164 protein-coding genes, 1 rRNA gene and 1 pseudogene (2 of these 166 cut by a window edge) are annotated in these 187,946 nt (G+C 29.5%); 89 read left to right on the top strand and 77 right to left on the bottom strand.

Features of this window, described 5'->3' with window-relative positions:
- A 5S ribosomal RNA gene (gene rrf, locus AC2TEO_RS03995) occupies nt 1-101 on the top strand (it extends 8 nt beyond the left edge of the window).
- Nucleotides 102-350: 249 nt separating this feature from the next.
- Nucleotides 351-854, top strand: coding sequence for a DinB family protein (locus AC2TEO_RS03990; protein WP_442266871.1), 504 nt, complete (start codon nt 351-353; stop codon nt 852-854).
- On the opposite strand, the gene AC2TEO_RS03985 is transcribed toward AC2TEO_RS03990, so the two are convergent.
- Nucleotides 841-1,800 (bottom strand): glycosyltransferase family 2 protein, encoded by a 960-nt coding sequence (locus AC2TEO_RS03985; RefSeq protein WP_442266870.1) that lies wholly within the window; start codon nt 1,798-1,800, stop codon nt 841-843. The two genes, AC2TEO_RS03990 and AC2TEO_RS03985, sit on opposite strands and share 14 nt — an antisense overlap.
- Nucleotides 1,801-1,863: 63 nt before the next feature.
- Here AC2TEO_RS03985 and AC2TEO_RS03980 point away from each other — a divergent pair, with 63 nt between their 5' ends.
- Together AC2TEO_RS03980 and AC2TEO_RS03975 are read left to right on the top strand one after the other, a co-directional pair.
- Nucleotides 1,864-3,912, top strand: coding sequence for a tetratricopeptide repeat protein (locus tag AC2TEO_RS03980; RefSeq protein ID WP_442266869.1), 2,049 nt, complete (start codon nt 1,864-1,866; stop codon nt 3,910-3,912).
- Nucleotides 3,912-4,505: a class I SAM-dependent methyltransferase gene (locus AC2TEO_RS03975; RefSeq protein ID WP_442266868.1), complete on the top strand. Its 594-nt coding sequence runs from the start codon at nt 3,912-3,914 to the stop codon at nt 4,503-4,505. Before AC2TEO_RS03980 ends, AC2TEO_RS03975 begins: the two co-directional genes overlap by 1 nt.
- On the opposite strand, the gene AC2TEO_RS03970 is transcribed toward AC2TEO_RS03975, so the two are convergent.
- From AC2TEO_RS03970 to murQ, 11 genes and pseudogenes are all read right to left on the bottom strand, one after another.
- On the bottom strand, nt 4,502-5,296 hold the full coding sequence (locus AC2TEO_RS03970; protein WP_442266867.1) for a glycosyltransferase: 795 nt from the start codon (nt 5,294-5,296) through the stop codon (nt 4,502-4,504). The genes AC2TEO_RS03975 and AC2TEO_RS03970 overlap by 4 nt on opposite strands.
- A gap of 26 nt (nt 5,297-5,322) precedes the next feature.
- Entirely contained in the window at nt 5,323-6,453 is a 1,131-nt protein-coding gene (locus AC2TEO_RS03965; protein ID WP_442266866.1) for a T9SS type B sorting domain-containing protein, read from the bottom strand.
- A 384-nt stretch (nt 6,454-6,837) separates the two neighbouring features.
- Nucleotides 6,838-7,551 (bottom strand): phage tail-like protein, encoded by a 714-nt coding sequence (locus tag AC2TEO_RS03960; protein ID WP_442266865.1) that lies wholly within the window; start codon nt 7,549-7,551, stop codon nt 6,838-6,840.
- Nucleotides 7,552-7,786: 235 nt separating this feature from the next.
- Complete coding sequence (locus AC2TEO_RS03955; protein ID WP_442266864.1) at nt 7,787-9,325, bottom strand: PA14 domain-containing protein; 1,539 nt, start codon at nt 9,323-9,325, stop codon at nt 7,787-7,789.
- Between the two features lie 13 nt (nt 9,326-9,338).
- Complete coding sequence (locus AC2TEO_RS03950) at nt 9,339-10,049, bottom strand: phage tail-like protein (RefSeq protein ID WP_442266863.1); 711 nt, start codon at nt 10,047-10,049, stop codon at nt 9,339-9,341.
- Nucleotides 10,050-10,065: 16 nt separating this feature from the next.
- A complete protein-coding gene (locus tag AC2TEO_RS03945) occupies nt 10,066-10,293 on the bottom strand; it encodes a hypothetical protein (protein WP_442267777.1) in 228 nt (75 codons plus the stop codon).
- A gap of 53 nt (nt 10,294-10,346) precedes the next feature.
- On the bottom strand, nt 10,347-16,013 hold the full coding sequence (locus tag AC2TEO_RS03940) for a coiled-coil domain-containing protein (RefSeq protein WP_442266862.1): 5,667 nt from the start codon (nt 16,011-16,013) through the stop codon (nt 10,347-10,349).
- Nucleotides 16,014-16,083: 70 nt separating this feature from the next.
- A pseudogene (locus AC2TEO_RS03935) lies at nt 16,084-16,746 on the bottom strand (DUF7151 family protein); the annotation flags it as partial.
- Between the two features lie 405 nt (nt 16,747-17,151).
- Nucleotides 17,152-18,198, bottom strand: coding sequence for an ATP-grasp domain-containing protein (locus AC2TEO_RS03930; RefSeq protein WP_442266861.1), 1,047 nt, complete (start codon nt 18,196-18,198; stop codon nt 17,152-17,154).
- Nucleotides 18,198-18,434, bottom strand: a complete 237-nt coding sequence (locus AC2TEO_RS03925) for a DUF6095 family protein (protein ID WP_442266860.1) — start codon at nt 18,432-18,434, stop codon at nt 18,198-18,200. The genes AC2TEO_RS03930 and AC2TEO_RS03925 overlap by 1 nt, the downstream gene beginning before the upstream one ends.
- Entirely contained in the window at nt 18,424-19,245 is an 822-nt protein-coding gene (gene murQ / locus AC2TEO_RS03920; RefSeq protein ID WP_442266859.1) for an N-acetylmuramic acid 6-phosphate etherase, read from the bottom strand. Before murQ ends, AC2TEO_RS03925 begins: the two co-directional genes overlap by 11 nt.
- A gap of 87 nt (nt 19,246-19,332) precedes the next feature.
- Between murQ and AC2TEO_RS03915 the strand changes: the two genes are divergently transcribed.
- Both AC2TEO_RS03915 and AC2TEO_RS03910 read left to right on the top strand, forming a co-directional pair.
- Nucleotides 19,333-20,163 carry a mechanosensitive ion channel family protein gene (locus tag AC2TEO_RS03915; protein ID WP_442266858.1) on the top strand — a complete coding sequence of 277 codons (831 nt, stop codon included), beginning with the start codon at nt 19,333-19,335 and terminating at the stop codon, nt 20,161-20,163.
- Between the two features lie 126 nt (nt 20,164-20,289).
- Nucleotides 20,290-21,584, top strand: a protein-coding gene (locus tag AC2TEO_RS03910) for an IS3 family transposase (protein WP_442266462.1) whose coding sequence is annotated in 2 segments (ribosomal slippage) — nt 20,290-20,656 and nt 20,656-21,584 — 1,296 coding nt in all. Because the reading frame shifts where the segments join, the coding sequence is not laid out codon by codon here.
- A 59-nt stretch (nt 21,585-21,643) separates the two neighbouring features.
- Here AC2TEO_RS03910 and AC2TEO_RS03905 read toward each other — a convergent pair.
- On the bottom strand, nt 21,644-23,869 hold the full coding sequence (locus AC2TEO_RS03905) for an NADP-dependent isocitrate dehydrogenase (RefSeq protein WP_442266857.1): 2,226 nt from the start codon (nt 23,867-23,869) through the stop codon (nt 21,644-21,646).
- Between the two features lie 174 nt (nt 23,870-24,043).
- On the bottom strand, nt 24,044-24,391 hold the full coding sequence (rplS, locus tag AC2TEO_RS03900) for a 50S ribosomal protein L19 (RefSeq protein ID WP_442266856.1): 348 nt from the start codon (nt 24,389-24,391) through the stop codon (nt 24,044-24,046).
- A gap of 259 nt (nt 24,392-24,650) precedes the next feature.
- Between rplS and AC2TEO_RS03895 the strand changes: the two genes are divergently transcribed.
- Nucleotides 24,651-25,331, top strand: coding sequence for a phosphatase PAP2 family protein (locus tag AC2TEO_RS03895; RefSeq protein ID WP_442266855.1), 681 nt, complete (start codon nt 24,651-24,653; stop codon nt 25,329-25,331).
- Entirely contained in the window at nt 25,331-26,824 is a 1,494-nt protein-coding gene (locus AC2TEO_RS03890; RefSeq protein ID WP_442266854.1) for an ArnT family glycosyltransferase, read from the top strand. Before AC2TEO_RS03895 ends, AC2TEO_RS03890 begins: the two co-directional genes overlap by 1 nt.
- On the opposite strand, the gene trmD is transcribed toward AC2TEO_RS03890, so the two are convergent.
- Nucleotides 26,825-27,505: a tRNA (guanosine(37)-N1)-methyltransferase TrmD gene (gene trmD, locus AC2TEO_RS03885; RefSeq protein WP_442266853.1), complete on the bottom strand. Its 681-nt coding sequence runs from the start codon at nt 27,503-27,505 to the stop codon at nt 26,825-26,827.
- Nucleotides 27,506-27,780: 275 nt separating this feature from the next.
- On the opposite strand from trmD, the gene AC2TEO_RS03880 reads away from it, so the two are divergent.
- Nucleotides 27,781-28,140 (top strand): hypothetical protein, encoded by a 360-nt coding sequence (locus AC2TEO_RS03880; protein WP_442266852.1) that lies wholly within the window; start codon nt 27,781-27,783, stop codon nt 28,138-28,140.
- A 72-nt stretch (nt 28,141-28,212) separates the two neighbouring features.
- Here the strand turns inward: AC2TEO_RS03880 and AC2TEO_RS03875 are convergent, their stop codons facing one another.
- Together AC2TEO_RS03875 and AC2TEO_RS03870 are read right to left on the bottom strand one after the other, a co-directional pair.
- Entirely contained in the window at nt 28,213-29,487 is a 1,275-nt protein-coding gene (locus AC2TEO_RS03875) for a hypothetical protein (protein WP_442266851.1), read from the bottom strand.
- A complete protein-coding gene (locus AC2TEO_RS03870) occupies nt 29,487-30,392 on the bottom strand; it encodes an ATP-grasp domain-containing protein (RefSeq protein WP_442266850.1) in 906 nt (301 codons plus the stop codon). The genes AC2TEO_RS03875 and AC2TEO_RS03870 overlap by 1 nt, the downstream gene beginning before the upstream one ends.
- Nucleotides 30,393-30,675: 283 nt before the next feature.
- Here AC2TEO_RS03870 and AC2TEO_RS03865 point away from each other — a divergent pair, with 283 nt between their 5' ends.
- Complete coding sequence (locus AC2TEO_RS03865) at nt 30,676-31,359, top strand: dioxygenase family protein (protein ID WP_442266849.1); 684 nt, start codon at nt 30,676-30,678, stop codon at nt 31,357-31,359.
- Between the two features lie 46 nt (nt 31,360-31,405).
- Here the strand turns inward: AC2TEO_RS03865 and AC2TEO_RS03860 are convergent, their stop codons facing one another.
- From AC2TEO_RS03860 to AC2TEO_RS03845, 4 genes are read right to left on the bottom strand one after another with little or no spacing between them, the layout of a single operon-like run.
- Entirely contained in the window at nt 31,406-32,065 is a 660-nt protein-coding gene (locus AC2TEO_RS03860) for a pyridoxamine 5'-phosphate oxidase family protein (protein WP_442266848.1), read from the bottom strand.
- Nucleotides 32,066-32,068: 3 nt separating this feature from the next.
- A complete protein-coding gene (locus AC2TEO_RS03855) occupies nt 32,069-32,611 on the bottom strand; it encodes a GNAT family N-acetyltransferase (RefSeq protein ID WP_442266847.1) in 543 nt (180 codons plus the stop codon).
- Between the two features lie 4 nt (nt 32,612-32,615).
- Nucleotides 32,616-33,206 (bottom strand): DJ-1/PfpI family protein, encoded by a 591-nt coding sequence (locus AC2TEO_RS03850; RefSeq protein ID WP_442266846.1) that lies wholly within the window; start codon nt 33,204-33,206, stop codon nt 32,616-32,618.
- Nucleotide 33,207: 1 nt separating this feature from the next.
- On the bottom strand, nt 33,208-33,726 hold the full coding sequence (locus AC2TEO_RS03845) for a DinB family protein (protein ID WP_442266845.1): 519 nt from the start codon (nt 33,724-33,726) through the stop codon (nt 33,208-33,210).
- 82 nt (nt 33,727-33,808) lie between these two features.
- Between AC2TEO_RS03845 and pdxR the strand changes: the two genes are divergently transcribed.
- Complete coding sequence (gene pdxR / locus AC2TEO_RS03840) at nt 33,809-35,299, top strand: MocR-like pyridoxine biosynthesis transcription factor PdxR (RefSeq protein ID WP_442266844.1); 1,491 nt, start codon at nt 33,809-33,811, stop codon at nt 35,297-35,299.
- Here the strand turns inward: pdxR and AC2TEO_RS03835 are convergent.
- The 3 genes from AC2TEO_RS03835 to AC2TEO_RS03825 all read right to left on the bottom strand — a co-directional run bounded on the left by AC2TEO_RS03835 (nt 35,259) and on the right by AC2TEO_RS03825 (nt 40,034).
- The gene (locus AC2TEO_RS03835; protein ID WP_442266843.1) at nt 35,259-36,131 is read right to left on the bottom strand and encodes an RluA family pseudouridine synthase; all 873 of its coding nucleotides are present in this window, start codon (nt 36,129-36,131) and stop codon (nt 35,259-35,261) included. The two genes, pdxR and AC2TEO_RS03835, sit on opposite strands and share 41 nt — an antisense overlap.
- Nucleotides 36,132-36,409: 278 nt before the next feature.
- Nucleotides 36,410-36,754: a 5-carboxymethyl-2-hydroxymuconate Delta-isomerase gene (locus AC2TEO_RS03830; protein ID WP_442266842.1), complete on the bottom strand. Its 345-nt coding sequence runs from the start codon at nt 36,752-36,754 to the stop codon at nt 36,410-36,412.
- 19 nt (nt 36,755-36,773) lie between these two features.
- On the bottom strand, nt 36,774-40,034 hold the full coding sequence (locus AC2TEO_RS03825; RefSeq protein WP_442266841.1) for a S41 family peptidase: 3,261 nt from the start codon (nt 40,032-40,034) through the stop codon (nt 36,774-36,776).
- Between the two features lie 271 nt (nt 40,035-40,305).
- Here AC2TEO_RS03825 and AC2TEO_RS03820 point away from each other — a divergent pair, with 271 nt between their 5' ends.
- Together AC2TEO_RS03820 and AC2TEO_RS03815 are read left to right on the top strand one after the other, a co-directional pair.
- A complete protein-coding gene (locus AC2TEO_RS03820; RefSeq protein WP_442266840.1) occupies nt 40,306-42,552 on the top strand; it encodes an IPT/TIG domain-containing protein in 2,247 nt (748 codons plus the stop codon).
- Between the two features lie 32 nt (nt 42,553-42,584).
- Nucleotides 42,585-43,634 (top strand): hypothetical protein, encoded by a 1,050-nt coding sequence (locus AC2TEO_RS03815; protein WP_442266839.1) that lies wholly within the window; start codon nt 42,585-42,587, stop codon nt 43,632-43,634.
- An 86-nt stretch (nt 43,635-43,720) separates the two neighbouring features.
- Here the strand turns inward: AC2TEO_RS03815 and AC2TEO_RS03810 are convergent, their stop codons facing one another.
- Entirely contained in the window at nt 43,721-44,140 is a 420-nt protein-coding gene (locus tag AC2TEO_RS03810; RefSeq protein ID WP_442266838.1) for a VOC family protein, read from the bottom strand.
- A gap of 203 nt (nt 44,141-44,343) precedes the next feature.
- On the opposite strand from AC2TEO_RS03810, the gene AC2TEO_RS03805 reads away from it, so the two are divergent.
- The 26 genes from AC2TEO_RS03805 to AC2TEO_RS03680 all read left to right on the top strand — a co-directional run bounded on the left by AC2TEO_RS03805 (nt 44,344) and on the right by AC2TEO_RS03680 (nt 76,091).
- On the top strand, nt 44,344-44,853 hold the full coding sequence (locus tag AC2TEO_RS03805) for a BBE domain-containing protein (RefSeq protein WP_442266837.1): 510 nt from the start codon (nt 44,344-44,346) through the stop codon (nt 44,851-44,853).
- Between the two features lie 101 nt (nt 44,854-44,954).
- Complete coding sequence (locus tag AC2TEO_RS03800; protein ID WP_442266836.1) at nt 44,955-45,791, top strand: helix-turn-helix transcriptional regulator; 837 nt, start codon at nt 44,955-44,957, stop codon at nt 45,789-45,791.
- Between the two features lie 207 nt (nt 45,792-45,998).
- Nucleotides 45,999-46,580: a contractile injection system cap protein gene (locus AC2TEO_RS03795; protein ID WP_442266835.1), complete on the top strand. Its 582-nt coding sequence runs from the start codon at nt 45,999-46,001 to the stop codon at nt 46,578-46,580.
- Nucleotides 46,567-47,394, top strand: a complete 828-nt coding sequence (locus AC2TEO_RS03790; RefSeq protein WP_442266834.1) for a hypothetical protein — start codon at nt 46,567-46,569, stop codon at nt 47,392-47,394. The genes AC2TEO_RS03795 and AC2TEO_RS03790 overlap by 14 nt, the downstream gene beginning before the upstream one ends.
- Nucleotides 47,395-47,406: 12 nt before the next feature.
- A complete protein-coding gene (locus AC2TEO_RS03785; protein ID WP_442266833.1) occupies nt 47,407-48,261 on the top strand; it encodes a hypothetical protein in 855 nt (284 codons plus the stop codon).
- 23 nt (nt 48,262-48,284) lie between these two features.
- Nucleotides 48,285-49,868, top strand: a complete 1,584-nt coding sequence (locus AC2TEO_RS03780) for a contractile injection system sheath protein (RefSeq protein ID WP_442266832.1) — start codon at nt 48,285-48,287, stop codon at nt 49,866-49,868.
- 59 nt (nt 49,869-49,927) lie between these two features.
- Nucleotides 49,928-50,392, top strand: coding sequence for a phage tail protein (locus AC2TEO_RS03775; RefSeq protein ID WP_442266831.1), 465 nt, complete (start codon nt 49,928-49,930; stop codon nt 50,390-50,392).
- Nucleotides 50,385-50,858 carry a phage tail protein gene (locus AC2TEO_RS03770; protein WP_442266830.1) on the top strand — a complete coding sequence of 158 codons (474 nt, stop codon included), beginning with the start codon at nt 50,385-50,387 and terminating at the stop codon, nt 50,856-50,858. Before AC2TEO_RS03775 ends, AC2TEO_RS03770 begins: the two co-directional genes overlap by 8 nt.
- 36 nt (nt 50,859-50,894) lie before the next feature.
- Nucleotides 50,895-51,062: a DUF5908 family protein gene (locus AC2TEO_RS03765; RefSeq protein ID WP_442266829.1), complete on the top strand. Its 168-nt coding sequence runs from the start codon at nt 50,895-50,897 to the stop codon at nt 51,060-51,062.
- A gap of 2 nt (nt 51,063-51,064) precedes the next feature.
- On the top strand, nt 51,065-51,733 hold the full coding sequence (locus tag AC2TEO_RS03760; protein WP_442266828.1) for a CIS tube protein: 669 nt from the start codon (nt 51,065-51,067) through the stop codon (nt 51,731-51,733).
- A 2-nt stretch (nt 51,734-51,735) separates the two neighbouring features.
- Entirely contained in the window at nt 51,736-53,529 is a 1,794-nt protein-coding gene (vgrG, locus tag AC2TEO_RS03755) for a type VI secretion system tip protein VgrG (protein ID WP_442266827.1), read from the top strand.
- A 19-nt stretch (nt 53,530-53,548) separates the two neighbouring features.
- The gene (locus AC2TEO_RS03750) at nt 53,549-53,851 is read left to right on the top strand and encodes a PAAR domain-containing contractile injection system baseplate protein (protein ID WP_442266826.1); all 303 of its coding nucleotides are present in this window, start codon (nt 53,549-53,551) and stop codon (nt 53,849-53,851) included.
- Nucleotides 53,844-54,275: a gp25 family contractile injection system sheath assembly initiator gene (locus AC2TEO_RS03745; protein WP_442266825.1), complete on the top strand. Its 432-nt coding sequence runs from the start codon at nt 53,844-53,846 to the stop codon at nt 54,273-54,275. Before AC2TEO_RS03750 ends, AC2TEO_RS03745 begins: the two co-directional genes overlap by 8 nt.
- 3 nt (nt 54,276-54,278) lie before the next feature.
- A complete protein-coding gene (locus AC2TEO_RS03740) occupies nt 54,279-59,090 on the top strand; it encodes a baseplate J/gp47 family protein (protein WP_442266824.1) in 4,812 nt (1,603 codons plus the stop codon).
- Entirely contained in the window at nt 59,087-61,684 is a 2,598-nt protein-coding gene (locus AC2TEO_RS03735; protein ID WP_442266823.1) for a baseplate wedge protein, read from the top strand. The genes AC2TEO_RS03740 and AC2TEO_RS03735 overlap by 4 nt, the downstream gene beginning before the upstream one ends.
- Entirely contained in the window at nt 61,681-65,823 is a 4,143-nt protein-coding gene (locus AC2TEO_RS03730; protein ID WP_442266822.1) for a contractile injection system tape measure protein, read from the top strand. Before AC2TEO_RS03735 ends, AC2TEO_RS03730 begins: the two co-directional genes overlap by 4 nt.
- Nucleotides 65,824-65,865: 42 nt before the next feature.
- A complete protein-coding gene (locus AC2TEO_RS03725; protein WP_442266821.1) occupies nt 65,866-67,785 on the top strand; it encodes a hypothetical protein in 1,920 nt (639 codons plus the stop codon).
- 20 nt (nt 67,786-67,805) lie between these two features.
- Complete coding sequence (locus tag AC2TEO_RS03720) at nt 67,806-68,720, top strand: bZIP transcription factor (protein WP_442266820.1); 915 nt, start codon at nt 67,806-67,808, stop codon at nt 68,718-68,720.
- A gap of 65 nt (nt 68,721-68,785) precedes the next feature.
- Nucleotides 68,786-69,553: a hypothetical protein gene (locus AC2TEO_RS03715; RefSeq protein ID WP_442266819.1), complete on the top strand. Its 768-nt coding sequence runs from the start codon at nt 68,786-68,788 to the stop codon at nt 69,551-69,553.
- A 24-nt stretch (nt 69,554-69,577) separates the two neighbouring features.
- The gene (locus AC2TEO_RS03710; RefSeq protein ID WP_442266818.1) at nt 69,578-70,501 is read left to right on the top strand and encodes a hypothetical protein; all 924 of its coding nucleotides are present in this window, start codon (nt 69,578-69,580) and stop codon (nt 70,499-70,501) included.
- Nucleotides 70,491-71,843 carry an ATP-binding protein gene (locus AC2TEO_RS03705; protein ID WP_442266817.1) on the top strand — a complete coding sequence of 451 codons (1,353 nt, stop codon included), beginning with the start codon at nt 70,491-70,493 and terminating at the stop codon, nt 71,841-71,843. Before AC2TEO_RS03710 ends, AC2TEO_RS03705 begins: the two co-directional genes overlap by 11 nt.
- Nucleotides 71,844-71,855: 12 nt before the next feature.
- Entirely contained in the window at nt 71,856-72,374 is a 519-nt protein-coding gene (locus AC2TEO_RS03700; RefSeq protein WP_442266816.1) for a hypothetical protein, read from the top strand.
- Nucleotides 72,375-72,392: 18 nt separating this feature from the next.
- Nucleotides 72,393-73,073 carry a hypothetical protein gene (locus tag AC2TEO_RS03695; RefSeq protein WP_442266815.1) on the top strand — a complete coding sequence of 227 codons (681 nt, stop codon included), beginning with the start codon at nt 72,393-72,395 and terminating at the stop codon, nt 73,071-73,073.
- Nucleotides 73,074-73,079: 6 nt separating this feature from the next.
- The gene (locus AC2TEO_RS03690) at nt 73,080-73,550 is read left to right on the top strand and encodes an SET domain-containing protein (protein WP_442266814.1); all 471 of its coding nucleotides are present in this window, start codon (nt 73,080-73,082) and stop codon (nt 73,548-73,550) included.
- A gap of 57 nt (nt 73,551-73,607) precedes the next feature.
- Nucleotides 73,608-74,912 carry an eCIS core domain-containing protein gene (locus tag AC2TEO_RS03685; RefSeq protein WP_442266813.1) on the top strand — a complete coding sequence of 435 codons (1,305 nt, stop codon included), beginning with the start codon at nt 73,608-73,610 and terminating at the stop codon, nt 74,910-74,912.
- Nucleotides 74,913-74,918: 6 nt separating this feature from the next.
- A complete protein-coding gene (locus tag AC2TEO_RS03680; protein WP_442266812.1) occupies nt 74,919-76,091 on the top strand; it encodes a hypothetical protein in 1,173 nt (390 codons plus the stop codon).
- 391 nt (nt 76,092-76,482) lie between these two features.
- Here AC2TEO_RS03680 and AC2TEO_RS03675 read toward each other — a convergent pair whose 3' ends face one another.
- The 5 genes from AC2TEO_RS03675 to AC2TEO_RS03655 form a co-directional block, all read right to left on the bottom strand.
- Nucleotides 76,483-77,046, bottom strand: a complete 564-nt coding sequence (locus AC2TEO_RS03675) for a TVP38/TMEM64 family protein (protein WP_442266811.1) — start codon at nt 77,044-77,046, stop codon at nt 76,483-76,485.
- Nucleotides 77,047-77,491: 445 nt separating this feature from the next.
- Nucleotides 77,492-77,821, bottom strand: a complete 330-nt coding sequence (locus AC2TEO_RS03670; RefSeq protein WP_442266810.1) for a YbjQ family protein — start codon at nt 77,819-77,821, stop codon at nt 77,492-77,494.
- Nucleotides 77,822-77,875: 54 nt separating this feature from the next.
- The gene (gene ggt, locus AC2TEO_RS03665; RefSeq protein WP_442266809.1) at nt 77,876-79,555 is read right to left on the bottom strand and encodes a gamma-glutamyltransferase; all 1,680 of its coding nucleotides are present in this window, start codon (nt 79,553-79,555) and stop codon (nt 77,876-77,878) included.
- 31 nt (nt 79,556-79,586) lie between these two features.
- The gene (locus tag AC2TEO_RS03660; RefSeq protein WP_442266808.1) at nt 79,587-80,174 is read right to left on the bottom strand and encodes an acyl carrier protein phosphodiesterase; all 588 of its coding nucleotides are present in this window, start codon (nt 80,172-80,174) and stop codon (nt 79,587-79,589) included.
- Between the two features lie 54 nt (nt 80,175-80,228).
- Nucleotides 80,229-81,692: an aminoacyl-histidine dipeptidase gene (locus tag AC2TEO_RS03655; protein ID WP_442266807.1), complete on the bottom strand. Its 1,464-nt coding sequence runs from the start codon at nt 81,690-81,692 to the stop codon at nt 80,229-80,231.
- Nucleotides 81,693-81,816: 124 nt separating this feature from the next.
- Here AC2TEO_RS03655 and recR point away from each other — a divergent pair, with 124 nt between their 5' ends.
- Nucleotides 81,817-82,434 (top strand): recombination mediator RecR, encoded by a 618-nt coding sequence (recR, locus tag AC2TEO_RS03650; protein WP_442266806.1) that lies wholly within the window; start codon nt 81,817-81,819, stop codon nt 82,432-82,434.
- Nucleotides 82,435-82,480: 46 nt separating this feature from the next.
- On the opposite strand, the gene AC2TEO_RS03645 is transcribed toward recR, so the two are convergent.
- The 11 genes from AC2TEO_RS03645 to AC2TEO_RS03595 all read right to left on the bottom strand — a co-directional run bounded on the left by AC2TEO_RS03645 (nt 82,481) and on the right by AC2TEO_RS03595 (nt 89,645).
- The gene (locus AC2TEO_RS03645) at nt 82,481-82,876 is read right to left on the bottom strand and encodes a lipocalin-like domain-containing protein (protein WP_442266805.1); all 396 of its coding nucleotides are present in this window, start codon (nt 82,874-82,876) and stop codon (nt 82,481-82,483) included.
- 237 nt (nt 82,877-83,113) lie between these two features.
- On the bottom strand, nt 83,114-83,554 hold the full coding sequence (locus AC2TEO_RS03640; protein ID WP_484730876.1) for a DUF4440 domain-containing protein: 441 nt from the start codon (nt 83,552-83,554) through the stop codon (nt 83,114-83,116).
- A 75-nt stretch (nt 83,555-83,629) separates the two neighbouring features.
- Nucleotides 83,630-84,202 (bottom strand): Crp/Fnr family transcriptional regulator, encoded by a 573-nt coding sequence (locus AC2TEO_RS03635; RefSeq protein ID WP_442266803.1) that lies wholly within the window; start codon nt 84,200-84,202, stop codon nt 83,630-83,632.
- 91 nt (nt 84,203-84,293) lie between these two features.
- Nucleotides 84,294-84,656: a lipocalin family protein gene (locus AC2TEO_RS03630; RefSeq protein ID WP_442266802.1), complete on the bottom strand. Its 363-nt coding sequence runs from the start codon at nt 84,654-84,656 to the stop codon at nt 84,294-84,296.
- A 12-nt stretch (nt 84,657-84,668) separates the two neighbouring features.
- Entirely contained in the window at nt 84,669-85,103 is a 435-nt protein-coding gene (locus AC2TEO_RS03625; protein WP_442266801.1) for a lipocalin family protein, read from the bottom strand.
- Nucleotides 85,104-85,149: 46 nt separating this feature from the next.
- The gene (locus AC2TEO_RS03620; protein WP_442266800.1) at nt 85,150-85,746 is read right to left on the bottom strand and encodes a CopD family protein; all 597 of its coding nucleotides are present in this window, start codon (nt 85,744-85,746) and stop codon (nt 85,150-85,152) included.
- Between the two features lie 3 nt (nt 85,747-85,749).
- On the bottom strand, nt 85,750-86,769 hold the full coding sequence (gene hemH, locus AC2TEO_RS03615) for a ferrochelatase (RefSeq protein ID WP_442266799.1): 1,020 nt from the start codon (nt 86,767-86,769) through the stop codon (nt 85,750-85,752).
- 10 nt (nt 86,770-86,779) lie between these two features.
- Entirely contained in the window at nt 86,780-87,418 is a 639-nt protein-coding gene (locus AC2TEO_RS03610; RefSeq protein ID WP_442266798.1) for a hypothetical protein, read from the bottom strand.
- A complete protein-coding gene (locus AC2TEO_RS03605) occupies nt 87,415-87,918 on the bottom strand; it encodes a TrmH family RNA methyltransferase (protein ID WP_442266797.1) in 504 nt (167 codons plus the stop codon). Before AC2TEO_RS03605 ends, AC2TEO_RS03610 begins: the two co-directional genes overlap by 4 nt.
- Nucleotides 87,919-88,761, bottom strand: a complete 843-nt coding sequence (locus AC2TEO_RS03600; RefSeq protein ID WP_442266796.1) for an alpha/beta hydrolase family protein — start codon at nt 88,759-88,761, stop codon at nt 87,919-87,921.
- Between the two features lie 2 nt (nt 88,762-88,763).
- The gene (locus AC2TEO_RS03595) at nt 88,764-89,645 is read right to left on the bottom strand and encodes a helix-turn-helix transcriptional regulator (RefSeq protein WP_299627932.1); all 882 of its coding nucleotides are present in this window, start codon (nt 89,643-89,645) and stop codon (nt 88,764-88,766) included.
- A gap of 212 nt (nt 89,646-89,857) precedes the next feature.
- Here AC2TEO_RS03595 and hemA point away from each other — a divergent pair, with 212 nt between their 5' ends.
- The 10 genes from hemA to AC2TEO_RS03545 all read left to right on the top strand — a co-directional run bounded on the left by hemA (nt 89,858) and on the right by AC2TEO_RS03545 (nt 99,824).
- Nucleotides 89,858-91,126 (top strand): glutamyl-tRNA reductase, encoded by a 1,269-nt coding sequence (gene hemA / locus AC2TEO_RS03590; protein WP_442266795.1) that lies wholly within the window; start codon nt 89,858-89,860, stop codon nt 91,124-91,126.
- Nucleotides 91,110-92,696, top strand: coding sequence for a hydroxymethylbilane synthase (gene hemC / locus AC2TEO_RS03585; RefSeq protein ID WP_442266794.1), 1,587 nt, complete (start codon nt 91,110-91,112; stop codon nt 92,694-92,696). Before hemA ends, hemC begins: the two co-directional genes overlap by 17 nt.
- A 3-nt stretch (nt 92,697-92,699) precedes the next feature.
- Complete coding sequence (hemB, locus tag AC2TEO_RS03580) at nt 92,700-93,683, top strand: porphobilinogen synthase (protein WP_442266793.1); 984 nt, start codon at nt 92,700-92,702, stop codon at nt 93,681-93,683.
- 211 nt (nt 93,684-93,894) lie between these two features.
- Nucleotides 93,895-95,184: a glutamate-1-semialdehyde 2,1-aminomutase gene (gene hemL, locus AC2TEO_RS03575; protein ID WP_442266792.1), complete on the top strand. Its 1,290-nt coding sequence runs from the start codon at nt 93,895-93,897 to the stop codon at nt 95,182-95,184.
- Nucleotides 95,185-95,195: 11 nt separating this feature from the next.
- A complete protein-coding gene (locus tag AC2TEO_RS03570; RefSeq protein ID WP_442266791.1) occupies nt 95,196-95,660 on the top strand; it encodes a protease complex subunit PrcB family protein in 465 nt (154 codons plus the stop codon).
- A gap of 1 nt (nt 95,661) precedes the next feature.
- Nucleotides 95,662-96,687, top strand: coding sequence for a uroporphyrinogen decarboxylase (hemE, locus tag AC2TEO_RS03565; RefSeq protein ID WP_442266790.1), 1,026 nt, complete (start codon nt 95,662-95,664; stop codon nt 96,685-96,687).
- 26 nt (nt 96,688-96,713) lie between these two features.
- Complete coding sequence (locus AC2TEO_RS03560; RefSeq protein ID WP_442266789.1) at nt 96,714-97,313, top strand: TlpA family protein disulfide reductase; 600 nt, start codon at nt 96,714-96,716, stop codon at nt 97,311-97,313.
- Between the two features lie 68 nt (nt 97,314-97,381).
- Nucleotides 97,382-98,110, top strand: coding sequence for an EI24 domain-containing protein (locus AC2TEO_RS03555; RefSeq protein WP_442266788.1), 729 nt, complete (start codon nt 97,382-97,384; stop codon nt 98,108-98,110).
- Between the two features lie 48 nt (nt 98,111-98,158).
- Complete coding sequence (gene hemF, locus AC2TEO_RS03550; protein ID WP_442266787.1) at nt 98,159-99,061, top strand: oxygen-dependent coproporphyrinogen oxidase; 903 nt, start codon at nt 98,159-98,161, stop codon at nt 99,059-99,061.
- Nucleotides 99,062-99,140: 79 nt separating this feature from the next.
- Entirely contained in the window at nt 99,141-99,824 is a 684-nt protein-coding gene (locus tag AC2TEO_RS03545) for a hypothetical protein (RefSeq protein WP_442266786.1), read from the top strand.
- A gap of 53 nt (nt 99,825-99,877) precedes the next feature.
- Here the strand turns inward: AC2TEO_RS03545 and AC2TEO_RS03540 are convergent, their stop codons facing one another.
- Nucleotides 99,878-102,496 carry a DEAD/DEAH box helicase family protein gene (locus AC2TEO_RS03540; RefSeq protein ID WP_442266785.1) on the bottom strand — a complete coding sequence of 873 codons (2,619 nt, stop codon included), beginning with the start codon at nt 102,494-102,496 and terminating at the stop codon, nt 99,878-99,880.
- 145 nt (nt 102,497-102,641) lie between these two features.
- Between AC2TEO_RS03540 and AC2TEO_RS03535 the strand changes: the two genes are divergently transcribed.
- From AC2TEO_RS03535 to AC2TEO_RS03510, 6 genes are all read left to right on the top strand, one after another.
- Nucleotides 102,642-104,024, top strand: a complete 1,383-nt coding sequence (locus tag AC2TEO_RS03535; RefSeq protein WP_442266784.1) for a sensor histidine kinase — start codon at nt 102,642-102,644, stop codon at nt 104,022-104,024.
- Complete coding sequence (locus tag AC2TEO_RS03530) at nt 104,024-104,722, top strand: response regulator transcription factor (protein ID WP_442266783.1); 699 nt, start codon at nt 104,024-104,026, stop codon at nt 104,720-104,722. The genes AC2TEO_RS03535 and AC2TEO_RS03530 overlap by 1 nt, the downstream gene beginning before the upstream one ends.
- A 102-nt stretch (nt 104,723-104,824) precedes the next feature.
- Complete coding sequence (locus tag AC2TEO_RS03525) at nt 104,825-105,415, top strand: hypothetical protein (protein WP_442266782.1); 591 nt, start codon at nt 104,825-104,827, stop codon at nt 105,413-105,415.
- Nucleotides 105,402-106,406 carry a dienelactone hydrolase family protein gene (locus tag AC2TEO_RS03520; protein WP_484730875.1) on the top strand — a complete coding sequence of 335 codons (1,005 nt, stop codon included), beginning with the start codon at nt 105,402-105,404 and terminating at the stop codon, nt 106,404-106,406. The genes AC2TEO_RS03525 and AC2TEO_RS03520 overlap by 14 nt, the downstream gene beginning before the upstream one ends.
- 226 nt (nt 106,407-106,632) lie before the next feature.
- Nucleotides 106,633-107,940: a dihydrolipoamide acetyltransferase family protein gene (locus AC2TEO_RS03515; RefSeq protein ID WP_442266780.1), complete on the top strand. Its 1,308-nt coding sequence runs from the start codon at nt 106,633-106,635 to the stop codon at nt 107,938-107,940.
- A 197-nt stretch (nt 107,941-108,137) separates the two neighbouring features.
- Nucleotides 108,138-108,872 (top strand): hypothetical protein, encoded by a 735-nt coding sequence (locus AC2TEO_RS03510; RefSeq protein ID WP_442266779.1) that lies wholly within the window; start codon nt 108,138-108,140, stop codon nt 108,870-108,872.
- A gap of 59 nt (nt 108,873-108,931) precedes the next feature.
- On the opposite strand, the gene AC2TEO_RS03505 is transcribed toward AC2TEO_RS03510, so the two are convergent.
- The 6 genes from AC2TEO_RS03505 to AC2TEO_RS03480 all read right to left on the bottom strand — a co-directional run bounded on the left by AC2TEO_RS03505 (nt 108,932) and on the right by AC2TEO_RS03480 (nt 116,348).
- Nucleotides 108,932-110,226, bottom strand: a protein-coding gene (locus AC2TEO_RS03505; protein ID WP_442266462.1) for an IS3 family transposase whose coding sequence is annotated in 2 segments (ribosomal slippage) — nt 108,932-109,860 and nt 109,860-110,226 — 1,296 coding nt in all. Because the reading frame shifts where the segments join, the coding sequence is not laid out codon by codon here.
- An 83-nt stretch (nt 110,227-110,309) separates the two neighbouring features.
- The gene (locus tag AC2TEO_RS03500; protein ID WP_442266778.1) at nt 110,310-111,194 is read right to left on the bottom strand and encodes a TIGR01777 family oxidoreductase; all 885 of its coding nucleotides are present in this window, start codon (nt 111,192-111,194) and stop codon (nt 110,310-110,312) included.
- A 69-nt stretch (nt 111,195-111,263) separates the two neighbouring features.
- Nucleotides 111,264-113,870: a zinc-dependent metalloprotease gene (locus tag AC2TEO_RS03495; protein WP_442266777.1), complete on the bottom strand. Its 2,607-nt coding sequence runs from the start codon at nt 113,868-113,870 to the stop codon at nt 111,264-111,266.
- Nucleotides 113,871-113,956: 86 nt separating this feature from the next.
- Entirely contained in the window at nt 113,957-114,526 is a 570-nt protein-coding gene (locus AC2TEO_RS03490; protein ID WP_442266776.1) for a YdeI/OmpD-associated family protein, read from the bottom strand.
- Nucleotides 114,526-115,857, bottom strand: coding sequence for a M28 family peptidase (locus tag AC2TEO_RS03485; protein WP_442266775.1), 1,332 nt, complete (start codon nt 115,855-115,857; stop codon nt 114,526-114,528). The genes AC2TEO_RS03490 and AC2TEO_RS03485 overlap by 1 nt, the downstream gene beginning before the upstream one ends.
- Nucleotides 115,858-115,952: 95 nt before the next feature.
- Nucleotides 115,953-116,348: a DUF6249 domain-containing protein gene (locus tag AC2TEO_RS03480; protein WP_299682153.1), complete on the bottom strand. Its 396-nt coding sequence runs from the start codon at nt 116,346-116,348 to the stop codon at nt 115,953-115,955.
- A 135-nt stretch (nt 116,349-116,483) separates the two neighbouring features.
- Between AC2TEO_RS03480 and AC2TEO_RS03475 the strand changes: the two genes are divergently transcribed.
- The 4 genes from AC2TEO_RS03475 to AC2TEO_RS03460 all read left to right on the top strand — a co-directional run bounded on the left by AC2TEO_RS03475 (nt 116,484) and on the right by AC2TEO_RS03460 (nt 118,472).
- Nucleotides 116,484-117,062, top strand: a complete 579-nt coding sequence (locus AC2TEO_RS03475; RefSeq protein WP_442266774.1) for an RNA polymerase sigma factor — start codon at nt 116,484-116,486, stop codon at nt 117,060-117,062.
- The gene (locus AC2TEO_RS03470; RefSeq protein WP_442266773.1) at nt 117,052-117,456 is read left to right on the top strand and encodes a hypothetical protein; all 405 of its coding nucleotides are present in this window, start codon (nt 117,052-117,054) and stop codon (nt 117,454-117,456) included. Before AC2TEO_RS03475 ends, AC2TEO_RS03470 begins: the two co-directional genes overlap by 11 nt.
- Nucleotides 117,457-117,568: 112 nt before the next feature.
- Nucleotides 117,569-117,775: a hypothetical protein gene (locus AC2TEO_RS03465; protein WP_442266772.1), complete on the top strand. Its 207-nt coding sequence runs from the start codon at nt 117,569-117,571 to the stop codon at nt 117,773-117,775.
- A gap of 10 nt (nt 117,776-117,785) precedes the next feature.
- Nucleotides 117,786-118,472 (top strand): hypothetical protein, encoded by a 687-nt coding sequence (locus AC2TEO_RS03460; protein ID WP_442266771.1) that lies wholly within the window; start codon nt 117,786-117,788, stop codon nt 118,470-118,472.
- Between the two features lie 49 nt (nt 118,473-118,521).
- Here AC2TEO_RS03460 and AC2TEO_RS03455 read toward each other — a convergent pair whose 3' ends face one another.
- Nucleotides 118,522-119,694, bottom strand: coding sequence for a nuclear transport factor 2 family protein (locus tag AC2TEO_RS03455; protein WP_442266770.1), 1,173 nt, complete (start codon nt 119,692-119,694; stop codon nt 118,522-118,524).
- Between the two features lie 177 nt (nt 119,695-119,871).
- Here AC2TEO_RS03455 and AC2TEO_RS03450 point away from each other — a divergent pair, with 177 nt between their 5' ends.
- Complete coding sequence (locus AC2TEO_RS03450; protein ID WP_442266769.1) at nt 119,872-120,786, top strand: glycerophosphodiester phosphodiesterase family protein; 915 nt, start codon at nt 119,872-119,874, stop codon at nt 120,784-120,786.
- On the opposite strand, the gene AC2TEO_RS03445 is transcribed toward AC2TEO_RS03450, so the two are convergent.
- Nucleotides 120,783-122,423 carry a helix-turn-helix domain-containing protein gene (locus AC2TEO_RS03445; RefSeq protein WP_442266768.1) on the bottom strand — a complete coding sequence of 547 codons (1,641 nt, stop codon included), beginning with the start codon at nt 122,421-122,423 and terminating at the stop codon, nt 120,783-120,785. The two genes, AC2TEO_RS03450 and AC2TEO_RS03445, sit on opposite strands and share 4 nt — an antisense overlap.
- Nucleotides 122,424-122,753: 330 nt before the next feature.
- On the opposite strand from AC2TEO_RS03445, the gene AC2TEO_RS03440 reads away from it, so the two are divergent.
- Nucleotides 122,754-122,948 (top strand): hypothetical protein, encoded by a 195-nt coding sequence (locus tag AC2TEO_RS03440; RefSeq protein ID WP_442266767.1) that lies wholly within the window; start codon nt 122,754-122,756, stop codon nt 122,946-122,948.
- A gap of 24 nt (nt 122,949-122,972) precedes the next feature.
- Nucleotides 122,973-123,197 (top strand): hypothetical protein, encoded by a 225-nt coding sequence (locus AC2TEO_RS03435; RefSeq protein ID WP_442266766.1) that lies wholly within the window; start codon nt 122,973-122,975, stop codon nt 123,195-123,197.
- Nucleotides 123,198-123,291: 94 nt separating this feature from the next.
- On the opposite strand, the gene AC2TEO_RS03430 is transcribed toward AC2TEO_RS03435, so the two are convergent.
- The 6 genes from AC2TEO_RS03430 to AC2TEO_RS03405 all read right to left on the bottom strand — a co-directional run bounded on the left by AC2TEO_RS03430 (nt 123,292) and on the right by AC2TEO_RS03405 (nt 131,821).
- Nucleotides 123,292-125,082, bottom strand: coding sequence for a DUF885 domain-containing protein (locus tag AC2TEO_RS03430; protein ID WP_442266765.1), 1,791 nt, complete (start codon nt 125,080-125,082; stop codon nt 123,292-123,294).
- Nucleotides 125,083-125,162: 80 nt separating this feature from the next.
- The gene (locus AC2TEO_RS03425; protein ID WP_442266764.1) at nt 125,163-126,167 is read right to left on the bottom strand and encodes a transglutaminase domain-containing protein; all 1,005 of its coding nucleotides are present in this window, start codon (nt 126,165-126,167) and stop codon (nt 125,163-125,165) included.
- Nucleotides 126,167-126,871 carry a carboxypeptidase-like regulatory domain-containing protein gene (locus tag AC2TEO_RS03420; RefSeq protein WP_442266763.1) on the bottom strand — a complete coding sequence of 235 codons (705 nt, stop codon included), beginning with the start codon at nt 126,869-126,871 and terminating at the stop codon, nt 126,167-126,169. Before AC2TEO_RS03420 ends, AC2TEO_RS03425 begins: the two co-directional genes overlap by 1 nt.
- A 115-nt stretch (nt 126,872-126,986) precedes the next feature.
- The gene (locus tag AC2TEO_RS03415; protein WP_442266762.1) at nt 126,987-128,306 is read right to left on the bottom strand and encodes a hypothetical protein; all 1,320 of its coding nucleotides are present in this window, start codon (nt 128,304-128,306) and stop codon (nt 126,987-126,989) included.
- Between the two features lie 303 nt (nt 128,307-128,609).
- Complete coding sequence (htpG, locus tag AC2TEO_RS03410) at nt 128,610-130,496, bottom strand: molecular chaperone HtpG (protein WP_442266761.1); 1,887 nt, start codon at nt 130,494-130,496, stop codon at nt 128,610-128,612.
- Nucleotides 130,497-130,573: 77 nt separating this feature from the next.
- Nucleotides 130,574-131,821 (bottom strand): MFS transporter, encoded by a 1,248-nt coding sequence (locus AC2TEO_RS03405; RefSeq protein ID WP_442266760.1) that lies wholly within the window; start codon nt 131,819-131,821, stop codon nt 130,574-130,576.
- 234 nt (nt 131,822-132,055) lie between these two features.
- Between AC2TEO_RS03405 and AC2TEO_RS03400 the strand changes: the two genes are divergently transcribed.
- Nucleotides 132,056-133,063: a 3-oxoacyl-ACP synthase III family protein gene (locus AC2TEO_RS03400; RefSeq protein ID WP_442266759.1), complete on the top strand. Its 1,008-nt coding sequence runs from the start codon at nt 132,056-132,058 to the stop codon at nt 133,061-133,063.
- 53 nt (nt 133,064-133,116) lie between these two features.
- Here the strand turns inward: AC2TEO_RS03400 and AC2TEO_RS03395 are convergent, their stop codons facing one another.
- The 3 genes from AC2TEO_RS03395 to AC2TEO_RS03385 are packed head-to-tail and all read right to left on the bottom strand — an operon-like array spanning nt 133,117 to nt 134,735.
- Complete coding sequence (locus AC2TEO_RS03395; protein WP_442266758.1) at nt 133,117-133,812, bottom strand: cyclase family protein; 696 nt, start codon at nt 133,810-133,812, stop codon at nt 133,117-133,119.
- A complete protein-coding gene (locus AC2TEO_RS03390) occupies nt 133,805-134,356 on the bottom strand; it encodes an acyl-CoA thioesterase (protein WP_442266757.1) in 552 nt (183 codons plus the stop codon). Before AC2TEO_RS03390 ends, AC2TEO_RS03395 begins: the two co-directional genes overlap by 8 nt.
- The gene (locus AC2TEO_RS03385; protein ID WP_442266756.1) at nt 134,349-134,735 is read right to left on the bottom strand and encodes a 6-phosphogluconate dehydrogenase; all 387 of its coding nucleotides are present in this window, start codon (nt 134,733-134,735) and stop codon (nt 134,349-134,351) included. Before AC2TEO_RS03385 ends, AC2TEO_RS03390 begins: the two co-directional genes overlap by 8 nt.
- Nucleotides 134,736-134,948: 213 nt before the next feature.
- Between AC2TEO_RS03385 and AC2TEO_RS03380 the strand changes: the two genes are divergently transcribed.
- From AC2TEO_RS03380 to AC2TEO_RS03355, 6 genes are all read left to right on the top strand, one after another.
- A complete protein-coding gene (locus AC2TEO_RS03380; RefSeq protein ID WP_442266755.1) occupies nt 134,949-135,482 on the top strand; it encodes an ankyrin repeat domain-containing protein in 534 nt (177 codons plus the stop codon).
- Nucleotides 135,483-135,485: 3 nt separating this feature from the next.
- Entirely contained in the window at nt 135,486-136,235 is a 750-nt protein-coding gene (locus AC2TEO_RS03375; protein ID WP_442266754.1) for a T9SS type A sorting domain-containing protein, read from the top strand.
- A gap of 89 nt (nt 136,236-136,324) precedes the next feature.
- Nucleotides 136,325-137,500, top strand: coding sequence for a GlmU family protein (locus tag AC2TEO_RS03370; RefSeq protein WP_442266753.1), 1,176 nt, complete (start codon nt 136,325-136,327; stop codon nt 137,498-137,500).
- Nucleotides 137,501-137,530: 30 nt separating this feature from the next.
- The gene (locus AC2TEO_RS03365) at nt 137,531-137,899 is read left to right on the top strand and encodes a hypothetical protein (RefSeq protein ID WP_442266752.1); all 369 of its coding nucleotides are present in this window, start codon (nt 137,531-137,533) and stop codon (nt 137,897-137,899) included.
- A gap of 203 nt (nt 137,900-138,102) precedes the next feature.
- Nucleotides 138,103-139,278, top strand: a complete 1,176-nt coding sequence (locus tag AC2TEO_RS03360) for a hypothetical protein (protein ID WP_442266751.1) — start codon at nt 138,103-138,105, stop codon at nt 139,276-139,278.
- A gap of 410 nt (nt 139,279-139,688) precedes the next feature.
- The gene (locus AC2TEO_RS03355; protein ID WP_442266750.1) at nt 139,689-140,222 is read left to right on the top strand and encodes a hypothetical protein; all 534 of its coding nucleotides are present in this window, start codon (nt 139,689-139,691) and stop codon (nt 140,220-140,222) included.
- A gap of 72 nt (nt 140,223-140,294) precedes the next feature.
- Here the strand turns inward: AC2TEO_RS03355 and AC2TEO_RS03350 are convergent, their stop codons facing one another.
- Both AC2TEO_RS03350 and AC2TEO_RS03345 read right to left on the bottom strand, forming a co-directional pair.
- Nucleotides 140,295-141,002 carry a LytR/AlgR family response regulator transcription factor gene (locus AC2TEO_RS03350; protein WP_442266749.1) on the bottom strand — a complete coding sequence of 236 codons (708 nt, stop codon included), beginning with the start codon at nt 141,000-141,002 and terminating at the stop codon, nt 140,295-140,297.
- 5 nt (nt 141,003-141,007) lie between these two features.
- Nucleotides 141,008-142,051, bottom strand: a complete 1,044-nt coding sequence (locus AC2TEO_RS03345; RefSeq protein WP_442266748.1) for a sensor histidine kinase — start codon at nt 142,049-142,051, stop codon at nt 141,008-141,010.
- Between the two features lie 210 nt (nt 142,052-142,261).
- Between AC2TEO_RS03345 and AC2TEO_RS03340 the strand changes: the two genes are divergently transcribed.
- The gene (locus AC2TEO_RS03340) at nt 142,262-143,137 is read left to right on the top strand and encodes a DUF5694 domain-containing protein (protein ID WP_442266747.1); all 876 of its coding nucleotides are present in this window, start codon (nt 142,262-142,264) and stop codon (nt 143,135-143,137) included.
- Between the two features lie 14 nt (nt 143,138-143,151).
- Entirely contained in the window at nt 143,152-143,994 is an 843-nt protein-coding gene (locus tag AC2TEO_RS03335; protein ID WP_442266746.1) for a DUF5694 domain-containing protein, read from the top strand.
- A gap of 60 nt (nt 143,995-144,054) precedes the next feature.
- On the opposite strand, the gene AC2TEO_RS03330 is transcribed toward AC2TEO_RS03335, so the two are convergent.
- The gene (locus AC2TEO_RS03330; RefSeq protein ID WP_442266745.1) at nt 144,055-144,429 is read right to left on the bottom strand and encodes a LysM peptidoglycan-binding domain-containing protein; all 375 of its coding nucleotides are present in this window, start codon (nt 144,427-144,429) and stop codon (nt 144,055-144,057) included.
- A gap of 84 nt (nt 144,430-144,513) precedes the next feature.
- Between AC2TEO_RS03330 and AC2TEO_RS03325 the strand changes: the two genes are divergently transcribed.
- Nucleotides 144,514-145,113, top strand: a complete 600-nt coding sequence (locus AC2TEO_RS03325) for an outer membrane beta-barrel protein (protein WP_442266744.1) — start codon at nt 144,514-144,516, stop codon at nt 145,111-145,113.
- A 104-nt stretch (nt 145,114-145,217) separates the two neighbouring features.
- Here the strand turns inward: AC2TEO_RS03325 and AC2TEO_RS03320 are convergent, their stop codons facing one another.
- Both AC2TEO_RS03320 and AC2TEO_RS03315 read right to left on the bottom strand, forming a co-directional pair.
- Nucleotides 145,218-146,168 carry a hypothetical protein gene (locus AC2TEO_RS03320; RefSeq protein ID WP_442266743.1) on the bottom strand — a complete coding sequence of 317 codons (951 nt, stop codon included), beginning with the start codon at nt 146,166-146,168 and terminating at the stop codon, nt 145,218-145,220.
- A gap of 21 nt (nt 146,169-146,189) precedes the next feature.
- Nucleotides 146,190-146,576 (bottom strand): hypothetical protein, encoded by a 387-nt coding sequence (locus AC2TEO_RS03315; RefSeq protein ID WP_442266742.1) that lies wholly within the window; start codon nt 146,574-146,576, stop codon nt 146,190-146,192.
- Between the two features lie 671 nt (nt 146,577-147,247).
- Here AC2TEO_RS03315 and AC2TEO_RS03310 point away from each other — a divergent pair.
- From AC2TEO_RS03310 to AC2TEO_RS03290, 5 genes are all read left to right on the top strand, one after another.
- Entirely contained in the window at nt 147,248-151,879 is a 4,632-nt protein-coding gene (locus AC2TEO_RS03310; protein ID WP_442266741.1) for a fibronectin type III domain-containing protein, read from the top strand.
- 182 nt (nt 151,880-152,061) lie between these two features.
- Entirely contained in the window at nt 152,062-153,369 is a 1,308-nt protein-coding gene (locus AC2TEO_RS03305; protein ID WP_442266740.1) for a TolC family protein, read from the top strand.
- An 8-nt stretch (nt 153,370-153,377) separates the two neighbouring features.
- Nucleotides 153,378-154,451, top strand: coding sequence for an efflux RND transporter periplasmic adaptor subunit (locus AC2TEO_RS03300; protein ID WP_442266739.1), 1,074 nt, complete (start codon nt 153,378-153,380; stop codon nt 154,449-154,451).
- Between the two features lie 18 nt (nt 154,452-154,469).
- Nucleotides 154,470-157,670 (top strand): efflux RND transporter permease subunit, encoded by a 3,201-nt coding sequence (locus tag AC2TEO_RS03295; protein WP_442266738.1) that lies wholly within the window; start codon nt 154,470-154,472, stop codon nt 157,668-157,670.
- A gap of 1 nt (nt 157,671) precedes the next feature.
- On the top strand, nt 157,672-157,863 hold the full coding sequence (locus AC2TEO_RS03290; protein WP_442266737.1) for a YgaP family membrane protein: 192 nt from the start codon (nt 157,672-157,674) through the stop codon (nt 157,861-157,863).
- Between the two features lie 344 nt (nt 157,864-158,207).
- Here the strand turns inward: AC2TEO_RS03290 and AC2TEO_RS03285 are convergent, their stop codons facing one another.
- The gene (locus AC2TEO_RS03285) at nt 158,208-158,669 is read right to left on the bottom strand and encodes an Lrp/AsnC family transcriptional regulator (RefSeq protein ID WP_442266736.1); all 462 of its coding nucleotides are present in this window, start codon (nt 158,667-158,669) and stop codon (nt 158,208-158,210) included.
- 171 nt (nt 158,670-158,840) lie between these two features.
- On the opposite strand from AC2TEO_RS03285, the gene AC2TEO_RS03280 reads away from it, so the two are divergent.
- Nucleotides 158,841-159,797 (top strand): L-threonine 3-dehydrogenase, SDR-type, encoded by a 957-nt coding sequence (locus AC2TEO_RS03280; RefSeq protein ID WP_442266735.1) that lies wholly within the window; start codon nt 158,841-158,843, stop codon nt 159,795-159,797.
- 10 nt (nt 159,798-159,807) lie between these two features.
- Nucleotides 159,808-161,004: a glycine C-acetyltransferase gene (gene kbl / locus AC2TEO_RS03275; protein ID WP_442266734.1), complete on the top strand. Its 1,197-nt coding sequence runs from the start codon at nt 159,808-159,810 to the stop codon at nt 161,002-161,004.
- A gap of 142 nt (nt 161,005-161,146) precedes the next feature.
- Here kbl and mnmE read toward each other — a convergent pair whose 3' ends face one another.
- Nucleotides 161,147-162,547 (bottom strand): tRNA uridine-5-carboxymethylaminomethyl(34) synthesis GTPase MnmE, encoded by a 1,401-nt coding sequence (gene mnmE / locus AC2TEO_RS03270; protein ID WP_442266733.1) that lies wholly within the window; start codon nt 162,545-162,547, stop codon nt 161,147-161,149.
- A 250-nt stretch (nt 162,548-162,797) separates the two neighbouring features.
- Here mnmE and AC2TEO_RS03265 point away from each other — a divergent pair, with 250 nt between their 5' ends.
- The gene (locus tag AC2TEO_RS03265; RefSeq protein ID WP_442266732.1) at nt 162,798-163,136 is read left to right on the top strand and encodes a DUF4870 domain-containing protein; all 339 of its coding nucleotides are present in this window, start codon (nt 162,798-162,800) and stop codon (nt 163,134-163,136) included.
- An 82-nt stretch (nt 163,137-163,218) separates the two neighbouring features.
- On the opposite strand, the gene AC2TEO_RS03260 is transcribed toward AC2TEO_RS03265, so the two are convergent.
- The 4 genes from AC2TEO_RS03260 to AC2TEO_RS03245 form a co-directional block, all read right to left on the bottom strand.
- Entirely contained in the window at nt 163,219-164,991 is a 1,773-nt protein-coding gene (locus AC2TEO_RS03260; RefSeq protein WP_442266731.1) for an AMP-dependent synthetase/ligase, read from the bottom strand.
- Between the two features lie 225 nt (nt 164,992-165,216).
- Nucleotides 165,217-166,710: a hypothetical protein gene (locus tag AC2TEO_RS03255; protein ID WP_442266730.1), complete on the bottom strand. Its 1,494-nt coding sequence runs from the start codon at nt 166,708-166,710 to the stop codon at nt 165,217-165,219.
- A gap of 178 nt (nt 166,711-166,888) precedes the next feature.
- Entirely contained in the window at nt 166,889-168,085 is a 1,197-nt protein-coding gene (locus tag AC2TEO_RS03250; RefSeq protein WP_442266729.1) for an aspartate aminotransferase family protein, read from the bottom strand.
- On the bottom strand, nt 168,082-169,707 hold the full coding sequence (locus AC2TEO_RS03245) for an OstA-like protein (protein WP_442266728.1): 1,626 nt from the start codon (nt 169,705-169,707) through the stop codon (nt 168,082-168,084). The genes AC2TEO_RS03250 and AC2TEO_RS03245 overlap by 4 nt, the downstream gene beginning before the upstream one ends.
- Nucleotides 169,708-169,840: 133 nt before the next feature.
- Here AC2TEO_RS03245 and AC2TEO_RS03240 point away from each other — a divergent pair, with 133 nt between their 5' ends.
- A complete protein-coding gene (locus AC2TEO_RS03240) occupies nt 169,841-171,274 on the top strand; it encodes a pyridoxal phosphate-dependent decarboxylase family protein (protein ID WP_442266727.1) in 1,434 nt (477 codons plus the stop codon).
- Between the two features lie 34 nt (nt 171,275-171,308).
- Here the strand turns inward: AC2TEO_RS03240 and AC2TEO_RS03235 are convergent, their stop codons facing one another.
- From AC2TEO_RS03235 to AC2TEO_RS03210, 6 genes are all read right to left on the bottom strand, one after another.
- Entirely contained in the window at nt 171,309-172,580 is a 1,272-nt protein-coding gene (locus AC2TEO_RS03235) for an adenylosuccinate synthase (protein WP_442266726.1), read from the bottom strand.
- A 34-nt stretch (nt 172,581-172,614) separates the two neighbouring features.
- Nucleotides 172,615-173,064 (bottom strand): Fur family transcriptional regulator, encoded by a 450-nt coding sequence (locus AC2TEO_RS03230; protein WP_442266725.1) that lies wholly within the window; start codon nt 173,062-173,064, stop codon nt 172,615-172,617.
- A 75-nt stretch (nt 173,065-173,139) separates the two neighbouring features.
- On the bottom strand, nt 173,140-175,356 hold the full coding sequence (locus AC2TEO_RS03225) for a RelA/SpoT family protein (RefSeq protein WP_442266724.1): 2,217 nt from the start codon (nt 175,354-175,356) through the stop codon (nt 173,140-173,142).
- 131 nt (nt 175,357-175,487) lie between these two features.
- Nucleotides 175,488-176,285 carry a TrmH family RNA methyltransferase gene (locus AC2TEO_RS03220; RefSeq protein ID WP_442266723.1) on the bottom strand — a complete coding sequence of 266 codons (798 nt, stop codon included), beginning with the start codon at nt 176,283-176,285 and terminating at the stop codon, nt 175,488-175,490.
- Nucleotides 176,286-176,412: 127 nt separating this feature from the next.
- On the bottom strand, nt 176,413-177,306 hold the full coding sequence (locus tag AC2TEO_RS03215) for a DUF72 domain-containing protein (protein WP_442266722.1): 894 nt from the start codon (nt 177,304-177,306) through the stop codon (nt 176,413-176,415).
- Nucleotides 177,303-178,256, bottom strand: coding sequence for a patatin-like phospholipase family protein (locus tag AC2TEO_RS03210; RefSeq protein WP_442266721.1), 954 nt, complete (start codon nt 178,254-178,256; stop codon nt 177,303-177,305). The genes AC2TEO_RS03215 and AC2TEO_RS03210 overlap by 4 nt, the downstream gene beginning before the upstream one ends.
- A gap of 49 nt (nt 178,257-178,305) precedes the next feature.
- On the opposite strand from AC2TEO_RS03210, the gene AC2TEO_RS03205 reads away from it, so the two are divergent.
- The 4 genes from AC2TEO_RS03205 (at nt 178,306) to AC2TEO_RS03190 (ending at nt 184,775) form a co-directional block, all read left to right on the top strand.
- A complete protein-coding gene (locus tag AC2TEO_RS03205; protein WP_442266720.1) occupies nt 178,306-179,346 on the top strand; it encodes a WD40/YVTN/BNR-like repeat-containing protein in 1,041 nt (346 codons plus the stop codon).
- Nucleotides 179,347-179,422: 76 nt separating this feature from the next.
- On the top strand, nt 179,423-182,371 hold the full coding sequence (locus tag AC2TEO_RS03200) for an amidohydrolase family protein (RefSeq protein ID WP_442266719.1): 2,949 nt from the start codon (nt 179,423-179,425) through the stop codon (nt 182,369-182,371).
- Between the two features lie 19 nt (nt 182,372-182,390).
- Nucleotides 182,391-183,686, top strand: coding sequence for an amidohydrolase family protein (locus AC2TEO_RS03195; protein WP_442266718.1), 1,296 nt, complete (start codon nt 182,391-182,393; stop codon nt 183,684-183,686).
- Nucleotides 183,687-183,797: 111 nt separating this feature from the next.
- On the top strand, nt 183,798-184,775 hold the full coding sequence (locus AC2TEO_RS03190) for a T9SS type A sorting domain-containing protein (protein WP_442266717.1): 978 nt from the start codon (nt 183,798-183,800) through the stop codon (nt 184,773-184,775).
- A gap of 72 nt (nt 184,776-184,847) precedes the next feature.
- Here AC2TEO_RS03190 and AC2TEO_RS03185 read toward each other — a convergent pair whose 3' ends face one another.
- Nucleotides 184,848-186,293 (bottom strand): GFO_1087 family putative carboxy terminal peptidase, encoded by a 1,446-nt coding sequence (locus AC2TEO_RS03185; protein ID WP_442266716.1) that lies wholly within the window; start codon nt 186,291-186,293, stop codon nt 184,848-184,850.
- Nucleotides 186,294-186,464: 171 nt separating this feature from the next.
- Here AC2TEO_RS03185 and AC2TEO_RS03180 point away from each other — a divergent pair, with 171 nt between their 5' ends.
- The 3 genes in view from AC2TEO_RS03180 to AC2TEO_RS03170 are tightly spaced (at most 45 nt apart) and all read left to right on the top strand, a layout consistent with a single transcriptional unit that may run on beyond the window.
- Nucleotides 186,465-186,974: a GFO_1088 family ECF-type sigma factor gene (locus AC2TEO_RS03180; RefSeq protein WP_442266715.1), complete on the top strand. Its 510-nt coding sequence runs from the start codon at nt 186,465-186,467 to the stop codon at nt 186,972-186,974.
- Nucleotides 186,961-187,440, top strand: coding sequence for a PG0215 family putative anti-sigma factor (locus AC2TEO_RS03175; RefSeq protein WP_442266714.1), 480 nt, complete (start codon nt 186,961-186,963; stop codon nt 187,438-187,440). The genes AC2TEO_RS03180 and AC2TEO_RS03175 overlap by 14 nt, the downstream gene beginning before the upstream one ends.
- Before the next feature lie 45 nt (nt 187,441-187,485).
- On the top strand, nt 187,486-187,946 hold the 5' portion of the coding sequence (locus AC2TEO_RS03170) for a GFO_1090 family protein (protein ID WP_442266713.1). It continues 64 nt past the right edge of the window; only the first 461 of its 525 coding nucleotides appear in the window; its start codon is at nt 187,486-187,488; its stop codon lies beyond the right edge, outside the window.

Raw genomic sequence — 187,946 nt, 5'->3', positions numbered from 1 at the left:
TTATAGCAATGGGGCTCACCTCTTACCATTCCGAACAGAGAAGTTAAGCCCATTAGCGCCGATGGTACTGCCACTGGTGGGAGAGTAGGTCGTCGCCTTTCTTTTAAACAAAAATCCGATTAGTTTTTTACTAATCGGATTTTTTGTTTTTTAATATTTATTATAAATATTAAAATAGATATTATTAAATTTTTCCTAGTTTATAAATATGCTATTAAGCTTATTTATCTGGTCTTTTAAGAAAATATAATAAAGAATTCTTTTTTAATATGTTTTAATATTGATGTTAAAGGTTTAAATTATATTTAAAATTATTTTTTGAATTAAAAAATAATTAAGATTTTTGATCAATGATTGATGCGATAGAGAAAAATCTTCAAAGAGGTATAAAGTTATTAAATTCCATATCTGATAAGCAATATAGTGACTGTTCAGTACCTCCATATTATTCAAGTATAGGAAATAATATGAGACACGTTTTAGATGTTTTTTCATGTATTTTTAAAGGATTAGATAAAGGTAAAATTGATTTTTCTGATAGAGAGAGAAACGAATTAGCTCAATTAAAAACTGAAGCTGGTATATTATATTTTACAGATGTAATTAACGAACTTCGTTCTTTAAATAAAAATGATTTTGATAAAATAGTTCAAGTCACTGATGATTTAGGCAATGGTAAAATCACCACCAATTATACATTATCCAGTGCTTTAGTTCAAGCACATAGCCATGCTATTCATCATTATGCGAGTATTGGTTTCATTATTGAAAAACTAGGTATAGAATTACCAGATAATGATTTTGGTTATAATCCAACAACTCCACGAAGTGAAAAAAAAATTAAGAGTTTTTAGGAGCATTGGTAATATCTATCTGAATTGCTTGTAAAAGTAATTGAAAACCTAAAATTATAGATAAAGTAATAATCATAATAGTTCCGGTAGGTGTAAATGTATTATTAGAACTATGAATAATCCATGTTTTAAGCCCAAATACTATTCCGAAAATAAATAAAGGAACCCCTATTAATAAATAAACTGATCCAATATTAAAATCATATAAAAAATAACGTTTTACTATTCGTTTGAAAAATGTTACAGTTAAATTTTTTGAAAAAATATAAAGCATTTTAAAAACATTCATATTGGATTTTTCATCTCCATATATAGCAGGCATAGCAATATCAATTATTTGGGCATTCTGAAAATAAAATTCTGCTAATAATGAAGTTTCAAAAAAATATCTATTATGAATTTTAAAAAAGTCAACTTCTCTTAAAATACTTGTTTTTATTGCTAAAAAACCATTTGTTGGATCAAAATTATGCCAATAACCTGTAGCAGCTTTTGTTAGAAAAGAAATACCTAAATTTCCAAATTTTCTCACAAAAGGCATAGCTTTTAGAGCTTTTAAATCTTTAAATCTATTTCCTTTCGTTATTACTGATTTGTTTTCTATAAGTGGATTTAATAAATCAGGAAGATAATTTAAATCCATTTGATCATCAGCATCAACCTTAATAACAATATCGAATTCATTCTCTAAGGCGTACTCAAATCCTTTTTTTGTTGCTCCACCAACACCTAAATTAATTTCATTTTTTAGAGAGATGAATTCAATTTTATTAGAAAGAATTGTTGCTATTTCTTTTTCAGGTAAAGGTTCTTTACCACAATCGTCAACAATTATAACAGAATGAATATAGCCTGGAATTTTAGAAACGACCCTAGTGATTTGCTTTGAAGCATTATAATAAGGAATTATTATAGCTATTTTATGATTTGAAAAATTGGAATTCATCTGATAAATTATAGACTAAAATTTAGTAATTTGGATTTATAATAACTAATATAGATTATTTTTATGAATGTTAAGAAAAGAAACATTTTAATATTATCAGGAATTCTGTTTATAGTCTTACTAATTACATATTCTAATCATTTTAAAAATGGATTTCATTTCGATGACAGTCATACGATTGTAAATAATGTAAATATTAGAAGTATTGAGAATATCCCCAAATTTTTTGTTGATACAAAAATGGTAAGTTCTTCTAAAGATCATTGGGGTTTGAGACCAGTAGTGACAACTACATTAGCTATAGATTATTGGATTGCGGGAGGATTAGACCCTTTTTATTTTCATTTATCAACGTTTATTGTATTTATATCACTTTTAGTGTTGATGTTTTTTATGTTTAAAAAAATAACAACTAATGTAATTCAACACAAGTGGATGGAATACATTTGTTTGTTAGCAGTGGGTTGGTTTGGTATACATACAGTAAATGCCGAAACTATTAATTACATTATTTCGAGATCAGATGTTTTATCAACTTTTTTCATTGTAGTTTCTTTTAGTCTATTCATATTAAAACCTAGTACAAGAAAAAATTACTTATATATTATTCCGGCTATGATTGGAGTATTAGCGAAAGAAACAATTATAGTATTACCAATGCTGTTGTTTGTATATATATTCTTTTTTGAAAAAGATAAGTCTGTAATTGATTTTTTCAAGCTTAAGAACGTAAAAACCTCTTTAAATATAGTTTTAGCGTTAATTCCTTTAATTATTGGTATTGTTATAGTTCAATCCTATACATTAATAAAAACTGGGTCTATTGCAGGCTTATCAAATAATTTGGGTCATTATATTCAAACTCAGCCTTTTGTTTGGTTTCATTATTTCGTAAGCTTTTTCTTACCATTTAGTTTAAGTGGAGATACTGATTGGACTGTTATTCCTAATTTTTTTGATGATAGAATTATCGCAGGATTATTGTTTTTAATAGCTTTAATATATATAACCGTTAAAACTTCTTTACAAAAAAGAACACGACCAATTTCTTTTGGATTACTTTGGTTTATGTTTGCTTTATTACCAACTTCACTAGCACCACTTTCCGAAGTTATGAATGATCATAGAATGTTTTTTCCATTTATCGGATTAACTTTTAGTATTACTTATGCAATTGGTTTATATGTTTTAAAGTTTGAAAATGAATTAAACAGGTCTTTATGGAAAATAAATATTGTTAGAGCTGGGATTTTTGTCGTTTTATTTTCTTTTGCTTACGGGACTTACCAAAGAAACAAAGTTTGGTTAAACGATGAAACATTTTGGTATGACGTAACTCAGAAAAGTCCTAAAAACGGACGTGGTTTGATGAATTACGGTCTTACTCAAATGGCAAAAGGAAATTATCCAGAAGCATCAAGTTATTTCAATAGAGCTCTTAAAATCTATCCAAATTATTACACACTTCATATTAATTTAGGAATTCTTAATTCGGCAACAAAAAATTATAAAAAGGCAGAAGAGTTTTTTAACTCAGCTATAGCGTTAAAACCTAATGATGACTTACCTTATTACTATTACGCAAGAGAATTGAGTAAGAAAGGTGATGTAGAGAAAGCGATGGTATATGGAGAAAAAGCAATTCAGTTAAATCCCTACAATTTAGCAAATAGACATTTACTTATTAGAACTTATTATAGCTTAGAGGAATGGACTAAGTTAAATGATTTAGTAAATAAGACACTAACTATTTTACCGAATGACAAAGTAGCTCTTGATCATAAAGACTTAGCGAAAAATAAAAAAGATAAATTAACTGTGATGGCAGAGGAGGCAGAAATAAATCCTACTGCGGGGAAGTATTTAGAATTAAGCTTGTTATATTACAATAGAGGGATGTTTAATGAGTGTATAAAAACCTGTGAAAAGGCACTTGATTTAAAACCTGATTTTTATCAAGCCTATAATAATATTTGTAGTTCGTACTCATCTATGAAACAATACGAGAAAGCAATAGAAGCTTGTGAAAAGGCTATAGAAATAGCTCCAGATTTCGTTTTGGCTAAAAACAACTTAAATTATGCGAAAAACCAATTAAAACTTCAGAAGTAATGAGTAAAAACACAATTGATAAAGATTATACAGAAAGATTAGTGGACAAACAGTTTGTATGGTGGAAAACATTGTTAGATGTTCAAAGGCCATACAGGTATAATATTAATAAATTAGACTTAGGTTTTACCTTAGATATTGGTTGTGGAATTGGAAGAAATTTACTTCATATTAAAGGAAATGGAGTAGGAGTAGATCATAATAAAGATTCGGTAGCTATTTGTAAAGAAAAAGGGCTAACAGCTTTTACAAATGAAGAATTCTTATCTTCAGAGTATTGTAAAGAAAAATCTTATGATTCGATATTGTTGGCTCACGTTGCTGAACATATGACTGAAGAACAAGCTTCAGATTTATTAAAAGAGTATTTACCATTTTTAAAAGATAATGGGAAAATAGTTGTAATTACGCCTCAAGAAGCTGGTTATGCATCAGATCAAACACATGTACAGTTTACAGATTTTGAAGTTATAAAAAGAATATTTTCGACAATAGGAGTGGAGAATAAGAAGTTTTATTCATTCCCTTTTCCGAGATTTGTTGGTAAGTTTTTTAAGTATAATGAGTTTATATCTGTAGCTCAGAAAAACTAAACGATATTATCTTTATGTCCGAAAGAATAAAAACGCATTAATAATTTAGCAAAACCTTTTCCCCAAATATTTTTAAAAACTTCAAACTCTTCTTGTTCTCGAACTCCAGAGTTTAATGAAACAGATGTTTCTGAGCTTTCGTGAATTCTGTGTTGAATTAGTTTTTTATTAATAAAAGTGAAGCTCCCTTTTTCTTTAGCTAGTTCTAACCAGGCTATCCAATCTAAAACACATTTGTGATTGGGAGAAAACAAACTGTCAGGTTCTTTTATGTTTTTTAAATTTAAAGTTACAGAAGGACAACAAATAGCATCACCAAAAATTAGAATACTTTTCTTAAAAAAATGACGGTGATGAGTTTTTTTAATTAAAAAAGGAAGGAGTAGCGTTTTTTTTATAAAATAATTTAGAGAGTTACTTCTAATTTCATTGCCAATCAAATCATTATAATCAGTAAAAAATAATAAAGAATTTTCTTGTTTGCACGAAGCTTTTAAAATATTCTCGGTGTATTTATCCTCGTATATATCGTCTTGATGAGCGATCGTGGCTAATTTAGTCTTAACTTTAGACAACGCAAAATTCCAATCGTTTCCTATACCGAACTTTCCATTGTTATTAACAAAATACGGAATGCTATATTTATGGGCTACACGTCTAGTTTGTTCAGTAGGTGTAGAAGTGGTAATAATAATATTACTTGGTATAGTTTGTTTTTTTAAATTTAAAATGCAAGATTCTAAAAATGGAGATTCTTTATATGTTGGTATGACGAATGTATGATCTATCAAGAAAAAAGTTTATTCAAAAATAATAATTAATAATTAATATAAATCCAACCTTTTCTTGAGTTATTAATACTATCATTACCAAATTCAAGAGTATAAAAATATGTGCCAACGGGTAATTTTTTACTTGCTTTAATAGTTGCTCTACCGTTAGAAATAGCTTCCCAATTATTCTTGTAATTTGTTGCTTTAAATACAATATTTCCCCAACGATTAAATACCGTTAATTTGTTTTTACGATATAATTCAAGACCTTCAAAAACCAAAGCATCATTTACATCATCCTCATTAGGAGATATTAAATAATTATCGCTTCCTAGTTCTATATCAGAGAAAATAGACCCTATTGTAATTATTTCATATTCATTAGGAATAAATTCGTTTGAAGTAATTTTTCCATTATTTAAATCTCCAGAAACATTAGTGTTACCTAAATCTATCCATTTTTGTTCAGATTTACTCCAACCAACTACTCTAAGGAAATTTAAAACAGGCGAGATATTTTCAATTGAACTAAAAGTATCCCAAGTTAAAGTGACAGTAGTTTTATTATCTCCATCTAAATCCCAAAATTCATAAGTACTGATGTTTTTTAAAAAAACTTGTTTTTCTCCTGTCGTAAAAGTTTCTGAAAATGTTGATGGAGAATTAGGGTCTTCAAAAAAGTAAGCACCATTAAAATAAGTTTCAGTGTTTTGATTGGGTGTAATCATTGGTCTGAATCTATTATCATCACCAATAGGAAAAATAAATTCATTATTCCCAGTTATAGATGCATAACCATCTGTATGTCTATCATCATCTTCTCCAACGTAAAAATCGTGTCTAATAAAATCTAAAGAAACAGGTATTGTATTTCTTGGAGTTAGTACTTTTCCATTAACATATTCTAACTCGTTTTTTATACCTAAAGAAGTATTTAATTGTAAATCATTAATAGCGTCAATTTCAACATTATTAAAGACTGGCCTGTTTTTTCCTGATACTATACGAGTTTCATTATCGCTGTAAAAACCTGTAAAACCAAGGTTGTTTTCAAATTGTCCATCATTAATTAAATCTGTATGAAAACCTATTTCAGCTCCATTGTGCATTTGAATATTTCCAAAATTTTTCAGAGCAGTTTGGCCATTAATTACTACTGCCGTTAAAAACAGCATAAGGGAAAGAATTCTCATTATTCCTATTGGGATTTACTTACTACTTACTTACAATCTATTAGTTTTCTTTTGCAAATGATCATTTTTCAAAATCATTATTATAAATTCAACTTAACTCATAATTAATTAAAAACATATTCACATTTATTTCGACGAATAATCTTTAATTAGGGATTAACTGTGAGCTTAGTCTTTTAAAACGTTGCGAACTTACAAAAAAAAAACTAAATATTATTATAAAACGCTGGTTTTTAGTTATAAAGTGCTTTTTTTGTTGTATTGATTGCAAAATTTCACTTCATTTTATCGTTAATCTCGCTTATTAAGACACAATAAGTTTAATTAAGTCACATTCAGGTAGTTATTTAGTTTTTTTAAGCGGGATTATTTATATGCGGTAAAAAAGACAACTAAACTTTCGTCTAAAATATCATTATCTCTATTTGTATTACCAGATACTCCTAAAGAATAATTAACATTGATAGAAAAACCATTATTATTGAATGAGGTAAGAGTTCCGGAAATGATTCCCATATTTACAGCGTTTTGATTTCCATATCTTAAACCAAAGCATTGGCTATTTGATGAATATCTTGAAATTGAATTAATAGAACTACCACTACCTCCTATGTAAATACTTGCTTGAGTTATAGTACCACTATCATTTCTAGCAAAACCGTTTGCTGTACCAAATGCATTTTGAAGTGTTGCTGTATTAAGACCTCCTGAACCAGCAGAATTTACATTTAAGTTTTCTATATTTGAGTGAGCAATAAATGTTATTTGACTTGGTTGAAAAGGAATTCCATTAATTACTTGATTGAAGTTTGTAGCTGTTGTACCCCCTGGTGCGTTTATTATAAAAAAACCAACATATACGCTTGGACCAGATCTTAACGCAATCCAACTTGTTCCATCAAAATAATAGAATATTTTTTCATCTGTACTATATGCAATTACTGCTTCTACTGGACTAGATACACTTGTAATTTGTGCTGTAGTTCCACTAGGAAAACCAGAAACAGGTGTTCCTGGAAATACTTGAGCTTCTAAAAAAACTGAGGAACTAAATAAGAATAACAATAGTAAATATTTCATTTTTTGCATTATTTTATTTCTTTTTATTGCAGTAGTTTTGTTAGTTTTTTATGAGGTTACAAGTTTTAATTTGTTTTTTCGTAAAAGTTAGTAGTTTTATAAATTGTAAAGTTAATTATCTATAAGAAGGTTTATAGAATATTATTAAATAATTTTCTCATTTTATCCTTAGTGATTTGTTATTTAACATATAAATCGAAATATTTAAAGAAGTATTGAATTTTTGAAACCATTTTTATTTGATGATAAATTGATTTGCATTAATTGTACTTCCAACAGTATAGCCATCTGGATTTGCTCCCCAAGTAAATTGCATAAAATCACTTCCAGTATTTTCATAATACCAAAATTCTATTTTATGCTCACCTGCAGCTAAGGTAACTGTTCCAGATCTAGTTGTAGCTCCTTGATCAAACCAATTTTCAACAACTAAAACATTATCAATATATATTCTAGAACCATCGTCTGATCTAGCATTAAAAGTAAAATTACCTGTATTTTGAACATTAATTGTACCTATATAATGAATTATATACCCATCATTATCTGGAGCTAAATTGGCTCTAGAGGTATTGTCTAATAGGGAGGTAGTTTGACCTTGAGTTGTTGATACTCCCAAAGTTCGTTTGTTATTAATATTAGGTTGAGATGTATTAGTTATATTCCAAGTGTAATATTGTAGTCCATTATTATTATTATTAGTTGCTGTACTAGTACTATTGATTTGTTGCCAGTTATTACCATCACTTTGTAGCCATAAGTTAATAGGACCTATAGTTGTTGAATTATTATTTGTTTGATTTAAATAATTAGAAATATTTAATGTACTCCCAGAAATATTTTTGATAACATAAACTCTTCCGTTACATGTGTTTGCTGGAGGAAGTGTTATTAAAGCATTATTATTAACTATTATAGTATGATGATCTTCTGTTAATGTAATATTTCCTGTAACTATTTCAATTGATTTAGAAATAGAACCAGAAACTTGTAAAGTTGAATTAGCAATATTAAATCCAGTTTGTGGATCATTATAATCACTATCTACAGGAATTTCGTTTGTGTTTAAATTTATACCAAAACGAGTTTTAGCATCTGCAGTATTATTACTTCCTTGAACTCTAAATAATTCCTTATGAAACTGTCCTCTTCTATAATCATACCTTTTAAAAATAATAGGTTCTGCACCGTCATCCCCAATTATAAATTCTAAACGCCCGTCATTAGATGGGCCACCTGAACCTATTTCAAATAAATCTGTAACACCAGAGCTACCTTTAAGTCGAAAACTTCCATTAGAAGTTGTGAAAAACATCGGTTTATAAAATGAAGCACCAGATGCAGCAAATTGTAGTGCAGCAATATTTCCATTTCCGTTCAAATGAACTAAAGGTTGATTTATATCAGTATAATCAGGAAAACCTTGAACAAGTCCTAAAGTAGCCCTTCTACCAAATTCTAAAATAGGTAAATTGTTTGAACGTATTTGCATGCGAACATCATCTATAGTACCTAAAAAATTTGTGTTACTTGTACCAGCATTACCATTTAATAACCAGTTACTTCCACTAGTTGAAACCCAATTCGTTCCATCGTAATAATAAATTATTTTTTGATCTGTACTATAAGCCAAAACACCTTCTACAGGGCTTACAGTTGCTAATATTTGCGCTGTTGTTCCACTAGGAAGACCAGAAACAGGCGTTCCTGGAAAAACTTGAGCAGAAATATATATTGGTATAATTATTATTACTAATGATATAAAACTTCTCATATATAATATTTTTTTATTGGCCGAGATAAATGAAAGTATTAACAACAAGATAAGGTTGATATCTTTCAAAAGACTGATTTAAACCACCACTATTTATAGATACTGTATGAGTATGGCTACCTGTTGTGCTTGTATTTGTAGTTCCATTATTTCCAAAGAAAGTTATATTAGAATCCACATTATTAAAAACTCTAAAGGTTCTTGTTCTTCTTGGAATAGTATGGCTATGATTTCCTGCTACATTAGTGCTTCCAGTAAAATTAATATTGGGTAAATTAGCTTGAGTTAGTGTTGTATTAACTTGTCCACCAGTATCTCCAATGTTTTGTCCAATATTAGGATGTTTAAGAACTCTATTAGATGCATTTGGAAGTGTAATAGAAAAGCCTAAATTATTAGCTGAAGTTTGTGCATTTATTGGTAGATCTGAAATATTTCTACCATTTAATAAATACCAACCTGAATGATCTGCTGTTTGTGCACCATATTTAATATCTCCTATAGTATTTGAAGAAATATTAAAAGGAACCCAAGTCGTACCGTTATAATAATAAAATATCTTTTCATTGGTACTATAAGCTATGGTTGCTTCAACAGGATTTGGAATTGCATTTATTTGAGTTGTTGTACCACTAGGAAATCCTGAAATAGGGGTTCCAGAAAATACTTGTCCGTAATTAATTGACGTAAAAAAAAATATAAATAAGAAGGTTATTTTTTTCATTTTTTATTTTTCAATTTTATAAATCTTTTATAGTAAAATACCAGTCACGATCTACATTATACAAGAAAATATTAGAACCATAAAGTTGTACTGTAAATGTAGTGTTTGTTTGTGCTATAACCTGAGCGGTTATTTGCAAACCAGTAGGGCTTAAAACAGTTAATTGAACTATATAATCTGAGTTACCTCTATCAGGTATTGTAACAGTATAATTACCAGTACTATTTCTAGTTACAGATGTCACTCCTTGAGATCTAATTAGAGCTCCGGTAGTTCCATTTACTTTTCCGAATGCTTTTATAAATGAATCTCCTGTAGCACCTGTCTGTCCAGTAGCACCTGTGTTTCCTGTTGCTCCGGTTTGTCCCGTTGCTCCAGTTTGTCCTGTTGCACCTGTGTTTCCTGTAGCTCCAGTTTGTCCAGTAGCACCTGTATTTCCTGTAGCTCCAGTTTGTCCAGTTGCACCTGTATTTCCTGTTGCTCCGGTTTGTCCAGTAGCCCCTGTATTACCTGTTGCTCCAGTTTGTCCTGTAGCACCTGTGTTTCCTGTTGCTCCGGTTTGCCCAGTAGCACCTGTGTTTCCTGTTGCTCCGGTTTGACCAGTAGCACCAGTATTTCCTGTTGCTCCGGTTTGTCCAGTAGCGCCTGTATTACCTGTTGCTCCAGTTTGTCCAGTAGCACCAGTTTGTCCAGTAGCACCAGTTTGTCCTGTTGCTCCGGTTTGTCCAGTAGCACCTGTATTACCTGTAACTCCAGTTTGTCCAGTTGCACCTGTATTTCCTGTTGCTCCGGTTTGTCCAGTAGCCCCTGTATTACCTGTTGCACCAGTTTGTCCTGTAGCTCCAGTTTGTCCTGTTGCTCCGGTTTGTCCAGTAGCACCTGTGTTTCCTGTTGCTCCGGTTTGCCCAGTAGCACCTGTGTTTCCTGTTGCTCCGGTTTGTCCAGTAGCGCCTGTATTACCTGTTGCTCCAGTTTGTCCCGTTGCCCCAGTTTTTCCTGTTGCTCCGGTTTGTCCAGTAGCACCTGTGTTTCCTGTTGCTCCGGTTTGTCCAGTAGCGCCTGTATTACCTGTTGCTCCGGTTTGACCAGTAGCACCAGTATTTCCTGTTGCTCCGGTTTGTCCAGTAGCGCCTGTATTACCTGTTGCTCCAGTTTGTCCAGTAGCACCAGTTTGTCCTGTTGCTCCGGTTTGTCCAGTAGCACCTGTATTACCTGTAACTCCAGTTTGTCCAGTTGCACCTGTATTTCCTGTTGCTCCGGTTTGTCCAGTAGCGCCTGTATTACCTGTTGCTCCAGTTTGTCCCGTTGCCCCAGTTTTTCCTGTTGCTCCGGTTTGTCCTGTAGCTCCAGTTTGTCCTGTTGCTCCGGTTTGTCCTGTTGCACCTGTGTTTCCTGTAGCTCCGGTTTGTCCAGTAGCTCCAGTTTGTCCCGTTGCCCCAGTTTGTCCTGTAGCCCCTGTATTTCCTGTTGCACCAGTTTGTCCAGTAGCTCCAGTTTGTCCTGTTGCTCCGGTTTGTCCAGTAGCCCCTGTATTTCCTGTTGCTCCGGTTTGTCCAGTAGCACCAGTATTTCCCGTTGTCCCAGTTTGTCCTGTAGCCCCTGTATTACCTGTAGCTCCGGTTTGCCCAGTAGCACCAGTATTTCCCGTTGTCCCAGTTTGTCCTGTTGCACCTGTGTTTCCTGTAGCTCCAGTTTGTCCAGTAGCACCTGTATTTCCTGTAGCTCCGGTTTGTCCAGTAGCGCCTGTATTACCTGTTGCTCCAGTTTGACCAGTAGCGCCTGTATTACCTGTTGCACCAGTTTGTCCAGTAGCCCCTGTATTACCTGTAGCTCCAGTTTGTCCAGTAGCACCTGTATTTCCTGTAGCTCCAGTTTGTCCCGTTGCCCCGGTTTGCCCTGTAGCTCCAGTTTGTCCTGTAGCCCCTGTATTTCCTGTTGCACCAGTTTGTCCTGTTGCTCCGGTTTGTCCCGTTGCCCCAGTTTTTCCTGTTGCTCCGGTTTGTCCAGTAGCACCTGTGTTTCCTGTTGCTCCGGTTTGTCCAGTAGCGCCTGTATTTCCCGTTGCCCCGGTTTGTCCTGTAGCTCCAGTTTGTCCTGTTGCTCCAGTTTGTCCAGTAGCACCTGTATTTCCTGTTGCTCCGGTTTGTCCAGTAGCCCCTGTATTACCTGTTGCTCCAGTTTGTCCTGTAGCCCCTGTATTACCTGTTGCACCAGTTTGTCCTGTAGCTCCAGTTTGTCCTGTTGCTCCGGTTTGTCCAGTAGCACCTGTGTTTCCTGTTGCTCCGGTTTGCCCAGTAGCACCTGTGTTTCCTGTTGCTCCGGTTTGACCAGTAGCACCAGTATTTCCTGTTGCTCCGGTTTGTCCAGTAGCGCCTGTATTACCTGTTGCTCCAGTTTGTCCAGTAGCACCAGTTTGTCCTGTTGCTCCGGTTTGTCCAGTAGCACCTGTATTACCTGTAACTCCAGTTTGTCCAGTTGCACCTGTATTTCCTGTTGCTCCGGTTTGTCCAGTAGCGCCTGTATTACCTGTTGCTCCAGTTTGTCCCGTTGCCCCAGTTTGTCCTGTTGCTCCGGTTTGTCCAGTAGCACCTGTGTTTCCTGTTGCTCCGGTTTGTCCCGTTGCTCCAGTTTGTCCTGTTGCACCTGTGTTTCCTGTAGCTCCAGTTTGTCCAGTAGCACCTGTATTTCCTGTAGCTCCAGTTTGTCCAGTTGCACCTGTATTTCCTGTTGCTCCGGTTTGTCCAGTAGCCCCTGTATTACCTGTTGCACCAGTTTGTCCTGTAGCTCCAGTTTGTCCTGTAGCTCCAGTTTGTCCAGTAGCTCCAGTTTGTCCAGTAGCACCTGTGTTTCCTGTTGCTCCGGTTTGCCCAGTAGCACCTGTGTTTCCTGTTGCTCCGGTTTGACCAGTAGCACCAGTATTTCCTGTTGCTCCGGTTTGTCCAGTAGCGCCTGTATTACCTGTTGCTCCAGTTTGTCCAGTAGCACCAGTTTGTCCTGTTGCTCCAGTTTGTCCAGTAGCACCTGTATTACCTGTAACTCCAGTTTGTCCAGTTGCACCTGTATTTCCTGTTGCTCCGGTTTGTCCAGTAGCGCCTGTATTACCTGTTGCTCCAGTTTGTCCAGTAGCACCAGTTTGTCCTGTTGCTCCGGTTTGTCCAGTAGCACCTGTGTTTCCTGTTGCTCCGGTTTGTCCCGTTGCTCCAGTTTGTCCTGTTGCACCTGTGTTTCCTGTAGCTCCGGTTTGTCCAGTAGCTCCGGTTTGTCCAGTAGCTCCAGTTTGTCCCGTTGCCCCGGTTTGCCCTGTAGCTCCAGTTTGTCCCGTTGCCCCAGTTTGTCCAGTAGCTCCAGTTTGTCCTGTTGCTCCGGTTTGTCCAGTAGCACCTGTATTTCCTGTTGACCCAGTTTGTCCAGTAGCTCCAGTTTGTCCCGTTGCTCCAGTTTGTCCTGTTGCACCTGTGTTTCCTGTAGCTCCAGTTTGTCCAGTAGCACCTGTATTTCCTGTAGCTCCAGTTTGTCCAGTAGCACCTGTATTTCCTGTTGCTCCGGTTTGTCCAGTAGCGCCTGTATTACCTGTTGCCCCAGTTTGTCCTGTTGCTCCGGTTTGTCCAGTAGCACCTGTGTTTCCTGTTGCTCCGGTTTGCCCAGTAGCACCTGTGTTTCCTGTTGCTCCGGTTTGACCAGTAGCACCAGTATTTCCTGTTGCTCCGGTTTGTCCAGTAGCGCCTGTATTACCTGTTGCTCCAGTTTGTCCAGTAGCACCAGTTTGTCCTGTTGCTCCGGTTTGTCCAGTAGCACCTGTATTACCTGTAACTCCAGTTTGTCCAGTTGCACCTGTATTTCCTGTTGCTCCGATTTGTCCAGTAGCGCCTGTATTACCTGTTGCTCCAGTTTGTCCCGTTGCCCCAGTTTTTCCTGTTGCTCCGGTTTGTCCAGTAGCACCTGTGTTTCCTGTTGCTCCGGTTTGTCCAGTAGCACCTGTGTTTCCTGTAGCTCCGGTTTGTCCAGTAGCACCTGTAGCTCCAGTTTGCCCAGTAGCACCAGTATTTCCTGTTGCTCCGGTTTGTCCAGTAGCACCAGTTTGTCCTGTTGCTCCGGTTTGTCCAGTAGCACCTGTATTACCTGTAACTCCAGTTTGTCCTGTAGCCCCTGTATTTCCTGTTGCACCAGTTTGTCCAGTAGCTCCAGTTTGTCCTGTTGCTCCGGTTTGTCCAGTAGCACCTGTATTTCCTGTTGACCCAGTTTGTCCAGTAGCTCCAGTTTGTCCCGTTGCTCCAGTTTGTCCTGTTGCACCTGTGTTTCCTGTAGCTCCAGTTTGTCCAGTAGCACCTGTATTTCCTGTAGCTCCAGTTTGTCCAGTAGCACCTGTATTTCCTGTTGCTCCGGTTTGTCCAGTAGCGCCTGTATTACCTGTTGCTCCAGTTTGTCCCGTTGCTCCAGTTTGTCCCGTTGCTCCAGTTTGTCCCGTTGCTCCAGTTTGTCCTGTTGCACCTGTGTTTCCTGTAGCTCCGGTTTGTCCAGTAGCTCCAGTTTGTCCCGTTGCTCCGGTTTGTCCAGTAGCACCTGTATTACCTGTAACTCCAGTTTGTCCAGTTGCACCTGTATTTCCTGTTGCTCCGGTTTGTCCAGTAGCGCCTGTATTACCTGTTGCTCCAGTTTGTCCCGTTGCCCCAGTTTTTCCTGTTGCTCCGGTTTGTCCAGTAGCACCTGTGTTTCCTGTTGCTCCGGTTTGTCCAGTAGCACCTGTAGCTCCAGTTTGCCCAGTAGCACCAGTATTTCCTGTTGCTCCGGTTTGTCCAGTTGCGCCTGTATTACCTGTTGCACCAGTATTTCCAGTAGCTCCAGTTTGTCCTGTTGCACCAGTGTTTCCTGTAGCTCCGATTTGCCCCGTGGCACCAGTGTTTCCTGTAGCTCCGGTTTGCCCAGTAGCACCTGTGTTTCCTGTTGCTCCGGTTTGTCCAGTAGCACCTGTATTTCCTGTTGCTCCGGTTTGTCCAGTAGTACCTGTAGCTCCAGTTTGCCCAGTAGCACCAGTATTTCCCGTTGTCCCAGTTTGTCCTGTAGCACCTGTGTTTCCTGTTGCTCCAGTTTGTCCAGTAGCACCTGTATTTCCTGTTGCTCCAGTTTGTCCTGTAGCCCCTGTATTACCTGTTGCCCCAGTTTGTCCAGTAGTACCTGTATTACCCGTTGCCCCAGTTTGTCCTGTAGCCCCTGTATTACCCGTTGCCCCAGTTTGCCCAGCAGCACCAGTATTTCCCGTAGCCCCGGTTTGTCCAGTAGCCCCTGTATTACCTGTAGCTCCAGTGCTTCCTGTTGCTCCGGTTTGTCCAGTAGCACCTGTATTTCCTGTAGTTCCAGTGTTACCCGTTGCTCCGGTTTGTCCAGTAGCACCTGTGTTTCCTGTAGCTCCAGTTTGCCCAGTGGCACCAGTTTGTCCTGTTGTACCTGTGTTTCCTGTAGCTCCAGTTTGTCCAGTAGCCCCTGTATTACCTGTTGCTCCGGTTTGTCCAGTAGCACCTGTATTTCCTGTTGCTCCAGTTTGCCCAGCAGCACCAGTATTTCCTGTTGCCCCAGTTTGTCCTGTTGCTCCGGTTTGTCCCGTTGCCCCGGTTTGTCCAGTAGCACCTGTATTACCTGTTGCCCCAGTTTGTCCTGTTGCTCCGGTTTGTCCTGTTGCCCCAGTTTGTCCTGTTGCTCCGGTTTGTCCTGTAGCTCCAGTTTGTCCTGTTGCTCCAGTTTGTCCAGTAGCACCAGTTTGTCCTGTTGCTCCGGTTTGTCCAGTAGCACCTGTATTACCTGTAACTCCAGTTTGTCCAGTGGCACCAATTTGTCCTGTTGTACCTGTGTTTCCTGTAGCTCCAGTTTGTCCAGTAGCCCCTGTATTACCTGTTGCTCCAGTTTGTCCCGTTGCCCCGGTTTGCCCTGTAGCTCCAGTTTGTCCTGTTGCCCCGGTTTGTCCTGTTGCACCTGTGTTTCCTATAGCTCCAGTTTGCCCTGTGACACCTGTAGCTCCAGTACTACCATTACATATGTAAGTGGTTCCATCAATTTCAAGAGGATCAAGAACACCGTTTTTATTATCATCAGAACCGTAATCTATTCTTTGCCCTCCTGAAATACAGTTTGTTCCAGCAGGCTCTATAGTTGTATTTATTATAGAATTATTTCCGTTAATTCCATTCGATCCGTTTACTCCTGTAGCTCCAGTTGCACCCGTAGCACCATTACATATGTATTTTGTTCCATCAATTTCAAAACTGTCAAGAATCCCATTGTTATTGTCATCGATACCATATTCTATTTTTTGTCCCCCCGTAGGACAATTAATTCCGATAGGTTCCTGAGTTGTATTTATAATTGAGTTACTTCCATCCAATCCAGGAGCTCCTTGTGCTGCTATATCAGCGATAGACACGGAAAGAGTACCATTACTATCGGTTATTTCTAAATTTCCTCCATTTATTCTAAAAGATATATTTACTTCATTTTTAGGGTCATTGTCATCATCTTTTATTAAAGAAGAAAGATCCACTGAATTACCATCAGAAAGAGTTAAAATGTTAGTGTTAGAATCAAAAAGTAGTTGTCTAGCTCCTCCAGAAGTACACAGGCTAGTCCATTTATCTCCAGTATACTGATATACGCATTTGTCATCAGTGTTATAAACTAGAGCACCTTCTAATGGAGTAATTCTATTCATTTGAAGAGTTGATACTCTTGTAAGCACGAAAACTTTCTCAGAACTTTCTAATTCAAGTAAAGAGTTGATATCTATAGTGTTGGGATTATCACCAACTTTTACTTGTGAATAACTAGAAAATCCTAATATTGCTATTAAAATAGTAATGATTTTCTTCATAATCGGGGTAATTTTTATTGCATAAATGTAATAAAATTGTATTGTATATTTTTAGACACACAAAACGTAAAATAGTCACAAATACTTGATTTGCAGTGTGTATTTGGGTTAGGAAGTTGTTTTTGTTCTTTTATTGGATGATTTTTATCGATGAAATGTAATTTTTAATTGTTTCATACACTTTAGTTTGGATTTTAGTTAGTTTATATTGTTAAATTTAAGATGGAATACATAATGTATTTTGATTTATTGAAATTTTTTAATTGAAGAAATGTAGTTTTTAAGTTCAAACATTTCTAAAATAAATTTTTTTGTGCTTTTGTATGGGACTTTATTTGTTTTATGATTTATAATTGCTATTTGAAATAAGGATTCCCAATGAGTTCTAATAGCTTTCAGTGCCTGAAAGTAAGAAAATTTTTTGGAATCATAAATGTGGGTTGGTTCTGCTATAATCCCATTAATTTCTAAAACTTTAAAATCTGTTCCATTTTCTAAATTTTCAAAAGAATTATATTTTAAATCTACTCTTCCATAATACCATCCATTGATAGAATTACTTAAATGATCAAATGTTTCTTCTAGTTCTTTTGATATTAAGTGGTTTCCATTTATAAATTGAGTTCCTTTAGAGTGATTACCTATAACAGTGAGTTTAATTATTTTTCCAATTTCAGGAATAGTTTTTAAATTTGTGGCATGAATTTTTTCAAGTAAATTTAAATACATAGATGCTCTATCATCGTTTGTGATTAACTCTCTTAGTGTTGATTTTCCATCTCCAGTAACTGTTAAAAATTTTTTAAGAGTAATTGAGCTTATGTAACCTTTATCTTTATTTGGATTTCTGTGATAAAAAATACCACACTCATTTTCATGAAGTAAAAATTCTTGAATAATTATATCAATAGGATAGTTTATTAAATATTGTTCTAATTCACTTTCAGTATTTATTTTCTTAACTAGTAAGCCTCTAAATCCAATATCTGGTTTAGCTATTAGTGGGAAAGTAATTTTTTGAATTTTTAATTCATTAATTACAGTTTTAAATTCACTATTAGGCTTTATTAAAATTGATTTTGGGCGATATTTTTCAGGTACTAATTGGATGGTTTTGAATTTACTTTCTGTACCATTTCCTGAACTCTTTATAGCTGGATTTGCAGCACTGAAAAATGCAGGGTGTTTAGCTCTAATTGCTAAATAAAAAGCATAGGGTAGATTAGGGACATAAAACATTAACGAAGGCCAATATTCCCAGTTTCTTATTTTTTCAAATTTTGTTTTAGTCATTAATCTTCAAATAAAGTATCTAATAAAGATTTAAATGTTTTAAATCCAAAGTAAACCGTATATAATATTAGCAAAATACCTAAAAACAATAAAACATATGCTATAATTATTTTAGGCATCTCTTTAAAAGCTCTTTGAGCTCTAAAAGCCAAGCTTAATATAACAGGAGAAATAACTAATAATGATAATAAAATTAGAAATTTCTTAATTGGTTTTTCATAAGATTTATCTGTCATTTGCATTATATTTACTTATAGCTTCTCTAACATTTCCATATTTGTTTAATAGTTCTTTGGCTGTGCGTTGGTCTATATTTAATTCTGAAACTAACATTTTTTCACCTCTTTCCACTAATTTTTTATTGGATAGTTGCATGTCTACCATTTTATTTCCTTTGACTTTACCTAGTTGTATCATTGAAGTCGTAGAAATCATATTTAAAACTAATTTTTGTGCTGTACCAGCTTTCATACGTGAACTACCAGTTACAAATTCAGGTCCAACAATTACTGTAATAGGAAATTTAGCGGTTAAAGCTAAAGGACTTTTTTCATTACAAGTAATACATCCTGTTACTATATTATTATCATTACATTTTTTTAAAGCATTAACTACATAAGGAGTAGTACCAGATGCTGCTATTCCTATAACAATGTCTTTTTCTGAAACTTTATAATTTACAAGATCTAACCATCCTTGTTCAGTAGAATCTTCTGCAAATTCTACAGCTTTACGAATAGCAGTATCACCACCTGCAATTAAACCAATAACAAGATCATGAGAAACACCAAATGTAGGAGGGCATTCAGAGGCATCTACAACACCTAATCTACCACTAGTACCAGCACCAAGATAAAACAAGCGCCCATTATTTTTTAGTTTGTTAACAGCTACTTCTACCAATTGTTTTATTTGTGGAATTGCTTTTTCCACTGCATTAGGTACAGTTTTATCTTCATTATTAATATTAACTAATAATTCTTCAAGATCCATTTTTTCAAGATCTTCATACTTAGAATCTTGTTCGGTAGTTTTAAAAAATTTCATACACCAAATTTACAATTTATTCTTCTTAAGATGGTGACTAAAATTGATTAGAAGTGTCTAATATTTAAATCAATAAAAAATCAAAATATGGAAACATTAACAAATTCACTTTCAAATTTTTATAATTCAATTGCTTCAGGTTTTGGAGATTGGGGATTGAAATTACTAGGAGCTTTAGCAGCTTTAATTCTAGGTTTATGGGTTATAAGAATGATCATGAAAGGAATTTCAAGAGTATTTGAAACAAAACATGTAGATGAAACTTTGCGTCCGTTTTTAATAACACTAATAGGTTTTGCTTTAAAAGCATTATTATTAATTTCAATTGCAGGAATAGTTGGTGTTCCTACTGCGTCTTTTGCGGCTGTTATAGCAGCGGCAGCTTTTGCAATAGGAAGTGCATTTAATGGATCTCTTGGACATTTGGCATCTGGTGTAATGCTTTTAATTTTTAGACCATTTAAGGTCGGTGATTTAATTAAAACAAATGGAGCTTTTGGTTTTGTGAAAGAGATTTCTGTTTTTGTTACGGTAATAGAAACTTTTCAAAATGAAACTGAAATTATTCCAAATTCAGCAATTACATCAAATAAAATAACAAACTTAACAGCAATAGGTAATTTAAGAGTAGATATGCCTTTTGCTATTAGATATGGATCTGATATAGAAAAAGCAAAGCAAATCGTTCTTGATGTTTTAAGAAATGATGTAAATGTTTTAAGTGGAGAAGGGAAGGAGCCAAGAGTTGCAGTAAATAATTTAGGAGTTAATAGTGTTGAGTTGTTAGCTTTACCTTATGTAGATTGTAATAATTATTGGGATGTATATTGGGATACTCGTCAGAAGATTGTAGAAGCTTTAGGCGCAGCAGGATATGAAGCTCCATTACCGCAAAGAATAGTAACTATGAATAAATAAGTCAAATTTGTGTCAACTTATTTCAGGACGAGACACACAATAATAAAAAAGCCGGTTATATAACCGGCTTTTTTTATATTTTAAAATGTCTCGTCCTGAAATAGCGTTACACAAATTTGTAACCTTATGAACGACAACATTTACCGCAAACGTACTCAGAAAGATTATACGATGAGTTTTAAACTTTCGGTTGTATCGGAAGTAGAAAAAGGCGAATTAACCTACAAACAAGCTCAACTTAAATATGGGATTCAAGGAAGAAGTACTGTTTTAGTATGGTTGAGAAAATATGGTAACTTTGATTGGACTGATCAAACACCATCTAATATGCCAAAATCACCAGAACAAAAATTATTAGAGTTAGAGCAAAAATTACGTCAATTAGAAAAGCAAAACAATCGTTTAAAAGCTCAAGCAGCAGCATCAGAGAAGAAAGCGATACTGTTTGATATGATGATTGATTTAGCTGAGAAAGAGTATAATATTCCTATTAGAAAAAACTCCAAAACCGAGTAATTGATATGTTTGTTTTACAAAAGAAAGAAAGTATTTCTTCTACCTGTAAATTACTTGGGTTTAGCAGACAGGTCTATTATCAAGCTAACTATAGAGTTAAGAAATCTCAATCAATAGCCAATAAGGTTGTTGAATTGGTTAAGCGTGTAAGAATGGAACAACCAAGGATTGGGACAAGAAAACTGTATTATCTTCTTTCGGAGGAATTAAGCAGTTTAGCTGTTGGAAGAGATCGATTATTTGATATTTTACGAGCTAATAAACTATTGATAAAACGACAAAAGAGTTATCACATTACAACCAACTCTCATCATCGTTTTAGAAAACATACTAATCTTATTGAAAATCTGGAAATAAATAGACCAGAACAAGTATGGGTAGCAGATATTACATATTTAGGCAATCGTAAGAACCCTATGTATTTATCATTAATTACAGATGCATATTCTAAGAAAATCATAGGATATCATTTGGATAAAACTTTAGAAGTAAGCTCAACGGTAAAAGCCTTGGAGATAGCTATGAAAAATAGAGTATATCCAGAGAAGGAACTTATCCATCATTCAGATAGAGGATTGCAGTACTGTAGTAACATCTATCAAAATATTTTATCAAAACATAATATTAAATGTAGTATGACAGAATCATACGATCCATATCAAAATGCGATAGCTGAACGGGTTAATGGAATCTTAAAACAAGAGTTCTTTATTGCTACCACAAATCTAGATATTAAGATAATGAAGAAAATAGTAAAGCAATCAATAACTATTTATAACTCTAAAAGACCGCATTGGTCATGTCATTTTAAAACTCCTAACCAGGCACATCAACAAAATAAAATGAAGATAAAATCATATCGAAAAAAAACATCATCTAAAGCTATAGCTTTAGATGATGTTTAATATATTTAATCAATAAATAACTGTAACGGTTATTTAGGACTAGTCAAAAAGTATAAAATTTATACTTCTGTTAATATCGCGTTTAAAGTTTCATTAGGTCTCATGAAACTATCAGCTGAATTATCATTTGGTACATAGTATCCACCTATTTCAATAGCTTTACCTTGTACTTCGTTTAATTCATTTACAATTTTATCTTCGTTAGCTTTCATATTTTCAGCTACAGAAGCGAATTGTGTTTTTAATTCTTCGTTTTTAGATTGATTAGCTAATTCTTCAGCCCAATACATAGCTAAATAGAAATGACTACCTCTGTTATCTAATTCTCCAGCTTTTCTAGAAGGAGATTTTTTATTATCTAATAACTTCTCAATAGCGTCATCTAAAGTTTCAGCTAAAACTAACGCTTTATCGTTATTGTTAGTTTGTCCTAAGTGTTCTAAAGAAACAGCTAAAGCTAAGAATTCACCTAAAGAATCCCAGCGTAAATGATTTTCTCTAACAAATTGTTGTACGTGTTTAGGAGCAGATCCACCAGCACCAGTTTCAAATAAACCACCACCATTCATTAAAGGAACAATAGATAACATTTTAGCAGAAGTACCTAATTCTAAAATAGGGAATAAATCTGTTAAGTAGTCACGTAATACGTTTCCTGTAACAGAAATAGTATCTTCTCCGTTTTTAACTCTTGCTAAAGTATATGAAGTTGCTTCAGAAACAGATTTGATTAAAATTTCTAATCCAGTTGTATCATGTTCTGGTAAGTAAGCTTCTACTTTTTTAATTAATTCAGCATCGTGAGCTCTATTTTTATCTAACCAAAATACTGCAGGAGCTTGCATAGCTTTAGCTCTAGTTACAGCTAGTTTTACCCAATCTTTAACTGGAGCATCTTTAGTCTGACACATTCTCCAGATGTCTCCTTTTTCAACAGTATGCTCAATTAAAGTATTTCCTTCGCTATCGATTACAGAAACTTTTCCATCAGCAGCTATTTCAAAAGTTTTGTCATGAGATCCATATTCTTCTGCTTTCTTTGCCATTAATCCTACATTAGGAACAGTTCCCATTGTTGTTGGATCAAAAGCGCCATTTTCTTTACAGAATTGAATAGTAGCTTGGTATAATGAAGCATAAGAACTATCTGGAATTACAGCTTTAGTATCTTGTTGCTTTCCTTCTTTATTCCACATTTGACCAGAAGTACGAATCATAGCTGGCATAGAAGCATCAATAATAACATCTGAAGGAACATGTAAATTTGTAATTCCTTTATCAGAATCTACCATAGCTAAATCAGGATTGCTAGCGTAAACAGCTTCAATATCAGCTAAAATTTCAGCTTTCTTTTCAGCAGAAACTTCTTCTAAATTGCTTAATAAGTTTCCAAAACCGTTATTAACGTCAACTCCAATTTCTTCAAAAGTTTCACCATGTTTAGCAAAAACGTCTTTAAAGAAAGTTCTTACTGCATGTCCAAAAATAATTGGATCAGAAACCTTCATCATTGTAGCTTTCATGTGTAAAGAAAATAAGATACCTTGATCTTTAGCATCTTTAATTTCTTTATCTAAGAAAGCTAATAAAGCTTTTTTATTCATAACAGAAGCATCAATAATTTCTCCTGCTAATAAAGTAGTGCTAGCTTTTAAAACGGTTTCAGAACCACTAGCATCTGTATGTACTATTTTAACATCTGTAGCATTAGAAACTGTTACAGATTTTTCGTTGTGAGCAAAGTCATTTTCTCCCATTGTAGCTACGTGAGTTTTAGAGTCTGAACTCCAAGCTCCCATAGAATGTGGATTTTTCTTTGCATAATTTTTAACTGCTTTAGGTGCACGACGATCAGAATTTCCTTCACGTAACACAGGATTTACTGCAGAACCTTTTACTTTGTTATATAAAGCTAAAACTTTTTTGTCTTCTTCAGTTTCAACTTCTTCAGGATAATCAGGTAAAGCGTAACCTAAAGCTTGTAGTTCTTTAACAGCTGCTTTTAATTGAGGAACAGAAGCACTAATATTTGGTAACTTTATAATGTTAGCTTCTGGTTTTGTAGCTAATTCTCCTAAAAATGCTAATGCATCTTCTACTTTTTGATCTTCTGTTAAGTATTCAGAAAAGTTTGCTAAAATTCTACCAGCCAAAGAAATATCTTTAGTTTCAATTTCTATGTTAGATGATTTTGTATATGCTTTTACGATAGGCAAAAACGAACGGGTAGCAAGCGCTGGAGCCTCGTCTGTTTTTGTATACATAATTTTTGCAGTTGCGCTCATAAATTATCTAGTTATTTTAATTTGAAGTGATGCAAATTTAAGTATTACAATTGGTTTTTTTAAAGTTAATTTCTTATTAAAAAAAAAGTTAACTCTTATTTGGGATTTGTTATATATGAAACAAAAAAAAAGCAATGCTTTATGCATCGCTTTTTAATATTTTTAAAAGACAGATTAGATTCTTCTTTCTTTGATTCTTGCTTTCTTACCAGTAAGACCTCTGAAGTAGAAAATTCTAGCTCTACGAACTTTACCTCTTTTGTTAATTTCAATCTTTTGAATAGATGGTAAATTAACTGGGAAAATACGCTCAACTCCAACTGTACCAGACATTTTTCTGATTGTAAAAGTTTCAGAAGAACCACTTCCTCTTCTTTGAATTACAACTCCTCTAAAGAACTGAGTACGAGTCTTGTTTCCTTCTTTAATTTCGTAGTATACAGTAATTGTATCTCCTGCTGCGAATTCTGGTAAATCGTTTCTTGTTACGAATTCGTCTTGAACAAATTTAATTAAATCCATTTGTTTAAAATCTTGTAGTTTTAACAAAACAACATTCACGATTCTCGTCAGAGGTTGATTTTGCGAGTGCAAATATAGAACATATTTTTAAGTAATTATGAAAAAAATGAAATTAAATTACTGTAAAAAAAGTTTCTTAATGTATTAATAAACTATTGATTAATAGTTAAAAGAGTTTTTTTTAATGATGATTTTTTAAAACCTTCTTAAATTCTAGTATAAGCTTTAAAAATATATTACAGTGCTTTAAAAACTATTGATGGAAACTGTAATTTATAAAGAAAGACTTTTTAATTCTAGATTAAAAAGATTCTTAAGCTCTTTTATGTCTTTTATTAAAACGATTAGAAAAGAAGTGTCTATTACTTATTTAATATTCTTTTTTGCTTCCGTACTATTAGTTATATTGTATAATAAAGCAGACTTACATTTAAAGTTAAATAAATATCATTCGTCTTTTTTTGATGTGTTTTTTAAATATTCTACTTTTTTAGGAGATGGAGTTATGTTTGCTGTATTGGCGTTTATTTTTTTGTTTGTTAAACGAAAAATGACTTTAGTATTCGTTGTAGGAGGTTTGTTAACATTAGTAATTACTCACTTTTTTAAAAAGATTATTTTTAAAGGAGTACCAAGACCAGCAGAGTTTTTAGGTTTAGAAAATTTACATCTTATTAATGGTGTTAAAATGGCTTTTTGGAATTCATTTCCATCAGGTCATACCATGACAGCTTTTACAATTTTTGCGATACTTTGTTTATACTTTAGAAAGTGTGTTTCACAATATGTTTGGATATTACTTGCTATTATTGCTGGAATTTCAAGAGTATATCTTTCTCAACATTTTTTGATGGATATTTTTGTTGGTTCAATTTTAGGAATTGTAATCGGTTTTGTTAGTATGAGTTTGTTTTTTCCAGAAAGAAAAAGAATTCATTAATGCAAAACGATTATAAAAAGATTACTATAATTACTATTGTAATCAGTACAATTTTAAGGTTCTTTTTAGCAGGAAGTTTGGAGTTTGGAAATGACGAAGTGTATTATTGGTTATATGCAAAATATTCAGATATAAGTCATTTTGATCATCCGCCAATGGTTGGTTTTTTTATACAGTTCTTCACTTTAGATTTATTATTTAGTTCTGAATTAACCATTAGGTTAGCCGCTATTATTCCTACAAGCATAACCATGTATGTTCTTTTTTTAATAGGAAAATACTTAAGAGGAGAAAAAATAGGTTTTATAGCTGTTTTATTATACAATATTCATATTTACGGATTTGTAATCGCTGGAACTTTTATTTTACCAGATTCACCCTTAGTATTTTTTTGGTTGTTGAGTTTTTATTTCTTTATTCAAGTTTTACCGAAAGACCCTGATCAAAAATTATATCTAAAATTAATTCTAGCTTTTGTGTTTGCCGGTTTAGCAATTTATTCTAAATATCAAGCTATTTATTTACTTTTTGGAGTTATTCTATTTGTTGTTGTTAAAAATAATGTATGGCTAAAAAAGCCTATTTTCTATTCTGGTTTTATATTTCCAATTATAGCTGTTGGAATTATTTTTTATTGGAATTATTTAAACGATTTTATCAGTTATAAGTTTCATGGAAATCGAGTTTCATTTTTTAGTTTTAAGTTCAATAAAGATTCATTTTTAAGAGAAATTTTAGGACAGTTTGTTTATAATAATCCTTACATAGTTGTAATGTTAGTTATTATGTTTCTTGCATTAAGAAAGAAGAAGTTTATTATGGATAGTAAAGTTTCTTATTTTTTTATCAGTTGTTCATTACCTTTAATTTTAACTACAGTTTATTTGTCATTTTCAAGAGATACATTACCACATTGGTCTGGAGTTTCATATTTAACTTTATTGCCATTATTAGCAGTTTTTCTTTCAGAAAAGAAGAGAATCATTAAAAAGCTTACCATTGGAATGTCGAGTTTTTTTATGCTATTGATTTTCGCTTCCATTATGATTACTACAGGATTTTTATTATCTGATAATTTATCCAAGACTAAAGAAATTTTAGGTAGAAAAGATGCCGTTTTAGATATGTATGGATGGGAACAAGCTTCAGAAAAGCTGACTTTATTTTTTGAAAAAGAAGAGTTAAGAAGTTTGCCTATTGTATCAAACAGATGGTATCCTGCAGCTCATATTGATTATTACATAGCTCAACCAAATTCAATGAGAGTTTATGGAGTAGGAGAGTTGACAGCTATTCATAAATACTATTGGATTAATAAAACATATCCTAAACTCGGAAATAAAGTTTTATACATTACGGATAGTAGAAATTATAAGGATCCTAGAGAAATTTATAAGAATGAATACTCAACCATAAAAAAACTAAAAGAAATTCCTATTGAAAGAAACGAAGCAGTAGTAAAATACGTTTTTCTTTACATATTAGAAAAATAATTACTCTTCATCTAGTAAATCCGGACGTATAGCTTTAGTTCTTTCGTAAGCTTTTTCTGAACGCCATTCTTCTATTTTAGGAAAATTTCCTGATAATAATACTTCAGGAACTTTCATACCTTCATATTCCGAAGGTCTTGTATAAACTGGTGGTGATAATAAATTATCTTGAAAAGAATCAGTCAAGGCAGAAGTTTCATCTCCTAAAACTCCAGGAATTAAACGAATAATAGCATCGCACAACACAGCGGCAGCTAATTCTCCTCCTGTTAAAACGTAATCTCCAATTGAGATTTCTTTTGTAATGTATTTATCTCTTACACGTTGATCTACACCTTTGTAATGACCAGTAAGAATAATAATATTTTCTTTAAGTGATAATGTATTTGCAGTAGCTTGATTTAAAGTTGGTGCATCTGGAGTCATGTAAATAATTTCATCGTATTTACGTTCAGCTAATAATCCTTCGATACATTTTGCAATAGGTTCAATCATTAATACCATTCCAGCACCACCACCAAATTGATAATCATCTATTTGACGGTAATTTCCAAATCCAAATTCTCTTAAGTTATGAAAATGAACTTCGGCTAATCCTTTATCAATGGCTCTTTTCATCATTGAATTTTGAAAAGGACTTTTAATTAAATCTGGCTCAACTGTAATAATATCTACTCGCATGATGCAAAAGTAGGATTTTATAAACGAACAAGTAAGTTTAGTTTATTTATATTTACAGATGTTATGAAAACAATTATTGATCGTTTACTTTATTACATTGAAAAGTTCTTTTCTTATTTGGATAGAATAGGAGAATTCTTCAAGTTTTATTTGATTGGAACATTAGCAATTTATCTTGTTTTTAAGATGTTAAAAGCAATTTTTTCATTATTGTTCAAGATTTTTTAGAAGTAATTATGATTAAAAAATTGAATAGGTGGTTGAGTTTTTATCAAATGATTATAATTATTACAATTATCATCTTGATGTTTTCTTATGAAGGAGATTGGATTATCAATTTTTACAGATTATTATTAGGGATTTTTCTTTTTCCTTTTGGTGTAGTTTCTATTCTTTCAATATTTAAAAAAGAAAAAAATGTAACTCCTTTTATCTTAATCACAGTAGCAAGTTTATTTATCGCTTCTTGTATTCTTCCTCTTTTTTATGAATTAGCTGGTTTTATTATAGCTTTATTTTTTGCATTATGGTTTGCTGTATTATGGAAGAGTAAAAATAAATTAGATCACCTGTTATTGTCATTTAATATCATCGGCGGAATAGCTTCAACAACTTTACTAATATTATTTTATTAGCATTTATTGTAAATTAAAAACCTCCATATCTAAAAGATACGGAGGTGTAAGATTATTTATGTTTTACTATTTTTAGTATCCTTTAACTTCTCCCATACTTAATTCACCATTTTTTCCAAAACGATGCATTTTAGGTAATAAAGTTCCACTTTCGGTAGTAATCCAATCTTCCCAAGTAGCAGGAACACCTTCCATTTTCATGCTAGGTACATACATTTTATAACTTATAGGAATATAATTTTCATCTAAAGTCCATAAATAAGAATCACCAGGAGTTGTCCCACCAGTTGTATATTTTACAAGTAAAGCTTCTTTTCCATCTACTTCTTTTACAGTACGAATTATTCCAGGCTCAAATAATTTATGAGGAGCAACTAACCAAAAACTATCGTTGTTAAAGTAATCTTCCGCTTTTTTAATGATCGCTTTATCTTTAGAATCAGATAATTTTCCATTAAAATAAATTATACTTTTTTCAATATTATTTGGATGAAGTACCACCATTGTAGAATCCCAAGTAACTTCTGCAATATGTTCTTTTTTGTTCCATTTGTAAGCTCTTCTACCACCAAAACTCCATTCTAAAGTATTTGTTGTTTTGTATGCGTCGTGTTTAATAGCTTTTAAAACCTTATTTGCTAATCCATCAGATTTTGGATTAGAAGCTTTTGGAGTTCCCATGTTGATTTCAAATCCGAATACATCTAACTTATGTTTTGTTGGAAGTTGTAAATCAGATTCGGTAGTAGTCCAATCATTCCAAGAAGCTCCAAGACCACCAATAGGAATAATTTGAGTCCACATTTTAAAGTGCGTAGGAAAACCATAATCATTTAAAATCCATAAATAAGAATCACCAGGAGTAGTTCCACCAGAAGTATAAGTTACAAGTAAAGCATCTTTATCGTTGTGTTTTACAATTCTTCTTTCGACTCCATTATCAAAAACTTTATGTGGAGCAATTAACCAAAAACTATCGTTATTAAAGAAAGCTTCTGCTTTTTTGATTAGTGTTTTATCATCGGATTTTTGTCCGTCCACAAAGATTTCACTTTTGTCAGGATTCTTAGTGTCTAATACTACTTTATTCTTCTCCCAAGAAACTTCAACTTTATCTTCTTGTTTGTACCATTTGTAAAAATGTTTTCCAATAAAAGACCATTCTATAATCTCCGTATTTTCGAAAGCTTCGTGTTGTAAAGCGATTAACATTTTATTGGCTAAGGCATCAGCTTCTTCACCTTGTTTCCCAGTAGGTAAAGCTTCGTTATATTTAAAATATAAAAATGTAAGTACTCCAATAATTAGTAGTAATAGAATTCCTATAAATTTTAAGAGTTTTTTCATTAGTTTGGTGTAATTAATTGTTTGATGGGTTGTGAAAGTTTTACTGCAGCTTCAGGATGATTTCTAAACCAAAGTTCAGGTTCAATCAACTCCAATTCTGCAATAGCTAATTTGTTATCATTATCAGTAAAAATATCTACTCTAGCATATAACGGTAATTCGTTACAAGCTTTAATAGCTTTTTCTGCAAAAGCAATTTCATCAGCAGTAGGAGTGTAATCGTGAACAGTACCTCCAAAATCATCTTGAACTCTAAAATCACCAGGTTTAGCGATTTTTAAAACAGCATGAGTAAATTCTCCATTGATAATAATTAACGAGATTTCTCCTTTCTCAACTATGTTTTTTTGAAAAGGTTGTACAATATAAGCTTCCTCAGCGATTAACTTTTGAAAAGTGTTTTCGTGTTCAGCAATTGTTTCAGAAGTTATTTTGTAAGTATGTCTTCCTCCTCCAGAAATACAAGGTTTTAATACAAAATTTTCTAAATTATGTTTTGTAGCTATTTCTTGTAAACTAGCAGTTTCGCCTTTTTCTATAAAGTAAGATTCACAAATATGAACTCCTTTGTTTTGAAGATCTAAAAGGTAATGTTTGTCTAAGTTCCAACGTATGATAGCTTCTGAGTTAATCAGTTTTGTTTGCTGACTTACCTTTTTTAACCAAGCAGAAAATTCTGGAAATCGATCAAAATAATCCCAAGTTGTACGAAAAAGAATATATTTTGTATCAGACCAATTAAAATCAGGATCGTCCCAAGATAGTCGAGTAACTTTTAGTCCTTCTTTTTCTAATGCTTTTTTTACTAAATCATCCTCAAGTAAAAGGTTTTTTATATAATCATTTACTTTTATAGGATTTACATATCTTTTCTCGGAAAGAATTACAACATCGAATTTTTTCATGCTGCTAATTTCTGAAAAACTATTTACTTATAGTTTGTATAATATGTTAATAATCTAGTTAGGAAAAGTATCATCAAAAATATATTGAAATTTATCAAGATGATCAAAAAGGTAGGGTAGATTAAAGTTTTCTTGTTTTTTATTTAATAGAATCAAATTAATTATAGTATAAGTTCTAAACTTATAGAACAAATTATTCTATACATGCTATTAGAAATAATTTAGATAATTAATTTTTTCATTATAGAGTAAATGTTTTTGTTGAACCTTTAATAACTTAAAAATGAATAGAAAAAAATTTATCAAAAAAGGATTATTAGGAATGGGAACTATTATGACAGTTCCAACATTGATTTCATCTTGTAGCAACGAAAATAACGAAAAAGGAATTACAGATTCAAATTCTTGTATTGTTTCACCAACTGAGACAGCAGGACCATTTCCTAACAAAACACCTGCTGATTTAGTTCGAGAAAATATAGTTGGTAATAGAACAGGGGTTCCTTTATTAATTAATTTTAAAATTCAAAATGCAAATGATAATTGTGCTGTTTTACCTAATGTATTAGTTGATATTTGGCATTGTGATGCTAAAGGAAATTACTCAGAATATAATAATCAATTAGATGGTGATTTTACAAGTGAAAATTTCTTAAGAGGAAGACAAAGAACAGACACTAATGGAAATGTTTCTTTTATAAGTGTTTTTCCAGGTTGGTATCCTGGTCGTACTCCACATATTCATGTTGAAGTAAAATCTAATACAGGATCTTCACTATTAATTACACAAGTTTCTTGGGATATTAACGTTTCTAACGCAGTGTATGCAACAAATGGATATAAAGGAAATGCAGATACTAATAATTCAAATGATGGTATTGTATCTAATGGAAATCTTGCAGATTCATTAACTGGTAATATAACTAGTGGTTATACTTTAACTAAAGTTATTAAGGTAAGAGCTTAAAAATAAATGCTTAACTATTAATTTTAAAAAGGTTAAGCATTTAATTTTATTTATAATTATTGTAATGCGTTGTTATATGTTCTGGAATTGCTATTGTAGAAGGATAACCTTTATCTGCAACAGGTGCTTCTAAAACTTGTTTCACCGGTATAACGCCAGCCCAATATGGTAAATCGTAATCTTCTGGTTCATCGTTAACACCTTCTGCTCTTACTTTAGCTGAAGCTGAAGTAATAGTAAATTCAATAACCATAGTACGATCTAATTCTTTCTGATGCATCGGACGTAATGTGTCCCAGTGATTAGGAATCATTTGATCTACAATATCTTTTATAAATATTGTTTTTAGCTGATCTTCAGTAATTTCTTTTACTTCACCAAAAAGTGTTACAGAACGATAATTTACAGAATGATGCAATCCAGAACGAGCAATTACCAAACCATCTAAATGCATAATATTGATGGATGTTTTCCCCGAATCGAGAATAGCTTTTAACATTCGATTTGCTGTTGATCCGTGTAAATATATTTTATCTTCTTTTCTAGCGTAAGCCATTGGAATACTAATCGGATATCCATCATAAATGTACCCTACATGTCCAATAAATCCTGCATCGATAATTTGATGAATTACTTCAGTATCGTAAATAGCTCTATTCTGACCTCTTTTTACTCTATTAAGTTTCGTTTTTTCAAAAGTTCCCATAGTTTATAATTTTTTTGCTAAAATTGGATTTTCATATCCTTGTTTGTTGATTTTGAAATAAATATTGCCTACTTTTTCAAAGTCGTTTTTTTCATAAAAGTTAATAGCTCTTGTGTTTTTGATATATACCGTAAGCCACATAACGTCAAACTGTAATTCTTTTGCTTTTGCAACAGTTTTCTTAAAAAGTTCTAATCCGAATTTATGAGTGATAAATTCATCTAAAACATAAATACGCTCTAAACGACAACAATTCTGATTTTCTATAAATTCTGAAGGAGCATTTAAAACTAATTTTACATAACCAACAGGCAGTTGATTTCTATATAGTATAAAATATACGTTGTTACTATCTTCTAATTCTTTTTTAGTAGTTTCAATAGAAAAAGCTTTGTCTAAATAAGCATTTAAGTTTGTTTTATCTTCAATGTAATCACCATGAGATTCTCTAAATGTAACTCTACCTAATAAGGCTAAAGTTTCTAAATCTTTTACTGTTCCTTGTTTTATTTCTATTGTATCTGTTTGTGATATTGTCGCATTCATAATGCTAAGCTTCATTAATTATATATTCCATGTACTTTGCCGTTTTTTCTACTGTTTTCTTACCATGAATTTTTTCAACGATATGAAAAGATAAATCAATACCAGCAGAAATTCCACCAGAAGTATATGTTTTTGAATTCGATTGAACATAACGTTTATCTGTAATAGTTTTTCCTGAAGGAACTAATTTTTCCATGTCTTCATAAACTAAATGATGTGTACAATACGGATTGTTGTCTAAAGCTCCAATTTTTGCTAAGAATCGAGAACCAGAGCAAATACTCATTGTAATTTCTGTTTCTTGATCTGTTTTAGCAATCCAATCGATAATTTCTTGATCTTGTATAGCTTGATTAGTTCCGTCTCCACCAGCTAAAATTAGAATGTCAACTTTTGGACAATCATTAAAATCGTATTTTGGATTTACAGATAATCCGTTTATAGCAGAAATAGCTTTTTTGGTTTTCGCTACGGTAAAAACATCAAATAATTCAAAATTATTTAACTCTGAAGTCACTGAAAAAACTTCAAATGGTCCGGCAAAATCTAATACTTCTGCATTATCAAAAATAAATATACCTACTGTTTTTTTCATGTTATAAATATCGTTCTTTAATAATCTCTATATGCCAAATATCATGACCAGGAATTACAAATGCAGCAGCTCTAGCAGACATTTTAGTTCCGTTAGCATTACCTATAAAAGATAAATCTTCGTTGTTTAACGATTTTAATAACTGTATAGAATTGGCACGATTAATTTTAAATTCTTCTAATAAATCACCTATATTTTTATGACTTGCATTTGATGGCGATATGTAAATGTTTTGATCAAATCCAGCTAAAGGAGTAGTGTCTCTTCTAGCAATTCGAAAGCATCTATGTATAAATACACGTTCAGAGTCTATCAAGTGTTGAAAAATCTCTTTAACACTCCATTTTTCTGGTTGATATTTATAATCTAGTTTCTCGTTAGAAATATTCTTAAAGAAATCATAGGTTTTATGAGCGCCTTCAGAAAAGCTATCAATTAAAGTAATATCATCAGAAAGTTTATGAATATATTTTCCGTAATATTCGTCGTATTCATGAGGTAAAACTTCTAATTTTTTCATGGATTGTAACTTATTTTCATTCAAAAATAATACATTTATGGTGTGTTGTATTAGTCCAGAATTAATTTAATTAGTAGTCCAGATGTTTCCTTACAAAACAAGTTTACACATTAATAGAAAAAGCAAAGAACCTTTGTTTTTACAGTTAACGAATCAATTCATTCATTTAATAAAAGAGGGAAAAATTCCGTCTGGAACTAAATTGATAGGAACCAGAAGTCTAGCTGAATTATTGCAAGTACATCGAAAAACTGTTGTAGCCTGTTACGAAGAATTGGCAATGCAAGGTTGGTTGGAAACGATACCTAAAAAGGGAACCTTTGTGCCTGAGAATCTACCACTTTTAAAATCTGAGGATTATAAAGGAAATGAAGTTTCAGATAATATAGATCAAATAGGTTTTTCGTATTATAAGTCTAATTTACCTGGAAAAACAATAGAAAAAGAAGAAGGTTGGTTATATATTAATGATGGTGTTTCAGATGGAAGATTAACACCAACAGAAGATTTAGCTAAGATTTACAGAAGGATTTCAGCTAGAAAAAATATTACTGAACATTTGGGGTATATATCTACTCAAGGAAATGAACAACTTCGAGGTGTTTTAGCGAGTTATTTAAATGAAACTAGAGGTTTAAGTATTACCAAAGATCATATTTTGATTACAAGAGGTAGTCAAATGGGAATATGGTTATCCGCACAATTACTTTTAAAAGAAGAAGATATTATTGTAGTTGGAGAAACAAATTATGCTTCTGCAGATATTACTTTTTTACACCAAGGAGCAAAAGTTTTACGAGTTCCTGTTGATGAAAGTGGGATAGATACGGTTGCTTTAGAAAAAATTTGCGAATCTCAGCAAATAAAAGGAGTGTATGTAACTTCACATCATCATCATCCAACTACGGTAACATTATCTGCTGAGCGTCGCATTTGTTTATTGAATTTGGCAAAGAAGTACCGTTTTGCCATTATAGAAGATGATTACGATTATGATTTTAATTATAATCATGCTCCAATTTTACCATTAGCAAGTCATGATGTACATCACAATGTAATTTATATTGGTTCTGTCTGTAAAACAGTGGCACCAGTTTTTAGAGTTGGTTATTTAATTGCTGATAAAGAATTTGTAAATGAAGCTTCGCAAGTTAGAGGTTTTGTAGACCGACAAGGAGATGCATTACAAGAATTAACTTTTGCGGAATTTATTAAATCTGGAGATTTAGATCGTCATATTCGAAAAGTGCTTAAGGTATATGAAAAGAGACGCGATTTGTTTTGTAATTTATTAAAAGAAGAGTTGAGCGAGTTTTTCAGCTTTAATAAGCCGAAAGGTGGAATGGCAGTTTGGCTAACTTTAAATAAAAAATATACTTGGAATCAAGTATCTGATATAGCAAAAAAATATAAGTTAGCAATAGGAAATGTTTCTCGTTACGATATGGCAAAAACAAATCATAATGCAATACGAATGGGATTTGCTACATTTAATGAAGAAGAACTTTATGAATTAATTAAACGAATGAAGTTTACAATGAAAGATTTAGTAAATCAGGAAAAATCCGTTTAAATTTTTTAGGAAGTTCTTTTTCAAAAAGAACTTTTTGATTGGTAAAAGGGTGTATGAATTCTAATTTTGAAGCATGTAAATACAATCCATTTCCATAAGAAAGTAATGCTTCGATATAATAATCTTTATCGCCTAAAATCGGATTGCCAATAGCATGTAAATGTTTTCGAAGTTGATGTCTTCGTCCTGTTTTTGGATGTAATTCTACAAGGTTTAAAAAGGTGTATTTTTCTGAAGGAATACTCTGTAAAACAGTGAATAATGATTTAGATTCTTTTTCATCTACTGGAATTGTAATTTCTCCTGATGATTTCATGTTATCAATAGTTATAGCATGATATGTTTTTTCGATTTCTTTTTCTTCAAAAAGTTTTGTCAATGCTATAGTTGCAGCATTAGTTTTACTAATAAGTAATAATCCACTTGTTGGATAATCTAAACGGTGTACAGGTCGAGGTATTACAGCATCTTCAAGTGTACTTTTTTTCAAGTTTTGTTCTAAAGCGTTAGCAATAGTTGCAAACGAATTTCCACTAACTAAAACACCAGCAGGCTTAAAAATTACAGCAAGATATTCATCTTCAAAAATAACTTCTAAAGGAAAATTAAATGTTTTTTTATTCGATGCTTCTTGATACAATTCAATTAATTCACCTCCGTTTATAAATAGAGCAGTAGTTGCAGTTTTTCCATTTACAAGAACTAATCCTTTTTTAATGGCTTTTTTAAAACCAGATCTAGTCGGATTCGTATTAAAAATGCCAATTCCATATTCTTGTAAACGTATTGGTTGTTTTAGTTGAGGTACTTTATGTTGCTCTTTTAATTTCAAGTAGAATTAATTTTATGGCAAGATGGTATAAAAAAACGAAGCTGAAAAATAGTTTTTCAACTTCGTTTGTTATATATCCAAGATTTTAATTATACCAATCCGTTGTGCATTTAAATACTTAAACAATTCTAAGATATCAGTTCGAGTGCTTTTGAGGCACGAAAAAGTGTATCGAGAACTATTTTGAAGTTAAAATCCTTATTTTCGATAAAACTTTTCTTCATTTTATATGAAAAATCACTCGAATTGACAGAATTTTATTCTAAATCTATAATAGATTACACCATAGTTTTATTACAGTATGTTGCTTTTTCAAAATCTCTGATATTAATAGAGATAATTGGAACATCTGGAAACATTGATTTTAATGTTGATACAATACTTTCAGAAAGCTTTTTCTTTTGGTCTGCAGTTCTTCCTTCCATAATATTTCCAAATACATGGATAAAATCATCAGAAGTATTTCCAATGGTAAAATATTGAAAAGGATTTATTCTCACTTTAATATCTCCTTTAGCAAACAAACCTGAAGCGTCTGCAGTATTGTAAACTTGTTGTATAATCTCTTGAGGAGATTTCAATTTTATAATATGCTCTGAACAATCAATTACAAAATGTGGCATAATAATATTCTTATATGATTTATTTTTCTTTCTCGTATCCTTTTGGTCGCTTAGAACGAATTGGAGCTTTAGGTTCTGGTTTTAATTGGAATTCGTTTCCTTTTAATAATCGTAAAGCTTCTTGAACTGCTCTTTCTAATTGCGGATCATTTCCTTGTAATACTTTCTTAGGATCTTGAATTACTTCAATATCCGGAGCAACACCTTCGCCTTCTACAGCCCATTTCCCATCAACATCAAAGAATCCTCCACGAGGCGCAACCATTCTACCACCATCAATAAAACGAGGAGTATCCCAAGTTCCAACTAATCCACCCCAAGTTCTAGTTCCTACTAAAGGTCCGATTTTCTTAAATTTAAACATATACGGAAGTAAATCTCCACCAGAACCAGCACGTTCATTAATAATCATAACTTTTGGTCCCCAAATTCCAGCCATTGGAGTAGTCCAAGGTCTACGATCATTAGCTTTACTATTAAAATATCCCATTAAATCACGAGACATAATATCAATCATATAATCAGCTGCAGATCCACCACCATTATTTCTTTCATCGATAACGGCACCTTTTTTGTCTTGTTGAGAAAAGTAATAACGATTAAAAGATGTAAATCCAGGTCCAGAAGTATTTGGAACATAAACGTAAGCAAGTTTTCCGTTCGATAATTGATCTACTTTTCTTCTGTTGCTTTCAACCCAATCGATAGATCTTAAGAAACGTTCACTAAAAGTAGGTTTTACTAAAATAGATTTAGCTCCATCTGAACTTGGTTTAGAATTTACTTTGATATAAATTTCTCGTCCAGCTGTTTGTTCTAATAATTGATAAGGATTCATGTCACTAGTTAATTTTACTCCATTAACCTCGATAAGATAATCTCCTTTATTTACGTTTATTCCAGGTAAACCAAGTGGAGCAGAAACATTTGGATTCCAACGTTCTCCTTTATAAATTTTAGCAAAACGGTATAAACCTTTACTTTGTTCTAAATCTGCGCCTAATAATCCTACAGGAACTCGGTTTACATTTGGTGTATCTCCACCAGAAACATAAGAGTGACCGATAGCAACTTCACCACTCATAATATCTACTACATAATTTAAATCAGTTCTGTGTCTTACATGGTCAATCCATTCAGAATACCATTTATAAACATCGTCCCAAGGAGCACCGTGAACATTATCAACATATAAGAAATCACGCATGTATCTCCATCCTTCTTTAAAGATTTGATGTGCTTCAGCTTTCGGATCTACTTTTATTTTAAGATTTGTTTTTAACCTTCCTTTTGTTCCTTTTACAGGTGCTTTACTACTTACAATACTCCAATTACCACGACTTGATAATAAAACAGAATTTCTATCTTCAGTAGTCACCATTCCAGAAACTCCTTTAGAGAAAACAGTTGCTTTCTCTTTAGTAACATCATAAGAATGCATTGTAATTCCTGGTGTATTTGGAATAGCTTCAGCAATAAAAACTTTATTTTTTGGTCCTTTTGTTAAACCTAAGTAGTTTCTAGCAGGTAGTTTTAATGCAACAGCTCTATTAAAAATACCAGCTTCGTCAATAGTCACTATGACTTTTTCACTGTCTTTTTTACTAGGTTTTTTAGTGTCTTTTTTATTTTTAGAAGCTGTTTCTTCTTTTTTAGCAGCTTCTTCATCTGTTTTCGGAAGATTAGGAGCTTTGTCTTTTGAATTTAAAACAACAGCGTATAAGCTTCTAGATACACTAGGATCGTATGAACTCATATCTAACCAACCAGATTGTAAACCATAATCGGTACTTGCTAGTGTATAAATATATTTTCCAGAAGCATCCCAAACAGGTGAAATAGCATCAGCAATTGGATCTGTAATTTGAACTTTCTTTTTTGTACTTATTTGGTAAGCAAAAATAGATTTGAAATGACTGTCATTTTGTTTTGCATAAGCAATCCAGTCACTATCTGGAGACCAAACAGGATTCATCGATCTGTTAGGATGTGCATAACGATCTGTATCTACTTTAAAAGTCTTTTTTGTGTCTAAATTAATTACCCAAATATTAAAATCGGTATCGGTATAAGCGATGTATTTTCCATCTGGAGACCAATCTGGTCTAAAGTAGAAAGTTGGATTAGGTAATGAAATATACTGTTGGTTTTGTCCATCTTGATCAGCTAAAACTAATTCGTATTCTCCATTTTTATCAGAAAACCAAGCAACTTTATCACCTTTTGGAGACCAAATAGGTGAGCGATCTGCAACACCTGGTGAGTTGGTAAGATTTCTCCAAGTACCATTTTCTTTTGGTACTGTAAAGATTTCTCCACGATACTCAAAAATGGCTCTTTTTCCTTTAGGAGATACATTTGGGTTGGTTAAGTTTCTACCAGAAACATTCATCCAACGTGTTCTTGAATAATTTAAATCACCTTTTACATTAATTTTTATTTGTCTTGTGGTTTTAGTTTCAGGATTTAAAAAGTGAATATATCCACCTTGTTCGTAAACAATTCCATTAGTATTTGCATCTAAACTTTTTACATCAAATTTTTTATGAAATGTAATTTGACGCTCTAGTTTAGTTTTAATATCGTATGACCAAATATTACTTGTATAATCTCTTTCAGATAAATAATATACAATTCCGTTATGCCATACAGGATCTAAATGTCTTTCTTTATCTTTTTGCGGAGTAGTTTGTAAGGCTTTCGTTTTTAAATTTACAATCCAAATAGGCATTGCTTGTCCACCTCGGTAGTTTCTCCATTCTGCATCCCAGCTTGTAATAGGAGTATAAGCAATATATTTCCCATCAGCAGAAATTTCACCATATGCAGCTCTTGGAATTTCAACAGCTGTTGGCATTTCACCTTTAGGGGAAACTGTAAAGAATTTATTGGTTTGAGTAGGTCTTGATTCTCTACCAGAACGGAATAAGATTTTATTATCTGGAGTCCAGCCTTGAACAAAATCACCAGCAGGATGGTAAGTTAATCTTTTAGGTTCTCCACCTTCAGTAGGAATTACATAAACATCAATGTTTCCATCATATTGAGCTGTAAAAGCAATCATTTTTCCATCTTTAGAAAAATGAGGATTAGACTCATATCCTTCATGACTTGTAAGTCTAGCGGCATCGCCTCCATTTAAAGAAGCTTTCCATAAATCGTTTGCATAAACAAAAACTACATCATTTTGCGAAAGTGTAGGTTGTCTTAATAGTCTTGTGCCTTGAGAATTTCCAAAATAGAAAATTGACAAAGCCATAACTATGAGAATTTTTTTCATGATATTTTATTTGGTTAATGAAGTAAATAAAGGTACACAAAAAGGAAAACGGAAAGCGTGAAGAATTTGTTAAAGCGATTTAGATTTATATTAAAGTTTTAAATATTTAAAATGAATAGTGAGAATTGATTTTTCGTTCTAAAAAAATATACTTTCATACCATTTCTGTTTGCGTTAAAGGAAAATCATGTCTGAAAATTATGACTTGCTATTTAATTTAGTGATTAATTACAGTATTGTAATCCAAAAAACTATACTAAACATGGAAATAATGAATTATAGAAACTTAGTAAGTGTATGTGTTTTCTTTTTATTTGGAATTACTTCAATTACAAGTCAAAGTATAACTAGTATGAGTCCGTCTAAAGGTTCTTTAGCAGGAGAAACTTTAGTGACATTAAAAGGAAGTGGATTTGACAAAAATAAATCTGTTGGAGTCTTTTTTAAAAATGCAAAATATCCGAATGGAGTAGGAGTTTCAAGTATCACCTATGTAAATGATTCTACTATAACTTTTAAAACATCAAAACGATCAAATCCTCAGAGTTTTTCTGTGTATTTAGAATTAAAGAAAGATGCTAAAAAGGTTTATGCACCAATCAAATTTGAATACAAATTACCAGAAGTAAATACGATGAGTCCAGATACTACTACGGTAAAAGGAGGAAAAACTATTACTATAAAAGGGAAGTACTTTTCAGGAGCAACTTATGTAAAGTTTGGAAAATCGGGTAATAAACCAATATTTGTAAACGATTCAGTTATTAAAGTTAAAAACCCGCCTCATGTAGCTGGTAATGTAACTGTAGCTGTAGATGTTCAAGCTCAATATGTATCAGTACCTTTTCAATTCAATTATAAGAATAATTCTATAAAAAACACGTATGAATTATCTCTAGAAAATCTTACAGGATTAAGTTCAAATTATAAAGTTTATGTTTTAGGTTATAGTACAACTTCTCAAAAATATCTAGCTCTAAATAAAAACACTAAACAAGGAAATTTTAAAACGTTTTCAAGTAAAAAAGGATATATAGAATCTTATGAATTAGGAAAAGAAATAACAAGTATTACTCTATCGAATAAAAATGAAATTAATGGAGCACGAATTTATTTTTTCGTTAGAGATACAACTAAAAGATATCAAGATAATTCAAGTAAAACAACAAATGGAAATTTAGGATTTAAATTTAATGCATCGGGAGCTAATGTATTTCAGGTAAACAACCCACCTCAAAGTCAGTTTCCTCAATATAGTTATATAGAAGCAACATTTTTAAGAAAACAAAACCTGTATATAGATGCTTCTTTTGTGGATGGTTTTTTCTTTCCGGTTTCTATACTTGCTGAAGATAAATCAGGAAAAGAATTAGATAGAGTAGGGCAAACTGATGGAATTAGCGGAAATGAAGTAATTGAAGCATACCAAACATTCTTAAACCAAAAAGATGTTTCTAAGGGATATAAAGATTTAGTATATACACCTCAAGGAGAATCATCTGTTTTGTTAAACCCAGGTATGTATTTAAATAGTAATACAAATGATTTAGATTTAGTATTCAACGAAGCTATCGATCAATTATTTACAGATGCTAATATGAAAATGAATATTTGGCAAAATGGGAAAGGAAATTTTGCAAGAAACTATGCCGTAAATCCAATAAAAAAAATGGTGTTTCCTGGAACTACAAATACACATTCAGCATTAGAATTTACAAGTTCTAATGCAACAACACTGCACATATTTAATCCAGTTGGTTTTTCGGTAGTTTCTTACAAAGACTCAAAAAGTGGAGATATAAAACCGATTTTTGGAAAAATAAGTAATAATGTATTAACATTTAAAAATCCATTACCATCTGATTGTGGTTTAGTAACAGGAATGTATGTGAGTTCTGGAGGAGGTTCTACAGATGGAACAACGCAAATAACTGCAATTACCAAATTAAATAATACTATTACATCTGTTACTTTAAATTCAAGTACAGATTATTCTAGTTACTTTCAATACAAATTCTCCAAAGCACCAACGAATTATTATTATTCACCTGGACACATGACTTTCGCTGGAATAGGTTTATTTGCGGATGGAGTTTTTAGATATACAGATACTAATGATCAAGTTGTAGTAAAAGGGTTAGAAAACCAAATAAGTACCGCATTAAATAGAGGTGTAGCGCTATTAAGTTTTCCTGATACTACTTCTGCTGGTAGAACAACTAAAAACTGGGGAGATGAAACGAAATGGTATCCAGCAAAACAACCACAAAATATGTTCTCATATTTTATGCATACGGCTAAAGTTGGTACAAAACATATTTTTTCTTTACCTAAAAATGCAGTACAGTCAGCAAGAGGAACATATATGGCGAAAGCATATGGATTTGCATATGATGAAAATCCTATTGGAGGAAATCAAGGAAATCAGCCACAAGTTCCTTCAGAATTTCCAGGGGTTTTCCCCAAGAAAACAGAGAAGCTTAAATTAATTTTAGGTGTTTGGAAGAAAGCAAAATAAACGAATGAACCTTAATTGAAACCAAATATATTATGGAAACTAAAAATCAAACCATTTCAAATATTCCAGCTGGTTGGGTTGGTGGCTTCGCAAATTCTAATCCAGAATTTGCTTATCCAAATCCGAATTTAACTTCGTTGCCAATGCCAGATAATATGTTAAATATTGGAAGATTACAACGTCAGCAAGCAGTAAAATGGCCTGAGTTTAGCTGGGAAACAGAAATGGGAGCTGTAGATCCTAAACGATGTTATCAAATGTTTGCGCCAGATATTTCAAGAATAGGATATACAAATGAAGGTCGAGTATATTCTATTATTTGTCCGCAACAAGGAATTACATCTCCGCTTTTTGGATCATTAAATGTAGAAGTAACTGTTACTGGAACAAGAGGCTGGGTTAATGAAGATAACAGAGAATTAGCAGCAGAGATGGGTGTTGTAGGAAAAATATGGTTTAGTCCACCAAAATCGAAAGAAGGATGGATAGTTTCTGGAATTCAAAAGTTATTATGGGATAAATTACAAGAAGCACGTTTTCCATTTCCTTTTACTAAATCTCAAGCAATTATGGTTACAACTCATAAAAATGGAGCTCCAGATCAGCCAGTATTTCCAGTGAGAAAAGGGTTAAGTACAAGTTTTCCTATTCCTGACTTTGCTAAACATGAAGATGAAGCTTGGACTGTTGGGAATTTAGAAGTTCAAATAGGACCAATTGTTAAAACAGGTTATCCAATAGTTGACGAATTTAATGCATTGGTGATGGATGTTTTTAACTTAGGTTCTGGTAATATGTTACAGGAAAAAAACGTGCTAACATGGAATGTTTGGTTTACAGAGCCAGAACTTGTAAATCAGAATGAATGGGCGAGTCATGCTTGGAGATGGAGACAATCTATAGATGCAGATCATGGTTCTCCAGACGGACCAGGAACTGAAGCTAGGTATTACGATGGAACTCCATTTAGTGTTGATTTTAATTTAATTAAAAGACAAGAAGAATCAAAATTAATGAGCTTTTTAGAGCATTTTGATAGTGAAGAAAAAGATAAGATTCTAAAAGCTTTAGAAAGTATTTAATTACTAATACAGAATATTATTCAAAAATATTGTACGCCATCACTTCTTTCTATTTCTTTAAAAAAGTAAGTGATGGTGTCTGTGTTTTATTTAGCGAAAAGCTGATCTATATCTTTAAAGGCTTTAAATTCTAAAGCATTATTTTCAGGATCATTAAAAAACATAGTTGCTTGTTCACCAACTTTCCCTTTAAAACGAATAGTTGGTTCAATAACAAATTTTATGTTTACACTTTTTAAACGATCTGCTAATTTATGCCAGTCATCCCATGATAATACAACGCCAAAATGCGGAACAGGAACATCATGACCATCAACAGGGTTTGTAATTGATTTTGTTGGAATAAAGTTTTCTTTTTGATGAATTACCAATTGATGTCCAAAGAAATTAAAATCGACCCAATGTTCAGCACTTCTGCCTTCTTCACATTGTAAGATATCTCTGTAGTAAGTACGACATTTTTCTAAATTCTGTACTGGTATAGCTAAATGAAATGGTTGAATCATAAGAAAAAATTAAAAAGACTTTAAATATCAAAAATAATACACTTAAGTATATTATAGATACAGTTATAGCATTCTGTTTAATTTTTTCGATGTTGATTAACTAATTTTAGTACAACAGAAAGTTTTCTTTAGGATTTATATAATTAAAGAAAGTAATTTTCTTAAAAATAAGAATCAGCATAAATTAAAACTAACCTTATATTATGAGTATATATACCCTCGAAATTAACAAAGAAGAAGTTGAAGTGCTAAAAAAAAAATTTCGTAACGATAAAATAACTCCAGTTTTTTACGAACCTAAAGATTCTGGTTCCTATAATTTATTAAGAAAAGTATTTAATAAAAGATTTGATTTTATGCTTTCGCTAATCTTTCATCCATATACAAAAGAATATGTTGCTACTGCTATAGAGTTCTTTTCTTCTAATAATTTTCAATTTACAGTAAAATCAGAAGGACATGATAATGAAAGAAAATATGTGGCAGAGAAAGTAATTCCAACGAGAGAATATGTAAATAGAGCTTTAGATTGGATGGAAGAATGTCGCGATTATCAAATAGATGAAACCGATGGTTCATTTATAAGTTTTAAAGATAACTCTGTACCGACTAAAAATTATTTTTCACAAAACTACGATGCTTTAATTAAAATTAAAGAAACATATAGTGAAGATGAAAAATTTTTATTTAGAAGTAGAAAAACAATTATTTAGTATATCATGTTATTAACTAATTTGATTTTGAGTTATTAATATAGTTATAAAATCAAATTAGTTAATGACTTTTTTTAATCAACCAAAAATTAATTAACCTTTTGAAAACGGATAACTACATAATAGTTGCATCCGATCATAGTGCTACACTTTCTAAAATAGTTAATGAATTAAATAATTTACATGGATATAGTTGTATTACCGTAAACTCTGCCATTTTAGTAACTAGATTATTAGAAACAATTTCACCTAAGCTTATGATTTTGTATTTTAAGAATAATACTATTGAGTTTAATAGATTATTCCGTCAAAATATAAAGTTTGAATTCCCAATTTTATGCTTAATGAATCGTTATGAACTACTGCCAGAAATACCAGAAAAAACTCCTTTATTAATACAACCATTCGAAATTTTAGAAAACAAATACTTGTTAACTAACGTGAAAAGTGTTTTGTCTATGGTAAGATTCAATACATCAATCAAAAAAAATAAAAGAAAAGAAGAAAGTTCACTTTTAGAGAATAAAAATTTAGCTCGTTATGTTTTAGAATTGGATCAAAATAAAATGCTGTTCAAAAAAATAATGAGCAGAATTAAAGAATTAAGTAACGCTACAGATATTGGAACAAGAAATAAATTAAATTCGATTGTAAACAATATAAAACTGAATACAAAAACAGGTCATTGGGAAGATTTTAAAATGTATTTTGAAAGTATCAATCCAAATTTTATTAAGCAATTAACCACAAGATTTCCATGTTTAACCTCTAAAGATATTAAATATTGTTGTTACCTTAAAATGAACATGTCTAATGAAGATATCCGATATATTTTAGGTATAAATAAGGAAAGTGTTAGAACGCACAAATATCGATTAAAGAAAAAAATGACACTCGAGAGAGAGCAAGATTTAAGAACTTATATTAGTTCTATTTAATAAGAAGAGACTGTTTTTAAGCAGTCTCTTTTTTGTTTATAAATATTTTATTTCAGTTTAAAAATTGATAAAAAAAAAGCTGTCTATGTTTTGTGCACGTTTTTTTCAACCGATCTAAAAATGTTCATGATATGTATATCTACATTTTAAAGTTTTTTTCTCTCTAAGATATAAATTTGGAATATCAACCAAATTATACTTTAAAAATTGATTTCTAAAGCAATACAATTTACTGTTAATTCATTAAATCTATATTTAAAAAATAAATTCGGAGTATCCGAAAATATAGTGATTGCAAATAAAATTGTCGATCAAAATGGAGGCGAACCAATAGAAAATCAAAATAAAGTTTTAATTACAGTCGTTCATGTAGAGCAAGAAACTGTGAAATCTTTTTATAATAAGAATAGGAAGTTGAACGATAATAGTTTCGCAAATAAACCTCAAGATGAACGTTACAATGTATTTCTTTTAGTAACTCCAAATTTTGAAGATTATAATGAAACTTTAAAATTTTTGAGTGCTTCATTACAATTCTTTCAAACCTATCCGATTTTAGATGCCAATTATACTTCAAATATACCTAAAGAAATAAACCGATTAGAGTTTCAATTTGAAACAGGTGATGGATATCAACAAATGCACAATTTATGGAGTGCATTAGGAGCAAAATATAAGCCAAGTGTAATTTACCAAATGCGATTAATTACTATTGTTTCTGATGAAGTAAAAGGTTTTGAAACTGCTATTAACACAACTTCAAATACGTTTAAACATGTTGAAAAGTAGTTTCTATAAAATAGTATCATTAACAGTTTTACATAATTATTACACAGGTAATGTTTGTAAAGATTTAAAATATGAACCAGCTAAAGAATCTGGAGACATTATAAATAAATACGGATTTAAAATTATAATAACTGCGGTTGGTTTTGAATTGTATGTAGATAGAAAAGAGAACTTTTCTAATCTGTTGAATTACATTACTTCAACTACAGGAGAAACTACTTTTAAATTTCATGCAAGTACATTAAACCCATTGTTCTATCAATTTACAGAATTACCAATTAATGAGATAGGAATAACGCATTTCAATACAGATAATGCAATTGAAAATGTAGAAACTAATAAATTAATATTAACTCCTAGTTTTAGAAGTACAAATTCCGCTGATTACTTATTTGAATTTACTATTCGATTTGAAGATTTAATCAAATTGAATGATGAAAAAAAAGAAGCAAATTATGAGATTAAATTCGAAGCAAGAGCAACGCAATGGAAATATTATATTGTTAATACTACTGGACAACATTTAGGAAAATTATCAATAAAAGACACATCAGGAATACAATTTTCGGGACCAGAACAAATACTGCTACCCAATGAACAAAAAGCACAACTTTTTTCTTTAGTAGGAGACTTGTTACCATTTTCGGAAAAACCAATTTACACCTTTGATTTAATAAGTAATTCAATAAAAAATGGAGTTGAACGAAGTAAAGTTGTTTTTAAAGGATTACCAAAATCAAATCCAAAAGAAATAGCAATAAATGAGGAGTTATTGTCTTCAAAAATAACCTCCTTAATGTATGTATATATCTAAAAGAATAAAGCAATGCATAATTTAAAAACATGTTTAAATAGACCTCCTATGCCAAAAGGAGCAATAGAACCAAACTCAAAGGCTGTAAATGGAATGTTAGAGTTTGATGGTTATTATTGGTGGACAAATTATCCTTTTGGAATTTCGAATACAGGTTATTGGTTTAATAATCAACAATGGGATCCAAGATGTGCGTTTGTAGATGCTGATGGTTTGCATTTACAGATGAAGCAAACGCTTTTACCGAATGCTCCACATAAACAATGGTCATCTGTAGAGCTTGTACTTTGGGGAGAAACGATTAACAATCCAAACACACCTACTAATATACCAGAAAGAACTTACCCTGGTTATGGAAGATATTTGGTCGCTGCTGAATCAGTTTCAGGAATGTTTAATGATATCGCAAATAACTGCTGTTTTGGAGTATTCACATACCAATTTCAAGCAGACAATTCTATAATTAATAGTCATAGAGAATTAGATATGATTGAATTGAGCCGTTGGGGGAAAATTAATGATCCTACAAATGCTCAATTCACGCTACAACCTTGGGAGGCAACACCACAAAATGTACATAGAGTTGCATTAAATACAGAAAAAAGTAAAATAACAATAGTTATGGATTGGCAGGATGAAAATGCACCAGTTGTATTTTCAATTTATTACGGGGTTTATACATTAAAAACATTACCAACTAAGCCAGATATTACTTGGACAACAACTAGTAATCAGAATAAATTTATTCCAAATGAAGGGTGCCAAACAGTACACTTTAATTTATGGAGGCAACCACCAAATGTGGTTTATCCACAAGAGAATCAAGAAGTAATTATTAAAAAATTCGAATATCAAAAGAAAAATTAACTACAAAATAATCAATATGTTTTATGAACTTATCTACTATTAAATCTCCAGGGGTTTATATCAATGAGATAAATGCTTTTGGAAACTCAGTAGTGCCAGTGGCAACTGCAGTTCCAGCATTTATAGGATATACACCACAGGCAATGTATGATGGAAAATCATACACTAATGTGCCTAAGAAAATCACATCATTTTCAGATTTTCAAGCAATTTTCTGTTTGCCAGATCTGCCACCGCCAGCAGATCCATCACAACAATATACGCCAGAATACTATTTAGTTGCACAAGATAGTCAGCCAACAGAAGGTAATTATATTATGATTGGAACTACTTATTATTCTATTTTACCTGATCCTAACTCAATTTATTATCTGTACAACAGTGTGAAATTGTTTTATGATAATGGAGGAGGAGATGCTTATATTGTTTCTGTAGGTACTTACGGACCACTTTCGGGAGCACCAATGACGTTGGGAGATCAAATTGTAAATCCAAATGTACAATTGGATCAATTGACAAAAGGATTAGAATTGTTAAAGCAAGAGCAAGAACCAACGATGTATATCTGTCCAGAAGCAACATTACTATCTGTAGATAATAATGCATCTTTAACTCAAGCGATGTTATTACAAGCTTCATCAATGCAAACAGCTGTATGTATTTTTGATATTATAGGAGGAAATAATCCAGACCCTATCAATTATACTGAAGATATAGAAACATTTAGAAATGGAACAGGATCAAATGGATTAGATTTCGGAGCAGCATATTATCCTTTTGTAGGAACAACAATAATGCAACCTTCGGATATTAATTATACCAATTTATTTGGAGGAGATGTAAGTAAATTACAACCAATACTTAGTCCACCGGATAATCCAAATCCAACTGTAGATACAATCCTGCAAAATATTCAAAATCCACCTGAAGGAAAAGCCCTAACTGTAAGTCAATATAATAATTCACTTTTAGTTGCAAGTCCAACTTATAATACAATCATAGCTAATGTATTAGAAGATGCAAATATGTTACCCCCAAGTGGAGGTATGGCAGGAGTAATTACTGTTACAGATAATACAGTTGGTCCTTGGCAAGCGCCTGCAAATACATCGATGGTAGATGCTGTGAGTTTACCAATTCGAATTTCTGAAACACAACAAGCTGATTTAAATGTTGATGCAATTTCAGGAAAATCAATTAATGCAATTCGTTTTTTCAACGGTTTAGGAATCCTTATTTGGGGAGCAAGAACTTTAGATGGAAACAGTCAAGATTGGAGATATATTTCGGTAAGAAGAACTATGATTTTCATAGAACAGTCTTGTAAGTTAGCTGCTAATGCTTACGTTTTTGAACCAAATGATAAAAATACTTGGGAATCTGTAAAAGCTATGATTAGTAGTTTCTTAAATGATGTTTGGAAACAAGGAGGGTTACAAGGAGCAAGTGCAGCAGATGCATTTACAGTAGAGTGTGGATTAGGTTCTACAATGACTGGAGAAGATATTTTAAATGGATTTATGAATGTTTCTGTAAAAGTAGCAGTTGTAAGACCAGCAGAATTTATTGTAATTACTTTCCAACAACAAATGGCAACTTCAGCATAGAAGAGAGTAATACATATCATAAGAAATTAATCAAATAATATAAAACTAAAAATAATATTATGGCAACAGATGATGGAAGTGTACAAGGTGCAACCTGGCCCATGCCAAAATTTCGTTTCGAAGTAGATTTAGGTACGGAATTAACAGGAGTTGCATTTCAGGAAGTTTCTGGGATGGATGTTGAAAACCAAATTATTGAGTACAGAAAAAGTAATAGTCCACTATTTTCTGTAGAAAAAATGCCTGGCATTGTAAAATACGGAAATGTAACAATGAAACGAGGTGTTTTTGTAAACGATAATACATTTTGGGATTGGCATGCAGAAATTAAAATGAATACAATAAAACGTAGAACAGTTTTAATTAAACTTTTAGATGAAGCAGGAAATGTTACTATGCAATGGCAATTAAATAATGCTTGGCCAACAAAAATTTCAAGTACAGATTTAAAATCTGATGGTAACGAAGTGGCTGTTGATACATTAGAAATAGCACACGAAGAGTTAATTATTACAAATGGCTAAAAAAAATCAGAAAGCAAAAGAAGAAAGTAAAGTAGGGAAGTTCCCCGTAGGCTTTTACTTTTCTGTTTCGTTTGATGGTGGTAAAGAAATGCCTTTTCAACAAGTATCTGGTTTAAGTAAAGAACAAACCGTAGAAGAAGTAATAGGTGGAGGCGAGAATAGATTTAAGTATCGCCTTCCTTCTATTACTGCGAGTCAAAATTTAGTATTGAAAAGAGCTGTTGTACCAAAAGGAGATGAGCTTACTACTTGGTGTAAAGATTCTATAGATGGAGGTTTAGCTAAGCCGATTAAAACTAAAACAGTATCAATTAATTTATTGAATAATGAAGGCCAGGTTTCTATGAAATGGAACTTTTATAAAGCTTATCCAATTAAATATTCTATTTCTGATTTAAAATCTCAAGAGAGCGAAATCTTAATGGATACCATAGAATTAGCTTACATACATTATACTACTTCTTAAGTACAAAAAGATGTTTTAGAACTAAAAAATAAATAGATGCCTGTAGAAATAAGAGAGCTAATTATTAAAACTGAAATAAAAACAGCAGTAGAGCAATCATCAACAATACAAGATATTGATCTCTCAGTTTTTAAAGAAGAAATAATAGAAATGTGTAAACGCATGCTTTCTGAAGAAGTAAGAAGAACAAGTTATCGAAGATAGTTATGGGATTAGAACACATGAAAATAGCAGGATATTATGATGGTGATTTTACCAATCCTATACCTGGAGATCCTTATAAAGTTATGATTAATCCAAACACAATAAAGTGGAATCGAAAAATCATATATAACAAGCAGCGTCCAATCGATGCAAGTAAAGCTTCTCAGAAATATAAAAACTCAGGAATAGATGATTTGAGTTTTGATATTGTTATTGATTGTACTGGAGTTGTATTTTCTAAACGAGTAGATATGGCTACAGAAATAAAAACTTTAGAAGATATAGTTTACAAATATGATGGAAAAATACACCGACCAAATTTTGTAAAAGTACAATGGGGAAGTAATATTTCTTTTAAAGGAGTTTTAAAAACGTTTAATACAACATACACACTTTTTAAACCAGATGGAAGTCCTTTAAGAGCAAAGGTCTCATTGAGTTTTGAAGAATATGTCTCGCCTAAAAAAAAGTGTAAAGTTGAAAAAAAAGAATCTCCAGATATTACACATTTAGTAGAGGTAGTAGAAGGAGAAAGCCTTCCTCAATTATGTAATAAAGTTTGGAATAATCCACTTTATTATGTGCAAGTAGCGAATTATAATGGATTGAATAAGTTCAGAAATCTTAAAGGTGGGCAAGAATTAATTTTTCCACCAATCATAAAATCATAAGAATGGGATGTAACGGTTCAAATGGAGGCTTAGTCACTTTTGCGATAAAGATTGACGGAACTCAAATTCCTGATGTAATCGAAATTCAAAAAGTAGAAGTTGAGAAATCAGTGAATAAAGTATCAAAAGCTATTATTACTGTTATAGATGGAGATCCAGCTACAGAAAGCTTTGAAGTAAGTTCTTCAAAAACATTTCTTCCAGGAAATAAAGTAATAATAGAAGCAGGTTACGATACTATGAATAAAACTATTTTTAAAGGAATTGTAACTAAGCAAAGTATTGATATTTCAGATGCTGAAGGAGCTACTTTACAAGTTGAATGTAGAGATGAAGCTGTAAAAATGTTAGTAGGTCGTAAGAGCCTTACATTTTCTAAAAAGAAAGATAGCCAAATTATGTCTTCAATTATAGGAAGTTATTCTGGACTCTCAGCTGATGTAACCAATACCACTACAAAATGGCCAGAACAAGTACAATATTTTACTACAGATTGGGATTTTATTATGGCTAGAGCAGAAGTAAATGGAATGGTTGTAACAACATTAGATGGAAAAGTATCTGTATTTCCTCCTGATAAAAATAAAAAACCAGTTTTAGAAATTACTTATGGTGATGATTTAATGGGATTTCATGCAGATTTAGATGCGGTTACTCAATTAGGAAATGTTAAAGCCGAATCTTGGGATTATACAAAACAGAAAATACTATCAGGCTCTTCTAAAAATTCATATTCAGGTCCAGGAAATTTATCTAGTCAAACCTTATCAAAAGTGGTAGGTTTAAAAGATTTTGAAGTTCAAACTACAGCGCCTTTACAAAGCACAGATTTAACCAATTGGACTAAAGCTGTTTTAACTAAAAGTGATTTCTCAAAAATAAGAGGAGAAGTTAAATTCCAAGGAACAAGTAAAGTTAACCCAGGAAATTATATCACATTAGATGGTTTAGGAGATCGATTTAATGGAGATCATTTTGTTTCTAATGTACGTCATGTTATTGCAAAAGGAAATTGGATTACTGAAACTGCGATAGGATTATCGCCAGTTTGGTTTACACAAGAGCCAGATGTTATGGCTCCTCCTGCTTCTGGATTATTACCTGGAGCTCAAGGATTATTTAATGCTACGGTAAAGAAAATTTACGAAGACCCAGATAATCAATTTAGAATTTTAGTAGATATTCCACTTTTCGATGATAAAGGGCAAGGGATTTGGGCTAGGTTATCCAATTTTTATGCAACATCAGGAGCTGGAGCATTTTTTTTACCAGAAATTGGAGATGAGGTTATTGTTGGTTTTTTAAATCAAGATCCACGATTCCCAATTATACTTGGTAGCGTATACAGTAGCAGTAAACATAAACCATACAAAGAATTAAAGCCTAATCAGAAAAATTCAAAGAAAGCAATTGTATCCAAGCAAGGAATTTTTATCGAGTTTGATGATGAGAACAAAGTGTTTACAATAGAAACACCAAGTAAAAATACAGCGATTTTTGATGACAAAAGTAAAAAAGTAACGATTAAAGATCAGAATAATAATAGTATCGTCATGTCTTCTAGTGGTATTGTTATTAAAAGTGCTAAAAGTATTTCTATAGAAGCAAATCAGAAATTAACATTAAAAGGAAAACAAGGAGTTACAATAGATGGTTCACCAGGAGACGTAACTCTTAAAGGAACGAATATTAAAAACTCAGCAAATGTGAAATTTTCAGCAAACGGAAGTGCGCAAGCAGAGTTAAAAGGAGGTGCTCAAACTGTAATTAAAGGAGCAATGGTAATGATTAACTAAATAATTAAAAATAAACAAAATGCCACCAGCAGCAAGATTAACAGATTTTCATCAATGTCCAATGCAAACACCAGCAATTCCAGCACCAATTCCGCATGTTGGTGGACCAATAATTGGCCCAGGACAACCAAATGTATTAATAGGAAAATTACCAGCGGCAAAAGTTGGAGATATGTTGGTATGTGTAGGCCCGCCAGATGTAATTGTGAAAGGATCTGCAACAGTTAAAATAGGAGGAATGCCTGCTGCAAGAATGGGAGATGCAACCGCTCACGGAGGTAAAATAGTTTTAGGAGCTTTTAATGTGATGATTGGTGGATAGCATTGGAATAAAAAGAAAGAAAGAATTTTTAGGTTCAGGTTGGTCTTTTCCAGTAACTTTTTCTGTTGGAAATCATCAATTAATAACTACTCGATTTGAAAATAATATCAAAGATTCTATTGATGTCATTTTGCAAACGAATTTCGAAGAACGACCTATAAATCCTCAATTTGGATCAGGATTACAACAGTTTTTCTTTCAAGAAATGAACGAGACATTAAAAGCTGAAATTAGAGATACAGTAAGAATAAGTTTATTAAATAACGAACCAAGAATAAGTGTGCTAGATGTAGAAGTTACCTATATAGATATTGATAATGGATTGATTGAAATAGATGTTGCATACGAATACAACCAAACAAATACAAGACACAATTATGTATATCCTTTTTATTTAAAAGAAGGTACAAATTTAGGAAAGTAATTAATGAGTTTAATTAATCAAAATAAAGCTTTAAAGTCATTGTCAATGGCACTTGAAAATCAAGTTAATCTAATCGATAGTCGATCGGAAATAGATGATTTGAATTTTCTAGTAAACTTTAGTTCATTGATTAATTTTTATGATGACAAGAATCAAGTAAATGGAAGTTGGACGCCTTTTTTATTGAAAGATCCATCATTTTTAATGGCTTCTATTGCAAAAACTCCTTTTAAAAAAATGTACACGCTTTTTTTACAAACTAGTGTTACTTTAAAAAGAGTTTTAGAGCAAAAAGAATTAGAAAAAAACGAGATAAAAGAGAAGGTGTTAATTGGATTTAAACAATTATTTCATCAATTATTACATGTTTTTCATTTAATAGAAAGATGGATATATTATATGTTACAATACCCGCTAGAATACAAGCTAAAGAGTTATGTAATTAGAGAAGTAAAAACAAAATATAGCCACTTTTTATGGGCTATATTATGGTTAAAAAACCAATTACATCATAATAAAATTGTAGAAAAAACAGAAGATGATAACGACAATATATATCAATCTTATGATAAAAATATTTGGAAATCTGGAGTTAAAACTACACCGTATTGGGAATTATTAGAAATTAATTATTCGATTGAAAATACTAATAAAGGACTATTAAATATATCTGGAACATTAAAAAAAATAGGAGAAATTATGTTCTCATTTTTTAATAGTATTATAGAATATGCGCCAGTAGAGTTTCAAGAACTTGAAAAAGAAAAAGATTTATATCCAGATACATTATTACTTAAAACATTTACTGAATTAATAAAACCGTATAAAAATCAGTTGAATGGATTAACAAAAAAGCATCTTAACTTTTACTATAAAGACATTTTAAAAGAAAGAAAAACATTAGCAAAACCAGATTCGGTTTTTGTGTGTGCAGAACTTCAAGAAAATGTATCAACTTTTGATTTGGCAAAAGGAACACTTTTTAATGGTGGTACTTATCAAGATGATTCAACGATTTTATATGAATCTGTAGAAAATGTATCTATAAATCCAGCCAAAATAGCAGAAGTCTATACTTTATCTAAAGTATCTAATGAAAAGAAAGAAAGTTTTAAACTTTATCTTAAAACACATGAGAATGTAAATGAAGTAAAAACTAGTGAAGAAGGAGAAATTCAGAGTTGGAAAACTTTTGGTTCTTCTACAATTAAAGACGGTAAAAAAGTAAATTTAGGTTTTGCTTTTGCTTCTCCTATGTTATTTTTAAATGGAGGAAAAAGAAAACTTTGTATCACTATAACTTTCAAAGAAGATATTTTAAATCTAGAGTTTTTTACAAAAGGAATTTATCAATTAAGTACAGAAGAAGAATGGTTTATAATTCTAGATTCACAAATAAAAATAACTCAAAATCAAGAAGAATTATCACAGCTTTTTATAGAAATTCAATTAACTGAAGAAGATCCAGCTATCATAGCTTTTTCAGAAGAGAAAGATAATTTTAAAACTTCATGGCCTTTATTTTACATGTCTTTTTCAGAATTCATGGCTGAAGATTATCAGTTAGAAATTAAAACAATTACAATAGATGTTGAGGTTAAAAATTTACAAAATTTTCAGTTGTATAATGATTTTGGAGCGCTAGAAACAGAAAAGCCATTCCAACTATTAGGGCCAACACCTAGTAAAGATCAAAGTTTTATGATTGGTAGTTCAGAGGTGTTTAGTAAGCCTGTTACTGAATTCGATTTTAAATTGAATTGGGATAATTTACCAGATAATTTTATTAAGTATTACGAACAGTATAACAAATACTTAGCAGATTTTTATAAAAATCCGCCAATAAAAGATACAAATTTTGTATTCCAAGATTTATGGAATAAAACAATTGGGAATCTATTTAAAAATAATAAAAAAATAATAAAAAAAGCTTTAGCAGATATAGATAAAGCTATAGAGTCATGGTTTTTAAAAGACGGAAAATTAGTAAATGTACTGATCTCTAAAATTGATAAAAATTTAAATAAAATATTTTCAAGAAATAAGAAGAAATCAGTTTTTGTTTTAAAACAAACAGAAAAAAAAATAAATGTTTTTGTATCTGGATCAGATCAAAATGTAAAAGAACTCAGATCAAAAATAAAAGAACTCATATTAAACACTTTAGTTGAGGTTAATATATATAAAGAACCATTTAATGATAAAGCATTTAAAGTAGATTTTCAGTTGCTTCAAAATAAACAATGGACTGCTGTAGATATGAATTTTACACCTTCTATTTTAAAAGATATTTTTCAATTAAAATCTAATGATTTAACAAGAACTCTCTTTCAAGGTACACCTTTATTTATTGACGAGAAATTTAAAGAATTAAAAATATCAGAATTGATAAAAATCAATAGAAATATAACTGTTGATACATTATTTATTCTTGAAAATATTTTTACTACGGATATTAATTTTCAATTTAAAAACGGAATTCGGTTAGAGGATCAGATTAAAGTAAAAAATGTACTTAAAATCATAAATGATTTAGAAGTTAGTGCGATTTTAAGAATAAAAGAAGAGGTAACGTTAGATAAGGTTTTAAAAGAAGAAAATAGTATAAAACTTACAGATGTTTTTGAAATAAAAGAAAATTTAAAAGCAAGGGAAGTTTTTGTTTTTCAAGAGTTTTTAGAAGTAAATGATACATTTTCTTTTGAAAAAAAATTAAAGAAAATAGGCGTTTTAAAAAATGAAACAACAACGATAGAGCATATTAAGTTTCATATAGAAAAATTGAGAATTATAAATAGATCGCTTTCGTTTAATACCATTATAGAACTGGATGATTCGTTGTTTTTGAAAGATTTTTTAGATGGAAAAACAACTACAATTTTTAAGATAAATAAAGAATTTAAATTCAAAGAATTATTTCATGAAGCTGATTTTAATTTTACAGAAGTTCTTACAAAATCTGTTGAGAGTATAAAAATTGAGTGTAAAAATGAATCACCGATAATTTTAAATTCAACAGGAACACTTTCTTTTAAAGAAACTGTAGAAATATTTAGTTTTTTAAAAATTCAAGATACTTTAAAGTTTACAAATATTTTTCAAACAAAAGGAAAGGAAATCTATGAATTAAAGGAAAATACAACGACTTATAAAGAAATGTTCAATTACAGTGTTTTTGGATCAACTAAAATAACTGAAGTACAAAAAGATATTAATCCTGAAATTCAATATCTTCCATTGGAGTTTGATGAAACATCAACTTCAGGTTTTTTAAGAATGAAATTAACCAATCCGATATACGGATTTGGAGCTATATTATATCCAAAAGTAGTAAGCGCAATTGCAATGTATAATGCCGATTTGTTATCGTTAGCGTTTAACAAACAGGATGTTACTTTTCAAGAAGAAGCAAACGAACCTTATACTCCAATTGTGGGAATATTTACAGGTAATTACAAGAGTAGTTTTACATATGATTTTACAGAAACTGATAAGAAAAATAAATATCCAATTCAATGTTTTTACCAAGATGTTTTTAAAAATTATAAAGTTTACGATAGTAGTTTAAGTACAATTACTAATAAAAAAATCAATGTAAATTTTCCTAGTTTATTACCAAGAATCAAACAAGAAGGAACATTATTTTTAGGGTTACAAGAAGTAATTGCTCCAGCAGAGTTGTCGATTTATTTTCAATTAGTTCAAGATTATGCTACAACTTATACACAAGGAAAATCTGAAATTTCTTATCGATATTTAAGTGAAAATTATTGGAAGAAATTACCAGTTTTAGCAGACGGAACAAATGGTTTTAGTTGTTCTGGCCTTATCGTTTTAAATCTACTATCAGAAAGTGAAAAATTGCATCACACAATGCCAAGCGATAATCTTTGGATTTCAATTTCGGTAGATAATAATACAGATTCTTTTTGTAAAACTTCTTTTTTAAATACAAACGGATTTAAACTAAAAAGAACAGGAAAAAACTTTAGGTTCGATACAGAAAAACCTGAAATAGCTGCAAATACTATTGATAGTCCATATAGCTCAATTCCTCAAATAGCAACAATTATGCAACCTTTTTCATCTTTTGGAGGACAAATGGCGGAAACAGATAGAGGATTTAATAAAAGAGTAAGTGTACGTTTAAAAACAAAAGATAGAGTAATTTCAAACGAAGATTATTACAGAATAATTAAAGAAACATTTGTAGAAGTTTTCTATCCTAAAATAATATTCAATAGAGCTTTAAATAAAACGGAAGTTTTACTAGTAAAAAACATTCAAGATTGGACGGAATCTAATGCTTTTATTCCGTTAGTAAATACATGTTTAATAAACGAAGTTCAAGAATATTTAAAAGGGAGAGCATCTAAATTTGCTAATATTCAAGTAAGAAATTTTGATATTAGGTATTTAAAAATTGAAGGAGAAATAACTGTTACAAATTCTTATGCAGTTGAAGGAGTATCGAAAGAAATTAATAGGAGATTAAATATTTTCTTATCGCCTTGGATTACTACTACACAATCACAAATCACAATAGATTCAGGAATAAGCATAGCTCAGATTTCAGAATTTATTACAAGTTATCCATCTATAAAAAGTGTTCAAAACCTAAAATTATATTTAGGAGAAAGAGAAGAAAAAGGAAAAATAAACTATACAAAAGGACCTTTTCAAATAATAGAAACTAAAACAGTAAGAGGAGAATTACAAGTTGATTTTGAATTAATAACAAAGAAATACACTATAAATTCGAATGTATTAATTGTACCATCATTAAATAATCAAGAATTAATTTATGTGAAATGATGGAAAAGCAAAATTACATAGAAGAAAAAACATTACCGCTAACGATTAATTTTGAGGAGTTAAAAGGTATGGCTCTTGCTTATATTCAAAAGAATAATGATAATACATGGACAAATTTAAATCCAAGTGATCCAGGAGTTACCATATTAGATCAACTATGTTATGCATTTACTGAACTAGGATATTGTAACTATTTTCCAATGAAAGATATTCTTACGAATAAGAATAAAGAGTTAGAAATTAGAAATCAGTTTTACCTACCGGAAGATATTTTAACAACTACACCAGTTACAATTAATGATATTAGAAAATATGTTGTAGATCAGGTGAAAGAAGTAATAAATCTTCAAATTACACCAATAAAAGAAGATTCAAATTACATTGAGGGAAAATATAAAGTAGAGGTTTTAATAGATTCTAGGATAAATAAAAATGAAGAAGCAAAAACTAGTTTAATAAAAGAAGAAAAAGCAGAAGGAAAAATAATAACTAAAGAACAGTTAATTTTAAATCACACTTTTTTTGTTTTAAATACCTGTAGAAATTTAGGAGAATTGTTTTGCTATCCGAAGTCATTGCAATCAAAAAAACAACGAGTTTATGGAACTTTAGAATTAGCAGAAGATCATGATTTAGATACAGTTATTGTAGCTATTGAGTTTGCAATAAATAATTATGTTTTTCCAGAAATTTTAGAAGTAGGTTATGATAAATTAAAGAAAGAAGGAAAAACAACAGATGAAATTTTTAACGGACCTAATTTGAAAAATGGTTGGATAGCAGATGAAACTTTATGTCCTAAAAAAAACAAAATTCAAGCATTTGAGTTAGCTGAAGTAATTCAAAAAGTACCTGGAGTTTTAAGTATTTCAAATGTAGCCTTTAATCGTTTAGGAACAGAGTTAGAAGTTTTTTCTAGACCAGAAGAAATCCTAACTTTTGATTTTATTCAATGTGTAGAAAAAAGTAGTAATTATTTAGATGATGAGCTTGAAGAAAATGCAGAAATAAATTCGTTGTATAATTTTAAAATTTACAGAAAAGATCGACAATTAAATAAAAGTATCAATTCAAATTTACTTCAGGAACTATCCAACTTAAATCAACCGATAGAGCAAATTTCAAAAGTATCTACGATACAAATGTATCCAGAACTACCTAAAGGAAATTATCGTGATATCGAAAGTTATTTTTCAATACAAAATACATTTCCAGAAGTATATGCAGTTGGAGTTGCAGGAGTGAGTGATAATGCTACGGATTTTCAAAAAGCACAATCAAGGCAACTCAAAGGCTATTTAACTTTATTCGATCAAGTATTTACCAACCAATTTATGCAACTTGGGAATTTAGGAAGATTATTTTCTTTTGATAATTCAATAACTGGCGATCCAAAAGATAAAGCTCAATTTTATAGTGTACAAACTTTTAATGAGGAGAAATATCAAAAATACCCAGCGCCATATCTATGCTTTTCTCCAACCTATTTCTATCAATCGTTATATAAAGAAGTTCCGCATATAAAACCTTTATTAAAGAATATTAAAAAGCACGAATTTACTTTTGATGTTTTTGAAACTGAGAAAAAAAAGCAAAACGCTTGGGAAGAATATCAGTACGATCCATACAATTCTTACATCCACGGTTTAATGCTTTTTATGGAAGATGAACATGAAAACATAAAAAGAAGAAACAAGATTTTAAATCATTTATTGGCAAGACATGGAGAATCACCAGAAATTATAGATACAATTATTGAAGGAAATGTGTATTCAGGAAATACACAAAAGGATAAAGTAATTGTAAAAAGTTTATATCTGCAAAATTTAGGATTATTATCTTATTATCAGCCTAAGGCATATAATTATATAGGTTCTAATTTTTTAAGTACAGAGATAATAACAGTACCAGAAAAATTTCAAAAAAAATATAAAAAATTACAAGAAAAGTGGTTACAAGGTAATCAAAAAGATTTCATTTTTAGAACTGTAGAAATCAATAAAACACAGCAAATAAAGAAACCATTTTTTACGAATTATTCTGGTGTAGAATTAAAATTGAATCTTTTATTCTCTTTACCTGTTTTTTATGAAAATTACTTAATTCAAAATGAAGACTCATGTACATATTGGTTATACAAATTTAGGAAAGGATTGTTATGTATTGAAGCCAATTTAATTATTGAATCTTTAACTAATCAACTTGATAAGAATGAAAATCAAATAGATTACTTAGAAAAATATAAATGGGTTATCGATGAGTTTTTAGATAATAGAAATTGCTTATTATTTATTTTTCCTAGTTTTTTTATAGAAGAAAATATAAACTCTACAGAGAAAAATCAATTTAAGATTCCAGATTTTAAAAAACGATTAAGCTATTTTTTAGAAGGGGAATTACCTGTACAAATCATATATCAAATTTTATATGCAAAAGGCAAAGAACTTGAAGCTGTGATTATAGCTTATGCAAATTGGCATAATAGTTTACGCTTCGATGAGCAAACAGGAAAATTACACGGACCTGATTTAGTAGTTCATACGATAGAGTTGATGTTGGCACTTTTAAGTTTAACAAAATCTAAAAAATTATGAGAAACTTAAATCAACATATCGTGGCTCGTTGTAGTTGGAATACTGTTTTTGATGATAAAGAGAAAGGAAGAGAGTTGCAAAATGCAATTAGTAATTGGAGTGAACATTTTATGCCAAGAACATTAAACGATGTTTTTGATACGATTTGTACTCAATATCAAAGTTTTAAAATAAAATCATTAACCATAGATCTTGGAGCAATTCAGTATGAAAACTTAAAAGAACAACTAACACTTAAATTACAGGAAGTATTACAAGAACAATTTCGTGAAATTTTAAACAACCCAAATAAATACAAAAAAAACGTACAAATTTTAAAAGGAGAAGATGTTTGGTTTAATGTAATTACACATTATTTACAGCAAGGAATAATGCCTTGGAATTACACAAAAAGAGGAGAAAATATCAATCAAATTTTTGAAATTCAGTTTCAAGAAAATAAAGAAGCATTAATACAAGCAATTACAGCGATTGCAGAAAAAGAATATGTTCGAAAACGTATAGCATGGCAATTTAAAGAAGCTAATATTCATCATATTATAGCGAGTTTAGAACGAAGTAATCATAATTATATTATAGAGTTTTCAGAAGAGTTTACAAAGCTTCAAACAAAAGAAACATTAGTAAAAGCAGGTATTTATGATTTTAAAAAGAATCTGTGGTTTTGGATTTTAAATTATCTATTTGTTCATAGAGGAACCATGTTTAATAAGGTTGAGTTTGTGAGAAGTAACATTCAACAAATGGCAAATCATTTTAATATGGAATACCATGAACTTTTTGCATTGATAGAAAAAGCAGTTCAAAAACTACACGAGCAATCTTATATTAAAAATGAATTCATTCATATTCTTGAAATTCTTTCACACAAAGAAACAGAGAATTTTCAATACGAAAAAGCTACAATAGCAGAGCAAGAAAAACGCTGGAGTTTACTCTTAAATTATTTACAAAACCCGCAACAACAAAAAACATCATCAGAAAAAGAAGCTTTTAAAGAATTAGTTAATAAACTTTCTCAAATCAATAAAGTTAGATTTCAAAACTTAATTAACAAAATAAATAATACAACAGAAAATTGGCAATTTGTAAGCAAAGATTTACAGCCAGAATTATTTGGAGTTCTCTTAAAATCAATTTCTAATGAAGTCGCAGACAATGTTTTGTTAGAGCTTAAAAATTTACAAAAACTACAAATCCAAAAACATTTTCAATTAAACGAAAATTGGTTGTTTGCTATAAGTTTAAAATTTATAAAAAAATATAAAAGTCAAACTTTTTCAAGAACGAAATATTTGAATTTTATATTTCAAGAAATCAGTACATTAAAGAAGAAGACTAAAACTTCAATTTTAGAAAAACTTCTTAATACAGATGTTCAAGTATATCGAAAAAACGATGTGAATGCTACTATTTTTCATGCGATTAAAGATTTATATACAAATGAAATATTAAATCAAGAAACAAAATTTACAGAAGAGAAATTAGAGATTGTTTTAAAAGCATTAGAAAAGAATTTACAAGAAGGAGGAACTACAATTATCACTGAAAATTATTATGAGATTATTCGTAATTGGATAAAGAAAACACCAAAACAATTATGGAAATCGTTAAAGGTACAGAAAAATAAAAACTTTATTTTAAGAATACTTCCAGAGCTTTTTAATGATGAAGTTCTAAAAACAATAGTATTAGATCAAGTATTATCAAACCAACTAGCATTTATAAAAGACTTAGAAAAGAGTATAAATAAAGTTTTAGAAAAAAATACAGGAGCCAATACCGTTTTACATGAATTTAAAACACAATTATTTTTTAAAGGAATTAAGTTATTAATACTTGAAGAAAATAAAAGTAAAGTTTCATTAGTAACCACTTTATTTAAAGAAATAGTTGTTCAGCAAAGTTATAAAACATCAGTAATAGCAAGAGAAAGTTTGTTAGATGTTTTATTGTATTTTCAAAAAGAACATACCGATTTTTCAATAAATCAAAAGAAAACATTATCGAACTTCATAGAAGAGTTTACACAAACGACTACGTTAGAATTTTTATTAAAGTTTATAGAGTGTACACCAAATAAACAGGAAGAAATTACAGAAATTTTAGAAGAATTAGTTCATCGAAAAGAAATTCATACAGTAGCTTTTAAAAAAGTAGAAAAAAAAATTAGTAATTATTTATTAAAAGATGCAGATGAGGTTTTTAAAAAAACTAAAAATAATTTTAAAAACAGATTAGAAAGTAAGATAGATAATTCTAAAGTGATGCACGAAATTTATTGGCAATGCATAGCGGATTATAAAAAGCATAAAGGTAATCAAACGAAATTTAAAAAGCTCTTAGAAGAAACAATACATTACTTTTTAAATGATAAAATAATACAAAAAGAAGTATTTAAAATTCAATTTTCTTCTCAAATTTTCACTATAAAAAAATTACAAAACCTTCTACAAAAAGCGATAGAAAAAAGAGAATTAACATTAAAAATAAAAACTGAAGAAATAGCAGTTCAATTTGCATTTTTTAAGTTGTTAGAAAGTTCACCTAAAGCGGTAAGAGAAATCATAAGAACTATAAAACTGACAAAGAATCAAATAGAATATTTTGAAGTTTTAATCTCTTTTTCGCAATTTCTAACATTAATAATAAAAGATACTTCTAATAATAAACTAATAGCTTTAATACGTTCAATTCAAGTATTATATACTATTCGGAAAAAAGTTATAGGAACTTCAATAACAAAAGAAAAGGAATTTGCTTTTTGGGAATGTGCACTAAATATATTACAAGAAAAAAAAGAATCAAGTTTAAAAAAAATAGTAAATGATGTTTTCGAAGAATTTTATAAAATCGATACCATTAGTGTAAAATTTATAATTGAAAAAATACTATATGAAAATATTGTTTTACCACCAATTTTAAAAAAGATTTTGGTAAATAAAAATTCAACTTTCAGATTAATAAAAGAAGCAGAAATCATAAGTAATGTTTCAGAAGGTTCACTAAAGAATCAAGTCATAGAATGTTTACCATTATTATCAAAAACACTTTTAGTAGAAAATAAAATTCCGTCGTGGTTTTTACACCAAAATTCAATTACAAAAATTGAATTACTAAAACTTGTACTAAACGAATTTCCCTTAACAATACTAGCAGTTTTACGAAAACATAGTATAGCAAAAAAGAATCTAATATCTAATATCAGTTTTACTGAGATCGTAAATGTATTAAGCAATTTATATCCAGATAAACAAACACTATTAAAATCAGTAGAGAAGTTTTATAAGCTTATAGAATGTAATTCTATAAGTAAAAGTAAAGTGATAAAAATTAGAGAGGTTTTATATGAAAAAGTGTTAAGTGCTTGGATAAAGAATAATTGGAAACCATTAACTACGGCTTCAATTTGGAAGGAACTAATTTGGGAGATTTCTATAAAAAATATCATTAAAGAAAATGATTTTTATAAAGCTTTAGATGAAGTAAAGCTACAGTTACCAAATACGCTACAAGTATCATATGAAGCAACGCGTTCAACTAAAAAAAAGACAATGATTAAAAAAACAATCAAAAAGGAAAATATAAGCGAAACTAAAACAAACACAATTTTTAAAAAGACAAAAATTATGAATGAAAGAATATTAATTCCTAATGCAGGATTAGTATTGTTAAATAGTTATTTTCCAATATTATTTGAGCGACTAAAATTGGTTGAAAACAAGTCTTTTGTTACTAAAGAAGCGCAAATTCAAGCAGTACATTATCTACAGTATGTAGCAACAGGTTTAACACAAACTGAAGAAGAATTTTTGGTTTTAAATAAACTTTTATGCGGATTAAATTTTGAAGAACCTGTAAAAGATAGTTTAGATGTAAGTACAGAAAATAGAGAATTAATAAACGGAATGTTACAATCTGCAATTATGCATTGGAATGCTATTGGAAGTACAACTGTAAACGGATTTCGAGGAAACTGGTTTGTAAGAGATGGAATTCTAAGAGAAAACGAAGATCGATGGGAATTAACAATAGAGAAAAGACCATACGATATTCTATTAAATAAATCACCTTTTTCATTTTCAATTATCAAATTTCCATGGATGCCAAAAGCATTACATGTAAGCTGGCCTTTTTAAAATAAAAATAAACGAAAAGAATATTAACTAAAACAATTTTTTATGAACTCTTATAATGAAAATTTGCAAGCTAGTATATTATCAACACTAAGCGAGCAAGAAACTAAATTACAAAAAACTAAAGCAAATTTAGATGCTTCTATGTTTTCGTTATACTATGCACAAGGAGCTAGAATTACTGCGGCAGAAGAACTACAAAAAGCAAATGTAAACTACAAAGAACAACAAGCCATTTTAGAACAAATGGTTATTGATAGTGATGTTTCTACCAATGTGTTATCTACAACGAATCTAGCGAATACTTTCATTCCAGAAACAGTAAGTAATACAGCAGTTGCAGCAGCAAATGTTCAAATAGCAACAAATGCAATTATAAAGTTAGCGAGTGATGTTGGAAGTATTTTTAGCATTGTAAATGCAGCAGATTATGGAACTGAAATTTACGATCAAAGTAAATATGCTAATGAATTAATGAATGGAAAATGTACAGATAAAAGTAAAGTAGCTAAAGGTGTTGAAGGAACAGCATATTTAGCTGAAAATACTTCAAGATTAAGTATGGAAGCTTCGGCAGAAATAGCCGAAGTACCTATCGCTAATTTAACAGAAATAGTAACTTCAACAGATACAGCTATAAAAGCATTATTAGAAGTTGTTAATACAAATTTTAATACAGCATCAGAAACAATTTTAACAGATACAACAGCATTAACAACATCAAATTCTACAGAGAAAAAAGCCGAAGGATCATTAGAAGATTCAGGTATTGTATATCTATCTACACAGGAAGCTTATGATTTAAGTAATAAACAGTTAAATTTAGATTTAAAAGTAGATTTAGCTGAAGGAGAAGTAAAAGGAAGACCAACATCTTATACTGTAAGTTTTAATAGTTATAAAAGTCCGTTTGCTTATGAGCAAGAAGAAGGAATTACGAGCGGACCAAAAAAGCCAGGTTATCCTGTAAACGATTATTATATCTTTTTAGTAAAAAATAAAGACAAGAATTTTTTTTCAATTTCAGACGCAGAAGGATTAATAACGGAATCAGAAAAGGAACATTTATATATTAAAATTCCGAGTACAATAGAAAAAAAGTATTCTCAAAAGATACAAGTTCTTACCGAAGATCAAAGAAAAGATGATACATCAGACGAAACATATTTAAAAGATGTTAATGGTGAATTTATAAAAATTGGAGAGAATTATGTGGTTTATGTTTTTGCAGTTTTTGACAATGGCTATAAAAAAATAATAAATACATTCGATGATTATTTAACAGCACCATCTGCAACCTTTTCTTTAAAAAATCAATTAGTTGCACCAGATGCAGATAAAATTGAAGTTAATAATAATAAGTTGACTTTTACTTTAGATAAAAAATCTAATTTCGATGTAGAGTATCGTTGTATGTTTTTGTTATACAGTCCAGAATTAACAAAAGGTTTATTAACATTTAACGATCTAATTCAAGTTAAAAACGAAGTAGAAGAACTAGAAAAAGAAAATAAAAGTAAAATAGAAAAGTTAAAATCTCGTATCAAAGATTTAAACGATCAGATTACAAACAAAGGAGCTGAAAATACCGATTTAGATGAGTTAAAAGCGGAATTAGAAAGAGTAAATTCAGAATTAAAAGCCTTAGAAGAGAAAAAAGAAGAATTAACGGAAGAAATTCAAGAGATAGAAGGAGACAAACCAGAATTTTTCTTCAATTACACTATAGCAAAAAGTTTAGAACGAGAAAGTTATCGTTTAGCGAGTTCTAATGGAAAGAAAAAATATTCATTAGAAATAGATATAACTACTACAGATAGTTTTGGAAATAGTTTAATAAACGGGAAACAATACATTCCTGTAGTGTTAGCAATGTCATCTAAAAAAGACGAACGTTTCCGATTTATTGGAGCTCTATCAGATGCTCAGCAAACAGATTTTTTCACTTACACAATAACAAAATAACTTCCTTAAAATAAAATAATATGGCACCAATAACATTAGCTACACCAAAAGTAAAAAAATACGGAATTACAGAGAAAAAGAAAGCAGAGATAGATGCATTAACTAATGAAGTACAAGATGCACAAAACGAAGTTGAACAATTACAAGCAATTGTAGATTCTTTAACGAATAAAACCAATGCATTACAAACAAAATTAGAAACCGATAAAACCAATCAAAAAGCTACCTTAGCCAATAAAGAGTCTTTAGATAAAATTGTAGATGAGGTTATAAATGTTTTAATCAATTCAAAAATTACATTTGTAGGAATAACCAAATCAGATATTAAGATAAAAGAGGTAGCTAATAGTATTGAAGAAGTAATGAATAAACTAATTTATTCTGCTGAAGTAATTAATAAGCTATCAAATTTAGTTATTAGAAAAAAAGCGCAAAATCCATTAATTTCTGATGATTTAGTAACTATGGTTAATACTGCAGGAACAAATGCTAACAATGCAGTATCGCTTACATTAACAGCTTTAAATTCTGTAATCACTTCACAAACTACAAATATCGAGGCAGAAGGAGTAATGTCTTTAGAGTTTTATCAATCAATTAGGTTATATGAATTTATAACTGGAGAAACTGTAAATAATATACTTAAACAAGAAGATATTGATACCTGTATAGATATTTTACAGCAGCAAAAAAATAACTTAGGATCAGAGGAAACTAAAGCTAACGAAAAACCGTCAAAAGATAAAAGTTTAGTTGCTTTAATTAATAAAGCTTATGCAAATGCTACAGTTATATATAACAATACTTTAAGAGCAAATAAAAAAGCGATAGATCAGCTAGGAGAAGCAGAAACAAGACTAAACAAAGCAACAATAAAATTACAATCTTTAGAAGCTGGTTTAGCAGCTGCAAATGCAGCTGCTTTGGCTTCATAAAGTTAATAAACAAGAGATTGTTAAAATAGTATTTAAAACAATCTCTTGTTTTATAAAACTCACCAATGTATAAAACTCCTAACAAAATAAATACAGCACATCAATCAGTAGCAAATACGGGCAAATCGCCTAATAAAAGTAATTATCATTTAGAAGATAATAGAGAACAAATACAGTTAAAAAGTATAATTCAAAGAATAGACAGTGATGATGAAAAAATGATTTCTGAATCAGATGATGAAAGTGATTTTATGCATGAAGAATCAAATAGTGATTATGATTATAATCCGCCATCTGAAGAAGAATTTGATCCTGATGAAATTTATAGAGAATCAGGAAAGTCATACAGAAGCGGACGCTCATTTTACACTGGAAAAACTCAAGACACAAGAAAAAATCTAATAAAACGTCAAACCGATTCAAAAGGGAATTTACGTTCAGGTTTCGCAGGAGATGGACCTATTATTAATTTAGATGCTAAAGGAAGGGAAATAAGAAGCCATAAAAAGAAATCAACAAAAAATAAACAACCCGATATAGATCATATGATTGATTTTTTGGCTATAGATGATGAAATAGATAGATATGATGATAGCGATTTATCTTCAAATGAAATGGAAGAGTTTAAGAACTACTCATACAATGTAGAAAGTAATCTGGAAATTCTATCAAAAAAAATACATAAAGATAAAAAACGATATACAAGAGATAATATACCTCCTAGTTTGCGTAAGAAAGCAAAGGCATTTGTAAAAGCACAAAGAAAAAATTTTAAAGAAGATAAACTCGCTCAAAATAGACTAGAGAAAAGGAGAAAGAAAAATAAAAAATAGCAATAATAAATTAAATATAAGGAGATGATAAATATTACCAAAAAATTTTATGTCGATTTCTATAATAAAACCAATGGTTTTATTCCATCAAAACCTTTGAAACAAAATTTATATCCAGGAGATTTTTTTCAAATTCAAAAAGGAGAAATCATTGTATTGGGAAATATTTTTAGAAAAAATATAGTAGATATAGATGAGGTAATTTTTGAAAACGGAATACCACAAAATGAATTCAATTGGAAGTTTAGCAATGGTGTAACTAAACCATTTGTTGGTAGAGATAGCGGACAAAATCCAATAGAAGGAACTTTTGGATATACCAGACAAGTATTATCCTTTAAAGAATTTGGTAGTTTCTTTTTTACAAGTACAAACCCAGAATCTGTAAAAATAATTAATTGGAATGCTATTGCAGCAGAGCTCATTATAAAACTAACACAAGTACTTTATTCATTTAGAGAAGTATATGTAGTAACAGAAAGTGTAGCGCCTAAAAATTGGACATTAGTTATTTCAGGATCTGATAAAGGAGAATTAGAAATCGCTTCAGAAACCGAAAGTGCTGGACTAATAGAGTTATTTGGAAATGCAAATTCTAAAACTATTCAGGCAAGAGATATAGAATATTATGAAATAGAAAATCATAAACGACCTTCATTTTTTAAAGCAAAAAAGTTGGTAGTACAACCCGAAAAATTAGAAGTTTTTATTAGTGACCTAATAACAGAAAGAACAGGAGTAGCAGATTGGGCATCTAATTTTTTTGATTATGAATTTTATCACGAAAATCTCCATGTTTCTAATAAAACACCAAGAAATCCACAAGCCTCTGTACTAGATATGTTACAAGCTAATCAATTAAATCCAAATACGGCTTTAGAATATTTTAAATGGGAAAATGCAAATCTTGATGATATAGAGCAAATGTTTTTTTCTTATGGATTATAAAATAAACATACAAGCACTATTAAATGAAGTATATTGGTTACAAGAAGTAATTCACAATGTAATAAGTACATACTTAGAGCACGAAGGCGAGCGTCCTTTTTGGATGGATATTCCAATGCCAGATATACAAATACAAGAAAGCGTGTACGCTAATTTTGTAATAACTTATAAGCTTACAATTTTCGAACGCTTGGCTATTGCACTGACTTTAGCACCTCAGCTAAGGCCAGAAGTACTAGATATTTTCTTTGGTAAAAATAAAATTTACGACAGAGGATTTACAGAGTTTGGTGGTGTGATAGATAAAAACCATAGCGGGTTTTTACCAACAGGACAAACCTTATTATTTCTAATCGCAGCCACAAAACCGTCTTTAAGAAAAGATGCTGTAGCTATTTTCAATAAAGATAATATCTTAATAAAAGAGCAAATACTTTCATTAGAAACCACAGAAACATTCATTCCTAAATTCAATGGAATCATAAGCTTAAGCAAACGTTGGTTTCATAACTTCCTGTCAGGAGAAATGCCAAAATTAGAACACAGTAGTACATTTCCTGCACAAAAAATCACAACACATTTAGCATGGGAAGATGTTGTTTTAAACGATTTGGTGATGGATCAAGTATTAGAATTAAAAGCTTGGTTAACTCATGGAAATACTTTACTTAAAGATTGGAAATTATACAAAAAAATAAAACCAGGATATAGAGCTTTATTTTACGGGCCTCCGGGAACAGGAAAAACACTAACAGTTTCATTGTTAGGAAAAGTTTCTAAACGAGATGTATATCGAGTAGATTTATCTATGATTGTATCTAAATATATCGGAGAAACTGAGAAAAATTTATCTAGAGTTTTTGATATCGCTGAACATAAAAATTGGATTCTATTTTTTGATGAAGCCGATGCTTTATTCGGAAAGAGAACAGAAGCCAACAGTTCTAACGATCGACATGCCAATCAGCAAACTTCCTATTTATTGCAACGCATAGAAGATTTTCCAGGCGTTGTCATATTAGCCTCAAATCTAAAAGGAAATATGGATGCCGCATTTACCAGAAGATTTCAAGCTATGATTCTTTTTGATATGCCAGGAGTAAATGAACGTTATCAGTTATGGAAAAATGCATTCTCTGGAACTTGTACACTAGATACTTCAATAGATTTATGGAAAATAGCAGAAGCTTATGAATTAGCTGGTGGAGCAATTATTAACGTATTACGGTTTTGTGCCTTATCAGCCATAAGTAGAGGTGCTACTGTAGTAACTAAAGAAGAACTTTTAGAAGGTATTCGAAAAGAGTTTAAAAAAGAAAATAAAACAATTTCATTAGTGTAAATAGAACCTGTAATGAGTACAATATTAGTAATACAAAACCACAAAGAAAAACATATATATCAATTAATACTCATTATAAAATCTTGGGATAAAAATCTTACAATAACTGATAGAAACATATTACTTGCAGAAGCACTCAATTATTGTGTAGAAAGAAAGGGAATACAAATAAAAGGATATGTAATAGCGAAAAGAAGGTTGTTTTTAATATTGAAAAGCAAGCATCATAACTTAGATAAAATACTGAATTATCTCGCAAAAAAAATAGTAGAATTGATATATGAGTATCAATATATTTTTACTAATGCAGATGAAGAAAGTTTAGGATATGAAAACAGTTATCGAGAACTATTTAAAAAGCAGACTTTATACAATCCATACATTATTAAAATATTAACAGGAAAGAAGATAAAACTCCCATATGAAAATTCACATATAGAAAAACTAAAAGCAATTATTAACACCTATAATTATTGCTCTACTATTGATTATAGCGGAGCTATAGGACCTGTAATTGTTCATACAAAATAAAACAAAACCTCAATTATCATGGAATATAAAAAAACAAACACTGTACAAAGAAAAGAAGCTAGTGCAAATCAAGTAGGTAAAGAAGCAATACAATTGAAGGATAATAGAACTCAACCAATTCAACGTTTTGATATGCCAGGAGGAGGAGATTTAGAGGGGAATTTTAATTCTCAGTTCTTTGGAGGCCTTGGAACTGCTACTGCGAATGTATTAGGGTTTCCAACTCAAAAATTATTACCATTTGCAAGACGTTTTGGAGAGTTACCAAAAGGAAGAGAAGAATTGCAACAAGTTGTAGAACCTTATAGAACGGGAGAAGATACATTAGCAGCTAATATGGCAGAAATGATAACAGGTCAAAATGGAGCACAATCTTTATTAAGGCAGCCAGTAGGTCCTGAAGCTATTCTGGCATTTCAACGACAATTGTCAGCAATGCATGGGGCAGAGGGATTACCTATGTCTAAACAATACGGAGTGGAATTTTCTGGACATATGGATTTAATGAAAGCATTTGGAAAAGACTTATGGAGGAATCCAAGTTCTGGATTTGGTAGTGGTGTTTTACTTCACGGAGTTGGTGCTGGTTTTTCTTTAGCTAAAGGAGTTGGTCATTCTATTAAAGAGAATCCGCAAGAATTTGTTGAACAATATAGTGCAGCTCTCGAAAAACAGTTTGATCCTTCAAGTGGATATTAATAAGGTATGTACGAGAGCTTAAAACATACAAAGTCAAATAGTACGCAAAAAACTAGTGAGTCATCTAGAATTCATAGCCCGTTAAGTATAACAGATAATAGATTAGAGACAACGCAACAATTAAAAATGTGGAATAAAGATCGTTTGCCTGAATCTTTTAAAAATAAGAAATGGTTTATAGATAATTCACCAATACATGGCAAAGGAGTTATGGCAGGTAAAGGTTTGAAAAAAGAAGAAAAATTAGGTAAAGTAGCCTCATTAGATAAAAATATAGGAGTAGATATTACGAGTGATTTTGGGGCTTTAATAAATCATCAATCCAATAAAAATGCAAATGCAAGTATAAAGAAAGAAGGAACTAACTTTTTTCTTAAAACAAATGAAGCCATAAAAGAAGGAGAAGAAATTACCACAGATTATGATACTGCTGGACCGTATTTCGCTAAAAGTAAGTCTTCGTATAAAGATATGTAGATACAACTAGCGAGAAAGAAAATAATGACAGAGAATAATAATTAAAACATTCCTCTTGTGAAAAAACAAGCTCAAATTCAAAGAAAAGAAACCAAAATATCAGTTAGCCAACATATTGGTCAGCGAAAAGAAAATGGTTCTAACGGATGCTCTTTAATCGATAATCGTTCAAGTTCTGTAGTGCAAAAAAAAGAGAATAATACAGGATTGTCAGACAATTTAAAAGCAGGAATAGAGAATCTGTCAGGGTATGCAATGGATGATGTAAAGGTACATTACAATTCCGATAAACCAGCGCAGTTAAATGCACATGCCTACGCACAAGGAACCGATATTCATGTGGCTAGCGGACAAGAAAAACATGTACCACATGAAGCTTGGCATGTAGTACAACAAAAACAAGGTAGAGTACAACCGACCACTGCTGTAAATGGAGCACAAGTTAATGATAATGTAGGTTTAGAAACTGAAGCCGATGTGATGGGAGCAAAAGCATTGAATACAGAAATAAGCAATTCTGTTCAATTAGCTAAAAAAGAGACTACAAGTGGAACTCCTGTTCAGATGTTTAATAAAGGAGTAGCTGCATTTGGAGGGTTAGCCGGTTTCGTTTTAGCAGGAGCAAATCCTCTGTTAGGGCTTGGTATGGCATTATTAGGAGGGGGAATTGGAGGTCTATATGGAGATAATTTATTTAGAGATGAAGAAGAACCAGGATTAGGGGGTAATTTAAACCTACCAATAGTTGATGAATTGGATCAAAGAAACCAGGTTTTACCTCAAGAAAATCCATTACAGATAATTAATGCTCTACAAGGAGATCCACAGCAAAGGAGGGATAATTTAGGGACTCTAATTAATACTCCAACAGGAAGGTTTGTAGAAGATTTAGTTGAGAATCAAGATAACTATCCTGTACTACCAATGAATCCACAGCATTTAGCAATAGGAACAGATAGTGATAGGTATCCGAATATGAATATGCTTAGACCTGTATTAGAGCAAGAACACAATGAAGGTCAAGGTGAATTACCAACTTTTTTAACAGGACATTTATATAACCAAGCAGAAGAATTTAATGAAGAAAGAAATAGACAATTTATCCAAGGATTTATAAATGGAATACCACAAGAAGGAGAAGAAAGAGCAAATTATAGAGTAACCTTAAACCATAATATGGTAAATGCTTGGACTAGACAAAGACAAGAAGGAGAATCATTTAATGATTTTGTACAAAGACGTTACCCTCCTAGAGATGATAGAGAATATGATGGTACAAGGCAAGAGATTAGCGATTTAATAAATGCAGGCTTTACTCCGATTAACACAAACGGAAGCAGAATGACACTTGGTTTAAATTAATGATATATGTATATAAAAACAAATAAACTTAAAGAGAATAAAAGTAATACCGTTGCTAATTCTGTTGCAGGAAAGATTAATAAAGTAAAGCAGTGTGTCAGTTTTTTGGATAATCGATCAGAAACCATTACTCAAAGGAAATTAATGAAGAAACATTCTGTAGATCAACATATAAATAATTCAAATGTAATGCAACTGCGTAAAGTTAAATTAGGAGATGGAAAGGTTGTTGAGACAGATGAACTATCACAAAAACAATTTGAAAGTTTAATAAGAGAACATGCAGAAAGCCATCCTAATATTGCTGCAAAATTAGAGTATCTAATGAACGAGCCACCAACAACTATTATAGACGATGGTGTTGTTAAAATCAATCCAGAGATCATGTACGAAGGACTTCAACCTGAACCTGACTTTTCTCGTAAACCAATAGAAAATGATTTTCATAAAAGTTGGGGGGCAAGAGAACGTGATCCCTATAATAGAGCCAATCCTAATTGGCTACCTCCATTACCTAAAGAACTTAAAGGCAAGGAGAAAAATGATTTTATGAAAAAGCATAATAATAAATACCCAACCGTAAAAATAGCTTCTAAAGATACATTTACTCATTTTACGACTAAAGCAGGTGCAGAAGGAATGAATAATACCGAAATGATGTATCCTTCTGTAGATGCAGGAATTAAAACCACTCATTATGGTAGAGGAGTTTATTTTTCTAGTATAGGAAAGGAAGATTTACAAGACAAAACACATGGAGATATAACAAAAGCAATTTATACACACGATAGTGCAGAAAATAGAGAGCGTAGTGATTATTTAGCAGAAGTAGATATGAGAGATAAATTAGTTTTAGAATATGCTTTAGATGGTAAAGATCCTGTATTTATGCATCCTACTTCAGAGCCTGTAGATGTTCAAGGGAATATAAGTATTAGCAACACAGCCAGCCATGTAATTCAAGATGAAAGACCAAAAGCAAAAGCTATTGATTCGAAACCTAAAGGTCAAGAAAAAAAGAAATTACCTAATCCACCTAAAGCACCAATTGATTATTCATATATCCAAGATTGGGAATACGCACGTAAAGATTATGAAACTGCAAAATCTATAGATCCTGAAACTTATGGAAAAATGTCATTTCCTACATTTTTGGAAGATTACAGCCAAAATATGTAAATTAAATCATTTCTCTTATTAAGAGAACTAACTAAATAGATGAAGAAAATTACATTAATTAATCCTTTTAAAATATAAAAAAACAACCATCAAAAACTCAAATTATAAAACAGAGTTTTTAGTGGTTTTTAATTTACTTTAAGTTCAAGTAGTAAACCTTATAGCTATAAGTATACTTTCTCTAAGTTTATCTAATTGTTCTAGTTCAGTAGTTAATTTACTAGTTAAAGATTTTTATACAATTCCTCTAAAGTATTTAGCTGATTATTTAAATTTTGATAGGCTAAGTATTTCATAAGTACTCAAAAACTAGCTACAAGTTGTAGTAAGGTATCGAGAAGTTCCGATACTTATAAAAACTGATTTAAGAGTATATAGAGAGAAAAGTATATTATAGTTTGAGCATATTACCCGAATACACATAAAAGGTGACTAGTATTAATTCCCCTAAGAATACACCTGTAAACATATATTTAAAAGGCATTTTAATAATTCCGGCAACATAACAAATAATGTCAGTTGGAACTAAAGGAAAAAATGACCAGCCAAACACTAAATATGTAGCTTTTGAACTTTGAAGTTTGCTTTCCCATTTTTTAACTTTCTTAGGATATTTTTTTTCTAAATATTCACTAAAACCTAAGAGATCTGCAAAATAATATAAAGATGTGGCAGATAACATAATTCCGACCATAGATATAATTAATACCAAGAGTAGTTGATCTGGAAATAATAAAACTCCAGTAATTACAAAAGGTGTACTCGGAATTAAGAAAAATCCTCGTATAAGTGATAGTAGAATATATACAGTCATTATTTGTCCCTTATAAGAACTAATGAAGTCTTTGATGTAATCTACAGAGAATATTTCTGGATTTTTTACATAGCGATATAAAAGGTAAATAAGTAATACTCCCCATAGTATATAAAAGATTTTTTTTCCTGTCTTTAACATAGTTTTCTTCAAAAAAGGTTAATAGTGCAATTATTATTCTATTTCTAGAATTTACTTGATAAGACGACCATTTAAAAGAAATGTTACTTCTGTTTTAAAAATAAAGAAATTGTAGTTAAAAAGTGTAAAATGACTTAGTTATCAGTTAAATAATAATTTAGGGGTAAAGAATACCAATAAAATAGAAAGTAGTACTAAATAAAAACCATATAAAACGATTTTACTTTTTATTCCATTTGTAATTACTAAAAACAAAAAAAGTATAACGATTAAAATCAGTCCTAAAGGCGAGTATATAAAAAATAGAAAGAACAAATAAATATCAAACAGAGGTAATAGATTGAGATTGATTAAGATTAACAATATATTATAAAGAATAAAAAAGCCAATAATTAATTTATTAGCTTTTCTTCTTTTGCGTTCGTATCTGGTTGACATTTATATTTTATTTAGGAGAAATTCGTACAGCTGTTCCTGTAATAGAAACAACTAAAACATTAGAACTAGATACAGTTTCAATATCTATTTTAATTCCCACAACAGCATTAGCATTTAGCTTTTCAGCATTGTTTTTTAGTTTTTGAAAAGCTTCTTCTTTAATGCCTTCTAAACCTAATTCATAAGCTTCATAATACTTTTTCATACTAAACATATCTTTAAAAGACATTTTAGTTCCGTTGTAATTGTAAGATGAATTGTAAGAAATACCGGTTACAATTCCTTTATATTCAGTTATTTTGTGCCCTTCAATTGAGTTAGTTGTTGTTAAAATCATAATTAATATTTTGATATTAGTAGTAGAAAAGAATGTGTTGTTACATTCGAATATTTAAAAACCAACAGCTTTATCATCACCTCTATGATCTGCACCACCTTCTAATTTGCCATCAGGAAGTACTAAAATAGCATCGACTTTACCAATTACAGGTGAGTTAGTTTCATCTAGTTTATAGTCTAAAGATTTTAATTTGTTTTTAATTTCTTCGGAAAAGCCGTTGGGCTCCATTTTAATAACATCTGGTAACCATTGATGATGAAAACGAGGTTGGTTTACGGCTTCTTGCATTCCCATTTTATATTCATGAACATTTAAAATTGTTTGTAAAACAGAAGTGATAATTGTAGAACCACCAGGAGTTCCAACTACCATAAATAATTTTCCATTTTTCTCAACAATAGTAGGTGTCATAGAACTTAGCATTCTTTTTTCAGGTTCAATTTTATTAGCTTCTGCGCCAACTAAACCGAACATGTTTGGTATCCCAGGTTTGCTACTAAAATCATCCATTTCATTATTTAAAAAGAAACCTAGTTCGCTACAATATAATTTTGAACCAAAAGCAGCATTAATAGTTGTAGTTACAGAAACTGCATTTCCGAATTGATCTATAATAGAGTAGTGGGTAGTTTCATTACTTTCAGAAAATGTGATATTACCATGAGAAACATCACTAGAAGAAGTAGCTTTATCAAAAGAAAAGTTTTCCATTCTAGAAGTACTATAAGTTTTACTGATTAAAGTTTCTTTTGGAATTTTTACAAAATCAGGATCACCTAAGAAAAAACTTCTGTCAGCATAAGCTCTTCGCTCAGCTTCAGTAATTACTTGAATAGATTTAGCAGAATTATGTCCATATTTATCTAAATCATAAGGTTCAATAGCATTCATAATTTGTGCTAAACAAATTCCTCCACTAGAAGGCGGAGCCATAGAAATAATTTTTAAATCATCGTAATTGAATACAATCGGAGTTCTCCATTTAGCTTCATATTTGGCTAAGTCTTCTTCAGTAATATACCCTCCGTTTTCTTGCATGAATTTAGCTAATATTTTTGCTGTTTCCCCTTTGTAAAATTCATCTCGACCATTTTTTTGGATTCGAGTTAATGTTTCTGCTAGAGAAACATATTTTATAGTATCGCCTTTTTTCCAATTATTATCTAATAAAATAGTTTCAGCATTTGCTTTTCTGAAATCTGGTGTATGCTTTTTTAAACGATTTTCTTGCTTTTGAGTTACAACAACACCTTTTTTGGCCAAATTGATAACCGGTTGTATAATTTCTTCTATAGGAAGCGAACCAAACTTTTTATGTGCAGCAAAAACTCCAGCAACAGTTCCAGGTATACCAACTGCTGTTGCTCCAATTGTACTTTTTCCTTTAATAACATTTCCTAGAGAATCTAAGTACATATCTTTTGTTGAAACTAAAGGAGCTTTTTCTCGATAATCCAAAGCACCAATTTCACCATTATTTTTTCTATAAACCATAAAACCACCGCCACCGATATTTCCTGCATAAGGAAAAGAAACTGCTAAGGCTAGTTCAGTAGCTACCATAGCATCAAAGGCATTACCACCTTTTTTAAGAATATTAGCTCCTATTTTAGAAGCTTCTTCTCTAGCAGAAACAACCATAGCTTTTTCTGTGATTAAGCCAATTTCTGGTTGCTTTTTACAGTTTAAGAATAATGTTATACATAAGAGAAAAGCAAAACTTTGTTTCATTTGATTGAAGGTTTTTTGATTATATAAAAAATTATATTTTGTCGATTTCATTGGTTACAAAATTGATTAATTCAAACATGAAGGCTTGAAAATCATTTTCAAGATCTGTATAATATAATTGAAGATCTTCAATAGCTAAATTCATTTGAGATTTTCCTTTAGTGCGTCTGTTCATTCCATTTAAAACATCTTGAATTCCTTGTATGAATTGATAATTATATAACCAGTTATACTGAATCATATATGGAAGTAGTTCTTGTGTTTTTTCAGGAAGTATTTTTTCGTTATTTAAAAATAATTGATAAATACTATTGGTATAAACATCTAAAGGAATTTGTGAGTAATCACTCCAATTTTTAGCTAAAAAATGATCGTAAAAAATATCTATTATTATCCCGTCATAATGTCCATAACGTTCATGTAATCGACGTTTACTTATACGGACAATTTCGTTTGAATCTGTAAATGTATCAATAGCTCTATGAAGATAAATGCCTCGCTGAATGTCTTCTGGAAAATGCTTGAATTTATTCCCTTTAACATGATCGGCAATAAAATTACCTATCATAATTTCAGTATTGTTTGGGGGAGATAAATAGAGATGAGCCAAAAAATTCATAGGCTAAATGTAAAGAAAAAACCACAAACAAAATTTGTTTGTGGTTTTTTAACATTAATCCTTTTTAGGTATGTTTTTTAGAATTTCTAATAAATACTTCCAAAATTTTTGCATTGATGAAATCTGAGCTCTTTCATCTGGAGAATGTGCTCCTCTGATATTTGGCCCGAAAGAAATCATATCCATTTCAGGATAATTTTGACCTAAAATTCCACACTCTAAACCAGCATGACATGCAGCTACATGTGGTTCAGCATTATTCATTTCTATATATAAATACTTTAGTATTTTTAAAATATCTGAATTTGTATTTGGTAACCAACCAGGATAAGAGCCTGAGAATTCAACATCAAATCCAGCTAATTCGAAAACAGAACGTAATGAATTTGCTAAATCCCACTTGTTTGTTTCAGAAGAAGAACGTGTTAAACATCCAATTTTAATAGCTCCATCTTTAACTATTACACGAGCTACATTATTAGATGTTTCTACTAAATCTTTAATATCTGGACTCATACGGTAAACTCCGTTTAAGGCCCCATAAATAGATTTTATTAAACCGATTTGAACACCTAAGTCCATTACAGTTTCTGGAGTTTCTACTTCTTTAAGTTCAATAGTTAAGTTTTCTTCTAAAGAAGCAAACTCACCTTTTATTTCATTTATTAATTCATTTAATTCAAATAAGAAGGGGTCTTTAGAAACTGTGTCTATAACTATAGTAGAAAAACTTTCTCTTGGAATAGCATTACGTAAACTACCTCCATTAATTTCGGAAATTCGTAAACCATAATTTGTAAACCCGTCAAATAATAAACGATTCATTATTTTATTGGCGTTTCCTAAACCTTTATGAATATCCATTCCTGAATGACCCCCATTTAACCCTGTTACAGAAAGTTCAAAAGCAGTTGTGTTTTCTGGGGTATTTTCTGATTCGTATGTTCTTGTTGCAGTAATATCTACACCACCAGCACAACCAATTCCAATTTCATCATCTTCTTCAGTATCTAAGTTTAAAAGAATATCACCAGTTAAAATTCCGCCTTCAAGTCCCATTGCACCAGTCATGCCAGTTTCTTCATCAATAGTAAATAAAGCTTCGATTGCAGGATGAGTAATATCATTCGAAGATAACACAGCCATAATAGAAGCAACTCCTAATCCGTTATCAGCTCCTAAAGTCGTACCTTCTGCTTTTACCCAATCTCCATCAATAAACATTTTAATTCCTTCTGTGTCAAAATCAAAACTTGTATCTGCATTTTTTTGATGTACCATATCTAAATGGCTTTGCATTACAACTGTTTTCCTATCTTCCATTCCTAAAGTTGCAGGCTTACGAATAATTACATTTCCAACCTTATCAACAAAAGTCTCTAGATTTAATTTTTTACCAAAATCAACCATAAATTGAATTACTCGCTCTTCTTTTTTTGAAGGACGAGGAACTGCATTTAAATCAGCAAAGTGATTCCATACTACTTTAGGTTCAATATTTCTTATTTCTGAACTCATTCTTTTTAGTTTTGTTTGATGAATCAAAGGTACGTTTTTTGGTGTTTTTAAAGAAGTTATTCTAAGGTTTAGATGATTTGTTTTTATGTTGTGTCTTTCTCTTAGATTATTGTAATTTCGCAATATGGATTTTTCATCTAAACTTCTTGAAAATGCTGTTAATGAAGTTAGCAGATTACCTGGTATCGGAAAGCGTACGGCTTTACGTTTAGTTTTACATTTATTAAAACAGCCTTCGGATAATACAAAGTATTTAACAACTGCACTAACACAGTTTAGAACAGAAGTTAAGGAATGTAAAAAGTGTTATAACATTTCCGATACAGAGTTATGTGATATTTGTAGTAATTCTAACAGGAAAGAAGAAATTGTTTGTGTTGTAGAAGATATAAGAGATGTTATGGCAATTGAAAATACTGGACAATTTAGAGGTTTGTATCATGTCTTAGGAGGAAAAATTTCACCAATAGAAGGTATTGGACCACAAAATTTAAATATAGAGCCTTTAGTTGAAAAAGTGAAAAGAGGAGAAGTGAAAGAATTGATTTTTGCTTTAAGTTCTACAATGGAAGGAGACACAACAAATTTTTATATTTATAAGCAAATAGAAGATTTTGCTATTACTACATCAACAATAGCTAGAGGAATTTCAGTAGGAGATGAGTTAGAGTATGCAGATGAAGTTACTCTTGGACGAAGTATTATTAATCGAATACCATTTGAAAATAGTTTAAAACAATAAAAAAACGCCTAATTTTAGGCGTTTTTTATTGGGAGTTATTGTATTGTTATTGTTTTTTCCAAGTAACAGAACCAAAAGTAAATTTAGTATTGTTATCAGTAAAATTAATAGTTATTACATCTGGAGTAGTTCCTCCATCTTCTAAAAACTCATAAACACCACTTCCATTACTTTTCCAAGTACCTTTATCTACTCCATCAGAATTACAATTTGTAGCGTCAGTACCTCCATAAAATTCACTAGTAGTTGTACCGTCACTATTAAAAACTAAGGTAGATTTTTTAGTACACTCATTAGTTTCATCAATAGTTTGACCGTTGTCTTGTGTAACTTGTTTTTCTAATTTCCAAGTTCCAATGATAGGATCAGTTACCGTGTTGTCATCATCTGAACAAGAAACAGCTAATAAAAGAGCTGCTGCGATTGATAATAGTTTTTTCATAATGTATTTAATAATTTATTTAGGAGGGGCAAATCTAATTAAATTTTACCAAAAAAGACAACGTTTTGTCTATGAAACGTAGTATATAAATAAACGCTAACTTTTAGTGTTTAGCACGAGCCGAATTTCTTATTTTACGTTTAATTTATTTTAACAAATATAACTAAATAAAAAATTTGGTATATAATTGCTATGTTTTATACACGTTGTTGGTAGTAGTTATTTACCGCTTCAATTTTACTCTATCACAATTGGAATATCGCTTACTACTTTCCAATTATTATTTTCATCTTGTATTAAAATCAAGTATTTATGCATATTGGATGACTTATCGGACTTGAAAAGAACATCTACAATTGCGGTATGTTCTGTAATACTTATTTTTTTAAATTCTGTTTGATAAGAAGTTCCGCCAATTTTGTTTCCTTTCATCATTTCAAGATACATTTTCTTTGTGATGATTGTTGTAGTTTTTGAACCTTTAAACCTATTAGCAACTACTCGATAATCTTTATGCAAATATTCTTTTATTTTTGAAATATTCCTTTCTGATGTTGCATTTTCTAAATTAAGTACGATATTTTTAATTTCTTTTTCCATAGTTTCGTTTTGGTTTTGTGCCTTGCAATTTGAAAAACAAATTGTGTTTATTAAAGCAAATAATAAGTAGTGTTTCATAATATTAGTTTTTATGTCCTCGACAAAGAAACGATGAATAATTTTCATTTCTTTTGACGTTAGTCACAAAATAATTTATGAAATTCTTTTCCGAATTCTACTTAAAGATTCTCTACTTATTCCCAAGTATGATGCTAAATATTGAAGTGGAATACGCTTAACTAATTCTGGATTGTTTTCAAGAATATATAAATACCTTTCTTTCGGTGAATGGCTAATTTGAAGCGATGAGTATTTTTGTTCGCTAATAATTAGTTTTTCCAATATCATTCTTCCCATTTTTTGGTAAAAGACTGACTTTTCATAAAGTTTTGTCAGTTTGTCTTTATCGATGTAAAAAACTGTACTGTCTTCTATTGCCTGAATATTTTTTACAGAAGGAATATTATTAGTCATACTTTCAATTTCTCGGAGAAAGTCATTTTGTAAATAAAACGAAGTATTAATCTCTTTTCCGTCATTATTTATGTGAAAAGTTCGGATTAAACCTTTGGATAAAAAGAAAATACCCTGACAGATTTGACCTTGCTTTAATAAATATTCCTTTTTCTTTAATTTTTTTGTTTCAAGTATCAATTTAAATATTTCCCAATCTTCGTTAGATATCTTTAAGATTTCCTCAAATGTGTTCTTTAATGATTGATACATCGTTTGTTTTTAATTACTACCAGCGACTACTATGCGTAAAATATTATAATTTTATAAAAAAAGAGAGTGATTTAACACTCTCTTTTTTTATTTATTGTTTTTTGTAAACTGTATTTCCACTGACAATTCTAAAAGTTTTATTCTCGTCAGAAAACTCAATTTTTGATTCTATATTGTTAAAATTGTATAAATCATCACCTTTATTTTCCCATGTGTTTTCACCTCTAATTGAAATACATGTTCCGTTCAAATCTTGAAAAGTTTCAGAAGATGTGGTTTTATTTGAGTTAAAAGTAATAGTTGATTGCTTTTCACAATCTGTAACTTCTGTGCCATCTACTGAGAATAAATTCCATGTTCCAATAATTAGGTCATTAATATTTTCTTCATTAGAATCACCTGAGCACGAACTAAAAAGGGCTAAAAAAAATAAAGCGCAAATAAATTTATTCATTTTTTTAATATTTTATTGTCTCTTATAAGTTTGACGAACTACAATCATAGTTTTACCGTCATCTGAAAATTCGAAGCTAACATCAGGACCAGAAGTATAACCATCTCTTCTTAATTCATAAACATTGTTGTTTTTACTTGTCCATTCACCTGTAACGTTTAAGATTTCATCGCAATTATTGTTTACAGTGTTGAATTCTATTTGATTATACGAATTATCTTCATTAAAAATAAATGTCGTCTTTTTTAAACAATTATCTACTTCTACACCATCTGTACTTAAAAATAAAGACCAAGTACCAATTATAGGATCTTTTGTTTCATTATCACCTCCATTATTGTCTGTTATAACTCCATTTCCGTTATCAGGATCTACCATTTCAGAATCATTAGAAGAACAAGAAATTAGACATAAAAAAGTTAATGAAAGAATAATAATTTTTTTCATAATAAGGGGATTTTTTAAAATTTTCACGAAATATAGGTATTTATTTTTAAACTGTATCTTCTGTTTTTTTATTGTTTTCAATAAGCTCTTTTTCGTATTTATCCCAACTTTTTTTATTCCTGATTCTTTTGTATAATTTTACACTTAGCATTAAAAGTATTGAAACTAATACAATTCCTATAACACCCCAAATCCAATTAATTGCGTTTTTTAATACTACTAAAAATACTACAGCAAAAAGAATTATTGTAGCAACTTCATTCCAAATTCTTAATTTGAATGAATTATATTTTATAATATCTTTTTGAAGTTGTTTAAAAATTACATGACAAGCAGCATGATAAAAATAAAGAGCTAAAACAAATGATAATTTAACATGCATCCACGAAGCGTATAAAAAGCCAGGATTTTCTATTAGCATCCAAAAAGCAAAAACACTAGCTAAAATAGCTGAAGGCCAGGTGATAATATACCAAAGTCTTTTCTCCATTAATTTATATTGATCTTGCAGTATTTTTTTTGCAGGTTCGTCTTTTTTTTCAGCTTCTGAATGATATATAAAAAGACGAACTATATAGAATAGTCCTGCAAACCATGTGACTACAAAAATTATGTGAAGAGATTTTAAATATTCAAAGCTCATAATTTATTTTTTTTCAAATTCATGAATCCATTTTGCTAACGCATCTACCCATTCTTCATTATCATTTAAACAAGGAACAGTGTAGAATTCTTCACCGCCAGCTTCTTCAAATTCTTCTTTACCTTCCATGGCGATTTCTTCCAAAGTTTCTAAACAGTCTGAAACAAAAGCAGGAGTTACAATTGCTAATTTTTTAATACCGTCTTTTTCGGCTTTTTTAATAATTGTTCTATCAGTATAAGGTTGTAACCACGGATCAACTCCTAATCGAGATTGGAAAGTAGTTGTAACATTGTTTTCATCTAAACCTAATTCAGTAATAACATTTTTGGTGGTTTGAAAACATTGATGACGGTAACAATAGTTATGCGCAGCAGATTGTGTATTACAACAACTTCCATCAATTTTACAATGTGATTTAGTAATGTCTGATTTACGAATATGTCTTTCTGGAACTCCATGATAAGAGAACAAAATATGATCGTAATCTTTATCAGATAAATAATCTTTTATACTATTTGATAATGCACTGATGTACTCTTTTTTATTGTAAAAAGAAGGAAGGTTGGTCAATGTCATATTAGGAAAATGTTCTTTTCTTAATTCTTCAGCTAATACCAAAATGGTTTCAGTAGTTGCCATAGCAAATTGTGGATACAGAGGAACTAAAAGTACATCTGTAACTCCTTTATCATGTAATTTTTGTAATCCTTGCTTGATTGAAGGGTTTCCATAACGCATTGCTAAAGCTATAGGAAGATCTGTTTTAGCTTGTACTTTTTCTTGTAAACGTTCAGAAAGTACAATTAAAGGCGAACCTTCTTCCCACCAAATCTTTTTATATGCAGCAGCAGATTTTTTCGGACGCGTATTTAAAATGATTCCTTTAACTAAGAACGAACGAAACCAATACGGAAAATCAATCACACGTTCATCCATTAAAAACTCTCCTAAATATCGTTTTACATCTTTTGGATCTGTACTATCTGGAGATCCTAAGTTTACTAATAATACTCCTTTCATTCTTTATAATTTATCTGAGACAAGGTCCGCTTATTTTGGCCTCATCTAATCCAATTGTATTTTTATTTATTATATATTTTGAAACATCTTTGCTTAACACAAGACATTTAAATATTCTATCATTATACTTTTTATAACAATAAAAATTATGTATCTCGTCCATGTTTACTATAACATAAGTAAAATTGTATTCTAATTGAACATCTAAATCTTCTGGAGATAATTTCTCTGTTTGAAATACATATAATTTTTGGTCGTTTTTCTTTTGATCTTGTAAAGCTTTTTGTCTACCTATAATACATTTTTTAGATAAAGAAATGCGTTTAGGTCTTTTTCTCTTCCTCCAAATATCTTTATAAATATAGGTTTTAAAGACAGTTTCATTAATCTCAAAATTCATAAGATATTCATCTTGTTCCTTTTCTGTTTTGAGTCCAAAAAAACCATTTTGATCTACTAATTTTCGTTGTGTAAAACCTTCTATTGACACATGTACTTTTGGAAAACGATTTTTGAAACTTTCAGAAATAAATAATTGCCCTTTAATTAAATCTTGTGATTGTATTTTTAAAGGAATAAATACTAAAATCAAAATGTAAAAAACTCTTTTTATCATTTTAGTTAATCTACTTTTGAAAACTTCTCTCATTCATTCAATTGATTAGTAACTTCATATAAAGTAATAGCTAAACTATGAATAACATTCATGCTAGAATTTCTTCCAAACATTGGGATAGAGATAGTTGCATCTACCAAATCAATATGTTCTATACCATTTCGTTCGCTACCCAAAAGTAAAACCAATTTTTCATGATTTTTAAAATCAAAATCTTGAATATTTATGCTTTTATCAGTTATTTCGATACCAACAATTGTATTTCCTTCTTTTTTTAATTGTGCGATTAACTCAGAAAAATCTGAATAGGTTTCATTATGAATCTGTTGAATTGTATTTCGTGCTGTTTTTTTTACAATTCTATTGTTTAAAGCTGGTGAACTTTCGTGCAAATAAATTTGTTGTACACCAAAACTTTCTGCGATTCTAAAACACATTCCTATATTTTCTGGTGTTCTAATGGCATCGCAAACTATCGTTATAGGAAACTCTTTTGTTTTATTTTCTATTTCGTAATGTGTCAGTTGTTTCATTTAAATTTCTAAATCTAATAAGAACTCATTCCATAAATTATCTTTAAATTTCGATTTAAAGAATCCAAAGTGTCCAATGTTATCAACGTTATAGTTTTTTGGAGTTAAATGTTTACGGATAATTTCTGCATTAAAGTATTTTTTAGTCATCCAATCAATTGCTTTTTTAGGAGCAAAAGTATCATTGTCTGTACTGTAAGATGTGACTTTACCTTTTATTTGATGATGATATAATTCTTCTTTTTTCTTGTAATGAAATAAATAATCTTTCTTGCGTCCCCAGCTTGCAAATTCTTGTGCCATTGACTTCGGAAGATTTTCCATTCCTGTTATTTTTTTGCTTGGTAAATATCCAAATACAGTCGTAAAAACTGGAAAAATAACATGCCAGTTAAAATACATTTGAAGCCTACCAAAACCTTTCCAATGTTTAAAATAACCAGATTGACTAGCTACTAAAACTACATTATTAATGTATTTGTTAGCCGGAGTTAATCCTAAGATTTGTCCGCCTATACTATGGCAAACACAATCTATCTTAGCTTCTGGATGTTTTTCTTTGATATAATGTAAGACACTATTAATGTCGTTAATCGCCCAATTGGTAAGAGAAATATCAAAAGCTTTTAAGTTGTCTTTTTTAGAAGCTCCAATTCCAGCATAATCGAATGTATATGCAGTAATTCCTTTAGAGCTTAAAAATGAGGCAAATTTCTGATAGTATCCTTGTAAAACTCCAGTTGCAGAACATATCAAAACAACTTTGTTTTTATTCGATTTGCTAGAGAATTCAGTAAGACTTATAGCGTGACCAAGCGGAGTTGTTATTTCAAAAACTTCCATAATTAAGAATTGAGAGATAACACATATTGCTTCGGAGTGGTACCGAATTTCTTCTTAAAAGCAGCAATAAAATGACTTGCGGTGCTATAACCAACTTGTAACCCCACTTCGTTTACATTATAGCGATTACTTTCTAATAGTTTTCTTGCATGTTCCATTTTATAATCGAATAAAAAACTATAAACAGTATCTCCATAAACTTGTTTAAAACCTTCTTTCAATTTTTTAAGATTTAAACCTATTTCATTAGAAAGTTCTTGTAAAGTTGGCGGTTCAGCCATACGAGAGATAATAATATCTTTTGCTTTTCTAATTTTAGAAACGTCTCTTTCATCTACTAAAAACGGACAATATTCTCCTTCGATAGATTCGTCTTTTTGAAAGTGTAAACTTAAAAGTTCATAAATCTTTCCCTTTATATATAAGTTTCGAATAGAACTATTCACATTAGCATTAATCAATTGCTTTAAAACTATAAGTACTGTGGGTTTAATAATTGAATCATCATAATATTTCCTATTCTTATTTTCTTCACTTAAAAAAGGAATATAACCTGCTTCTGTAGAAAATAAAGAATGAAACTTTTCAATTGATACTAATAAAGATACTAAAGCACTTTTAGGTTTAATTTCAAGATTAAGCGGTAATCGTTGTTGCGGGTTATACAATAGAATAGAATGTTCTTCTAAAACATCTAAAGTATAAGTGCCTCCATTAAAGTGAAACTTAGAATTCCCATGAATTGAAAAGTGTAATTGGATAAAAGAATTATCTATATCTCTCTCAAAACGTTGTGTTTCCATAGAATCATTTATGAATTCTAAGAGTAGAAAACCGTTTTCAAGATTGGTTTCATTAAAAGTACTTTCAGCGATATTTTTCAAACGATATTAAGTTTAAGAATAAAACATTTTTATTTAGAATGATTCTATATAAAAAAACTTGTAAACATTGATTTTACTGCAAAAATAAAGAAAATCAGGTGTTTTACGAAAAAAATAACGATAAAGACAAAAATCGACATTTTAAGTTCTTTTGGCGATACTTTTATCTAAAGTAAGTTTCTATTTTTGTCGGGATTTTAGATATTTATTGAATGTTGACGAATACAAAGCACAAAAATTTTTACAATATTGGTGTAAGCTATGTTAAAGCAGATGCAAAAACGAGAGGAAAATTTTCTTTATCAAAAGAAGATCAAATTTCGTTATTAGAAGAGGCAAAATCAATGGGGTTCGATGGAATTTTTGTGTTATCTACTTGTAATAGAACAGAAATTTCTGGATTTGCACCGAGGCCTTGTTTACTTATAGAGTTGTTATGTAAATATTCTCAAGGTACTGTAGAAGAGTTTAGAAGTATTTCTACAATTCAACAAAATCAAGAAGCAGTGAACCATTTATTCAGAATGGGGACTGGTTTAGAAAGTCAGATTTTAGGTGATTACGAAATAGTTGGTCAGTTAAAAATGGCAGTTAAGCAAGCCAAAGAAGTTGGAACTATTAATGCTTACATAGAACGTTTAATTAATTTAGTATTACAATCGAGTAAACGAGTTAAAAACGAAACAAAGTTAAGTTCAGGTACAACATCGGTATCGTATGCAGCAGTTCAATATTTAATCAAAAATCTTCCAGATTATAATTCAAAAAACATTTTGGTTTATGGTTTAGGAAAAATGGGAAAACATACGTGTAAAAATTTAGCGCAGTATACTCAAAACAAACAAGTAACTTTAGTTAATAGAACAGAGGAGAAAGTTGATGAGTTTATTAAAGATTACGACTTTATTAAAAAAGCTAAATTAGATAATTTAACATCTGAAATAGAAAATACAGATATTTTAATTGTTTCTACAGGAGCGTCAATAGCTACAATCACTAAAGAAAATATTACTTCTGGTAAAAATTTATTAGTTTTAGATTTATCTGTACCGGCAAATGTTAGTGAAGAAGTAAAGCAATTAGATAATGTAACATTAATTAATGTCGATGAATTATCTAAAGTTACAGATGAAACTTTAACTGTAAGAAAACAAGAAGTGCCAGTTGCAGAAGCAATTATAAGTGAGCACAAACAAGAGTTTAACGAGTGGTTAAATCACCGTCGTTTTACACCAGCAATTAATGCTTTAAAACAATCTCTAGAAGCAATTCAGCAAGACGAGATAAACTTTCATAAAAAGAAAATATCTAACTTTGATATTGATCAAGCAGAAGCGATCACATCAAGATTTATACAGAAAATTACTACACAATTTGTAAAACACTTAAAAGAAGAGAATACATCTGTTAATCAAAGTATTCAAGTTATGGCAAAAGTGTTTGGCACAAATTTAGAAACAATAGATGCAAAAAATAATTAGAATTGGTACTCGAGATAGTGAATTAGCACTATGGCAAGCTAAAAAAGTTCAAAAATTACTTCACCAAGAAGGTTATCAGTCAGAAATAGTTCCTATTAAATCTACAGGGGACATTATTTTAGATAAACCGTTATACGAATTAGGAATTACAGGAATCTTTACTAAGAATTTAGATATCGCAATGTTGAATTATGAAATTGATATTGCTGTTCACTCTATGAAAGATGTTCCTACAGTTTTACCAGAAGGAATTGTACAAGCTGCGGTTTTAAAAAGAGCAAATCATAACGATATCTTAGTACTAAAAGACAATGAAGAGTTTTTAGCACAACCGAAAGGAGTTATTGCTACTAGTAGCTTAAGAAGAAAAGCTCAATGGTTAGATCGTTATCCAACGCATAGCGTAGAAGATTTAAGAGGTAATGTAAATACACGTTTACAAAAGGTTAAAGATAACGATTGGAACGGAGCTATCTTTGCAGCAGCAGGATTAGAACGTATTGGAAAAAGACCAAAAGGTGCTGTTAATTTATCTTGGATGATCCCTGCTCCAGCTCAAGGAGCAATAATGATTACTGCTTTAGAAGAAAACGAAGATATCAGAGAAGCATGTTCTTATTTAAATCATAAGGATACTGAGATCTGTACAGCTATTGAGCGTGAATTCTTAAATAGATTAGAAGGAGGTTGTACTGCACCAATCGGAGGTTTTGCAAGAATTGATGAGGTAAATAAAGAAATAGAATTCAAAGGAATCTTATTAAGTAGAGACGGAAAGAAAAAAATAGAAGTCCAAAGAACTGTTCCTTTAATCAAAAGAAAATATTTAGCCAAAGATTGTGCAAACTATATTTTAGATAGAGGCGGGAAAGATTTAATGAGTGAAGATGTTGTTGTAAATAAAGATTTTTCAATTTATTCTACAAAGGCACTTTCTGAAGCACAAAAAGATCTTCTTGCAGAATCTATAAAAGTTGAGGATAGCGACTTTATCAAAATTAGATTTAATAGAATTGCTCCTAAATTAGTTAAACAAGAATTAGAACATGTAATTATTACAAGTAAAAATGGAGTAGAAGCGTTACTTCATAATTTTACAAGAGAAGAATTACAGTTTAAAAATATCTACTGTGTAGGTAGAAGAACAAAGAAATTAATAGAGCAGAAAATAGGTAAGGTTAAAAATTCAGAAAGAAATGCTAAAAAATTAGCAGCTTATTTATCTGAAGAATTATCTGGACAAACCGTAACTTATTTCTGTAGCGATTTACGTTTAGATACTTTACCAACAGTTTTATCAGAAAATAATATTACTGTTAATGAAATAGAGGCGTACAAAACAATGTATAGTCCAGCTAAAGTAGATGAAACAGTAAACGGAGTGTTATTTTACAGTCCTTCTACTGTAGAAAGCTACATGCAAGAGAATAAAGGAGATAAAATCGCTTTTTGTATTGGAGAAACTACAGCAAAAGAAGCATCTAAATACTTTGAAGAGGTACAAGTTGCCAAAGTTCCAACAGTAGAAAGTATTTTAGAATTAGTGAATTTACACTTCGTAAAGAGTTAGTATATGTTAAATACAAGAAGACCAAGAAGAAATCGTAAGTCTGCAGCAATAAGAGCTATGGTAGAAGAAACTATCTTATCTGTAAACGACTTTATTTATCCTGTATTTCTTATTGAAGGTTCAGGAAAGAAAGAAGAAATTGTTTCTATGCCTGGTATTTATCGCTATTCGTTGGATTTACTTTTAGGAGAAATTCAAGAGTGTGTAGATTTAGGAATTAAAGGATTCTGTGTATTTCCTTCATTAGGAGATGACAAAAAAGATAAATATGCAACTGAAGGATATAACCCTGAGAGTTTATATAATACGGCATTAAAAGAAATCAAATCTAAGTTTCCTGAAATTGCTTTAATGACGGACATTGCTATGGATCCATATTCAAGTGATGGTCACGATGGAATTGTTGAGGACGGAGAAATTCTTAACGATGAAACTTTAGAGATTTTAGGAAAAATGGCTCTTGCACAAGCAAAAGCTGGTGCAGATATTTTAGGTCCATCTGATATGATGGATGGTCGTATAGGATATATTAGAAATGTTTTAGATGAAGCTGGATATACACAAGTTTCTATAATGTCGTACACAGCAAAATATGCAAGTGCTTTCTACGGTCCGTTTAGAGATGCATTAGATTCGGCTCCAAAGTTCGGAGACAAAAAAACATATCAAATGAATCCTGCTAATACTAGTGAAGCTTTAATAGAAGCAGATTTAGATATTCAAGAAGGAGCAGATATGATTATGGTAAAACCAGCTTTAGCATATTTAGATATTATCAAGTTACTAAAAGATAACTACGATGTGCCAATCACAGCTTACAATGTAAGTGGAGAGTATGCAATGCTTAAAGCAGCAGCAGAAAAAGGTTGGTTAGATGGTGAGAAAGTAATGTTAGAAAGCTTATTAAGTATTAAAAGAGCAGGAGCAGATATTATCTTAACCTATTTTGCTAAAGAAGTTGCTAAAATTCTTTTAGAAAGAAAATAAAATTGAAGATTAAATTAATAACATATCATTTTTTAACATTTATATTGTTATCAATAATTTACATCCTTTTTAGTGAAAGTATTGTAAAATTCTTATTTCCAGGTGTACATGATATCCTGTTATGGTTAAAAGTTTCAGTAATAGGAATTTTATTGTTGATCATTCTTAATGTTATTTCTTACAGATATTTTATAAAAAAACTCAAAGTTTAATGAAATTCAAAAAATCACAAAAACTATATAATAAAGGTTTAGTTAATTTAGTTGGAGCAGTAAATTCACCAGTTAGAGCATTCGCTTCTGTTGGTGGAAATCCACTTTTTATAGATAAAGCTAAAGGAAGTAAAATTATCGATGTAGATGGAAACTCTTACATCGATTATGTGTTGTCTTACGGACCAATGATTTTAGGTCATCGTCATAAGAAAGTACAAAAAGCTGTAACTAAGGCTTTAAAAAACGGATATTCTTTTGGAGCTTCAACAGAAAATGAAATTAAACTAGCTAAAATAGTTTGTGATGCTTTTCCAGGAATGGATAAGGTTCGTTTTGTAAACTCCGGTACAGAAGCTGTTTTAAGTGGAATTCGTTTAGCTAGAGCTTATACAGGAAAAGATAAGATTATTAAGTTTTCTGGTTGTTACCATGGTCACCAAGATTCGTTATTAGTTGCAGCAGGTTCTGGTTTAGCAACTTTAAGTTTACCAGGTAGTAAAGGTGTTCCAGAAGGAGCAGTAAAAAATACTTTAATCGCAAATTATAATGATTTAGAAAGTGTTAAAGCACATTTCGAAAAGCATGATGATATAGCTGGAGTAATTATTGAACCTGTAGGAGGAAATATGGGAGTTGTAATTCCTCAAAATAACTTCTTAAAAGATTTAAAAGAATTAGCTAATAAAAACGGAGCTTTACTTATTGCTGATGAGGTAATGACAGGTTTCCGTTCTACATTTGGTGGAGCTCAAGAAGTTTTAGGAGTAGAAGCAGATATTACGTGTTTAGGTAAAGTTATCGGTGGAGGTTTTCCAGTTGGAGCTTACGGAGCTAGAAACGAGATTATGGAAAATGTAGCTCCATTAGGAGGAATGTATCAAGCAGGAACATTAAGTGGTAATCCAATTGCTATGGTTGGAGGTATTGCTACTTTATCAACATTAAAAAAGCAAAATCCGTACAAGCAATTTGATGCAGTCGGAGCAGAAATAGAAGAAACGATTTTATCATCAGCTCAAAAATATGGAGTAGATGTTACGGTGAATAGATTTGGTTCTATGATGAATCCTTTTTTTACTAATAAAAAAGTTACTAATTTTGAAGAAGCACAAACTTCTGATACTAAAAAGTTTGCTGTATTTTTCTGGGAGATGATAAAAAACGGAATATTTTTACCTCCATCTCAGTTCGAAGCTTGGTTCTTATCTAGTGCTTTAACTGAAAAGAATATTAGTAAAACTAAGAAAGCGTTAGACAACGCATTAAAAGCAGTTTCAGAAATGTAAAAAAACGAATCATGAAATTATTGAGTTTAATATTATCTTTCTTTATATACTTATCTTGTTCTACAAAAGTGAATAATAATATAGAAAAACAACAAGTTATGACAAACCTGTATGAGGGAACTTTAACTGGAGCAGGGAGTGAAGGATTTAAAAAAGAAAACATTGTTATTCAGTCAATTAAAGATTGGGAATCTTTTTTGTTAAAGTTAAACTCAGCAAATAATATTTCAGAAGGATTTGAAACAAATATAGATTTTTCTAGAAAAAATGTAATTGTTGCCATAGATAATGTAAGGAATACTACAGGTTTTACGATTAAAATCAATGAAGTTTTAGAGAAAAATAAAACTTTAGAAATTGTAATTAGTAGTAATGGACCTAAACCAACAGATATGGTAGGTATGGCAATTACACAACCAATACATATAGTTACAATTAATAAAACAGACAAGAATATAATTTTTGTCGAGAAATAATATGATAAAAAACGATTTATTTTTAAGAGCTTTAAAAGGAGAAACAGTAGATAGACCACCAGTTTGGATGATGAGACAAGCAGGTAGATATTTACCAGAGTTTATGGAAATTCGTGAAAAATACGATTTCTTTACACGTTGTAGAACTCCTGAATTAGCTTCAGAAATAACTGTACAGCCAATTCGTAGGTATGGTATGGATGCTGCAATTTTGTTTTCAGATATTCTTGTAGTACCTCAAGCAATGAATGTTGAAGTTGAAATGAAACCTAATTTTGGCCCATATTTACCAAACCCAATTCGTGATAAAAAAAGTTTAGATCAGGTAATTATTCCTGATGTAAATGAGGAACTAGGTTATGTCATGGATGCAATTAAAGCAACTAAAGAAAAGTTAAATAATGAAATTCCATTAATAGGTTTTGCCGGCTCTCCTTGGACAATTTTATGTTATATGGTACAAGGACAAGGGTCTAAAAATTTTGATAAAGCTAAGGAATTTTGTTTCACTCAACCAGTTTTGGCACACGAATTGCTTAGGAAGATAACAGAGACCACAATTGCATATTTAAAAGCAAAGGTAAAGGCAGGTGTAAATGCTGTACAAGTTTTTGATTCTTGGGGAGGAATGTTATCTCCTGTAGATTATCAAGAATTTTCATGGCAATACATTAATGACATAATTGAAGCGTTAAAAGATGAGGTTCCAGTAATTGCATTTGGTAAAGGATGTTGGTTTGCACTTAACGAAATGTCAAAATCAGGAGCTTCTGCATTAGGGATAGATTGGACTTGTTCCGCAAGAAATGCAAGATATTTAACAGGGGGAAATATTACTTTACAAGGTAATTTTGACCCTTCTAGATTACTTTCTCCACCAAATGAAATAAAAAAAATGGTAACAGAAATGATCAACAATTTTGGAAAGGATAAATATATTGTTAACTTAGGGCACGGGATTTTACCTAATATTCCTCTAGAAAACGCAAAAGCATTTGTTGATGCAGTGAAAGAATACAAACCATAATAAAATTAAAATTAATCGAGATTCCCATGAAAAGATTAGTAACTTTAGTATTGATTATAATTACGTCTAGTGTTTTTGCACAAAAAAAATACTACAATCAAGCGGTAAATAGTTGTGCAGATAAATCTTCAGACGAACTAATCAATAAATGTATAAAAGATAGTTATTTGTTAAACTACGACTTTACTACTAACGAAGATAAAGTGATAAGTACAAAAGAAATTAAAAAACCTATAGTACTTATTGCTGCAGCGACATGGTCTGCTCCTTGTTTTGGACAGATTCCAGCTTTAAATCAAATGGTAGAAAAATATAATGATAAAGTTGAATTTCTAATGATTTTTTGGGACAAGAAAGATAAATTAGGAAGAATACAAGAAAAATTAGACAAAAGAATTGTTTTAGTTCCTGCTGGAGATGCTGATAAAGTTGAAAAAGGTAATTTAGATATTAGTGGTTTTATACATAAATTAGATTATCCAACAGCTTATTTAATTGACAAGACTAAAAAATTTATTGATGTTAAAAGAGGAGCCGCAATTCCTACTAAAACTGTAAGTAAAGATGAAGCAACAGCAACAAATGTTTCTGAATTAGAAGCTTTTATTAGTCAAGTACTAAATTAGTAGTTAAATACTCACAATATTTAAAACCTCTTTCTTAATTTTGAAAGAGGTTTTTTAATTTTTTAGCTATGATACAATCAACTATAAACGCTATTAAAGCATATTTCGATGCTCTTGCCATCATCAAAAAATTGAATTTGTGGAAATATTTTCTAATTCCAGTAGTAATTAGTGTTATCACAGCATTAATAATAGGATCTTTTTCTTATTTCTTTTCTGATAATTTAGGATATTATATTGCTAAGTTGTGGCCTTGGGAATTTGGAAAAGAAACTTTTACAACCATAGGGAATTTTTTAAGCGGAATTGCTATAGTTGCGATTGGTTTAATTTTATATAAGCACATTGTTTTAGCGTTATCTTCTCCATTTATGAGTCCAGTTTCTCTCAAAATTGAAGAACATTTTTATGGAAAGAAACATCAACATACAAAAAGCACATTCTCAGAATCATTAGCTAGAGGTATTCGAGTTAGTTTAAGAAATTTAGGAAGAGAGTTATTATTAACACTACTAATTATCATTTTAGGATTTATTCCTTTAATCGGTATTTTTTCTTCTATAGCATTGTTTTTAGTCCAAGCTTATTATGCTGGCTTTGGAAATATGGATTACACATTAGAACGTCATTATAAATACAGAGATAGTATAAAATTTGTAAAAAAGAATAAAGGTACAGCTATTGGAAATGGAATAATCTTTATTTTATTTCTTTTAATTCCAATTATTGGAGTTGTATTAGTATTACCTTTTTCAGTAACAGCTGCAACTACAGAAACCATGAAAAAAATACAGTAATTAATATACTATTATCAGTATTTTTGTCTTTCAATATTTAACAGAATAATGAAAGATCAATTTTACGCATACATTCAAGAATTACAAGATACCATTACTTTAAAATTAGAAACTATAGATGGTAAAGCTAAGTTTCAAGAAGATTTATGGAAGAGAACAGAAGGAGGAGGAGGAAGAACTCGTGTGATTGAAAATGGAAATGTATTTGAAAAAGGAGGCGTAAATATATCTGCTGTACATGGAGAGTTACCAGAAGTATTAAGAAAACAATTTAAAGTTGAAACAGGTAATTTTTTTGCTTGTGGTTTAAGTTTAGTTTTACATCCTATAAATCCTTTTGTACCTACAGTTCATGCAAATTGGCGTTACTTTGAAATGTACAATGAGAAAGGAGAAATAGTTACACAATGGTTTGGTGGTGGGCAAGATTTAACTCCATACTACCTTTTCGAAGTAGATGCAAAACATTTTCATAAAGTTTGTAAAGAAGCTTGTGATAAACATCACATAGATTTTTATCCTAAATTTAAAGAAACTTGCGATAATTACTTTTGGAATGCTCATAGAAATGAAGCTAGAGGAGTAGGTGGATTGTTCTTTGATTATTTGAAAGAAACAGAAGAGTTTTCTATGCAAAATCGTTATGATTTTGTTACTGAAATTGGTAATAGTTTCTTAAATAGTTATGTTCCAATAGTTGAAAATAGAAAAGATACTGAGTATACTCAAGAACACAAAGATTGGCAAGAAGTACGAAGAGGACGTTATGTTGAGTTTAATTTAGTTCACGATCGAGGTACATTATTTGGGTTAAAAACTAATGGAAGAATAGAAAGTATTTTAATGAGTTTACCACCTAAAGTTCAATGGAAATATAACCATGTTCCAGAAGAAGGCACAAAAGAAGCAGATTTATTAAAAGTTTTGGCAAAACCTGTAAATTGGGTTTAACTTTTTAAATATTAATTGAGTACATTTTTTATTCTGAGTTTTTAATTAATACTTTTGCCCGAATTTTAAATTATTAATTATGAAAATAGAAACTTTGAAAAAGAACTTAACTCATTTTTTGAGTTTATTGCTATGTATTACCTTATTAAGTTGTTCTAGTGAAGAAGAAAATGATGGTGTAAATAGTGATAGTTATTTATGGTTTATTTCAGGAGAAATAAATGGAGAGCCTTTTGTTTATGGACAAGAGTTAAGCAATACTACTCAAACTTACGATATTGTAAGAACGAATACATCTTCATCTACGTGTGCTTATTCAGAAGATAATGGGTTTTCTTATGATTTCTCTTTATATCCATTTCATAATGAATCTTTACCAACAGTTGGTTTTGAATTTAATAGAATGCACATTTGTAGAAATACAAATTCTCAAAACGAAATATTTAATTCTCTTTTTCCAAAGAAAGAATACGATTTTGCTGAAGATAATAGAGATGAGGATAAAAATGGAGGAAAAGTAGGTGTTTATTATCTACCTAGCGCAAATTCAGATGCAGCTGTTTATACTACCTACAATAGTGATTTAAGTAACAATTACTTTGAAATTACAAAAAGCGAAGGAATTAATCAGTCGGCAGGTTCATTTGCTGTTGTTAGACAGAATGTTGAAGGTGTTTTTTCTGTAACATTATATAATGAAAATGACCCGAATGATAAAGTTGTAATAACAAATGGAAGATTTAAATTAGTTTTAATTCCATAGTGTATTTAAAATAAGAAACAGTAAAAGGATTACTAGTAAAGTAATCCTTTTTTTTATCCCCAGATGATATTTTTTCTAGTCAGTTTTTTATGTGTTCTCTTTGCTGCTTGAAGTTTTGCTTTTAATAAAGATTTTCTTCCTTTTACATTTCTAGTATATAAAAGTTCAACTTTATTAATATAAGAATTCCATTGCTTTTGAAACTCTAAAGCATTTTCCTTATTCGTTCCAAATATTTCAGGGACTGTAAAAAAATGTTCTTTCTTAAATCGTTTTGAAACCCATGTAGAACGACATATTAAATATTTAGGATTGTTTACAGGAGATAAAACTTCATTTAAAGCATCTATAAATAATTTACTTTCTAATCGGTTTGCTCCATGAATTGTACAAACAACTTGACCATTTTGTTGCATTTTTGTTTTTAATTTCACAACATTTTTAGGACTGCTCATCATTTTTAATTCATAAAGAGTTTTCAATATAACTAAACCTATTTTGTGAATTTTCTTATCTGCAACTCCGAATTTCAAGAAAGATTTTATGATTTTAGTTGAAGTAAAAAATAACCAAATCATAAGACTTACTAATAAGATACTTATAACTTTAAGAACTCTAGAATCATCAATAATAAATAAAACAGGGATAAATATGACAATTAAAAATACAATTAACCATGTTTCTTTTAAGCTATAAAAAATAGCATTTAAATAATCTTCTTCTTTAGGTTTAGTCTTTTTTCTAGGATTTAAAAAAGTTAGTTGTTTGTTTACTTTTTTACCTTTAAAAATCGATTTTTCCCATTTTTGAGATATTTCCTGTCTATTTTCCGATAATTCTAAGGTGATTTTATTTAAACCTTCAACATCATTAGTGAAAATTTTATGAGGAAGATTTAATCTTGTTAATCCCGTTGTTATAATATCATTTTCCTCATTACTAATACCTAAAAAAGAATTGAATCTTCTTTCTAAAACAGTAAAATCTTTACCTCCTTTTTCATTGGTAGGATCTAAACAAGCTAAATGCCATATTAAACCTACTTTATTCGGGTTTGAACTATCAACTCGAATTGCTCTTCCTCGCATTTGATTTGAAGAAACAAAAGACCCAATAACAGAAGCTAAGATTAAACTATTAATGCTTGGAGCATCCCAACCTTCACCTAAAAGAGATTTTGTACCAATAAGTACTTTTATATGACCGTTTTCAAAAAGTTGAGTTATAACTTCAACAATATTTTTTTGAGAAGAGCTTTTAGAGGAAATTAAAACAAAATTTTCATCAGATTCGAGATAAGTAATTGTGTAATTTTCAAGAGTGTCAATTTGTTCTATTTCATGAATAATTTCTTGGTGAATAATAACTACAGAACCTGATAAAACTGCTAGAGATTTTGTGTAAAATATGACATTTTTTATACGTTGAAAAATAGGAATAACTCCCATCTTTTGAATATTTTCATATTCATTATTAGGTAAGTTTAAATATTCTTTTCTAATATAATCGGTAAGAATTACACAACGTAAATCATCTTTTAAATTCTTTTGCTCTTGTCGAACAATTTCAACGATACTCTTTAATTTACTAGGACTATTACTTAATGATTTATATACAAAATCATCTCCTGTAAAATTGACTCTATTTTTACTAAAGATAGAAAGTAAACGAAGCTGTTTTTCAAGCTTATTTAAATATGTTTCATGTTTTATTAGAGTTTCTCTATCTGTGACTAATAAAAATTGAAGTAAGATTTCAATCCAATAATTTGATAACTCAGGAAATTCTATGTTTTCTTCTTTATTAAAGCCTAAAATTTCTAATTTTTCTATTGGAATTTCTTCTTTACAAGCATTTAAAAAAATTAAAATTGAAGAAAAGAAATTCGAATTCTTATAAATTTCTTCAAGTTGACTCTCTGTTCTTTCATAAAAACGATGTTTTTTAATAAAGTTTATAAATGTTGAATCTGAAGTTAAAGAGTTTCTAAAATGATCAACTTTCTCTTTAAATTGCGTGATAAACTTCACTTCTTCATCTTCTGGTTTAGATAAATACACTAAATCTTGATGAGGAGCTAGGTTTTTTTCTTTAACTAAATCCGGAACTACAATTTCATCATCAATTTCATTACAGAGCTTAAAATATTTTTGTATTTCAGAATTTTCACTGTCATAAGGAGGAGTTGCAGTTAGTGCTACAACAGTTTGTAAGTGTTCTTCTTTTAAATCATATAAACATTTCCACCAAGCATTTTTTAAATGATGTGCTTCATCTAATAGTAAAACTTCTATGTTTTCTTTTTTAAAGAAATCAAAGTAGGCTTCATTAGTTTCAAAAGTTTTAAAAAAACTATGTAAAGCTTGGTAAGTAGAGAAAGTTAAAGTAGACGGATTTTTAATATCAAATGAAATATCTTCAAAGTCTTTATTTTCAGTGAAAAAGCTTTGTAATCTATCATTCCATTGATTTCTAATAGTCAATGTTGGAGTTAAAACTAGAGTTTTCTTACCAATTCTTCGAATAACTTCTATACCTAAAATAGTTTTGCCAGATCCAGGTGGAGCCACAATATGAAAATGATTATCAGCAATATGTTTATCAAAATTCTGTAAAACTTTTGCTTGATATGGTCTCCACTGAGATTTAAAGCGCAATTTTTTTAGTGACATATTTATTATATAGATTCAAAATAATAAAACGAAATTATATGTTCTTATTGATAATTAGAAAAATCACACAATTTTTTTAAGTTAATTGAAGGTTAATGGAGGTTGTTAACTTAAAGAATATAGAAACAAATGTTATTTTTGAAGGATGTCTAGAAAAATAATTTTATTGGTTGTAGCTTCTATTGTTGGATTAATAGCTTTATCGCTAATTCAAGCTCGACTAATTCAAAACACCTATGATTTAAGGAAAGAAGCATTAATTGATACTACCAGCGAAATGGTAGGGAAAATTGGAAATTATGGGACATCAATAGATTCAATTAGTGATGCTATTTCTAATACTTTTCTAAAAGATTTAGATGCATATAGTATTCAAATGCTCCCAAAAGAAAAGCTGCTTAATAGATTACGTGAAATAAATGATTCTTTAAATCCAAGATTTATTGTAGAATATGAAAAAGAAATGAAGTCTAAAAATTTAAATTTCGATTTAAAATATCATAAGATTTTAGAGAGTATAATTTTAGTAGATAGTTTAAAAACCGATACTATTTTTTATGATAAAAATTCAAGTAAATTTAAGTTAGTCGGATATGAATTTCAAAATGATCCAGAGTTACGATTAGGTACTTCTACTTGGGAAACGAATAGAACTTTTCAAAGAAAAATTAAAGGAGAATTAAAAAAAGGAAATTATGATGTAGTTTTTAAAACTGTAAATTACATGAATATAGATGAGGCAAATTCAATCATATTAAACGAAATGAGAGGATTACTTATTTCGTCTTGTTGTATTTTCCTTTTTGTGATAGGTCTCTTTTATTATTCAATAAAAAATTTAATAACTCAGAAGAAAATAGCTGATGTAAAAACAGATTTTATTAATAACATCACTCACGAATTAAAAACACCTTTGGCTACTTTATCCTTAGCAACAAAAATGTTGAAAAAACAAGATATTAATGCGCAAAATAATTTTGTTGAATCAACGATAGAAACTATAGAAAGGCAAAATATAAGATTACAAAAACTAGTTGATCAAGTATTAAATAATAGTTTAGGTTATAATGAAATTGAATTACAAAAGGAAACTGTAAATCTGAATGATTTTGTATTAGAGATTGTAGACGATTTTTTAATCTCTAATAAAGACATTACTTTAACTAATGTTATGTGTGATTATGATGTTTTAATTGAAGTCGATAAATTTTACATGAGTACTGTATTGTCTAACATTTTAGAAAATGCTGTAAAGTATGGCGGAACTGAATTAGAAGTTCAACTGAATCATAATAAGGGCGTTGAAGTTATAATTGCAGACAACGGAATTGGAATTTCAAAGAAAGATATTCAACAGATTTTTAATAAATTTTTCAGAGCTGAAAATAAAGATATTCATAATGTGAAAGGTTTGGGTTTAGGATTGTATTATAGCAATCAAATCATAAAAGCACATAACGGAACAATTTCAGTAAAAAGTGAAAAAGGAAAAGGAACTACTTTTAATATTAAATTACCTTTAGATTAATGGCTCAAACAAAAGAACATATTTTATTAGCAGAAGATGATGTAGATTTTGGTAATCTTTTGAAGCAATATCTCGAAATGTCTGGCTACACTGTAGTTTGGACTCAAAATGGTGAAGAAGCTTTAGAGAAATTCAAAGAGAGTAGTTTTCATATTTGTGTTTTAGATGTAATGATGCCAAAAATGGATGGATTTACATTGGCTGAACAAGTAATAGAGGTAAATCCAGAAATTCCTTTTATTTTTTTAACTGCAAGAAAACTAAAAGAAGATCGATTAAAAGGATTAAAGTTAGGCGCAGATGACTATATCGTAAAACCTTTTGATGCAGATGAATTGGTATTAAGAATTAATAATATCATAAAAAGATCGACAAACAGTGTCATTAAAGTTGTTAATGAAGGTGTTATTCAAATAGGAAATTATAGCTTTAACCAAAGACGATTAGAATTAGTTTTCGAAAATGAAATTCAGCAATTAACAGAAAAAGAAGCTAGTTTAATTCAGTTTTTATTCGACCATAAGAATCAAATGTTAAAACGAGAAGAAATATTAAAAGCTGTATGGAAAAACGACGATTACTTTTCTGGAAGAAGTATGGATGTTTTTATCAGCAGACTTCGTAAATATTTCAAAAAAGACTCAGCTATAACTATAGAAAGTTCAAGAGGAATTGGGCTCGAATTTAAGATAAGTTAATACAGTTGTTTAAGTAGGTTAATGCTAGGTTAACAGAGTAAAAAACTCAGGTTTAGTTTTTAATACCAACTAATTTTGGAGTGTAATTAAAAACTAAATATTATGAAATGTATTAAAGCAACCTTAGTAACAATTTTAATATCAATCAGTGCTTGTGCACAAAACACTCCAGAAATTCCAACTCCTCCACAAGCTCCAAGTTCAGGAAATTCACATACAGAAGTAACTACATCATCATCTAGAGTTAGTAGTTCAACAAGTGTTTCAGATTCAAAAAAACAATACAAATTCAGATCTAAGTTTCATTCATCAAAAAAAGATGGAGTTAAAAATATTCTTACCGATGCTTTAGATAATATTAAAGTTAAAAAGAATAGAAGAGAGTTATTGTGGGAAATTGTAGAAAATGGAGAAGTAATTTTTGAATGTACTTTATCAAAAAATAGATTATCAATTTACTTAGATAAAAAAGCAACGAATTCTAGTTTTTATAGAAAAATAAAGTCGATAGGAGAAGATTTACAAGAGTTTATATCATCACACAAAAGACATACATTTGAAAGTAGAAGAGAGAATTCTATAGGAAGAGCAGAAGCAAGATTAGAAAGAGCCAAAAGAGAATTAGAAGCTTCAATTAAAAATCTAAAAGAAATAAAAAGAGAAAAAGAAGAAGAATCAGATGAAAGATATTAATATTTTGAAACTATGGATAGTATTTATGATTCTATCAGGACTATTATCTGTTCATGCACAATGTGAAAAAATTAATATGTTTAAACACTTCACCTTTGTAAGTAATAATGATACGATTAATTATCATGTCTATTCCAAAGGTGAGGTTTCTTCAAAAAAGAACATACTACTGTTTATTCATGGATCAAGTTCAAAACCGTTTTACAGTTTTTTTAAAGAAAATGGAATTCGATATAGAGGAAGTACGATGCCTTTTGATTTGAAAGAGATACCAGATGACTATGCTTTTTTTATCGTTTCAAAAACATATATTCCATTTTGTGTTGATTCAAAAAAAGAGTTTAAAGCACCCGAAGTCTATCACAAAACAATGACTCTAAAACACAGAGCTTATCAAATAGATAAAGTAATAAAAGATATACTTACAAATTACATTCAAAGACCAAAACGGATAGTAGTAATAGGACATTCTGAAGGAAGTGATGTGGTAGCAAAAGTAGGTTCAATTAATAAAGAAATAACACATGTAGGGTTTTGGTCAGGTAGTGGAAATTCTCAATGGTATGATTTTCCTTTATTTATAAGAAAGGATGTTTTAACAGGAAAATTAACCGAAGAAGAAGGTTTAAAACAGATGGATTCTTTATTTGTGAAATATAAAGAGATTGTAAAAAATAAAGATTCAATTCATAAAAAATGGTACGGACATCCTTATAAAAGATGGTATTATTTTTCAGAGCCACCAATTGAAAACTTATTACAAATTAATGTTCCATTGTATGTAGCTATGGGAGCTAAAGATATATCAGTTCCAATAGAATCCACTTATTTAATTCCTGTTGAATTTATAAGAAACAAAAAAGAAAACCTAACATTTAAGGTATATCCAAATTTAGATCATAGCTTTAATGAAAAGTTGCCAAATGGGAAGAAAAAAAGGCATTGGAATACCGTTTTTCTTGACTTTATGAAATGGGTAAAAAATAATTAGTTGATTAAATGTTTGATTTATAAGGTGTAAAGTAAAGTGAAATTCATTAGTGAATTGTTTATTAGTGTTTTAAAAAAAATAATTTTCTTAAATAATACTTAAAAAAAAGGTGGTCAAAATGATGTTTTTTATGGTATTCGTAATAAAAACATTAATTTGCATTGGAATTAATAATAAATAAATAAATTTTATTTCTTATTTTTGCGTAGTAAAAACGATCAATACTATGGCAAAATTCGAACTAAAGCTTCCTAAAATGGGTGAAAGTGTTGCAGAGGCAACGATAACTTCATGGTTAAAAGAAGTTGGAGATACTATTGAAATGGACGACACTATTGTTGAAGTTGCAACAGATAAAGTAGATAGTGAAGTTCCTAGTGAAGTAGATGGAAAATTAGTTGAAATTTTATTTGAAAAAGATGCCGTAGTTCAAGTTGGTCAAACTATAGCTATTATCGAAGTAGAAGGTGAAGATTCAGGAAATGCTGTAGCGCAACCAGAACCAGTAAAGGAAACTACTTCTGAAGCAGTTGCTGAAGTAGAAAAAACTGTAGAAGTTGCTAAAGAAACTGTAACTTCTATAGATACTTCATCTAGTGATCGCTTTTATTCTCCATTAGTAAAAAGCATAGCAGAGAAAGAAGGTATTGCTCTTTCTGAATTAGAAAGAGTTAATGGAACAGGTAAAGATGGTAGAGTTACTAAAAACGATATTCTTGATTATGTTAAGAATAGAGGTAAAGCTCCTGTAAAAACTAACGATGCTATTCAATTTGATATTGAAAAACCTAAAAAGGTTGAGTCTGCTCCAATTACAATGAGTGGAGAGGATGAAATTATTGAAATGAGTAGAATGGGGAAACTGATTTCAAAACACATGGTAGATTCAGTGCAAACTTCTCCACACGTTCAGTCTTTTATAGAGATCGATGTAACAAATATTGTAAACTGGAGAAATAAAGTTAAAAACGCTTTCCAACAAAGAGAAGGAGAGAAGTTAACATTTACTCCAATCTTTATGCAAGCCGTTGCACAAACAATAAAGAAACATCCTATGATCAATATTTCTTTAGATGGAGATAAGATCATCAAGAGAGGAAATATTAATTTAGGTATGGCTGCTGCGCTTCCTGACGGTAATTTAATTGTACCAGTAATTAAAAATGCTGATGAATTAAGTTTAGTAGGAATGACTAAAAAAGTTAACGATTTAGCTACTAGATCAAGAGCTAATAAGTTAAAGCCAGACGATATTCAAGGAGGAACATATACTGTTACCAATATTGGTAGTTTTGGTAGTATTACAGGTACACCTATTATTAACCAGCCACAAGTTGCTATTCTTGCTTTAGGAGCAATTATTAAAAAACCTGCTGTTATCGAAACTCCTCAAGGAGATTTAATTGGTATTCGTCATAAAATGATTGTATCTCATTCTTATGATCATAGAGTTGTAAATGGAGCTTTAGGAGGTATGTTTATCAAAACATTTAAAGATATCATTGAAGCGTGGGATCCTAATCAAGATTTTTAAGCAATATACTTTATATAAAAGCATTTATTTAATGTTTATAGAGGTTGGTTATTACTCATTATTGAGTTATAACCAATTTTTTTTTACGACTTGTAAAATAATTCTTAAAACAAAATTTTATTTGATATGCTTTTTTAACTCTAATTGAACAAGTTTCTTTTTATTACTTTTGGCGATCAAACTAAAATTATTAAATAATGAAAAAAATACTTGTAGCCTTTGTGTTTTTAATTAGTGCTTTAAGTTTTTCACAAGAAAAAGTTTTATTACGTCTAAACTATGAAAAAGGAGATGTTTATCAAGTCGCTTTGAAAATGAATCAAGACATGGGAGAGATGATGAAGTTAGATATTCAAATGCTAATGGAAATGAAAGTAACAGAAGTAAAAGAAAAAAGTTTTATAACTGAAGCTTCTTTTAAAAATGTAAAAATGGATATGAATGCAATGGGGCAGCAAATGAAATACGATTCTAATATGAAAGAATCTGAAATGGATGCTTTTGCTCAAGGTGCACATTCATCAATGAAAGATCTTTTAAGTACGCTTATTGCTTTCGAATATGATAAAAGAGGTAATGTGATAAATACTAAAGTGATTTCAGGTAACGGAAATGTAAAAGATTTCCAAGATAATTTTAGTAGTATGGTTCTTCCTGAAGAAGAGGTTACTGTTGGATCAACTTGGAGTGCAATGAAATCTACAAAAGAAGGTAGTAAAATGGACTATGTGTATGAAGTTACTGCTATTAATTCTGATAATGTTGAAGTTAAGGTTTCTGGATCTATTTCTGGAGAAGAAAATGCTATTTCTGGTAAAGGAACTATTAATAGAGAAACAGGAAACATGAAAGATATGGATATGGACTTAATTATAAAGGTTCAAGGACAAAAAGTGAATTCTAAAATTTTAATGACTACAACCAAAAAGTAGAAATTATAAAAACTGACTAGTCCTAAATAACCGTTACAGTTATTTATTGATTAAATATATTAAACATCATCTAAAGCTATAGCTTTAGATGATGTTTTTTTTCGATATGATTTTATCTTCATTTTATTTTGTTGATGTGCCTGGTTAGGAGTTTTAAAATGACATGACCAATGCGGTCTTTTAGAGTTATAAATAGTTATTGATTGCTTTACTATTTTCTTCATTATCTTAATATCTAGATTTGTGGTAGCAATAAAGAACTCTTGTTTTAAGATTCCATTAACCCGTTCAGCTATCGCATTTTGATATGGATCGTATGATTCTGTCATACTACATTTAATATTATGTTTTGATAAAATATTTTGATAGATGTTACTACAGTACTGCAATCCTCTATCTGAATGATGGATAAGTTCCTTCTCTGGATATACTCTATTTTTCATAGCTATCTCCAAGGCTTTTACCGTTGAGCTTACTTCTAAAGTTTTATCCAAATGATATCCTATGATTTTCTTAGAATATGCATCTGTAATTAATGATAAATACATAGGGTTCTTACGATTGCCTAAATATGTAATATCTGCTACCCATACTTGTTCTGGTCTATTTATTTCCAGATTTTCAATAAGATTAGTATGTTTTCTAAAACGATGATGAGAGTTGGTTGTAATGTGATAACTCTTTTGTCGTTTTATCAATAGTTTATTAGCTCGTAAAATATCAAATAATCGATCTCTTCCAACAGCTAAACTGCTTAATTCCTCCGAAAGAAGATAATACAGTTTTCTTGTCCCAATCCTTGGTTGTTCCATTCTTACACGCTTAACCAATTCAACAACCTTATTGGCTATTGATTGAGATTTCTTAACTCTATAGTTAGCTTGATAATAGACCTGTCTGCTAAACCCAAGTAATTTACAGGTAGAAGAAATACTTTCTTTCTTTTGTAAAACAAACATATCAATTACTCGGTTTTGGAGTTTTTTCTAATAGGAATATTATACTCTTTCTCAGCTAAATCAATCATCATATCAAACAGTATCGCTTTCTTCTCTGATGCTGCTGCTTGAGCTTTTAAACGATTGTTTTGCTTTTCTAATTGACGTAATTTTTGCTCTAACTCTAATAATTTTTGTTCTGGTGATTTTGGCATATTAGATGGTGTTTGATCAGTCCAATCAAAGTTACCATATTTTCTCAACCATACTAAAACAGTACTTCTTCCTTGAATCCCATATTTAAGTTGAGCTTGTTTGTAGGTTAATTCGCCTTTTTCTACTTCCGATACAACCGAAAGTTTAAAACTCATCGTATAATCTTTCTGAGTACGTTTGCGGTAAATGTTGTCGTTCATAAGGTTACAAATTTGTGTAACGCTATTTCAGGACGAGACAAACAATATAAAAAAAGAGCTGTTTATTAAAACAGCTCTTTTTTTTATTGATATATTTCTTCTAAAGCTTTTGTTAGCTCTTTGTATTTAAAAGAAAAATACTTTTTAATTTTTTCTGTAGAAACTCTACTTCCTTGTAATACAATAACAGCCAATTCTCCTACAACTAGTTGCAAAACAAACTTAGGAACATTAAAAGGAGTAACAAATTTCTTTAATACCTTCCCTAAAGTTTTTGTGAATGAACTATTGGTTTGATGCTCTGGTGCTACTGCATTAAAAATCCCATTAAAAGATTGATCTTCCACTGCTTTAACATACATATCACATAAATCTTCAATGTGAATCCAAGGAATATACTGATCTCCTTTTCCTAAAGCGGATAAAAATAGTGGAGTATTCATTTTTTTTAAAGCACCACCATCTTTACTTAAAACGACACCAGTTCTTAAAATAGTAACAGGAATATTATCTTTTGAAAATTGATTAGCTGCATTTTCCCATTCAATACATATTTTGGCGATAAAATCTTTAGCTGGTTGATCTTCTTCTTTGAAAATAGTTTCAGAAGTAATTGCTCCGTAATATCCAATTCCTGAAGAGGAAATAAAACCTTTTAAAGAAGTGTTGTATTCTTTAATCTTTTGATATAATAAGTTTGCAGATAAAACTCTACTGTCTATTAATTCTTGTTTACGTTTATTAGTCCATTTTTTATCAGCTATACCTGCACCGGCAAGATGAATAATAAAATCGGTATTTTCCAGAGCTTTAGGATCAACATAGTTGTTTTTAACATCCCATTTAAAATGATGTTTTTTTTTGGGGTTCCTAGAAAGAATAATTACTTCATGATTGTTCTTTTTTAATTTTTGTTCTAGTAGTGTTCCTACCAGCCCAGTTCCTCCAGTTAATAAGATTTTTGCCATACAGTAAAAATAAAGAAAACCGTAGTTTTTTACTACGGTTTTCTTAAATTATGTTCTTTTAAAATGAAATTATTTTATTTCCTTTAAAGTATTTGTAATTAATAATTTTAACTGGTTTTTATGTGCTTTTGTAGCAATATTTCCAGTACCATTACTTACCCAAGATTTAATGTTTTTTAAATTGTATAAAGCCATTGCTTTAGAAGCATTAGTAAATCTGTTTTTTGCTTTTCCGCTTACCATATTTAATAACATTTTTGTGTATTGTGTTTGTAGATTTTGGCGGAAAGAATTTACAGATCCATAAATGTCATTTTTGAAAATTGAGTTATTTAAATCAGTCATAAATTCTGAAAGACGATATTGATTTCCATATAATTCAGAATCGCTAATACGTTGTAAAGTATTAGGATGTAAAATATGACTTAAAACTCTCATTTGGTAAGATAAAACTTGTGCATGAATTTTTGGATCTTCTGGTCCTCCAAAGAAATTATAACCACGTCTTTGTCTAGCTAAATAGTTATATAACTCTTTTGGAGCTTTAAATGCATTTGGAGCAAAAATGTACGTTTTTAAAGCATTCATAGCTCTTTTTTGATCTGTATAACTTACAGGAGTATATGGTTGAGTTTCTCCTTGTTGTCCGGCCATAGCTCTATCAACATAAACACCACCAATAAATCTAGAAATTACATCTCCAGCTCTAGCTGCTTGTCCGCTTAATACATAATAAGCATTTCTTAATTCTTGATAAGATTTACCAGTTTTAGTTAATTTAGATTTGATGTTTTTCTTAACATTATTAGCTAACTTGATACGATCTATTGAATAAGCAATTTGATTATTAGATAAATCACCAGTCATTACTCTTGGGTCAATTGCTTTACCAGGAGAACGCATATCATCTGCATCATTTCCAAAAATTAATTCAGGTTTTGTAGATTGAGCTAATAAAGCATCCATTTCAGTTTTGTTTCTAAACGGAGTATATCCAAATTGAATTGCCCAAACATCGTAAGGTCCAACAGCAGTATCATAATATTGACCTTGTTTAGCTGGATCTAAAGTTAAGTTAATAGCTGCATAATCCATTACAGAACCAGTTAAGCATTTTCCTTTAATAAATTCAGGGTTAGCTAATTCAGCAGGTGAAAATAATTGACTAGCTTTCATATTGTGGTTTAAACCTAAAGTATGTCCAACTTCATGCATAATCAAAGCAATCATAGCTTCACGCTTCATACCTTCCATTTGCATATCAGTTGCTCCAGTTGCTGCTAACACAGTTTTACCAAACATAGTGTTTTCATGCATAAGATGTCCTGCAGAACATAACATGTGATTATCTTTATTTAAGAATACGTTTTTATGAGTTTCTTCTTCAGAATTAAAAGAAGTAGCAGCATTAAAAATTCGATCTAAACGAACTCGGTTTGTAAAATGAACATATTCTAACATGATATCTGCACCTAAGATTTCTCCAGTTTTTGGATTAACAAAACTAGGTCCGTATCCACCAAAAGGAGGATTAGGAGAAGAAGTCCAACGTAAAACATTGTATCTTACATCACCAGCATCCCAGTCAGCATTATCAGGTTGAACTTTTACAACCATTGCATTTTTAAATCCTGCTTTTTCAAAAGCAACATTCCATGCTAAAACACCTTGTTTAATAGTTTCTCTCCATTCAAGAGGAGTTGAGTTTTCAATCCACCAAGTAATAGGAGTAACAGGTTCAGAAATTGCAGCATTTGGATCTTTTTTTACTAATCTCCATCTATGAACAAAATCTCTATAATTAATAGCATCAGTGCTAGTCATATCGTTTACCTCTGTAGTAAAATAACCAACTCTAGGATCATCAAATCTAGTTTCATACCCGTTGTCAGGCATATTCATAAAAGTATGGAATACCTTAATAGATACATATCTTCCGTCTTTAATAGCAGAGCTTCCTCCATTTAAGACACTTGGGTTATTATATACATATTCTGTTTTAATATTGGTGTTTTCTGGGTAATTCTTTATTGAATTTACTTTAGATTTATTTTTATCAAAACGACCTAGTTTAAATGCAAAAGGAGATCTACCTGGAAAACTAGGAAATTTAACCCTTGTAAGTGCTTCTGATAGGAATAAACTGCTAGCGTCAATTAAGTATTCTCCTTTTTTGTCATCAGAAGCTAAAATTTTTGCGCTTGTAATAATGGCATCACTTGTATTAGCTTCCGCAGATTTAGATATAGCATTATTTTCATCAAAATAAAAAGATGTATTTGGAGCTACAAATTCAATTTTATTAAAGTACTTTTTAATATTGAAAACACTAGATCCTCTATACGATCCTCTAAAAGCATTAGCTTCAGTAACTCCATCAGCAATTTGTGAAAAATAAATATAGTCTTTGTTTAACTGATCTTTTTTAACCAATAACTTAACAGATCCAGTAACTGAATCTTGAAAAATGGTAAATAAACCTTCAATTTTTGAGCTTTTTTTAGTTAAGTCTGCTATTGTTTTTGTTGGTTTTTTCTTAGGCTTTTTAGGCATTTCCAACTTTGCTTTTTCCTTATCTTTTTTCTTTTTTCTTCTTTGTGCATTAATGTCATTAACGCTTAAAAGCAATAATGCCAAGAAGATAGATAATACTAGTCTTGGTTTTTTTGTAAACATTTTACTATATTTTTAAATGATTTATTTAATGGTTTGTAAAAATATTATTAAAATTTTTAAAAAATTGTTAATGATATAATAAATAGTTATCTGATTTTTTTGATGTTTTGTTTACAAAGTGTTACGATTTTTTCAATTCTATTTTTACGAGTAGATTCTCTTTTAGCAAGAAATAACCAGTATAAATAACTTTTTTGATATGAAGGAGCAAAATTTTTATAGTTTGTATAAGCTTCTTTATTTCTCTTAAATGATTTCAGTAAATCTTCTGGAATTATTAAGTTTTCAACATCATCTAAAGCAAACCAACTTCCGTTTTCTTTTGCAATTTTTATTGATTCTAAGCCACTTTTATGTAGTAGTTTTAAAGTAAATAATTCTTCAATATAATTTTTATTTACTTTACTCCATACACTTTTTGGTTTTCTTGGGCAGAAATATTGATGTCGTTTTCCATCACCTAAACTCTTTACAGTAGAATCTATCCAACCAAAGCATAAAGCGACTTTTACAGCTTCTTCCCAACGCATCGATTGAATTTTTGTTTCAATTTTATAAAAAATCAAATACACCCCTTGAGATGTATCATGATTTTTTAATAACCAATTATACCATTCTTTATCTTCTTTAAAGTATAATTGTATTTTTTCAGGCATTAGCGAATTATTTTAGATGGAAAACTAACAATACTTTCATATCCATTTTCACCAACTGCACTAATACCAAAGAAGAAGTTATCTACAACAATTCCTTCAAGTACAAATTCATTCACATTTTCTACATATTTAAAATGATCCCAGGTAGGAGAAGTTGTATCTCTCCAATAAATTTTATAACCTTTTGCTCCTTTTACATGATCCCATTTAAATTTAGCAGCAGCTTCAACAATTCCTCCAATACCTACGTTTTTTGGTGAAGGTGGAGCAGAAGCAACACTAGCTAAGTTTATAGCGTTTACAGCAGTTAATTTTTTGGCATAATCGAAATTTACAAATTTGAATTTATCACCATATTCGATACCATTTTCTGTACGAATATCTTGATGTTGTTGTGTGTAGTTCTCATGAGCTTCCATAATTCTAATTCCAGCAAAACCAACATCGTTAAAAGGTCTATGGTGACCACCACGTCCAAAACGATCTAATCTATAAATCATCTTCGGATTCATTTCAGGCATATAGGTTTTTGTAGTTTTATAAATATATCGAGCTAATTGTCTAGAAATTCCATCAACTTCACCACCGTAAAAACGACGAGCTCTTTTTTGTTGTGCAGTTTCTGTAGGAGGAGTTGGTTCAGAAAAAATTCTAAATGTTCTATTATCAATAACTCCATCTACTCCTTTAATGTTACCAATCATGTCATTATTTATTACCCCAACAATATTCCAACCTTTATTTTTAGCATAATTTGCTAATCCTTTTCCTCCAAATAAACCTTGTTCTTCACCAGATAAACCAACATATATAATACTATTATTAAATTTATATTTACTTAAAACCCTAGCAGCTTCTATTGCACCGGCCATTCCTGTAGCATTATCATTAGCACCAGGAGCATCATCAGTATAATTATTCGGATCAGAAATACGAGAATCTATATCTCCACTCATAACAATGTAATTATTTGGGTTTTTAGTTCCTCTTTGAATAGCTACAACATTTACAACCCAAACGTCTTTTGTAATTCTTTGATTTGTTCCTTTCTTAACTAAATCTTTTTGATAAAAAACATCTAAGCAGTTGTTACATTTTTTAGAAATCTGCTCAAATTCATTTTTAATCCATCTTCGTGCAGCTCCAATTCCTCTTGTATTAGAAACCGTATCACTTAAAGTATGACGAGTACCAAAATCAGCTAATGTTTTAATATCTGCTTTAATTCTATCGGTAGATATAGCGTTTATAATATCATAAATTTTTGTATCAGTCTGACTATAAGAAAATGAGGTTATGAATAGAGTAATTATAGTTAAGTATTTGTTCATTTTGTAATTAAGTTTGTTTTTCTAAAAATACAAAACAAAAAAGAGAGTGTACTTGTAATACACTCTCTTTAACAGATTCTGTTTGTATGTTTAATTTATTCTTTATCTAGTCTCTTTGTTAAATAGAAACCTAAAAGTAAGGCTCCGCCACCACATAAGAAAATAGAAGAAGTATAGAAAACTTGTTCTGTAATTCTAATTTTATCTTCAATTCTTCCATCAATAAAATTTTTAGATGGACTAGCAAAGTAATAACTTAAAATAGATCCTAGTAAAATTCCAACACCAATCCCCATTAACAATAAGGCAAAATTTAAGATGATGATTCTTCCTGTTAAAGTAGATCTTTTTCGTTCTCCTATTGAAAATATTTTTGCTTCTTGGCCTTTTTCAATTAAAGCTAAACGCTCTCTGTTTCTTGTAGAGAAGTATAGATAAAAGATTCCGAAAACTACTGCAAAGAAAAAGATAAATACTAATGCAACTTCCATATGTAATATATTTTAAATGTTTTTTATTGTGTTTGTAATTGAGACTTGAGTGTTTCAAAAAAGGTTACAACTTTTTTCAAAAAAAATATGAAAGTTTTTTGTAACCTTTTTAAATTGTAGCCTGTCTTACGATAAATGACTATTAAAAACGACCAAACTTATATTGATAAAACCTTAACAGGTGACACAAATTCCTTTGCTTTTTTGGTAGAGAAATATAAAGTTATGGTATATAGTTTAGCTTTAAAAATGCTTAAAAATAAAGAAGAAGCAGAAGAAGTTTCTCAAGATACTTTTATCAAAGCATTTAAAAATTTAAGTAAGTTTAAAGGAGAATCTAAATTCTCTACTTGGTTATATAAAATTGCATATAGAAATTGTTTAGATGCAATTAAGAAAAATGAGAAAAAGTATGTTATTGATGTTATTGATGAAATTACGGAAAACAAAGTAAGAAGCACAGATAATGTTTTAGAACAAATAACAAAAAAAGAACGTACTGATTTGTTGAAGAAATGTTTGCATAAACTGCCAGAACAAGAGCGTTCTATTTTATGGATGTTTTATTTTGATGAATTAAATTTAAAAGAGATTAAAGAAGTTACAGAACTTAAAGAATCTAATATTAAAGTTACTTTACATAGAGCAAGAAAAAGATTAGTATCGATTATTAACGAGAATGTTAAATCTGAATTGATTAATTATGGAGCATAATGAAGAGCAAAAATCATTAGAAAGATTTACTGAAAAGTATATTAAAGAAATTCAAGGAGAGGTACCTTCTTTTAATTTTACAAATTCTGTAATGGATACTATTATCCAACAAGAAGCTGAAAGTGCAAAGGTTTTTGAATACACGCCATTAATATCTAGGAAAGTTTGGATGGTGTTATTGGCTTTATTTATTGGATTTTTAGTTTTTTTAATTAGTATTTCAACTAGTATATTTTCAAAAATAAATTTCAGTTTAAGTTTTCCTGAATTTGAATTATTCAATGTTTTTGAATCAGTTTCAATTCCTAAAAATATCATGTATCTAATTACTATTTTAACTTTTTTAGTTTTAGGCCAATTGTATTTCTTTAAGAAACGTTTTGAAAATATATGAAAACTTTAATGTTTGTTTATTAGATGATTAAGTTTTTTTCGTGAGTGTTTTTTGTTTAAGACTGTTAAAAAATGATTATATTCACAACAGTAATTAATAAAGAATAATCCTTATGAAAAAAAACTTTTTAATCGTATTAATGTTCTCTTTTATTGCTTTTGCTTGCGGAGATAAGAAAGCAGAAGAGGAAAAAAAGAAAGCAGTAGAGCTAGAACAACAAATAGAAGCTGTTAGTAAAGAAGTTGACGAAAATGTTGATTCGTTACAAAAAGAAGCTGAAGAGATAGAGAATGAATTAAAAGCATTAGATAACTTATAAAATTTAAAGAATGAAATTTTCAAAATATATATTAGTAGCATTACTTATAAGTTTTGTAAGTACTGTTAACGCACAAAAGAAATCTAAAGAAGAGAAAAAAGCTAAAAAAGAGTTGGTAAAACAAAAGAAAGCAGCTCTCAAAGAAAAGAAAGTTGAAGCTAAAAAAAGAAAGAAGGAGTTAAAAGAGATGAAAAAAGAAATTAAAGCAGAGAAAAAAGAATTAAAAGTTGAAAAGGATAAAATTTTAGGAGATCATAAAGAAAAAATGAAAGATATGTCTAAAGAAGAAAAAAAGGCATATTTAGAAGCAAATCCAGAATTGAAAGAAAAACTTGAAGCTCATAAAGAAATAACAAAAGAAAAACGTAAAGAATTAAAAGCTAAGAAAAAAGTTTTTAAAAATGAAAAAGCTAATGCTGTTCAGCAAAGAATAGAGAATAAGAAAGAAAAGATTGCTTTTTTTGAAGATAAAAATACTAAAGCAAGGACTAAAATTGCTAAAACAAAAGAACGTTTAGAAGCACAAAAGGCATCTGGAGAGATTACTGAAGATCAGTATAAAGAAAAAATGGAAAAGGTTTCCAAAATAGAAGAGAGAATACAAAAGCACGATGAAAAAGTGTTAAAAATGAAATCTAAATTAGTAAAAAGCGAAGAAAAACTAGAAAAACTGAACACCAAGAAAAAAGAAGAATAGAATAAAAATTATTTTCTAAGCTTAAAAAGCCTCCATTTTTGGAGGCTTTTTATTGTCTTAAAAAACGTACAGTAGTTATTTTACCATTATTTACTTCATAAATAGCAACAGTTTTAAAACTCTTACCATTTATAGTAATTTGTTCTTCATCAATTACCTTATTTCCTTTTATAATGCGATTTAAAATTTTACAGTTTAAATCTTTTACACTATTAAACATTGGTCCGTAGACCAATTCCATTTTTTTCTTCCCTTGATAATTTAATTTATCTAAATATGTGTATACTTTTACATCTTCGCTAAAAGTTGCTAAAAAGTTTTTTAAATTTCTATTATTATAAGCTTCTAACTGTTTTTGCACAATATGTCTTGGTGATTCTTCTGCAACAATAGCCAATTGAGTTCCATTTTTATTAACTGTAATTCTAGAAATATTATTAATTTCTTCATTAGTAAATCTATGGAATAAAGACCAACCTTGATCTTTCTTAGGATGATATTTAAAAATTACATTTTTATTGGGAATCAATAAAGTGCCGTCTGGTAACCAACACATATCTTGATTCTCCATAATACTTGTAATAGATTTTTTCTCTAAAGTTTTAGGATTTAACGACCAAACCTGCCATATTTGATCACTTTTTTTTGTAAAACTTATCAAATCTGAATTTGGAATTTTATGAAATGATCTTCCCACATTTTTTATAATTGCTGTGCTTTTTTGAGCTTTTATATCTGTTACATTTAACTCTAAAGAATCATTAACAATTGCAGAAGAAACTAAAGTGTTTTTATCAAACCAAACCGGATAAGCAACTACTAAATCCTTAATAAGCTCTTTGTTTTTACCGGTATTAAAATCATATTCATAAAAACGTTGTTTTCCATCTATATCTAACCTTACAGCAGAAATATTTTTAGAATTAGGTATGCGTTGAGGAGAATATTCGCCTCCTTTTGGTGTGTTATTAATAAAAGTAACTTTTCCTGTTCTAATATTATATTTAGCAATATCTGTTTGTTTATTTCTAGTTGAAGAAAATATAATTGTATTCTCATCGTAGAAATGAGGTTGGTTATCGTATGCTTTATTGTTAGAAATGTTTCGTCCGTTAGAAACTATCCATTCATTTTCTTTTTTTTGAATATCAAATAAATGTACTTCTGTGTTTACTTGAGCAAATGAAAAAAACGGAAGAATACATAAGATTAACTTTTTCATGAGAGTGATTTTAAAGCTTTAAAGGTAATAAAACTCATCTCAATAGAGAAATTACGATGAGATTGTGTAAAATTTAGATTAAAATAGTTCGTTTTAATTTATAAAAACATAATATAATTTAAACATAAATTTAGCTTTTAGAAATGTAAATTTGATAACTGATATAAATATAGGAGTATGAAGTTTTTTAAAGTTGAAATAGTATTGTTTATTTTAAGTTTATCTTTAATTACTTGTAAAACAAATGAGTCGAATCATCATGTTTATGAGATTTCAACAAAAGAAAAAGATAATGTAAGATTAATAACTTCTTTTAAATCATGGAGTAATAATCCAATTCCATTAATTAGTGCACATAGAGGAGGACCTTATCCTGGTTTTCCAGAGAATGCAATTGAAACTTTTGAAAATATAACGAAATACACACCAGTAGTAATAGAATGTGATGTTGCAATGAGTAAAGACAGTGTATTAGTTTTAATGCATGACAAAACTTTAAATAGAACCACTACAGGATATGGAAATGTTCAGGATAAAACTTATGAAGAGCTTAAAAAACTAAATTTAGTAGATAATGAGGGGAAAGAAACTAATTTTAAAATACCTACGTTAGATAAAGTTTTATCGTGGGGAAAAGGAAAAGTATTATTTACTTTAGATATAAAAAGAGGAGTACCTTTTAACAAAGTAGTTGATTTTGTAGAGAAACATAATGCTGTAGATTATGCTGCTATTATTACCTATCGAATTCAAGATGCAAAACTAATTCACCAATTAAATAAGGAAATGATTATTTCTGTTTCTGCTGGTAATAACGGAGCAATAGATCAAATAGAAAAAGCAAATTTACCAGCAGAAAAATTATTAGGTTTTGTAGGAACAAGACAACCAGATCTTTCCCATTACAATAGTTTAAAAGAAAAAGGCATTAAAACAATTTTAGGAACATTAGGGAATTTAGATAAAAGTGCTGTAGCTAAAGGTAACGATGAAGTATACTTAACATACATAAAAAATGGAGCAAATATTATAGCAACAGATCGACCATTAGAAGTAGCTAAAGTTTTTAAAAAAATTAAAAATAAAGATTAGTCTAAGGTTTTTATAAAATTTGAAGGTAAACTTCCTGTTTGTTTTTTAAATGCTTTTCTGAAAGAATCTGAACTCTTATAACCTAATTCTTTAGTTAAACTTTCTATACTATATGATTTATAACGCTTGTCTTGAGAAAGTTTTTCAAGAATATATTCAATCCTTAAAGTATTGATATAGTCATTAAAACTTTTTTTATAATGAGCGTTTATTGCTTTAGATAAATAAGTTGTGTTTGTGTTTATTCTTTTAGCAGTATTGTATGCATTGCAGTTTAAATTCAAATAGAAGTTTTCTTTTTCTAGAAGTTCTAAATTTTCAATAATCTCAATCATAGTTTCTTTTTTTAGTATAGAATTTTTTTTATGATTGGTTATTTTTTTATGTAATACGTTATTTTTTTTCCTTTTGAAAAGGAAAGAGATAGTAATAATGAGACAAAACAGAGAGAAGATTATCTGATAAATAATTTTAGTTGTATTTGTATAACTTGTTTTATTTTGTTTTTCAAATTCAATTTGAAATTTTTCACTTTCACGTTTAGTAACATGGCTCGAGATAGAATCTGTAATAGTATTTAATTGATTAGAAGCTTCGATATGATCTTTATAATATTTGTTAGAAGTTTTATAATTTCCAACTTCACCATAAGCATTTGCTAATAGATTTAATTCAGATTTGGTCCAAGGATTAACTTTTTGATTAGTTTTAAAATAACTGAAACTTTCTAAAACTTTTATAGAACCATTATAATCGCCTAATAGATAGAGTATATCTGCTTCTAACCCTTTGTTATAAAAATCTAAAGGTTGTTGTCTTGCACTATCTAAATATGTTTTCGATTTTTCAAACTTTTTATTTCTTCCAGCGATGTAAGCTTCCATTAAGTACATTTTTACATAAGCTAGTTTGCTTTTACTTTTTTTTATATGTTTTTTATGTAATGTTTGATATTTAGTTAAAGTGTCTAATTCATATTCCTTATTGTGTTTATAAAATCTAAAAATAAGCTCTGTAATTTCTATTTGTACTAAATTAACATCTTTCTCAATGGCATATGGAATGTTTGTAGTATTAAGTCGATCATATAGTTTTTTAATTCTTTTGAAACCTAAAGATTCATAAAGTGTATAACACAAAACATAATCTGCATAAAGTTGAGCTTTAGCTTCAATAATTAAATCGTTTTCCTCTTTTGCTAGCATACTACTAATTTCAAATTTTGTTAAAGCCTTTTTCCAGTTACCTTTATAAAAATGGCAAAAAGCTTCAAGTAGTTCTAACTTGGCTAAATATGGATGATTAATTATGTAGTTTGTAGATGTTATGTAGCTTTTATATGCGTTTACATTTTTTAAATTATCCTTAAAACTCAAGTTTTTCATAACAATAATCGTTTTTAAAAAATGAAAGTCATTTTTTAAAGATTGATTGTTTGTTCTATCAATTTTTTTCCAAAGTTCTTGTAATTCATTATGAACATTAAAATTGTCTCCAGCAAGAATTCTTAGTTTATAAGTATGAATTAATTCATGTAAAGATTTTCCTGTTAAAGATTTAAAAGAGGCATTAGATATTTGAGTAAATCCAAAGTTATAGAATAAAATAAATACAATCGTTGAAACGAAGTTTTTCATAGAATTTTAAAGGTTAATTAGGTGTAAATTACTCAATTTTTGAAATATAAAAACTTTAAAAAATAAAGATTTACCTAAATTTATAAATATAGGTTTTATAAAGAATAGCGATAGAACTATTGTATTTGCTGAGGTTAAGAGATTTAACTTGCCTAAATTTATAAAACTATGCATACACTTTTTGCAAACCTTAAATAGTTGATTTTTCTTTGAATCGAAAAGGAAATTATTGCAAGACATTCCCAACATTATTTTTCGCGAAAAAAGACATTAATAACCTCGTGTCTTTAAAATAAGTGAGGTTCTTATTTTAAACTAAAGATTATAAAAATGAAAAAATCAATATTAAACTTAGGAAAAGCACTAAGCAAAGAAAGTCAACAACAAATAAAAGGAGGAAGATTAAGAAACCCTGATGAAAGTCCTGGAGGAAATCCATGTGGATTTATGACATGTATGAATCAGTTTGGAAGATGTGCTATGTGTTCTTTTGAAGAATGGTATGCTAATGAATGGGGAATGTAATGTATAAATTATAAAAACTTAAATATGAAAAAATCAATATTAACTTTAGGAAAATTAATAAGTAAAGAATCTCAAAAAGAGATAAAAGGAGGAACAAGACCTCCAGTTTGTATACCAGGTACATGCTATTCTTCTAGCCAGTCGAATGTACTTTCAATGGGAAATATAAACGGAACACCATGTGGAGTTTTTTTTGGAACTAAAATTTGTAAAGGAACCATTTTAAATAATCAGTGTTGTTTGAATTAAATTCTACGGTTATACAAGATTTAATTTATTTATATTAAACATAAAAGAGAAGTTATTAAACTTCTCTTTTTCTTTAATTTTTATAAAATCATCTTTATTTTAAAGAGGTAATCCATTTATCAATTTTAGCTTCTAATAAGGCTAATGGGATACATCCAGTTTCTAAAACTTGATTGTGAAATTGTCGAATATCAAATTTATCCCCTAATTCTCTTTTAGCTTTAGCACGTAATTCAAGAATTTTTAGCTGCCCTATTTTATATGATAAAGCTTGGCCTGGATTTGCCATATAGCGCTCAATTTCAGAAATGATACTAGCCTCACTTTCTGCTTCATTATCTAAAGAATATTGAATAGCTCTTTCACGACTCCATCCTTTTGAATGTAACCCAGTATCAACAACTAAACGAATTGCTCTATGCATTTCCATTCCTAACATTCCAAAATATTGATAAGGATCTGTATATAATCCTAATTCTTTACCTAAGTTTTCGGTGTATAAAGCCCAGCCTTCACCATAAGCACTATACCATAGAGTTTTTCTGAAATCTGGCAAATCTTCATTTTCTTGAGTTAAAGAAATTTGATAGTGATGTCCAGGTATTGCTTCATGTAAGAATAAAGCTTCATCAGAAAAAACATTGTATTTAGTTGCATCTGGAATTGGAGTATAAAATACACCAGGACGTGTGCCGTCTAATGAACCAGGGTTATATTCTGCACTTGCAGAAGCTTCTCTAAACTTCTCAGTTTGTTTAACAATAAAACCTGTTTTAGGTTTGTTGTCGAATAACTTTTCTAACTGAGGTTTCATTTTTTTATGAATAGTATTAAAGTTATCAATAATTTGCTGAGGTTCTGAGTAAGGCATTAATTTTTTATTATTTCTTACATAATTGAAAAATGCTTTTAAATCACCTTCAAAACCAACTTCCTTTTTTACTTTTTCCATTTCAGATAAAATTCTAGCAACTTCTTTTAAACCTAACTCATGAATTTCATCAGCAGTCATAGTTGTAGTAGTATAATTTTTTATTGAATGTTTGTAATATTCTTTTCCATTTGGAACAGCATCAATTCCACTAGTATCTAAACCAGCATTTAAATATTGTGTTTTTAAAAAATCATACATTTTTTTAAAAGAAGGAATTAGTTTATCATTTAAAATTATAGAAGCTTGTTTTTTAATTGTTTTAATATCAGTAGCATCTAACTCTTGCGGAATACTTTTAAAAGGAGTATTAAATAAATGCAGATCAATTTTAGTTTCTGCTAAAACTTTAAACTGAGGAATTACTTTTTTTATTAAAGATTTTGGTAATACAAAACCTTCTTTAATTCCTTGTTTCATTCTTTCTTGAGCCGTTTGTAGCCAAGTATGATAACCTTCTAATCGTTTTATCCAATTATAATAATCCTGAGCTGTTTTAAAAGGTTGTGCAGAACTTCCACTAGCTAGTTGACCAACAGTTAGATTGATTGTCCACATTTGATTAATTGGAAGTAACTGATCATTTTTAAAACTCATTTGTTTTAACATCATATCACAATCCCAAGCAAGTACAGCTTTACTCATTTGCTGACTTTCAGTTAAAGAATCTGTAGAGAAATCATTAAGTTTAGTTTTATATGTTGTGAAGAAATCTTTTGCTTTTAAAGCGTATGAATCAGATAAAAAATTAGGGAATTTATCGTTAAAACGATAATCTCCTGCATAAGTTGCGTTTATTGGATTTAATTCTAATTTCCCTTCATTATATTCTTTTAAAAGTTTATTAAAAGCTGTATTGGGAATAGAAGTTTTAATAATTTCTTTTTTAGGTTCAGTTTTACAAGAAACAAGTACTAAAGTAAATGAAACTAGTGAAAAGACTAATTTTCTCATTAAATAATTTATTTGTGATACTTAACAAATATAGGAAAAGTAATAAAGGATGCTTTAAATGTTAACAAAACCTATATTATTTATTCAACATAAACAGAATAAGAAACTAAAATTTCATTATTTATTTTTAAATGAATATCATAACTTCCCTTTTTTTGAAATAAAGCTTCAAATTTTAATGAATCATTTTTTATTCTGACATTTCGTAGTTTAAGTTTTTTTTCGGTATTACTAGCATCATAATAGATTAAAGAAATTTTATTTGTATTAACAGGTTTTATAGTTTTAAATTTAAATTGTAAAGATTTATTTTTTGTTGCTTTTGTATATAGATTTTCTGGAAGAATAGGTGTTATTTTATATTTATAAGCGGAATTATATATAAGTGGAGCAGAAGTAAATTGATCACTAGTTTGTTTAATATTAAGTAACCATTTTTTATCAATAGGATGATGGTTCTTGGCAAATAATAGGGGAGAAGTTAAAAAAAAGCCATCATTGTAATCATTTAAAAATTTAAAATTTTCATCTGCATATCCGCTAGCCCAAGTTGCATCACATAAATACCACTTATTATTTAGTTTAATGGCATTCCATGTGTGATTAGGAATGCCAAGGTTTTCTACATTAGAATTTGTGTTTCTTCCATATCCATCAATCATCTTACATTCCAAGCCAGAAATAAAAGCCATTTGTTGAAGAAGATAAGCGTATCCAGTACAAATTGTTTTTTGTTGTTCTAGTAGTTTTTTAAAAACTTTTTTCTTGTATTTGTTATGCCATTTTTTGTAACTCTTAGGTGAGTTTTTATATTTTTTACGTTTTTTACTTATTATTAGAAAACTATTATGATCATTACTAATGTTATTACATATCCAAAAATAAATCGCTCTAAACTTTTCTACGTCTGTATTTAACTTATTGGTTAGTTTATAAGTTAATAAAGGAAGATTTTTAATACTTTCTCCCTTTAATAATTTTGCTGTATTATCGGCTACGGTAAAATTTATATGATTGAAATCTGAAACTTGCGGATAAAATTTTATAGTAAATAAGAAAATTAAAAGTAGAATATACTGTTTCATTATTCTTTTAATTTTCTTTTCCAGAATTTCTTTTTAGAAGTGAATACTTTTTTAACTGTCACTTCTCCTAGTAATAAACAATTATTTGATTCCATTTTGACATTCAATTCTAAATTAGTCAAATATTTCTGGTTTTCAATAACAATTTTTTTAGAATCCATACCAATAAAGCTAAATATTAAAACATCTCCTTTCTTTAGCTTTTTAGGAAAATCAAAATGTCCTTCAATATTTGTTTCTGTTCCTATAGTAGATCCTTCTAAATAAATAGAAATACCAGGAAGTGGACCAGTTTCATCAGAAACAAATCCTTTTACTTTAAATGTTGGTTGTTTAGTGTTAACCCCTTTAGTTTTAATTTGTATAGGAGTTATTTCTGTAGGAGTTTTAATTTGTTGAGCTTCAATATTATTATAAGTAAATAAAGAAAGTATTGTTAGTCCTAAACTTTTTAAAAAATGATTTGTTTTGTTATTTTGATATTCTATAAATGGAGAAGAAATTTGACGATTTAAAAATTGACCGCATGTTTTTTGATTTGAGTTTTTTTTGAAATATTGAATTATTTCTTTAGAACTCATACCGGTAAAATCTATAACTTCTTTATTACAAGAGTTACAGAAACCACCAGAATTTGTTTTTGTAAATTCACTAAATTTTTGTGAGCAAGGTTTTTTAATTTCTAAGGTAATTTTATTTTTCATAGCGTTATATAATTTAAGTTTAAATCTTTTCAAACTTAAATTATATAACAAAATACCAAAACAACGAATGAGTGATTATGTGTTTTGGTTTAGTAAAAATAAAGTGTTGTTAAATTTAGTTTTTATAATACCAAAAAGGAATATCAATTATATTTTCATTAATTTCAGATTCATCTTTTTTAGAAAAGTTAATTCTTGTAACTCTCAAATTGTGTTTTCCTTCTGGTATATTTTTTAATGGAAGAATGGTTTCAAAACCTAATAAATCGTTCACTTTAGTAGCAATAAAATCAGTTTCAATTTTTGTGTCATCAATCATCAGGCTATATACTTTTTTAAAGGTATTTAAATATTCTGTTTGTAAAGAATTTAAATCTTCCTTGTTTTTAGCTCTTCGAATTGTTATTATCTTACTTTTCATTCCTCTAGAGTCTTTTTCAGGAACTAAAGTTTTATTCTTTTTTAGAATAATATTTTCAATTCTACTATTGTACACAATAAATACTTTTAAGTAAGTATCATTTACAATTCTAGATTGTATGGCAACATCTCTTACAAAGTCATCGTCTTCCAGTAAATTAAGATAGTTGTTTTTGTATGCGTAATTTGTATTAGATCGAGTGTAATTATCAAAAAAATTTGATTGAGTATTTTCAATAGTACTTATAGTAATTATTAGTAAATAAGCTGGAATTAAGAAAAACAAGATGCGTTTTCCGAATTTATTATCTAAAAAATTATAAACTAAATGTCTATATAAAAAAGATAAAGTTATAATACTAAAGAATCTATAAATTGGAAAATATAAAGTTGAAGTCCACTTTTTCTTTTTTAAACCACCCTGAGTTATAAAATCAATGAAAACAATAAGTCCACCTGTTATTATTGTAAATATAATACTACCACCAATTACTTCTTGAGTATATGTTGGTTCACTAGTCGGACTAAATAAAAAACCGATAACTATTCCAGGGATAATTATACATATGAAGAATGCTAAAAAATAGAATAGAACGATAAATGTTAAAGCAAAAATTATACTGCATAAATCTTCCAAGTTAGAAACATATTTGTCGTACGGACCTACTTTTTTTTCTAAATAGTTGGTGAATTTTTTACTGTAGTTTAGTTTGTCGTAATCTATTTCTCCAGAAATATATCGTAAACCAATAGCTCCAATCCAAATACCTCTTAAGATTACATGAATAATAAGGTTTAAAATAAGTATAGAACTGAATATTAATAAAACAAAGTAGAAAAATTCATAAGGACTATCTACAGCACCAGCTTCTCTTAATCTTTTCCTAAGTGGAAAAAAAGCATTGAATAAACCTAATACAGCAAAACCAGAAATTAATAATTCCAATTGCCAACTTTCTTGTTGGAGTTTATCTAACCATTGTTTAAACTTGATACTAGTGTAATTGCTTTTCATAGTTTTTATAGATTAGTATTGGTTTAGGTCGCAATGTTACAAAAAAACTCGTTTCGTAAATAGTCTAATCTTTATAAAGTAATGAGTCTAAATTTTGAATTAAAATATTTTTATGACGATCATATAAAATAGTTCTTTCTTTTAAATTAATACATACTTATCGCAATTCTTTTATCATCTATTAATGTTACATTAAAAGGTTTATAATATTCCTTAATGTTTTGGATTTTTAATTTTTAAGAAATAAAAAAATCTCTTCGTTATTCACAAAGAGATTTTTATAGTTTTATAAAAGTTTTAACCTTATTTAATTAAACTATAAGAACGTTTAATAAAGTTTGTTAATTCTTCACCATGTAATAAGTTCTGAGATAATTTAGCTAAATCAAAAGCTTGAGAAATTAATTCTTTTTGTTTTGATTCATCGGCATTTAAAATATCAGATACTAATTCATGATTTGTATTTACCACAAGGTTATACATTTCTGGCATATTACCCATTCCCATCATTCCGCCACCAGTTGCACTCATTTCTTTCATTCTACGCATAAATTCTGGAACAGTAATTAAGAATGGAGAAGCAGTAGAATCCATAGCTTCTAATTGAACTGTATAACTTGAATTGTTAACAGCACCTTCTATAACTGGTTTTAATTTCTCTTTTTCTTCATCTGAAAGTTTAGAAATTACAGTATCATCTTTCTTAATTAAATTATCTACATGGTCTGCATCTACACGCTTAAATTGTAATTTAGCATCGCCAGAAGATGTTTCTAATTTTTGCATTAAATGCGAAACAATTGGAGAGTCTAATAATAAAACCTCGTATCCTTTTGCTTTAGCGTCTTCAATGTAACTGTGTTGAGCATCTTTATTTGCTGCGTATAAAATGATATGATTTCCATCTTTATCAGTTTGAGAGTTTTTTGTTTTCTCAACTAACTCTTCGTAAGTAAAAAAAGTATCATTTACGGTAGGGTATAAGGCAAACTTCTTAGCTTTATCGAAGAATTTATCTTCAGATAACATACCATATTCTATAATTACCTTAATATCGTTCCATTTTTGTTCGAAATCTTCACGATCTTTTTTGAATAAAGAAGAAAGTTTATCAGCTACTTTTTTAGTAATATAACCAGAAATTTTCTTTACCGCTCCATCTGCTTGTAAATAAGAACGAGAAACGTTTAATGGAATATCTGGAGAATCAATAACTCCTTTTAGCATTTGTAAGAAATCAGGAACAATTCCTTCTACATTATCTGTTACAAATACTTGGTTTTGGTATAATTGAATTTTATCCTTTTGAATATCCATGTTTTGAGATAAACGCGGGAAATATAAAATACCAGTTAAGTTAAATGGATAATCAACATTTAAGTGAATATTGAATAAAGGTTCTTCGAATTGCATTGGATACAATTCTCTGTAGAAGTTTTTATAATCTTGATCTTCTAAATCAGCAGGCTTTTTTGTCCAAGCTGGATTTGTATTGTTGATGATGTTATCAACTTCTTTTGTTTCTGGTTTAGCATCTTCAGCAGCACCTTCAGGTAATGGTAACGTTTCAGTTTTAGTTCCGAATTTAATTGGAATTTGGTTAAAACGGTTGTATTTCGTTAATAATCCAGAGATTTTAGAATCTTCTAAGAAATCTTTTTCATCTTCAGAAATATGAAGAATAATTTCCGTTCCTCTTTCTGTTTTATCATGTGCTTCTAAAGTGTATTCAGGAGAACCATCACAAGTCCAGTGCGCAGCAGTTTCTTCTTTAAAAGACTTTGTAATTATTTCAACTTTATCTGCAACCATAAATGCAGAGTAGAAACCTAATCCGAAGTGACCAATTACACCAGTTTCATTATTAGAGTCTTTATATTTTTCTAAAAACTCTTCAGCACCAGAAAAAGCAATCTGATTGATGTATTTTTCAACTTCTTCTGCTGTCATACCTAAACCTTGATCTATGATATGAAGCGTTTTATTTTCTTTGTCGATTTTAATTTCTATTTGTGGATTGCCATATTCAACTTTAGCTTCTCCAATAGAAATTAAATGTTTTAGTTTAGTTGTTGCATCTGTAGCATTTGAAATTAACTCACGTAAGAAAATTTCATGATCTGAATACAAGAATTTTTTAATTAGCGGGAAAATATTTTCCACCGATACATTAATACTTCCTTTACTCATAATAATATGTGTTTGATTTTTTATTCTAAATTTTCAAGGTTAGCTTTTCAAAAAAAATACCAAATATTAAAAAAATGTCAGGTTGACAGGAATTTATTTTTTGATTTTAAAGAATCGTTAAATAATATAGAAGCAAATAAACCTATTAAAGAGCTAACTAAGAAGAAAATAAATAAGTATTGATAAGCCAAGACACCTCCAACTTCATCCAAATAATAACCTTCAATTGGACCTAAAAAAACATCAGGAGAAAAACCAACAACAGATAAAATACCCACAACTGTACCAGTCATGGTAATAGGAATTCTAGCTTCTTCTAACACAGTAAAATATAAAACTCTTAAAGTGTAAGCTCCAATTAAAGAACTTATTAAAGGAAGTAGTAAAGTGAAATGTGGGATATATATATTAAAAATAAAAAGCAAACTACCTAAAACCATTGTAGAAAAACCAATAACCAACCATTTAGAAGGATTAGAATTTTTGGCAAAGAATATTACAAGTAAACAAATAACAGGTCTTATATACGATATAAAAGTTCCTAATTCAGCAGATTCTTTAGAATTATATCCATAAATTTCACTAGCATATTGTGTGAAAATATCAGCAATTCTAAAGCCTATATATGAAGTTAAAACAATAATCATTAATATCCATATAACAGGATAACGTAAAGCTTTTAATATGTTATATTGATGTTTATTATTTGTTTTTATTTTGGAATGATCACCAAAATTAGGAAGTAATAACATTAAAAAAGCGACTAACATTATTAGTGCAGAAGTTATTAAATAAACTTTATTCATAGCACTTTGTAAAAATAATTTAGAATAACTTTCATCAGTAATAGATGATAAAATAACTACTCCCATTGTGCCTATTAAAGCAGCTACAATTCCTCTACCACCTTCTAATAATCCAAAACCGAGAATTTGATTTTTTTTACCACCCCAAAGACGAGTTGCTTTAACTAATGGAGACCAAAATAGAAGTATTGTTGTAATTCCCCAGTAAATGTATAATATATATAAAGTTGAAAGAAAAGGGTAGTAAACCCAAGCAAACCCACCTAAACCAGTTAAAAATAAAGCAATGCTCATTAAATACTTTAATTGAAATTTATCAGCAATAAGGCCTCCAAAAAAGTAAGAAATCATTGCTGTAATTCCATATAAAGTATAACAAATTCCAATATCTTTATTGGTAATGTTAAAAGCATTTAAAAATGTTGGCCTAAAAATTCTAAGTAAAACAAAAGGCAATGCATAAATAATTTCTGCAGCTAAAATCAAAAAAATAATTTGTATTGCTTTTTTGTAGTTCATTAAACTAGTGTGATAAATTTTTGTTTTTATCTTAAAAATTGAGGCGATAAATAAAGGTAAAAAAAATATAGCAAATAAAAAGTTTTTATTTTCATTCGAGTTTAAGTTCATCGTTATTCTACTGACATGATGGCATTTTATGAATTTTGTCTTTTAACATTTTTGTAGAAAAATGATAAAATTCATACTTTTACAGGCTTTTTATTTGCAAACAACAAAATTATAACTTTACATATGTATAATTCAAAAATTACGGGTTTAGGATATTATGTTCCTGAAAATGTTGTTACTAATGACGATTTAACCCAATGGATGGAGACAAGTGATGAATGGATTCAAGAAAGAACAGGAATTAAAGAACGTCGTTGGATTGACCCTAAAACTGAAGATACTACAGCTGTTATGGGAGCTAAGGCTGCTAGAATAGCTATTGAAAGAGCTGGATTAACTAAAGATGATATTGATTTTATCATTTTTGCTACTTTAAGTCCAGATATGTATTTCCCAGGTGGTGGAGTACAAATTCAAGACATGTTAGATATGCCTACTATTGGCGCATTAGATGTGCGTAACCAATGTTCTGGCTTTATTTATTCTTTATCAGTTGCAGATCAATTTATTAAAACAGGTATGTATAAAAACATTCTTGTAATTGGGTCCGAAAATCATTCAGGAGGTTTAGAAAAATCAACAAGAGGTAGGGGTGTTACTGTAATTTTTGGTGATGGAGCTGGAGCAGCAGTATTATCTAGAACAGAAGAAAAGGGGAAAGGTATTTTATCTTCTCATTTACATTCTGAAGGTAAACATGCAAGAGAGCTAGCTTTAATAGGACCATCAACAAATCGTTGGGTTCCCGAAATAATTGAAGCTAATGATCCAGAAGACACTTCTTATTATCCACATATGAATGGACAGTTTGTATTTAAACATGCTGTAGTTCGTTTCTCTGAAGCTATAATTGAAGGATTAACTGCAAATGGATTAGAGAAAGAAGATATTGATATGTTAATTCCTCATCAAGCTAACTTAAGAATTGCTCAATTTATTCAAAAGAAGTTCGGACTATCTAATGATAAAGTTTATAATAATATTATGCATTATGGTAATACTACTGCAGCTTCTATTATTATTGCTTTAACAGAAGCATGGGAGAATGATAAAATAAAGGAAGATGATTTAGTTGTTTTAGCAGCCTTTGGTAGTGGGTTTACTTGGGGATCAGTTGTGATTCGTTGGTAGATAACAACAAATAATATAAAAAAAGTCAAAGTTTAAATAAACTTTGACTTTTTTTATTCGTTAAAAATGGCAACAGCTCTTACGGGTGAACCAGTACCACCTCTTATTTTTAAAGGTAATGCTATAAAACGGAATCTTCCTCTACCAACAAGCTTATGAAGATTGATCATGTTTTCATAATGAGTAAATCCCATTTTTCCACAGATATAATGTACTTCTTTATTTGAAATTTTTGGAACTCCTGGTGACATAGTTTCTACGCCAAATGCTGAAATTTCCTGACTTCCTAACCATTTTGTACATTCAGCGGTTATTCCAGGTCCGTTTTCCCAATTTTCAGTATTGAAAGCTTTTCTATAATGATCTGTATAAATTAAAACAGTGTCTCCTTTATTTATAGATAAACTTTCTTTCTCTAATGCTTTTTCCAAATCATCTGAAGTAATTAATTCTTTAAACCCTTTGTAAGAAAGATCTAAACATATTCCTTCAGTATAAAACATGGATAAAGGCATAGTATCAATAGATTTTCCGACATGTTCTTTTGCCATGTGATTTATAGCGTCAACATGAGTACCTGTATGCTCTCCAAGTTCTAATTTGTATACAGCAGGAGTTTTGGTTGTAGGATTAATCTCGTTATTCCATTCTTCATGCGTATTATGTACCTGCATTTTTACTTGTGGTAAACTTTTAAATACAGGCATTCCTTCATATATCTCTTGGCTGAGATCTATTATTTCAACCATTTAACTCAATTTTCACGTTATATTTTTTTAAGTCTTTTAAATAATTCTCTGGAATAAAATCATCTCTATCAAATTCATTTTGTCTTATCTTTTTCATTTCTGTGCGTTTTATTGCTTTTAAAAAACGCCTTATTTCCAACTCATTATTTAAAATTAAACCAGGTACAGGTACATTTTTTCCATTATCATCTTTTGCAACCATAGTAAAATATGAAGAATTGCAATGTTTTACATTTCCTGATTGAATATGTTGTGATTCAACTCTAATTCCTACTACCATAGAAGTTTTTCCTACATAGTTAATAGAGGCTTTCATGGTTACTAGCTCACCAACTTCAATAGGATTTAAAAAATCTACAGTATCTACAGAAGCAGTAACACAGTATGTTGAAGAATATTTAGATGCACAAGCAAAAGCAATTTGATCCATTAAGTTTAAAATATAACCTCCATGAATTTTTCCACTAAAGTTAGCATGAGAGGGTAACATTAATTCAGAGATTGTAATTCTCGTATCTTCTACGTGTTTGTATGTTTTATTCATCTTTCTTAGATCTTAAACCACTAAAGTGAGGAGAGTTTTCTTCTTCTACTTTAGTTATAAAATATTTAGTATCACCAAGCCAAAAAAACTTTCCAAATCTTTCTTTATAGGTTAGTTTTACATATCGACCTTGATATTTTTGAAGATTTTTGATAGCTTCTTTTTCTTTATCTTCAACTGAAAAACTGAAAATTTGAGCTCCAGAGATACCTTGACTAATTTCTCCTTCCCATGTTTTAATAGTAATTCCTTTTCTGCTAAATTTTATTAACTCTCCAGAACGAACACCTTCACTGTATGGAACGTAATAAATAAAAGTGTAATAAGCCACAGCTATTAATAAAATAATTGAAAGAATTGTAAATAGAGTTTTTTTCATAAGACAAAATTATGATTAAAAATATTCCTATTTGGAGAGACGACAAAATAAAAAATTAATTAACCAATATTTAACGTAATTTTCAAAGCTGTTTTTTCCTTTTTAACCTTGTTTTTTTCTTCTTAAACAGATTTAATTTAATTAAAATCAGGTTTTTATTTATTTTCATTCCTGATGTTTAATTTAATAAAAACTATTACCAATTTATAAGAAATGAAAAACTATAGAATATTACAATTTACTCTTTTTTTATTATTAAGTATAAGTTCATATTCACAGGAAGAAAATAAAGATGTTTTTTCTGTAGCTAGATCTGGGAGTTTAGTAGAAATGAAAAAAATTTTAAAAGAAAAACCTGAATTAATTGATAAAAAAAATATGGCGGGTTATACACCGCTCATTTTGGCATGTTACAGTGGAAATAATGATGTAGCTAAATATATAGTAGATAAATCCAGTAATATTAATTTGAATAATGGTTATGGAACAGCGTTAATGGCTTCAGTTGTAAAAAAGAATGAAGAATTAGTAACATATTTATTATCTCACGAAGCAGATGTTAATATTTCAGATTCTAATGGAACTACTGCTTTACATTATGCTGTAATTTTTAATCTTAACCAAATTGCTGAAAAATTGATTAAATCTGGTGCTAAATACGATATAAAAGATAATCGAGGTAATACAGCTAAAGATTATGCAACTTTAAAAAACAATCAAAAATTATTAACTCTATTTAAAAGCTAAATTATGGTAAGAAAATTACTCGTCATCATTATATTAATTTCTAATATAACATTTGCTCAAACTTTTTCTACAGGAACTCAAGTTTTAAAAGATGATTTAAGTGTAAATATTGAAACGGATGCTACAACAACAACTTTAATTTTAACAGGACCTTCTAATGCTTGGTTTGCAGTTGGATTTGATAATAATGCTACTAATATGTTTAGTAGTACAGATGTATTCAGAACAGATGGAACAACAATCACAGATGCTAAAACTGTAGGTAATCAATTGCCTCCAGCTGATGCAAGTCAAGATTGGAACTTAGTTTCTAATACCGTCTCGGGAGGTATTAGAACAATAACAGCAACAAGAGCAAATAATACTGGTGATTCTAATGACTTTATTTTTAGTAATAATGTAGGAAGTATAGATATTATTTGGGCATTTGGAACATCAACGACATATGGTTATCATGGAGGTTCAAACAGAGGAGCAACTACTTTAGGTGTTACTTTAGGAAAAGAAGAATTTGAAACTTTAATTTTTGAAGCGTTTCCAAATCCAGTATCAAATAATATACAAATTAAATTACCTTTCGATGTAAATTCTGCTAAAATTAAAGTTTACGATTTCTCAGGTAGAATAATTAAATCAGGAAAAATTTCTCAGTTAGATAAAGAAATAGATTTTTCAGAAATAGGAGCAGGTTTTTATACACTTATTTTAGAATCTGAAGATAAATTAGGAATGAAAAAGATTTTAAAAAAGTAATATGAATTTATATAATTATATAAAAACCGATTGTAAATAACAATCGGTTTTTTATTGTAAGTTTGTGCTACTTCAAAAAAATAATTAAAATGAATTATATCTTATTTGATGGAGATGTGAGAACTTCTCTTTTACCTTTTACTTATACAAGACCAGTTGCAGATATAAGAGTAGGTATTTTAACGATTAGAGAAAAATGGGAAAAGTATTTAGGATTAACAACAACTACAATAACAGAAGAATATTTAGAAGATAAATATCCTATGGTAGAAATGGAAGAGAATATTATGTTAAACGCTTCTTTTTTGCCAACTTCTGAATTAGTAGATATGGTAAAAAAATTAAAGAAGAATGAAGCTATTTTTAAAGGAGAAGATGTTATTGCTTTTTATAGTGTAATAGAACAAGAAGAAGTTGATTTTAATAATTATACACAAATAGAGTTTGAAGAGAATATTATAAAAATTAATAATACCTGGGATATTTTCTCTAATAATGATGTAGCTATTCGTCAAGACTTCGAATTATTAACAGAAGGAAGAGAATCTCAACCTATTCCAGATACAGTTCAATGTATTGGAAAAGAAAATATTTTTATAGAGGAAGGAGCTAAATTAACTTTTGCAACTTTAAATGCTACCACAGGACCAATTTATATTGGGAAAAATGCTGAAATTATGGAGGGTGTTATGGTTCGAGGCGCTTTAGCAATGTGTGAGAACTCAGTCTTAAAGCTAGGAGCTAAAATATACGGAGCTACTACTTTAGGACCGTCTTGTAAAGTAGGAGGAGAGGTAAATAATTCAGTGTTTTTTGGTAATTCTAACAAAGGTCATGATGGTTATTTAGGAAATTCTGTGTTAGGAGAATGGTGTAATTTAGGGGCAGATACAAATAATTCTAACTTGAAAAATAATTATGCAGAAGTTAGATTATGGAATTATGAAACAGGTAGATTTGCTAAAACAGGATTGCAGTTTTGTGGTTTAATTATGGGAGATCACTCTAAATGTGGGATTAATACAATGTTTAATACAGGGACAGTTGTAGGAGTTTCTGCTAATATTTTTGGGAGCGGATTTCCTAGAAACTTTATACCATCATTTAGTTGGGGAGGTGCTTCTGGTTTTACTGAGTACAAAATGAGTAAGGTAAGTGAAGTTGCAGAAGTGGTTATGAAAAGAAGAAATGTTGTTTATGATGAACAAGAGCATAAAATTCTTTCAACTGTTTTTGAACAATCAAAACAATATAGAAATTATTAAGAGGACATTTTTTTGGGGATTTAAGTTATAATGAACAAGGAATATATAATAAAAGATATTTTAAATTTTATTTTAATAGATGGAAAAATTAATCAAGATGCATTAAGTTCTGATTTAATAAAAAATAAAGATAAAATTTTAAAATACCTGAATAATGGCTATAAAGTTTCTACAGTTTCAACTATTCAACAATGTGAAATTTGTAATAAACCCGCTGGTCCAATCAATTATTTTTCAGATGGATATTGGATTTGGCCAAAATGGTTAAATCACTATTTGACTGAACACAATATTAAATTTCCGAAAAAATTCCTAGAAAGAATGGAGTTGAATAATTACAATATTGATAAAAACTTTGTAAGACAAGTATTAGAAGATGATAATACAATCCTTGAATAATAAAAGTGATTAAAATCTTAGTATATTATTAAATAATGTTTTTTATTGATTTTAAAGCTGTTAGGTTTTAGGACGTAAGAGAAAATACAAATAAAATAAAGCTTGTTAACTTTAAGAATATGTGAAATTTAATTTTTTGGCACACTACTTGGTATTATGTAAGTGTATATCAAAATAATGATATGCATTTAAAATCAAATAGTATGAAGAAATTTGTTTTACTAGTTACGGGAATTTTATTAGCAATATTTTCAGCTAATGCGTCAGAAACGAGTGCAAATACAACAGCACGTTATTATAATTACGGTAAATCATTCATCTTTAACGAAGGAGGAGTAGAGTTTGCTGTATATCCAGACGGACAATTCGATTTTTATTTAAATAATTCAAGAGGAGGCGTAAACATAAACGTTAATGGACCAGGAGTTAATATTAGCTTTAATTCAGGTTACAATTACGATCCATTCGTACAATATGATGATTATGGAGCAGTAGTACAAATTGAAGATATTCCAATTTTTTATGACCACTACGGAAGAATTGCTCAAGCAGGAGATGTTTTCATACGTTACAATCGTTGGGGACGAGTATCTAGAGTTGGAGGATTATTTGTAAACTATAATACTTATGGAGATTTTTTAAACTGTTCAGGTTATATTAATAATTATAACAGATATTATGTATACAGGCCTTATCACAGATATTTTTCTGTACCAGTAGTAGATAGATGTGTAGTTTGGGATCGTCCTTATAGAAGATTTTATTCACCATACAGATTTTCTTATTCAGTATATAGAAACAATTATTACAATGGCTATTATGCAAGATCTTACAGAAATAGAGCTTACTGTAGACCAGGCGCAACGGTAACAAACTTCAATAGAGGTAGAAGGGTAGCTAATGCTAGAAATGTAAGATATAGATCTAGAGATAATAGAAGAACTATGTATCAAAGAAATGATCGTAATTACAGTAGAATTAACAGAAACAGCTCTAGAGTAGCTAGAAATACGAATAGAAGTATTGATAGATCTCGTACTATTACTAGAAACACAAGAATAGTTTCTAGAGATAGAGGAACAACTAGAAACATTTCTAGAAATAGAGCTCAAGTTAATACAAGAAATAGAAATTCTGTAGCGAACAAATCTAATTCTAAGAGTAGAACATACAAAAGCGTTACAAGAAAAGTTCAACCTAAAAAGACAAGAGGTTACTCTGAAACAAGAACAGCAAGTACAGTAAAAAGGGCTCAAAATACGAGATATAATAATAGAGGAAACTCTACAAGAACAAAAACTAAAGTTACTAGAAATGTAAGTTCTAATAGATTAAAAGGAAATACTTCAAGATCTAGAGTAGTAAGAAGTAGAAGATAGAAATAAGATCGTTATTTGAAGATTACTAAAAGGCCGCATTGTTATAATGTGGTTTTTTTATTTTTAAATTTTTATCATTAAAAAACCGAAACATATTTAGTGTTTCGGTTTTTAATTTTCTTAATCTTTTTCTTAACTGTTCATAGCAATATCCCCCTCCAGATTAATAGTAGTTGATACCTCCATTGTAATAGTTTTTAGTTAAATATATGTTAACAATAATGATGCCGAAATACACTTGTGCTCTTTTTTTTATCGTTTAAACACAAAAAAAATACATATATCACCTTTTTTTTCTAAAAACTTTGCAAAAAGCTCAATTTTGTAATGTGCAATATTATAGAGAGTTAAGCTCTGTAAAACTCGAAGTAGCTACTCGATAATTATTAATTAACCTACAAATAAAAAAAATGAATTCTCAAATTTTATACCCAGAATCTGTGTATGCATACAGAATTGGAAATGATAATAAAGTTACTATAGTAGCTAAAGGACATGAAGAAGGTTATTGTAATATAGAAATTACTCCATCTATGGCTACAATTTACCCACCTATATATATGGTTGTAGGGAGTCCATGTGCTGCAATTGGATATTTCCCTTATACAGTTCAGAAAACTGTTCCTTATTCAACAGATTTAGATTATATTCAATTTCAAACAGCTAATGGAACAGAAAGAATAGCAATTCATGATGTAATGGAGACTTTAGATAAAACTCCAAACATAGAATTATTAGCAAAAGCAGCTACAAATGATAATCAAGTTACTGGTTATGCTTATAATTCTTCAGATATTAATAAAGCAATAGATGATGCAATAGCTAAGTTAAGAAAGAAATTTCCTAGAGGAATTTCAGCAGAGTTAGTTTCATCAGGATTCGTTGCGGCTGGTTCTCCAGTAGGTATAGCTTTTTACTATGCTGTAATGGAGCAAAAATCATAAAACAGAATTTTTAGATTTGTTTAAACTCAACTTGTTTTAAAAGAGGTAATATGTGAGGTTTATTGCCTCTTTTTATAGTATAAACTTGTTGATACTATCGAAGAATTGCTTTTTATAAGTATCTCCAATAGGAAGGTTATTTCCGTTAGATAAATAAACAGTTAAAGAATCAGTTTTAATTACATGTTCTAAAGCTACAATATATGATTTATGAATTTTTACAAATTGTTTTGAAGAAAGCTCATTTTCAAAATGTTTTAAAGTATTGTAAGTAATAATTTGGTTTTCTTTAGTATGAATAGAAACGTAATTTTTTAAGCTTTCAACATAAATAATATCTTTGGTATAAATTCGCTCAAAATTATTTTTTCCATCAGTTTTTATAAAGGTAAACTGACCACTGTTTGTTGTTGTATTTTGAATTTCATTAGGTTTCACTTTTAAAATAGCGCTATAAAAACGTTCAAACTCAAAAGGTTTTAAAAGATAATCAACTGCATTTAACTCGTAACTTTCTATAGCAAATTGCGGATAAGCAGTTGTGAAGATCACATTAATTTTATCTTTTATGATTTTAGATAATTGTATTCCTGTTATGGTGGGCATTTGAATATCAAGAAATATTACATCTAACTCTTCTTTTTCAATAATGCCTAAAGCTTCTATTGGGTTTGTAGTAGCGGCAATTAATTCTAAAAAAGGAACTTTTTTTACATACGATTCTAATAATCGAATTGCAGGAGCTTCATCATCAACTAATAAACATCTTAACTTTTGCATCGCATTTATTTTTTTAAAGGGATTTGTAAATGAGTACTGTATTCTACATCATTTTCAGTAAAATCAAAAATATAATTATTATCAAATAAAAGAGATAAACGCTTTTTTAAATTTTCTCTACCAATTCCTTTAGAACTATAATGTTTAACGAAAGCAATTTTATTTTTAGTTTTTAATTCCAAATGATTTTCTGTTACTTCAATGTTTATTTCTGCAGGAAAACTCGGATCATTAACTATTCCGTGTTTGAAAATATTTTCAATAAAATGAATAAGCATTAACGAAGGGATTTCTTGGTTACCAATTTCTCCTTTAATAGATAAGTTTACAAATAAATTATCTTCAAAACGTTTTTCATAGAAATACATATAATCTTTAATAAACTTAATCTCATTATGTAAAGGCATATAGTCCTTTTGCGCTTCGTAAGTTAAATAGCGTAACAATTCTGACAATTTATGAATTCCTTTAGCTGTTTTTGGTTGTGTATCTGCTAATTCAGAATAAAAAACATTAAGTGTATTGAATAAAAAGTGAGGTTCTAATTGGTTTTTTAAAGCACCTAATTCTGCTTTTTGTTGTTCTAATTCTAACAAGTAAATTTTATCCTTATTTTTTAAAAACACAAAAAGTAAATAGATAAACGTACTAAAAAGAATAACTTTTAAACTATAGTATGAATTATCGAAAATATAATACCAAAAAGTACGACTTTGCTCAGAATAGTTGTGAAATCCTGTTATTGAGTATAAAATGATTTCTTCTAAAAAATAACGAATTATTGGAAAAATAAAGAATAAAGAAATTTGTCCTATAAAGAAATAGGAAAGATTTCTTTTCGCTAAAGTCTTCGGACAAATTACTTTAATATTTAAGACGTAAACACTAAAAAAAGTAATAAAATAAGTAGTAGTTAAAACAATTCCGAAAACATTAAACTGATTTATAAAAGTTTCATGCCCTAGTGTTACATACTTCCTGAAGATGTTCATAAACACAAGAACAAAACCAAAAAGGAAGTGATATTTAAGTTGATTCTTTATTTCCATACTTCAAATGTAGTTATTAAAGTTACGTTGCAAAGTTAGTTTACCATCTAATTCCTGTTTTTTAGGATGAACTCCAAAAACTACACAACGAAATCGAAAGTGTAAAAAAACAAGGAGTTTATACTGTAGAAAATGTACTTAGTGGAATTTTAAAAAATGCGGGTTAGATTAAAAATACTTTTGAAGTGTTGAATTTAAAAATCATACCTCATGTATATCAGAATTATTATAGTCACAATCTGTTTGCTAGGTCAAACAGTCTTTAGTCAGAAAAAATTAATAGAAGAACATTTTAAAGAAATTAAAACTTCAGATGTATTTATTTTAGGATCATTTCATTTTGCAAATCCAGGATTAGACACATATAAACAAAAGCATTCAGTGAATATTTTCTCTGAAAAAAAACAAGAAGAATTAAAAGAGCTATTAAAAACGATTAAAAAATTTGCACCAACAAAAATTGCTGTAGAGTGGAGAGCATCAAAACAAAAAAAGTTAGATTCTTTATACAATGCTTATTTAAAAGGAAATTTTAAACTGAAATCGAATGAAATTTATCAAATAGGATTCAGGTTGGGGAAATTGCTAGGTCACAAAAAAATATATGCTATAGATGCTTCTGCTAGAAATTTTAAAAGTGATTTAACGGAAAAAGAACACAAAGAAAAACAAGCTTATTTTATTAATAAGGCAGGTGGGAAAATGTTAAAAAGAGAAATGAATATAGATAAAACGTATTTCAGTTTATATGAAAAAGAAGACAAGTTAAAAACAGAGGTAAGCTTATTAGAATTTTTTAGAGTTTTAAATAATAAAGATGTCGTAAATCAAAGTCACGGACACTATTTGATCGGTGATTTTAAGATGGGAGAAGGTGAAAAAAATGATTATTACGGAGCAGATAAAGCAATATGGTGGTATAGTAGAAATTTAAGAATATTTCAAAACTTACTAAATATTAATATTCCAGGAGAAGATAAAGTTTTCGTATTGATAGGCGCAGGTCATTTACCAATTTTAAATTTTTTAGCTAAAGCTTCAGTAGATTTTAAAATGACAACATTAGAACAAGTTATTAACCAGTAAAAACATAAAGAAAGATGAAATTAATTAAGATTTTAACTATAGGGCAATTATTATTAGGAACATTAGGATTTAGTCAAGACATAAATTTTGAAGCAGATAGAAAAGAGTTAGAAAGTAAGGTTCAGAAGATAGAAGTTTTAAACTTTGGAACATTTCATATGGGAGAAACTTCAGATGAAAACAAAACTGAATTTGATGAGAATAATAAAGATAATCAAAAAGCTGTACACAAAATAGCAGCTATGCTTGCTAAGTTTAAACCAACAGTTATTTTAGTTGAAATGAGACCAGAATATGATGAAAAACTACAATCTTTATATAAGGAATATGTAAAGAATCCAAATATGAAGTTTAAAAATCCGAATGAAGTGGAATTATTAGCTTATGAATTAGGAAGATTATCTGGAACTAAAAGAATTTACGGAATCGATCATAAAATGAGTTATAACTATAAAATTGGAGGAGAAATTAATAATGAGATCGATAAAGAAATGTTGTATAAATATTATAAAAACCCAATTCCATTTCATACAAACCTTAAAGTTAATAGCGATAACCTAAGTTTACTTGATCAATTAAAATTATCTAACCACGATTTATATTTAGACTTTTTAATTACAGTGAATGCAGACATGTTAACACATGCAGGTACAAAAAACGGTTTTGAAGGAGCTGATGAAGCAGCAAAATATTATCAGAGAAACTTAAGAATGTATTCGAATTTAAACAGGATTAAATTAACAAAGGAAGATCGAGTTTTTATTTTAATGGGAGCAAGCCATACTGCATTTTTTAGAGATTTTATAAGTAGAAGTCCGAAATATAAAATGGTAAATACATTTGAGTATTTAAAGTAAAAAGAAAACCTCGCGAAATAGCGAGGTTTTTTTTATCGTAGTTGTTAGTAATTCTATTTGTTATAGGTTTGGAATAACTAACTCTTGTCCAGGATGAATTACATCTGCAGATTTTAAGATATTTGTGTTAGCTTCAAAAATTTCTTTGTATTTCATAGCATCGCCATAGTAATGTTTTGCTATTTTTCCTAGAGTTTCTCCACTTTGTACAGTGTGATTAGCATATACAGAAGTATCTTCAACAGAAATATCAGCAACAATATCAGCAGGAGCTTCGCCACCTACTTTTTTAATTTCATCCCAAAGAAGATTTTTCTCATATTGATTTTTTGCTGTACCAGAAATATGTAAAACTCCATTTTCTTCTTTTACATCTCCATTTTTAATTTCTAATTGTTCACCTAAGCTTAAAACACTTTGATACTTTGCTTTCATCGTTATTGTATTTTTTAATTAATTACTACCCTAAATATAAAAAAAATGATACTTTTGCCGCCTTAAAAATTAAAACAAATTATTATGAAAAAACTATTAATTGCTTTAGCAGCTGGTTTTATTGGTTTCACAAATTTAAATGCTCAAGAAAAAGAAGCTATTGGAGGCTTTGAAAAAGAAGATTTTTTTATCACAGGTAGTGTTAGTTATACAAATACATCAATCTCAGGTATTGATGATAGTTTAGGGAGTTTTACTATCGCACCTGCTGCAGGTTATTTTATTACTGAAAATTTAGCTTTACAGTTAGAGTTAAGTTATAATTCATTGGATATTATTAATGTAACAGGGTTTGCTAATTCTAGAGATACTTTTGGAGTTGCAGCTGGAGTAAACTATTTCTTTACTCCTGCACAAAGATTTTCTTTTACTTTAGAAGGAAATGTATTTTATGCTAACACTAGTGAAGACAATAATTTTAGTCCAGATACTAATACATTTGGAATCGTAGTTTCTCCTGGTATTAATTACTTTATTTCAAATTCTTTTGCTTTAAACGCTTCAGTTGGGGCTTTAGGATTTAATAGTTCTAAAGATGATATTGATGGAGCAAGAGCTAGAAATACTTTTGTGTTTAACATGAACTTATCAACTATTGCTTTAGGATTAACTTATAAATTCTAAAAGTATTTTAAATGAATTCTTAGTAAAGATAGCGAAGAATAACATTAAGCAAAAAGCAACGAAATTAATTTCGTTGCTTTTTTTATAAAGTGTTGTTAAAAAAATTAGTCTTCCCAATAAGGTTCTAGTGTTTTTTTGAAATGTTTTTCTAATTTTTTTAATTTCAAATTATTTGAAATCCAGTACGCTAGTAGATATAATTCGTATTGATATAATTCATCTTCATGGAAATTCGCAATTTTAATTTCTTCAATGAATTGTTCAATTCTTTTATCATTATCTTCATAATCATATAAATGAACTAAATCAAAATAATATTGTGCTAAAATTAATGTTTGGATGAAAGATGATTTAGTGTTTAATGTATTTAAATAAGTATTTAATTCCTCTTCAGAACCTCCCCATTTTGGTGATACAAAAGCAAAGTAATTAAAATTAATTTCAGTGTTATTAGGGAATTCCTGAACAACTGTTTCAAATAATTGATGAACTTCTTTTCTATTTACATCTATAGCTTTATATATTTTAAGTAGTGAAGCTACACTATTTGCATGAAAAGAATTTACTGTGGTGTTTTTATTGGTTTCTAAAAGAAGTGACTCTGCTTTTTTTAAATGTTTTTTAAAAGCAATTTGTTTTTGATTAGAGACAGTATCTATAGTGCCTCTGCCTCTAATTTCCCAAGCTTTATGGATTAATTGATAAGCCTTAATTATTCTTGGTAAATCATTTTGATTATCTTTTTGTAACCATTCATCACTAATTTCTAAATTTCCATATTGTCCTAAACTTTTAAATGCAAAAGAACGAAAACTAGGAGACATACTTTTTAGTGATTGTTCGACATTATTAAATTGTTTTGTATTGAAATAACTGATAATCTGTTTTAGTTTAGGATTGTTTAAATGACTGTACATTTTAAAATGATACTTTCCAATTTTATTTATAAGATTATCTATTGGACTAAATATTCCATATTTATCTAAAAAATATAATATTCCAAATCCTACTAATATCCATTTTACAATAGAATATTGATTGAAAAACTCTATCATAATAATTTTTTAATTTTAAAATTAAACTATTACTTTAATAATTTCATTTTCCAATTCATTAAAAGCTTTTTGTTGTGAAGGTGCAAGTAGTATTTCTTTTATTTTTCCAGTGACTATTTCAATTATATCTTTTCTCGCTTTTTGACTTTTGCCAAAGTATGCATTCATAATTGAATTAGGAATTATATGATTTATTTTTAGAGTATTGTCACTAATAAAATAAATTTTAATAGCATGCATATTACTTTTTTTTAGAACTATACATTTAGCCATTTCTCCATTAGTTTCAGTTCTCATTTCCCATCTATCATATTCTTTAGAGCAATCGAAATCAGATATGGTTTTAAGAGATTCAAATAGTGTGTCTAAAGAATTGTGTTGATTGTTAATGGTTATTAATTTTTCCATGATTATATACTTTGTGATAGTTTAGTTCTTAATGTTTAGTATTATTGATAATAAAAAAACAGAGTACAGTTATGAAGATTTAAGAACATAATACTTTTTCATTATACACGTTTTTTTGCTTAAAAGTATTTAAATGAGTGAAGTATATATAGAGAGAATTAATATTCGAAGACTTTAAAACAAGAAGCGTAAAGGTTTAAATAAAATTCGTTACAATATCATTAATCTAAATAGTGTGTTTATAAGTTATTATTTTTAAGATAAATCCATATAATCAATTGATTTTTTAAGTTTTATTAAATAGTTTATATTGAATTACTAAAGTTACTATTATTTCTTGAAGAGTTTTCTATCTTTTGGGGTTTAATAACTCATTTTTAAACAGTTTACCCTTTTATTTTGAAAGGTTAAATTCATAATAAAGAAAAAGAAAAGAATGTATTTATTATTAAAACTCATTAATTCTGTTTCTTTTTAAGAAGAGGGAAAGTAGTAAATCTGCTAAAATTTAAATGATAAGACTAAATTCAAATGAATAAAGATATATAGAGAAAACAGATTATTTATTAATTGTAATTGTTTTTATTTAAGAATCTATTTTATAACATTAAAAAGGTTTGCTTTCAACTTTGTGTAATTCAATAGAATAATTACTTTTGCGCAAAAAAAACATGAAAATTAAACTTTCCCTTTTTCTTCTTATATTTTTTATTTTATCAAAAGTTTCTTTATCACAAAACAATATTCAAAATAGAATAAGCAGTACAAATTGTGTTGAATCTTTTACTGTTGGTTACACTTACGATTTTAATACAAATACTCTTGATAATTGTTGGAGAGCTTATGAGTTTAGAGAAGATGTTCCTTATGCAGGTTTTGTTCTTTCAAACCTAGATAGAACAGGTGGAACAGGTAATTCAGCCTTATTATATGATAATACTTACGATACAAAGGAAGTTCTTTTAGTATCACCTTTGTTTTCTGATTTATCAAAAGATAAAAAAATAGAGTTTTATATTAATAATTACCCTGGAAATGCTACGTTAAGAGTTGGAACGATGAGTGATCCTGATGATGGGGATACTTTTAAGATGTTAGATTTTATAAAAGGTGAAGTTCCAAATGGTACATGGGAAAAAAGAGCAGTTTTTTTAGAAAATTATAATGAAACTGATCTGTATATAGCTTTTCAAGTAATGCGATCTACTATCGTCTCAGAAGAAAATAGTCCTAATATAGCAGTTTATATTGATGATTTTTCTTATAGCCAATCTGTTATTTGTAGTAAACCGGATGAGTTAATCGTAAATAATGTATTAGATAGTAGTGTAGAGCTTAATTGGAGTAAAACAGGAACAGAAATTGAATGGGAAATAGAATACGAACAGATAGGTAAGCCTCAAACGAAAAAAACGATTATTTCTAGATCAGAAAATATTACTATTAATAATTTATTAGAGGGAACTGAGTATAAAGCAAAAGTTAGAGCAAAATGTGATGTAGATGGTTTGTATTCTGATTGGTCAGAAGAGATAAACTTTTATTCAGCATGTACTTCACAAACAGCTGGTTATTTCGAATCATTTGAAACTTTCGATAACAAATTAAGTCCATGTTGGAATACAGTAATAAATGCTAATAATTCAGAAGATATAAGAATAGCAAAAGAATATAGATCTGGGTTTACAGGTACCTTTGTAGGTTCTTTTGATTATGAAATAAAAGCAAAAACAGGAAATCAATTTGTGTATTTTCATAATTTTAGCGACTCTAGAACAGGACAACCTTCTGATATTTATTTAGTTTCAAGAAAAATATCTGATATAAACAACTTGAAAAGATTAAAATTTAATCTAATATCAAATAGTAGAATAGATTATAATAAGTCAAGTATTCATGTAGGAACAATGTCAGATCCTAATGATATTAGCACTTTTAACCTAATTGAAACAATTGCTCCTGATCAGATGAACGAATTGATAGCCAACGGAAGACCTCAAGTAGAATGGAAAGAGCATACAATATATTTTAATAATTATACAGGTTCTGATAGTTATATAGCTATTAGACATGGAGATGAGTTCGGAGGAAGTCAATTTTTTATAGATGATTTTCTTTATGAAGAAATACCAGATTGTTCAGAACCTTTATATCCAAAAGTGATAGAAGAGAAATATAATACAGTAGATATAACTTGGGAAACTTATGAAGAATCTCGTCCAAGTTCTTGGGAAATTCAATATGGAGTTTCTGGGTTTACTTTAGGAAATGGTATTACAATTACATCAAATAATAGCCAAACAACAATTAATAATTTACAAAGTGAGGTTAAATACGATTTTTATGTCAGAGCTAATTGTGGAACTTCATTTAGTAATTGGTCTACAAAGCAAAGTTTTACAACAAAATGCGAAGGAGTAGAAGTAGGATATTTTGAAAGTTTTGAGAATCAAAATGAAGGTTTTTTAAAATCGTGTTGGACAAGTTTATGGCCAACAGGAACAGGTTCTTCGTATTGGGATGATAGTATTTCACGCCCTTTGGTTGTTGATAATGTAGCGCCAATTCCATATACTCCAAATTCCGGTTCTAATTGTGTGAAAATCTTTAATGAAGTAAGTCATCCTTATGGAAATGAGGCTTCAGATCAAATAGTATTGGTTTCACCAAGGTTAATTGATTTTAATAATTATAAGAAAATTTCTTTTTGGTTGTATGTTAAAGCTAGCGCATATGCTTCTCCTAATGAAATTATTATAGGTACCTTATCCGATCCAGATGATTATAAAACATTTACACCTTATCATATTATAACTAACGCTAGTGAACGAGAAAATGAATGGGTGAAAATTGAAATTGAATTTTCTGATTATAATTTAACAGATGAATATATAGGAATAAAGCAAGCAGCAAGTAATAGAAGACAATTATTACTTATAGATGATTTTGAATACACTGAAAAAGGGTGTGTAATTCCAACTAATTTACAAGCTTTTCAATCAGATGAAGGAAAAGCTACATTATCATGGAAAGATAATAATAGAAATCAAGTGCCAGAAAGTTGGGAAATAGAATATGGAGAGAAAGGCTTTAATATTGGTACAGGTAATAGAGTCATAGCATCTACAAATCCTTTTGTTTTAGAAGGGTTAAATACTTTTACAGATTATGAATTTTATGTAAGAGCTAATTGTAATTCTGTGAATGAAAATAGTAATTGGAGTAAGCCATATTTATTTAGAATCACTTGTGTAAAAACAGCTCCTTTTAATGAAAATTTCGATCAATATAACAGTAATGATTTAAGTTCGTTGTGTTGGATTCCTTCTGAAAGTGGAGTTTCAGGGATTTTTAATACTGATTTAAGTTACTTTAGACCAAGTTCTAAACCTAATGTAGCGTATTTAAATCATCATCCATCTTCAGGTAAATTAGCTGGGATAATTACTTCTCCTTTTTTAGCAGATTTAGATAATGATAAAGTTATAAAATTCTGGTTAAGGAATGATTATGAGGGGAATAACAATAATTTAAGTGGTATTGTAATTGGTACAATGTCTAATCCTAAAGACAGAAAAACTTTCACTCCTTTCGTGAAAATTAAGGCAGACGAAATTCCTGTATTTGGTAAAGAATTTCTAATAGATTTTTCTACATATACTGGTACAGATAAGCATATAGCAATAATGCACGATCAGAATAATAATTTATCATATATCCATTTAGATGATTTTTCTTACAATAATAAACCAGACTGTCTTGAACCAATTAATTTTAGAAATAAATCAATTTCTGATAATAGTATTACTTTAAGTTGGGAAAGTGATAATAGCTCTTTTGAAATAGAATATGGATTAGAAGGTTTTCAGTTAGGTACAGGTATCAAGGTAAATACAAATAATAAAGAATATAAAATATCAGGTTTAAACCCAGATACAAAATATGAGTTTTATATAAGAACAAAATGTGATTCAGTTTCATATAGTGAACGAGTTACTACTAAAATTTTGAGTACAAGTTGTATGGTGTATGATATACCATGGGAAGAGAACTTTAATACAATGAGTAATTATGGTCAAGGAGTTTTTCCAAATTGTATGACAGGAGATTCAACTTGGGTTTCTAGTAATACTAATTTAAGCGATTATCAAGTTGGAGATGAAGATACACATTATTTACATGTAACTTATGATGACCATGGTGTTAAAGCGTCATTAAAAACACCAATGCTAGATTTAGAAGCTGGAACAACTTATAATCTTAGTTTTAAAATAAGAAAAGAAGCCGGAGATTATAGTTTTCAAAGTGTAGATATTAGAACAGGAATGAGTAATAGAGATGAAGATTTAGATATTTTTCTTAATTATTTTTCAGATTTTAATTTTGGCTTTTATGATTATCATACTATAAATACAACTTTTACACCTGTGGTTTCTGGGCAATATACTTTTGGATTATATTTTAACTTTTCATCACCTGTACATACAATTTCTGTAGATTCTTTTAAAATGGATAGTGCTTATGATTTAGCAATTAAACTAGATAATAATGAGGAAGTTGTGTATGATTTTGAATCAGAAGAAATACCTAAAAGTATCATTTTAGAGCATACAGAAAATTCAATTTCTGAATTATATTTAAAAGAAGGCAATAGAATGATAAAAATGTCTGGTGGAGCAGAAGCTGATAGTTGGTTTAAAACAGATGATGAAGATATGAGTTGGGAGAAAAATCAAAATAATATTTCTAAAGCCAATTTTGAAATTGATGCTACAGATTTAGAATCTCTTTTTATGAACTTCGATATACTTCAAAAACATATTAATACCTCAAAAGAATCTATATTTAGAGTTGTTGTAAATGGAAATATAATCGAAAACTTTTATTCAAATAATGATAAAGAAATGATTCAAAAAGAAATTGATTTATCAGCTTATGTTGGTAATAAAATAAGAGTTTCATTACAATATTTAGGTAGAAATAGAGGAGATGTAGCAGAGGTAGAAGATAGTATTTTTATAGATAATTTACGTTTTAGAAAAGTATCTACTTTAGGAGATAATGATTTTAATTTAACAGGCGTGGAAATTTATCCAAACCCGGTTTTCGATGAGCTTAATATAAAAGGAAATTCAATATTAGAGTTGATTAAAATTTATGATTTAAAAGGTAGATTATTAAAGAGTTATGAAAATTCTACTCGTAATATGAAAGTAACTATGAATAATTTGTCAAAAGGAATTTATTTAATAGAAATACATTCAAATTTATCCAAAGAAATAAGAAAGATTGTAAAAAAATAAAAAAATATAATAATTTGAAATCAATCAAACCACTCAATTGCTGAGTGGTTTTTTTATTTAAAAAGAATAAATAGAAATTTAGTGAACAAAATAGTAAAAGTTTTAAAATCTTTTTTTTATGTAACAAAGGTTGCTTTTTATACAAAAAAACTAAACTAATTTTACACCTCAAATTTTTACATATGAAGAAAATATTAGGTTGTGCTTTTTTAATTGGGTTTTACTCATTTGCTTCTGCACAGCAAATAAGTTATATAACCAAAAAAGAAGTTTTAAATAAAGTTAAAACCAATAACAGATCTATAAAAATTTCACAGCAAAATTTTGAACAAGCTAAAGCAGAGTTTAATGAAACAAAAGCTGTTTTTTTACCAAATATAACAGCAAGTCATACAGGTATTTTAACAACAAATCCTTTAATGGCTTTTGGATCTAAACTAAATCAAGAGATATTAACTCAAACCGATTTTAATCCTGTTTTATTAAACAATCCATACAGGACTCAGAATTTTGCCACTAAAATTGAAATTCAACAACCACTTATAAATATTGATGGAGTTTATCAACGAAAAGCTGCTAAATCTAAAATGGATGCAGTAAGTTTTCAAACACAACGAACTCAAGAGTATTTATTGTTTGAAGTAGAAAAGATTTACATGCAATTACAATTAGCTTATAAAGGAGTATCAGTTTTAGAAAAAGCATTAGAAACAGCTAAAGCAAATTTACAATTAGCAGAAAATACTTTTAAACAAGGTTATATACAAAAAGCAGATGTTTTAGCAATTGAAGTTAGAGTTTTAGAGGTGAAAAATCAATTGCAAACTGCAAAAAGTAATATTAAAAATGTTTCAGATTATTTATCTTTTTTAATGAATAAAAATCAAGAGGTAATTTACAAGCCTTCAGATAGTTTAGTGGTAATTAAATTAAACGAATCTAAAAAATATTTTGTTTCAAATAACCGTTCAGATGTTAAAGCAATGGAGTTAGCTTCTGAAGCATACAATAAAATACATAAAGCAAATAAAATGAGTTTTTTACCTCGATTAAATGCTTTTGGAAGTTATGAGTTTTATGATGATAGCCTCTTTAATATTGATGCTAGCGGCTATATTATTGGACTACAATTAAGTTGGGATATTTTTAAAGGTTCAAAAAGATTTGCAAAAACTCAAAATAGTAAAGCAAAGTATGAAAAATCTCAATTAGAATATCAGAAATACAAAGCCGAAAGTGAATTAGAATTGAATAAAACAAAAAGAGTATTAAGTGATGTTAATGAACAACTAATACTTACAAAACTAGCATTAGAACAATCTAAAGAAGTATTAAGAATACGAAATAATCGTTTTAAAGAAGGATTAGAAAAAACAACCGATTTATTAGTTGCTGAAGCATTATATGCAAAGAAACAATTAGAATATTATCAAACTGTATATCAATACAATTATACAAAATCATATTTAGAATTTTTAACTAAAGAATAATCAGTTTTATGAAAACTATATATAATATATTAATATTTACATCTATTTTATTAATAAGTTGTGGTAAAGGTGAAACGAAATCTGTTGAAGATAAAACTTTACCAATTATTGTTAAAATTAGCAAAGTGTCAGGAAATTCCAATACTCCTTATATAACAACAAGTGGAAAAATTCAAGCAGAAAATAGTGCAGAATTAAGCACTAGAATAATGGGGTTTGTGAACAAAATATATGTAAATGTCGGAGATAAAGTAGAAAAAGGACAACTACTTTTAACGATAAATAATACTGATTTATTAGCTAAACAAGCACAAATTAACGCTAATATTTTAAAGGCTGAAACTGGGTATAAAAATGCAGAAAAAGATTATAAACGATTTAAAATATTATTAGAACAAAAGAGTGTATCTCAAAAGGAGTTTGATGATATTACATCGTATTATAATATTGCAAAAGCAGATCTAGAAGCTGTAAAACAAATAAAAAATGAGATAAATGCTCAGTTTTCATATTCGAATATTAAAGCTCCATTCTCTGGAGTTATTACAAATAAATTTATTAAAAAGGGAACGATGGCAAATCCTGGAAAACCTTTAATTTCTCTAGAAGGCAAAGGAAATTTTGAGGTAATAACAATGGTTCCTGAGTCTGAAATTTCTAAAATAGAAAAAGGAATTACTGTTAATGTATTAGTAAAAACATTAAATAAAACAATAAAGGGGAAAGTATCAGAAGTTAGTACATCTGCAAAAAATACAGGTGGTCAATATTTAGTTAAAATTAATTTAGAAAAAACAGATATAAATATTTTATCAGGAATGTTTGTATCCGTTCAATTTCCTGTTGAAAAATCAGATAGTACTGCAATGATTTTAATTCCAGAAGAAGCTATTGTGAAACGAGGGCAATTAAAAGGGATTTATACGGTAAGCACAGGAAGTAAAGCACTTTTACGTTGGTTAAGACTAGGAAGAACTTATGGAAATCAGGTAGAAGTTTTATCGGGGTTATCTGTAAACGAAAGTTATATTATTTCTTCTGAAGAAAAATTATATAACGGAGCAAAAATTTCAATTCAATAAACTTTAAAAGTTAAGATTATGAAAGATGGTTTAGCAGGAAGAATAGCTAAAGGTTTTATAGGATCTAAACTCACTATTTTATTAATGATAGTGTTTATGATAATTGGAGTATATAGTTCATTTTTAATTCCAAGAGAAGAAGAGCCTCAAATAGATGTTGCTATGGCAGATATATTTGTAGGTTATCCAGGTGCTAGTCCTGCTGAAGTTGAGTCTAGAGTAGTAAAACCATTAGAAAAATTACTATCAAATATAAAAGGAGTAGAGTATGTATATTCTACTTCTATGAAAGAAAAAGCAATGGTTATAGTTCAATTTTATGTAGGTGAAGATATTGAACGTTCTTATGTGAAATTATATAATGAAATTAATAAGCATATGGATCAAATGCCAAAAGGTGTAACTATGCCTTTAGTAAAAACACGTGCTATTGATGATGTTCCAATGCTAGGATTAACTTTATGGAGTGAAAATTATGATGATTATCAATTAAAACAAATAGCACAAGAACTTACAGATGAAATTGAAAAAGTAAAAGATGTTGCAATTACTCATAAAATAGGAGGTAGAAATAGAGAAATAAGAGTTGTATTAGATAAAGATAAGCTAGCTTCTAGTGACTTAGATTTTTTATCAATTTCAAAAATGATTATTGCTAATAATCAGCAAATGAATTCGGGTAGTTATGATAAAAATGATACGGAATTTTTAGTTAGCACAGGTAGCTTTTTAAAATCAGTTGAAGATGTAAAGAATTTAGTTGTTGGAGTACAACAAAACCAACCAATATATTTAAAACAAATAGCTAATATAATAGATGGTGCAGAAATCCCTAAGAATTATGTGAACTTTGGATTTGGTAAAGCAAGTGAAAAATCTTTAAAATATAAATCAGAATATCCAGCAGTAACTATTTCTGTAGCTAAACGTAAAGGAGCAGATGCAATGAAAATTGCAGATGTTATTTTAAATAAAGTACAACATTTACGAAAAAGCTTAATTCCAGATGATGTTCATGTAGAGATTACAAGAAACTATGGTGAAACTGCTTCTCAAAAAGTATCAGAATTATTAATGCATCTTATAGGAGCAATTATAGCCGTTACCTTAGTAGTAATGTTAGCAATGGGTTGGCGTGGTGGTTTAGTAGTTTTTTTGTCTGTGCCAATTACTTTTGCATTAACATTATTAAGTTATTATATGCTTGATTATACTTTAAACAGAATAACTTTATTTGCTTTAGTTTTCGTTACAGGTATTGTTGTTGATGATAGTATAATTATTGCAGAAAATATGCATAGGCATTTTAAAATGAAACGTTTACCGTTTAAAGAAGCTGCAATTTATGCTATAAACGAAGTAGGAAACCCTACAATATTAGCTACATTTACTGTAATAGCTTCTGTATTACCAATGGCTTTTGTTTCTGGATTAATGGGCCCATATATGAGTCCAATGCCAATAGGAGCTTCTATAGCTATGATTTTATCATTATTTGTGGCATTAACAATTACTCCTTACTTAGGTTATATCTTTTTAAAAGAAAAGAATAAAAATATAGAAGTATTTGAAGAAGATGAAACCAAAGCGATGCAACACACATTGATTTATAAACTGTATGAAAAACTAGAACGTCCATTAATTGAAAATAAAACTAAACGCTGGTTGTTTTTAGGAACAACAATTCTATTTTTATTAGGCTCAATGTCTATGTTTTTTACAAAATCTGTAGCTGTAAAAATGTTACCGTTTGATAATAAAAATGAATTTCAAGTAGTAATAGATATGCCTGAAGGTACAACTTTAGAACGTACAGCTGTTGTTGCAAAAGAGGTTTCTCAGTATTTGTCTACAAGACCTGAAGTTGTAAACTATCAGAGTTATGTTGGTACATCTGCACCAATTACTTTTAATGGTTTAGTTAGGCATTACGATTTACGAGGAGGAAGTAATATGGCTGATATTCAGGTAAATTTAAAGGATAAACATGAAAGATCAATCCAAAGCCATGGAATAGCAAAGTCAATGAGATCAGATATTCAATCTATTGGAAATAAATTTAAAGCTAATATAAAATTAGTTGAAGTTCCTCCTGGACCACCAGTTTTGTCAACAATAGTTGCAGAAATTTATGGCCCGAATTATGAGAAACAAATTGAGATAGCAAGTAGTATTCAAAATATATTAAAGAATACAAATGATGTTGTAGATATTGATTGGATGGTAGAAGATAATCAAACAGAATATGAATTTGTAATTGACAAGGAAAAAGCAATGTTATTTGGAATAGCTCCTCAAGAAATTGTATATACAATGAATATGGCTTTATCTAACAATTCAATTTCTAATTTATTTGATGAAACAGCTTTAAATCAAGTTGGAATATCCTTAGTGTTAGATGAAAAAGAAAAGTCTTCAATTCATGATATATCACTTTTAAAAATAAAATCAAAAAACGGTAAAATGATTTCAATTAGCGATTTAGTTGAAATTAAAGAAAATACAAGCCATAAAAGTATTTATAGAAAAAATCAAAAGCGTGTTGTATATGTAATGGCAGACATGGCTGGAGAATTAGAGAGTCCTGCCTACGCAATTTTAGGAATGGGAGATAAATTAGAGGAGATTAAATTGCCAAGTGGTTACAAATTGAATGAATTGTATATGAATCAACCAGATCTTGAAGAAGATTATACCGTTAAATGGGATGGTGAATGGCAGATTACTTTAGAAGTTTTTAAAGACTTAGGTTCAGCTTTTTTAGGAGCTATTATACTTATTTATATGCTTATTGTTGGATGGTTTCAAAATTTTAAAGCACCTATAGTTATGATGGTTGCGATCCCTTTATCTATGGTAGGGATAATTTTAGGGCATTGGATGATGGATGCTTATTTTACTGCAACTTCTTTTATTGGAATGATAGCTTTAGCTGGAATAATGGTAAGAAATTCAGTATTACTTATAGATTTTGTTAATCTACGATTAGATCAAGGAATTCCTTTGAAACAAGCAGTAATTGAAGCTGGAGCTGTAAGAACAACACCTATTCTTTTAACAGCAGGAACAGTAGTAATTGGGGCTTTCGTTATACTTTTTGATCCTATTTTTCAAGGATTAGCTATTTCTTTAATGGGAGGAACAATTACAGCTACAATATTAACATTATTAGTTGTTCCATTAGTATATTATTTAATAGAACGTAAAAATTATAAGTAAAATGAAGAGAGAACAAATCATTAGAGCAATAGCAGGTATATTTATATTAGTTAGTTTAGTTCTAGCAGTAAAAGTGAATAAAAATTGGTTATGGCTTACTGCATTTGTAGGGATGAATCTACTACAATCATCATTTAGTAAATGGTGTTTAATGGATGATATTCTTAGAAAAGTTTTTAAAGTAAAGGAATAAATAGTCTCTAAAAAAATATGTGTTTAATTTAGAAAAAGAACTTTTTAAGTTTGTTTGCTAAATCACGATATAGTTTAATAAAATGTTTAATATCCTTAATTTAAAGGATAAAAATTTAAATAAAAAAAGGAACTCTAAGTTCCTTTTTTTGAATAATATATCTATGTTTTTTTATAAGGTGATTAAAAAAACAATTTACTTCCCAATACAGAAAGTGAGATCGTAATTAAAATTAGTATTTGTAGTATTTTGAGGTGGAGTAATGGTGTAAGATTTTGTTTTCTTTTATTTAATTAAAATAAAAAATAAAGTATAGATGTAATTAATATCTGAAGTTAGTTTCTTTAAAATGAATATTCTGTTGTAGAAACAATTTCTTTAAGAACAAAATAACTCTCTAAAACACCAATATTTTCTATTTTAGATAATTTAAGTCTTACAAATTCATGGTAAGCATTTAGAGTTTCTAAATTTATTTTTAAAAAAAAATCGACTTTACCAGCCATGTGATAACATTCTTGTACTTCTTTTAACTCTTTTATTTGTTTGTCAAATTTATCAATAAAACCTTCATCATGATATCTTAATGAGACCATGCATATTGCAGTAATGGGTTTATTTAAAAGTACTTTATCTAAAATTGCTACATATTTTTTTATATATCCTTTATTCTCCAAACGTTTAATTCTTTCATGTATAGGCGAAGGTGTCAGGTTTAACTTATTTGCAATTTCCTTATTTGTTGTTTTAGAATTTTTTTGTAAAATCCTTAATATTTTTAAATCAACTTCATCAATTAGATCCATAATTTTATATGATTTTTTCCTGCTAATATAATTAAAACAATTTTATTTCAGATTTTTATTCTTTAAAAATGATAAAATACAAAATAAACAACTTAGTTTTTGTTGTTTATCGAATTATTAGTCTGTTTTAGGTTTTAATGTTCTAATTTTGTATTTGTATAATTTTTAAAAATGATTAGAGAAAAAATATTAATAACAGGAGCTAGTGGTCAGTTAGGGTCTGTGTTAACTGATAGTCTTCAAGAGAAGTGGGGTGTTGATAATGTAATCGCGACAGATTTACGTGAAAACTCAGAATTTACAGGACGTTTTGAAACACTTGATGCAACAGATTATGATGCTATAGTAGATTTAATTTCTGAAAATAAAATAACTCAAATATACCACCTAGCAGCCATATTATCAGCTAACGGAGAAAAAGCACCTTTACAAACTTGGAATATTAATATGAAAACACTTTTTAATGTATTAGAAGCCTCTAGACTTCATAATATAAAAAAAGTATTCTTTCCAAGTTCAATTGCAGTTTTTGGTCCTAATGTAGAGAGCAATAATACTCCACAATTTTCAAACCTTACGCCAACAACAGTTTATGGTATTAGCAAAGGTGCTGGCGAAAATTGGGCGAATTATTACTTTAAAAAATATGGTTTAGATGTACGTTCATTAAGATATCCTGGAGTTATTGGTTATCAATCTTTACCAGGTGGAGGTACTACAGATTATGCTGTAGATATTTATCATAAAGCAGTAAAAGAAGAAAGTTTTGAGTGTTTTATAAATGAATCTACAGAGCTTCCTATGATATTTATGGATGATGCTATACGTGCTACAATAGAGCTTATGGATGCACCTTCAGAAAACATTAAAATTAGAACATCGTATAACCTTGCAGGAATGAGTTTTACACCAGAGCAAATATTTAACTCTATAAAAAAAATATATCCTGATTTTACAATAAGCTATAAACCAGATTTTAGACAACACATTGCAAGCTCATGGCCAGGGAGTATAGATGATAGTAATGCTAGAAATGATTGGAACTGGAAGCCTAAGTTCGATTTAGATTCGATGTCTCAAATTATGATAGAAAAATTAAAAGTACACTATCATTCATTAACAATATAAACTGTAGAAAATGTACGGAAATATTAAAAAATATTTACAAGATGAATTACAAACTATTAAAAATGATGGTTTGTATAAAGAAGAACGTATTATTACAACTTCGCAAGATGCGGTAATTAAAGTGTCTACAGGAGAAGAAGTTATAAATTTTTGTGCGAATAATTATTTAGGTTTATCAAATAATAAAGAAGTTATACAAGCAGCAAAAGACACTTTAGACACTCACGGTTTCGGAATGTCTTCAGTACGATTCATTTGCGGTACACAAGATATACACAAGCAATTAGAAGATAAAATTGCAGAGTTTTTTCATTGTGAAGATACTATTTTATACGCAGCAGCATTTGATGCTAATGGTGGTGTTTTTGAGCCTTTATTAACCAAAGAGGATGCTATTATTTCAGATTCTCTAAATCATGCATCAATTATTGATGGAGTTAGATTATGTAAAGCTGCTCGTTATAGATATGCTAATAATGATATGGCAGATTTAGAAGTTAAACTTATTGAAGCTAATAAACAAAATCATCGTTTTAAAATTATTGTTACAGATGGTGTATTTTCTATGGATGGTGTAGTTGCTGAGTTGGATAAAATTTGTGATTTAGCAGACAAGTACGATGCATTAGTAATGATTGATGAATGTCATGCTTCTGGTTTTATAGGAAAAACAGGACGTGGTACAATAGAACTAAAAGATGTACTAGGACGTGTAGATATCATTACAGGAACTCTCGGAAAAGCTTTAGGTGGAGCTATGGGAGGGTTTACTACAGGAAGAAAAGAGATTATTGATATGTTACGTCAACGTTCAAGACCGTATTTATTCTCTAACTCATTAGCACCAGCAATAGTAGGAGCATCTTTAAAAGTTTTTGAAATACTTGAAAATGATACTTCGTTAAGAGATAAATTAGAAGAAAACACAAATTACTTTAGAACAAAAATGGAAACAGCTGGTTTTGATTTAGTTGGTGCCGATGCAGCAATTGTTCCAGTAATGTTATATGATGCAAAGTTATCACAAATTATGGCGAGTAAATTGTTAGATGAAGGTATTTATGTAATAGGTTTTTTCTATCCAGTTGTGCCTAAAGAAAAAGCAAGAATACGAGTGCAGTTATCAGCAGCACATACAAAAGCTCATATAGATAAAGCAGTCGAAGCTTTTGTAAAAGTAGGTAAGGAACTTAAAGTAATAAACTAAACTTTTTAATAAAAAATAAGTTTTAAATACTGGTCAATTTTTATTCTACTTATAGATAAGAAAGAATTAAACTTAATATTTGATTTATTATGTTTAATTCTTTTTTAAAGAAAAAGTAAAGTATAACTAAAAGAAAGAAAATCTATTTACCGATACAGAAATTAGAGAAAATATGACCTAAAATATCTTTATCTACGTCATATTCACCTGTTATATTTCCTAAGTGACGTAAACATTCTCGAATATCAATAGCAAATAAATCAGAAGAAATTCCTATTTCTATTCCATTATCAACAGATTGAATACTCTCTAAAGCATTATTTAAAGCCTCAAAATGACGAGAATTTGTCACAATAGTTTCATTATTACTTAAAGCTCCAGTATTCACTAAAGAAGTCAATTCACTTTTTAAAGAATCTACACCTATTTTTTGTTTTGCAGATAACAGCAGAGCATCAGGAAGTAAATAATTCAATTCTGATAGTTTATCTTCCGAAATATTATCAATCTTATTAGCAATAGTTAGTACACGTTTATGTGAAAAACGATCTTTAACTTTAGTGATTTCAGAAAGTAATTTAGAGGATTTAATGATAGCCTCCTCTGCGTTTACTAAAAAGATAACGAGCTGAGCTTTATCCGCCTTTTCGTACGCTTTTTGTATACCAATACTTTCAACTATATCTTCAGTTTCACGAATTCCAGCAGTATCAATAAAACGAAAAGCCACACCATCAATAATCATTTCATCTTCAATAGCATCTCTTGTAGTACCAGCAATATCAGAAACAATTGCTTTCTCTTCGTTTAATAAAGCATTTAAAAGTGTAGATTTTCCTACGTTTGGCTCACCAATAATTGCAACCGGAATTCCATTTTTCATGGCATTTCCAAAAGCAAAGCTATCAATTAAACGTTTTAAAACTGATGTGATTTTAGTCACCAATTCTCGGAATTTCGTGCGGTCTGCAAACTCAACATCTTCACCAGAAAAATCTAATTCTAATTCAATTAAAGCTGCAAAATCAAGTAACTGCCCACGTAAATCTTTCAATTCATTGGTAATTCCACCACGCATTTGCTGGATAGCCATTTGATGCGAAGCTTCAGAATTAGAAGCAATCACATCTGCCACAGCTTCAGCCTGACTTAAATCCATTTTACCATTCAAAAAAGCACGCATGGTAAATTCACCATTATCGGCCATTCTACATCCGTTACTTAAAAATAGTTGTAAAATTTCTTGTTGAATGAATACAGAACCATGACAAGAAATTTCTACTACATTTTCACCAGTATACGAGTTTGGGTTTTTAAAAACAGAAACCAAAACTTCATCTACAATCTTTCCCTTATTGGTGATATGACCTAAATGAATCGTATGTGTTTTTTGATCTAATAACGATTTGTTTTTTTTAACTGAAGTAAAAAATTGATTTACAATTTCAATAGACTTTTCACCAGAAAGTCGAATTACAGAAATAGCTCCAACTCCAGAAGGAGTAGCTAAGGCAACAATTGTATCGTTAATTAGTGTTTGCAAAACGTATTTTTTATGCAAATATACTACAGTTCAATACAATTTTAGTTTTAAGATTTCTTAGAAATATAGTTTCTGCATTATTAAAAATTTATTTCGGAATCTCATTACTCTTATAAATAGGAATTTATGAAGGAAAACTATAACGAATTCTGTTTGATGTCAGTTTATTTATAAATTACAAATAATCATTTTATTTTTTTGTAACAAAACGATAAACCTTACGTCTAATAAGTGTAAACAACAACAAAAAATGCAAAGAAATAAAGAATTATTAGCAATTACACATTTAAGTCAATTATTAGATTTAGTTACTGTTATCGGAGGTTTTGTTGCTCCTTTAATTATTTGGATGGTTAAAAAAGATGAAGTAGAAGGGATGGATGAACACGGCAAAGCTATTTTAAACTTTAGAATATCGATGTTTATATATGCATTATTATGTATTCCTTTGATTTTGTTTTTTGGATTAGGAATTTTAGGATTTATTCTTTTGGGAATATTTTATTTTATTTTCCCGATTATAAATGCTATTAAAGCAACAAATAATGAAGCTCCGAATTATCCTTTTAGTATACAATTTATTGAATAAAACTTATTTTAAGTTGACAAATAGTTAAATTAAAATTTTGTACAAAAAAACCTTTGAATTTAAATTCAAAGGTTTTTTAATTTTAAGATCTATCGTACATTTTTTCATAAAGATCTTTATAAATTTCTTTAATGACTTTACGTTTCATTTTCATTGTAGGGGTTAAATGGCCTCCATCGATTGTCCATTGTTCTGGGGTTAATTCAAAGCGTTTAATACGCTCCCATTTTCCAAAGTTACAATTACAATCATCTACTTCTTCTTGAATCCTAGCGATAACCTTTTCGTTAGCAACTAAATCTTTTTCTGAAGAAGAGTTAATATTATTACGATTAGCCCATTCTTTAATAAAGTCAAAATTTGGTTGAATTAAAGCTGTTGGCATTTTTTCTCCTTCGCCAACTACCATCACTTGTTCAATAAAACGAGATTGTTTTAATTTATCTTCTATAAGTGTAGGAATAACATATTTACCACCAGAAGTTTTAAACATTTCTTTAATTCTACCAGTAATACTTAAAAATCCATTTTCTATTTTTCCTTTATCTCCAGTGTGGAAATAACCGTTTTTTAAAACTTGAGCTGTTTTTTCAGGATCTTTATAATATCCCATCATTACGTTAGGCCCTTTAACTAAAATTTCATCTTCTTCTGAAATTTTAACTTCAACTCCTTCTATCAAACGACCTACAGTCCCAATTTTAAATCCACCATTTCTTTCATCATTCACAGAAATAACAGGAGAAGTTTCAGTTAAACCATAACCTTCCATGACAGGCATTCCTGCAGCTGCAAATACTCTAGCTAATCTTGGTTGTAAAGCTGCACTACCAGAAACCATTATTTTTAGTTCACCTCCTAAAGCAGCTTGCCATTTTGAGAATATTAGTTTTCTAGCTATTCCTAATTGTTTTTCATACCACCAACCGTTTGCTCCGTATGGTTCGTATTTTAAACCAAGGTCAATTGCCCAGAAAAATAAAGCTTTTTTAATACCAGACAATTCAGTTCCTTTAGCATAAATTTTATCATAAATTTTTTCATAAAGTCTCGGAACAGCAGTCATCACATTAGGTTTTACTTCTTGAGCATTTTCACTTAACTTCTCAATAGATTCTGCAAAAGTGATTGAAATACCACAGTATTGATATAAATACAATATCATACGTTCGAAGATATGGCAAACAGGTAAGAAGCTTAAACTTTTACCTTGACCTTGATCAACAGGAACACGTAATGAACTAGATAAAACATTAGATACAATATTGTTATGAGAAAGCATTACACCTTTAGGTCTACCAGTAGTACCTGAAGTATAAATTAGCGTAGCTAAATCTTCTGGTTTTACATTTGCTTTTCTATCTTCAACTTCTTGTTGATTACTTTCATCTTTTCCTAAATCTAAAACTTCAGTCCAGTTTTTTTCACCTGCAATTTGATTAAAAGTAAATACTCCTTTTAATTTTGTATTTCCTTTAATTTGATTTAGTTTTTCTATAATCATTTCGTCTGAAGCAAAACAATATGTAGATTCTGAATGATTTAAAACATATTCATAATCTTCTTTAGAAATTGTAGGATAAATAGGAACATTTTGAGCTCCAGTTTGTAAAATACCAATATCACAAATATTCCATTCTGTACAGTTATTTGTAGAAATAATAGCTATTTTATCATTAGGTTTTACCCCTAATCTTAAAAGTCCACGACTAATCGCATTAGCTTTATCAATGTATTCTTTTGTAGAAACGGATTCCCATTTTCCGTTATATTTTGTAGTTAGTGATTTTTCAAGATCGTACTTTTCCAATTGGTAATATGGAAAGTCAAATAAACGCGTAATTTCAATCGACATATAAACCTAAATTTGTGTGTTCCAAATTAAACAAATTAACTTGTTCAGGCAAAAAATGTTTTTGCTTGATTTGCTTGGTTTTACAACGTATTGTTTAACATATGTAAATAAATCGACTAAGAAAATTTCTTAATCGATTATAAAAATGTAATTAAATTCATAATTATCTATAGCTTTTGCATGAAATTTCTAAAAATTTCAGGTTAACTTTTATAAATAATGTTTTTACTGTTTTTCAAGTTCTTTTATAATTTCTTCAATTTCATTTTTTTGAGCTTCCGTAATAGCTTCTTGATATGTTTGATAAGAATCTGGTCTAATTACAGGTTTTCCAGCACCACTATCTAATAAAAAACTAAAATCAGTTCCGAATGTCGTTTGTCCTTGACCATGGCACCCCATACAACCTCCCATATTAAATTCCTTTCCATTAGAAATTATGTTTTTTATTTTCGTATTAAAAGGATCTCCAAAAGAACCATGAAAGTTGGTTAATTTAAGATCAGACTCAATTACATAATTAGCCATAAAGTAATTATTATCACTATTTCTATCTTTATAGTCTATTGGTTTTCCTTGTACACCAATTAATTGATAATATTGCCATTTTGATTTATTATTATTCTTAATTAATTTATTATGTACATTTTTATTAATCTTTTGAATTGTTTCAGGAATTACTCTTTCAATAACAGGATTTAATCTGTGTGGATCGACATCAGTATATTCTTTACCGTTAACAGATACTGCGTCTATTCCTATAGTTTGAGTATTTTTATTTCTTTCATCAATTTGTTCCCAAGAAGCAAAAATGAATGTTGGATGGTTTTTTGTTTTTCTAATAATATGCATACCAATAAGAGCAAACTGTTTTGTAAATGCATTAGAATATTTTTGATTGTTCACAACAGATTCTTTGAAGTAAACTACTTCTTTTACAATATACCTAGAAACATCATCTTTTAAAGGATCTAATTCCCTAAAGGCAAGCTTTATTTCTATAGCTCCTTCATTTTGAGAATCTTTAGAGCAAGGTAAACATACATATCCATCTATACTGTTTAGATCGGAATCACACATTTGTTTTAAGCTTAATTCTTTTAAACGTTTTCTAAAAGAGGTGCTATCAGTACTTTTGTCAACTGCTTTATATAATTCAGAATCTGTAGGGAAATACTTTTTAAGATAATTATATTCAATTAAGTTAGTTTTAGCAGCGTAAAGTACTTCAAATTTATTTTTATGAGCAAATACATAAGCAGAACCAATTTCATTGTCTTCGTCTAGTAGATTCCAATATTTATTAAGTTCAATAGGGTTCATTGTATTTACAGTTGTAGAGTCAACAAAAGTATAATAAGGTTTCCCTTTGCTAAGATCTTTTGTTCTTTTACCATTAGCTGGTCTTAATTCTGATCTATGAATATAAGTTTCCCATACACTTAAAAAATTATCTCCGTTATCGGTTTTGTAATTCCATTTAGTATCTGGTTTTGTTCTTAAATTATCTTTTTCCCATGAAGATTTCCAATTTAAAGCAAAAAATTCTTGCCATGCAAATTTGGCTAATTCTTCTTGTGATGCATTTATTGGAACATCTATAGGTAGTTTATAAGATATATCGATGTCTAAAGGTTTAGATTTTTTACATCCAACATAAATAAAAATTGTAAAGATTAAGAAAAGTGTTATTTCGAATTTATTTTTTTTGAAAGCCATGATTATATTAGTTTGTTTACTAAAAATAATTTTAAAATAGATTGACTTTTAGTTTTTTGCCTTAAGAGATTGAAAAAGGGGATTAAAAGCAGGTTTGTTTGTAATAAAAAAAATCGGCCAAGAAAAACTTCTCAACCGATTTCAATAGTTAATAAAATCCCCAATCAACTATAAAGTATTAATTTAACGTTGAGGACATTTTTATATTGTCTAAAATTTCTGTTAAAATTTGACAGCCTTTAATAATTTCTTCTTCAGAAATTGTGAGTGGAGGAGTAATTCTCACAGCTCTTTTTTCATACAAAAGCCAAAATAAAATTAAACCATTTTCTAAAGCATTTAAAACAATTGTATTTGCAATTTCAGGAGTGTTAACAATTAAAGCTAACATTAACCCTTTTCCCCTGATTTCTTTAATTAAAGAGTGTTTTAAATGTTTACGAAACAATTGTTCTTTTCTAATAGCCTCTTTGGCTAAAGCTTTTGATATAATTTCGTTTACAGTTGCTAAACCTGCTGCTGCAATTACAGGGTGTCCGCCAAAAGTTGTAATATGGCCTAATTTTGGATTATCTTTTAAACAATCCATAATCTCTTTAGAAGAAATAAAAGCTCCTATTGGCATTCCGCCTCCAAGACCTTTCCCTGTAATTATAATATCAGGAGTAACATTGTAATTTTCGAATCCCCAAAATTTACCGGTTCTTCCAATTCCTGTTTGTATTTCATCTAGAATTAATAATGCCCCAACTTCTTTACAACGTTTTTTTACTTTAGTTAAGAAGTTATTTTTTGGGGTTATAAAACCAGCACCACCCTGAATAGTTTCTAAAATTACACCAGCAGTTTTGGAAGTAATTTTTTTCAGGTCATCTTCATTATTGAATTGTATAAACTTACTACCAGGAATTAAGGGTCTAAAAGCTCTATTTTGCTCTTCAGCTCCACAAACACTCATAGCTCCAGCAGTATTTCCATGATAAGCATTATTTGCAGCAATAATTTCTGTTCTGCCTGTGTAACGTTTTGCTAATTTTAAAGCACCTTCTGTTGCTTCTGTACCAGAATTCACTAAGTATACGCAGGATAAATCTTCAGGTAATGTATTTGCTAAAGCTTTGCAAAGTTCTAATTGAGGTTTTTGAATAAATTCTCCATAGACCATAACATGTGTATATTGATCTATTTGTTCTTTTATAGCATTGTTTACAATAAGATTATTGTGACCTAAACTATTAGCAGAAACACCAGCAACAAAATCTAAATAAGTTTTATTGTCGTTACTATATATATAGCTTCCAGATGCGTGAGATATTTCTATGCTTAGAGGGTGAGGTGTAGTTTGCCCTTGATATTTTAAAAAATCTTTTTTCATTCCTCTTCTTCCTTTAATTGTTGTAGATCACGCTTTTTATTTTCTTTGAAAAGTTGTTTTTTAGCTTTTTGTAAGGCAGAATTTACTTTAGTTTTTGGTTTTACTTTTTGAGTTTCTTTTTTAAAAATATCTTCCATTACCTTAGGTTGTTCATCCTCCCTCCATATAAAACCAGTAAATTTTGCCTTATCACTAGGGAAATCAGATGGAGGATAAGTTTTTCCCTCTGATTTTTTGAAGTATTTCGTTTGAATAACTTCATTATTTTCTAATAAAAACTCTATATCACTAGCTATTTCTTTAGTAACTGTTTCTAACTTTAAAGTTTCTTCGTTTCTATTATAATATAAAGATTCTGCATTTCCTTTTACTAAAAGAACTTTTAGGTTATTATTTTCAAATTTTCCAAAGATATCTCTTCCTTTTATTTGATTGAAGTTTTTAGGATCTAAAGAATCATTTTCTATCACAAACGCATTTTTTAAAACACGTAAAGAATCTAACTTATTTGTTTCTTTATGAGTTGTAAATTGAATACTATCTCCTGTAATTTGACTTTTACCAGACCATAAAACAGGGTTTTTAAACATTCGTGTTAATCCTGTAGCTTGATTTGAATGAATGGAATCACATTTACCTTGTAAATTTGATTTAAAAATTTTCACATGATGGTATGTTCTAACAATTCTGTTGTCTTTTTTTCCAGTAACTAAAATTGTATCACCATGAATGTAAAGAGAATCTTTTTCCATGATAGAAATTGCTACAGGTTTCTTTATAATAAACATAGAATCTTTTAATTCAAAAATTTCGGCATAATTTCCCTTTATAACCATTTTTTGAACAGTGTCAATTACCTTAATTCGATTATTAGCTGATGCAAACCCTTTTCTTTTATCGTAATATAAACTATCAGCAGCTACAGTTCTGTCTTTTAAAAAGAGTTTTGCGTTTTTTACAAAGTATGAAATATCTGTATTGGTATCGAAAAAACCTTTTTCAGCATAAACTTTAGTACTATCTTTAAAGTTAAAGATTGTTGATGGCCCGTAAACATAAGCTAAGTTTGTATTTGTGTAATAATCTAAATGATCTGAATTTAGTTCATTATCAGGGTTAACAACATTTACTTGAGTTTTTGCGGAAAACTTTTTTTCTTCTAAATAATACGTTCCTCTATCACTTTTTAAAGTGTTTTTTTTATCCTTTATAGTTCCTTTTGCTGGGTAAAATAATTTTTGATTTGTTCTGTCAAAATATAAGGTGTCAGTAGTTAACTTCATTTCTTTGTCGTTAACTTCCACATTACCCCATGATTTTGCAATTTTAGTGTTTGCATCGTAGTTTGCAAAATCTGAATATTGGATAATACTATCTCCTTGTTCAATAACTACTTCACCAATAGCTTTAAAAATATTTTGCTCTCTATATAAGAGTGCGCGTTTACAATCTAAAGTTGCTCCTTCATGAGCTACTTTAACATTACCAATTAATATTGTTGCTCCAGGCCATCTTTTTTCATCAAATGTTGAAATTTTAGATGAAAGTATTCTTATTCTCTTATTTTGAGAACAAATTTGTAATGAAGTTATTATTAAAATAAAAAGAAGTATTCTCTTCAAAATTTTTCAATTTAATGCACAAAAATAAAGAAAAGAATATGCCAAATTTCTAAATGATGTTATAAAATTAGTTTGAAATACTATTTGTATTCGTTAAAAGAAGTATAATTTTGTAATAAATTAAATAAAAAACATGGAAAATTACTTCGATCTATCTTTAGAAGATATGAAGTCTTATGGATATAAAATAGTTGATTTAATAGCTGAACATTGGGACAAGATGAATCAAAAAAAACCTGTTCCAGAATTTAAGAATCGTAAAGAATTAGATGCTATATTTTTACAAGAAGCTCCAGAATACCCAACAGATGCTAATGAAATATTAGATTTCGTAATGCAGAATGTGGTACCTAATAGTACTATTGCATCACATCCTAAGTTTTATTCATTTGTACCTGGGCCAAGTAATTTTATTAGTACAATGTCTGATTCTCTGGCAACTGGATTCAATATTTTTTCTGGAGGATGGTTGGTGTCGTCAGCAGCTGCAGAATTAGAAATAGTAACTATTAATTGGTTGTTGAAAATGTATGATTTCCCTGTCAAAAAAGGTGGCGGGATTTTTACAAGCGGTGGTTCTATGGCTAATTTAACAGCATTAGTAACAGCGAGGAGGCAAAAATGTGGAGATGATTTTTCTAAAGCAGTTATTTATCTTTCAGATCAAGCACATTCTTCTAATATTAAAGCAATTCGAGTACTAGGATTTAAAAAGGAACAAATTCGTATTATCCCTACTGATTTTGAATTCAGATTAGGTGTTAATAAATTAAAAAATGCTATAGCAAAAGACAAGTTAGAAGGTTTGCAACCTTTTTGTTTTATAGCTAATGCAGGAACTACTAATACTGGAACAGTAGACCCTTTAGATGAAATTGCAGATATCTGTGAAGCTGAAAATATTTGGATGCATGTTGACGGAGCTTATGGTGGTGCAGCTATTTTATCAAAAAAAGGAAAAAGTATGTTAAGAGGAATAGAAAGAGCAGATTCTCTTACAGTAGATCCTCATAAATGGTTTTTTCAGCCATATGAAATTGGTTGTTTATTAGTAAAAGATGCTTCTTGGTTAAGCAGTACTTTTAGTGAAAAACCTGAGTACTTAAGAGATATTGAAGGTAACGAATCTGAAATTAATTTTTATGATTATGGAGTTCAGTTAACTAGACGTTTACGCGCTTTGAAATTCTATATGTCTATTAAAACTTATGGATTAGAAGCATTTAGAAAAGCAATTACATATAATATTGATTTAACAGAAAAAGTAGAAGATTATTTAAGAAAGAGTAGGGTATGGGAAGTTGTTTCTCCTGCTACTTTAGCTGTAATTAATTTTAGATATAATCCGATTGACAAAAAGTATTCTGAAGAAGAAATTGATAGAATTAATCAAGAAATTTCTAAGAAAGTAATGGATTCTAGGGAGGCAGTTTTTGTAACTACTGTTTTAAATAAACAAGTTGTCTTACGAATGTGTTTAATAAATCCTAGAACAACATTAGAGGATGTTTTAGAAACATTACATCAATGTGAAAATTATGCCACTGAAACTTCAATAACTAAATAAAAAAAGAGTTCTTAATAGAACTCTTTTTTTTGAATTATCTTAAGATAGTTTGTTTTCTATCTGGACCGACTGATACAATTTTGATAGGTACACCAGTTTCTTTTTCAATAAAGTTGATGTAATTTACTAAGTTTTTAGGCATAGATTCCTCATTTGTCATTTCAGTTAAATCAGCTTCCCAGCCTTTAAATTCAGAGTAAATTGGTTCTACATTTTCAGGTTCAATATTATATGGTAAGTGTGTAATTTCTTCTCCTTTATATTTGTAAGCAGTACAAACTTTTAAAGTATCGAAACCAGAAAGTACATCACCTTTCATCATCATTAATTGAGTAACTCCATTTACTTCAACAGCATATTTTAAAGCTACTAAATCTAACCAACCACAGCGTCTTCGTCTACCAGTTGTAGCACCAAATTCGTGTCCAACTCTTCCCATAGTTTCTCCAACTTCATCAAATAACTCTGTTGGAAATGGTCCAGAACCAACTCTAGTAGTATATGCTTTAAAAATTCCGAAAACTTCTTTAATTCTGTTTGGAGCAACACCTAAACCAGTACAAGCACCAGCAGCTGTAGTATTGCTTGAAGTTACAAACGGATATGTTCCAAAATCGATATCTAATAAAGATCCCTGAGCACCTTCCGCTAGAATTTTTTTACCTTCTTTCATTGCGTTGTTTAAAAACGCTTCAGAATCGATAAACTGTAATGATTTTAATTTTTCAATTCCCTCACAGAATTCTTGCTCTAATTCATCTAGATCATACTGAATATCAACATCAAAGAAATTAAGCATTTTAATATGCTTTTCTGTCAATGTTTTATATTTTTCTTTCCAGTTATCTAATTCTAAATCACCAACACGCATTCCGTTTCTTCCAGTTTTGTCCATGTAAGTTGGTCCAATTCCTTTTAAAGTAGAACCAATTTTAGCTTTTCCTTTAGAAGTTTCAGAAGCTGCGTCTAATAATCTATGTGTTGGTAAAATTAAATGTGCTTTTCTAGAAATTAATAGTTTATCAGCATAATTGATATTATGTTGATCTAAATTTTCTAATTCCTTTTTAAAAATTACAGGATCGATAACGACTCCATTACCAACTACGTTTAAAGCGGTTTTATGGAATATACCTGAAGGAATAGTATGTAAAACATACTTGTTTCCATCGAAAACTAGAGTATGACCAGCGTTTGGGCCACCTTGAAAACGAGCGATGATATCGTAATTTTGAGTAAGGACGTCAACGATTTTACCTTTACCTTCATCTCCCCATTGCAAGCCTAGTAATAAATCTACTGCCATTATATTAGTGTGTTGTGTTATGTGTATTTAAAGTTTAATTCGGTTTTTTCTTAGTTCCGTAGAAGTATAAAGAATGGTTATGGATATCAATATTGAAAACCTCTTCAATAGTTTGTTTGATAATTTGAATTCTTGGATCACAAAATTCTTTCACTTCTCCTGTATCTGTTAAAATTACATGATCGTGATTTTTATCAAAGTAACTTTTTTCATATCGTGCCATAGATTGCCCATCAAACTGATGTTTACGAACTAAACCGCAATCTAAAAGTAAATCCATAGTGTTGTATAATGTTGCTCTACTAACACGATAGTTTTTATTTTTCATTTTAATATATAAAGATTCTATATCAAAATGTTCATCGGCATCATAAATTTCTTGTAAAATAGCGTAACGTTCAGGTGTCTTACGGTGCTTATTTTCCTCTAAGAAAGAAGTGAAAACTTTTTTTACGATTTCTTGATTTTCAGCCGTGCTACTCATATATCTAGAATTTTACCAAAGGACAAATTTACGTTTATTTCTTGATATAAAAAGTAATGACGTAAGGAATAATATTTACAAAGTATTAACACGTGTTACTTTTTGAACACCATCTACTTTTTTAATGTTATTAATCAGCTTAGTTAGCTGATTTCTATTCTTTACAGTGAGTGAAATTTTTCCATCAAAAACACCTGCGTTTCCAGAAATGTTAATACTATTAATGTATACATTCATGTTGCTTGAAATAATTCTTGTGATATTATTTACAATTCCTTTGTTATCTACACCACTAATTTTTAAAATAGCAGAGAATTCTTGTTTTGTAGAATCTATCCATTTTGCTTTAATAATTCTATATGCAAAATTAGATTGTAAGGAAATGGCATTCGGGCAATTATTTTTATGAACTTTAATTCCATCGTTAATAGTAACAAATCCAAAAACTGCATCACCTGGTATAGGCTTACAACAAACAGAAAGTGAGTATTCTAATTTTTCTTCATCTTGACCAAAAACTAATGCATCGAATTTGTCGGTTACTTCTTCATTATCTGTAACGTTTTTGTGAGAATTTCTTTTGAAAGGATTTTTTAAGAAACTTATAATTGGACTAGAACGTTGTGCTACAAATTCTTTAAGTTGAGTATTGTCAATTGCACCATTACCAATTCTAAAGAATAAATCAAAGCTAGTTTGAAGATTAAAGAAACTTGCTATTTCATGAACTAATTTTTCATCATAGTTTATCTTCAAATGTCTTAATTTTCTCATTAAAATTGCTTTTCCTTCTTCAGCAATTTTCTTTTCATCAGCTTTAAGAGCAGATTTTATTTTTGTTCTAGCTCTTGCTGTCATTACAAAATCTAACCAACGAGAATTAGGTTTGTTAGTTGCAGAAGTTAAAATATCAACTTGATCACCACTCTTTAATTCATAGCTTAACGGTACAAGTTTTCCATTTACTTTTGCGCCTCTACATTTTAATCCGACATCAGTATGAATAGCGAATGCAAAATCTAAAGCAGAGGCTCCTTTTGGTAAAGATTTTAAATCTCCTTTAGGAGTAAAAACATAAATTTCTTTAGCATATAAATTAAGTTTAAAATCTTCAACAAAATCTACAGCATTTAACGTATTGTTTTCTAAGGTTTCTTTAAGTTTATTTAACCAACCTTCTAAACCGTTTTCACGAATATTACCTTGTTTATATTTAAAATGGGCAGCATAACCTTTTTCAGCTATTTCATCCATTCTTTGTGAACGAACTTGAACTTCTACCCATTTAGCTTCTGGTCCAACTACAGTGATATGTAATGCTTCATATCCTGTTGATTTAGGTTGAGAAATCCAATCCCTTAAACGAGCAGGATTGGGTTTATAAAAATCTGTTACAATTGAGTAAATTTTCCAAGCATCGAACTTTTCATCATTAGAAGTAGGTGTATAGATAATTCGAATTGCAAACTTGTCATAAACTTCATCGAAAGAAACATTCTGCTTTCGCATTTTTCTTCTGATAGAGAATATAGATTTAAATCTACCTTTTATTTCATATTTAAATCCTTCTTTATCTAAGGCTTCTCTAATTTTAGAGTTGAAAAGATCTATATATTTTTGTTGCTCTTCTTTGCTTTCTTTTATTTTGATTAAGATGTCGTTGTAAACTTCTGGTTCAGTATATTTTAATCCTAAATCTTCAAGTTCTGTCTTAATGTTATATAACCCTAATCTGTGTGCAAGTGGAGCGTAAATGTATAATGTTTCAGAAGCTATTTTAACTTGTTTATGTGGTGGCATTGCATCCATAGTTTGCATGTTGTGCAAACGATCGGCAATTTTTATTAAAATTACACGAACATCGTCATGTAATGTTAATAGCATTTTTCTGAAGTTTTCTGCTTGTATAGAGTAATCTTGATCTTGTTTTAAACGAGAAATTTTGGTTAAACCACTAACGATACGAGCTACGGTTTCACCAAAAAGTTGCTCCATATCTTCAACTGTATAATGTGTATCTTCTACAACATCGTGAAGTAGGGCAGCGGCAATAGAAGTTGCACCAAGACCAATTTCGTAAGCAACAATTTTTGCAACTGCTATTGGGTGAAAGATGTATGGTTCACCAGATTTTCTTCTTTGACTAGAATGTGCTTCAACAGCAACTTCAAAAGCTTTGCGTATTAATTTTTTATCATTTTCAGATAAAGTTTGATACGTGCCTTTTAGTAAATCTTTATATCTATTTGCGATTTCTTTGTTTTCTTCCTCTACAGTTGCCGTATACTTCATTTACAGGGGTATTTCTATACAAAATAAGATTCTAAAGTGAAATTACTATAAAGATTTGTATTACACAAAAATGTTTAAGTTTTGATTAGTAATTCATATTGGTTTAAAATAAAGGGAATTACTTTTGTTTGCTAACTATAAAAATTACGTTGTCTTTTTGCTTCAAAAATTAAAATAGCACAGGCAACAGAAACATTCATAGAATCTATTTTACCTTGCATAGGAATATTTATGTTTTGTGTAGCTTCTTCTCTCCAAATTTGTGTTAAACCTGTTGCCTCTGTACCAACAACAATTGCAGTAGGTTTTGTATAATCTTCTAAGTGATATGAATTAGAGTTTTGAAGTGTTGCACTGTAAATATTAATTTTTTGTTGTTTTAGAAAATTAATAATATTTTTTGAAGAATCTGTTATAATGGTATTGGTAAACACACAACCAACACTAGATCTAATAATATTAGGATTGTATAAGTCACTCTTTGAATCTGCTAAAAATACAGCATCAATATTTGCAGCATCAGCAGTACGCAACATAGCACCAATATTTCCTGGTTTTTCAATTCCCTCCATAACTAGAATTACAGGGTTTTCTGAAGGTAGTTTTAAATCTTTCAGAGCTATGTTTTTTGTTTTTACGACAGCAATAATACCTTCAGTAGAATTTCTATAAGCTAATTTAGTGTAAATTTCTTTTGATATTTCTATAGTTGGAATTGTTTTCAGAATTTCAACAAGTTCCTCTTTTTCTTGGAAAATATCTTTAGTAATAAGAATATTTTCAATAATATATCCACCGTTAATGGCTAAAGTAATTTCTCGTTGTCCTTCAACAATAAAAAGTCCTTGTTTTTTTCGTTCTCTAGACTTTTCTTGAAGTTTAAAGAGATTTTTAATGAATGGGTTCTGTAAACTTGATATATTTTTCATTATGGCAAAAATACCTATTTGTGGTGATTTTATAAACTTAGATGTACAACTATATTGCTAACAAATTAATTGGGAAAAATTAATAGAATAGAAAAGGAACGTAAAAGCTCGGAAATTTCCGAGCTTTTTATTTAAACAAAGATTGTTGTTCTTCTTTTTGGTTAGGTATTTTTAAACTTATTCCTAACCTTTTATTTAAATTTTTAATAAAATATGCTGCCAATAAAGGTGATTCAACTTCTAAATTTTGATGCACAAAAAAATGAATATTGCGTAAACCTAAATTAACCCATTGTTCTAAGCGATTTACCCAATCATCTAAACGTTTATAATCTGATAAATGATTTGCTCCTACATAACGTATAAAAGCTTCATTATTGGTTAAACGCATATGCATCATGTCTCTTCTTCCAGCTGTATCAACAATAGTATTAGACACGCCATTTGATTCTAATAAATTGTAAAATTCTTTTGAAATTTCAGGATCAGTAAACCAATCGGTATGTCTACACTCTACAGTTAATGGAATTTCTTTAGGCCAACTTTTCACAAAATTTTCAAGTCTAGAAAAGTTTTTAGGTGCAAAATTACTATGCAACTGTAAAAAAATAGTTCCTAACTTTTCATCCAACTTAGTAGCAGCGTCTAAATAATAATTTACCAAATCAGCTACACCTTCTAATCTTTTCCAGTGACTAATATCTTGAGTTAACTTAGGAAAAAATTTAAATCCATCGGGAGTTTTATTTTTCCACTTCTCAAATTGTTCTGGTGGAAATTGTCTATAAAAAGTTGCATTCAATTCTATAGAGTTAAACTGACTTGAATAATATATTAATTCATCTTTTGTACCTCTCGGGTAAAAACCTTTTAAATCGGCTCTATTCCATTTTGCACATCCAACATAAGCAGATAAATCTTTTTCTTTATTAAATCCAGATAGTAAACGAATAGTATCTTGATGGGTATCAGGAAAAGAAAAATCAACAAGTTCTGGCTGTTCTACTTTTCCAAACTTCATGATTTATTTTTTTTATCAATTAAATCTGGTCTAAAATCATTCATAAGTGCCAAATCCTTCATTTTAGCATATTCAAAACCTTGTTTCCACCAACCAGTCATTTGTTTTTTATCAAAAACTAACGAATTCGTTGTTAAAACTGTTGGCGTATAATATAAATTCAACTTCACATCTTTATGTTTTGCTGACAACTTTCCGATAGTTACATTATGCTTTTCTACATGTTCCAACATAAAACCAAAAACATCTAACATTAAAGAGAACGGATTTTTAGACGGCATTCTGTTAATCTGGTTTACTTCTGTCTCTAAAATAATAGCATCAACTTCTTTAGCACCTCTTAATATAGCTTCTCTAATCGGAACTAAACAACCAAAACCTCCATCTGCATATTGACAAGAGTTTTTCTCTAGTAAACTCATAAAAGGCACATAATTACAAGACCCCCAAATCCAATCACAAAAATCATTATAAGAACATTCTGAAATAGATTTATATTCAATTTCATTTGCAGTTAAGTTAGATACTGTTACTACAACTTCTTTATTTTGCTCTCTAATAATCTCATACATTTTAGGTGTAATATTTGCTCTTATTAGCTTTCTTAAATTTTTACTTTCACCAAAAGTTTTACGCCCATTTAATAAATTCCAAAAAGTATTTCTGTGCCGAATAGAAACGACTTTAACACCATGTACATTTCTAATTTTAAATGGATTGTTACTAAAAATAGTTCGTTGACTAACATTAGTATACAACATTTTAAGTTCGTCAATCATTCCAACTGCTAAATGAGAAACCATTAAACTTCCTGTAGATGTTCCTAAGAATAAATCGTAATCTTTTTGCTTCTCTTTCATTAAAAACTCAACTACACCTCCAGCAAATGCTCCTTTACTTCCTCCACCAGAAATTACTAAAGCTTTTTTGTTATGTTGATCTTCATTCATATAGATGAAATGTTTTACCTATTTTTAATTCCATAAAAATATCAAAAAAATGAAAGGTAAACTTATTATAATTTTCTTATCTCTATTATTAATTTCTTGTAAAGAAAAAAACACCTCTCGAAACATAAGTCGTATTGAAATAAAAGAATTTACTATCGATAGTACAAGCATTAGATCTTTAGTTGCTGTAGATGAACAAAATTTAGTTTTTGCAGGTTCTAATGGTGTTATTGGTAATTATAATCTAGAAAAAGGATTGTCAAAATTTAAAATCAAATATCAAGATTCTATAATTCCTCATTTTAGAAGTCTAACAACTAATGGTAACTCTTATTTTGCTTTAAGTATCGCTAACCCTGCTTTACTATATAAAATTGAAGATGAAAATCATAAAATTGTATATCAAGAAGTACATGAAAAAGTATTTTATGATAGCATGAAGTTTTTTAAAAATGGAAAAGATGGAATAGCAGTTGGCGACCCTACAGAAGCATGTCCTTCTATAATTATAACAAATGATGGGGGTAATTCTTGGAAAAAAATATCATGTGAAAATTTACCAAAACTTGAAGATGGTGAAGCTTTTTTTGCTGCAAGCAATACGAATATTAAAATTATTAATGATACCGTTTGGATCGTATCTGGTGGGAAAAAAGCTAGAGTTTTAAAATCAGAAGACAGAGGTAAAACTTGGAAAACTTACGATACTCCAATTGTACAAGGTGATGGTCCTCAAGGAATTTATTCTGTTGATTTTTATGACAAAAACAATGGTTTTATTATTGGTGGAAATTACTCAAAACCTAACGACAATTGTAAAAATAAAGCCATAACAAAAGATGGTGGTAAAACTTGGGAAATCATTGCCGATAATATAAACCCAAACTACAAAAGCTGTATTCAGTATGTACCAAATGGAAAAACCAAAGAAATATTTACGGTCGGAAAAACTGGGATTTCATATAGTACAGATGGAGGTAACACATGGATTGATAATGATACTAAAGATTTTTACGCTATTCAGTTCGTAAACTCTAATACTGCTTGGTTAACTGGTAATAAAAAAATTGGTTTGCTTAAGATTCACTAAATCTTAATTTTATGTTAAAGGAAAATCGTTTTAAGATTAATTAAATACTTTTAACGTAAAAATCAATCAATTCATAATGAAAAAATTACCACTACTCCTATTCTTGTGGGCTATTTTCGGATATTCACAAGAATACTTCCCCATAAATACTGGGGTAAAAACTTCCAAAAACACAACAACAGCATTTACAAATGCTACAATTTATGTGTCCCCTGCTAATACTATTAAAAAAGGAATTTTAGTAGTAAAAGACGGAAAAGTCGTTAATGTTGGAAAACGAGTAAATATACCAAGTGATGCAACTGTTATCGATTTAAAAGGGAAATTTATTTATCCTTCATTTATCGATGTTTATTCTAGTTTCGGTATTGCTGAACCAAAAAGAAATAGAAACTTTGGAAGATCTCCTCAATATGATGCTTCTAGAAAAGGATATTACTGGAACGATCATATTCGTCCAGAAACTAATCCTCATTCTGAATTTAACTTTGATACAGCAAAAGCAAAAGCCTTAATAAATGCAGGTTTCGGTGTTGTAAATACTCACTCTGAAGATGGTATTATGCAAGGAAACGGACTTTTAGTTTCATTAAGTCCTAATTCTTCTGAAGCATATAGAGTTTTAAATGCTAAAACTACAAATCATTTATCGTTTTCTAAAAGTAAAAAATCTGGACAAAATTACCCTACTTCAAAAATGGGTGCAATGGCATTATTGCGTCAAACTTATTTAGATGCGGATTGGTATGCTAAAGGAAATGCTAAGAATAAAGATTTATCATTAGAAGCTTTAAACCAGAAAAAAAACTTACCTCAAATTTTTAATGCAGGTAGTTATTTAGATGTTTTAAGAGCAGACAAAATCGGTGATGAATTCGGAATTCAATATACAATCTTAGGTGGTGGTGATGAATTTGAAAGAATTAATGATATTAAAAAAACTAATGCTACACTTATTATTCCTATCAATTTCAGAAAAGCTTATGACGTAAGTAATAAGTTTTTAGCAGATGTAATTTCTTTACGTGACATGCGTAAATGGAATCAAGAACCTAGTAATTTAGCAGTTCTAGCTAAGAACGGAATACCGTTCGCACTTACTACACACAAGTTAAAGTCTCCAAAAGCTTTTAGAGCTAATTTAATGAAAGCTATAAAGCATGGTTTTGATAAAACTAAAGCTTTAGAAGCTTTAACTACAATTCCTGCTCAAATTTTAAAAGAAACTAAAGTAGGTAACTTAAACACTGGTAGTTTTGCGAATTTCTTAATCACTTCGGGTGATATTTTTGATGAAAAAACAACAGTTTATGAAAACTGGACTTTAGGTAATAAAAATGTGATTAACGATATGGGAATTACAGATATTACCGGAAACTATTCTTTAACTTCTAATGGAAAGAACTACGAATTACTAATTTCTGGAAAAGGAAAAAAACAGAAAGCAGAAGTTAAAAAAGGAGAAAAGAAACTAAAATCAAACTTTGTTTTTAAAGACAATTGGATTCAATTATCAATTAACGACGAAAATGAATTTTTACGTTTAGTAGGTAAAATAGAATCTAATAAAGATTCTTTCAATGGAACAGGTGAAGATAACTCAGGAAATGCTGTAACATGGACAGCTACAAAAAAAGAGACTAAATCAGATAAAGAGAAAAAAGGTAAAAAGTCGGATAAAAAGTCTCCTGAAGTTGTTGCTGTTAGCTATCCGAATGTTGGTTTAGGAAACTCAGTAAAACCTAACCAACAAACTATTTTAATTAAAAATGCTACCGTTTGGACTAGTGAAAACGATCAGGTTTTAAATAATACTGATATATTAATTAAAGAAGGAAAAATTTCTCAGATTGGTAAAAACTTATCTGCACGTGGTGCTAAAACTATCGATGGAACTGGAAAGTTTGTAACTGCAGGAATTATTGATGAACATTCACATATTGCTACATCTGCAGTAAATGAAGCTGGACATAATTCTACTGCTGAAGTTACTATTGAAGATGTTGTTGATCCTGATGATATTAATATCTATAGAAACTTAGCTGGTGGTGTTACTTCTATTCAGATTTTACATGGTTCTGCTAACCCAATTGGAGGACGATCTGCAATCATAAAGCTAAAGTGGGGTGAAAATGCAGAAAATATGATTTATAAAAATTCTCCAAAATTCATCAAGTTTGCTTTAGGAGAAAATGTAAAACAATCTAACTGGGGTGATCGTCAAACTATTCGTTTCCCACAAACAAGAATGGGTGTTGAACAAGTATTTATCGATTATTTTCAACGCGCTAAAGAATACGACGCTAAAAAGAAAAGCGGACAACCTTATCGTAAAGATATTGAGTTAGAGACTATTGCTGAAATCATTAATAAAGAACGTTTCATTTCTTGTCACTCTTATGTACAATCTGAAATAAACATGTTAATGAAAGTTGCTGAGCAATTCAACTTCAATGTAAATACTTTTACACACATTTTAGAAGGATATAAAGTTGCAGATAAAATGAAAGAACACGGAGTTGGTGGTTCTACTTTTGCCGATTGGTGGGCATATAAATATGAAGTAAATGATGCAATTCCTTATAACTCTGCTATTATGCACAGACAAGGTGTTACTGTAGCAATTAATTCAGATGATGCAGAAATGTCTAGAAGATTAAATCAAGAAGCTGCAAAAACAGTTAAATATGGTGGTTTAACAGAACAAGAAGCTTGGAGAACAGTTACCATTAATCCTGCTAAGTTATTACACTTAGATGAAAGAACAGGAAGTATTAAAGTTGGTAAAGATGCTGATATTGTAGTTTGGAGTGATAACCCGTTATCTATTTATGCCAAAGCAGAACAAACTATTGTAGAAGGTGCTATATATTTTGATATTAATTCAGACAAACAAAAACGTAAAGCTTTAAAAGCAGAACGCGCTAAATTAATTTCGATGATGTTAAAAGAGAAAATTGGAGGAGCTCCAACTCAAAAACCATCAAGAAAGCACAAAATTTTATTCCACTGTGATACCGAATAAGAACTTAAATAGTAAAAAAATGAAAAATCAATTTATACTTATTGTATTAAGTTTCTTTATTCTAGGAAATATTAATGCACAACAAACACCAGCATCTAAACAAACAAAAGATTATTCTATTGTAGGTGCTACAGCACATATCGGTAATGGAAAAGTTATCGAAAACTCTTTGTTAGTTTTTTCTAATGGAAAACTTACATATGTAGGAAACAATAATGCTTCTGAACAAAAAGGAGAAGTGATTAAAGCGAATGGAAAACACGTTTATCCAGGATTTATTGCGGCCAATACTTCTCTAGGTTTAGCTGAAATTGATGCCGTAAGAGCTACTCGAGATTTTGATGAAGTTGGTAATTTTTTACCTCACATTAGAAGTATTATTGCTTATAATGCAGAAAGTAGAGTTATTGAAACAATGCGTCCAAATGGAGTATTAATGGCTCAAGTTGCTCCAAGAGGAGGAACTATTTCTGGAACTTCAACTGTTGTACAGTTAGATGCTTGGAACTGGGAAGATGCTGCTATAAAGTTAGATGACGGGATTCATATTAATTGGCCTTCTACTTTTAGCTTTGGACGTTGGTGGTTAGGAGAAGACAGAGGTTTAAAACCTAATAAAAATTATAAAGAAGCAACAGATAGAATTAAAAACTTCTTTAAAAAAGCTAAAATTTATCTTTCTGGAAATAAAACTCCTAAAAACCTTCCTTATGAAGCTTTAAAGAATGTTTTTAATGGTACTCAAAAAGTTTTTGTTCATGTTAATGGAGAAAAAGCAATTGTTGATGTTATTAATGATTTTAATGAATTAAACATTAAAAATGTAGTTTTAGTGAAAGCTCATGGAGCACATAAAGTTGCAGATTTAATTAAAAACAATAACATTCCTGTAATTCTTGAAAGATCTCATAGATTACCTGATAGTGAAGATCAAGATTATGACTTACCATATAGAATGGCTAAAATTTTATCTGAAAAAGGTATTTTAGTTGGTTTAGGAATGGAAGGTGATATGGAACGTATGAGCGCAAGAAACTTACCTTTTTATGCAGGAACTTATGCAGCTTATGGTTTAGATAAAGAGCAAGCTGTTCAGCTTATAACAAGTAATAATGCTAAAATATTAGGTATTGATGCTATAGCAGGAACATTAGAAGTTGGTAAAGATGCTACTTTATTTATCTCTGAAGGTGATGCTTTAGATATGAGAACTAATATCATTTCTGAAGCTTTTATTCAAGGAAGAAAAATTAGTTTAGAAACTCATCAAACTAAACTCTGGAAACGTTATTCCAACAAATATAAAAACCAATAATTACTATAAAGCTCGGAAATTTCCGAGCTTTATTCTTTTATAACTTTTACATAATATATAATTAATCCAATGCTAAATCTTAGCTTCTATTTTAGTAGGAAATTATTTATTATGAAAAAAACTACACTTACACTCTTTTTTGCATTATTTGTTGCGTTAACCTCTTTGGCTCAAGCTAAATATCATCGAGTAAAAATTTTGGGAACCACGGCTAAATCAGTTTGTGATTATTATTCTGGTAGCTTAGTTGTTAGTGGTACAAGAAAAATTAACTTTTACGGATTATCATCTAAATTAAATGTTGGTTCATTGTACTACACAAACTCAAAATATTACATCGTAACTCAAGCAACAGATGTTTATGAACAAGACGCAGATGACGATTGGACCGTGTCTGCTCAACCAACTCCAATTACAAGTTACCAATGTAAAAAATACATTCGAGTTGCTAGATTAGGAAGTACTTATACAGAAGCAAATAGAAACTTTTGTACGAATAGAGTTTTAGAAAATATAAAAGCTAATTACTATTGGACAGGAACTCTTTCTGTTGGAAATGTTTATATTATTGATAATGAATATTACAAAGTAACTAGCATCTCGAATACATCGAATCAGGATGCTGATGAAAACTGGTTTGGAACTCATCATTCTTCTGCTATTAATTTCGCCTGTAAAAGATTTCATAAATTAGGTAGAGTAAGTTCTCCTTGTAGTAATTATATTTCTAGAACTTATAAATTGAATTTAGAAAATCTTTCTTCTAAATTAACTGTAGGTAAAAGTTATAGAATTAATGGAACATATTATAAAGTAATTAGCAGTTCAGACTTTCAAGATCAAGACGCCGATGATGATTTATTTGTAAGCAATTTAGTTGGTCCTTATTCTTGTAGAATTAGCACGAATGACTTAACTAATAGTGAAATTACTAGTACTCCGATACAAATCGTTGTTTTCAATATGTTAGGAAAAAAAGTAAAAGAATACAAAGCTAATTCTATGAATGAAATTAAAACTGAAGGATTAGGTAAAGGACTTTATATTTTAAAATCTACAGCAGGAACTAAAAAGATTTTAATCAAATAAAAATAACAAAACATTGTAATAAAAAAATCCAGCCTAATAGCTGGATTTTTTCTATAATGAATTACCTGTATTTTATTTTAAGTTAATATACATATTGTTATAATCTAGATTTTTCAATTCAGAATTCCATACAGGTTTTTGTAAGGAAGAATTTCTAGAGAATATAGAACTTCCTCTAGATCCAGTTGTGATATATTCAATAGTTCTAGCTAATAAAGGTTCTGTTGGATCTCCAAGTACTCCTAAATTAGCAACATCTTCTTCTATAATTACTTCTGGTGTATAACCGTTAGGTTCATTTTGCCCATTTTTATTTTGAATTTCTAACACTATTGGCTGCATTGCCCAAGTATGATTGTTATTGAAATTTGGACCAGTTTTAGTATAATCGTCTGAATCATATAAAGTAATGGATCCTACTTGTTTGCCGACTGTTTTAGTTCCAACTAAGTTAACATCCATATAAGGTAATAAACCATTAATAACAAGTTCTGAAGCAGAAGCTGTTCTATCTGTAACAATGAAATATACAGAAGACATATTAACAGTGTTAATCGGTTCATCTAAAATAACTTGCCCGTTACTATTTTTATTTTGGATACGATTTGTAAAATAGTTAAGAAAAACATCTCTATCTATGGAATTCATTACTTTATCATTCCAAATTTGTTGGGAAAAAATATTAGTGTTCGGTTGTCCACTAATCATACTAGCTAAATAAGTTGCAGTTCTAACTGAACCGCCACCATTATATCTTAAATCTACAATTAAATCTGTGATGCCTTCATTTTTAAAAGTGGCGAAGGCATTGTTTAAATCGCCATCATAAGGAACAGAAAATTGATTATACATTAAGTAACCCATTTTGTTAGCCCCTTGTGTAATTACTTTAGCAATTTTCACAGCATTTTCTTGTATTTGTCCTTTTACAATATCAAAAGTGATTCCATTAGTAATAGGATTTCCTCCATTATAATCTGCTAAAGAAATAGTGAAAGAATCAGGGGCAAATAAATCATTAACATTTGAAGAAGTTAATTGAGTACCATTAACTTCGTTAATAATCATTCCTCTGGTAATTCCTTTAGTGTCTGCATCAGAGCCTGAAACGACATCCCTTACTACAACAAAAATATTATCAGGGTTATCACTGTATCGAACACCAATTAATTTCATCCCACTTGTTAATCTTATTCCTTGAAAAGAATTTTCTAAAGCAACATAATCATCAACAATCCATGAAAAACGATCTACGTCACCTGGTCTGTGGAGTAAACTATTAAACAATTGATCAGGAGCATTAAAACCAGCTAAGTAGTTGTTTAACTGCTCACGAGTTGAAAATTTATTATCAGCTAAATCAGGAACTTCACCTTGCCATTTGTAATAAGCGTTTAGTCCTCCCCATACAAAATCATTAATTTTAATATCTTGTGGTATGTCTTCAGACTTACTACAGCTTATTGTTATAGAAATTAATAAAAGCAAAAAGAGTTTTGATGTAAAATATTTCTTCATTATAATAAGTTTAATCCTTAGTATTAACGCAATTTAAATAAAACTTAGTATTTATTTTAACTTTTTCTGTAACAAATAAAATACTGTGTCGTCGTAAAGGTGTAAAGTTGATAAATTTGTCGTAGAAATTAATACAGATTTACAGCTTTATTAAATTTAAGTAACCAGACAATGAACCAATCAGACTTTTTAAAAGTTGTATTACCATTTAAAGATAAAGTTTTTCGTTTAGCAAAACGATTGCTTGTGTCGACGGAAGAAGCTGAAGATGCTACTCAAGAACTTTATTTTAAGTTATGGAGAAGTAAAGATAAATTAGCTGATTACAGAAATGTTGAAGCCTTTGCAATGACTATGACAAAAAATTATTGTTTTGATAGATTAAAATCTAAACAAGCTAGTAATTTAACTTTAGTACATAGTAATTATAAAGAAAAAGATACAACGTTAGATAAGAAAATAGAATATAAAGATAGTGTAAACCAAGTACACAAGCTCATTGAAAACTTACCTGAACAACAAAAAATCATTATTCAGTTAAGAGATATTGAACAATATGATTTTGATGAAATTTGCGAAATGGTGAATATGAAACCAACCGCAGTAAGGGTAGCTTTATCAAGAGCACGAAAAACAATAAGAGAAGCATTAATTAAACAACATAACTATGGAGTTAGCTAACATAGAAAAGTTATTAGAAAAATACTTAAATGCAGAAACAACACTTCAAGAAGAAACTGTTTTAAGAAATTATTTTACCAAAAGAGATGAAATACCAGCGCATCTTGAAGAGTATGGTATGTTATTTGGGTATTTTAAACAAAGTCGGAATGAAACTTTTACTAAAACCATTGAGTTAAAACCTGAGAAACAGAAACGTAAGAACTTTAAATGGTTATCAGTAGCAGCATCAATCGCTTTGTTAGTGAGTGTGTATACAGGTTATGATATTGTAGAAAAACGTAAAACCGAAATGCAAATAGCAGAAGTGAAAAAGGCGTTAAAAATGGTATCGTATAACTTAAATAAAGGTAACGAAGCATTATATTCTGTGTCTAATAATTATAAAAAAGGTACAGAAGCGATAGCAAAGTTAGACACTTACGATAAAGCTGTAAAAACAGCTATAAAAAAAATAAATAATTAATTCGAAAAGTAAACAAAGTAAAACCAAGTCAAAAAAGTAAATATCATGAAAAAAGTAATCATATTATTAGCATTAGCTTTTGTATCTAATATAGGATTTAGTCAATCTTCTATGTTTGATAAGTTAGAAGATTTAGAAGATGTATCTGTAGTAGTTGTAACTAAAGATTTATTCGATCTAATTCGTAAGTTTCCAGATTCTCAATCTGAAGAAATGGAATTTTTTAATACAGCTAAAGGCCTTCAGGAGTTAAAGGTGTTTTCTACAGAAAATGCAAGTATTGCTGCAGACATGGAAAAAATGGTAAATAAGGCTATAAAAAATTCTAATTTAACTCAGTTAATGAGAATTAAGGATAAAGGATCTAGAGTAAAGATTTATATAAAAGCTACAAAAAATAAAGATATTGTTAGTGAAGTATTAATGTTTGTAAAAGATTTAGATAAAAATGATAGAATTAAAGGAGGTAAAGAAAATTTACCATCTTCAACAATCATTTCTTTAAC

This window comes from Tenacibaculum aquaeponti (genome assembly GCF_057221555.1).
Note: the sequence above shows the minus strand (reverse complement) of the source record. Positions and strands in the feature narration are given on the sequence as shown.

What these genes read in the sequence shown, in the direction of transcription:
- AC2TEO_RS03990 (WP_442266871.1), top strand. Translation starts at nt 351, where the DNA reads ATGATTGATGCGATAGAGAAAAATCTTCAAAGAGGTATAAAGTTATTA.
- AC2TEO_RS03985 (WP_442266870.1), bottom strand. Translation starts at nt 1,800, where the DNA reads ATGAATTCCAATTTTTCAAATCATAAAATAGCTATAATAATTCCTTAT.
- AC2TEO_RS03980 (WP_442266869.1), top strand. Translation starts at nt 1,864, where the DNA reads ATGAATGTTAAGAAAAGAAACATTTTAATATTATCAGGAATTCTGTTT.
- AC2TEO_RS03975 (WP_442266868.1), top strand. Translation starts at nt 3,912, where the DNA reads ATGAGTAAAAACACAATTGATAAAGATTATACAGAAAGATTAGTGGAC.
- AC2TEO_RS03965 (WP_442266866.1), bottom strand. Translation starts at nt 6,453, where the DNA reads ATGCTGTTTTTAACGGCAGTAGTAATTAATGGCCAAACTGCTCTGAAA.
- AC2TEO_RS03960 (WP_442266865.1), bottom strand. Translation starts at nt 7,551, where the DNA reads ATGAAATATTTACTATTGTTATTCTTATTTAGTTCCTCAGTTTTTTTA.
- AC2TEO_RS03955 (WP_442266864.1), bottom strand. Translation starts at nt 9,325, where the DNA reads ATGAGAAGTTTTATATCATTAGTAATAATAATTATACCAATATATATT.
- AC2TEO_RS03950 (WP_442266863.1), bottom strand. Translation starts at nt 10,049, where the DNA reads ATGAAAAAAATAACCTTCTTATTTATATTTTTTTTTACGTCAATTAAT.
- AC2TEO_RS03930 (WP_442266861.1), bottom strand. Translation starts at nt 18,198, where the DNA reads ATGACTAAAACAAAATTTGAAAAAATAAGAAACTGGGAATATTGGCCT.
- AC2TEO_RS03925 (WP_442266860.1), bottom strand. Translation starts at nt 18,434, where the DNA reads ATGACAGATAAATCTTATGAAAAACCAATTAAGAAATTTCTAATTTTA.
- murQ (WP_442266859.1), bottom strand. Translation starts at nt 19,245, where the DNA reads ATGAAATTTTTTAAAACTACCGAACAAGATTCTAAGTATGAAGATCTT.
- AC2TEO_RS03915 (WP_442266858.1), top strand. Translation starts at nt 19,333, where the DNA reads ATGGAAACATTAACAAATTCACTTTCAAATTTTTATAATTCAATTGCT.
- AC2TEO_RS03905 (WP_442266857.1), bottom strand. Translation starts at nt 23,869, where the DNA reads ATGAGCGCAACTGCAAAAATTATGTATACAAAAACAGACGAGGCTCCA.
- rplS (WP_442266856.1), bottom strand. Translation starts at nt 24,391, where the DNA reads ATGGATTTAATTAAATTTGTTCAAGACGAATTCGTAACAAGAAACGAT.
- AC2TEO_RS03895 (WP_442266855.1), top strand. Translation starts at nt 24,651, where the DNA reads ATGGAAACTGTAATTTATAAAGAAAGACTTTTTAATTCTAGATTAAAA.
- AC2TEO_RS03890 (WP_442266854.1), top strand. Translation starts at nt 25,331, where the DNA reads ATGCAAAACGATTATAAAAAGATTACTATAATTACTATTGTAATCAGT.
- trmD (WP_442266853.1), bottom strand. Translation starts at nt 27,505, where the DNA reads ATGCGAGTAGATATTATTACAGTTGAGCCAGATTTAATTAAAAGTCCT.
- AC2TEO_RS03880 (WP_442266852.1), top strand. Translation starts at nt 27,781, where the DNA reads ATGATTATAATTATTACAATTATCATCTTGATGTTTTCTTATGAAGGA.
- AC2TEO_RS03875 (WP_442266851.1), bottom strand. Translation starts at nt 29,487, where the DNA reads ATGAAAAAACTCTTAAAATTTATAGGAATTCTATTACTACTAATTATT.
- AC2TEO_RS03870 (WP_442266850.1), bottom strand. Translation starts at nt 30,392, where the DNA reads ATGAAAAAATTCGATGTTGTAATTCTTTCCGAGAAAAGATATGTAAAT.
- AC2TEO_RS03865 (WP_442266849.1), top strand. Translation starts at nt 30,676, where the DNA reads ATGAATAGAAAAAAATTTATCAAAAAAGGATTATTAGGAATGGGAACT.
- AC2TEO_RS03860 (WP_442266848.1), bottom strand. Translation starts at nt 32,065, where the DNA reads ATGGGAACTTTTGAAAAAACGAAACTTAATAGAGTAAAAAGAGGTCAG.
- AC2TEO_RS03855 (WP_442266847.1), bottom strand. Translation starts at nt 32,611, where the DNA reads ATGAATGCGACAATATCACAAACAGATACAATAGAAATAAAACAAGGA.
- AC2TEO_RS03850 (WP_442266846.1), bottom strand. Translation starts at nt 33,206, where the DNA reads ATGAAAAAAACAGTAGGTATATTTATTTTTGATAATGCAGAAGTATTA.
- AC2TEO_RS03845 (WP_442266845.1), bottom strand. Translation starts at nt 33,726, where the DNA reads ATGAAAAAATTAGAAGTTTTACCTCATGAATACGACGAATATTACGGA.
- pdxR (WP_442266844.1), top strand. Translation starts at nt 33,809, where the DNA reads ATGTTTCCTTACAAAACAAGTTTACACATTAATAGAAAAAGCAAAGAA.
- AC2TEO_RS03830 (WP_442266842.1), bottom strand. Translation starts at nt 36,754, where the DNA reads ATGCCACATTTTGTAATTGATTGTTCAGAGCATATTATAAAATTGAAA.
- AC2TEO_RS03825 (WP_442266841.1), bottom strand. Translation starts at nt 40,034, where the DNA reads ATGAAAAAAATTCTCATAGTTATGGCTTTGTCAATTTTCTATTTTGGA.
- AC2TEO_RS03820 (WP_442266840.1), top strand. Translation starts at nt 40,306, where the DNA reads ATGAATTATAGAAACTTAGTAAGTGTATGTGTTTTCTTTTTATTTGGA.
- AC2TEO_RS03815 (WP_442266839.1), top strand. Translation starts at nt 42,585, where the DNA reads ATGGAAACTAAAAATCAAACCATTTCAAATATTCCAGCTGGTTGGGTT.
- AC2TEO_RS03810 (WP_442266838.1), bottom strand. Translation starts at nt 44,140, where the DNA reads ATGATTCAACCATTTCATTTAGCTATACCAGTACAGAATTTAGAAAAA.
- AC2TEO_RS03805 (WP_442266837.1), top strand. Translation starts at nt 44,344, where the DNA reads ATGAGTATATATACCCTCGAAATTAACAAAGAAGAAGTTGAAGTGCTA.
- AC2TEO_RS03790 (WP_442266834.1), top strand. Translation starts at nt 46,567, where the DNA reads ATGTTGAAAAGTAGTTTCTATAAAATAGTATCATTAACAGTTTTACAT.
- AC2TEO_RS03785 (WP_442266833.1), top strand. Translation starts at nt 47,407, where the DNA reads ATGCATAATTTAAAAACATGTTTAAATAGACCTCCTATGCCAAAAGGA.
- AC2TEO_RS03780 (WP_442266832.1), top strand. Translation starts at nt 48,285, where the DNA reads ATGAACTTATCTACTATTAAATCTCCAGGGGTTTATATCAATGAGATA.
- AC2TEO_RS03775 (WP_442266831.1), top strand. Translation starts at nt 49,928, where the DNA reads ATGGCAACAGATGATGGAAGTGTACAAGGTGCAACCTGGCCCATGCCA.
- AC2TEO_RS03770 (WP_442266830.1), top strand. Translation starts at nt 50,385, where the DNA reads ATGGCTAAAAAAAATCAGAAAGCAAAAGAAGAAAGTAAAGTAGGGAAG.
- AC2TEO_RS03765 (WP_442266829.1), top strand. Translation starts at nt 50,895, where the DNA reads ATGCCTGTAGAAATAAGAGAGCTAATTATTAAAACTGAAATAAAAACA.
- AC2TEO_RS03760 (WP_442266828.1), top strand. Translation starts at nt 51,065, where the DNA reads ATGGGATTAGAACACATGAAAATAGCAGGATATTATGATGGTGATTTT.
- vgrG (WP_442266827.1), top strand. Translation starts at nt 51,736, where the DNA reads ATGGGATGTAACGGTTCAAATGGAGGCTTAGTCACTTTTGCGATAAAG.
- AC2TEO_RS03750 (WP_442266826.1), top strand. Translation starts at nt 53,549, where the DNA reads ATGCCACCAGCAGCAAGATTAACAGATTTTCATCAATGTCCAATGCAA.
- AC2TEO_RS03740 (WP_442266824.1), top strand. Translation starts at nt 54,279, where the DNA reads ATGAGTTTAATTAATCAAAATAAAGCTTTAAAGTCATTGTCAATGGCA.
- AC2TEO_RS03735 (WP_442266823.1), top strand. Translation starts at nt 59,087, where the DNA reads ATGATGGAAAAGCAAAATTACATAGAAGAAAAAACATTACCGCTAACG.
- AC2TEO_RS03730 (WP_442266822.1), top strand. Translation starts at nt 61,681, where the DNA reads ATGAGAAACTTAAATCAACATATCGTGGCTCGTTGTAGTTGGAATACT.
- AC2TEO_RS03725 (WP_442266821.1), top strand. Translation starts at nt 65,866, where the DNA reads ATGAACTCTTATAATGAAAATTTGCAAGCTAGTATATTATCAACACTA.
- AC2TEO_RS03720 (WP_442266820.1), top strand. Translation starts at nt 67,806, where the DNA reads ATGGCACCAATAACATTAGCTACACCAAAAGTAAAAAAATACGGAATT.
- AC2TEO_RS03715 (WP_442266819.1), top strand. Translation starts at nt 68,786, where the DNA reads ATGTATAAAACTCCTAACAAAATAAATACAGCACATCAATCAGTAGCA.
- AC2TEO_RS03710 (WP_442266818.1), top strand. Translation starts at nt 69,578, where the DNA reads ATGATAAATATTACCAAAAAATTTTATGTCGATTTCTATAATAAAACC.
- AC2TEO_RS03705 (WP_442266817.1), top strand. Translation starts at nt 70,491, where the DNA reads ATGGATTATAAAATAAACATACAAGCACTATTAAATGAAGTATATTGG.
- AC2TEO_RS03700 (WP_442266816.1), top strand. Translation starts at nt 71,856, where the DNA reads ATGAGTACAATATTAGTAATACAAAACCACAAAGAAAAACATATATAT.
- AC2TEO_RS03695 (WP_442266815.1), top strand. Translation starts at nt 72,393, where the DNA reads ATGGAATATAAAAAAACAAACACTGTACAAAGAAAAGAAGCTAGTGCA.
- AC2TEO_RS03690 (WP_442266814.1), top strand. Translation starts at nt 73,080, where the DNA reads ATGTACGAGAGCTTAAAACATACAAAGTCAAATAGTACGCAAAAAACT.
- AC2TEO_RS03680 (WP_442266812.1), top strand. Translation starts at nt 74,919, where the DNA reads ATGTATATAAAAACAAATAAACTTAAAGAGAATAAAAGTAATACCGTT.
- AC2TEO_RS03675 (WP_442266811.1), bottom strand. Translation starts at nt 77,046, where the DNA reads ATGTTAAAGACAGGAAAAAAAATCTTTTATATACTATGGGGAGTATTA.
- AC2TEO_RS03670 (WP_442266810.1), bottom strand. Translation starts at nt 77,821, where the DNA reads ATGATTTTAACAACAACTAACTCAATTGAAGGGCACAAAATAACTGAA.
- ggt (WP_442266809.1), bottom strand. Translation starts at nt 79,555, where the DNA reads ATGAAACAAAGTTTTGCTTTTCTCTTATGTATAACATTATTCTTAAAC.
- AC2TEO_RS03660 (WP_442266808.1), bottom strand. Translation starts at nt 80,174, where the DNA reads ATGAATTTTTTGGCTCATCTCTATTTATCTCCCCCAAACAATACTGAA.
- AC2TEO_RS03655 (WP_442266807.1), bottom strand. Translation starts at nt 81,692, where the DNA reads ATGAGTTCAGAAATAAGAAATATTGAACCTAAAGTAGTATGGAATCAC.
- recR (WP_442266806.1), top strand. Translation starts at nt 81,817, where the DNA reads ATGGATTTTTCATCTAAACTTCTTGAAAATGCTGTTAATGAAGTTAGC.
- AC2TEO_RS03645 (WP_442266805.1), bottom strand. Translation starts at nt 82,876, where the DNA reads ATGAAAAAACTATTATCAATCGCAGCAGCTCTTTTATTAGCTGTTTCT.
- AC2TEO_RS03640 (WP_484730876.1), bottom strand. Translation starts at nt 83,554, where the DNA reads ATGAAACACTACTTATTATTTGCTTTAATAAACACAATTTGTTTTTCA.
- AC2TEO_RS03635 (WP_442266803.1), bottom strand. Translation starts at nt 84,202, where the DNA reads ATGTATCAATCATTAAAGAACACATTTGAGGAAATCTTAAAGATATCT.
- AC2TEO_RS03630 (WP_442266802.1), bottom strand. Translation starts at nt 84,656, where the DNA reads ATGAATAAATTTATTTGCGCTTTATTTTTTTTAGCCCTTTTTAGTTCG.
- AC2TEO_RS03625 (WP_442266801.1), bottom strand. Translation starts at nt 85,103, where the DNA reads ATGAAAAAAATTATTATTCTTTCATTAACTTTTTTATGTCTAATTTCT.
- AC2TEO_RS03620 (WP_442266800.1), bottom strand. Translation starts at nt 85,746, where the DNA reads ATGAGCTTTGAATATTTAAAATCTCTTCACATAATTTTTGTAGTCACA.
- hemH (WP_442266799.1), bottom strand. Translation starts at nt 86,769, where the DNA reads ATGAAAGGAGTATTATTAGTAAACTTAGGATCTCCAGATAGTACAGAT.
- AC2TEO_RS03610 (WP_442266798.1), bottom strand. Translation starts at nt 87,418, where the DNA reads ATGAGAGAAGTTTTCAAAAGTAGATTAACTAAAATGATAAAAAGAGTT.
- AC2TEO_RS03605 (WP_442266797.1), bottom strand. Translation starts at nt 87,918, where the DNA reads ATGAAACAACTGACACATTACGAAATAGAAAATAAAACAAAAGAGTTT.
- AC2TEO_RS03600 (WP_442266796.1), bottom strand. Translation starts at nt 88,761, where the DNA reads ATGGAAGTTTTTGAAATAACAACTCCGCTTGGTCACGCTATAAGTCTT.
- hemA (WP_442266795.1), top strand. Translation starts at nt 89,858, where the DNA reads ATGTTGACGAATACAAAGCACAAAAATTTTTACAATATTGGTGTAAGC.
- hemC (WP_442266794.1), top strand. Translation starts at nt 91,110, where the DNA reads ATGCAAAAAATAATTAGAATTGGTACTCGAGATAGTGAATTAGCACTA.
- hemB (WP_442266793.1), top strand. Translation starts at nt 92,700, where the DNA reads ATGTTAAATACAAGAAGACCAAGAAGAAATCGTAAGTCTGCAGCAATA.
- hemL (WP_442266792.1), top strand. Translation starts at nt 93,895, where the DNA reads ATGAAATTCAAAAAATCACAAAAACTATATAATAAAGGTTTAGTTAAT.
- AC2TEO_RS03570 (WP_442266791.1), top strand. Translation starts at nt 95,196, where the DNA reads ATGAAATTATTGAGTTTAATATTATCTTTCTTTATATACTTATCTTGT.
- hemE (WP_442266790.1), top strand. Translation starts at nt 95,662, where the DNA reads ATGATAAAAAACGATTTATTTTTAAGAGCTTTAAAAGGAGAAACAGTA.
- AC2TEO_RS03560 (WP_442266789.1), top strand. Translation starts at nt 96,714, where the DNA reads ATGAAAAGATTAGTAACTTTAGTATTGATTATAATTACGTCTAGTGTT.
- AC2TEO_RS03555 (WP_442266788.1), top strand. Translation starts at nt 97,382, where the DNA reads ATGATACAATCAACTATAAACGCTATTAAAGCATATTTCGATGCTCTT.
- hemF (WP_442266787.1), top strand. Translation starts at nt 98,159, where the DNA reads ATGAAAGATCAATTTTACGCATACATTCAAGAATTACAAGATACCATT.
- AC2TEO_RS03545 (WP_442266786.1), top strand. Translation starts at nt 99,141, where the DNA reads ATGAAAATAGAAACTTTGAAAAAGAACTTAACTCATTTTTTGAGTTTA.
- AC2TEO_RS03540 (WP_442266785.1), bottom strand. Translation starts at nt 102,496, where the DNA reads ATGTCACTAAAAAAATTGCGCTTTAAATCTCAGTGGAGACCATATCAA.
- AC2TEO_RS03535 (WP_442266784.1), top strand. Translation starts at nt 102,642, where the DNA reads ATGTCTAGAAAAATAATTTTATTGGTTGTAGCTTCTATTGTTGGATTA.
- AC2TEO_RS03530 (WP_442266783.1), top strand. Translation starts at nt 104,024, where the DNA reads ATGGCTCAAACAAAAGAACATATTTTATTAGCAGAAGATGATGTAGAT.
- AC2TEO_RS03525 (WP_442266782.1), top strand. Translation starts at nt 104,825, where the DNA reads ATGAAATGTATTAAAGCAACCTTAGTAACAATTTTAATATCAATCAGT.
- AC2TEO_RS03520 (WP_484730875.1), top strand. Translation starts at nt 105,402, where the DNA reads ATGAAAGATATTAATATTTTGAAACTATGGATAGTATTTATGATTCTA.
- AC2TEO_RS03515 (WP_442266780.1), top strand. Translation starts at nt 106,633, where the DNA reads ATGGCAAAATTCGAACTAAAGCTTCCTAAAATGGGTGAAAGTGTTGCA.
- AC2TEO_RS03510 (WP_442266779.1), top strand. Translation starts at nt 108,138, where the DNA reads ATGAAAAAAATACTTGTAGCCTTTGTGTTTTTAATTAGTGCTTTAAGT.
- AC2TEO_RS03500 (WP_442266778.1), bottom strand. Translation starts at nt 111,194, where the DNA reads ATGGCAAAAATCTTATTAACTGGAGGAACTGGGCTGGTAGGAACACTA.
- AC2TEO_RS03495 (WP_442266777.1), bottom strand. Translation starts at nt 113,870, where the DNA reads ATGTTTACAAAAAAACCAAGACTAGTATTATCTATCTTCTTGGCATTA.
- AC2TEO_RS03490 (WP_442266776.1), bottom strand. Translation starts at nt 114,526, where the DNA reads ATGCCTGAAAAAATACAATTATACTTTAAAGAAGATAAAGAATGGTAT.
- AC2TEO_RS03485 (WP_442266775.1), bottom strand. Translation starts at nt 115,857, where the DNA reads ATGAACAAATACTTAACTATAATTACTCTATTCATAACCTCATTTTCT.
- AC2TEO_RS03480 (WP_299682153.1), bottom strand. Translation starts at nt 116,348, where the DNA reads ATGGAAGTTGCATTAGTATTTATCTTTTTCTTTGCAGTAGTTTTCGGA.
- AC2TEO_RS03475 (WP_442266774.1), top strand. Translation starts at nt 116,484, where the DNA reads ATGACTATTAAAAACGACCAAACTTATATTGATAAAACCTTAACAGGT.
- AC2TEO_RS03470 (WP_442266773.1), top strand. Translation starts at nt 117,052, where the DNA reads ATGGAGCATAATGAAGAGCAAAAATCATTAGAAAGATTTACTGAAAAG.
- AC2TEO_RS03465 (WP_442266772.1), top strand. Translation starts at nt 117,569, where the DNA reads ATGAAAAAAAACTTTTTAATCGTATTAATGTTCTCTTTTATTGCTTTT.
- AC2TEO_RS03460 (WP_442266771.1), top strand. Translation starts at nt 117,786, where the DNA reads ATGAAATTTTCAAAATATATATTAGTAGCATTACTTATAAGTTTTGTA.
- AC2TEO_RS03455 (WP_442266770.1), bottom strand. Translation starts at nt 119,694, where the DNA reads ATGAAAAAGTTAATCTTATGTATTCTTCCGTTTTTTTCATTTGCTCAA.
- AC2TEO_RS03450 (WP_442266769.1), top strand. Translation starts at nt 119,872, where the DNA reads ATGAAGTTTTTTAAAGTTGAAATAGTATTGTTTATTTTAAGTTTATCT.
- AC2TEO_RS03445 (WP_442266768.1), bottom strand. Translation starts at nt 122,423, where the DNA reads ATGAAAAACTTCGTTTCAACGATTGTATTTATTTTATTCTATAACTTT.
- AC2TEO_RS03440 (WP_442266767.1), top strand. Translation starts at nt 122,754, where the DNA reads ATGAAAAAATCAATATTAAACTTAGGAAAAGCACTAAGCAAAGAAAGT.
- AC2TEO_RS03435 (WP_442266766.1), top strand. Translation starts at nt 122,973, where the DNA reads ATGAAAAAATCAATATTAACTTTAGGAAAATTAATAAGTAAAGAATCT.
- AC2TEO_RS03430 (WP_442266765.1), bottom strand. Translation starts at nt 125,082, where the DNA reads ATGAGAAAATTAGTCTTTTCACTAGTTTCATTTACTTTAGTACTTGTT.
- AC2TEO_RS03425 (WP_442266764.1), bottom strand. Translation starts at nt 126,167, where the DNA reads ATGAAACAGTATATTCTACTTTTAATTTTCTTATTTACTATAAAATTT.
- AC2TEO_RS03420 (WP_442266763.1), bottom strand. Translation starts at nt 126,871, where the DNA reads ATGAAAAATAAAATTACCTTAGAAATTAAAAAACCTTGCTCACAAAAA.
- AC2TEO_RS03415 (WP_442266762.1), bottom strand. Translation starts at nt 128,306, where the DNA reads ATGAAAAGCAATTACACTAGTATCAAGTTTAAACAATGGTTAGATAAA.
- htpG (WP_442266761.1), bottom strand. Translation starts at nt 130,496, where the DNA reads ATGAGTAAAGGAAGTATTAATGTATCGGTGGAAAATATTTTCCCGCTA.
- AC2TEO_RS03405 (WP_442266760.1), bottom strand. Translation starts at nt 131,821, where the DNA reads ATGAACTACAAAAAAGCAATACAAATTATTTTTTTGATTTTAGCTGCA.
- AC2TEO_RS03400 (WP_442266759.1), top strand. Translation starts at nt 132,056, where the DNA reads ATGTATAATTCAAAAATTACGGGTTTAGGATATTATGTTCCTGAAAAT.
- AC2TEO_RS03395 (WP_442266758.1), bottom strand. Translation starts at nt 133,812, where the DNA reads ATGGTTGAAATAATAGATCTCAGCCAAGAGATATATGAAGGAATGCCT.
- AC2TEO_RS03390 (WP_442266757.1), bottom strand. Translation starts at nt 134,356, where the DNA reads ATGAATAAAACATACAAACACGTAGAAGATACGAGAATTACAATCTCT.
- AC2TEO_RS03385 (WP_442266756.1), bottom strand. Translation starts at nt 134,735, where the DNA reads ATGAAAAAAACTCTATTTACAATTCTTTCAATTATTTTATTAATAGCT.
- AC2TEO_RS03380 (WP_442266755.1), top strand. Translation starts at nt 134,949, where the DNA reads ATGAAAAACTATAGAATATTACAATTTACTCTTTTTTTATTATTAAGT.
- AC2TEO_RS03375 (WP_442266754.1), top strand. Translation starts at nt 135,486, where the DNA reads ATGGTAAGAAAATTACTCGTCATCATTATATTAATTTCTAATATAACA.
- AC2TEO_RS03370 (WP_442266753.1), top strand. Translation starts at nt 136,325, where the DNA reads ATGAATTATATCTTATTTGATGGAGATGTGAGAACTTCTCTTTTACCT.
- AC2TEO_RS03365 (WP_442266752.1), top strand. Translation starts at nt 137,531, where the DNA reads ATGAACAAGGAATATATAATAAAAGATATTTTAAATTTTATTTTAATA.
- AC2TEO_RS03360 (WP_442266751.1), top strand. Translation starts at nt 138,103, where the DNA reads ATGAAGAAATTTGTTTTACTAGTTACGGGAATTTTATTAGCAATATTT.
- AC2TEO_RS03355 (WP_442266750.1), top strand. Translation starts at nt 139,689, where the DNA reads ATGAATTCTCAAATTTTATACCCAGAATCTGTGTATGCATACAGAATT.
- AC2TEO_RS03350 (WP_442266749.1), bottom strand. Translation starts at nt 141,002, where the DNA reads ATGCAAAAGTTAAGATGTTTATTAGTTGATGATGAAGCTCCTGCAATT.
- AC2TEO_RS03345 (WP_442266748.1), bottom strand. Translation starts at nt 142,051, where the DNA reads ATGGAAATAAAGAATCAACTTAAATATCACTTCCTTTTTGGTTTTGTT.
- AC2TEO_RS03340 (WP_442266747.1), top strand. Translation starts at nt 142,262, where the DNA reads ATGTATATCAGAATTATTATAGTCACAATCTGTTTGCTAGGTCAAACA.
- AC2TEO_RS03335 (WP_442266746.1), top strand. Translation starts at nt 143,152, where the DNA reads ATGAAATTAATTAAGATTTTAACTATAGGGCAATTATTATTAGGAACA.
- AC2TEO_RS03330 (WP_442266745.1), bottom strand. Translation starts at nt 144,429, where the DNA reads ATGAAAGCAAAGTATCAAAGTGTTTTAAGCTTAGGTGAACAATTAGAA.
- AC2TEO_RS03325 (WP_442266744.1), top strand. Translation starts at nt 144,514, where the DNA reads ATGAAAAAACTATTAATTGCTTTAGCAGCTGGTTTTATTGGTTTCACA.
- AC2TEO_RS03320 (WP_442266743.1), bottom strand. Translation starts at nt 146,168, where the DNA reads ATGATAGAGTTTTTCAATCAATATTCTATTGTAAAATGGATATTAGTA.
- AC2TEO_RS03315 (WP_442266742.1), bottom strand. Translation starts at nt 146,576, where the DNA reads ATGGAAAAATTAATAACCATTAACAATCAACACAATTCTTTAGACACA.
- AC2TEO_RS03310 (WP_442266741.1), top strand. Translation starts at nt 147,248, where the DNA reads ATGAAAATTAAACTTTCCCTTTTTCTTCTTATATTTTTTATTTTATCA.
- AC2TEO_RS03305 (WP_442266740.1), top strand. Translation starts at nt 152,062, where the DNA reads ATGAAGAAAATATTAGGTTGTGCTTTTTTAATTGGGTTTTACTCATTT.
- AC2TEO_RS03300 (WP_442266739.1), top strand. Translation starts at nt 153,378, where the DNA reads ATGAAAACTATATATAATATATTAATATTTACATCTATTTTATTAATA.
- AC2TEO_RS03295 (WP_442266738.1), top strand. Translation starts at nt 154,470, where the DNA reads ATGAAAGATGGTTTAGCAGGAAGAATAGCTAAAGGTTTTATAGGATCT.
- AC2TEO_RS03290 (WP_442266737.1), top strand. Translation starts at nt 157,672, where the DNA reads ATGAAGAGAGAACAAATCATTAGAGCAATAGCAGGTATATTTATATTA.
- AC2TEO_RS03285 (WP_442266736.1), bottom strand. Translation starts at nt 158,669, where the DNA reads ATGGATCTAATTGATGAAGTTGATTTAAAAATATTAAGGATTTTACAA.
- AC2TEO_RS03280 (WP_442266735.1), top strand. Translation starts at nt 158,841, where the DNA reads ATGATTAGAGAAAAAATATTAATAACAGGAGCTAGTGGTCAGTTAGGG.
- kbl (WP_442266734.1), top strand. Translation starts at nt 159,808, where the DNA reads ATGTACGGAAATATTAAAAAATATTTACAAGATGAATTACAAACTATT.
- AC2TEO_RS03265 (WP_442266732.1), top strand. Translation starts at nt 162,798, where the DNA reads ATGCAAAGAAATAAAGAATTATTAGCAATTACACATTTAAGTCAATTA.
- AC2TEO_RS03260 (WP_442266731.1), bottom strand. Translation starts at nt 164,991, where the DNA reads ATGTCGATTGAAATTACGCGTTTATTTGACTTTCCATATTACCAATTG.
- AC2TEO_RS03255 (WP_442266730.1), bottom strand. Translation starts at nt 166,710, where the DNA reads ATGGCTTTCAAAAAAAATAAATTCGAAATAACACTTTTCTTAATCTTT.
- AC2TEO_RS03250 (WP_442266729.1), bottom strand. Translation starts at nt 168,085, where the DNA reads ATGAAAAAAGATTTTTTAAAATATCAAGGGCAAACTACACCTCACCCT.
- AC2TEO_RS03240 (WP_442266727.1), top strand. Translation starts at nt 169,841, where the DNA reads ATGGAAAATTACTTCGATCTATCTTTAGAAGATATGAAGTCTTATGGA.
- AC2TEO_RS03235 (WP_442266726.1), bottom strand. Translation starts at nt 172,580, where the DNA reads ATGGCAGTAGATTTATTACTAGGCTTGCAATGGGGAGATGAAGGTAAA.
- AC2TEO_RS03230 (WP_442266725.1), bottom strand. Translation starts at nt 173,064, where the DNA reads ATGAGTAGCACGGCTGAAAATCAAGAAATCGTAAAAAAAGTTTTCACT.
- AC2TEO_RS03225 (WP_442266724.1), bottom strand. Translation starts at nt 175,356, where the DNA reads ATGAAGTATACGGCAACTGTAGAGGAAGAAAACAAAGAAATCGCAAAT.
- AC2TEO_RS03220 (WP_442266723.1), bottom strand. Translation starts at nt 176,285, where the DNA reads ATGAAAAATATATCAAGTTTACAGAACCCATTCATTAAAAATCTCTTT.
- AC2TEO_RS03215 (WP_442266722.1), bottom strand. Translation starts at nt 177,306, where the DNA reads ATGAAGTTTGGAAAAGTAGAACAGCCAGAACTTGTTGATTTTTCTTTT.
- AC2TEO_RS03210 (WP_442266721.1), bottom strand. Translation starts at nt 178,256, where the DNA reads ATGAATGAAGATCAACATAACAAAAAAGCTTTAGTAATTTCTGGTGGA.
- AC2TEO_RS03205 (WP_442266720.1), top strand. Translation starts at nt 178,306, where the DNA reads ATGAAAGGTAAACTTATTATAATTTTCTTATCTCTATTATTAATTTCT.
- AC2TEO_RS03200 (WP_442266719.1), top strand. Translation starts at nt 179,423, where the DNA reads ATGAAAAAATTACCACTACTCCTATTCTTGTGGGCTATTTTCGGATAT.
- AC2TEO_RS03195 (WP_442266718.1), top strand. Translation starts at nt 182,391, where the DNA reads ATGAAAAATCAATTTATACTTATTGTATTAAGTTTCTTTATTCTAGGA.
- AC2TEO_RS03190 (WP_442266717.1), top strand. Translation starts at nt 183,798, where the DNA reads ATGAAAAAAACTACACTTACACTCTTTTTTGCATTATTTGTTGCGTTA.
- AC2TEO_RS03185 (WP_442266716.1), bottom strand. Translation starts at nt 186,293, where the DNA reads ATGAAGAAATATTTTACATCAAAACTCTTTTTGCTTTTATTAATTTCT.
- AC2TEO_RS03180 (WP_442266715.1), top strand. Translation starts at nt 186,465, where the DNA reads ATGAACCAATCAGACTTTTTAAAAGTTGTATTACCATTTAAAGATAAA.
- AC2TEO_RS03175 (WP_442266714.1), top strand. Translation starts at nt 186,961, where the DNA reads ATGGAGTTAGCTAACATAGAAAAGTTATTAGAAAAATACTTAAATGCA.